Genomic DNA, 223,674 nt, shown 5'->3' on the forward strand with positions numbered 1-223,674 from the left:
ATGTCACTAAATTTCCCGCTGTTGCTGGTTATCGCCGTGTTCGTCTGCGGCCTGTTGGCGTTGCTCGATCTGTTGATCCTCGCACCGCGTCGGCGCGCCGCCATCGCTTCCTATCAGGGCAGCGTCAGCCAGCCGGATGTGCTGGTGGTGGAGAAACTGAACAAGGAACCGCTGCTGGTCGAATACGGCAAGTCGTTCTTTCCGGTGCTGTTCATTGTGCTGGTGCTGCGTTCGTTCCTGGTGGAACCGTTCCAGATTCCATCCGGCTCGATGAAACCGACCCTGGACGTCGGCGACTTCATTCTGGTGAACAAGTTTTCTTACGGGATCCGTCTGCCGGTGATCGACAGGAAAATCATCGAAGTCGGTGATCCGCAACGCGGCGATGTGATGGTGTTCCGCTACCCGAGCGACCCGAACGTCAACTACATCAAGCGCGTGGTCGGTCTGCCGGGCGACACGGTGCGTTACACCGCCGACAAGCGTCTGTTCGTCAATGGCGAGTCGATTGCCGAGCAACTGGTCGGCTCCGAGCCGGGCACTCTCGGCAGTGCGGAACTCTACAAGGAAAAACTCGGCGCCGCCGAGCACCTGATCCGCAAGGAAATGAGCCGCTACCGCGCCACGCCGGACCACACCTGGACCGTGCCGGCCGGGCACTACTTCATGATGGGCGACAACCGCGACAACTCGAACGACAGTCGCTACTGGGATGATCCGAACATTCCCAAGGATCTGCTGGGCATGGTTCCCGACCAGAACATCGTCGGCAAGGCCTTTGCGGTCTGGATGAGCTGGCCGGAACCGAAACTCAGCCACCTGCCGAATTTCTCGCGGGTCGGCCTGATCAAGTAAACAATCACGGCGCTGTTGACCACAGCGCCGAATGCATTTCTGGTGTCGGCACAATCGATCCAGGGCATGAAGCCACGATATTCAGGACGTCATTTTTGAACACAGCGTTAATTGTCCCAGGCCTGCGCCGCATCCCGGCGATGGCAGTGGAATCCAGCCACGAACTCAGCGTGGGTAAACCGTGAGCGTTTCTTTAAGCCGTCTCGAGCGCCAGCTCGGTTACACCTTCAAGGACCAGGAACTGATGGTCCTGGCCCTCACGCACCGCAGCTTTGCCGGACGCAACAACGAGCGTCTGGAGTTTCTCGGCGATGCGATCCTCAACTTCGTTGCCGGTGAAGCCCTGTTCGACCGCTTCCCGCTGGCCCGTGAAGGTCAGTTGTCGCGTTTGCGTGCGCGTCTGGTGAAAGGCGAGACTTTGGCCGTGCTGGCCCGTGGTTTCGATTTGGGCGAATACCTGCGCCTGGGCTCGGGTGAGTTGAAAAGCGGCGGTTTCCGTCGCGAATCGATTCTGGCCGATGCCCTGGAAGCACTGATCGGCGCGATCTACCTCGATGCCGGTATGGAAGTCGCCCGCGAGCGCGTCCTGGCCTGGCTGGCTGGCGAGTTCGAAGGCCTGACGCTGGTCGATACCAACAAGGATCCGAAGACCCGACTGCAGGAATTCCTGCAATCGCGCGGTTGTGAGCTGCCACGCTACGAAGTCGTGGATATCCAGGGCGAACCGCACTGCCGTACCTTCTTCGTCGAGTGCGAAGTTGTCCTTTTGAATGAAAAAAGCCGGGGTCAGGGTGTGAGCCGTCGCATTGCCGAACAGGTAGCGGCCGCCGCAGCACTGATTGCCCTGGGTGTGGAGAATGGCAATGACTGATACAAACGCAACTCGCTGTGGCTACGTTGCCATCGTCGGCCGTCCGAACGTGGGCAAGTCCACGCTGCTGAACCACATCCTCGGCCAGAAGCTCGCGATCACCTCGCGCAAGCCGCAGACCACCCGTCACAACATGCTCGGGATCAAGACCGAGGGCGACGTGCAAGCGATCTACGTCGACACCCCCGGCATGCACAAGGGCGGCGAAAAGGCCCTGAACCGCTACATGAACAAGACGGCTTCGGCGGCGTTGAAAGACGTTGACGTGGTGATCTTCGTGGTCGACCGCACCAAGTGGACCGAAGAAGACCAGATGGTCCTGGAGCGCGTGCAGTACGTGACCGGCCCGCTGATCGTCGCGCTGAACAAGACCGATCGCATCGAGGACAAGGCCGAGCTGATGCCGCACCTGTCCTGGTTGCAGGAACAGCTGCCGAATGCGCAGATCATTCCGATCTCGGCGCAACAGGGTCACAACCTCGACGCGCTGGAAAAGGTCATCGCCGACCATCTGCCGGAGAACGATCACTTCTTCCCGGAAGACCAGATCACCGACCGCAGCAGCCGCTTCCTCGCCGCCGAACTGGTACGCGAGAAGATCATGCGCCAGCTCGGCGCCGAGCTGCCGTATCAGATCACCGTGGAAATCGAAGAATTCAAGCAGCAGGGTGCGACGCTGCACATCCATGCGCTGATCCTCGTCGAGCGTGACGGCCAGAAGAAAATCATCATTGGTGACAAGGGCGAGCGCATCAAGCGCATCGGCACCGAGGCGCGCAAGGACATGGAGCTGCTGTTCCACTCCAAGATCATGCTCAACCTGTGGGTCAAGGTGAAGGGCGGCTGGTCCGACGACGAGCGTGCGCTGCGTTCGCTGGGTTACGGCGACCTGTAAAAATCGCGGTTTTCTGATACGCCAGAAAACCCCTGTGGGAGCGGGCTTGCTCGCGAATGCGCAGTGTCAGTCGGCCTATACTTTGACTGATTCACCGCATTCGCGAGCAAGCCCGCTCCCGCATTTGGTTTTGGGTTGTTTACAAAACTGCGTTTCTTCATCGAGAACTCAATGTCGAAAACCCCGCCTCTCGCCCAACCCGCCTACGTCCTGCACTCCCGCGCCTATCGCGAAACCAGCGCCTTGGTGGATTTCCTCACGCCGCAAGGTCGGCTGCGGGCGGTGTTGCGCAGCGCGCGGGGCAAGGCCGGGACACTGGCGCGGCCATTCGTGCCGCTGGAAGTGGAATTGCGCGGCAAAGGTGAGTTGAAGAATGTCGGGCGCATGGAGAGTATTGGAAACGCGACATGGATGGTCGGCGAGGCATTGTTCAGCGGTCTCTATCTCAACGAGTTGCTGATACGCCTGCTGCCAGCCGAAGACCCGCATCCTGCGGTATTCGATCATTACGCTGCCACCTTGCTGGCTTTGGCTGAAGGCCGGCCACTGGAGCCTCTGCTGCGTTCCTTCGAATGGCGTCTGCTCGACGACCTCGGTTATGGCTTCTCCCTGAACACCGACATCAACGACGAGCCCCTTGCTGCGGACGGTCTCTATCGCTTGCAGGTGGATGCCGGACTCGAGCGGGTCTACCTGCTGCAACCCGGCCTGTTCAACGGCACCGAGCTGCTGGCCATGGCTGAAGCGGACTGGTCGGCCCCGGGCGCACTGTCTGCCGCCAAGCGTCTGATGCGACAAGCGCTGGCCGTGCATTTGGGCGGTCGTCCCCTTGTCAGTCGCGAGCTGTTTCGCAAGCCCTGATCTCACCGTATGCTGTGCGCCGAATCTTTCCCTTCAGGAGCGCATCCGTGACCACCAGCAATCGCATTCTTCTTGGCGTGAACATCGACCACGTCGCCACCCTGCGTCAGGCCCGTGGCACGCGCTACCCGGATCCGGTCAAGGCTGCGCTGGACGCGGAAGAGGCGGGCGCCGACGGCATCACCGTGCACCTGCGTGAGGACCGTCGCCACATTCAGGAGCGCGATGTGCTGCTGCTCAAGGATGTGCTGCAAACCCGCATGAACTTCGAAATGGGCGTCACCGAAGAAATGATGGTGTTTGCCGAGCGTATTCGTCCGGCCCATATCTGTCTGGTGCCGGAGACGCGTCAGGAACTGACCACCGAAGGCGGTCTGGACGTGGCGGGGCAGGAGGAGCGGATCAAGGCAGCGGTGGAGCGTCTGTCGAAGATCGGCAGCGAAGTATCGCTGTTCATCGATGCTGACGAGCGGCAGATCGCTGCCTCGAAACGTGTGGGTGCGCCGGCCATCGAGCTGCACACCGGGCGTTATGCCGATGCCGAGACGCCGACCGAAGTGGCCCAGGAGCTGAAGCGCGTGGCGGATGGCGTGGCATTCGGTCTGGCCCAGGGCCTGATCGTCAATGCCGGTCACGGTCTGCACTATCACAACGTTGAAGCCGTGGCGGCGATCAAGGGCATCAACGAACTGAACATCGGTCACGCGCTGGTGGCGCATGCGTTGTTCGTCGGCTTCAAGTCGGCAGTGTCGGAGATGAAGGCGTTGATCCTGGCGGCGGCAAAGGCCTGAGCATCTACACAAAATAATGTGGGCGGGGGTGGACTACAGCGGCGGGTTTTCCTGCGTCGGTTTGGATTTGTCGATCCCCGGCACATGCAGATTGCCTTCGGCGACCTGATCGCCCTCAAGCTGCGGCTGGGTCACCCAGGTCAGGATGTCGTAGTAGCGGCGGATGTTCGCCACGAAATGCACCGGTTCGCCGCCTCGGGCGTAGCCGTAGCGGGTCTTGCTGTACCACTGCTTCTGCGACAGGCGCGGCAGCATTTTCTTCACATCCAGCCACTTGTCCGGATTCAGGCCTTCCCGGGACGCCAGTTTGCGCGCGTCATCCAGGTGACCACTGCCCACGTTGTAGGCAGCCAGTGCAAACCACGTACGATCCGGTTCCTGGATCGAGTCATCCAGTTGATCCTTCATGTAGGCCAGGTACTTGGCGCCGCCCATGATGCTCTGCTTCGGATCGAGGCGGTTGGACACGCCCATGGCCTGTGCAGTGTTCTGGGTCAGCATCATCAGGCCGCGCACGCCGGTCTTCGAAGTGACGGCCGGTTGCCACAGCGATTCCTGATAACCGATGGCCGCGAGCAGGCGCCAGTCGACTTTCTCTTTCTTGGCGTAGGTCTTGAAGTGCTGTTCGTACTTGGGCAGGCGCTGCTGCAAATGCTGGGCGAAGGTCGTGGCACCCATGTAGCCGAGGACGTCGACGTGGCCGTAGTAGCGGTCTTTCAGGCGTTGCAGGGTGCCGTTTTTCTGCACCTTGTCCAGATAACTGTTGATCTCGTTGAGCAGGCTGTTGTCTTCGCCAGAGGCCACCGCCCAGCTCTGGCTGCGTGCATCGCCAAGGTCGAAGGCGACGCGGATGTTGGTGAAGTAAACCTGGTTCATCGCCACTTCGTTGGAATCGACCAGAGTCAGGTCGATCTGGCCCTCATCGACCATGCGCAGCAGGTCGACCACTTCAACGGCGTCGGACTCTTCGTATTCAATCCCGGGATATTTCTGTTTCAGCTCGGCGAGCTGTTCGGCGTGGGTGCTGCCCTTGAGCACCATGATTTTCTTGCCGACCAGCTCACTGGCGTCGGTCGGCCGCGACTGGCCGTTGCGATAGATGATCTGCGGGGTGACTTCGAGGTAGGAATGGGAGAACCGTACCTGTTTCTTGCGCTGTTCGCTGCTGACCAGGCCAGCGGCGGCCAGCACCGGGCCGTTGGGCTTGCCGATCTGATCGAACAGGTCGTCGAGGTTGTCGGCGGTCTCGATTTTGAGTTCCACCCCCAAATCGTCGGCGAAGCGCTTCACCAGCTCGTATTCGAAGCCGGTCTCGCCGCTGCGATCCTGAAAGTAGGTGGCGGGGCTGTTACGGGTGATCACCCGCAGCACACCATCCTCCTTTACGCGCTCGAGGGTGTTGGGTTTATCAACACAGCCACTGAGCATCAGGAAGAGTCCGGTAGCGATCAGCCATTTGGCGTACCGCGGACGCAAAGCCGTTGGGGAAAACATGTGCGCAGTATACGCAAAGCGCAACGGGCGCCATATCTCGACAGTGGAGGGGTTGTCTGCTAGCGATCGAAAAAGCACCCGCAACCCCACAGGAACGGGGCCGCAGAGCGTTTTGTGACAGAAAAAATAAGCTGCCTTTGCGCAAGCTCGAAATCTGACTTCAGAGGCAGAAACACAGATTGAGGTCCGAGTGCAACCGTGCGTAGCGTTTCGGGTGATGTTGAGGTCGGTTTAGGCTAGAATGCACGGCCTCAAAGCACACCCCTTCCCGAGGCTGTCCCGAAGATGTTGATCCTGCGCGGCGCTCCTGCCCTTTCTGCCTTTCGCCACAGCAAACTCCTTGAGCAACTGAGCCAGAAGGTTCCAGCTGTCAGTGGCCTGTATGCTGAATTCGCTCACTTCGCCGAAGTCACCGGCGTCCTGACCGGCGACGAACAGCAGGTGCTTGCGCGCCTTCTGAAGTACGGTCCAAGCGTTCCGGTTCAAGAGCCGAGCGGTCGTCTGTTCCTGGTGTTGCCACGTTTCGGCACCATCTCGCCATGGTCGAGCAAGGCCAGCGACATCGCCCGCAACTGCGGCCTGAGCAAGATCCAGCGCCTGGAGCGCGGCATCGCGTTTTATGTGGCCGGTCAGTTCAGCGAAACCGAAGCGCAGCAGATCGCCGACGTACTGCATGACCGCATGACCCAGATCGTTCTGGGCAACCTCGAACAGGCTGCCGGTCTGTTCAGCCACGCCGAGCCGAAGCCGCTGACCGCCATCGACATCCTCGGCGGTGGTCGCGCCGCGCTGGAGAAGGCCAACGTCGAGCTGGGCCTGGCCCTGGCCGAAGACGAGATCGACTATCTGGTCAACGCCTTCAACGGTCTCAAGCGCAACCCGCACGACATCGAACTGATGATGTTCGCCCAGGCCAACTCCGAGCACTGCCGCCACAAGATCTTCAACGCCAGTTGGGATATTGACGGCGAGAGCCAGGAAAAAAGCCTGTTCGGCATGATCAAGAACACCTATCAGATGCACAGCGAAGGCGTGCTGTCCGCTTACAAGGACAACGCTTCGGTGATCGTCGGCAACGTCGCCGGCCGCTTCTTCCCGGATCCGGAAACCCGCCAATACGGCGCGGTGCAGGAGCCGGTGCACATCCTGATGAAGGTCGAAACCCACAACCACCCGACCGCGATCGCTCCGTTCCCGGGCGCGTCCACCGGTTCCGGTGGCGAGATCCGCGACGAAGGCGCAACCGGCCGTGGCGCCAAGCCGAAAGCCGGTCTGACCGGTTTCACCGTATCCAACCTGCAGATCCCTGGCTTCGAACAGCCGTGGGAAGTGCCGTACGGCAAGCCTGAGCGCATCGTCACCGCGCTGGACATCATGATCGAAGGCCCGCTGGGCGGCGCCGCGTTCAACAACGAGTTCGGTCGTCCGGCCCTGACCGGTTACTTCCGTACCTTCGAACAATCGATCAGCACCCCGCACGGTGATGAAGTTCGTGGTTACCACAAGCCGATCATGCTCGCTGGCGGCATGGGCAACATCCGTGAAGAACACGTCAAGAAAGGCGAGATCGTCGTCGGCTCCAAGCTGATCGTGCTCGGTGGCCCGGCAATGCTGATCGGTCTGGGCGGCGGCGCTGCTTCCTCCATGGCTACCGGCACCAGCTCGGCGGATCTGGACTTCGCTTCCGTTCAGCGTGAAAACCCTGAAATGGAGCGTCGCTGCCAGGAAGTCATCGACCGTTGCTGGCAGCTGGGCGACAAGAACCCGATCAGCTTCATCCACGACGTGGGGGCGGGCGGTCTGTCCAATGCCTTCCCGGAACTGGTCAACGACGGCGACCGCGGTGGCCGTTTCGAACTGCGCAACATTCCAAACGACGAGCCGGGCATGGCTCCGCACGAAATCTGGTCCAACGAATCCCAGGAACGTTACGTTCTGGCCGTCGGCCCGGCCGACTTCGAGCGCTTCAAGGCGATCTGCGAACGTGAGCGTTGCCCGTTCGCTGTCGTCGGCGAGGCGACCGCCGAACCGCAACTGACCGTGACCGACAGCCACTTCGGCAACAACCCGGTGGACATGCCACTGGAAGTGTTGCTGGGCAAGGCGCCGCGCATGCACCGTTCGGTCGTTCGCGAAGCCGAGCTGGGCGATGACTTCGATCCGTCGAACCTCGACATCGGCGAAAGCATCGAACGCGTTCTGCACCACCCGGCCGTGGCAAGCAAAAGCTTCCTGATCACCATCGGCGACCGCACCATCACCGGCCTCGTGGCCCGTGACCAGATGGTCGGCCCTTGGCAGGTTCCGGTGGCCGACGTGGCCGTCACCGCCACCAGCTTCGACGTCTACACCGGTGAAGCGATGGCGATGGGCGAGCGCACTCCGCTGGCGCTGCTGGACGCTCCGGCGTCGGGCCGCATGGCTATCGGCGAAACCCTGACCAACATTGCCGCTTCGCGCATCAACAAGCTCTCCGACATCAAACTTTCGGCGAACTGGATGTCCGCTGCCGGCCACCCGGGTGAAGACGCGCGCCTGTACGACACCGTGAAAGCGGTCGGCATGGAACTGTGCCCCGAGCTGGGCCTGACCATTCCGGTGGGCAAGGACTCCATGTCCATGGCCACCCGCTGGAACGACAACGGCGAAGACAAGACCGTCACCTCGCCGATGTCCCTGATCGTGACCGGTTTCGCGCCAGTGGCTGACATCCGTCAGACCCTGACCCCGGAACTGCGCATGGACAAGGGCACCACCGATCTGATCCTGATCGACCTCGGTCGCGGCCAGAACCGCATGGGCGCCTCGATTCTGGCCCAGGTTCACGGCAAGCTCGGCAAGCAGGCGCCGGACGTCGACGACGCCGAAGACCTGAAAGCGTTCTTCGCGGTGATCCAGGGCCTCAACGCCGATGGTCACCTGCTGGCGTACCACGACCGTTCCGACGGTGGTCTGCTGACCTCCGTGGTGGAAATGGCCTTCGCCGGCCACTGTGGTCTGAGCCTGAACCTGGACAGCGTTGCCGAAAGCTCCGCTGAAATCGCCGCGATCCTGTTCAACGAAGAACTGGGTGCGGTGATCCAGGTTCGTCAGGACGCCACCCCGGACATCCTCGCGCAATTCAGCGCGGCCGGTCTGGGCGACTGCGTTTCCGTGATCGGTCAGCCGATCAACAACGGCCAGATCAACATCACCTTCAACGGTGACACCGTGTTCGAAGGCCAGCGTCGTCTGCTGCAACGCCAGTGGGCCGAGACCAGCTACCAGATCCAGCGTCTGCGCGACAACGCCGACTGCGCCGAGCAAGAGTTCGATGCGCTGCTGGAGGAAGACAACCCGGGCCTGAGCGTCAAGCTGAGCTACGACGTCAACCAGGACATCGCCGCGCCTTACATCAAGAAAGGCATCCGCCCACAGGTTGCCGTGCTGCGTGAGCAGGGCGTCAACGGTCAGGTGGAGATGGCGGCCGCATTCGACCGCGCCGGTTTCAATGCGATCGACGTGCACATGAGCGACATTCTGGCCGGCCGTGTCGACCTGAACGAGTTCAAAGGTCTGGTGGCCTGCGGTGGTTTCTCCTACGGCGACGTTCTCGGCGCCGGTGAAGGCTGGGCCAAGTCCGCACTGTTCAACAGCCGTGCCCGCGATGCGTTCCAGGGTTTCTTCGAGCGTAACGACAGCTTCACCCTCGGCGTGTGCAACGGTTGCCAGATGATGTCCAACCTGCACGAGCTGATCCCGGGCAGCGAGTTCTGGCCGCACTTCGTGCGCAACCGCTCCGAGCAGTTCGAGGCGCGCGTGGCGATGGTGCAGATCCAGGAGTCGAACTCGATCTTCCTGCAGGGCATGGCCGGTTCGCGCATGCCGATCGCCATCGCTCACGGTGAAGGCCATGCCGAATTCGAAAGCGAAGAGGCACTGCTTGAAGCCGATCTGTCCGGTTGCGTGGCGATGCGATTCGTCGACAACCACGGCAAGGTCACCGAAGCCTATCCGGCCAACCCGAACGGTTCGCCGCGCGGGATCACCGGCCTCACCAGCCGCGACGGTCGCGTGACAATCATGATGCCGCACCCGGAGCGTGTTTTCCGTGCCGTGCAGAACTCGTGGCGTTCGGAAGACTGGAACGAAGACGCTCCTTGGATGCGCATGTTCCGTAATGCTCGTGTGTGGGTGAATTAAGGGCTGTGTACAAGCTCGCCTTTTTTGTTCCCGACAGCCATGTCGAGGTGGTCAAGGACGCTGTATTCGCTGCCGGTGGTGGGCGGATCGGTGACTATGACCACTGTGCGTGGCAGGTGCTTGGTACGGGCCAGTTTCGGCCTCTGGACGGCAGTCAGCCGTTCATTGGCGAGGCGGGGCGGGTTGAGCGGGTCGAGGAGTGGAAGGTTGAGCTTGTTGTTGGCGATGAGTTGATTCGTGGGGTGGTGGCGGCTTTGAAGGCTAGCCATCCTTACGAGACGCCGGCTTATGAGGTTTGGCGGCTGGAGGATTTTTGATCTTCCTTGGCTGCTGAAATGGAAAACCCGCTGAGAGTGATTTCAGCGGGTTTTTTGGTTTTTGGGGTTGGGTGAATATCCGTTTCTTCAGGTGTTGCGGCTTATGGTTCCGCCCTTACGGCGGGTCACTTTTGACAAACGCCTCAAAAGTAACCAAAAAGGCTTGCCCCTGCGTTCGGCACCTCGCTGTGGCTCGGTGTTCCTTCGTTCCGGGATTCATCCGGGGGGCATCGCCTACGGTTTGCTTCGCTGCACCTCCTCTCGATGCATGCGGCTGCGCCGCACGGTCGCTGCGCTCCCACCCCCGGATAAATCCCTCCACTCAGCCTGCCGATGGGGCTGGCACGTCAAAAGCTTTACTCGAGCTAACGCTCATCGTGTTGAGTGGTGAGAAGCGGGAAGCGAATGCGGGCTCCTTTTGATCGTTCCCACGCTCAGCGTGGGAATGCCGCCCGGGACGCAGGCCGGGTCTCTTTGTAATCGCTTCAAGTCAAAACTTGATGGCAACCATCAGACCTTGGCACTCACCTCACTCCGATTAACCAACCCCTCCAGCGCCACACTCAAACTCTGCGCCCGCTCGCCCACCAGCAAGTGCCACACGCCATCTTCCAGCGCGCTCACCCCCAGACATCCAAGCTCTTTCAACCGGCTTTCCGAGAGCGCCTTGCCATCGGCCAGTTGCAGGCGAATCCGGCTCATGGCAATGCAGTCGAGTTGCAGCACATTGTCGCTGCCGCCCAGAGCGCTCAACCATTGTTGAGCTTGCGGTGCGGTGACTGCGACGGGTTCGCTGGGTTCGACGACGGCGACAGGAGCCGTCGCTGCGGCTCGGCCCAATGCGGGCATCGCCAGTCGAATCTCATCGGCAATGCTGTCGGCCATCGGCCCCACAACAACCTGCAAACTGCCACCCTTGCCCGGACGCACAACGGCCATCGCGCCCAGCGCTTTCAAATCGGCATCCGACGCTTTGTTGCGATCGACCATTTCCAGTCGCAGACGCGTAGTGCATGCGCCCACGGTGAGCAGATTTTCCGCGCCGCCGAGTGCCTTGATGTAAGCGCTGGCGCGTTCGTTTTCGGTCAGGACCGCTTTGTCGGCGGTGGCGACGTCTTCGCGTCCCGGGGTTTTCAGGTTGAAGCGGCGGATACAGAAATCGAACACCGCGTAGTAGATGACGGCATACGCCAGGCCCACCGGCACGACGAGCCAGCCGTTGGTGGAACGTCCCCAACCCAGCACCATGTCGATGAAGCCTCCAGAGAAGGTGAAGCCCAGGTGGATGTTCAATGCGTTGGTGATTGCCATCGACAGTCCGGTCAGCAGCGCATGCACCAGATACAGCAGCGGTGCGAGGAACATGAAGGCAAATTCGATCGGTTCGGTCACCCCGGTGAGGAACGCGGTCAGGGCCATCGACAGGAAGATCCCGCCCATGACTTTGCGGCGCTCCGGAAGGGCGTTGCGGTACATCGCCAGGCAGGCGGCGGGGAGGCCGAAGATCATGACCGGGAACATGCCGGTCATGAACTGGCCGCCTTTCGGGTCGCCGGCGAAGTAGCGGGACAGGTCGCCGGTGACCAGTGCGCCGGTGGTCGGGTCGGTGAAGTTGCCGAACACGAACCACGCCATGTTGTTGAGGATGTGGTGCAGGCCGGTGACGATCAGCAGGCGGTTGAACACGCCGAACACGAACGCGCCGAAGCTGCCGCTTTCCATCAGCAGGGTGCCGAAGCTGTTGATGCCGTGCTGGATCGGCGGCCAGATGTAACCGAATAGTACGCCCAGGCCGACTGCGCTGAACCCGGTGACGATGGGCACGAAACGCCGGCCGCCGAAGAATGCCAGGTACTCCGGCAGCTTGATGTCCTTGAAGCGGTTGTACAGCGCACCAGCCATCAAGCCGCTGACGATCCCGGCGAGCATGCCCATGTTGATGCTGGCGTCGAGCACCTTGAGGGTGGAAATCATCACCAGGTAACCGATCACTCCGGCGAGGCCGGCGGTGCCGTTGTTGTCCCGGGCGAAACCGACCGCGATGCCGATGGCGAAGATCATCGCCAGGTTGGCGAAGATCACCTGGCCGGCGTCGTGAATGATCGCGATGTTCAGCAGGTCGGTGTCGCCCAGGCGCAGCAGCAGGCCGGCGATCGGCAGGATCGCGATCGGCAGCATCAGCGCGCGGCCGAGGCGTTGCAGGCCTTCGATGAAGAGTTGGTACATGGCGTTTGTCCTTGTTGTTTTTGTTAGCGCAGAGGCCAATGTTGATGACAGGCATGACGCACCGCGGCGGCGCTGCTCAGCTTGAGCAAGTCCCGGGCGAGGCGTTGGCATTCGGCTTCGTGCAGCTGGCGCACGCGATCCTTGATTTCGCCGATCTGTACCGGGCTCACCGACAGTTCGGTCACGCCCAGGCCGATCAACACCGGCGTCGCCAGCGGATCCGAGGCGAGGGCGCCGCACACGCCGACCCAGCGTTTATGCACCGCCGCGCCTTCGCAAGTCATGGCGATCAGGCGCAGCAGCGCCGGGTGCAAGGCATCGACCCGTGCGGCGAGGCCGGCGTGGTCGCGGTCCATGGCCAGGGTGTATTGCGACAGATCGTTGGTGCCGATGGACAGGAAGTCGGCGTGCTCGGCCAGTTGTTCGGCTTGTAGCGCGGCGGCCGGGACTTCGATCATCACGCCGATTTCCGGACGTTGGCTGATGCCCAGTTCCAGGCACAGCGCATCGACCCGTTGGCGGATGTGCAGCAGTTCGTCCACTTCGGTGACCATCGGCAGCAGGATCCGGCAGCGCTGCAACGGGCTGACCTGCAGCAGGGCGCGCAGTTGCTGGTCGAGGATTTCCGGGCGTGCCTGGGCCAGGCGAATGCCGCGCAGGCCGAGCACCGGGTTGGCCTCCACGGGCAGCGGCAGGTAATCGAGTTGTTTGTCGCCGCCGACGTCGATGGTGCGGATGATCACCGACTTGTCGCCCATCGCATCGATCACGGCTTGATAGGCGGCGCGTTGCTCTTCGACATCCGGCGCGGTGTTGCGATCGACGAACAGAAATTCGGTGCGCAACAGGCCGACGCCGTCAGCGCCGTTGGCAAATGCATCCGCCGCTTCGTGGCTGGAGGCGACGTTGGCGACCACTTCGATGGCCACGCCGTTGCGGGTTTCCGCCGGCAGATGGGCCTGGGCTTGCTGGGCGTTGCGTCGTTGTTGGCGGTCGATCTGCGCCTGCCGGACTTCGGCCAGACGCTCGGCATTCGGCGTCAGTTCGAGGCGGCCACCGTCGGCATCGAGCACCACCGATTGACCTTGCGCCTGATCGAGCAGCGCCGAGCCCAGTGCGACCATGCACGGCAGGCCTTTGCCCCGGGCCAGAATCGCCACGTGGGAAGTCGCGCCACCCTCGGCCATGCACAAGCCGGCGACGCCTTGTGCGCTCAGTTGCAACAGGTCCGAGGGCGTCAGTTCGTGAGCGGCGACGATGGCGCCGGCCGGCACGTCGTAATGCCAGGCTTCACCAAGCAGGGCGCGCAGCACCCGTTGTTTCAAGTCGCGCAGATCGTTGGCGCGCTCGGCCAGCAGCGGGCTGCCGGTATTTTGCAGCACTTCGCATTGCGCATCGATGGACTGGCTCCAGGCGTGGGTCGCCGCCGTGCCGGTTTCAATCGATTGCCGGGCGGCGTCGAGCAGGGCCGGGTCTTCCAGCAACGCGAGGTGCGCAGCAAAGATCGCTTCTTCGTCGGCATTGCGCTGTTTTTTCGCCTGGGCGAGGGTGCTGTCGATTTCGCTGCGAACCTGATTCAGCGCCGTGTCGAGGATCTGCAATTGTTGTTCGGGCTGATGATTGCCAGCGTCCGCCGGCAGGTTGATCGCGTTCAAGCGAAACAGCGGCCCGCCCACCAGACCCGGTGCGGCGCAAACACCGTACAACACGCCAGCCTCGACCGGACGATTGCGTGGGGCGGCAGCAATCGGTGCGGCGGCGTGATGATCCTCCGGCAGGGCGGTGGCCAGTGCAGTGAGCAAGGCCTGCAACGCAGCCTGTGCGTCCGGACCCTGGCAACTGACCTGCACTTCGTCCTGTTCGCCAATTGCCAGGCCCATCAAACCGATGAGGCTGTTGCACGGCGCCGACTTGCCGGCGAAATGCAGCTGCGACTGGCTCTTGAACCCTTGCGCGGTCTGGCGGATCAACGCCGCCGGGCGTGCATGCAGACCGCCGCGATGGGCGACCTGCACGTGACCGTGAACTTGCGGGCCGCCGAGTTCTTCTGTATTTGCCGCGGCATTGTGACGAGCGACGATGTGCAGCAGCGGCTCGCCCACCTTCACCGTTTTCAGGGTGATGGGGCGCGCCTGGAAATCCTGGCTGTTGGTCAGGATCAGCAGGCTGACCAGGCTTTTGCACTGGCGGCCGACCTTGTCCAGGTCATAGCGCAGCAGCGGCTGGCCATTGCTGACCCGCGCGCCTTCCTTGACCAGCATCGAGAAGCCTTCACCCTGCAACTCCACCGTGTCCAGGCCCAGGTGCAGCAACAACTCGGCGCCGTTGTCGGCGCGCACGGTCAGTGCATGCCCGGTGCGGGCGACGTGGATCACCACACCGGCGCAGGGCGAGTACAACGTGTCGTTCAGCGGATCGATGGCAATGCCGTCGCCCATGGCGCCGCTGGCGAACACCGCGTCCGGGACTTTGGCGAGCGTGAGCACCGGGCCGCTGAGCGGGGCGCTTAAAGTCAGCTCTTTATTGTTGTTGTGCATGGCTCGGTCTCATCAGGAAAAACGTTCGGTTCGCACTCAGTGCGTACGGGTGACTTTGCTCAGGTGGCGCGGCTGATCCGGGTCCATGCCACGGGCCACGGCCAGGTTGGCGGCCATCACGTAGAAACTCTGGATCGCCAGGATCGGGTCGAGAGCCGGGTGTTCGGCACGGCTCAGGGTCAGGTCGCGTTCGAGCACATCGTCCGGCGCCGCCAGCAATACACGGGCACCACGCTGACGCATTTCCGCCGCTAGGCTCAGCAGACCGGCCTGCTCGGCGCCGCGCGGGGCGAACACCAGCAAAGGGTAGTTTTCGTCGATCAGCGCCATGGGGCCGTGACGGACTTCGGCGCTGCTGAACGCTTCGGCCTGGATCGCCGAGGTTTCCTTGAATTTCAGCGCGGCTTCCTGGGCGATGGCAAAACCGGCGCCACGGCCGATCACCATCAACCGCTCGCAATTGCGCAGGGCGTCGATGGCCGGGCTCCAGTCCTGTTTCGCAGCATCACGCAAGCCTTCAGGCAGGGCGTTATGCGCTTCCAGCAATTCGCTGTCTTCTTTCCAGTGGGCGATGAGACGGGCGCTGGCGCTGAGGGTGGCGATGAAACTCTTGGTCGCGGCGACGCTGCTTTCGGTACCGGCCAGCAATGGCAGGCTGAATTCACACGCGGCTTCCAGCGGCGAATCGGCGGCGTTGACCATCGATACGCTGAGAGCGCCGCGTTTGCGCAGCAGGCGCAGACTGTTGACCAGGTCCGGGCTCTGGCCCGACTGGGAAAACGCGAACGCAACCTGACCGCTGACCTTCAGCGGCGCCTGTTGCATGGTCACCACCGACATCGGCAGCGACGCCACCGGAATGCCCAGTTGCTGCATGGTCAGGTAGGCGAAGTAGCTCGCCGCATGATCGGAGCTGCCACGGGCAACGGTCATCGCCACTTGTGGCGGCTGACGGCGCAGGCGCCCGGCGATCTCGATCATCGAGCCATCGAGCTGTTGCAGTTGGGCTTGCACGGCCTCGAACGAGGACAGCGCCTCCTCAAGCATTTTTGAAGTCAATGTCTTCTCCTTCGACCATGACGGCGGTCAGTGTGAGTGAGCGATCCAGCCGCACGCAGTCGGCCCAGGCGCCGGGTTGCAGGCGCCCGCGTTCGGTGATGCCGAGGTAGTCGGCGGGGAATTGCGAAAGACGTTGCGAGGCCTCGGCGATCGGCAGGCCGATCTTCACCAGATTGCGCAAAGCCTGATCCATGGTCAGGGTGCTGCCGGCCAGCGTGCCGTCCGGCAGGCGCACACCACCCAGGCATTTGGTGACGGTATGGCTGCCGAGCTTGTACTCGCCATCGGGCATGCCGGCGGCGGCGGTCGAGTCGGTGACGCAGTACAGGCACGGAATCGAGCGCAGGGCCACGCGGATCGCGCCGGGGTGCACATGCAGCAGATCCGGGATCAGCTCGGCGAATTTGGCGTGGGCCAGCGCCGCGCCGACGATGCCCGGCTCGCGGTGATGCAGCGGGCTCATGGCGTTGTACAAATGGGTGAAACTGGTGGCGCCGGCTTCGAGGGCGGCGACGCCTTCCTCGTAACTGCCGAGGGTGTGGCCGATCTGCATGCGGATGCCACGGCCGCTCAGTTCACGAATCAAGCCATCGTGGCCGGCGATTTCCGGGGCAATGGTGATCACCCGGATCGGCGCCAGTGCCAGATAGTCTTCGACTTCGGCCATCAGCGCGGTGTGGGCGAAGTTCGGCTGGGCGCCGAGTTTGCCGGGATTGATGTACGGGCCTTCGAGGTGAACCCCGAGAACTCGGGCGGCGCCTTTCGGACGCTGCTCGCAGAACTCGCCGACATCCTTGAGCACGCTGGCAATCTCGGCACTCGGCGCGGTCATGGTGGTGGCCAGCAGCGAAGTGGTGCCGAAGCGCACGTGGGTCTTGGTGATGGTCTCGAAGGCGCTGGCGCCTTCCATGATGTCTTTGCCGCCACCGCCGTGAACGTGCAGGTCGATGAAACCCGGCAGCAGGTAAGGCAGGTCGTTATCCGCCGGATCGCACGGCACGCCTTCGATGGACACGACTCTGCCGTGTTCGTGGATCAGCCGGCCGCGAACCCAGCCGTCAGCGGTGAGGATGTTGTCTTCGGACATTTCGCTTCTCTCGTTTGGCCTGGCTGCTGATCAGCGGCGAAGCTCTGCAACAAAGTCGTAGTAGTCGTTGCGGCAATAGGTGTCGGTGACTTCGATCGGCGTGTTGTCTTCCAGGTAGCCGACACGGGTCATCAGCAGCATCGCGGTGCCGGGGGCGATGCCGACCAGCGCGGCAAACTCGTCCGAGGCGTTGATGGCTTGAATGTGCTGCAAGGCGCGCACGATCGGTTTGCCGATGCTGTCGAGGTGTTCGTAGAGGGAATCGCCCACCACCTGTGGCTTGGGCATGATCGAGGCGGGCAGGGTGCTCATCTCGATGGCCATCACCGTGTCGTCGGCTTTGCGCAGGCGTTTCATGCGCGCAACCTTGTCGTTCGGCGACAGGCCGAGGCGAATCAGTTCTTCGTGGGTTGGCAGGGTGATTTCCCGCTCAAGCCATTGCGAGCTGGGCACGAAGCCCTTGAGACGGAGCATTTCGCTGAAACCCGACAGGCGCGACAGCGGTTGTTCAAGGCGTGGGGTGATGAAGGTGCCGGAACCTTGCAGGCGGCGGATCAAACCTTGATCGAGCAGAACTTCCAGTGCCTTGCGCGCGGTGACTCGGGAAATCCCCAGCATTTCGCTGAGATTGCGCTCCGACGGCATCGCCTGTTCGGCTTTCCACTGGCCGGCGTGGATCGCCGCTTCCAGATTGCGCGCCAGTTGCAGGTACAGCGGCGTCGGCTGGGAGTCGTCGGGACGTAGGGCGTGGAGGTCGTTCATGTAAGGCATTTCCGGCGCTGATATAGGATTGTTGTCGCTCGGTTGTCGGGCGAAAACTAATACCACTTGCATACCATGTCAACGCAGCGGAAAGTCCTGTAGTCCTTTGGAATCGGGTGTTTGAGGGCGGGTGGTTTCAAGTGGTATTAGAGATGGGCTCTGGAAAGCAAAAGATCGCAGTCTGCGGCAGTTCTGGCCGGTGAAAGTGGTATCACCGTTCAGACGTTGTCGCAGGCTGCGATCTTTTTCATTTATTTTTTGCGGGCGACCAGTGGTCAGGGGAAAGGGCCGCGTCGCGGCTACGAGAGAGCAGGTGACCAGGTTACAGAATCACGGGCGGATTTCGACCATCGTGCCGTCCGGCACCAGGTTCCACACTTCGCGCATGTCGACATTGCGCATGGCGACACAGCCATCAGTCCAGTCCAGTGTGTGGAACAGGTCTTCAGGCGTTTCTTCCGAATCCGGCGTGCCGTGGATCATGATCATCCCGCCAGGTTCGACGCCTTCCCGGCGGGCGCGGGCGGAGTCGGAAATGTTCGGGTAGGAAATGTGCATCGACAGATTGAATTTGTCGCTGGTCTTGCGCCAGTCGATCCAATAGAAGCCTTCAGGTGTGCGTTTGTCGCCTTCAATCAGTTTCGGACCTTTCTTTGCGCCCTTGCCCAGAGAAATGCGATAGGTCTTGATTGGCTTGCCGTCGGCGATCAACTGCAGTTGATGAGCCGATTTGAGCACCAGTACTTTTTCGATCAATGGTGTATTGGAGGGCGTCACGGTGGTCACGAAAGACGCTTGCGATACCGAAACGAACGACAGGCAGAACAGGGCAAGCAACCAGCGCATTGAAACGATTCCCCAGGAATGAAGCCGATACTTTATTTATAGATGTCATGCAGACGCTGTTGCAGCCCCGCGCTTTGTGTATCGGCCGGGCGCCGGCGAGATCAAGTGATGACTGGCTTGGCGAGCGGCGGAGTCGACTCGGAGCGAACCGGGTAGACCTCGGCACGGCGGTCAGCGAAGAAGCATTCTAAGGTACGCCCCACCGTGCGGAAAGCCAGCTCGTTCCATGGAATCTGCGCTTCGTCGAACAGTTGTACTTCGAGGCTCTCGGGGCCGGCGGCAAAATCCAGGTCTGCAAGCTCGGCGCGGAAGAACACATGCACCTGACTGATATGTGGCACATCGATCAGGGTGTAGATGCTCAGGTTGCGCACCCGGGCGCAGGCTTCCTCGGCGGTTTCCCGGATGGCGGCCTGCTCGATGGTCTCGCCGTTCTCCATGAAGCCGGCGGGCAGGGTCCAGTAGCCGAGGCGCGGTTCGATGGCGCGGCGGCAGAGCAGAACCTTGCTGCCCCAGGTCGCCACACACCCGGCCACGATATTGGGGTTCTGGTAGTGAATGGTCTGACAGCTGTCGCAGACAAATCGCAGCCGCGAATCGCCTTCGGGAATGCGCTGGGTCACCGGGTTGCCGCACTGGCTGCAAAATTTCATGCTGGGGTTCCTGAATGCTGCGCCTATCTTGGCGTGCAGCGGTGGCTGTCGGCAAGTTGTCGTTTCGCGACATGACGCCTGTCCGGGGCTTGGGCGGTCGCAATGATTGGTGCATGATGCAGGGTAAGGCACAGATCGAGAACACTTATGCTGGACGAGCTACTGCACCGGGTAAGCAATCACACGCCGCGCACGCTGGAGACCGACACGCGTTTCCCCGAGGCCGCCGTCCTGGTGCCGATTACTCGCAGTGACGAACCGGAGCTTGTCCTGACCTTGCGCGCCAGCGGGCTCTCGACCCACGGTGGCGAAGTCGCCTTTCCCGGTGGCAGACGAGACCCGGAAGACCCCGATCTGATCTTCACCGCCCTGCGTGAAGCCGAAGAGGAAATCGGCCTGCCGCCCGGCCTGGTCGAAGTGATTGGCCCGCTCAGTCCGCTGATCTCCCTGCATGGCATCAAGGTCACGCCGTATGTCGGGGTGATTCCCGATTTCGTCGAATACCTGGCCAACGATGCCGAGATCGCAGCGGTGTTCAGCGTGCCGCTGGAATTCTTCCGCAAGGATCCGCGCGAACACACCCACCGCATCGACTATCAGGGTCGCAGTTGGTACGTGCCGAGCTATCGTTACGGCGAATACAAGATCTGGGGGCTGACGGCGATCATGATCGTCGAGTTGATCAACCTGCTCTATGACGCCAGAATCAGCCTGCACCAGCCGCCCAAAAGCTTTATCAATACCTGAAGCCATCGCTCGAATGGCCAGCCATCGTGAGCCCTGAGGAAAACAAGATGAAATACCGCCTGGGCGACGCCCGCGTCGAAACCCATCCGCAGAGCTGGGTCGCCCCCAATGCCGTACTGGTGGGCAAGGTCAAGCTGGAGGAGGGCGCCAACGTCTGGTTCAACGCCGTGCTGCGCGGCGACAACGAATTGATCCTGATCGGCAAGAACAGCAACGTCCAGGACGGCACGGTGATGCACACCGACATGGGCTATCCGCTGACCATCGGCACTGGCGTGACCATCGGCCACAACGCCATGCTCCACGGCTGCACGGTCGGCGACTACAGTCTGATCGGCATCAACGCCGTCATCCTCAATGGCGCGAAGATCGGCAAAAACTGCATCATCGGTGCCAACTCGCTGATCGGCGAAGGCAAGGAAATTCCCGATGGTTCGCTGGTGATGGGCTCTCCGGGCAAGGTGGTGCGCGAACTGACCGAGCCGCAGAAGAAGATGCTCGAAGCCAGCGCCGCGCACTATGTGCATAACTCCCAGCGCTATGCGCGCGATCTGGTTGAGCAGGAAGAATGACGACCCCCGAAAGACCCGTCGCTTCGCCGTGCGTGAGCATTTGTGCGCTGGACGAGGATGACATTTGCACCGGTTGCCAGCGCACGGTCGAGGAAATTACTCGCTGGAGCCGCATGACCAACGACGAGCGGCGCGTGGTGCTCGGGCTCTGTCATGAGCGGGCGAAGGCCAGCGGGCTGGTCTGGATGATCGGCAAAACGCCAGGGCAATAACCGATTTGATTGGCGTCATCGAAGGGCTGAAGTAACCTGTGCGCCAAATTGACAGGTCACGCCCATGCTCTTCCTCATCGCCTACATCAGCAGCGTCGTGCTGATCAACTTCGCCTTCTCCACCGCGCCCCACCTGGACATCATCTGGTCGGCCTGGGGCGGGTTGGTGTTCGTGCTGCGCGACATGGTGCAGATCCGTTTCGGCCACGGCGCGATTGTGGCGATGCTGGCGGCGCTGGTGCTGTCCTATGTCACGTCCGATCCGTCGATTGCGTTGGCCAGTGCCACGGCGTTCGCGGTCTCCGAGTGCATTGACTGGCTGGTGTTCACCATCACCAAGCGCCCGCTGCGCGACCGGTTGTGGATCAGCTCGGCGCTGAGCATTCCCCTCGACACCTTCATTTTCTTCGGCATGATCGACCTGCTGACGCCGCCAGTGCTCATCACTGCCCTGGCCTCGAAGTTTGCCGGTGTCACCGCTGTCTGGCTGATCATGACCTGGCGCGAGCGCAAACAGGCTGTCGCCGGCTGAAGCCAAACCCTCAGGTTCATGTAAAATGCCGCGTTTTCTCCCCATGGAAAGCGCGTCTGGCGTTGCTTTCCTCGATGATCCGCTTCTTTGAGGACCTGAGATGACCCGTATCGGAACTCCATTGTCGCCGACCGCGACCCGCGTATTGCTGTGTGGCTGTGGTGAGTTGGGCAAGGAAGTGGTGATCGAGCTGCAACGCCTGGGCGTTGAAGTGATCGCCGTTGACCGTTACGCCAATGCGCCGGCCATGCAGGTTGCTCATCGCAGCCACGTGATCAACATGCTCGACGGCGCCGCCCTGCGTGCAGTGATCGAAGCCGAGAAACCGCATTTCATCGTGCCGGAAATCGAAGCCATCGCCACTGCTACCCTGGTCGAGCTGGAAGCCGAAGGCTTCACCGTGATCCCGACCGCTCGCGCCGCTCAACTGACCATGAACCGCGAAGGCATCCGTCGCCTGGCCGCCGAAGAGCTGGATCTGCCGACTTCGCCGTACCACTTCGCCGACACCTTCGAGGACTACAGCAAGGCCGTTCAGGACCTGGGCTTCCCGTGCGTCGTCAAACCGGTGATGAGTTCGTCTGGCAAGGGCCAGAGCCTGCTGCGCAGCGTCGATGACGTGCAGAAAGCCTGGGATTACGCGCAAGAGGGCGGTCGCGCCGGTAAAGGCCGGGTAATCATCGAGGGCTTCATCGATTTCGACTACGAAATCACTCTGCTGACCGTTCGACATATCGGCGGTACCACGTTCTGTGCTCCGGTCGGTCACCGGCAGGAGAAGGGCGACTACCAGGAATCCTGGCAGCCACAGGCCATGAGCCCGATTGCTCTGGCTGAGTCCGAGCGCGTTGCCAAAGCGGTGACCGAGGCGTTGGGCGGCCGTGGTCTGTTCGGCGTCGAACTGTTCATCAAGGGCGACCAGGTATGGTTCAGCGAAGTGTCGCCGCGTCCGCATGACACCGGTCTGGTGACCCTGATTTCCCAGGACCTGTCACAGTTCGCCCTGCACGCCCGGGCAATCCTTGGCTTGCCAGTGCCGCTGATCCGTCAGTTCGGCCCATCGGCTTCGGCGGTGATTCTGGTAGAAGGTCAGTCGACCCAGACGGCATTCGCCAACCTCGGCGCAGCACTGAGCGAAACGGATACCGCGTTGCGCCTGTTCGGCAAACCTGAGGTCAACGGCCAGCGTCGCATGGGCGTGGCCCTGGCGCGTGACGAGTCGATTGAAGCGGCTCGCGCCAAGGCGACCCGTGCTTCTCAGGCGGTCGTTGTAGAGCTGTAACCTCGCAAGCTGATCGCTCCCGCGTCGGGCGGGAGCGATCAGAGTCTTTACGACACCTGATTCAAATCGTTATTGCGCGTTTCCTTCAGGCACAGCACAGCGATCAAGCTGAGCACCGCGGCCGCAGACACATACCCGCCGACGTAACTCAAACCACCCATCGCCACCAGCTTCTGCGCGAAAAACGGCGCCGCCGAGGCCCCGACAATCCCGCCGAGGTTGTAGGCCGCCGATGCACCGGTATAACGGACGTGCGTCGGAAACAGTTCCGGCAGGAGCGCGCCCATCGGGGCGAACGTCACCCCCATCAGGAACAGCTCGATGCACAGGAACAGCGCCACGCCCCAGGTCGACCCCTGCGTCAGCAACGGCTCCATCAGAAAACCGGAAAGAATCGCCAGTACACCGCCGACGATCAATACGGGTTTGCGCCCGTAACGATCACTGGCCCAGGCCGACAATGGCGTGGCGGCCGCCATGAACAACACCGCGAAACACAGCAGTCCGAGGAATGTCTCGCGGCTGTAGCCCAGCGTCGACACGCCGTAGCTCAGGGAAAACACGGTCGAGATATAGAACAGTGCGTAGCAAACCACCATGGCGGCTGCGCCCAAGAGCGTCGGTGCCCAGTACTGGCTGAACAGCTCGACCAGCGGTACTTTCACCCGCTCCTGACGGGCGATGGCGTTGGCGAACACCGGGGTTTCGTGAAGCTTGAGGCGCACGTACAGCCCGACCATCACCAGCACCGCACTGAGCAAGAACGGAATCCGCCAGCCCCAACTGCGAAACTGTTCGTCATCAAGGGTCATGGCGAGGGTCAGGAACAGGCCGTTGGCCGCCAGAAAGCCGATCGAAGGACCGAGCTGCGGGAACATGCCGAACCATGCCCGTTTGCCTTTCGGCGCGTTTTCGGTGGCCAGCAGCGCCGCGCCGCCCCATTCACCGCCCAATCCGAGACCCTGACCGAAGCGCAGCACACACAGCAGGATCGGCGCCCACGCCCCAATGCTGTCGTAACCCGGCAGTACGCCGATCAGCGTGGTGCAGACGCCCATCAGCAACAGCGAGGCCACGAGAGTCGACTTGCGCCCGATGCGGTCGCCGAAGTGGCCGAACAGCGCGGAACCCAGTGGACGGGCGAGAAAGGCGATGCCGAAGGTGAGGAATGCCGAGAGCATCTGTGCGGTGCCGGATGTCTGCGGAAAGAACACGGGCCCGATCACCAGTGCTGCGGCAGTGGCGTAGACGTAGAAGTCATAAAACTCGATAGCCGTGCCGATGAAGCTCGCGGTGGCCACCCGGGTGGCAGAGTTGGCCGGTTGGGCCGGCGCGGTGTCGCGGTAAGCGGTACTGGTCGTCATGCGGTGATCCCTGACAGTCATGAGCTCCATTGGAGCGAATTATTATGGTCGACTACCCGGGGATGTGGGATAGGGCGCGAGCGCTGTTTCAGGTAGGAACAGTCGTCGGCGTGATGCGTAAAACGGCAATGAACCGGCCGGAGCCTGTCAGGTGCGGGGTAAGCACGTGGGCGGCGGGGCTTGGGTAAGCGCCCTGATTATAGGAAGGTGGCTAACGATTGAACAAGCGGAGAACTAGCGGGCAGGTGCGAGCGCCGGTGCCGAGCTGGTGTGCCAGATGAGCACTTTGCTCACGCGGTTCTCCTCCGTTTCCAGAATCTCCAGGCGATAACGCCCGATCTTCAGGCAGACCGCGCTTTCCGGAATGGTTTCCAGCGCTTCGGTCACCAGGCCATTGAGGGTCCTGGGGCCATCGCTGGGCAGGTGCCAGCCCAGGCATTTGTTCAGCTCGCGGATCGAGGCGGCGCCGTCGATCACCATGCGTCCATCGGCCTGCGGGTGGATGTGCGGATTGTCGAGGCTGTGCTCGCTTTCGAATTCACCGACGATCTCTTCGAGAATGTCTTCCAGCGTGACAATCCCCAGCACTTCGCCGTACTCGTCCACCACCATGCCCAGACGCCGCTGTTGCTTGTGGAAATTCAGCAGTTGCAGTTGCAGCGGAGTGCTTTCCGGTACGAAATACGGCTCGTAGCTGGCGGCCAGCAGCGCTTCCCGGGTCAGGCTGTGATCGTCCAGCAAATGACGGAATTGCCGAGTGTTGAGGATCGCCTCGACCTGGTTGATGTCACTGTGGAAGACCGGTAGGCGGGTGCGCTTGTTGTGGCGCAACTGCTCGATGATTTCTTCGATGGGGTCATCGAGATTGATGCCGTCGACGTCACTGCGGGGCACCAGGATATCGTTGACCGTGATGTTGTCCAGCGCGTGGATGCCGGAAACCGGGTGCGGTCGAGACGGATGTTCCGGGTCGTCATGGCGCTCAGGCGGGACGTCGTCTTCGCTCTGCTGCACGACCTGAGGCTTGCGCACCAGTGGGCGCATCAGCAAGCCGCTGATGCCGCTGAACAGCCATGCAAGCGGATAGATCACTTTCAGCGGTACTGCCAGCAACGTGTTGCCGAATGACAGCACGGCATCCGGATAGCGTTGTGCGAGAGTGCGCGGGAAGTAGTCGGCAAACACCAGCAATACGGCGCCGGCGCCCAGAGTGGCTGCCCAGGGGCCGTTCTCTTCACAAAGGAAAATCGCCAGCAGCGTGGCAAGTACCACGGCGAGGGCGCGACACAGGGTGTTGCACAGGATCAGGCTGTCGAGGGGAAAACCGAGCTTCGCCAGCGGTTTGTCGCTCGCACGCGAAGCAGTACGTTGTGCCAGCAGATGCTGTTGCGCAACTTCCACGGCGGTAAACAACCCCGACCAGAGAATCAGCAGGACAAATACCGCGAGCATCGGCCCTATGGGCAAACCGTCCATTTATGCCGCCCGTCAGATGTGCAGAATGTATTCACGGACCAGTTTGCTGCCGAAATACGCCAACATCAGCAGGCAGAAACCGGCGAGGGTCCAGCGGATCGCCTTGTGGCCACGCCAGCCGAGGCGATTGCGGCCCCACAACAGCACGCTGAACACGACCCAGGCCAGGCAGGCCAGCAAAGTTTTGTGCACAAGATGCTGGGCAAACAGGTTCTCGACGAACAGCCAGCCGGAAATCAGCGACAGCGACAGCAGTGTCCAGCCGGCCCACAGGAAACCGAACAACAGGCTTTCCATGGTCTGCAGCGGCGGAAAGTTCTTGATCAGCCCGGACGGGTGCTTGTTCTTGAGCTGGTGATCCTGCACCAGCAGCAGCAAGGCCTGGAACACGGCGATGGTGAACATGCCGTAGGCAAGAATCGACAGCAGGATATGCGCGAGGATGCCCGGCTCTTCGTCGATGATCTGCACGGTACCGGTCGGCGCGAACTGCGCCAGCAACACCGTGACCGCCCCCAGCGGGAACAGCAGGACCAGCAGGTTTTCCACCGGGATCCGCGAGCAGGCCAGCAGGGTCAGGGCGATGACTGCCGCGGCAATCAGGCTCGAAGCACTGAAGAAGTCCAGGCCCAGACCGATCGGCGTCAACAGATGAGTGAGCAGGCTGGCGCTGTGGGCCAGCACGGCGAGGACGCCAAGCGAGACCAGCAGGCGCTTGTTGGCCTTGGCGCCGGTGGCCAGGCGGGTGCCCTGATAGAGGGTCGCAGCGGCATAGAGAAGGGCGGCGGCGAGGGTGGTCAGCAAACTCGGTGACAAGGGGAGCATAAATCCTGTTAGGCAAGCCCGAAAGGGGCTGAGTTTGGCATAGAACAGTCGTCGCACGAAAGACCGGCAAGCTGACAGCGAGGTGTCCGCCAGACGCAGTCTTCGCTATAATCCGCGACCTGCCCACGCCGCAGGCTCGCCGAGTACATGTTGATTCCGGTCCGGGCCGCCATTATCCCGGTCTACACAGGGCCTGAAAGGATCGCGCAATGTTTGAAAACTTAACCGACCGTCTCTCGCAGACGCTGCGCCATGTCACCGGCAAGGCGAAACTGACCGAAGACAACATTAAAGACACCTTGCGCGAAGTGCGCATGGCGTTGCTTGAGGCCGATGTCGCCCTGCCGGTGGTCAAGGACTTCGTCAGCTCGGTCAAGGAACGCGCTGTCGGCACCGAGGTGTCGCGCAGCCTGACGCCGGGCCAGGCGTTCGTGAAGATCGTCCAGGCCGAACTCGAAAGCCTGATGGGCGCGGCCAACGAAGACTTGAACCTGAGTGCCGTGCCGCCCGCCGTCATCCTGATGGCCGGTCTGCAGGGCGCGGGTAAAACCACCACCGCCGGCAAACTGGCGCGCTTCCTTAAAGAGCGCAAGAAGAAGTCGGTCATGGTCGTGTCGGCGGACATCTATCGTCCTGCCGCTATCAAACAGCTGGAAACCCTGGCCAACGACATTGGCGTGACGTTTTTCCCGTCCGACCTGAGCCAGAAGCCGGTCGACATCGCCAATGCGGCTATTAAAGAAGCAAAACTGAAATTCATCGACGTGGTCATCGTCGATACCGCCGGTCGTCTGCACATCGACGAAGAGATGATGGGCGAGATCAAGGCGCTGCACGCCGCGATCAACCCGGTCGAAACCCTGTTCGTGGTCGATGCCATGACCGGTCAGGACGCCGCCAACACGGCCAAGGCCTTCGGCGATGCACTGCCGCTGACCGGCGTGATCCTGACCAAGGTCGACGGTGATGCCCGTGGCGGTGCTGCGCTGTCCGTTCGCGCGATCACCGGCAAGCCGATCAAGTTCATTGGTATGGGCGAGAAGAGCGAAGCGCTCGATCCGTTCCATCCTGAGCGGATCGCCTCGCGGATCCTCGGCATGGGCGACGTGCTCAGCCTGATCGAGCAGGCTGAAGCGACCCTCGACAAGGATAAGGCCGACAAACTGGCCAAGAAGCTGAAGAAGGGCAAGGGCTTCGACCTCGAAGATTTCCGCGATCAGCTGCAACAGATGAAGAACATGGGCGGCCTCGGCGGGCTCATGGACAAGCTGCCGAGCATCGGCGGCGTCAACCTGTCGCAGATGGGCAACGCCCAGAGCGCGGCAGAAAAGCAGTTCAAGCAGATGGAAGCCATCATCAACTCCATGACCCCGGCCGAGCGCCGCGACCCTGAGCTGATCAGCGGTTCGCGCAAGCGTCGGATTGCCATGGGTTCCGGCACCCAGGTGCAGGACATCGGTCGCTTGATCAAGCAGCACAAGCAGATGCAGAAAATGATGAAGAAGTTCTCCGCCAAGGGCGGAATGGCGAAAATGATGCGCGGCATGGGCGGAATGTTGCCCGGCGGCGGCATGCCGAAACTGTAAAAGAACTCGCCGGTCGTCGTACCGGCGCAGTCCCGCATGGAGGCGGGATTCACAGCAAACCCGCATTCGGCGGGAGCTGACAGGCCGTTTTCATTGACGGCTCTACCGCAAATCAGCACGGCATGCCATAGGCGCCGGAAAAAGTCATTTGCAAAAGTCCGGATATTCCTTAGAATATGCGGCCTTTCGGGCACCCATGCCCGCTGTGCATTTAGATTTGCAGCACCGACTACAGGAACGATGTTCACATGCTAACAATCCGTCTTGCCCTTGGCGGCTCCAAAAAGCGCCCGTTTTACCACCTGACCGTAACCGACTCCCGCAACCCGCGTGACGGTTCCCACAAAGAACAGGTTGGTTTCTTCAACCCTGTTGCCCGTGGTCAGGAAATTCGTCTGTCCGTGAACCAAGAGCGCGTAGCCTACTGGCTGAGCGTTGGTGCACAGCCATCTGAGCGTGTTGCTCAGTTGCTGAAGGAATCGGCTAAGGCTGCGGCCTGAGCAATATGAACGCGACGCCTGCTGTTGCCGATGATTTGATCGTTATTGGCAAAATTTATTCTGTTCACGGCGTTCGCGGCGAAGTGAAGGTTTATTCCTTTACTGATCCGACTGAAAACCTGTTGCAGTACAAAACCTGGACGCTAAAGCGCGAAGGCAATGTCAAACAGGTCGAGCTGGTCAGTGGACGCGGGAGCGACAAGTTCCTGGTCGCAAAGCTCAAGGGTCTTGATGATCGTGAAGAAGCTCGTCTTCTGGCCGGTTACGAGATCTGCGTGCCGCGCAGCCTGTTCGCTGAATTGACCGAAGGCGAGTACTACTGGTACCAGCTGGAAGGTCTGAAGGTCATCGATACGCTTGGGCAACTGCTCGGGAAAATCGATCATCTTCTGGAAACCGGCGCCAATGATGTAATGGTAGTCAAGCCTTGCGCTGGCAGCCTGGATGATCGCGAACGCCTGTTGCCCTATACGGAGCAATGCGTGTTGGCAGTCGACCTCGCAGCGGGCGAGATGAAGGTGGATTGGGACGCGGACTTCTAAGCGTGGCTAACTTGCGCGTAGAAGTGATCAGTTTGTTTCCCGAGATGTTTTCCGCCATCGGCGACTACGGCATCACCAGTCGAGCGGTCAAACAGGGGCTCTTGCAGCTGACCTGTTGGAATCCGCGGGATTACACGACGGATCGGCATCACACTGTGGACGATCGCCCGTTTGGCGGTGGTCCGGGCATGGTGATGAAGATCAAGCCCCTGGAAGATGCTCTGGTTCAGGCCAAGGCAGCAGCCGGGGAGGCGGCGAAGGTGATTTACCTGTCCCCCCAAGGCCGTCAACTGACTCAGTCGGCGGTACGCGAACTGGCGAAATCGGATGCATTGATCCTGATTGCCGGTCGCTATGAAGGCATTGACGAGCGATTTATTGATGCTCATGTCGATGAAGAGTGGTCGATTGGGGACTATGTCCTGTCTGGCGGCGAGCTGCCGGCGATGGTCCTGATAGATGCGGTTACACGACTGCTGCCCGGAGCTTTAGGGCATGCGGACTCCGCGGAGGAAGATTCCTTTACGGATGGTTTGCTGGATTGCCCGCACTACACCCGACCGGAGGTGTATGCGGATCAGCGTGTTCCCGACGTATTGCTAAGTGGCAATCACGCACACATCCGGCGTTGGCGTTTACAGCAGTCCCTTGGTCGGACCTATGAACGACGCGCCGATCTTCTGGAAAGCCGCTCGCTTTCTGGAGAAGAGAAGAAGCTGCTCGAGGAATACATCCGCGAGCGGGACGATAGTTAACAACGTATCGATGGTAGATCAGACGATTTACCTTAGGAGCACAGCATGACCAACAAAATCATCCTTGCACTCGAAGCAGAGCAGATGACCAAAGAAATCCCTGCCTTTGCCCCAGGCGACACCATTGTCGTTCAGGTGAAAGTGAAGGAAGGCGATCGTTCCCGTCTGCAAGCGTTCGAAGGCGTTGTAATCGCCAAGCGTAACCGCGGCGTGAACAGTGCGTTCACCGTTCGTAAAATCTCCAACGGTGTTGGCGTAGAACGTACTTTCCAGACCTACTCCCCGCAGATCGACAGCATGGCTGTCAAACGTCGCGGTGACGTACGTAAAGCCAAGCTGTACTACCTGCGCGACCTGTCGGGTAAAGCAGCTCGCATCAAGGAAAAACTGGCTTAAGTCCAGCTTCCGATGCAGAAAAAAGCAGCCTACGGGCTGCTTTTTTGTTGTCCGCCATTTATCCACTGCACGATTGCTTCAGGCCGTACCCATGACATCTCGCGAGCAAGAAATCGAACGCCGTACCGAACTCTCGGTGACCCGCGTGACCAAGGCTGTTTTCCCGCCGACGACCAACCACCACAACACCCTGTTCGGCGGCACTGCGCTGGCCTGGATGGACGAAGTGTCCTTCATCACTGCCACACGGTTTTGCCGTTTGCCGCTGGTGACGGTGTCGACCGATCGCATCGACTTCAATCACGCGATTGCTGCTGGTTCCATCGTCGAACTGGTCGGTCGAGTGATTAAAGTCGGTAATACCAGCCTCAAGGTCGAGGTGGAGGTCTTCGTTGAAAGCATGAGCTGCGATGGTCGCGAAAAGGCGATTCACGGGCAGTTCAGCTTCGTCGCGATTGATGACGACAAGCGCCCGGTGCCGGTGTTGCCAGGTTTTGCCGCCTGACGGTTTCGTGAGTGGGCGGGCTATGAAAGACTGTCCGCCTCCCTGTCTTGCCTGAGCTTTTATGTCCGCCATCGACCACCCGCTGATTGACCAGTTTCTCGACGCCCTATGGTTGGAAAAAGGTCTTTCCGACAATACTCGCGACGCCTATCGTAGTGATCTCGCATTGTTCAACGGCTGGCTGCAGGAGAAAAATCTCGAGCTGATCAACGCCGGTCGTGAGTTGATCCTCGATCACCTGGCCTGGCGTTTGGAACAAAACTACAAACCCCGTTCCACCGCGCGATTCCTCTCCGGTGTGCGTGGCTTTTATCGCTACCTGTTGCGGGAAAAACTGATTTCGGTCGATCCGACCTTGCGCGTGGATATGCCGCAACTCGGTCGGCCATTGCCCAAATCCCTTTCGGAAGCCGACGTCGAAGCGTTGCTCAAGGCTCCAGACCTGAGTGAAGCCATCGGCCAGCGTGACCGCGCCATGCTCGAAGTCCTTTATGCCTGCGGCCTGCGCGTGACCGAGCTGATCAGCCTGACCCTGGAACAGGTCAACCTGCGTCAGGGCGTGTTGCGGGTAATGGGCAAGGGCAGCAAGGAACGGCTGGTGCCGATGGGCGAGGAAGCGATTGTCTGGGTTGAGCGTTACCTGCGCGATGGTCGCGGCGAGCTGCTCGGCGGGCGCCCCAGCGATGTGTTGTTTCCCAGCCAGCGCGGCGAACAGATGACTCGCCAGACCTTCTGGCACCGCATCAAGCATCAGGCCAAGGTCGCCGGGATCGGCAAGTCGCTGTCGCCGCATACTCTGCGTCACGCGTTTGCCACACACCTGCTCAACCATGGCGCCGACTTGCGGGTGGTGCAGATGTTGCTGGGTCACAGCGACCTGTCGACCACACAGATCTACACTCACGTCGCCCGGGCGCGATTGCAGGATCTGCATGCCAAACATCACCCGCGAGGCTGAGCGCATTCTGTCTTGCGACAGGCGCATTCGGTCACGCGAGCCTTATGTGGTAGGCTTTGCCGGTTTGCACGATGGACGGTTATGACCCGGTGTTCCGGCACGGGCGTTCTGATCGTTCCATTTGTCCGCCTTCAGGAGTTCTCATGCGTCTGACCCAGATTTTCGCCGCCGCAGCCATTGCGTTGGTCAGCACCTTTGCCGTCGCCGATGATGCGGCTGACAAAGCCATCCGCCAGAGCCTGGAAAACCTCCAGCTCGACGTTCCGGTGGACACCATCACCGCCAGCCCGCTGCCGGGCCTTTACGAAGTCAAGCTCAAGGGCAGCCGTGTGCTCTACGCCAGCGCCGATGGCCAGTACATCGTTCAGGGCAACATGTTCCAGCTCAAGGACGGCAAACCGGTCAACCTGACCGAGAAAACCGAACGACTGGGCATTTCCAAACTGATCAACGGGATTCCGGTCGCCGAGACCGTCGTCTATCCGGCCGTGGGTGAAACCAAGTCGCACATCACCGTATTCACCGACACCACGTGCCCGTATTGCCACAAGTTGCACGCCGAAGTGCCGGAGCTGAACAAGCGCGGCATCGAAGTGCGTTACGTGGCGTTCCCGCGTCAGGGGCTGGGCTCGCCGGGTGACGAACAGCTGCAAGCCGTGTGGTGCTCGAAAGACAAGAAAGCCGCCATGGACAAAATGGTCGATGGCAAGGAAATCAAGGCCGCCAAGTGCGATAACCCGGTTTCCAGGCAGTTCGCCCTCGGTCAGTCGATTGGCGTGAACGGCACGCCGGCCATCGTTTTGGCTGACGGACAAGTCATTCCGGGCTACCAGCCTGCGCCACAAGTCGCCAAACTGGCGCTGGGCGCGAAGTAATTCGCATCGTCACGCGCAGGCGTGACGAGCGTGGCCCGGCGGCAACATGGCCGGGCCATCAATAGAGAGCCGCGATTGCGCGGTTGTTTTCACGGCCGGCCTCGCGTCGGCCGTTTTATGGGGAGTTCACAGTGAAACCGGTCAAAGTAGGCATCTGTGGGTTAGGGACCGTCGGTGGCGGTACCTTCAACGTACTTCAGCGCAACGCCGAGGAAATTGCTCGTCGTGCCGGGCGTGGAATCGAAGTGGCACAAATTGCCATGCGCACGCCAAAGCCTCAGTTCCAGACGACCGGTATTGCGATTACCAACGATGTCTTCGAAGTGGCCACGAACCCTGAGATCGACATCGTCATAGAGCTGATGGGCGGCTACACCGTTGCCCGCGAGCTGGTACTCAAGGCCATCGAGAATGGCAAGCATGTGGTCACCGCGAACAAGGCTCTGATTGCCGTTCACGGTAATGAAATTTTCGCCAAGGCCCGCGAGAAAGGCGTGATCGTGGCATTCGAAGCGGCGGTAGCCGGCGGCATTCCGGTGATCAAGGCGATCCGTGAAGGCCTGTCTGCCAACCGTATCAACTGGGTCGCCGGCATCATCAACGGCACCGGCAACTTCATCCTCACCGAAATGCGCGAGAAGGGTCGCACCTTCGAGGACGTGCTGGCCGAGGCGCAAGCGCTGGGCTACGCCGAAGCCGATCCGACCTTCGATGTCGAAGGCATCGACGCCGCGCACAAGCTGACAATCCTGGCGTCCATCGCATTCGGTGTCCCGCTGCAGTTCGACAAGGCCTACACCGAAGGCATCACCAAGCTGACTACCGCCGACGTGAACTATGCCGAAGCGCTGGGTTACCGCATCAAGCACCTGGGCGTGGCACGCAGCACGGCGGCCGGCATCGAGTTGCGCGTACACCCGACGCTGATCCCTGCCGATCGTCTGATCGCCAACGTCAACGGCGTGATGAACGCGGTGATGGTCAACGGTGACGCTGCCGGTTCGACCCTGTTCTACGGCGCTGGCGCCGGCATGGAGCCGACCGCTTCGTCGGTGATCGCCGATCTGGTGGACGTGGTTCGCGCCATGACCAGCGATCCGGAAAACCGCGTGCCGCACCTGGCCTTCCAGCCGGACTCGCTGTCGGCCCATCCGATTCTGCCGATCGAAGCCTGCGAAAGCGCCTACTACCTGCGCATTCAGGCCAAGGACCACCCGGGCGTACTCGCTCAGGTGGCGAGCATCCTCTCGGAGCGCGGCATCAACATCGAGTCGATCATGCAGAAGGAAGTCGAGGAACACGACGGCCTGGTGCCGATGATCCTGCTGACCCACCGCGTGCTGGAACAGCACATCAACGATGCGATCGCCGCCCTCGAAGCGCTGGCGGGTGTGGTCGGTCCGGTTGTGCGGATCCGCGTCGAGCACTTGAACTAAGCCGATCTCCTTCACCGGCCCCGCCAGCGGGGCCGGTGTCGTGAACACTGTCCATTGGAGTCAGTCATGCGTTACATCAGCACCCGCGGCCAGGCACCGGCCCTGAATTTCGAAGACGTCCTGCTGGCCGGTCTCGCCACCGACGGCGGTCTGTACGTCCCGGAAAACCTGCCACGTTTCACCCAGGAAGAAATCGCTTCCTGGGCCGGCCTGCCGTATCACGAGCTGGCTTTTCGCGTCATGCGCCCGTTCGTCACCGGCAGCATTCCTGACGCCGATTTCAAAAAGATTCTTGAAGAGACCTACGGTGTGTTTTCGCACAACGCCGTTGCGCCGCTGCGTCAGCTGAACGGCAACGAATGGGTGCTGGAGCTGTTCCACGGCCCGACCCTGGCGTTCAAGGACTTTGCCCTGCAACTGCTCGGCCGTCTGCTCGACTACGTGCTGGAAAAGCGCGGCGAGCGCGTGGTGATCGTCGGTGCCACCTCCGGTGATACCGGTTCGGCCGCCATCGAAGGCTGCAAGCACTGCGAAAACGTCGACATCTTCATCCTGCACCCGCACAACCGTGTGTCCGAAGTGCAGCGTCGGCAGATGACCACCATTGTCGGTGAGAACATCCACAACATTGCCATTGAAGGCAACTTCGACGACTGCCAGGAAATGGTCAAGGCCAGCTTCGCCGACCAGAGCTTCCTCAAGGGCACCCGTCTGGTTGCAGTGAACTCGATCAACTGGGCGCGGATCATGGCGCAGATCGTTTACTACTTCCACGCAGCCCTGCAATTGGGTGGCCCGGCGCGTTCGGTGTCGTTCTCTGTGCCGACCGGCAACTTCGGCGATATCTTCGCCGGCTACCTGGCGCGCAACATGGGCCTGCCGATCAATCAACTGATTGTCGCCACCAACCGCAACGACATCCTGCATCGCTTCATGAGCGGCAACCAGTACGTCAAGGAAACCCTGCACGCCACGCTGTCGCCATCGATGGACATCATGGTCTCGTCCAACTTCGAACGCCTGCTGTTCGACCTGCACGGTCGCAACGGTGCGGCGATTGCCGGTCTGATGGATTCGTTCAAACAGGGCGGCGGTTTCAGCGTCGAACAGGAACGCTGGACCGAAGCACGCAAGCTGTTCGATTCGCTGGCCGTCGACGATGCGCAAACCTGCGAAACCATCGCCGAAGTCTACGAGCAGACCGGTGAGGTGCTGGATCCACACACCGCCATCGGCGTGAAAGCCGCCCGCGAATGCCGCCGCAGCCTGGACATCCCGATGGTGATTCTGGGCACGGCGCATCCGGTCAAGTTCCCGGACGCAGTGGAGAAAGCCGGTGTAGGAAAAGCTCTCGAACTACCTGCACATCTTTCTGATTTGTTTGAGAGAGAAGAGCGCTGCACTGTGTTGCCGAACGAGCTCAAAGCCGTGCAGGCCTTTGTCAGCCAGCATGGCAACCGCGGCAAGCCTCTTTAAGCTCGCAAAGCTGTCACATTTTGAAGCCCGTCTCCTGACGGGCTTTCTTGTTTTTGCATGCCACACTGCGCGCGTTTCGCCCACGAAGGACGGGCGAGTCGATGACGAAGGATGTGGCAATGCGGTTTTTTTCAGGATTGAAACCAGCCCTGTGCTGGTTGTTTTTATTGGGGGGCTTCGGGTTGTCGCAATGGACCGAAGCAGCCCATCTGGCGAAGCATGCCGATGCGGTGGAGACGGTTCAGCTCATCGAGCTGGATGAGCGTGAGCGTCAGTGGATTCGGGATAACCCCCGGGTGACCGTCGCGTCGGTGCAATACCCGTTGTATCTGTTTCAGGACGAACATGGCCAGTGGAGCGGTTTGAACAACGATGTGCTCAAACACATCAGCGCCATGACCGGACTGCAGTTCGTCCATCAGGAGTCGTTTTCCACCGATCACATGCTGGAACGGCTCCAGAGTGGCGAGGCCGACATCAGTACGACGCTGGCAATGAACGAAGAACGCAAGGCGTTTCTGGATTTCAGTCACGCGTTCGGCGGTGCCGGCTGGGTGTTCGTCGGTCATTCGGGCGAACCGGCGATACAGTCGCTCGAAGCGCTTGCCAGGCGGGTGCTGGTGTTGCCAGCCCGCCATGCGCTGGAGGACAGCATTCGACGCGACTACCCTTTGATCCAGATCCGTTCGGTCAAGACCTATGCCGAGGCGCGGGCGCTGGTCGAGAGTGGCGAGGCCTACGCCACCATCGAGAACGAGATCGGCGCTCAGCTGTTTCCCTCCGGCCTGCTCAGGGTCGGGGGGCTCGTGGAGGGCAAGTGGGAGGCCGATCATCTGGCGGTACGCAAAGGGCTGCCTGAGCTGGTGAGCATCCTCAATAAGGCATTGGGCGCTTTCTCCGCGGCAGAGCTGCGTGCCATGCGCCTGAAATGGCTGGACGGCGTTTCTCCTGCGCCGGCACCTTCGATCGGCTCGCTCCTGATCAAGTGGGGGTGCTGGGCGATGGGCGGGCTCGGCTTGTTCGGACTATTGCCCTTGCTGTGGAACCGCCGGCTGGCGGCTGAAATAAAACAGCGACGCGCGGTCGAGCAGGATCTGGGTGATCAACTGGCCTTTCAACATGCATTGATCGATGCGATGCCTGACCCCGTGTTCGTTCGTGATCTGCAGGGCCGGTTGATCATGTGCAACCGTAGTTATGAAGATGCGCTGTCGGTCCGGCAGGAGCAGGTGAAGGGCCGGATGTTGTTCGAGTTCGATGCGCTTCCACAGGCCACGGCATTGATGCTGCACGACGAATTCATGGCGCAGCTGGGCACCCGTAAAACGCGCTTCAGCAAGCGGCAGCTGTTGTTCAAGGGCGGGCCTCGTCAGATCTATCAGTGGACGGTGCCGTTTTACAGCGCCGATGGAAAGTTGCGTGGCCTGCTCGGAGGCTGGACGGACATCACCCAGCGGCGGAAAGAGAGCGGGTGTCGATGTCTGCATTGAAGATGGGAAAAGTCCTATAAGCCGCGATTCCTTTTCTGATGGGAGGCTTAGGACGACTGCCCTAGAGTGACAGGCCACTGCGGCGTGAATCCGCGATTGTCGCTCCAGAGGTCGTCCCATGCGCTCGCTCAAGATCCTGATTCTAGAACCCAATCCGTTCCAGCTGATGGCGTTGCACCAGATGCTCAACGCCATCGGTATCTACGATGTGTTGACGGCGCCGTCGCTGGGTTCGGCAAAGCGCTCATTGGAGCGTCGCGGGGCCGTCGACATCACCCTGTGCAATCCACAATTGCAGAGCGGTGACGGGTTAGCGCTGATCCGGTATCTGGCCGACCGGCAGGACGCGCGGGCGATGATTCTGCTGGGCGCCGTGGCACCCAGTCTGCTGGAGGATCTGAAAACCTTGCTGGGCGAGCAGCGGATCACCTTGCTTGGCTGCCTGTACACCCCGGTCTCGGCGGTATTGATGAGGTCACTGCTGGACACTTACATGGCGCTTCCCCGGCACTCCGTCGACGCCTGAGCCCCTGGTTATTTTTCTGTCATCTTCAACCTGCATGCTCCGATAGGCCGGTGACGCTCCGGGAGAGGCCGGCGGCTGGCAGAACTTTCCTCTCGGGGCGGTGGTCATTTACTGTGAATACGCCCCAGACACTGTGTTTTCGGACTATTGAGTGGAGATCGAGATGGAAAGTATCAGTCTATTGCTCGGTGAGGCTCTGAGCCCGTATCAGGTGACGTTGACCCCTCGGGGGCGCCACGGCGAATGCCTGGTGACCTTGAAGAACGGCAGCGGCGCGATCGTGGTGGAGCGAGAATTCAATCAGGCGCAATTGAACGACAAACGCCAACTCACGGATGTGGTTGATGGCTTGCACCGTGACATCCTGATTGCCGAAGGCCGGCTGGAACCCTGTGTCATCGCCGCGTTGCGAAACGCAGCCCGCGACAAGCACCCGACCCTCTGAAACTGATTTATATTTTGTGGGAACCTTCCTGCACCCAGATCAGTCAGAACCCGTAACAGCAGGAGCAAGCATTGTGCTCCGGTGCTTGTCGCTTGCTGCTACGGGTCTTTGATACAGACCACGTTTAACCCCGAGTCGTCTCCCCACTTCTCGGGGTTTCTTTTTGCCCGGATTTCACTGCGCGGCTTGTTGCTGGAAGAAAATCCGCGCCTGTTCCAGATAGTCCTGACGCCTCTCGGGGTCAAGCCAGTCGGCGTAGAGCCGGTCAAGATGCTCGTGGGGCAGGGAGCGCAACAGTTGATTGATCTCAGTGATCGCCTGTCGACCCGCCGTAGTGTCGGTACAGCCGACATGGCCGGACAGGTACTTGTCCGTGCCGCGAATCGGAAAAAACAGCAACTCGTCCTCGGCTATCTCGGCCTGCCGCGCCTGATAACGGATTTCCGGCCAGTAACCCAGGACCACCTGTAAACGCCCCAGGCGCTGCATCGACAACAGGCTGCTGAGTGCGTCGTTACCGTAATGGGGTGTCAACGCGCCATTCGGCGCCTGACGCAGCAATGCGTCGATGTACTCGCCATAGCTGCGCTCGGCTACCACGCCGACTTTTCGCTCGCCGTTGGCCAGAAATGCCGACAGGTCGACTTCATCGTCGACCAGAAACGGCTCCAGCACTTCGCGATCTCTCTGACGCACCACCAGCCCATTGCTGACCGCGCGAAACGCGGGAATGGAGAAGGCGATCCACTGTGCCCGTTCCTTGTTCCAGACCAGCGACGGATCGCAGGCGAAGGGATGTTCATGCAGCATTTGAATGCCACGGGCGCGATTGACTCGCATCAAGGTGTGTTCGTATTGCGGCATGCCGGCAATCAGCATCGGCATCAATTGATCGATAACGCCCAAACCCTTTTTCGGGCCTTCGAAGATCGTCAGCGGCGGCAGGTCGCGCAGCAGCCAGATCAACGTCGGTTTGGCCTGCGCCCACGCCGGCAGTAGCAGCAGGAACAGCAGGCCGAACAACCGCCAGGTCCACCAATGGTGGGCGCGGTTCGAGGCCAAGGGCATCAGGCGCTTCAGCTCAGATGGCTCCGTCTTCGCGCAGCCGGGCGATCTGCTTCTCGTCGTAGCCAAGATCGTGGAGTACCTGCGCATTGTGTTCACCGAGCTGCGGTCCGACCCATTCGGACGTGCCGGGTGTTTCAGAGAGTTTCGGCACGATGCCGGGCATCTTGAAGGGTTTGCCGTCCGGCAGTTTGGCGTGCAGGAACATTTCCCGGGCCAGGTACTGCGGATCGTTGAACATGTCTTCGGCGCTGAAGATCCGGCTGGCCGGCACTTCGGCCTGGTTCAGCAGGTCCAGCACGGTTTGCAGCGGCAGCGAATTGACCCAGCGGTCGATCACGCCGTACAGCTCGTCGCGGCGGGTGTCGCGCCCGTCATTGCTAGCCAGCGCCGGGTCATTGGCCAGATCCTCACGGCCGATGATCAACATGAAACGCTTGAAGATCGCATCGCCGTTGGCGCCGATCTGCACATGTTTGCCGTCGGCGCTGGTGTGGATCGAGGAGGGCGTGATGCCCGGCATGATGTTGCCGGTGCGCTCGCGAATGAAGCCGAACACATCGAACTCCGGCACCATGCTTTCCATCATGGCGAAGATCGCTTCGTACAGTGCCACATCGACCACCTGGCCGAGGCCGCCGTTGACCTCGCGATGACGCAAAGCCATCAATGCGCCGATCACACCCCACAAAGCCGCAATCGAATCGCCGATGGAAATTCCGGTGCGCACCGGTGGCCGGTCCTCGAAACCAGTGATATAGCGCAGGCCGCCCATGGATTCGCCGACCGCGCCGAACCCAGGCTGATCCTTCATCGGTCCGGTCTGGCCGAACCCGGACAGGCGCACCATCACCAGTTTCGGATTCAGCGCATGCAGGGTTTCCCAACTCAGGCCGAGTTTTTCCAGCACGCCGGGGCGGAAGTTCTCGATCAGGATGTCGGCTTCACCCAGCAGTTTTTTCAGGATCGCCAGACCGTCGGGGTGTTTGAGGTTCAGCGTCAGGGACTTTTTGTTGCGCGCCTGGACGAACCACCACAACGAAGTGCCTTCATAGAGCTTGCGCCACTTGCGCAGCGGATCGCCGCCGTCCGGCGATTCGATCTTGATCACTTCGGCACCGAACTCGCCGCAAATGCGCGAGGCAAACGGCCCGGCAATCAAAGTACCCAATTCAATGACTTTCAGACCGCTGAGCGGTTTGTTGGCGAACGGCATGCGAGATCCTGTAGGACAAGGCTGAGCGGATACAGCGTTTTAACATAGCCGGCTGTCAGTCGCGTAAGGTTGATCGCCATCAATTCGTGGATTGCCTACAGCATCGGTTAGACTTGCCGACTTTCCTCGTATCAAGAAGCCCGTTCATGGCCCAGCCGTCCACTACCTACAAATTCGAACTGAACCTCACCGATCTCGACCGCAGCGTCTACGAGAACGTGAAGCAGACCATCGCCCGTCACCCTTCGGAAACCGAAGAGCGCATGACCGTACGCCTGTTGGCCTACGCGCTCTGGTACAACGAGCAACTGTCGTTCGGTCGTGGTCTGTCGGACGTGGACGAACCTGCGTTGTGGGAAAAGAGCCTGGACGACCGTGTCCTGCACTGGATCGAAGTCGGACAGCCTGACGCTGATCGTCTGACCTGGTGCTCCCGTCGCACCGAACGCACCAGCCTGCTGGCCTACGGCAGCCTGCGCGTCTGGGAAGGCAAGGTGATCCCGGCGATCAAAAACCTGAAGAACGTCAACATCGCCGCTGTTCCGCAGGAAGTGCTGGAAACCCTGGCCAAGGACATGCCCCGCGTCATCAAGTGGGACGTGATGATCAGCGAAGGCACGATCTTCGTCACCGACGACCGTGGCCAGCACGAAGTCCAGCTCACCTGGCTGCAAGGCGAGCGCGGTTAAGTCCGCGTTACTCCCGAAAAATCCCACGTATTCAAGAGAAGTTCCTGTCACCCCATGCGTATCGATCCTCGCCCGTTGCCTGCCACTCTGCCGTTTCTCGGTGACCTGCCACCGCTGCTGACCCGCCTGTACGCGGCGCGAGGCGTGCAGTCCGAGGCAGAGCTGGATAAGAGCCTGGCGCGGTTGATTCCGTTCCAGCAGCTCAAAGGGATCGATGCGGCGGTGGACCTGCTGGTGACGGCGCTGGAGCAGCGTCAGCGGATCCTGATTGTCGGTGACTTCGACGCCGATGGCGCGACGGCCAGCACCGTCGGCGTGCTCGGCTTGCGCCTGTTGGGCGCAGCGCACGTCGATTATCTGGTGCCTAACCGCTTCGAATACGGCTACGGTCTGACCCCGGAAATTGTCGAAGTCGCGATGACCCGCGAGCCGCAACTGTTGATCACCGTCGACAACGGTATTTCCAGCGTCGAAGGCGTTGCTGCAGCGAAACGTCACGGTTTGAAGGTCTTGATTACCGACCACCACTTGCCCGGCGATGAATTGCCGCAAGCCGATGCACTGGTCAATCCGAACCAGCCTGGTTGCGAGTTCCCGAGCAAGGCGCTGGCCGGTGTCGGGGTGATTTTCTATGTGTTGATGGCCTTGCGCGCACGCCTGCGCAGCCTCGGCTGGTACGAGAGCAAGCCTCAACCGAACATCGGCGAACTGCTGGATCTGGTGGCGCTGGGCAGCGTTGCCGACGTGGTGCCGCTGGATGCCAACAACCGGATTCTGGTGCACCAGGGCCTGGAGCGGATTCGCGCCGGACGTGCGCGGCCGGGGATCAAGGCGATCCTTGAAGTGGCCAAGCGCGAGGCTTCGCGGATTACTTCAACGGATCTCGGCTTTATCGTCGGCCCGCGGCTGAACGCGGCAGGGCGTCTGGATGACATGAGCCTCGGGATCGAGTGCCTGCTGACCCACGACGCTGCGCTGGCCCGGGAAATGGCCGCGCAACTGGACGGCATGAACCAGGATCGCAAATCCATCGAACAGGGCATGCAGCGTGAGGCGCTGGCCCAGCTCAAGGACTTGCCGGTCGAGTCGATGCCGTTTGGTCTTTGCCTGTTCGACCCGGAATGGCACCAGGGCGTGATCGGTATTCTGGCGTCGCGGATGAAGGAGCGGTATTTCCGCCCGACCATCGCCTTCGCCGATGCCGGCGACGGTTTGCTCAAGGGCTCGGGGCGTTCGGTGCAGGGCTTTCATATTCGCGATGCATTGAGCGTGGTGGCAGCGCAGCATCCGGACCTGATCAGCAAGTACGGCGGCCACGCGATGGCGGCCGGTCTGACCTTGCCGCAGGAGCATTTTCCGTTGTTTGCCGAGGCTTTCGATGCCGAAGTGCGCAGGCAGCTTCGCGAAGAAGACCTGACCGGGCGCCTGCTATCGGACGGCACGCTGGCAGTCGAGGAATTTCATCTGGAACTGGCTCGCGCCCTGCGTCATGCCGGGCCGTGGGGCCAGCATTTTCCGGAGCCACTGTTTCACGGCGTGTTCCAGTTGGTCGAGCAGCGCGTAGTGGGTGAGCGGCACCTGAAAGTGGTGCTGAAAACCGAATGTGGTTCGGTGAAGCTTGATGGCATCGCCTTCGGGATTGATCGCGATATCTGGCCGAACCCGACGATCAAATGGGTCGAACTGGCCTACAAACTCGATCTCAACGAGTTTCGCGGCAATGAAACCGTGCAACTGATGATTGCCCACATCGAACCGCGCTGATCCCTTCGCGAGCAAGCGGACTTACACACACAGAATCACTCTGAACCCTCCCTCATCCCCGGATGTCGACTAGGCTCTAAGCACTGCTTGATTGGCCTTGTGACGTCTTGTCGAATTTTTTGCCCGCGGGGGCGGGTGCTGTACCTTTTTCCTGTCACTCGTCGACTTTTCAAACAGAACCCTGGAGCCTGCCCACTGATTTGAGAGGTGCCCCATGAGTCTGCTGCTTGAACCCTTTACCCTTCGCCAACTGACCTTGCCCAACCGCATCGCCGTGTCGCCCATGTGCCAGTACTCCAGCGTCGATGGCCTGGCCAACGACTGGCATCTGGTGCACCTCGGCAGCCGTGCAGTAGGGGGCGCAGGTCTGGTCTTTACCGAAGCCACGGCGATCACGGCCGACGGGCGGATCACCGCCGAAGACCTGGGCCTGTGGAACGACGAACAGATCGCACCGCTGCAACGCATCACCCGTTTCATCAACGCACAGGGCGCAGTGGCCGGCATTCAACTGGCCCACGCCGGGCGCAAGGCCAGCACCCACCGGCCGTGGATCGGCAAACATGGCAGCGTCAAACCGGAGGACGGTGGCTGGACGCCGGTCGGGCCGTCGCCGATTGCCTTTGACCCGCAACACACGCAACCGAAACAACTGGATGAGGGGCAGATCGCTCAGGTCATTCAGGACTTCGTGGCAGCGGCCAAACGAGCGCTGACTGCCGGTTTCAGTGTGGTCGAGGTGCATGCGGCGCACGGTTATCTGCTGCATCAGTTTCTTTCGCCGCTGAGTAATCAGCGTCGTGATCAGTACGGCGGCTCGTTTGAAAACCGCATTCGTCTCGTGCTGCAAGTGACCGAGGCGGTGCGCGCCGTGTGGCCTGAGGAACTGCCGGTGTTTGTGCGTTTGTCGGCTACCGATTGGGTCGAGGACGGCTGGAATCCGGATGAAACCGTGGAGCTGGCGCGACGCCTGAAAGCCTTGGGGGCTGATTTGATCGACGTGTCTTCGGGCGGTACGGCGGTCAACGCGGAAATCCCCGTGGGGCCGGGTTATCAAACGCGTTTTGCCGAGCGGGTGCGCAAAGAATCAGGTATCGCCACCGGCACCGTGGGAATGATTACCGAGCCGGCTCAGGCCGAGCACATCCTGAGAACCTGCCAGGCCGATATCATCTTCCTCGCCCGTGAGCTGCTGCGTGATCCGTATTGGCCATTGCATGCCGACGATGACCTGGGCGGACGTAAAGCGGTGTGGCCGGCGCAGTATCAACGTGCGACCCATCGGGATCAGCCGATTCACGAGTCTGATCTGCGGGATTGATTCCGACCGGTCGCAACGCCTATAAAACCCGCCATTGAAACGGCGGGTTTTTTCTTGCCTGCTGTCCGGAAATTGCAAAGGAATGAGCCGCAATGTTGATCGAACGAGCGCTGACTGAATCGGATTTGCCGCTGCTGGCGCTGATCGACCGCAGTGAGTTGGTTGAGGAGTGCTATCGCGTGGAAAACGGTGAGCTGGTTCTGTATCCGGCACGCTTCGACATGCGCGGATGGCCCGAAGGGGAAGCTGAGGAAAATGCGCGGGTATTGGAAAAATGCTGGCGCAGCGGCGGGTGGCTACACGGACTTTTCGATGGTGAGACACTGGTGGCGGCAGTGGTTGTGGATAACCGGGTTATTCACAATCAGGGCCTTATGATGCGGCAGTTGAAGTTCCTGCACATCAGCCGCGCCTGGCGCGGGCAGGGATTGGGCGGGCGATTGTTTGCACTGGCTTGCGCGCATGGCCGAGAGGTCGGCGCCGAGGCGTTGTACGTCTCGGCGACCGAGTCGCGCAATACCGTGGAGTTCTATCAGCGCCAGGGCTGCCGGTTGGTTGATCACCCGGATCCTGAGTTGTTTGATCAAGAGCCCAAAGACATTCATCTGTATTGCCCACTGACCTGACGCAGTGCCTTCAATCCGATGTTGAATATTCTGACGCTTTCGCGAGCAAGCCCGCTCCCACCCTGGCTCCGTGTCGGTCACACACTGTGTGATCGAACCAGATCCAATGTGGGAGCGGGCTTGCTCGCGAAGAGGCCCGGGCAGGCGCCTCAAAACATCAAGGGTACTTGCGCTTGTCCGGCGCAGGCGGGAAATACTGGTACAACCAGGTCTCGCTCAGCGTGCGGTCGTTGGTGCGGATGAACAGACGCAGTTCAACCGGCTCGACGCTGTCATTGGTCGGGTACCAGTCGAACAGGATCCGGTAACCCTTGATGTCATCCAGCACCAGCACGCTGAAATCCTGCACCTTGCCGTTGGAGCAGGTGACCACCGGCTCGATCCCGGTGCCCTGCGGCAGGCGATCCAGACCGCCACCGGTGAAGTCCACAGCGAAACGACGGGCCCAGACCGGCGGATAGTGCTCACCCGGTGCCCAGCCTTCGACGAATCCACCCATGCCGGAACGGGTGGCATGCACTCGCGCCAGGGGCGTGCCGACCGGCGGCAAGGCGCTCCAATAGAGCTTGTAGCCGTAGTTCAGCGAGTCACCGGCAGCCACCGGTTTTTTCGGCGTCCAGAACGCAACGATGTTGTCGAGGGTTTCGCCGGTTGTAGGAATTTCCAGCAGATCGATGGAGCCTTCGCCCCACGCGGTTGTAGGTTCTACCCACAGGCTTGGGCGCTTGCTGTACCAGTCGACGGTGTCCTGGTAGTTGGCGAATTCGTGGTCGGTCTGCACCAGACCGAAGCCTTTCGGATCGGTGTCGGCGAAAGCGTTGAATTGCAGGGTTGCCGGGTTGTTCAGCGGACGGCAGATCCACTCGCCGTTGCCGCGCCACATGGCCAGGCGATCCGAGTCATGGATCTGCGGGTGGATGGTGTCGCACATCCGGCGCTCGTGGGTGCCGCAGCTGAACATGCTGGTCATCGGCGCGATGCCCAGTTGTTCGATGGCGGTACGGGCGTTGACGTGGGCGTCGACTTCCATCACCACGCGTTCGGCCTGGCAATCGATGTCGAAGCGATAGGCGCCGGTCGCGCTCGGCGAGTCGAGCAGGGCGTAGACCACGAAGCGGGTCGCGTTCTGGTCCGGGGTCTCGAACCAGAATTTGGTGAAGTCAGGGAATTCTTCGCGCTTCTTGGCGTAGGTGTCGATGGCCAGACCACGGGCGGAGAGGCCATATTGGCCAGTGGCATCCACCGCACGGAAATAGCTGGCGCCGAGGAAGGACACCACGTCATGGCGATCCAACTCCGGCGCCTTGAACAGTTTGAAGCCGGAAAAACCCAGGTCGCCCTTGAGCTGCTGGGTGTCGACCGAAGTGTTTTCATAGTTGAACAGTTGAGGGCGGAAGTGCACCTCGCGGGCTGTGCGAGTCTTGGGATCGACGCTGTACATGCGCACCGGTTGGCGAAAACCCATGCCGACGTGGAAGAATTGCACATCGAGCTGACCCTTGTTCTCTTTCCACAACGAATGCTCGCCGTCGTAGCGGATCGCATTGAAATTTTGCGGGGTCATGGTCGCCAGGGTCGGCGGTAGCACCTGTTTGGTGTCCTGATAGGCGTTGCCGGCCAGTTGCTTGGCCTGGCGCTTCAGCGCCTCGAAGTCGAAGGCCTGGGCTTCACCGTCGGCGGCACCGCCAGAGGCGGCCCAGGCGCGGGAGGCCAGCAGGCCCGTGGCCGAAAGACCGGTATAGGCCGCAATGGCCATGGACGCTTTGAGCAAATTCCTGCGGTGCATAAATACAACCTGTCTTGGACAATCCCGCGCCGTTCCTGGCACGTACTGGATCAGAAATTACGGTTCGGACAAGCCTTCGGCCAAACGCTACGGACTAGTAACAGATGCCCGCTAGCTTAATCGGTTCGCCGATTTTGCAAAAATCATTGATAGCACGGCGACAGCGTCTCAATGAAACAAGACGTTACGGTTACTTATCCCACAGCCTTTTCTGATTTACAGGGCATAACTGCTTTTTTCGACTAATTACTCTAAAAACAGCTTTTCAGCGCCGATTTAATTTCTATTCTATGGGTATCGCCGGTCACGACCCATCCGACCGGCAGGGCTCAAATCGCTGCTTAAAGGAGCAGGGCGATGCGGTTTTCGAAAATTTCTGACGTACTGGAAAAGGACATCGTCCATGACAAAAGGACAAGGCATCACCGAAATGTTGGGCATCTTTCCCTGCCTCACCAACGTCCGGCGAAGACGCCGGCTCAGTCCTGACGAACTGAAACTGGTGGAGCGTTACCGCGAGTTGTCGGAAAGCGACCGGATTGCGATGCGGTATCTGGTGGATGCGATGAGGAGTGTTTCGCGGTTCTAGGGAGGTGAACAGCCAGCCGTACTTGCTACGGCTGGTTTACCAATTTTCTGGTTGTTCTGCGCGCTGGTGCAGAATTCTCAAGACCTGGATCTGGCCATCCTCCAGGCGATATGGCGCAATGAACGGATAACGGGTCAGCACCAGTTCACGTATATCCGGTACGACTGAAGGCCGGCCTGAACCCGGAAATTGCTTCAATTGATCAAACGCTCCAAGAATGGAGTTCACGACACCAAACGCTGGATTGGCACCCAAGATGCCTTGGTAATACTCAAAAATTGTTTCGAGATCGTTTTCAGCTCGTTCAGTCAGTACTACGTTCGGCACGTTTTGCCCACTTAGCCTTCACGGCATCCAGATCGGTAAGATTTCCAGCATCGGCATCAGCAATCCCCTCGCTGATGGCTTGCAGATGCCAAGACTCCGCTTCCACATATCTAACCAACGCACGCTTGAGATGGTACTGGCGGTCTCGGTCAGTGGCCGCGGCCAATTGATCCAATTGTTGAGCGAGCAATTCTTCGACGCGGAAGGATAAAACGGGCGAGGCCATGGAAGATCTCCTGCGTGTGTATACGCTGTAAACGACGTAGACACCCTAGGCCGCAATAACATCGGCGTCAACCAGTCAGAGTGCGAGGTTGAGGAAAACTCTAGTGGACTTGAACGAGGCTGGAAGACGGGATGTGTTGCTAAATGCTTGGTTGATGCCCCGGCGACCTAATCGCCGCTGGGGCAAATCCACTGGCTTTCAGAGTCAGCCGCAAGAGCGAGGCGCTGGATACGGCTGCTGTACTTGCACCAATTCAGGCACATCGCGCCATTTCACCCAAGCCTGTTGTTGCCAGTGGAGCAGCGGCACGGTGACGCCCGCCCAATGCATCGAGCTCAGGCTCGGACAGTTTTCCGCTATTGCTGAGCTGGTTTCCCGCAGGATGGGAATGACTTCATTACTCAGCCATTGGCGCATGTTGCGGTTTTCCGGGATGAAATGGTGAACCAGCAGCGCATACATGCCGGATTCACTGACCATCGGCGTCTCGACAACTTTGCCGTACTTGCGCAGCCGGACGGTGCGGCGTTGGTCAGGGTCGAGTTTGAGCGTGACGCGTAGGTTCAAGGGATGGCCCATCATGCGGCCGAGATCCTGTGCGCAGAACCAGGCTTGATGATCGAGCAGGAGGGCGTGGAGGAAGCGGTTGTGGCGGGTGAAGACGGTGGGAGTGAAATATTCAGTCTTCGGATTGTGAGTAGGTGCTGGCATGAGATGACTTCCGTTTCGAGTAGGAAAGTCGCCACCAACTCTTCGAAAAGTTGGGTGGCGAACCGAGTGGCGTTCGAAGTCGGGTTACTTCCCTGTCGAAACGGAAAAGGCGGAAGGCCCGCGCCACACGGCCCGCCATAACGCAGAACTGAAGTTGCAAAGCAGCCGCAGTTCAATGGGGGGCACGCAAGCACCGTTTTGACAGATTTCCGGCTTCGACCCCGGGCCGCTGATTGGGCAGCGACGGGGTAAAGCCTATCGGTCAGGCGCTAGCGGCGCCAAGTCTACTCTGCCGACGCCACTCGTAGGAAAGGGGACTGAATACTGAGGGTTCGTTCCGTAGGAAACGAGCAACTGACGCTGAAAGAAATCAGCCCCGAAATATTGATAAGTCCGGGGCTGTTTTTCTTAGCGACTCACCTTCCAGGCATCCCCAGCCGGCGCCTTCCCATGGTCATACGGCTTGCCAATCCACATATAAACCAGCCCCAGCCCAATCACGATCGCCGTGCTCAGCACCATCGCGTAGTTGATGTACCACGCGGCATCCGGCGTGCGTGGCCAGGCCATGTTGATGATTGCGCCCACGCCATACACCAGCGCGCCGATGTTCACCGGCCAGCCCCAGGCGCCGAGGGTGAATTTGCCGCTGGGTTTCCAGCCTTTGCTGCGGGCGTACAGGGCGGCGAGAACGATCATCTGGAATGCGAGGTAGATGCCGATGGCGGCGAAGCTGACGATGGTCGCTACGGCGTCTTGCAGGAAGAAGCCGAGGGCGATGATCAGGCCGGGCAGGACGCCGGACACGAACAGCGCGGCAACTGGAACCTGGGTCGTAGGAGAAATCTTTTTCAGCAGTCGGCTGCCGATCACCATTTCATCGCGGGCGTAGGAATACAGCAGACGACTCGCCGCCGCTTGCAGGCTGATGACGCAGGAGATGAAGGAAATCATTACCACGCCCATCACCACTTTCGAACCGATCGGACCGAAGGCGTTGTTGAGGATGGTGGTGACCGGGTCCTTGTCGGTGCCGTTGATCACCGCCTGCATGTCCGGCACAGCGAGGATCAGCGCGAGGCAAGCGAACATCGCCGCGATGCCGCCGATGTAGATGGTCATGCGCATGGCCACCGGGATTTTTGCGCTCGGGTTCGGGGTTTCTTCGGCCACGTCGCCGCAGGCTTCGAAGCCGTAGTAGAGGAACATCCCGGCCAACGAGGCGGTGAGGAACGCCGGCAGGTAGGAGCCGTCGACGCTGATGTCGAAAGTGTTGAACAGCACACTGATCGGCTGGTGACGCTCGAAAGTCAGCAGGTACAAGCCGACGATTACCGCGCCCACCAGTTCGCAGAGAAAGCCGAACATGGCGATCCGCGCCAGCATTTTGGTGCCGCTGAGGTTCACCAGTGTGGCGAACAGCGTCAGCACCAGGGCGATGACGATATTGGTGTTGTTACTCGGCTCAAAACCCAACATGGCCGCGAGGTACGGGCCGGCGCCGACCGCCACGGCGGCGATGGTCACGCACAGGGCGATGGAGTAGATCCAGCCGACCATCCATGCCCATTTCTTGCCCACCAAGCGACGTGCCCAAGGATAAACGCCACCGGAAATCGGGAACTGCGACACCACTTCGCCGAAGATCAGGCACACCAGCAATTGCCCGCAGCCGACCAGCAAATAGGCCCAGAACATCGGTGGACCGCCGGCGGCCAGGCACAGGCCGAACAGGGTATAAACCCCTACGACCGGTGACAGATACGTGAAGCCCAACGCGAAGTTTTCCCACAGGCTCATGCTGCGGTTGAAGTTGGAGGTGTAGCCCAGTCGTCGCAGTTGTTCGGCATCGCTGTCGGCAACGACGGCAGAGAGATCGGGTGATGCACTCATTGTGTGTTTGCTCCGTGAAATCGGCAGATTTCGGATGGCCGAAACCGTGGCGGGGCCGTAAAGGCGCCGCCCGGATCGGTAGTTATTGTTTTGAATGCCTGGTATTGCGGATGACCGGTTTCTGCCTTGAAGCCGGGGCGATGCTTTTAGTGCTTGAACATCACATGCCGAACCGTGGTGTAGTCCTCCAGCCCATACATGGACATGTCCTTGCCGTATCCGGACAGTTTCTGACCGCCGTGGGGCATTTCGCTGACAAGCATGAAGTGCGTGTTCACCCAGGTGCAGCCGTACTGCAACCGTGCGGACAGGCGATGGGCGCGTCCTACATCCGCCGTCCACACCGAGGACGCGAGGCCGTAATCCGAATCGTTGGCCCATTCCAGCGCCTGGGCTTCATCGGTGAATTTGGTTACCGACACCACCGGGCCGAACACTTCGCGGCGGACGATTTCGTCGTCCTGCTGCGCGTCGGCCAGCACCGTTGGTTCGAAGAAGAAACCATTGCCTTCCACAGCCTTGCCGCCAGTGATCAAGCGAATGTGCGGTTGCGCCACGGCGCGTTCGACAAATCCGGCCACGCGGTCGCGATGCTGGGCGGTGATCAGTGGCCCCAGCTCGGTCGACGGATCATCCTGCAAGCCGTACTTGATGCTGCTGACCGCTGCGCCAAGTTTCTCCACGAATTTGTCGTAGATGCCTTGCTGGGCGTAGATCCGGCACGCCGCGGTGCAGTCCTGGCCAGCGTTGTAGAAACCGAAGGTGCGAATGCCTTCGACCGCCGCATCAATGTCGGCGTCGTCGAAGATGATCACCGGCGCCTTGCCGCCCAATTCCATGTGCATGCGTTTGACGCTGTCGGCGGTGCTGGAAATGATGTTCGAACCGGTGGCGATGGAGCCGGTCAGCGACACCATGCGCACTTTCGGATGGGTCACCAGCGGACTGCCCACGCTCGGCCCACGCCCGAACACCAGATTGAGTACGCCGGCCGGGAAAATATCCGACGCCAGTTCAGCCAGACGCAACGCGGTCAGCGGGGTTTGTTCCGACGGCTTGAGCACCACGGTATTGCCGGCGGCGAGGGCCGGGGCGATTTTCCAGGCGACCATCATCAGCGGGTAGTTCCACGGTGCGATGGAGGCGATCACGCCCACCGGGTCGCGGCGGATCATCGAGGTGTGGCCGGGCAGGTATTCGCCACCGGCCGAACCACTCATGCAACGGCTGGCACCGGCGAAGAAACGGAACACGTCGGCAATCGCCGGGATCTCGTCGTTCAGCGCAGCGCTGTAGGGTTTGCCGCAGTTGTCCGATTCCAGTTTGGCCAGTTCTTCGCCGTGGGCTTCGATGGCGTCGGCGATTTTGAGCAGCAACAGCGAACGGTCTTTCGGCGTGGTCTGCGACCATTCGGCGAAGGCACTGTCGGCGGCGCGCACCGCGGCATCGACCTGGGCTTCGGTGGCTTCGTTGATTTCCACCAGCACGTCACCGCGCGCCGGGTTGAGCACCGGTTGCGCCGGGCCTTCGCCGTTGACCAGTTGGCCGTTGATCAAGAGTTTGGTTTGCATGTTGTTGTCCTCACTAGCACTTTTATTTTTCTGGCCGAATCGAGAATCCTGTGGGAGCGGGCTTGCCCGCGATGAGGCCATCCCGTTCAAAATTGATGGCGGCTGACACACCGTCATCGCTGGCAAGCCAGCTCCCACAGGGAGTTGTGGTGTTTGTTAGATATTCATTTGCCGCCGCTGCCGGCCACGCTCTCGCCACCCCGGGTCAGGTAGTAGGCGCCGAGGATCGGCAGCATGGTCACCAGCATCACGAGCATCGCCACGACATTGGTCACCGGCACGTCCCGTGGGCGGCTCAACTGGTTGAGCAACCAGAGCGGCAAGGTGCGTTCATGGCCGGCGGTGAAGGTGGTGACGATGATTTCGTCGAACGACAGCGCGAACGCGAGCATGCCGCCGGCGAGCAACGCCGAACCGAGGTTCGGCAGGATGATGTAGCGGAAGGTCTGCCAGCCGTCGGCGCCGAGATCCATCGACGCCTCGATCAGGCTGTGCGAGGTGCGGCGCAAACGGGCGATGACGTTGTTGTAGACGATCACCACGCAGAAGGTCGCGTGGCCGACGATGATGGTGAACATCCCCGGCTCAATGCCCAGCGTCTTGAAGGTCGCCAGCAGTGCGATCCCGGTGATGATCCCCGGCAGTGCGATGGGCAGGATCAGCATCAGCGAAATGCCCTGTTTGCCGAAGAAGTCCCGTCGGTACAGCGCCGCCGAAGCGAGGGTGCCGAGCACCATCGCGATCAGCGTGGCGATGGCCGCGATCTGCAACGACAGCTTGATCGCTTCCAGCACGTCCGGCCGCGAAAACGCCACGCTGAACCAGTGCAGGGTGAAGCCCTTCGGTGGAAAGCTGAACGCCGCGTCTTCGGTGTTGAAGGCGTAGAGGAAGATGATCAGGATCGGGAAGTGCAGAAACACCAACCCGCCCCAGGCTGCGATGCGCAAGCCTATTGAAGCCTTTTCAGAGTGCATCGAAGGCCCCCAGACGTTTGACGATGGACAGGTAAATGGCGATCAGCACGATCGGCACCAGCGTGAACGCCGCAGCCATCGGCATGTTGCCGATCGCGCCTTGCTGCGCGTACACCATGCTGCCGACGAAGTAGCCCGGCGGGCCCACCAGTTGCGGCACGATGAAGTCGCCCAAGGTCAGCGAAAAGGTGAAGATGGAGCCCGCGGCAATCCCCGGCACCGACAGCGGCAGAATCACCTGCATGAAGGTCTGGCGCGGCTTGGCCCCGAGGTCGGCGGAGGCTTGCAGCAACGATGGCGGCAGACGCTCCAGCGAGGCCTGGATCGGCAGGATCATGAACGGCAGCCAGATGTAGACGAACACCATGAACCGCCCCAGATGCGAGGTCGACAAGGTGCTGCCGCCGACCCCGGGAATTCCTAGAATGAACTGCAGCACCGGCTCCAGCCCCAGGTGCTGAACGAACCACTGCGCCACGCCGCCCTTGGCCAGCAGCAGCGTCCAGGCGTAGGCCTTGACGATGTAACTGGCCCACATCGGCATCATCACCGCGATGTAGAAAAACGCCTTGGTCTTGCCGGTGGTGTAGCGCGCCATGTAGTAGGCAATCGGGAACGCGACGATGGCGCTGGCGATCGACACCACGATGGCCATGCTCAGGGTGCGCAGGATGATGTCGAAATTCGATGGCTGAAACAGCGCGGCGAAATTGGCCAGGGTCAGGTCCGGCGTGACCGCCATGGTGAAGTCGTCGAAGGTGTAGAAACCTTGCCACAACAGCACCAGCAGCGAGCCCAGATAGATCGCGCCGAACCACAGCAGCGGCGGCACCAGCAGCATCGACAGGTACAGGTTCGGCTTGCGATACAGCAGGTTGGAAAACCTGCGCAACGGCGCCGATTGAGGGAGGGCGAGGGCGGTCATGTCACACCCCGCTCGCAACGGTGTCGTGCAACGGAATCATCGCTTCCCGCGCCCAGCGTGCGCTGATTCGCTGACCGGTCTGGTGCTGCGCGCTGCTGTCGATCCATTGATTGTTGGCCTGGCTGATGCTCAGGGTCTGGCCGTTTTCCAGGGTCAGTTCATAGCGCGTGGCGCTGCCCTGATATTGAATGTCGTGAAGCAGGCCGCTGACTTCGATCTCGTGACTGGCCAGCGGGCCTTCGGCGAAACGCACGTGTTCCGGGCGGATCGAAAACGGCTGCGGATGACCGCTGAGCTGACGCGCCAGATCGCCGCGAATCACGTTCGAAGTGCCCACGAATTCGGCGACGAACGTCGTGGTGGGTTTCATGTACAGATTGCGCGGGGTGTCGACCTGCTCGATGCGCCCCTTGTTGAACACGGCCACGCGGTCGGACATCGACAGCGCTTCAGTTTGGTCGTGGGTGACGAAGATGAAAGTGATGCCGAGCTGGCGTTGCAGCTTCTTCAGCTCACTTTGCATCTGTTCGCGCAGCTTCAGGTCGAGGGCGCCCAACGGTTCGTCGAGCAACAGCACTCGTGGACGATTGACCAGCGCGCGGGCGAGGGCGACGCGCTGGCGCTGACCGCCGGACAACTGCACCGGTTTGCGGGCGCCGTAGCCGCCGAGGGCGACCATGTCCAAGGCTTCTTCGGCGCGTTTGTGGCGCTCGTTCTTGTTCACGCCTTTGACTTTCAAACCGTAGGCCACGTTGTCCAGCACGTTCATGTGCGGGAACAGTGCGTAATCCTGAAACACCGTGTTGACGTCGCGTTGATAGGGCGGCAAACCGGCTGCTTCGGCGCCGTGAATGCGGATCGAGCCCGCGCTCGGTTGTTCGAACCCGGCGATCAGGCGCAGGCACGTGGTCTTGCCCGAACCGGAGGGGCCGAGCATGGAAAAGAACTCGCCGTCCTGGATATCGATGGAAACCCGGTCAACGGCCTTCACCTCGCCGAACTGCCGGGAAACGTTGGTGAACTGGACTGCAAGCGTCATGGTGCGGTGCTCCAAAAAGGCGAAGGCCGTCGCAGCGGCCCTGCCTGGACTTCTGAAAAAACTGGATCGTTTGGCGGTGTATGCCTGTGTTGGCTCACCACTTTTGGGTAGGTCTGACGCGGTCCGCTTTAGGCTCCCTCTCCCTCCGGGAGAGGGCGGGGGGTGAGGGCAGCGGTTTCGGCCATTGCTCCAATTTCAAAAGCAAAGTCAAAAGCTACCCCCTCACCACAACCCTCCCGAAACGTCGGACCGCCCCCAAGGGGGAGAGGGGGAAAGGGAGCTCGACTGAGGTGAAGTCGGGATCAGCGGCCGCCCATAATCGCAATGTAGTCCTGCGTCCACCGGCTATACGGCACAAACTTCCCACCCTCAGCCTGCGGTGTTTTCCAGAAAGCGATCTTGTCGAACTGATCAAACCCGTTGGTCTTGCAGCCTTCAGCTCCGAGCAATTCACTGCCCTGGCAAGCCGCCGGAACCGCCGGCAACGAGCCGAACCAGGCCGCCACGTCACCCTGGACTTTCGGCTGCAGCGACCAGTCCATCCACTTGTACGCGCAGTTCGGGTGCTTGGCCTCGGCGTGCAGCATGGTGGTGTCGGCCCAACCGGTGGCGCCTTCTTTCGGCACGGTCGAAGCAATCGGTTGTTTCTCGTTGATCAGGCCGTTGACCTGATACGGCCAGGCGCTGGACGCGACCACGCCTTCGTTCTTGAAGTCGCTCATCTGCACGGTGGTGTCGTGCCAGTAGCGGTGAATCAGCTTCTGCTGGGCGCGCAACAGTTCCAGCACCGCCTTGTACTGATCTTCGGTGAGTTGATACGGATCCTTGATCCCCAGCTCAGGCTTGGTGGACTTCAGATAGAGCGCCGCATCGGCGATGTAGATCGGGCCGTCGTAGGCTTGCACGCGGCCCTTGTTCGGCTTGCCGTCAGGCAGGTTCTGCGCGTCGAACACCACGCTCCAGCTGGTCGGCGCAGTCTTGAACACGTTGGTGTTGTACATCAGCACGTTCGGGCCCCACTGGTAGGGGGTGCCGTAGGTTTGCTTGTTGACCACGTACCACGGCGCGTCTTTCAGGCGCGGGTCGAGGGTTTTCCAGTTCGGGATCAACGCAGTGTTGATCGGTTGCACACGCTTGCCGACGATCAACCGCAGCGACGCATCGCCCGACGCCGTCACCAGGTCGTAGCCGCCCTTGGCCATCAGGCTGACCATTTCGTCGGAGGTAGCGGCGGTTTTCACATTCACCTTGCAGCCGGTTTCTTTCTCGAAACCGGTCACCCAGTCGTAGGCTTTATCGCTTTCACCGCGTTCGATGTAACCGGGCCAGGCGACGATATCGAGCTGGCCTTCGCCGGCGCCGACGGCTTTCAGCGGCTCGGCAGCCTGCAGGCTGGCGCTGGCCAGCAGGGCCGTGGTGATTGCACTGAGCAGTGCGGTCTTGTGCACGAACATGGTGAACCCTCTTCTTTAAATTATGGTCGGGGCAGTTGTGAACGCGGTGAAGCATGCCGTGGTCGGCTTGTTATTAGCGTAGTCAGAGATGCTGGCCGTGGCGGGCCATGATGTGCCGCACCACGCTGTAGTCCTGTAGCGAATCGCTGGATAAGTCTTTGCCGTAGCCGGAGCGTTTCAGGCCGCCGTGGGGCATTTCGCTGACCAGCATGAAATGGCTGTTGATCCAGGTGCAGCCGTATTGCAGCCGTGCGGCGACCTGCATCGCCTTGTCCAGGTTCTGGGTCCAGACCGACGAGGCGAGGCCATATTCGGAGTCATTGGCCCAGTCCACCGCCTGCGCGAGTTCATCGAAGCGGGTCACGGTGACCACCGGGCCGAACACTTCGCGCTGGACGATTTCATCGCTCTGTTTGCAACCGGCCAGCAAGGTTGGCTGATAGAAGAACCCGGCGCCGGAATGCACCGCTGCACCGGTCACCCGCTCGATGTGCGGCTGACCGAGGGCGCGTTCGACGAAACTGGCCACGCGGTCGCGCTGACGGGTGCTGATCAGCGGGCCGATCTCGTTGTCGGCGTCGCGTTTGCCGGCGAAGCGCAGGCTGCTGACCGCCGCACCGAGCTCGGCGACCAATTTGTCGTGAATCCCGGCCTGGGCGTAGATCCGGCAAGCCGCCGTGCAGTCCTGCCCGGCGTTGTAATAGCCATAAGTGCGCACGCCTTCGACCACGGCTTTGAGATCGGCATCGTTGCAGACGATCACCGGGGCCTTGCCGCCGAGTTCAAGGTGCGTGCGTTTGAGGGTTTTGGCGGCGGCCTGGAGGATTTTCTGGCCAGTGACGATATCGCCGGTCAGCGACACCATGCGCACTTTCGGATGCCCGACCAAGTGACTGCCAACGCCTTCACCGCCACCGCAGACGATGTTGATCACCCCACGCGGCAGGATCTCGGCCAGCGCTGGCGCCAGCGCCAGAATCGACAGCGGCGTGTGTTCGGACGGTTTGAACACCAGCGTATTGCCGGCAGCGAGGGCCGGGGCGATCTTCCACGCGGCCATCATGATCGGGTAGTTCCACGGCGCAATCGACGCGACGACGCCAATCGGATCGCGACGCACCATGCTGGTGTAGCCCGGCACGTATTCGCCGCTGAGTTGACCGGTCTGGCAACGCACGGCGCCGGCAAAGAAACGAAACACATCGACGGTGGCGGTCAAATCGTCCTGCCGCGCCAGGTGCAGCGGCTTGCCGCAGTTCAAGGCTTCGAGGCGGGCAAGGTGATCGGCGTGTTTTTCGACAGCGTTGGCGATTTCCAGCAGGAAATTCGAGCGTTGTTGCGGGGTGGTGCGCGACCACTCGGCAAAGGCGCGGTGGGCGGCGAGGATGGCGGCTTCGACTTGCTCGGTGCTGGCTTCGGCAATCTGGGTCAGGACTTCGCCGGTGGCCGGGTTGAGGATCGGTTCGACAAAACCCTGGCCGGCGACCAGTTCGCCGTCGATCAGCAACGCGGTGTGCATGTGGGTCTGCGCGCCAGCCATTTTCCGGGATCTCTTTTCTTGTGTGGTCATCTTTGCTCCCGTGGATCCGGGAGCCGACCGTCTTATAGATGCAGCAAGACTAGTGCGCGGCTCCGGGGTCGACAAATTCTAAATACTGAAGGTGGCATTCGATTAAATAGATGGCTTGCGTCCGCCGTGGGGCTGTTCGCGGGCCACGGTCAGGAAAGGATCGACCAGCGCCGGTCGCGCCGTGCCGCGACGCCAGGCCAGACCGACGTCGAGGGTCTGGTTGAGGTCGGCAATCGGCCGCGCTTCGATGATGTCGCCTTCCAGTGACCACGGTCGGTAGGTCATGTCGGGTTGGATCGATACGCCCAGGCCGGCTGCGACCAGACTTCGCACCGCCTCGGTGGAAGCGGTTCTGAGGGTGATCTTCGGTTGCAACCCGGCGCCGCGCCACAGGCGTTGGGCGTTGCGATCCATCTCGTCGACGTTCAGTTGAATCAACGGCTCCCGGGCGACATCGGCGAGGTTGATGCTGTCGTGTTCCAGCAGCGGGTGCTGGGCCGGCAGCCACAAACGGTGCGGCGAGTGGGTCAGCACTTCGGTCTGCAAGGCGTGGCGGTCTTCGAGGTTGGAGAGGATCAGCACGCCGACATCGATCTCGCCGCTGACCAGCAAATGCTCGATGTACGGCCGTTCGTCCTCCATCACCCGGATCTCGACATTGGGGTAGGCACGCTGGAAACGGGTGAGCAAATCCGCCAGGTAATAACCGGCCACCAGACTGGTCACGCCGACGATCAACTGCCCGGCGACCTGGTCGGTGCTCTGTTGCAGGCTGCGTTTGGCGTTGTCCACGGTGGCCAGAATCAGGTGCGCCTGGCGCAGGAATTGGTGGCCCTGATGCGTCAGCGTCATGCCCTTGGCGTGGCGATTGAACAGGCTGACGCCGATTTCTTCCTCCAGTTGCTGGATGGCCAGGGTCAGGGTCGATTGGGAAATGAAAGCGGTTTGCGCGGCGGCGGAGATCGAGCCGGTCTCGGCCACAGCGATGAAATGGCGGATCTGACGCAAGGTCATCATGGAAGGTTTACCCGGTGGGCGGTTTTTATAGATTGCCTCGAGTGTATATCTATTTTCGCGAAGGGCTGCTGGGGGCCAGGCAACATCTGGAAGCACACTCGCACCCAAGTGGCGGGCACTTTCGAACTAGGCTGAGGGCCTTATTGATCCGGATAAACCCTGTTTGGAGGCGGAACATGAACACCCGTGGATTGCTCGATCAACTCCTCAAGTCCGGCCAGGAACTGCTGCAGAACAAGGCGGGCGGGGCGCAGAACAAACCGGCTGCCGGCGGTTTGGGCGGCTTGCTGGGCGGATCTTCCAGTCATGGCGCACTCGGCGGTTTGCTGTCAGGCGCCGGCGGCGGTGCCCTGGCGGCCGGCGCCATGGGCCTGTTGCTGGGCAGTAAAAAGGCCCGCAAGGTTGGCGGTAAAGTCGCCATTTACGGCGGCCTCGCCGCGCTGGGCGTGATCGCCTACAAAGCCTATGGCAACTGGAACGCCCAGAAAGGCACCGCCCCGCAAAACGAACCGCAGACCCTCGACCGCCTGCCACCGGCGCAAGTCGAACAACACAGCCAGGCCATCCTCAGAGCCCTGGTCGCCGCCGCCAAGGCCGACGGCCACATCGACGACCGTGAACGCCAACTGATCGAAGGCGAATTCACCAAACTCGACAACGATCAGGAACTCAAGCACTGGCTCCACGCCGAACTCAATAAGCCCCTCGACCCCACCGATGTCGCCCGCGCGGCAAGCACGCCGGAGATGGCCGCCGAGATGTACGTGGCGAGCGTGATGATGGTGGATGAGGAGAACTTCATGGAGAAGAGCTATCTGGATGAACTGGCGCGGCAGTTGAAGCTGGAGCCGGGGTTGAAGGTGGAGCTTGAGAAGCAGGTCCGTGTAGCTACCCAGTAAAACCGCTGTCAGCGATATCAGAACCCGCGATCCCGCACAGGATGGCGGGTTCTTTCGTTGTGGCTGAAAAATCGCCGGCGAGGGCGCGTTACGGTATCGGCAGATCGTCTGCAGCGGAAATGGCCAATCCATCGCCCCTTTTTGCCATTGCGTCACTGGCACGCCACCCTCCGATTCCTTGAAAGTCCCTGTCCAGAGCCCACCCCGTTTACTCGGAAGGCCTGAGCGCGGCAAACCGTCTTATAAATGAAACACCGCCCTCAGCTATACTCCCCCGCATTTCGACCCGCCCCGAGGACTGACTGTGAAGAACTGGACGTTGCGCCAACGCATTTTGGCGAGCTTTGCGGTGATTATCGCCATCATGCTGCTGATGGTGGTCGTCTCGTATTCGCGGCTGCTGAAGATCGAAGCCAGTGAAAACAGCGTTCGTGACGACGCGATTCCCGGCGTCTATTACAGCTCGATGATCCGCGGCGCGTGGGTCGACAGTTACCTGCAGACCCAGGAACTGCTGGGGCTCAAGGAAGGGCAGGGCGTCAGCAGCGAAGATGCGGCCGATTACAAAGCCTTCGAGTCTCGTCTTCAGGAGCAGATGGCCAATTACCGTGGCACGGTGGTCACGGACGAGGACAAGCTGGAATTCGCGGCGTTCGAGAAATATCACGACGCCTACCTGAAAACTCAGGATGCGGTACTGGATCTGCACAAGCGCAATCTCGAAGCCGACGCTGTAAAGCTGTTCCACGAACAACTGACACCGACCTGGTACTCGGGCCGGATGAAGCTCAACGACATCATTGGCGAGAACAAGAAAGTCGCCGACAAGGCCATGGCCAACATCGACGAGGCCGTGGCGGCAGCCAAGGTCAGCATGTTCGTCTCGCTGCTGGTGGCCGTGCTGGCCGCCGGTTTCTGCGGTCTGTTGCTGATGCGCGCAATCATGGCGCCAATGAACCGCATCGTGCAGATCCTCGACATCATGCGCACGGGCGATCTGAGCAGTCGCTTGAACCTTGAGCGCAAGGACGAGTTCGGCGCGGTGGAAACCGGCTTCAACGACATGATGACCGAGCTCACCTCGCTGGTGTCCCAGGCCCAGCGCTCGTCGGTGCAGGTAACCACCTCGGTGACCGAGATCGCCGCCACTTCCAAGCAGCAACAGGCGACGGCTACCGAAACCGCGGCGACCACGACTGAAATCGGCGCGACGTCCCGCGAGATCGCGGCAACCTCACGCGACCTGGTGCGCACCATGACCGAAGTTTCCACCGCCGCCGATCAGGCCTCGGTGCTGGCCGGTTCCGGGCAGCAAGGCCTGGCGCGCATGGAGGACACCATGCACTCGGTGATGGGCGCGGCGGATCTGGTGAACGCCAAACTGGCGATCCTCAACGAGAAGGCCGGCAACATCAATCAGGTGGTCGTGACTATCGTCAAGGTCGCCGACCAGACCAACCTGCTGTCCCTGAACGCCGCGATCGAAGCGGAAAAGGCCGGCGAGTATGGCCGTGGTTTCGCCGTGGTCGCCACCGAAGTGCGGCGTCTGGCGGATCAGACCGCCGTGGCCACTTACGACATCGAACAGATGGTCCGTGAGATCCAGTCGGCGGTGTCCGCCGGGGTGATGGGCATGGACAAGTTCTCCGAGGAAGTGCGCCGTGGCATGGCCGAAGTGCAGCAGGTCGGCGAGCAGCTGTCGCAGATCATCCATCAGGTACAGGCGCTGGCGCCGCGGGTGTTGATGGTCAACGAGGGCATGCAGGCCCAGGCCACCGGCGCCGAGCAGATCAACCATGCGCTGGTGCAACTGGGTGATGCCAGCAGCCAGACCGTCGAGTCGTTGCGTCAGGCCAGTTTCGCCATCGACGAACTGAGCCAGGTGGCCGTAGGCCTGCGCAGCGGCGTTTCGCGATTCAAAGTCTGATGAGCGAAATCACCGCCAAACGCAGCGCTGCCCCGGTGGCGAAGCAGGCGTTGTTCCTGCTGTTTCGCATCGGCAGCGAACGCTACGCCTTGCGCGCCACGGAAGTGGCCGAAGTGCTGCCGCGCCTGCCGTTGAAGCCGATTGCCCGGGCGCCGCACTGGGTGGCGGGTGTGTTCGCCTATCGCGGCACGGTGGTGCCGGTGATCGACCTCAGTGCTCTGACATTCGGCCATCCTGCCGAGGCGCGTACCAGCACGCGACTGGTGCTGGTGCATTACCGCGCGGATGACTCGCAGCCCTCGCAATGGCTGGGCCTGATCCTCGAACAGGCCACCGATACCCTGCGCTGCAACGCGGATGATTTTCAGCCGTACGGCCTCGACAATCGTCAGGCGCCATACCTCGGCCCGGTGCGTGAAGACGCCCAAGGGCTGGTGCAATGGGTGCGGGTCAACGACTTGCTGGACGAGTCGGTGCGCACGCTGCTGTTTCCGACGCCGCCGCTGGACCCACAGCGACTTGAGGAGCAGCCATGAGCAGCGACCAGCGCTTCTTCGACTTCCTCAAGGAACGCATCGGCCTCGATGTCGCTTCGGTCGGCCCGGCGATCATCGAGCGGGCCGTGCGCCAGCGCATCACCCTGTCGCAAACGGTGAATGCCAACGAGTACTGGCAGACCCTGCAAGTCTCGCGGGACGAACAGCAGGCGCTGATCGAAGCGGTGATCGTCCCGGAGACCTGGTTTTTCCGTTACCCGGAATCCTTCGCCACCCTGGGCAAACTGGCCCGCAAACGCCTGGCCGAGCTGAACAACATGCGGGCGCTGCGCATCCTCAGCCTGCCGTGCTCCACCGGTGAAGAACCCTATTCGATTGCCATGGCGTTGCTCGATGCGGGCCTCAAACCCCATCAGTTCAAGGTCGATGGCATGGACGTCAGCCCTTTGTCGGTGGACAAGGCGCGACGGGCGCTGTACGGCAGGAACTCGTTTCGCGGCCAGGAGCTGGATTTTCGCGAGCGGCACTTTTCCGCCGATGACGAGGGTTATCGGGTGAATGAAATTGTCCGCGAGCAGGTGCGCCTTCAAGTGGGCAACGTGCTCGATCCCTCGTTGCTGGTCAACGAACCGCCGTTCGATTTCGTGTTCTGCCGCAACCTGTTGATCTATTTCGATCAGCCGACCCAGCAACAGGTATTCGCCGTGCTCAAACGCCTGACCCATGTCGACGGCGTGTTGTTTATCGGCCCCGCCGAGGGCAGTCTGCTCGGGCGACTGGGCATGCGTTCGATCGGGATTCCACAGTCCTTTGCGTTCAGTCGCGACAGCGACCCGCAACCCGAACCGCTGCCGATGCCGGTTGCGATTCCGCCCCCGTTGCCCGTGCGCCAGCCCGTGCGCAGCACGCCGCCGCCACCGGTGCGCAGTCGTCCATTTGCTGCTGTGACGCCACTGCCCGCCACCGCCAAAAGCCCGACCCCCGACGCGGCGACCCTGCTGGCCAACATCGCCGCTTTGGCCAACGAAGGCAAAAGCGCCGAAGCCCGCGCTGCGTGCGAACAGTTTTTGCGCAGCCATGAGCCGGTGGCCCAGGTGTTCTACTGGCTTGGCTTGCTCAGTGACGTCGCCGGCAGCGCTCTCGAAGCCCAGGGTTTTTACCGCAAGGCTTTGTACCTCGAACCGCAACACGCCGAAGCCTTGATGCACCTGGCCGGGTTGCTGCAGGCCCAGGGTGACACGGCCGGTGCCCGACGATTGCAGGAGCGCGCCGCCCGCAGCGGCCGCACCGCCGACAGTGAGCGTAAACGATGATCCCGTCCGACACCTTGAACGTCACCCACGAAGACGCCCGGGCCATCGACGATTGCTGGAACCGCATCGGCATTCACGGCGACAAGTCCTGCCCGCTGCTGGAAGAACACATTCATTGCCGCAATTGCTCGGTGTATTCCGCCGCGGCCACGCGCCTGCTCGACCGTTATGCGCTGCAGCAGGATGAGCGCGACCCGGTGGCGACCCAGGTTGAAACCGAGCTGAAAACCCGTTCGTTGCTGATGTTCCGCCTCGGCGAAGAATGGCTCGGCCTGGCCACCCGCAGCCTGGTGGAGGTCGCGCCGTTGCAGGCGATTCACTCGCTGCCGCACCAGCGCTCCCGGGCCTTGCTCGGTGTCGCGAACGTGCGCGGGGCGCTGGTGGCGTGCCTGTCGCTGGTCGAACTGTTGGGCCTGGACAGCAACGCCGCGGCGCCCACTGGGGCGCGGATCATGCCGCGCATGTTGATCATTGCTGCCAATGGCGGGCCGGTGGTGGTGCCGGTGGATGAAGTCGACGGCATTCACGCCATCGACGAACGCATTCTTGACGCCGCATCCCGATCCGGTGCGCAGGCCAGTGCCAAATACACCCGAGGCGTGTTGCCCTTCAAAGGCCGCAGCCTGCGCTGGCTGGATGAAGAACAGTTGCTGTCCGCCGTGACCCGGAGCCTCACATGACCCCCGAGCAAATGCGCGACTCCTCTCTGCTCGAGCTGTTCAGCCTGGAAGCCGAAGCACAGACTCAAGTGCTGAGTGCCGGGCTGCTGGCGCTGGAGCGCAATCCGACCCAGGCCGATCAGCTCGAGTCCTGCATGCGTGCTGCGCACTCCTTGAAAGGTGCGGCGCGGATTGTCGGCATCGACAGTGGCGTCAGCGTCGCCCACGTGATGGAAGATTGTCTGGTCAGCGCCCAGGAAGGGCGGTTGTTCCTGCGCCCGGAGCATATCGACGCGCTGTTGCAGGGTACCGACCTGCTGATGCGCATCGCCACCCCGGCCAACGGCCCGCAACCGGCGGATATCGAGGCTTACGTAGCGTTGATGGGCGGTTTGCTCGATCCGACGGCACCAGCCGTGGTGCCCGCCGCTCCGAGTGCGCCATCAATGGCCGAGTTGCAACTTCAGCCACCACCGATGGTTGAGCCCGCGCCGGTTGACATCCCGGTCGAGGTTGCCGAGCCGGAACCCGCGCCGCGCAAGAGCAAACGCACCACGGAGGGCGGCGAGCGGGTGCTGCGGGTCACCGCCGAACGCCTGAACAGCCTGCTCGATCTGTCGAGCAAATCCCTGGTGGAAACCCAGCGCCTCAAGCCGCATCTGGCCACCATGCAGCGCCTCAAACGCATGCAGAACAACGGCCTGCGGGCGCTGGAAAGTCTCAATGTGCATCTCAAGGAGCATGCCCTGAGCCTTGAAGCTCAAGAAGCGCTGGAAGATGCGCGGCGCCTGCTCGCCGAATCTCAGCAACTGCTGGCAGAGAAAAACGCCGAGCTCGACGAGTTCGCCTGGCAGGCCAGCCAGCGAGCGCAAGTGCTCTATGACACCGCGCTGGCCTGCCGCATGCGGCCGTTCGCCGATGTGTTGTCCGGTCAGGTGCGGATGGTGCGCGACCTCGGTCGCAGCCTCGGTAAACAGGTACGGCTTGAGATCGAGGGCGAGAAGACTCAGGTCGACCGCGATGTGCTGGAAAAACTCGAAGCACCGCTGACGCATCTGCTGCGCAACGCAGTGGATCATGGCATCGAAACCCCGGAAGAACGCCTGCTCAAAGGCAAGCCCGAAGAAGGCCTGATCCGTCTGCGCGCCTCGCATCAGGCCGGTCTGCTGGTGCTGGAATTGAGCGATGACGGCAATGGTGTCGATCTGGAAAAGGTCCGTCGCAGCATCGTCGAGCGCCAGCTGTCGCCGGCGGAAACGGCCGCCCAGTTGAGCGAAGAAGAGCTGCTGACCTTCCTGTTCCTGCCGGGTTTCAGTCTGCGGGACAAGGTCACCGAAGTGTCCGGTCGTGGCGTCGGCCTCGATGCCGTTCAGCACATGGTTCGCCAGTTGCGCGGTGCGGTGGTGCTGGAGCAGACGGCGGGCGAGGGCAGTCGCTTCCATCTCGAAGTACCGCTGACCCTGTCTGTGGTGCGCAGCCTGGTGGTGGAAGTTGGCGAGGAGGCTTATGCGTTCCCGCTGGCGCACATCGAACGCATGTGCGATCTGGCGCCGGAGGACATCGTGCAGGTCGAAGGGCGCCAGCACTTCTGGCACGAGGGGCGGCATGTCGGGCTGGTCGCGGCCAGCCAGTTGCTGCAGCGTCCGGCCAGTCAGAACAGCGGCGATACCCTGAAGGTCGTGGTGATCCGCGAGCGCGAGGCGATCTACGGTGTGGCGGTGGAGCGTTTCATCGGCGAGCGCACGCTGGTGGTGTTGCCGCTGGACGAGCGGCTGGGCAAGGTGCAGGACATTTCCGCCGGGGCGTTGCTCGACGATGGTTCGGTGGTGTTGATCGTCGATGTCGAAGACATGCTGCGCTCGGTGGACAAGTTGCTGAACACCGGGCGTCTGGAGCGAATCGCCCGCCATGGCAATCAGGCCGCAGAGGCGGCGCGCAAACGGATTTTGGTGGTCGACGATTCGCTCACCGTGCGTGAATTGCAACGCAAACTGCTGCTCAATCGTGGCTATGACGTGGCCGTTGCGGTCGACGGCATGGACGGCTGGAACGCCTTGCGCTCAGAGGATTTCGATCTGCTGATCACTGACATCGACATGCCGCGCATGGACGGCATCGAACTGGTGACGCTGCTGCGTCGCGACAATCGCCTGCAATCGCTGCCAGTGATGGTGGTGTCTTACAAGGATCGCGAAGAAGACAGGCGCCGTGGACTGGATGCCGGGGCGGACTATTATCTGGCCAAGGCCAGCTTTCATGACGATGCACTGCTCGACGCAGTGGTTGAGCTCATCGGAGGAGCGCGGGCATGAAGATCGCAATCGTCAACGACATGCCTATGGCGGTGGAGGCCCTGCGCCGGGCGCTGGCTTTCGAGCCGGCGCATCAAGTGGTGTGGGTCGCCAGCAACGGCGCCGAAGCGGTGCGCCTGTGCGCGGAAAACACCCCGGACCTGATCCTGATGGACCTGATCATGCCGGTGATGGACGGCGTCGAGGCCACCCGGCGCATCATGGCCGAGACGCCCTGCGCGATTGTCATCGTCACGGTCGACCGCCAGCAGAACGTGCACCGGGTGTTCGAAGCCATGGGCCACGGTGCGCTGGACGTAGTCGACACCCCGGCCCTCGGCGCCGGCAACGCTCAGCAGGCGGCGGCACCGCTGCTGCGCAAGATCCTTAATATCGGCTGGCTGATCGGCGAGAAAACCGCTCGCTCGCGCCCGGCCCAGACCACGCCACGCAGTTCGGCATCGTGCCAGCGGCTGGTGGCGATCGGCTCGTCCGCAGGCGGCCCGGCGGCGCTGGAGGTCTTGCTCAAAGGCCTGCCGCGCAACTTTTCGGCAGCGATCGTACTGGTGCAGCATGTCGACCAGGTTTTCGCCGCCGGCATGGCCGAATGGCTGGCCAGTGCCAGTGGCCTCGACGTGCGCCTGGCACGGGAGGGCGAGCCACCGCAGGCCGGCGCGGTGCTGCTGGCCGGCACCAATCACCACATCAGGTTGCTCAAGAACGGCACGCTGGCCTACACCGCCGAGCCGGTCAACGAAATCTACCGCCCCTCGATCGACGTGTTTTTCGAAAGCGTCGCCAATTACTGGAACGGTGACGCAGTAGGGGTTTTGTTGACCGGAATGGGACGCGACGGGGCGCAAGGGCTTAAGCTCATGCGTCAACAGGGCTACCTGACCATCGCGCAGGATCAGCAAAGCAGTGCGGTGTACGGCATGCCCAAGGCCGCCGCGGCCATCGATGCAGCCGTAGAAATCCGTCCACTGGAAAAGATAGCGCCACGATTGCTGGAGATTTTCCCCAAATGAACACATCCATCCGCAATCCTGGCCCCCGCAGCACTCAGGTGACCGCCCATGAATGACTTACAGATCGATGACATCAAAACCGACGAGAACGCCGCCATGGTGTTGTTGGTGGACGATCAGGCGATGATCGGCGAAGCCGTGCGCCGCGGGCTGTCGAATGAAGAGAACATCGACTTCCACTTCTGCTCCGACCCGCATCTTGCCGTGGCCCACGCGGTGCGGATCAAGCCGACCGTGATCCTGCAGGATCTGGTGATGCCGGGCCTTGACGGCCTGAGTCTGGTGCGTGAATACCGCAACCATCCGGCGACCAAAGACATTCCGATCATTGTCCTGTCGACCAAGGAAGACCCGCTGATCAAGAGCGCAGCGTTCTCCGCCGGGGCCAATGATTATCTGGTGAAGCTGCCGGACAACATCGAGCTGGTGGCGCGCATCCGTTATCACTCGCGCTCCTACATGACCCTGCTGCAGCGGGACGCGGCCTATCGCGCCTTGCGGGTCAGCCAGCAGCAATTGCTCGACACCAATCTGGTGCTGCAGCGGCTGATGAACTCAGACGGGCTGACCGGGCTGTCCAACCGCCGGCATTTCGACGAATACCTGGAGCTGGAATGGCGCCGCTCGCTGCGTGACCAGAGCCAGTTGTCGTTGCTGATGATCGACGTCGATTACTTCAAGTCCTACAACGACACCTTCGGTCACGTCGAAGGCGACGAAGCCTTGCGCAAGGTCGCCACGGCGATCCGCGAGGCCAGTGCCCGGCCGTCCGACTTGCCGGCGCGTTATGGCGGCGAAGAGTTTGCGCTGGTGCTGCCCAACACCTCGCCGGGCGGGGCGCGGCTGGTGGCGGAGAAGCTGCGCCAGACCGTGGCGGCGCTGAAGATTCCGCACAATGCTCCGGTCGAAGGGTCGAGCCTGACCATCAGCATCGGCCTGGCGACGATGGTGCCGGAGGCGGGCAGCGACTGCCGGTTGCTGATCTCGGCGGCGGACCGTGGCCTGTACCTGGCCAAGAACAATGGGCGCAATCAGGTCGGCATCGAATAGGTACGCGATACCCTTGTGGGAGCGGGCTTGCTCGCGAATGCGGTGGGTCATTCAGCAATGATGTCGACTGATACTCCGCCTTCGCGAGCAAGCCAGCTCCCACGGGGATCTGTGTCAGGCCATGTCAAGTGAATCGCCTTAACAGCCGCCAGACGGGCTGCCGTGACAGCTTGATTACGTTATACTCGCCGGCTTTCAAAAGTTCGCCAACGAGTGCTGCCCGTCATGGAAATCAACCCGATCCTGAACACCATCAAGGACCTGTCCGAGCGCTCCGAAACTATTCGGGGGTATCTTTGACTACGATCAAAAGCATGAGCGTCTGATCGAAGTCAATCGCGAGCTTGAAGATCCTGCAGTCTGGAACAAACCTGAATACGCCCAGGAACTGGGCCGCGAGCGCGCTGCGCTGGCGCAGATCGTCGATACCCTCGATGAACTGAACGGTGGCCTGGCCGATTGCCGCGAGCTGCTGGACATGGCCGTTGAAGAGAACGACGAGGGCGCGGTCAACGACGTCGTCGAAGTTCTTCAAGGTCTCGAAGAGTCCCTGTCCAAGCTCGAATTCCGCCGTATGTTCAGCCACGAGATGGACCCGAACAACGCCTACCTGGACATCCAGGCCGGTTCCGGCGGCACCGAAGCCCAGGACTGGGCCAACATCCTGCTGCGCATGTACCTGCGCTGGGCCGACAAACGCGGTTTCGACGCGACCATCATGGAGCTGTCGGCCGGTGAAGTCGCCGGGATCAAGGGCGCTACCGTGCACATCAAGGGCGAATACGCCTTTGGCTGGCTGCGCACCGAGATCGGCGTGCACCGTCTGGTGCGCAAGAGCCCGTTCGACTCCGGCAACCGTCGTCACACCTCGTTCTCCGCGGTTTTCGTCTCGCCAGAGATCGATGACAAGGTGGAAATCGAAATCAACCCGGCAGACCTGCGGATCGACACCTATCGTTCCTCCGGTGCCGGTGGTCAGCACGTAAACACCACCGACTCGGCCGTACGTATCACCCACGTACCGACCAACACCGTGGTCAGCTGCCAGAACGAACGTTCCCAGCACGCCAACAAGGACACCGCCATGAAAATGCTGCGGGCCAAGTTGTACGAGCAGGAAATGCAGAAGCGCAACGCCGCGTCCCAGGCCCTGGAAGACACCAAGTCGGACATCGGCTGGGGTCACCAGATCCGTTCGTACGTGCTCGATGCCTCGCGGATCAAGGATCTGCGTACCAACATCGAACGCAGTGACTGCGACAAGGTACTCGACGGCGATATCGACGAATACCTGGAAGCCAGCCTGAAATCGGGGCTGTAAGCTTCACCCGACCTCAAGTCCCCCGTCACCGGCGGGGGCAACGAACCTGTGATGGAAAATTTAAAGACATGAGCGACCAACAACTCGATTCGCAAGCCCTGCAACAGGAAGAAAACTCCCTGATCGCCCTGCGCAAGGAAAAGCTTGCTGCCGAGCGCGCCAAGGGCAATGCCTTCCCGAACGACTTCCGCCGCGACAACTACTGCGATGCACTGCAGAAACAGTACGCGGACAAGACCAAGGAAGAGCTGGCAGAGGCTGCGATCCCGGTCAAGGTTGCAGGTCGCATCATGCTCAACCGTGGCTCGTTCATGGTGATCCAGGACATGACCGGTCGCATCCAGGTCTACGTCAACCGCAAGACCCTGTCCGAAGAAACCCTGGCCGCGGTGAAAACCTGGGACATGGGCGACATCATTGCTGCCGAAGGCACCCTGGCCCGTTCCGGCAAGGGCGACCTGTACGTCGAGATGACCAGCGTGCGCCTGCTGACCAAATCCCTGCGCCCGCTGCCGGACAAGCACCACGGCCTGACCGACACCGAACAGCGCTACCGTCAGCGCTACGTTGACCTGATCGTCAACGAAGACGTGCGCCAGACCTTCCGCGTGCGTTCGCAAGTGATCGCGCACATCCGCAGCTTCCTGATGAAGCGCGACTTCCTCGAAGTTGAAACGCCGATGCTGCAGACCATTCCTGGCGGCGCCGCGGCCAAGCCGTTCGAAACCCACCACAACGCGCTGGACATGGAAATGTTCCTGCGTATCGCGCCGGAGCTGTACCTCAAGCGTCTGGTGGTTGGCGGTTTCGAAAAAGTGTTCGAGATCAACCGCAACTTCCGCAACGAAGGCGTTTCGACTCGTCACAACCCTGAATTCACCATGTTGGAGTTCTACCAGGCTTACGCCGACTACGAAGACAACATGGACCTGACCGAAGAACTGTTCCGTGAACTGGCGCAGCTGGTTCTGGGCAGCACCGACGTGCCGTACGGCGACAAGGTGTTCCACTTCGGCGAGCCGTTCGTGCGCCTGTCGGTGTTCGACTCGATCCTCAAGTACAACCCTGAGCTGACCGCCGATGACCTGAACGACATCGACAAGGCGCGCGCCATCGCCAAGAAGGCCGGCGCCAAGGTGCTGGGCTTCGAAGGTCTGGGCAAGCTGCAGGTGATGATTTTCGAAGAGCTGGTCGAGCACAAGCTGGAACAGCCGCACTTCATCACTCAGTACCCGTTCGAAGTGTCGCCGCTGGCCCGTCGCAACGACGACAACCCGAACGTCACCGACCGCTTCGAGCTGTTCATCGGCGGCCGTGAAATCGCCAACGCCTACTCCGAGTTGAACGACGCGGAAGACCAGGCCGAGCGCTTCATGGCCCAGGTAGCCGACAAGGACGCCGGCGACGATGAAGCCATGCACTACGACGCCGACTTCGTTCGCGCGCTGGAGTACGGCATGCCGCCAACGGCCGGTGAAGGTATCGGTATCGACCGTCTGGTGATGTTGCTGACCAACTCGCCGTCGATCCGCGACGTGATCCTGTTCCCGCACATGCGGCCGCAAGCGTAAGTGTTTCAATAAAAAAGCCGCCTGAAATGGGCGGCTTTTTATTGCCTGTCTGGTACAAACGTATCAAATGGTTACTTTTGAAAAAAACAACAGAGGAAGTCCTGTCGTGATCGGTGCAATGGCTCAAGAGGGTGCAGCGGGAATCGCCACTGCGGTCGCTGAAAGTGTTCAGTACCAGGGCCGCAAGGCCAGCCGACAGGGCAGCGAGCAGCGTCGGCAGGACATTCTGGATGCGGCGATGCGCATTGTCGTGCGCGATGGCGTGCGGGCCGTGCGCCACCGGGCGGTGGCCGCCGAGGCCGGTGTGCCGCTGTCGGCCACCACGTATTACTTCAAGGACATCGATGACCTGCTCACCGATACCTTCGCCCAGTACGTCGAACGCAGCGCGGCTTACATGGCCAAGCTGTGGATCAACAACGAAGGCCTGCTGCGCGAGATGGTGGTCAGCGGTGACGGCAGTCCGGAGTCGCGTTCGCAGCTGGCCGACGATATCGCCCGATTGATGGCCGATTACGTGCACCGGCAACTGGTCAATCGTCGTGAGCATTTGATGGCCGAGCAGGCGTTCCGTCAGGAAGCGCTGCTCAACCCGCGTCTGGCGGAACTGGTGCGTTCCCATCAGCAGATTCTGTTGCAGGGCACCTGCCAGTTGTTCCAGGTATTGGGCTCGCGCGAGCCGCAGCAGGATGCCAAGGTGTTGACGGCGATTATCGGACGGATGGAATATCAGGGCCTGCTCAACGACGCCGAGCCTTTGGCCGAAGAGGACATGCTCGGCATTCTGACGCGCTATATGCACCTGGTACTCGCGTCGGTCTGAAAGCCGATGGAGGTCTCCCACAGGGGAAGGTGTTTCAGGTTCTAGGGAGTGTTGAATGAAAGCCTGGCGTGGCGCTTTGATCGCGCTGTCGTTCCTGCTGCTCAGCGGTTGTCTGGTGACCTTCAAGGAGCCGCTGCCCGCCCGTGAGCCGGCGCCCAAGGGCCTGCTCGGCCAATGGTCGAGCACCAACGCCTGGGGCGAGCCGATGAATCTTGAACTGACGCGCCTGGGCAACGATCGCTATCAGGCGGTGGCGTACTTCAAGGCCAGACCCCATGAGCGTGAAGCCTATCCGTTCACGGTGTCGCGTCACGGCAACCGCTGGTACCTGTCGGCGAAGGTGCCGGCGCAGTATGGCGGGCAATTCACCATCGCCGGTTTCGAGATCACCGACAAGCGCGAACTGGTGATCTACAACCTCGACCTCGAACAGATCAACCAGGCCATCGCCCAGAAAGCCCTCGACGGCCAGGGCTTCCAGACCGATGACGGCGACGGCGTGCAGGTCGACAGCCCGCTTGAAAAGGTCTTTGCTTACCTCGACGACCCGGCCAACTCCGACGTTTTCGTCGAAGCGGCGCGCTATCAGCATCAGGCCAAGGCCAAATAATTCAGTTCGTCACGTTTTCTACAGGAGTTTCGGGTGGACGATTACCAGCAGACGATACGCACGCTGTCCGATCGCATAGTGCTGGCGCAGACGCCGATCCGCGTGCTCGACGCGGTCAAGTGGGACGAGAACATCCGCAAGGGGTTCCTCAAGGCCAAGGGCAAGGAATTGCCGGCGGTGGATCGCGACTACTACCTCAACCGGCCGCTGTCCTTTGATTCGAGCAAGGTCAAGCTGGAATTCCAGAACATCGAACGGGACATCACCCGCCAGCTCGGTCAGTTCAACCCGGTCGGCCAGATCATGCGGCGCATGTGCAAGGAATACCGGATGGTGGTGCGCATGCTCGAAGCGCGCGGGACCGAGGATTTCGGCCTGATTTCCCAGGAACTGTACGGCGCCGCGTCCGATGCGTTTCACGCCGGCGACCCGACGCTGGCCGACCTCGGTTTGATGATGTCGGACTACCTGAACAACATCGATGGTCGTGGCGACCTGAAGGACGAACCGAAGACCCTTACCGCCAAGGACGCCGTGCATCTGTTGCAAACCCGCCTGAACAAGGTGTTCGGCGAGGCTGAGGAAACCATCCGCGTGTTTGAGTCCGACGGGATCGTCGCCGATGCGGCCGCGGGCGCCGACTACATCAAGATCCGCACCGACGCGATGTTCAACGACCGCGACGTGCGGGCGCTGGAAGTCCACGAAGGCCTGGTGCACGTCGGCACCACGCTCAACGGCTTGAACCAGCCGATCTGCACCTTCCTGTCCAAGGGCCCGCCCTCGTCGACGGTGACTCAGGAAGGCCTGGCGATCCTGATGGAAATCATCACCTTCGCCTCCTACCCGAGCCGCCTGCGCAAACTGACCAACCGCACCCGCGCCATTCACATGGTGGAGGAGGGGGCGGACTTCCTGCAGATTTTCGAGTTCTTCCGCGAGCAGGGCTTCGAAATGGCGGAAAGCTATGGCAACGCCAGCCGTGTTTTCCGCGGATCGACGCCGACCGGTCTGCCATTCACCAAAGACTTGTCCTACCTCAAGGGCTTCATCATGGTTTACAACTACATTCAGTTGGCCGTGCGTAAAGGCAAGCTCGAGCAGATCCCGCTGTTGTTCTGTGGCAAGACCACACTGGAAGACATGCGAACCCTGCGTCAACTGGTGGACGAAGGCCTGGTGGTACCGCCCAAGTACCTGCCGGACCAGTTCCGCGACATGAATGCGTTGTCGGCGTGGATGTGCTTCTCCAACTTCCTCAATCACTTGAGCCTGGACCGGATCGAGGCGGATTACTCCAACATCCTGTAGGCCCATTGATCATTCCCGCGCGGCGCGCGGGAGTCCGAACCTTGCGAGGTTTCACCGGATGAGAATCCTCGGCATCCTTTGCCTGCTCCTGACCCTCGGCGGTTGCAGCTCCTTGCTGTTTTATCCCGAACCCGGTCAGATCTTCACCCCGGAAAAGGCCAGACTCGAATACCGCACCGTCACCCTGACCACCGCCGATGGCCTCAAGCTGAACGCCTGGTGGCTGCCGGCCAAACCCGGGGTCGAGGTCAAGGGCACGGTGCTGCATCTGCACGGTAACGGCGGCAATCTGCCGATGCACTTGGGCGGCAGCTGGTGGTTGCCGAAAAACGGCTATCAGGTGCTGCTGGTGGACTATCGTGGTTACGGTCTGTCCGAGGGCGAGCCGAGTCTGCCGGCGATCTATCAGGACATCGACGCTGCATTTGCCTGGCTGGACAAGGCGCCGGAAGTCAAAGGCAAGCCACTGATTCTGCTCGGTCAAAGTCTTGGTGGTTCGATGGCAGTGCATTGGCTGGTGCAACATCCGGAAAGACAAAAACAGCTCAAGGCTTTTGTGCTCGACGGGGTTCCGGCCAGTTACCGCAGTGTTGGCCAATACGCTCTGAGTACATCGTGGATGACGTGGCCATTCCAGGTGCCGCTGTCGTGGCTGGTGCCGGACAGCGACAGCGCAATCCATTCGATGCCGCAGCTCAAAGGCGTGCCGAAACTGATCTTCCACAGTATCGACGATCCGCTGGTACCGCTTTCCAACGGCATCCGTCTGTATCAGGCTGCGCCGCCGCCCCGGGTCCTGCAATTGACTCGCGGTGGGCACGTGCAGACTTTCGGCGACCCGGTGTGGCGTCAGGTCATGCTGCGTTATCTCGACGATCCCGAGCATTTCAACGGACTGCGCCGCCTCGGCGAAGTCCCGAATTACCCGCAACCCCCGAATTCTGAAAACGAGAGTCCGCAATGAGTGAAGAACGCAACGCCATCCCGCTGATCATCACCGGTATCTGCAGCATCCTCGGCACCGTCGGCGCCCTGTGGTACTACGGCTACCTGCACTTCGCCAAACCCGAGGATGCATTGCTGCTCAACGAATTCACCATGCTCAAGACCATTCCCGGCGAAGACTACAAGGTCTCCCTGGACCCGGCGCCGCAAGTGGCGCAATGCATCGATGGTGTGCTGGTGCTGTTCGACACCGAACAGAAAGGCCTGACCGGGGTGCTCATCAACGCGCAGAAAAAGGCAGTGCGCTGCATGGGGCAGGAGACGCCGCAGAAGCTGGAAGAGTAAACCTGCGGCAAACAAAAGCCCCGCCTGATCAACTCAGGCGGGGCTTTTTCGTTACGGTGTGACGCTTAGTTCGAGCTTACTGCCGAACGCGGCACCACTGGCTGGTTGTCGTTGGAAATGGTCACTTCCACCCGACGGTTCATCGCACGGCCCGAGACGCTGCCGTTATCCGCGACCGGATATTCCTTGCCATAACCCTGCACCACGATGCGCGAAGGATCGACGCCCATTTTGATCAGTGCAACCTGTACCGATGTCGCGCGACGCTCGGACAGCGACTGGTTGTAGCTCGCCGAGCCGGTGCTGTCGGTATAGCCTTCGACGATCACTTTGCGATCCGGGTTTTCCTGGAGGAACTGCGCCAGTTTGTTGATGTTCACCAGACCGCTGGATTTCAGATCGGCCTTGTTGGTGGCGAACAGCACGTCACCGAAGGTCACCAGCGTACCGCGATCGGTCTGCTTGGCGTTTAGGCTGTCCTGCAGCTGCTTGATCTGCTGATCGCGAGCGTCCAGACGGGCCTGGGCACGTTGGGCGGCGGCGTTCTTCAGATTGGCTTCAGCGGTGCGCAGGGCGATGGTCTGCTTCGCCACTTCCACGCGCTGGTTGGTCAGATAGGCCAGCTGGTCGACCTTGTGCTGGTCTTCCTTGTCCAGATAAGCCTTGTCGGCCTTGTCCAGGTAATCACTGGCGTCCTTGGTTTCCAGCGCCGCGACTTTGCTCGCCTGCGGGTTGGCCTGCAGGCCGGCGTAGTTGGTGCGTGCCTGTTCCAGGTTCGGGTTCGGCGGCGTCGAGCAGGCAGCCAGGGCAACGCTTGCGGCCAGGAGAGCGGGGATCATCAGTTGTTTACGCATAATCGTTCGTCCTTTCTATCGATAAGAGATTCAGCCTTGCGGTCGGGATGCGCGCTTACTGCACGGTGCGCTGACTTTCCTGACGCAGTTCCTGAACACCTTTCTGGGAGTCCTTCACCGCCTGTTCGGCCTTCATCGCCTGGGCCTTGCGTTCGGCAACACGGGCGTCCCACTCGGCTTGTTCGGCGAGGGTACGGGCCTCGTCATACTTTTTGTCGTGCATGGCGATTTCGGCTTGTTTGAGCTTGTCCTGTGCCTGCTTCATTTCCACGGCGGCGAATTCGGTACCGCCGGCACTGACTGCGCTGTTGACCGCCGATTGAGTCACGGCGTACTGCTCGGTCGGTGGATTGCCGGCGCAACCGGCCAGCACGAAGCTGGTGCCGATGGCCAGGGCGGCCAGTTTCAGACCGCGCAGGTGGGAGAACGAGGTTTGGGTCTTCATGGTCTTCAACTCCATTGGTTAACTCCTTGGAAGCTTCGAAATCCATCCTGGTAGCGGAGCCGCAACCGTCATGTGCAAGTGCGTTTTGAAACGCTCGTTCCAGGCGTGGTTACCTGTTCCGACCGAAGGCATTTTTCAAAAGTTCAGAAAAGATGGCTTATCGCCAAAAAATATTCTGACCGAATGGACAAGGCTCTAAACCGGGAACTTTGGCGTTTTTCAGAGGTACGCGCGGGCAGAAATGGCAGAGAGCCGGAGGGGAAAACAGTGCATGTGGGAGCTGGCTTACCAGCGATCAGGCCGTCAAATTCAACACAGTCGTGACCCAATTGACGCCATCGCGGGCAAGCCCGCTCCCACCGTTTTTGTGATGTCCGAAAATCAGTGTTTCTGCTTGCCGGCAGCGGCCGACAAGTCCTGCAAATGCCGCCGCGACAACGCGAGAAAACGCGGGGTCGGGCCAACGTCTTCATACAGCGGATCGCCTTCTTCGTCGGTCGCGACCACAGTTGAGCCTTTCACATACGGCAGACTCGCTTCGAACTCTTCGAGGGCGGCGCCGATCAGTTCGCCGAGCAGTTCTTCGGCATGCCGTTTGGGGTACATCTCGGTAATCGCTGCCAGCCGTGCGGCAGCTTCCACATCCAGATGAATCGTGTAGCCGGTGTCGGTCAGGCGACCCTTGGCGGTTTCTTCCCAATGCTGGGCGAGTTCACGGATTTTCATAATGACCTCATGTCGCACCTGCTCGTGGCAGGTCTGGGTGAGTGTCCGCCGTCAGCCGGCGGCAAGCCGTTGTGGGGCTTACTCTTGAGACTAGCTTCAACCCTCAAGGTTTAAAGTCCCTTCGTCGTCTGCTTGTAAGAAGCGTTGCAGAGCGGCACTCTCTGTTCATCCACTCACTTGCGATCCGTCACCGATTACTGCTGGAGAGATGCTGATGACCGATATTGATGCACGCTTGCGCGAAGACGTTCACCTGCTCGGTGAGCTGTTGGGCAACACCATTCGTGACCAGTACGGCGAGGCTTTTCTCGACAAGATCGAGCAGATCCGCAAGGGCGCCAAGGCCGACCGGCGCGGGTCGATGGACGCCGAACTGAGCGCCAGCCTCAATCAATTGAGCGAAGACGAACTGCTGCCGGTGGCGCGGGCCTTCAACCAGTTTCTCAACCTGGCGAACATCGCCGAGCAGTACCAGCTCATCCATCGCCGCGAAGAGTCGCAGACCGCGCCGTTCGAGTCCCGGGTGCTGCCGGAATTGCTCGCCCGTCTGGGTCAAGAAGGGCACAGTGCCGACTCTCTTGCCCGGCAATTGTCACGGCTGGAAATCGAACTGGTGTTGACCGCGCACCCGACCGAGGTGGCCCGGCGCACGCTGATCCAGAAGTACGACGCGATTGCCGCGCAACTGGCCGCTCAGGATCACCGCGACCTGACCAGTGCCGAGCGCGAGCAGATCCACAACACCCTGCAACGCTTGATCGCCGAAGCCTGGCACACCGAAGAAATCCGCCGCACCCGACCGACTCCGGTGGACGAAGCCAAGTGGGGTTTTGCGGTGATCGAGCATTCGCTGTGGCAGGCGATTCCCAATCACATGCGCAAGGCCGATCAGGCGCTGTTTGCGGCCACCGGTTTGCGCTTGCCCCTGGAAGCTGCACCGATCCGTTTCGCCTCGTGGATGGGCGGCGACCGCGACGGCAACCCGAATGTCACCGCTGCGGTGACTCGCGAAGTATTGCTGCTCGCACGCTGGATGGCGGCGGATCTGTACCTGCGTGATGTCGATCACCTGGCCGCCGAACTGTCGATGCAGCAAGCCAGCGAAGCGCTGAAGGCCCGGGCTGGCGACAGTGCCGAGCCGTATCGGGCGGTACTCAAGCAATTACGCGAACGTCTGCGCGCCACGCGCAACTGGGCCCATGCATCTTTGACGGCGACCACCCCGGCCCCGGCCGATGTGCTGCACAACAATCGCGATCTGCTCGATCCGCTGGAGCTGTGTTTCAACTCGCTGCACGAGTGCGGCATGGGCGTGATCGCCGACGGGCCGTTGCTCGATTGCCTGCGTCGGGCCGTGACGTTCGGCCTGTTCCTGGTGCGCCTCGATGTGCGTCAGGACTCGTCGCGACACAGTGCGGCCATGACTGAAATCACCGATTACCTCGGCCTCGGCAAATACGAGGAGTGGGACGAAGAACAGCGCATCGGCTTCCTGACCCGCGAACTGCAAAACCGTCGACCGTTGCTGCCGGCGCATTTCAAACCCTCGGCCGACACCGCCGAAGTGCTCGCCACCTGCAAGGAAATTGCTGCGGCACCGGGCGCTTCGCTGGGCTCTTACGTGATCTCCATGGCCGGTGCCGCTTCCGATGTGCTGGCGGTGCAATTGCTGCTCAAGGAATCCGGCGTACTGCGGCCGATGCGCGTGGTGCCGCTGTTCGAAACCCTGGCTGACCTCGACAACGCAGGACCTGTGATCGAACGCCTGTTGCTGTTGCCGGGTTACCGCGCGCGCCTGCAAGGCCCGCAGGAAGTGATGATCGGTTATTCCGACTCGGCCAAGGACGCCGGCACCACCGCGGCGGCCTGGGCGCAATACCGTGCCCAAGAGCGGCTGGTGGAAATCTGCCGTGAGCAGCAAGTCGAACTGCTGCTGTTCCACGGTCGCGGTGGCACCGTAGGCCGTGGCGGCGGCCCGGCGCACGCGGCGATTTTGTCGCAACCGCCGGGTTCGGTGGCCGGGCGTTTCCGCACCACCGAGCAGGGGGAAATGATTCGATTCAAATTCGGCCTGCCGGACATCGCCGAACAAAACCTCAATCTGTATCTGGCGGCGGTGCTCGAAGCGACCCTGTTGCCACCGCCGCCACCGACGCCGGAGTGGCGTCATCTGATGGACGAATTGGCCGCCGACGGTGTCGCCGCTTACCGCGCCGTGGTGCGGGAGAATCCACAGTTCGTCGAGTATTTCCGTCAGTCGACGCCGGAGCAGGAGCTGGGACGTCTGCCGTTGGGCAGCCGTCCGGCCAAGCGCCGCGCCGGTGGCATCGAAAGCCTGCGGGCGATTCCGTGGATCTTCGGCTGGACCCAGACGCGCTTGATGCTGCCAGCGTGGCTCGGCTGGGAAACGGCGCTGAGCAAGGCGCTGGAGCGTGGCGAAGGTGAATTGCTGGGGCAGATGCGCGAGCAGTGGCCGTTTTTCCGCACCCGCATCGACATGCTGGAGATGGTGCTGGCCAAGGCTGACGCCGACATTGCGCTGTCCTACGACGAGCGACTGGTTGAGTCGGACTTGCTGCCTTTGGGTGTGCACTTACGCGACCTATTGTCGCAGGCGTGTTCCGTGGTCCTCGGCCTGACCGGTCAGTCGCAGCTGCTGGCACATAGCCCGGACACCCTGGAATTCATCCGTCTGCGCAACACCTACCTCGACCCGCTGCATCTATTGCAGGCCGAATTGCTGGCGCGTTCACGGCAGCAGAATGTCGAGCAGGGCAGCCCGGTGGAACAGGCGTTGCTGGTGTCTGTGGCGGGGATTGCCGCCGGTTTGCGAAATACCGGCTAAGGTTTTCTGCGTGGGGCGAGGCACCCGGGATTCGTGTCGGGCGCCGTTTATCGAGCGTGGGAAAAATGCGGTCAGGCGACAGTTAATGATGGGGTTGCGACTTGGGGAACCGCGTCGCGAGGTCGCGGCAGGCGCCGGTTTCTCCGACTTTTGGCGTCTTGTGTGGGCGCAGCCTGCTGTGTATCTTGGTCAGCCTCTGGCCGTTTGGGCGGTCACGACCCTATTTTCAGGATTTCGCCCCATGAGGCGAATCCGTTGTTTTGCAAAAGCTTTTTATAAAAAAATTGAGGAGCACATCTAATGCGCGTCATTCTGCTGGGAGCTCCCGGGGCCGGTAAAGGTACTCAGGCTAAGTTCATCACCGAGAAATTCGGCATTCCGCAAATCTCCACCGGCGACATGCTGCGTGCTGCGGTCAAGGCCGGCACCGAACTGGGCATCAAGGCCAAGAGCATCATGGATGCCGGCGGCCTGGTGTCGGATGACCTGATCATCGCGCTGGTCAAGGATCGTATCGCTCAAGCCGATTGCGCCAAGGGTTTCCTGTTCGATGGCTTCCCGCGCACCATTCCTCAGGCTGAAGCGCTGGTGACTGCCGGTGTCGAGCTGGACGCCGTGGTCGAAATCGCCGTTGAAGACGAAGAAATCGTTCAGCGTATCGCCGGTCGTCGCGTTCACGAGGCCAGCGGCCGCGTTTACCACATCGTCTACAACCCACCGAAGATTGCCGGTAAAGACGACATCACCGGCGAAGAGCTGGTACAGCGCAAGGACGACACCGAAGAAACCGTGCGTCATCGCCTGTCGGTCTACCACTCGCAGACCAAGCCGCTGGTGGAGTTCTACCAGAACCTGTCCGCCAAAAACGGTGGCAAGCCGAAGTACAGCCACATCCCTGGCGTCGGTTCGGTTGAAGCGATCACCGCCAAGGTGCTTGAAGCGCTGAGCTGAAAAACCTGATCCGCTGCATCATCCACGGCCCGCTTGCGGGCCGTAGTTGTTTATACTGGCGCACTTTTTCCCCACCTGATTTACGGACACATCGATGAGCACCTTGCTGGCCCTGGACACCGCGACTGAAGCTTGCTCCGTTGCCTTGCTGCATGACGGCAAGGTCACGAGCCATTACGAGGTGATCCCGCGCCTGCACGCGCAGAAACTGCTGCCGATGATCCAGCAACTGCTGGCCGACGCCGGCACCACGCTGCAAGCGGTGGACGCGATTGCCTTTGGTCGCGGCCCGGGCGCGTTCACCGGTGTGCGGATCGCCATCGGTGTGGTGCAGGGCCTGGCTTTTGCGCTGGATCGCCCGGTGTTGCCGGTGTCGAATCTGGCGGTGCTGGCGCAGCGTGCTTATCGCGAACACGGCGTGAGCCAGGTCGCAGCCGCCATCGATGCGCGGATGGATGAAGTGTATTGGGGCTGCTATCGCGAGACCGCCGGGGAGATGCGTCTGGTGGGCACCGAGGCGGTGTTGCCGCCGGAAGCGGCCGCACTTGCGGACGATGCTACCGGCGACTGGTTCGGTGCCGGCACCGGTTGGGGCTATGGCGAGCGCATCGCTGTGAGCCTGACCGGTTCCGACGCGGGCATGCTGCCTCATGCCGAAGACCTGCTGACCCTGGCGCGATTTGCCTGGGAGCGCGGTGAGTCGATCCCGGCAGACGACGCCCAGCCGGTTTACCTGCGCGATAAAGTGGCCACCCCGAAAGCCCGCTGAGGCCGTTCACCCTGTGGCATTCGCCACAGGGTTCTCCCGTTCCTGCCAATCGTCCGTTTCTAACCCCGCGCTTTAAACCTTTTGTCTTTTATGTGTTCTAGTTATCACTCGGCGATTTGCTAAGTCGGTCAGGTGCCGCTAAATTGCCATCATCGATACCGAGCATGACTTTATGCGTATAGACGGCGTTTCCACTCAGTCCTACCCCATCAAGCGCAAGCCTCGCAAAGGCAATCCGGCGCTGGATGAGTCCGTCGACGATATCGACGGCGAGCTGGAATTCCCCACCGAGGCGCAACTGGCCGCCCGTGCTGCCAAAAACGCAGCGCAACGCCTGAGCAATCTGCCCGCCCGCCAACAAGACATGATTTATCACCGTGCGATGAAGAAAAGCGTGGCCATGGCCCTGGCCAGCTACCTGAGCACCGCCGGTTTTGTCGATTGGGATGCAGATGTGCTGGGCCTCGATCTGTACATCTGATGGATCTGCCTTACTACCTCGGCTGCCCGTCCTGGAGTGAAAACGCCTGGCGCGAGTATCTGTATCCGGTAGACGCCAAGACCTCCGATTTCCTCGGTCTGTATTCGCAAGTGTTCAACGCCGTGGAAGGCAATACGACCTTCTACGCCAGCCCATCGCCCGCTACTGTGCAGCGTTGGGCCGAGGTCATGCCCGAACACTTTCGCTTCACCGCCAAATTCCCCGGTGACATCAGCCACGGCGGTGACTTGCGGGATCAACTGACCGCCGCCGAAACCTTCATTCAATTGCTCAACCCGCTCGGCGAACGCGTATCGCCGCTGTGGCTGCAACTGTCGAAAAGCTTCACCCCTCAACGACTCCCCGAATTGGCAGCCTTCATCGACGCGTTTGATCGACCGCTGGCGGTGGAAGTGCGCCATGAGCAGTTCTTCGCCAAGGGTGAGAGTGAACGCCTGCTCAATCGCCTGCTGCTGGATCGCGGCGTGGAGCGCATCTGCCTTGATCCGCGCGCGTTGTTCAGTTGCCTGTCCACCGAGTCTTCGGTGATCCACGCCCAATCGAAAAAACCTCGAGTACCAACGCGCCCGGCAGCGTTCACGCAGTTCCCGCAGGTGCGCTTCATCGGCCATCCCGAGCTTGAGGCCAACGATCCCTTCCTGGTGCCGTGGGTGGCGAAAATCGCCGAGTGGATCGAAGAGGGCCGTACGCCGTACATCTTCCTGCACACCGCCGATAACATTCTGGCGGCCAGGCTCGCGCAGCGTTTTCACGCACAGCTGATGCAACGTTTGCCTGGCTTGCCATCCCTGCCTGAGCTATACAGAGAACCCGCCGCGGAACAACTTGGCCTGCTCTGAGGCGGTTTTTTTCTGCCCAGGAGCCTGCCGATGGATGCCCAAGCCCGCAAAGAACAACTCCGTAAAGCTGAGACCTTCAAAGCCCTGCATGAGCGCGCCGGGATTTTCGTGATTCCCAATCCGTGGGACGCAGGTTCGGCGAAGATGCTCGCCAGTCTGGGATACCAGGCGCTGGCGACCACCAGTGCCGGTTATGCGTTTTCCCAGGGCAAGCCCGATGGTGCACTTGGCCTCGAAGAAACCTTGAACAACGTTCGGGCGATTGTCGCTGCCACGGATTTACCGGTGGCAGTGGATCTGGAAAACGGTTTTGCCGACGCTCCGGCCGAGTCCGCACAAAGTCTGTTGCGAGCAGCCGAAGCGGGCGCAGTGGGCGGTTCCATCGAGGATGCCACCGGTCGCCCGGATGCGCCGATCTACTGCTTCGACCACGCCGTGGCGCGGATCGAAGCCGCCGTCAGCGCAGTGCGCACGTTGCCGTTTCCCTTCACGCTGACGGCGCGTGCGGAAAACTACCTGCACGGCAATCCGGATATCAACGACACCATTCGCCGCTTGCAGGCGTTCGCCGAAGCAGGCGCCGATGTGCTTTATGCTCCGGGTCTGAGGACGGCTGAAGAGGTGTTGGCGGTGGTACGCGCAGTGGCGCCGAAACCGGTCAATGTGTTGATGTCCGGCGGCTTGAAACTGACCGTGCAGCAGTTGGAAGAAATGGGCGTGAAGCGCATCAGCACCGGTTCGGCGCTGGCACTGGCGGCGTTCGGCGAGTTTTTCCGGGCTGCCGAGGAAATCCAGCAGTCGGGCACGTTCGGTTTTACCTCGCGGTCGATGCCGTACGCGAAGGCCAATCAGTTTTTCAAGGGCTGAAGCAGGGCGCAATCAGGCGGCGATGCGCAGGTTCTGCTGAACGATCGGGCGCACCCAGCCGTTATCGAAGTCCAGGGCTTTCTGCTGCTCGACGATGGCTTCCGGCGGGAACGGCGGGTAAGGCTGCAGCAGATCCAGGTCGAACTCGGCAATCGGCAGGTACAGCGGCTTTTTCTGCGGGGCAGGGCCCGGTTCCGGAATCGGCTGGCCGTTGTTGATCACGACCGGACGAACCCAGCTGCTGTCGAAATCCTGCTGCTTTTGCTGAGTCTTGATTTCTTCCGGCGGGAACGGAGGGTACGGCTCGGCCAGTGTCATGTCGATTTCGGCGATCGGCAGGAACAGCGGCTCCGGCGGACGCACCTCGGTTTCCACCACATCGCATTCGCGCTGGTCGATGATGTGGGCGTGCAGCTCGCTGCCGATGGTGGGTTCTTCAGGGCTTTCAAGATCGACCGGTGGGAAGGTGCCACAGGCCGGCACCACATCACTCGATTGTTCGGCCAGTGCCTGGGCGAAGAAATCCTGCCACAGGTGGCTGATGCCGCCCAATGCTTGAGTGTTATGACGGCTGAAATCGCCTTTGGGCGAAATGTAGCCAATCGATGTGGGAAGAATGCCTGACATTTTTTTCGGTCGACGCTCAGCTCTGGCAAAATGCGCGTTGATTGGGTTATCGGCGGTTTTTGCCGATCCTTAACTTTTTTGAGCGTGTTTTCCATGATTGAGCAACCCGCGGCCTGCCGCATCCATGTCCAGGCCCTCGGCCCGGCGTTCGAAGCGCAGGCCGAGCAGTGGGCCGAGCGCCTGAATCTGCCATTGCAGGTGGCCGACGGCGAATTCGCCTTGCAGGTTGGCGAGCAGGGCTTGCAGTTGCAACAGCTGGGGCCGGATGCCCCGGGGCCGGTGCGGGTGGACTTTGTCGAGGGTGGCGCGGCCCATCGTCGGTTGTATGGCGGTGGCAGTGGTCAGATGATCGCCAAGGCTGTCGGTATCGCCCAGGGCGTGCGTCCGCGGGTGCTGGATGCCACGGCGGGGCTGGGCAAGGATGCGTTCGTGCTGGCCAGTCTCGGCTGCGAGATGAGCCTGATCGAGCGTCAGCCGCTGATCGGTGCCTTGCTGGAGGATGGTCTGGCCCGTGCGGCGGAAGACTTTGATGTGGCGCCGATCGTGGTGCGGATGAAGCTGCTCAAGGGCAACTCCATCGACGTGATGCGCAACTGGGAGGGCGAGCCACCCCAGGTGATCTACCTCGACCCGATGTTCCCGCACCGTGAGAAAACCGCGCTGGTGAAAAAGGAAATGCGCCTGTTCCGCCCGCTGGTGGGCGATGATCCGGATGCGCCGGCCTTGCTGGAAGCGGCGTTGGCGCTGGCCACGCACCGGGTGGTGGTCAAGCGCCCGCGCAAGGCGCCGTGCATCGAAGGGCCGAAGCCGAGCCATGCGCTGGATGGCAAATCCAGCCGCTACGATATCTATCCGAAGAAAGCGCTCAAGGCCTGAGGCCGAGTTACTGCCCTTCGCGAGCAAGCCCGCTCCCACATTGGAATGCATTTCAAATGTGGGAGCGGGCTTGCTCGCGAAGGGGCCAGTCCAAACTCCAAATTTCTAGGGGCGATACGCCCGCATGAACAGCCCGACCACTTCCTGCACATGACTTTCCGCCGCCTCGCCGGTCAGCGGCTCACCGCAGCCGTACAACAGGCGGAAATTACCCGCGCCCTTGATCAGGCAGAAGAAGTGCTCGGCGGCGTTGTGCGGGTTGTCGATGCTCAGCACGCCGGTTTCGTGAATCCGCCGCAGCAAACGTTCCATCCCCTGCACCATGCGCTGAGGGCCGGCCTCGAAGAAGATCAGTGACAGGTTGGGATCCTGACTGCCCAAGGCCATGATCAGGCGATGCAGGTTCACCGACTCATCGCTGTTGATCAGGTGGTGAAAGCCTCGCGCAATGTTCAGCAACACATTTTCCACCGCGATGCCGTCCGGCAATTCGAAGAACAGCGGCGGCAACTGCTCCTCGCATTTGGCCACCACGGCGGCGGAGAACAGCGTCTCCTTGTCATTGAAATGGCTGTAGACCGTCAGCTTTGACACGCCAGCTTCGGCGGCCACCGCGTCCATGCTGGTGTTGGCGTAGCCGTGACTGAGGAACAGGATTTTCGCCGCTTCGAGAATTGCCTGGCGCTTGGCCGGATCCTTCGGGCGGCCGGGGCCGTTTGGAGTGGAAAGATTGTTCGACATTCTTCGCTTTTAATACTGGACTGGTGAGTTTGCTATTAATAACATACCGGCCAGTATAATTATTCCAAGCCTCCTTAGCGAAAGGTCCTTCACCATGTTCCGCCATGCGTTGTCCTTTGCGGTGCCAGTCAGTCTGGTGTTTTTATTGTCGGCATGTGGCAAGGAAGAGGTGACGCCAGTCAGCGTGCGACCGGCCATGGTGGTACAGCCAGAGCCTTCGGCGCAGGCGATGGAAAGCTATCCGGGCGAGGTTCGCGCTCGTTACGAGCCCGATCTGGCGTTCCGCATCGGTGGCAAAGTCAGCCGACGACTGGTCGAGGAAGGCCAGCGGGTGAAGGCCGATCAGCCCTTGGCTGAACTTGATCCGCAAGACGTACGCCTGCAACTGGAAGCCACTCGCGCCCAGGTCACCGCCGCCGAAGCCAATCTGAATCTGGTGCGTGCCGAGCGTGATCGTTACAAGACCCTGATGGAACGGCAGATGGTCAGCCGCTCGGCCTATGACAACGCCGAGAATCTCTACCGCTCCGGCGAAGCCCGCCTCAAACAGATCAAAGCCGAATTCAACGTCTCGACCAATCAGGCCAGTTACGCCGTGCTGCGTGCGCCCCAGGATGGCGTGGTGGCCAAGCGTTCGGTGGAAGTCGGCCAAGTGGTCGCCGCCGGGCAGACCGTTTTCACCCTCGCCACTGACGGCGAACGGGAAGTGCTGATCAGCCTGCCGGAGCAAAGCTTCGGCCGCTTCAAGGTCGGCCAGCCGGTTTCGGTGGAGCTGTGGACGCAACAGAACCAGCGCTTTGCCGGGCAGATCCGCGAGCTGTCGCCGGCCGCCGATCCGAAATCCCGTACCTTCGCCGCGCGTATTTCATTCACTGCCGGCAAAGTCCCGGCAGAACTCGGCCAGAGCGCCCGGGTCTTCGTGCAGACCGCCGACATCATCCCGCTGTCGGTGCCGCTCTCGGCGCTGACAGCCGAAAACGGCGCGACCTACGTCTGGGTCGTCAGCGCCAACAACACCCTGAAAAAGACGCCGGTGCGCGTCGGCCCGTTCGGTGAGAAAACCGTGCCGGTGCTCGAAGGCCTCAACGCCAGCGACTGGGTGGTGGCCGCCGGCGTGCATGTGCTGCTGGAAGGGCAGCAGGTGCGTCCGGTGGATCGTTCCAACCGCGTGGTCAACCTGGCGGACAAGGAGTAAGTCCCGATGCGCTTCAACCTTTCCGAATGGGCGTTGCGTAATCGCCAGATCGTACTGTTTCTGATGCTTCTGCTGGCGATTATCGGCGCCTTGTCCTACACCAAGCTCGGCCAGAGCGAAGACCCGCCGTTCACCTTCAAGGCCATGGTCATCCAGACCCGCTGGCCCGGCGCAACGGCGCAGGAAGTCTCCCGTCAGGTTACCGAGCGCATCGAAAAGAAGCTGATGGAAACCGGCGAGTACGAGCGGATTGTTTCGTTCTCGCGCCCCGGTGAATCCCAGGTCACCTTCATTGCCCGCGACTCCATGCATTCGGTGGAGATTCCGGATCTCTGGTATCAGGTGCGCAAGAAAGTCAGCGACATTCGCCAGACCCTGCCACCGGGGATTCAGGGACCGTTTTTCAACGATGAGTTCGGCACCACCTTCGGCAATATCTATGCGCTGACCGGCGACGGTTTTGACTACGCGGTGCTCAAGGACTACGCCGACCGCATCCAGATCCAGCTGCAACGGGTCAAGGACGTGGGCAAGGTTGATCTGCTCGGTTTGCAGGACGAGAAGATCTGGGTCGAGCTGTCCAATGTCAAACTCGCCACCCTCGGCTTGCCGCTGGCGGCGGTTCAGCAGGCGCTGGAGGAACAGAACGCGGTGTCCACTGCCGGCTTCTTCGAAACCGGCAGCGAGCGTTTGCAGCTACGGGTTTCGGGGAATTTTCAGACAGTCGACGAAATCAAGAACTTCCCGATCCGGGTCGGTGATCGTACGTTCCGCATCTCCGATGTTGCTGACGTGCGGCGTGGTTTCAACGATCCTCCGGCCCCGCGCATGCGCTTCATGGGCGAAGACGCCATCGGTCTTGCGGTGGCGATGAAGGACGGCGGCGACATTCTGGTGCTGGGCAAGGCTCTGGAAATCGAATTCGCCCGGATCCAGAAGAACCTGCCGGCCGGCATGCAATTGCGCAAGGTCTCCGACCAGCCGGCGGCAGTGAAAACCGGTGTCGGCGAATTCGTCCAGGTGCTGGTCGAAGCGTTGGCCATTGTGCTGCTGGTGAGCTTCTTCTCCCTCGGCGTGCGCACCGGCATGGTGGTGGCGCTGACCATTCCGCTGGTGCTGGCGATGACGTTCGCCTGCATGTATTACCTCGGCATCGGTCTGCACAAGATTTCCCTCGGCGCGCTGGTGCTCGCACTGGGCTTGCTGGTGGATGACGCGATCATCGCCGTGGAAATGATGGCGATCAAAATGGAGCAGGGCTTCGACCGGATCAAGGCGGCCAGTTACGCCTGGACCAGCACTGCGTTCCCGATGCTCACCGGTACGCTGATCACTGCCGCAGGCTTCCTGCCGATCGCCACGGCGCAGTCCGGTACCGGCGAATACACCCGATCGATCTTCCAGGTGGTGACCATCGCCTTGCTCGCATCCTGGGTAGCGGCGGTGGTGTTCGTGCCGTATCTGGGGGAAAAGCTCCTGCCGGACCTGGCGAAAATTCACGCGGCCAAACACGGCACGGCTGACGGCCAGACCGATCCTTACGGCACGCCGTTCTACCAACGGGTACGGCGTCTGGTGGAGTGGTGCGTACGTCGGCGCAAAACCGTGATCGTGCTCACTGTGCTGCTGTTCGTGGCTTCGGTGGCGTTGTTCCGGTTCGTGCCGCAGCAGTTCTTCCCGGCTTCCGGGCGACTGGAATTGATGGTCGATCTGAAGCTTGCCGAAGGCGCTTCGCTTGCCAACACCACCGCCGAGGTCAAACGGCTGGAAGCGATGCTCAAGGATCATGCCGGCATCGACAATTACGTGGCCTACGTCGGCACCGGATCGCCACGTTTCTACCTGCCGCTGGATCAGCAACTGCCGGCGGCGAGCTTCGCCCAGTTCGTGGTGCTGGCGAAAACCATCGAGGAGCGCGAAGCGCTGCGCACGTGGCTGATCGACACCTTGAACGAACAGTTCCCGGCCCTGCGCTCGCGGGTCACGCGTCTGGAGAACGGTCCTCCGGTTGGCTATCCGGTGCAGTTCCGCGTCACCGGCGAGCACATTGAGGAGGTCCGGGCTCTGGCGCGCAAGGTCGCGGCCAAGGTGCGCGAGAACCCGCATGTGGTGAACGTGCATCTGGACTGGGAAGAGCCGAGCAAGGTCGTGTACCTGAACATCGATCAGGATCGCGCCCGGGCCCTGGGGGTGAGCACGGCGAATCTGGCGAAGTTTCTCCAGAGTTCGCTGACCGGTTCCAGCGTCAGCCAGTACCGCGAAGATAACGAGCTGATCGAAATCCTCCTGCGCGGCACCGTGCATGAGCGCACCGAACTGTCGCTGCTACCGAGTCTGGCGGTGCCGACCGATAACGGTCGCAGCGTCGCGCTGTCGCAGATTGCGACGCTGGAATATGGCTTCGAGGAAGGCATCATCTGGCACCGCAATCGTCTGCCGAACGTGACCGTGCGCGCGGACATCTATGGCAAGGAACAACCGGCGACGCTTGTGAAGCAGATCATGCCGACGCTTGATCCGATCCGGGCCGAGTTGCCGGACGGTTATCTGCTGGATGTCGGCGGTACGGTGGAGGATTCGGAGCGGGGGCAGAAGTCGGTGAACGCCGGGGTGCCGATGTTCATTGTCGTGGTGCTGACGTTGCTGATGGTGCAGCTGCGCAGTTTCTCGCGCACGGCGATGGTGTTTCTGACGGCGCCGCTGGGGTTGATCGGGGTGACGCTGTTTCTGCTGGTGTTCCGTCAGCCGTTCGGGTTTGTGGCGATGCTCGGGACCATCGCGCTGTCGGGGATGATCATGCGCAACTCGGTGATTCTGGTGGATCAGATCGAGCAGGATATTGCGGCGGGGCTCAAGCCCTGGCAGGCGATCATCGAGGCGACCGTGCGTCGGTTCCGGCCGATTGTGTTGACGGCACTGGCGGCGGTGCTGGCGATGATTCCGCTGTCACGCAGTGTGTTTTTCGGGCCGATGGCGGTGGCGATCATGGGGGGGTTGATTGTGGCGACTGCTCTGACGCTTTTGTTTTTGCCGGCGTTGTATGCGGCTTGGTTCCGGGTTCGCAAGGAGGTTTGATTTTGTTTGAGCGTGGCGGCCTTTGGGCCGGCCATGCTCTGGGTGCTTTTTGTGAATATCCGTTGCTTCGGGTGTTGCCGCTGGCGGTTTCGCCCTTACGGCGAGTCACTTTTTTCAAACGCCAAAAAAGTAACCAAAAACGCTGGGCCCCGGCGTTCGGCACCTCGCTTTGGCTCGGTGTTCCTTCGCTCCGGGATTCATCCGGGGGCATCGCCTCCGGTTTGCTTCGCTGCACCTCCTCTCGATGTGTTTGGCTTCGCCAAACGGCGCTTCGCGCCCACCCCCGGATAAATCCCTCCACTCAGCCTGCCGATGGGGCCGGCACGTCAAAAGCGCTACTTGAGCTAACGCTCATCGTGTTGAGTGGGGCGGCTGCGCCGCATGCTGTGGGGTCTCCTACAGCTTTTTCAGAATTCTCTGATATTGAGGACGTCCGGTCTTGGGTGGTGTACTCGATCCTCTGTTTTTATGAGTGATCGGGAGGTTTTTTGTGAAGAAGCCGCCGGTATTGAAAGGACGGTCCGATCCGGTGTTCGACTTGTTGGCGCGGGCGCCGCACAAGCAGCATCTGGTGGATTATCTGGCGCTGCTCAAGCCTCTCGATGATCGGGGGCGTTATTTGCCTTTCGAGGATTTGCGCTATCGCTGGGCGCCGGGGCTGGACGCTCGTTTGTGTTGGGCGCTGGTGAAGAGGGCGAGGGCTGCGCAGTACATCAATCTCCTGCCATTGGGTGAGCCGCCGCAGTGGGGCAAGTATTTGCTGACACCCTCGGCCCGGAAAACCCTTTCGGCCGTCGATCTGCAGACGACTTCCGCTTCGCTGGAGTGCATGACCGGGCAGATCGGCGAACGGTCGCATTTCAGTTATTTGCTCAATGATCTGATCGAAGACGAAGTGATCGCCAGCAGCCAGTTGGAAGGTGCGGCAACGACCACGCGAGTTGCCAAGGACATGCTCAAGTATCAACGGCAGCCGCGCACGCCGGATGAGCGCATGGTCATGGGCAATTACAGGATGATGAATTTCGCCTGGGAAAACCGTTACCAACCCTTGAGTGTCGACTTGATCGCGGCAATGCATCGGGTGGGCGTCGAGGGGATCGATGACGAGCAATACAGTCCCGGTTTTTTCAGGACGAACGATGAAGTGGTGGTACAGGATGGCGAGGGCAACACGGTGCATACACCGCCGCCCGCTGTCGGAGTGGTGATGCGTTTGCAGAGACTCGTACGCTGGATCAATCAGCCACTCGGCTCACCTCAGGAAAAGGACTACCTGCACCCGTTGATCAAGGCGATCACGCTGCATTTTTCTCTGGGCTACGAACATCCGTTTCGCGATGGCAACGGACGGGGTGCGAGGGCGTTGTTCTACTGGTTCATGTTCAAGCACGAATTTTCGGCATTTCGCTACATTGCGATCAGTCCTTTGCTGCGCAATGCGCCGGTGAAGTACGGGCGGTCGTATTTGCATAGCGAGGCCGATGAGCTGGATCTGACGTATTTCATCGAGTTTCAGTGTTCGGTGATTCAGCGTGCAGTCAGTCGCTTCACGGATGTCTACCGCAAAAGCCTGGCGTACACGGAAGACTTTGAGCGCTGGCTGATGGCGTCGGGTTTTTTCGAGCGGCTGACGCAAAGGCAGCGGGCGCTGTATCAGGTGGCCAAGAGCGGAGTGGCGAAGGAGTTTACGGCGAGCAACGTGAGTGAACACTTGGGTTGTTCTTGCAGCACCGCGATGTCAGCGCTAAACGGGCTGGTCGAGTTGCAGGTCTTCGAGAAAAGGAAAATGGGCAGCGAGTGGGTGTTCTTTTTACGCAGTCCAGCCAGTGTGTTGAAGGACGGGAGCGAGTTGTCTCGCTCCCGTGCAGCGTTGGCCTAGAGGCTGCCAAACACCTTCTTCGCCAGACTGGTCGCTGCAGCGGCCGGGTTCTTGCGGATGGTTTCTTCCTGTTTGCCGATCATCTCGAACAGACCGTTCAGCGCTTGTTCGGTCACGTAGCTTTCGATGTTGGCGCTCTTGGAGTCGACCACGCCCAACGTCGCAGCCTGGCCGGCGAACGCGTTGTACTTCTGCGCCACGCCTACCTTGTCGGTCGCCTGTTTGACGATCGGCAGAAACTTGGCGCGGATCTGTTCGCGGCTGGATTTGTCCAGGTATTGGGTGGCGGAGTCGTTACCGCCGCTGAGGATGCCTTTGGCATCGGCCACGCTCATTTTCTTCACGGCGTCGACGAGGATCGGCTGGGCCTGGGTCACGGCGGTTTCCGCGGCCTTGTTCATGGCGGTTTCCAGTTCGTCGACCTGGGCGCCCATGCCGAACGCTTTCATCTTGCCGGCGACTTTGCCGAGTTTGCCCGGCAGTTCGATTTTCACGTCCGGGTTGTTGCTGAAGCCGCCCGGGGTGCCGAGTTGTTTGACGGCCAGTTGCGCGCCTTGGGTCAGGGCATCCTTGAGGCCGCCGGTGGCGTCGCCTTGCGACAGGTCGCTGAGGGACAGGGCCAGTGCGCTGGCGGAGATCATCAGGCCCGCGCACAGGCCGGCGAAGCGTAGGGTAGGGCGGAGCATGAAAGCTTCCTTGTTCAAAAGATTTAGCGGGCGGCGTCGACGCGGACTTTCAGCGGCTGAGGATCCTTGCCATCAAGCTGCACGGCATGGTTTTCGGTGGTGATGAACATCAACTCGCCGTTGACCTCGATGCGTGCGCTGACCGAGTAGCGGTGGCCGGGTTTGACCTGGGTCGGATCGTAGCTCAAATGGAACGGCAGCGGCACTTGTCCCTTGATCGGGCCTTTCTGTTCGTCGAGCACTACCGCGGGCGCATCGGCCAGCGAAACGTCCTGAAGGCTCACACTCAAGGTCGCGCTTGGCGGCAGGGCGATGCGTTGCAGGTAGAACACTTCGCCGTCGAGGCTCGCTTTGCCGCTTGGAGTGGTGGACTGGCAAGCACTCAACACGGTGGCGGCGGCGAGAAGAGAAAGTTTTTTCATGGGGACCTCAAAAGACTTGGGCGCCAGAGGGGCGCCCAAGGAAATCTAGCGGATTTTGGATAACGAGTCAGTGAACAAACGTAACGGTTCATTCAGCCACTGCTCGATTGCCCGCAACAGGCGCGATTGGGGCGGACGTGTCGCGGGTAAAAGTTCGATAGCTTCAGGAAATACGGACAGCCGTTGGTGATACCTGTTTTCTATCCCCGTCAGTGCATACCGTTTGCCCGGCACAACATGCGCTGGATCATATTTAAGATAAAACGAAATGGCAGTTTCCTCATCGTGAGAAACGCGCGCCAGTTCGACATCGGGACTTTCTTTTTCATGCAGGCTGATAGTGATTGCCTGTTCGGGTGGAATCATTTCGGGTTCCTGCACTTCAACATACAAGTAACCGATCGGACTCAAATGCAGCGTCTGACGGTGGGGCGCCTGATGAACAATGACGAAATGTTCCTGCTCCAGCAGCAAGGGTTGTCCGTTGTGAAAGAGCTGGACGGTGACACGATATTTGACGCTGACATCAGTGAGTCGGTGGGGAAACCGGAAGTTCCACTGACCGTCGACGATGGAAGGATATCTCCAGTGTTTGACGCTTGTCGTTTGCCGTGTATTGATCAGTTGAACATCGACGACGGTTTCATTGTTTCCGTCGAGAGGGGCGTTGAAGTCGGGTGGAAGACTGAACGTTACATTGATGGTATGGGGGGATTCATTCAACTGGCTCATATCGATTTCCTTATCGATTAAAAGAGCCCATTAATTCATAAAACAACTAACCGGAAAACGATCCGGTCCGCCGGTTAGTTGTCTTCAAGTTTCAGCGGGGCGGGGTGGATGCCGTTTCCGCTGCATCTTCACTGCGATGCAACGCTACCTGGCGGATCGACAATCGAATCTCCGCCGGCAGTACCCGTTTCGCTGCACCTTCGGCCAGTTCGCCGAGCAGTTCGTGATAGCTCAATTTGCCGGCTTCGTCGCGACGCAGCACGTCGAGGTCGAGCAGGGTCTGGATGAAATGACGGAACAGGCTCTTGTCGAAGAACTCCGGCGCATTCAGGCCGTGCAGGATCGACAGGCGCTGGGCCATGACCGTGCACAGGTCTTCCAGTTCTTCGGCGCTGATGCTGTTCTGCCCGGCATTGAGCAGCAACGATACGGTCATGTAGAAGCGTTGCAGGGTCTGGGCGATGCTTTTCGACAGCAGGGTCAGCAGCACGAAATGTCGTGAGCTCGGTGCCGGGCGCAGGTAGACGTCTTTCTCGAAACGCAGCAGACCCTGTTCGACGAACGCTTCCAGCCACTGATCGATCACCGCATCCAGTTCGTCCAGGGTCCAGCGGATGAACAGCTCCGATTGCAGGTACGGATACAGTGCGCGGGTGTAGCGCAGGATCTGCTCGCGGCTCATGCGCGAAGTGCTCTGGAAGAAACTCGCCAGCAACGCCGGCAGGGCAAAGATGTGCAGCACGTTGTTGCGGTAGTAGGTCATCAGGACGGCGTTCTGCTCGTCCAGATACAGAATCTTGCCCAGCGCATCGTTCTGCTCGGACAGCAGGTCCATGTCCTTCACATGCTCGATCAGCGCCCGGCCATCGCCTTCCGGCAAGGTGGTGTGCGGCGAGTACGGAACCTTGCGCAGCAGCGCCAGATACAGATCCAGCACCCGCGCCATGGCCCGGTCATCGAGTGCCAGGCGGGTGGTCGACAGCAGCGCCAGCGCCACCAGGTTGACCGGGTTGATGGCCGCCGCTTCGTTCAGATGCTGCGCGACTTTTTCGCCCAGGCGATTGGTGGTTTCGTTAAGCCAGGCCGGTTTGAACTGGGGGCCCAGTTCCTGCTGGCGCCAGCCCGGCTGTTCGCTGTCGAGGAATTCCGCCAGTTTGATCGGCTCGCCGAAGTTCACCGCCACCTGGCCGAAGCGCTGCTTGAGCGCGCCGATGACTTTGAAGATGTCGAAGATCGATTCCTTCTTCTTGCTCGCGCCGCGCAGTTCGCCGAGGTAGGTGCGGCCTTCGAGCACGCGCTCATAACCGATGTACACCGGCACGAACACGATCGGCATCCGCGACGACCGCAGGAAGCTGCGCATGGTGATCGCGAGCATCCCGGTTTTCGGTTGCAGCATACGCCCGGTGCGGGAGCGACCACCTTCGACGAAGTACTCGACCGGGAAACCTTTGGTGAACAGCGTGTGCAGGTATTCGTTGAACACCGAGGTGTACAGCGGATTGCCCTTGAACGTGCGGCGCATGAAAAACGCCCCGCCACGGCGCAGCAGACTGCCGATCACCGGCATGTTGAGGTTGATCCCGGCGGCGATGTGCGGCGGGGTCAGGCCGTTGCGGAACAGCAAGTACGACAGCAGCAGATAGTCGATGTGGCTGCGGTGGCACGGCACGTAGATCACTTCGTGACCCTGGGCGACTTTCTGCACGCCTTCGATGTGGTTGACCTTGATCCCGTCGTAGATCTTGTTCCAGAACCAGCTCAGTACCACTTCCAGAAAACGGATCGCGGTGTAGGTGTAGTCCGAGGCAATTTCGTTGCCGTAGCGCAGGGCCTGGGCCTTGGCTTTTTCCAGGGAGATGTTTTCGCGTTCGGCTTCGTCGAGGATCGCTTGCTTGACCAGTGGCTGGTTGAGCAGGCCTTTGACCAGGTTGCGGCGGTGGGAAATGTCCGGTCCGATCACGGCAGCCTTGAGGTTGCGAAAGTGCACCCGCAGGATCCGCTGGGCCATGCGCACGGTGCGCTCGTGGCCCTTGTTGTGCTCGATCAGTTCGCGCAGGTGGATAGGCGCGGAAAACTGCACGCGGGTCTTGCGCCCGAGGACAATCACGCTCAACAGACGACGCAGACGCCCGGTGACCGCCCAGCTGTCGGCGAACAGCAGCTTCCACGGGCTGTTTTCGCTGTCAGGCGACTGGCCCCAGAACACGCTGACCGGAATGATCTGTGCGTCTTCGGCGGCGTTCTGGGTGAGCGCGCTGACCAAGCGAGTCAGGGTCGGCGGCGCACCGCGCTTGTCCTGGCGACCGAGCCAGTCCGGGTCCGGCGTCAGGTAGAAGAACGCCGCCGGCTCCAACAGATTTCCGACTGACACCGGCAGCACCGGGCGCGGCAGTCCGGCCTTGGTGCATTCGGTATCGACCACCGCCAGATCGGTCAGCGATGGGTTTTGCAGGACGTAGAACACCGGACGACTGCGGTCGAGGTTGAGGGTGAACGACGACTGGTTGATCGTCTCGGAGCGAACCCAGAGATACAACAGTCGGCGCAAGGTGCCAAACACAAGACGGCGGAACGGGGAACGGGTCATACGGCTTCTGCGTGAGTGGATAAACCGAGCGTTTGCTCGGGAGGGCGACAGTTTGCCGGATTACTCGAAAATCGGCAAAAAAGCGGCGAAGTAATCTCCTGTTGAGAGTTTTGCCGCCTGTCATATACTCGGCGATCTGTCGCCGGGGCCCTTTTATGGACGTCGGACGCAGGCTGACGTTCCTCAAAGGCTTTCCTGCGAAAAGCCTGTTCAATAATAAAAAAGGAGTATGAACAGATGGCAACACGTGAAACCGGCAACGTGAAGTGGTTCAACGACGCCAAGGGCTACGGCTTCATTCAGCGCGAAGACGGGGTGGACGTGTTCGTGCACTACCGCGCGATCCGCGGTGAAGGCCACCGTTCGCTGACTGAGGGTCAGCAGGTTGAATACGCGGTGGTGGAAGGGCAGAAGGGCTTGCAGGCTGAAGACGTTGTAGGCCTGTAACGCAAATCTTCAGAACACCAAAAATCATTGTGGGAGCGGCGGTTCGACGCTTCGACTTGCTCGCGAATGCGATGTACCAGTCGATATCAATGCTGACTGACACACCGCATTCGCGAGCAAGCCCGCTCCCACATTGGTTCTGTGTCGCCGGTTTTACGCAGTTTTCCAGGTGATCTCTTCTTCACCATCGGCGCTGATCCGAATCCAGCGATCCGCCGTCTCTTCACCTTCCTCTTCAACCCATGTCCCCGGCGCGCAGCGCACTTCAACGTTCAGCGCGGCAAAGGCGGCGCGGGCGCAGGCGATGTCGTCGTCCCATGGGGTCGCATCGCTTTCCAGGTACAGGCTGTTCCACTTGCCTACGGCTTTCGGCAGCCAGGTCACCGGGATGTTGCCGGCCTTGCACTTCCAGGTCTGGCCTTTTTGTACCCAGTCGCTGCACGGGCCAAGGGCTGCGCCCAGCCAGGTGGAAATGGCCTTGTGGTCGACGTCGGCGTCTTTCAGGTAAATCTCGATGTCCGGTTGGCGCATGGATGTCCTCACTGCGGGTCTGAAAAATCCATTCGCGGATTTAGCCGGCCCCGGGCTACTTGCCCGAGTCCAAAAGTTATTGAAGAACGAAATAATCGTAGCGCATCGACACGGTGGTCACGAACGGCTCGGCCTGCTCGATCACCGCCGCACGGCGTTCGGCACTGGCGCGCCAGCCGTGAGGTGTCATCGCCAGCAGGTTGGCGCGATCCTCGGGCTTGTCCAGCGTCAGTTTGAATTCCAGCGTTTCACTGTGCGCCAGCGCCATGCCTTCCGGCACCAGGGCCAGGTGCTTGTCGTCGGTGTATTCGCGCACTTCGTCGTACAGGCGTTCGCGCAGTTCCATCAGGTGGCCGCTGGTCGGGCCGACTTTCATCAGGCCGCCGCCGACACTGAGCAGGCGTTTGGCTTCATCCCAGTCCAGCGGACTGAAGACGCTGGCCAGAAACTGGCAGCTACCGGAGGCCAGTGGCACCCGGGCCATGCTCGCAATCAACCAGGTCAGCGCCGGATTGCGTTTGCAGGCGCGCTTGACCGCTTCCTTCGAGATGTCCAGCGCGTAGCCATCGGCGTCCGGCAAGGCCTCGGCGATCTGCGCGGTGTAGTAACCCTCGCCACAACCGATATCGACCCAGCGCGCCGGCGCATAACCCGCCGCCAGCTCCGCCAGGCGCTTGGCCACCGGGGCGTAATGCCCAGCGTTCAAAAAGTCGCGGCGGGCCTCGACCATCGCCTGATTGTCGCCAGGGTCGCGGCTGTTCTTGTGCTGCACCGGCAACAGGTTCAGGTAACCCTGGCGCGCGCGGTCGAAGCGGTGGCCGGCGGGGCAGACCACGCCGTTGTCCACTGCGTTCAGCGGTTCACTGCAGATCGGGCACGCGAGCATCAGGCAAGCAACTTGATCAGAGTCTGGTAGTAAATCTCGGTCAGCACGTCGAGATCGGCCGCCAGCACGCGCTCGTTGACCTGGTGGATGGTCGCGTTGACCGGGCCCAGTTCAACAACCTGAGTGCCCATGGTCGCGATGAAACGACCGTCGGAGGTACCGCCGCTGGTGGACGCCTTGGTCTCGCGACCGGTGATGTCCTTGATGCTCGACGACACCGCGTCGAGCAGTGCGCCCGGCTCGGTGAGGAACGGCAGACCGGACAGCGCCCAGTCGATGTGCCAGTCCAGGCCGTGCTTGTCGAGAATGTCGGCGACGCGTTTCTGCAGGCCTTCAACGGTTGATTCGGTGGAGAAACGGAAGTTGAACAACGCCACCAGATCGCCCGGAATCACGTTGGTCGCGCCGGTGCCGGAATTGACGTTGGAAATCTGGAAACTGGTCGGCGGGAAGAAGTCGTTGCCGTGATCCCAGTGCTCGGCGGCCAGTTCGGCCAGAGCCGGGGCAGCGAGGTGGATCGGGTTCTTTGCCAGGTGCGGATAGGCCACGTGTCCCTGCACGCCACGCACGGTCAGTTTGGCGCCGAGGGAGCCGCGACGACCGTTCTTCACCACGTCGCCCACCAGCGTGGTGCTCGACGGTTCGCCGACGATGCACCAGTCCAGACGCTCGTTACGGGCGGCCAGACGCTCGACCACTGCCTTGGTGCCGTGATGGGCCGGGCCTTCTTCGTCGCTGGTGATCAGGAACGCGACCTTGCCCTTGTGATCCGGGTAATCGGCGACGAAGCGCTCGGCCGCCACAGTCATCGAGGCCAGGCTGCCTTTCATGTCCGCCGCGCCGCGCCCGCAGAGCATGCCGTGCTCGTCGATCACCGCGTTGAACGGGTCGATCTGCCAGGCGGTCACCGGACCGGTCGGCACCACGTCGGTGTGACCGGCGAAGCACAGCACCGGGCCGTCGCCTTTGCCGTGAGTCGCCCAGAAGTTATCCACATCTTCGATGCGCATCGGTTCCAGCTGGAAACCGGCATCGCCCAGGCGCTGCATCATCTGCTTCTGGCAATCGGCGTCGACCGGCGTCACGGACGGACGGCGGATCAGGTCGATGGCGAGTTGGAGGGTCGGCGAAAGGTCGGCGTGGGCCGTCATGGAAAACTCCGGATGCTGTAAATGTGGGAGCGAGCCTGCTCGCGATGATGATGTCCTGTTCAACATAAGTGCTGAATGTGACGGACTCATCGCGAGCAGGCTCGCTCCCACAGGTCTAGGGGCAGGCCATTGGGGCCTCGGCCCTGCAAAATGGCGGTTATCTTAAAGCAAAACGGCGACCATTGGCCGCCGTTTAGTGCTTCGTCGAGGAATTAGACGACAGGTGCCGGTTCAGGCGTCGCCGAAGGTTTTGGCAGCGACGACAGGAACGCCATGATCAGCGCCGCTACGTATGGCAGCGACTGCACCAGCAGCATGGCCACCCAGAAGCGCATGTCGTTGCTCGGAATGCCCTGCACCAGGAAGATCCCCAGCGCCGCGCCCCACAACAGCAGCATGATGAACAGCTCTTCCCGGGCCTCGGAAATCGCCACCCAGAAGCCATGGTTGTCGGCGTTTTTCGGGGTGCGGAAGAACGGAATGCTGCTGGTGAAGAAGCCGTACAGCACCGCTTTGGCGATGGTGTGCGACAACGCCAGACCGGCCAGTGCCGCGCAGAATGCATCCTTGAGGTTCACGCCCACGGCGCGACGGTAGAGGAAGATGATCTTGCCGACCTTGAACACGAACAGCGCCAGCGGCGGGATCGCGAAGATCAGCAGCGGCGGATCGACCCGTTGCGGCACGATGATCATCGCCGCCGACCACAACAGCGCGCCGACGGTGAAGAAGATGTTCATGCCGTCCGCCACCCACGGCAGCCAGCCCGCGAGGAAGTGGTAACGCTGGCCGCGAGTCAGCTCGGTGTCCTTGCCGCGCAGCAGGCTGCGGGTGTGACGCTTGATGATCTGGATCGCACCGTAGGCCCAGCGGAAACGCTGCTTCTTGAAGTCGATGAAGGTGTCCGGCATCAGACCCTTGCCGTAACTGTCGTGGTAATACGCAGCCGACAGGCCTTTCTCGAACACGCGAAGTCCGAGTTCGGCGTCTTCACAGATGCACCAGTCGGCCCAGCCCAGTTCTTCCAGAACCGAGCGACGGGTCATGGTCATGGTGCCGTGCTGGATGATCGCGTCGCGGTCGTTGCGGGTGACCATGCCGATGTGGAAGAAACCTTTGTATTCGGCGTAGCAGAGTTTCTTGAAGGTGCTTTCGTTCTGGTCGCGGTAATCCTGCGGCGACTGCACCACGGCGATTTTCGGGTCGGCGAAGTGCGGCACCATGTGTTTGAGCCAGTTCGGGTGCACGCAGTAGTCGGAGTCGATCACCGCGATCACTTCGGCGTCCTTGGCGGTGTGCGGGATCAGGTAGTTCAGCGCGCCGCCCTTGAAACCGGCCAGGGGCGAGACGTGGAAGAACTTGAAGCGTGGACCGAGGGTTTCGCAGTAGTCGCGCACCGGTTCCCAGACCGCCGGGTCCTTGGTGTTGTTGTCGATGATCAGGACTTCGAAGTCCGGATAGTCGAGGTTGGCCAGGGCGTCGAGGGTCTGTTTGACCATCTCCGGCGGCTCGTTGTAGCAAGGCACGTGAATCGAGACCTTCGGGCGGTAGTTCGAGTCGCCGACCACCGGCAGGAATTCACGGCGACGCTTGTGAATCCACACCGCCTCGGCCAGTTCGTGAGCCTCGGTCAGCAACACGATGAATACCCCGAGCGCACCGAGCGCCAGCAGGAAGCCCACCGTCAGGCTGAACCACGTGCTGTATTGCTGGCTGTAGTCGTAACCGATCCACACCAGCACCGAACCACACAGGAACGCGATAAAGGTCAGGAAGGTACGACCGCGCTGGCGCAGGGCCGAGCCGTCGATCATCAGCAGGGTCAGCGACAACAGCGCCAGCACTACCGAGCCAATGGCCAGCACGCGCCATTGCGGGATCGCCACCACCGGGCCTTCGAAGTTGAATTTCTGCTGGCGCGCGGCGTTGAACACGCCCCAGTAGGCGCCGACCGAACCTTCGTCGCTGGCCTTCCACGGCTGGTCGAACGCTTCGATCACGAAGTAGTTGAAGCCCTGACGGTTGAGTTTGTTGACCAGCGTGCGCAGGTAGATGGCCTGATCCGCCGGCGACGCATCGGCACCACCGCGCATGCGGCCGTTGCTCGGCCAGCCCACTTCGGACAGCAGCAGCGGTTTTTTCGGGAACATCTTTTTCAGGTCGCGGGCGCGGTCGAAAACGAACTGCCCGGCCTTGTCCACTGGAATGAATTCCCAGTAAGGCAGAACGTGCGCGGCGATCAGGTCGACGTGCTTGGCCAGCTCCGGGTGCTCTTCCCAGACGTGCCACTGTTCGGAGGTGGTCACCGGTACTTTCACGGCCGCGCGCACGCGGTCGAGCAGCACGCTGAGTTCCTGGGCAGTGATTTCCTTGCGGAAGATCGCTTCGTTACCGACCACTACGCGAACCACACTGCGCGAAGTGTTGGCCAGTTCGATGGCGCGGGTGATTTCCCGCTCGTTGCGCTCCTGGTCAGGGCTGATCCAGATCCCCAGCGTCACGCGCAGGCCGAATTCTTCGGCCAGTTTCGGGATGTCCTGCAGGGAGCCGTCGACCGAGTAGATGCGGATGTTGTCCGTCAGCTTGCTCATGATCTCCAGGTCGCGGCGCATTTCATCGTCGGACGGATACTGATCCTTCTGCGGGAACTGTCCTTGCTGGAACGGTGAATAGGAGAAACCGGAGATCTGCTCCGGCCAGTTCGGCGCGGAGACGGGGCGGTTGATCAGCGCCCAGAAACCGGTGAACAGGGCGGCGATTGCCAGAACCACCACCAGGTTGAGTCCAAATTTACGCGATGACATAGCTGTGTCGGGTTCCAAGGTCTGTGGAACGAAGGGTCGGCTGGTTGACGCCTGAGGGCGCGCATCCTACACCGGCAGTTCGCCGAGTCCTACAACAGACAGGGAAATGCCGGACGTTGGGCAATCCAACCCGACTTAAGTTCTTTCGTTTCAGCATGTAAGGCAAATCTTTGTTACGTGCAGCTTTAATTAAAGCAGGCAGGTTCGCCGTTCATAGCGCAAAGGTGCTCTTGGCCGCCGACGGCCCTATAATGCGCGCCGGTTTTTGGGGTAATGGTCATGAGTACAGAAGATCCGCGGTTTGCAGGCATCGCCCGCTTGTATGGCATCGAGGGCCTCGAGCGCCTGCGTGCAGCCCATGTGGCGATTGTCGGCGTTGGCGGCGTCGGTTCCTGGGCGGCGGAAGCCATGGCCCGTTGCGGGGTCGGCGAGATTTCGCTGTTCGACCTCGACGACGTCTGCGTCAGCAACGCCAACCGCCAGTTGCACGCGCTGGACAGCACGGTCGGCAAACCCAAGGTCGAGGTGATGGCCGAGCGTCTGCGCGGGATCAACCCGGACTGCAAGGTGCATGCTGTGGCGGATTTCGTCACCCGCGACACCATGGCCGAATACATCACGCCGAACATCGACTGCGTGATCGACTGCATCGACGCCGTCAACGCAAAAGCCGCGCTGATCGCCTGGTGCAAGCGCCGCAAGATCCAGATCATCACCACCGGCGGCGCTGGCGGGCAGATCGATCCGACGCTGATTCAGGTCTGCGACCTCAACCGTACGTTCAATGATCCACTGGCCTCGAAAGTGCGCTCCACTCTGCGTCGCGATTACGGCTTCTCGCGCACTGTGACCCGTCACTACAGCGTGCCGTGCGTGTTCTCCACCGAACAATTGCGTTACCCGAAACCGGACGGCAGCATCTGCCTGCAGAAGAGTTTTGTCGGCGATGGCGTGAAGCTGGACTGCGCCGGCGGGTTTGGCGCGGTGATGATGGTGACGGCGACGTTCGGCATGGTCGCGGCGACCAAGGCCGTGGAAAAGATTGTGGCGGGCGTTCGGCGCCCGGCGGATCGGGTCAAGCCTCAGGCCTGAAGCCCAGGGCTGCGCAGCAGCCCTTTTACTGCGCCAGCTCGTTCATCCGCTGCAGCACGGCATTCAAGCCGTTGCTGCGCGACGGCGACAACTGCCGCGACAGCCCCAGTTGATTGAACCAGTCCGGCAGATCGATTTGCTGCAACTCAGCGGCAGACAAGCCGTTGACCCGCAACAGCAGCAACGCCACCAATCCGCGAATCATCCGCGCATCGCTGCTCGCCGCGAACTGCCAGAGACCGTCGCGCAATTCGCCAACCAGCCACACCTGACTTTCACAGCCGTGCACGCGGTTGGCCTCGCATTTGTCCGCATCGCTCAACGGCGGCAGGCGATCACCCAACTGCATCAACAGCCGCGCCCGCTGTTCCCAGCCCGCGGCGTTCTGAAACGTTTGCAGCGCTTCGGCGGCCTCGACCGGCAGGCTCATCGCAATAGCTCCAGCGCCTGATCCAGCGCTTCAAAGAAACGCTCCAGATCTTCGGAATCGTTGTACAGCGCCAGCGACACGCGAATCGCCCCGGCCAGTTCGAATCGCTTGAGCAGCGGCATCGCGCAGTGGTGCCCGGCACGTACAGCGATGCCCTGTTCGGTCAGCAAGTGCGCGAGATCGGCGTTGTGTACGCCTTCGACGACAAAACTGGCCAGCGCCAGTTGCGGTTTGCCCAACAGACGAATGCCGTTGCGGGCGGCGAGACCACGCAACAGGTAATCGTGCAGCGCCGCTTCGTGGGCGGCCACCGCGTCCTGATCCAGACCGGCCAGATAGTCGAGGGTCGCACCGAGGCCGATCACGCTGGCAATCGGCGGCGTGCCCGCTTCGAAACCCAGTGGAGCAGGGCGGAAACGGGATTCGTGATAATTGGCTTCCAGTACCATTTCGCCGCCGAACTGCCACGGCCGCAGTTGCTCAAGTGCGCTGTTGCGCCCGAACAGCACGCCGAGGCCATCGGGGCCGTACAGTTTGTGGCTGGAAAACACGTAAAAGTCGCAACCCAGTGCCTGCACGTCATGCCGGCCGTGGACCACGCCTTGAGCGCCATCGACGACGGTCAACGCATTTTGTGCCTTGGCCATCGCCAGCAGGGCCGGCAACGGTTGCCACGCGCCAAGCACGTTGGACAACTGGCTGACCGCCAGCAAGCGGGTGCGCGGGCCGATCAGGTGAACGGCAGCAGCGAGGTCGATCACGCCGTCATCGTCCAGCGGCAGTATCACCAGTTTCAGGTCGCGACGTTGTGCCAGTTGCTGCCACGGCAGCAGATTGGCGTGATGCTCCAGGGCGCTGATGACAATTTCATCGCCCGGATGGAAAAGAGGTTCCAGGCCATAGGCCAGCAGATTCAGCGCACTGGTGGCGCCGTGGGTGAAGATGATCTGCCCGCTGTCACCGGCATTCAGCCACTGGGCAACCTTCAGGCGACTGTCCTCGAACGCCTGCGTGGCGTGGGCGCCGGGCAGGTGCTGGGCACGGTGCACGTTGGCCGCGCCATTGGCGTAGTAATGCGCCAGCGCGTCGAGCAGAGCCTGGGGTTTTTGCGTGGTGGCGGCGTTGTCCAGATAGGTCTGGTCTTGCCGTTGCAGGGCGGCGATGGCCGGGAAGTCGGCGCGCCAGGGGGAGGGAATCATCATCTGTTCAGCCCTGTGAACTTGGGCGGATATACACCGAACCTTGTGGGAGCGGGCTTGCTCGCGAATGCGTCGTGTCAGTCGAAATCAAGGGTGACTGACACACCGTCTTCGCGAGCAAGCCCGCTCCCACAGGAGGTCACAGCGGCGCTTAGTTGTGAGCGTGCAGCGCTTCGTTCAACTCGATCGCCGATTTGTGGGTTTTGCATTCCACGGCACCGGTTTCCGAATTGCGACGGAACAGCAGGTCAGTCTGGCCGGCCAGTTCACGAGCCTTGACCACTTTGACCAGGTTGTTGTGCTCGTCCAGCAGAGCCACCTTGGTGCCGGCCGTCACGTACAGGCCCGACTCGACGGTGTTGCGGTCGCCCAACGGGATACCGATACCGGCGTTGGCGCCGATCAGGCAGCCTTCGCCTACCTTGATCACGATGTTGCCGCCACCCGACAGGGTGCCCATGGTCGAGCAACCGCCGCCCAGGTCCGAACCCTTGCCGACAAACACGCCAGCGGAGACGCGGCCTTCGATCATGCCCGGACCTTCGGTGCCGGCGTTGAAGTTGACGAAACCTTCGTGCATCACGGTGGTGCCTTCGCCCACATAGGCACCCAGACGCAGACGTGCGGCGTCAGCGATACGCACGCCGGCCGGTACCACGTAATCGGTCATTTTCGGGAACTTGTCTACCGAGAACACTTCCAGCAGCTCGCCGCGCAGACGGGCTTCGAGTTGCAGCTCGGCCAGTTCGCTCAGGTCGATCGCGCCCTGGCTGGTCCAGGCCACGTTTGGCAGCAGCGGGAAGATCCCGGCCAGGCTTACGCCGTGAGGCTTGACCAGACGATGGGACAGCAGGTGCAGTTTGAGGTACGCCTCAGGGGTCGAAGTCAGTTGCGCGTCTTCGGCCAGCAGGGTGGCGACCAGCGGCTTGTGGCTTTCGGCCAGACGGGTCAGCAACTTGCCCTGTACCGCATCGATGCCTTTCACGGCTTCAGCCAGTTGGGCGGCTTGTGCGGTGGTGAAGGTGATGGCCTGGTTGCCTTCGGTGTAGCCGAGAATCGGTGCAACGGCAGCGACCAGTTCGGCCGATGGATTGAGCAGCGGCTGAGCGTAGAACACTTCCAGCCACGCGCCTTGACGGTTCTGGGTGCCGACGCCGAAGGCGATACTGAACAGAGAGTTGGACATGTGAATACCTCTACAAAAAGTGACGGGCTGCTTACTTGAGGGCGGCCGCGTAGATATCTGGCTTGAAGCCAATCAGGGTTCGGTCACCGAGATCGAGCACCGGGCGCTTGATCATCGAGGGTTGAGCGAGCATCAGTTCGATGGCTTTCGACTGGTCGAGATCGGCTTTGCGTTCGTCGTCGAGTTTGCGAAAGGTCGTGCCCGCACGGTTCAACACCGTTTGCCAGCCATGCTCGTCGCACCATTGGGTCAGGTGCTCGCGATCAATGCCGGCGGTCTTGTAATCGTGGAAGTCGTAGCTGACAGCGTGTTCATCGAGCCAGGTGCGCGCCTTCTTCATGGTGTCGCAGGCTTTGATGCCGAAAAGGTGCAACGTTTTGCTTGAAACGGTCAAGGAATCGCCCCCTTTACAGGTGCTGAAAAAAAATGGTGTCGGATTATGCCATGACCAAACCGTTTCGCGGCGGCCGAGGTTGATTTCCCGGACGGGGGCTGCGACATAGGTGCAACGGTCACGCACAGCCTAAGCGGCTAATATGGCAGTTCAACGCTGTCGATTGTCCGGGATTTCCGCTTTATGCAAACCGCTTATACCGTCCTGATCCTGCTGATGCTGGTCAGCGTCTCGCGTCTGGTCGGACGGGTCATCCCGTTGCCGCTGCCATTGGTGCAGATCGCCGCCGGAGCCTTGCTGGCCTGGCCGACTCTTGGCCTGCATGTGGCTCTGGATCCCGAACTGTTCCTGTTTCTGTTCCTGCCGCCGCTGTTGTTCTCTGATGGCTGGCGCATGCCCAAACGCGAATTGTGGCGTCTGCGCGGGCCGGTGCTGACGCTGGCGGTCGGGTTGGTGCTGTTCACCGTGGTCGGTGCCGGCTACTTCATTCACTGGCTGCTGCCGACGATTCCATTGCCGGTGGCGTTCGCGCTGGCGGCGGTACTGTCGCCGACCGACGCCGTGGCTGTGTCGGCGATTTCGCAGAACCGCTTGCCGACACCGTTGATGCACATGCTGCAAGGCGAAGCGTTGATGAATGATGCATCGGGTCTGGTGACCTTCAAGTTCGCGCTGGCGGCGGCGGTCACCGGTGCATTCTCGCTGGCCAATGCGAGCCTGACGTTTGTGCTGGTGGCGGTTGGCGGGCTGGCGGTCGGTGTTGCACTGAGCTGGCTGGTGGGCCGCTTGCGCGCCTGGATGATCGCCCGGGGCTGGGACGATCCCGCCACTCATGTGGTGTTCATGTTGCTGCTGCCGTTTGCCGCTTACGTATTGGCCGAGCGACTCGGCGCCTCGGGCATTCTCTCGGCGGTGGCAGCGGGGATGATGCAGAGCTGGCTTGATCTGTTGCCGCGCCAGACCAGCACCCGCCTGCTCAATCGCAGCGTGTGGTCGCTGCTGGAGTTTGCCTTCAACGGATTGATCTTCCTGCTGCTCGGCCTGCAATTGCCGGACATCATCAAAGCGGTGGTCAGCCACGAAACGTCGTTGTGGCCGACGCTGCTTTACCGCTGCCTCGACGTGATGGCTATTTTCCTGGCGCTGGTGGTGCTTCGCTTCATCTGGGTCCAAAGCATCTGGCGTCTGTCGGTGCTGTTGCGGCGGTTACGCGGCAAGGGCGAGCTGACGCAGGTGCCGACCGCTCGTTCCTGCTGGCTGCTGACCGTCGGCGGGGTGCGCGGTGCAGTCACCCTGGCGGGCGTGATGTCGGTGCCGATGCTGATGGGCAGCGAGGCCTTTCCGGAACGTGATCTGCTGATCTTCATCGCCGCCGGGGTGATCCTGATGTCGCTGGTGGCAGCCTGCATCGCCTTGCCGTTGCTGCTGCGCGGAATCCAGAAAAGCCCCGACGACAAGCGCCGCCAGGAAGTCCACGATGCCTGGCGCAAGACCGCCGAAGCGGCGATTCATGCGCTGGAGATCGAAGAGGTCAACCCGCAGGACGCTGCGCAAGCGGCGTTGTCGGCGGAGCTCAAGGCGCGGATCATGTCCGAGTATCGCCATCAACTGGAGGTGTTCAACGATTCGGCCGAAGCTCAGGCGCTGGCATTCCAGATGGATCTGCTCGAACGCCGTTTGCGCCTCAAAGCGCTGCGCGCGCAACGCCTTGAGTTGTACAGCCTGAGTCGTCAGCACCAGATTGGCGATGACGTGTTGCGTGAAGTGTTGGGGGAGCTGGATTTGAGTGAGGCGAATCTGGGGCAGGTCAAATAATCGCGTCGACCTGTCCCATGCGGTTACGCCGTTTGTGCCGCAGGGAACGGATAGGCCTTCGCCATGAACGCCTTGTCCTTGTCGCTGAGCACCAGATTCAGATCAATCTTGAAGTCGCCAAGGGTCCAGTTCTGGCGCACGGCGTAATGCATGATCGACTTCGGATCGTAAGGCGTGTAGTCGAAATCGCTGGCGTCGAGCAGGTTGAAGTAGCGTTCATCGACAGATCGACGTGCGTAATCGCCCTCATCGGCGTCTTCGGCCACCCCGTGCGCGGCGTAAACCGCAGGCTTGTTCCACGGAATGTTTGACGCCGGATGAAGGTGCTCATGTTCGGCCCCCAGCGCATGTCCGAACTCGTGCATGACATTGGCGGCGAAAAATGCCGGGGTGCGCAAGTCAGGCGACAGCCGCATGGTCGGGCCTTCGTCGATCAGCAGCGCGTTGGTTCCGATCATCGACCAGTAAATGCCGGGTTCGCTGCTGATACGGATATCCCCTGACTCACCCTCTACAAAATCGAACGTCAGGTTGATATGGGGCAGCCAGTTGTTGGCCGCGGCTTTGACGGCGTCCTTGAATGCTTGATCCCCACTCAGGAAGGCGATACGCAAGCTCCGGCCTGGCGCCCAGAAGTAAGTGTGTTTCCCGACGGCTCGTTTTTTACGAGCGGATACCGAGTTTCCTGCATTGGCAGGATTTTCGGCGATGGCAACTTCATGGGCGCGGTGGGAAGACACCGGTTTTTCTGTCAGGCAAAGTGTTGTGGCGTTCATGTTATCTATCCGTACTTATATTGATTCAGTGGGCTGCTGTTTATTCCGGGCAGGTTGAGCCGGAAGGCAGGGGCGGCCATAAGTTAATGTAGAGTGCGGAATGAATGAAGTTGAAGGGTATTTCGTGATGTTGAAAGTTCGCGAGGTGTTGCACCTCGCGAACGATGTACTACAGGTGTTTTTATTGTTTCGGGTAAAGCAGTCGCATGAGCCGTTTGTCTTTTTTACTGATTCGTCGATTGATCGGTATTTCCCAGTTGCCCACAGTCAATGTATTTGCCACAGGATGATGCATGATCGATTTTCGATCGTAGGAAGTGTAGATCGCGTCCAGTGTGTCGAAAGATGCGAACAGATTCCTGTCCACCTGTTCTTCGGTCAGGGGATTCATTTCACGGGTTTTATAGAACTCGTATACTTTTGGCTTATCCCACGGAATATTGGCCCTGGGGTGCTGGTGCTCATGCATCGCGCCCAGTGCGTGGCCGAATTCGTGGATCACGATGACCTCGAAGTCTTCGTGCTGCGGCTTCACTCCAAGATTCATGGTGGGGTGGTCGGGGTGTATCAACAAGGCGTCAGTGCCCAGCATCGAGCTGTTGTTATTGTTTTTTGTTGCGATCCGGATGTCGCCTTTCAAATCATCGACAAATTCAAATTTAAGGTTGATGTACGGTAACCATTGGCTGGCAGCCGCGATAATCTTTTGTTTGTGGTCGGCATCCGGTGAATCCATGAAAGCCACTTTCAGGGTTCGCCCGTTGGCCCAGAGTTTTGAATAGTGAACGATGGAGCGTTTACGTCGAGTACCGGAACTTGTACCGGCATTGGCGGGGTTTTCATTGATGGCTGCGGTGTAGGCGGCTTGATCATCGGGCCACTGAACGAGCTGGCAATCCAATAGAGTGTCCATGTCGACTTCTTCCTTGAAGTTTAAAGTTTTGAATGCAGTTGAGCGCGCGATTGTGCGCAGTTCAAGACTAACGTCTGGCCGACAGGGAAGTGGAGTAAATAGTTGGAGGATCTGTAACCTGATGTATGAAGTGCCCGTGCCGGATTGCCCGGCACGGACGTTCAGCCATTACTTGTGACGCAGGACGAAATCGCGGATGCGTTCGGCCGCTTCCACACACTCCGCCAGCGGCGCGACCAGCGCCATGCGCACGCGGCCGGCACCGGGGTTGACCCCGTCGACATCCCGGGACAGGTACGAACCCGGCACCACAGTTACATGTTCCTCGGCAAACAGATCACGGCAGAATGCTGCGTCATCACCTTGCACGTTTGGCCACAGGTAGAAGCTGCCATCCGGACGCTGTACATCCATCACGGGGCTGAGGATCGCCAGCACGGCATCGAACTTCTCCCGATACAGGGCACGGTTGGCACGTACATGCACTTCGTCGTTCCATGCGGCAACACTGGCCAGTTGCGTCTGAACCGGCATCGCGCAGCCGTGGTAGGTGCGATACAGCAGGAAGCCCTTGAGGATGTCGGCATCGCCGGCAACAAAACCGGAGCGCAGGCCCGGCAGGTTCGAACGCTTGGACAGGCTGTGGAACACCACGCAGCGTTTGAAGTCCTTGCGACCCAGTTCGGCGCAAGCGCTGAGCAGGCCCGGCGGCGGGGTCTGTTCGTCGAAGTACAGCTCGCTGTAGCACTCGTCGGCGGCGATCACAAAGTCGTATTCGTCGGCCAGGGTGATCAGTTTTTTCAGCACGTCGACCGGAATCAGCGCGCCGGTCGGGTTGCCCGGCGAGCACAGGAACAGGATCTGGCAGCGCTTCCAGATGTCCGGCGAAACCGCGTCGAAGTCCGGGTTGAAGCCGTTCTCGTCCAGGCATGGCAGGTAGTGCGGTTTGGCACCGGCGAGGAACGCTGCGCCTTCGTAGATCTGATAGAACGGGTTCGGGCTGACCACCAACGCATCGTCGCCGCGGTTGACCACGGTCTGGGTGAAAGCGAACAGCGCTTCACGGGTGCCGTTGACCGGCAGCACGTTGCGCGCCGGGTCGATCCAGCCGCTCGGCACGTTGAAGCGACGTTCGCACCAGGCGGCAATGGCTTCGCGCAGGGCCGGAATGCCAAGGGTGGTCGGGTACACCGCCATCTGATCCAGATTGTTCGCCAGCGCCTCGGCGACAAAGCCTGGCGAGCGGTGTTTCGGCTCGCCGATGGACAGCGCGATCGGGCGCTTGTCCGGGTTCGGCGTGACGCTGCCGAGCAGGGCGCGGAGCTTTTCGAACGGGTAGGGCTGCAACTGGGTCAGAGCGTTGTTCATCGGTGCGGGATCTCGTGCAAAGCGGTTGAATCCGGGCGCTCAGTCAAATGCTGATGCGCGACAGGTTGATATCGGGTTCCTGATTGACACTGAGCTGCTCGACGATGGCATCCTGCAAACGGCTGCACAGCAGCGGGTCGGACAGCGGCTGATTGTGGGCGTCGGTGATGAAGAACACGTCTTCCACCCGCTCGCCCAGCGTGGCGATCTTGGCGTTCTGCAGCGACAGGTCGAACTCCAGGAAAATCCCGCCGATCCGTGCCAGCAGGCCCGGACGATCGGGGGCGGTGAGTTCGAGCACGGTCACCGGACGCTGGGCGTCGTTGTGGATCGTCACCTGCGGCGCAAAGGCAAAGTGCTTGAGCTGGCGCGGCACCCGGCGCTGGATGATCGTCGGGTAGTCGTCCGGGTTGCGCAGAGCTTCGGTCAGACCGTCGCGGATCTGCTTGATCCGCAGTGGATTGTCGCCGATCGAATCGCCATCGGTGTCGAGCACGATATAGGTGTCGAGGGTGAACTGGCTGCTGGAGGTGATGACCCGGGCGTCGTGAATGTTCAGGTTGAGCTGGTCCATCGCGGCCACGGTCACGGCAAAGAAATCGTGCTGGTCCGGGGCATAAATGAAGATCTGCGTACCGCCCTCGAATTCGCGCTGGGTGGTTTCCTTGATCAGCACCAGCGGCCCGCCGTCGGCCGGCTGCTGGAGAATCGCATCGCTGTGCCAGGCCACATCGCCGGCGGTATGGCGCAGGAAATAGTCATCGCCCAGTTGCGCCCACAATTGCTCGACGTCGTCCGGATCGGTGCCGCCGCGCACCAGAATATCCAGCGCTGCGCTCTGGGTCTGGCGGATCTGCTCTTCGCGATCCACCGGGTTTTCCAGGCCGCGGCGCAGGGCGCGCTTGGTCTCGGTGTAGAGCTGGCGCAGCAGGCTGGCGCGCCAGGAGTTCCACAGGGTCGGGTTGGTCGCGTTGATGTCGGCCACGGTCAGCACGTACAGGTAATCCAGACGAGTCTCATCACCGACCGCCAGGGCGAAGTCATGGATCACCTGCGGGTCCGACAAGTCCTTGCGCTGGGCGGTGGTCGACATCACCAGGTGGTTCTGCACCAGCCAGACAATCAGGCGGCTGTCCCACACCGGCAGTTGGTGGCGCTGGCAGAACGCCTCGGCATCGACCGCGCCGATCTCCGAGTGATCGCCATGCCGGCCCTTGCCGATGTCGTGATACAGGCCAGCCATATAAATGAGTTCAGGCTTCGGCAGTTTGGCCATGAGCTTGGCGGCCAACGGGAATTTCTCCGACACCTGGGTGTACTGCAACTTGCGCAGGTGCTTGATCAGATTCAGCGTATGCGCATCGACCGTATAGATGTGGAACAGGTCGTGCTGCATCTGCCCGACGATGAAACCGAATTCCGGCAGGTAGCGCCCGAGAATGCCATAGCGGTTCATCCGCCGCAGGTTGCGGTGGATGCCGATCTTGCACTTGAACAGCTCGATGAACAGGCTGGTGTTGCGGATGTCGTTGCGGAAGTTGTCGTCGATCAGGTGACGGTTTTCCCGCAACAGACGAATGGTGTCGGCGCGCACACCTTTGATCTCCGGCTGCTGGGCCATCAGCACGAAGATCTCAAGCATGGCGAACGGCGTGCGGCGGAACACATTGTCGTTGCGTGCCTCGATGTAGCCGTCGTGCAGCTGGAAGCGTGAGTTGATCGGCTGCGGCGGCGCTTCGTCTTCCGGGGCGAGGATGACTTCCTCGAAGTGCTGGATGATCAGGTCGCTGAGCTGGGCAATGCTCATCACGACGCGGAAATACTGTTGCATGAAGTTTTCGACGGCCTGTTTGGCGTCGTCGCCTTCAAACCCCAGCAGCCCGGCGATGGTGCGCTGGTGATCGAACAGCAGGCGATCTTCGGAGCGGCCGGCCAGCATGTGCAGGGCGTAGCGCACTTTCCACAGGAACTCCTGGGACGACGCCAGCAGGGCGTTTTCACTCTCGACCAGGAAGCCTTCGCCGGCCAGGGCGCGCAGGTTCAGGGTGCCGTACTGGCGACGGGCGACCCAAAGGATCGTCTGGATATCCCGCAAACCACCGGGCGAGCCTTTGACGTTGGGTTCCAGGTTGTATTCGGTATCGTTGTACTTGTGGTGACGGGCCTTCTGTTCGGCACGCTTGGCCAGGAAGAATTCCTTGCTCGGCCACATGTGGGCGGTGCTGGTGACGTCGAGCATGCGCTGACGCAAACGCTCGGGGCCGCAGATGGTGCGGCTTTCCATCAGGTTGGTGACGACCGTCAGGTCGGCACGCGCCTCTTCGGCGCATTCGTCGACCGACCGAACGCTCTGACCGACTTCCAGGCCGATGTCCCACAGCAGCGTCAGAAAACGTTCGATGGAATCGCGGAAGATTTCGTGATCGGCGCTGTCCAGCAGGATCAGCAGGTCGATGTCGGAATAGGGGTGCAGTTCACCGCGACCGTAGCCGCCGACCGCGACCAGCGCGATGTCGGCGTCTTCGCTCCAGTCGAACTGGTCCCAGGCCTTTTGCAGGATGTTGTCGACGAACCATGCCCGGTCTTCGATCAGCCGCCGGATATCGCGGCCGGCACGAAAACGTGCGTCGAGCACTTCGCGGGCCTGGCGGATCGCCTTCTTGAACGCGGCGATAGGGCTCGCTTTCAGGGCCAGTTCAGCCTGGAACTGGCCGCGGTCGAAGAGTTCGGGATCCACCTGCGGCATTGATTGGCTTTCCTTCTATAGGCTGGGAGCAGTGTCGGGATCAGGCCGATACGCGCGGGATCGTGTCGTCGCTACGCAGGGTGAAGATCTCGTAGCCGGTGTCAGTGACAAGCAAAGTATGCTCCCACTGTGCCGACAGCTTGCGGTCCTTGGTGATCGCGGTCCAGCCGTCGCCCAGCACCTTGGTGTCGGCCTTGCCCTGGTTGATCATCGGCTCGATGGTGAAGGTCATGCCGGCCTTCAGTTCCATGCCCGTGCCCGCACGGCCGTAGTGCAGGATCTGCGGCTCTTCGTGGAACACCTTGCCGATGCCGTGACCGCAGAACTCGCGCACCACGGAGAAGCCGTTCTTTTCAGCGTGCTTCTGGATGATCTCGCCGATGTCGCCGAGGCGGCAGCCGGGTTTGACGATTTCGATCGCCTTGTACATGCATTCCTGGGTGACCTGGGACAGACGCTCGGCCCAGACCGGTACGGTGCCGACGTGGAACATGCGGCTGGTGTCGCCGTGGTAGCCATCCTTGATCACCGTGACATCGATGTTCAGGGTGTCGCCGTTTTTCAGCGGCTTGTCATTCGGGATGCCGTGGCAGACCACATGGTTGATCGACGTGCAGATCGACTTCGGATAGCCCTTGTAGTTGAGCGGGGCAGGGATGGCTTTCTGCACGTCGACGATGTAGTCGTGGCAGATCCGGTTCAGCTCATCGGTGGTCACGCCCGGCTTGACGTGTTCGGCAATCATTTCCAGCACATCGGCGGCCAGTTTGCCGGCGACACGCATGCCAGCGATGTCCTCGGGAGTTTTGAGGGTGACGGTCATACAGGCTCTCTCTGCGCTCGGCGGCGCTTGCTGATACGGACAGGGCGGCGGTTTTTGCCTGGCAGCCCTGAAAAACGCGATTCTAACAGACCAAAGGCGCAAATCCGCGCCTGCGTGCATCGCTTCTCTCTATACAATAGTGCGCGCAAGGCCGATTCCAAGGGGGCGGCATCCATGTCCCTGACGGGATTAAAGATTCCGGGTTCCGTTTGCGCCCTTGCTGTGGTATAAAATGCGCCGCTTTCCGGGGATAGCTCCGGGAGCATTAACCCACACACGTGTCGACACGATGGCCTGGGTGCCTTTGATCCTCGGATCGGGGGTTGGTCATTGGGATACGTGGAGGCCCAACCCGACTTATCAAGGAACTATCATGTCCCAAGTCAACATGCGCGATATGCTGAAGGCCGGTGTGCACTTCGGTCACCAAACCCGTTACTGGAATCCGAAAATGGGCAAGTACATTTTCGGCGCGCGTAACAAGATTCACATCATCAACCTTGAAAAAACCCTGCCAATGTTCAACGAAGCTCTGACTTTCGTAGAGCGTCTGGCCCAGGGCAAAAACAAGATTCTGTTCGTCGGCACCAAGCGTTCCGCTGGCAAGATCGTTGCTGAAGAAGCAGCACGTTGCGGTTCGCCGTACGTCGATCACCGCTGGTTGGGCGGCATGCTGACCAACTTCAAGACCATCCGTGCTTCCATCAAGCGTCTGCGTGACCTTGAAGTACAAGCCGAAGACGGTACTTTCGCCAAGCTGACCAAGAAAGAAGCGCTGATGCGCTCCCGTGATCTTGAGAAGCTGGATCGCTCCCTGGGCGGCATCAAGGACATGGGCGGTCTGCCAGACGCACTGTTCGTGATCGACGTTGACCACGAGCGCATCGCGATCACCGAAGCCAACAAGCTGGGCATCCCGGTCATCGGCGTTGTCGATACCAACAGCAGCCCGGAAGGCGTTGACTACATCATCCCAGGCAACGATGACGCAATCCGCGCTATCCAGCTGTACATGGGTTCGATGGCTGACGCAGTAATCCGTGGTCGCAACAATGTTGCTGGCGGTACTGTTGAATTCGCAGCTGAAGAAACTCAGGCTGCAGCTGAGTAATTGACGCCCTGGCGTTGACTCAGTAAGCAAAAAGGGGGCTTGGCCCCCTTTTTGCCACCTCGAAAACCATCTGTCGGCAGCGCAGCTACAGCATCTGTAACGTGCAGCGGCTACAAACAGGTTCGGGAAGAATTGAACGCCCGTTCGATCGGGTGGAATGGTTGAAAACCTATCCAAGAGGAATTTGAAAATGGCAGCAATTACTGCAGCGTTGGTCAAAGAACTGCGCGAGCGTACCGGCGAAGGCATGATGGATTGCAAGAAAGCCCTGGAAAAGGCTGGCGGCGACATCGAAAAAGCCATTGATGACATGCGTGCTTCGGGCGCGATCAAGGCTGCCAAGAAAGCCGGCAACGTTGCCGCTGAAGGCGCTATCGCCATCAAGGACGACGGCAAGGCTGCCGTTCTGATCGAAGTCAACTCGCAGACCGACTTCCTGGCTCTGCAGGACGACTTCAAAAACTTCGTTGCTGCCAGCGTTGACAAAGCATTCGCTGACAAGCTGACCGACGCAGCTCCGCTGATCGCTTCTCAAGAAGCTGCTCGCGAAGCGCTGGTTGCCAAAGTAGGCGAAAACGTAAACATCCGTCGCCTGGTGCGCGTGGAAGGTGACGTAGTCGGCACCTACCTGCACGGCAACAAGATCGGTGTTGCCGTTGTCCTGAAAGGCGGCGACGTTGAGCTGGCCAAAGACATCGCGATGCACGTTGCTGCAAGCAACCCTGAATTCCTGCTGCCTTCGCAGGTTTCGAACGAAGCGATCGAGCGTGAAAAGGCAGTGTTCCTGCAGCTGAACGAAGAAAAAATCAAAGGCAAGCCGGAAAACATTGTTGAGAACATGGTCAAAGGCCGTATCAGCAAGTTCCTGGCAGAAGCGAGCCTGGTTGAGCAGGCGTTCGTCAAGAACCCTGAAATCAAGGTTGGCGAGCTGGCCAAGAAAGGCGGCGCTGAAATCGTTTCCTTCACTTACTTCAAAGTAGGCGAAGGCATCGAGAAGCCAGTCGACAACTTCGCTGAAGAAGTTGCTGCACAGCTGGCTGCCGCCAAGCAATAAGACGGTTTTTCAACTGTCGCCCGAAAGAGGCTGCCCGCTCACGCGCGCAGCCTCTTTTCAGATAGGGTTACCAATTTTTAATTGGTTTCCCCTTGGAACTGACTTACAAAGCCATGTTCCGATGGCGCTGAAGCAGCGCCACGCTAGAGTGAACGCAGCTGCAAACAGCTCGCAAAGAATTTTTTAAATACGCCGCAGGAGAGATTCGCAATGGCTCAGCAGGGCAGTGGTTATCAGGCTCGCTATAAACGCATTCTACTCAAGCTTAGCGGCGAGGCCCTGATGGGCTCGGAAGAGTTCGGGATCGATCCGAAAGTGCTGGATCGCATGGCGCTGGAAGTCGGCCAACTGGTCGGTATCGGCGTTCAGGTCGGTCTGGTGATCGGCGGCGGCAACCTGTTCCGCGGTGAAGCGCTGAGCAAGGCCGGCATGGATCGGGTTACGGGCGACCACATGGGCATGCTGGCCACTGTGATGAACGCCCTGGCCATGCGCGATGCGCTGGAACGTGCCAATATCTCGGCCATCGTGATGTCGGCCATTTCCATGGTCGGTGTGACCGATCACTATGATCGTCGCAAGGCCATGCGTCACCTGAACTCCAAGGACGTGGTGATTTTCGCGGCCGGTACCGGCAATCCGTTCTTTACCACGGATTCGGCAGCCTGCCTGCGTGCCATCGAAATCGACGCGGATGTCGTGCTTAAAGCGACCAAGGTCGATGGTGTCTATACTGCCGACCCGTTCAAAGACCCGCATGCCGAGAAGTTCGATCATCTGACTTACGATGAAGTGCTGGATCGCAAGCTGGGCGTAATGGATCTGACGGCCATCTGCCTGTGCCGCGACCACAAGATGCCGCTGCGCGTATTTAACATGAACAAGCCCGGCGCCCTGCTGAACATCGTGCACGGCGGCGCTGAAGGAACCCTGATCGAGGAAGTTCAACAATGATCAACGAAATCAAGAAAGACGCTAAAGAGCGCATGCAGAAGTCTGTCGAGTCCCTGTCTCACAACTTCGGCCGCATCCGTACCGGCCAGGCGCACCCAAGCATTCTGGAAGGCGTGATGGTTCCGTACTACGGTGCCGACACCCCGATCAAGCAAGTGGCCAACATCACCGTCAAGGACGCTCGTACCCTGCAGGTCGTGGCGTTCGAGCGCAACATGCTGGGCGCGGTCGACAAGGCGATCGGCAGTGCGGGTCTGAACCTGAACCCGACCAACCTTGGCGAGCTGCTGCTGATCAGCATGCCGGCCCTGACCGAAGAAACCCGTCGCGGCTTCACCAAGCAGGCGCGTGACGTGGCTGAAGATGCCCGTGTTGCCGTGCGCAACATCCGTCGCGATGCCAACAGCTCGCTGAAGGATCTGGTCAAGGAAAAGGAAATCAGCGAAGACGAAGAGCGTCGCGCAACTGGCGAGATCGATGATCTGACCAAGAAGTTCGTGGCCGAAATCGACGCTAAGCTTGCCGAGAAAGAAAAAGACCTGATGGCCGTATAAGGGTCGAGCTTTAAATGGAAAAGACCAAGCAGACTGCGCCGTCCGCGGTGCCGCGCCATGTCGCGATCATCATGGATGGCAACAATCGCTGGGCGAAAAAACGCTTTATGCCGGGTGTTGCCGGGCATAAAGCGGGTGTGGATGCTGTGCGGGCGGTGATCGAGGTGTGTGCCGAGGCCGGGGTCGAGGTGCTGACGCTGTTCGCCTTTTCCAGTGAGAACTGGCAGCGCCCGGCCGATGAGGTCAGTGCCTTGATGGATCTGTTCTTCAAGGCATTGCGTCGCGAGGCCAAGCGGCTCAACGACAACAACATCAGCCTGCGCATCATTGGCGACCGTTCGCGTTTCCATCCCGAGCTGCAGGCTGCCATGCGCGAAGCGGAAGCCATGACCGCGGGAAGCAATCGCTTCATTCTGCAGATCGCCGCCAACTACGGCGGTCAGTGGGATATCGCGCAGGCTGCGCAGCGTCTTGCTCGCGAGGTTCAGGCCGGACATCTGCGTCCTGAAGACATCACGCCTGATCTGCTGCAAACCTGTCTGGCGACCGGTGATCTGCCGTTGCCGGACCTGTGTATCCGCACGGGCGGCGAGCACCGCATCAGCAACTTCCTGCTGTGGCAACTGGCCTATGCCGAGTTGTACTTCTCCGACCTGTTCTGGCCGGACTTCAAACACGATGCCATGCGTAATGCGCTGGCCGATTTCGCTTCGCGTCAGCGTCGTTTCGGTAAAACGAGCGAGCAGATCGAAGCTGGAGCCCGGGTTTAATGCTTAAACAACGAATCATCACTGCGCTGATCCTGCTGCCGATCGCACTGGGCGGTTTTTTCCTGCTCGAGGGATCCGGCTTTGCGCTGTTCATCGGCCTGGTTGTCAGTCTGGGTGCCTGGGAATGGGCGCGCCTGGCCGGTTTCGCTGCGCAATCGTTTCGCGTTGGTTATGCGGCAATCGTCGCGCTGATGCTGTTCGTCATGTACATCCTGCCGGGGCTGGCGCCCTGGGTGCTCGGTGCCTCGGTAATCTGGTGGGCGGTGGCGACCTGGCTGGTGCTGACCTATCCGCGCTCCAGCGAGCGCTGGGCCAGTGCTGCCAGCAAGTTGGTGATCGGCCTGCTGATTCTCCTGCCGGCCTGGCAAGGGCTGATCTACATCAAGCAGAACCAGCTGGGTAACCTTCAGATCCTGGCCGTGATGGTGCTGGTCTGGGGCGCTGATATCGGTGCCTATTTCTCTGGTCGTGCTTTCGGCAAGCGCAAGCTGGCCCCGCAAGTCAGTCCGGGCAAAAGCTGGGAAGGCGTTTACGGCGGTCTGGCGCTGAGCCTGGTGATTACCACGCTGGTTGCGCTGTTTCGTGACTGGACGGTCGCGCAATTGTTCAAGGGCTTGATCGGTGCAGCGCTGATCGTGTTCATCTCCGTGGTGGGCGATCTGACGGAAAGCATGTTCAAGCGTCAGTCCGGCATCAAGGACAGCAGCAATCTGCTGCCGGGTCATGGCGGTGTACTGGACCGGATTGACAGCCTGACAGCGGCGATCCCGGTATTCGCGGTATTGCTGTGGATGGCGGCACCGTGAGTCGCCCACAGCAGATTACCGTTCTGGGGGCGACCGGTTCGATCGGTTTGAGCACTCTGGATGTCATTGCTCGTCATCCTGAGCGTTATCAGGTTTTTGCCCTGAGTGGTTTCACGCGCCTGAGCGAGCTGTTTGCCCTGTGCGTGCGCCATGTGCCGCAATTCGCGGTGGTGCCGGAAGTCGCAGCGGCGCGTGGCTTGCAGGACGATCTGCGTGCTGCCGGTCTGTCGACTCGCGTGCTGGTGGGCGAGGAGGGGCTGTGTCAGGTGGCGGCTGCTCCCGAGGTGGACGCGGTGATGGCGGCCATCGTCGGTGCTGCCGGTCTGCGCCCGACCCTCGCCGCGGTCGAGGCGGGCAAGAAAATTCTTTTGGCGAACAAGGAAGCGCTGGTGATGTCCGGCGCCTTGTTCATGGAAGCCGTGCGCAAGAGCGGTTCGGTCCTGCTGCCAATCGACAGTGAGCACAATGCGATTTTTCAGTGCATGCCGCAGGATTTTTCCCGTGGTTTGAGCAATGTCGGTGTGCGTCGGATTTTACTGACAGCCTCTGGCGGTCCCTTCCGGCAGACGCCGATGGCCGAACTGGCGCATGTTTCACCCGATCAGGCCTGTGCTCATCCGAACTGGTCCATGGGGCGCAAGATCTCGGTGGATTCAGCCAGCATGATGAACAAGGGGCTTGAGCTGATCGAGGCCTGCTGGCTGTTCGATGCCCGACCGTCGCAAGTCGAGGTGGTGATCCATCCGCAAAGCGTGATTCACTCCCTGGTCGACTATGTGGATGGCTCGGTGCTGGCGCAGTTGGGCAATCCCGACATGCGTACCCCCATCGCCAATGCGTTGGCCTGGCCGGAGCGTATTGATTCGGGTGTGGCTCCACTGGATCTGTTTGCCATCGCGCGACTGGATTTCGAGGCGCCCGATGAGAAGCGCTTTCCGTGCCTGCGACTGGCACGTCAGGCAGCCGAGGCGGGCAACAGTGCGCCTGCCATGCTCAATGCCGCGAATGAAGTGGCGGTAGCAGCGTTTCTCGACGGGCGGGTTCGCTACCTCGAAATCGCGAGTATCATCGAGGAAGTGTTGAATCTCGAGCCGGTGGTTGCGCTGAATGATCTTGATGCGGTGTTTACCGCGGACGCGGCGGCACGCACGCTGGCCGGTCAATGGCTGACTCGCCACGGTCGATAGACCTGAAGAAAGCACACGGCTTCAGGCGGAACGGAACAGGATTGCGGAGAAAGTAGATGAGCGCGCTCTATATGATTGCCGGCACCCTGATCGCCTTGGGTGTGCTGGTCACCTTTCACGAATTCGGCCACTTCTGGGTCGCGCGTCGCTGTGGCGTCAAGGTTCTGCGCTTTTCCGTGGGCTTCGGCATGCCGTTGCTGCGCTGGCACGACAAGCAGGGAACCGAGTTCGTCGTCGCGGCCATTCCGCTGGGCGGCTACGTCAAGATGCTGGATGAGCGTGAAGGTGAAGTGCCGGCCGATCAGCTCCATCAGTCTTTCAATCGCAAGTCCGTTCGTCAGCGCATTGCCATCGTCGCCGCCGGTCCCGTTGCCAACTTTCTGCTGGCCATGGTGTTCTTCTGGGTGCTGGCCATGCTGGGCAGCGAACAGGTGCGTCCGGTCATCGGTGCAGTCGAGTCCGGCAGTATCGCGGCGAAGGCCGGCCTGAGTGCGGGCCAGGAAATCGTGGCCATCGACGGCGAGCCGACGTCCGGCTGGGCTGCGGTCAATCTGCAATTGGTACGTCGCCTGGGGGAAAGTGGTTCGCTGCAGGTGCTGGTGCGCGAGCAGGGCTCTACTGCTGATTCGCCACGGGAGCTTGTGCTGGATCATTGGCTCAAAGGGGCTGACGAGCCGGATCCGATTCGCTCCCTGGGTATTCGCCCATGGCGCCCTGCGCTGCCGCCAGTGCTCGCTGAGCTCGATCCGAAAGGCCCGGCACAGGCTGCCGGGCTGAAAACCGGTGATCGCCTTCTGGCCCTTGATGGCAAGGCGCTGGATGACTGGCAGCAGGTCGTCGATACGGTACGTACGCGTCCTGATACCAAAATCATGCTGCGCGTCGAGCGCGACGGTGCTCAAATCGACGTCCCGGTGACACTGGCGGCGCGCGGCGAGAGCAAGTCGCCAAGCGGTTATCTGGGGGCGGGGGTGAAGGCCGTCGACTGGCCACCGGAGATGATTCGCGAGGTCAGCTACGGCCCTTTGGCCGCGATTGGCGAGGGTGCCCGTCGTACCTGGACCATGAGTGTCCTGACGCTGGATTCACTGAAGAAAATGCTGTTCGGCGAGCTCTCGGTAAAAAACTTGAGTGGACCGATAACCATTGCTAAAGTGGCGGGCGCTTCTGCCCAGTCGGGCGTTGCTGATTTCCTGAATTTCCTTGCTTATCTGAGTATTAGCCTGGGGGTTCTGAATTTGCTGCCCATTCCTGTACTGGATGGGGGGCATTTGTTGTTTTATCTGATCGAGTGGGCGCGTGGTCGTCCCTTGTCGGATCGGGTGCAAGGTTGGGGGATACAGATCGGTATCAGTTTGGTGGTCGGGGTGATGTTGCTTGCTCTGGTCAACGACCTGGGTCGTCTGTAACGCTTCGCTGAATTGCGAATCTGCCGCATTTTGCGGCAGTTTGTTTATTGCCAGTTGGAATAAGAAAGGACTTCATGAAACGTCTGCTGCTAACTGCGGTTCTCACCGTATTGATGATCGCCGAAGTTCACGCCGAGTCCTTCACTATCTCTGATATTCGCGTCAACGGCCTCCAGCGGGTCTCCGCGGGTAGCGTCTTTGGTGCCTTGCCGTTGAACGTCGGCGAGCAGGCGGATGATCGTCGCCTGGTGGAATCCACTCGTGCGTTGTTCAAAACCGGTTTCTTTCAAGATATCCAGCTGGGCCGCGAAGGCAACGTTCTGGTGATCACCGTCGTCGAACGTCCATCGGTCGCAAGCATCGAGATCGAAGGCAACAAGGCGATCTCCACCGAAGACCTGATGAAGGGCCTCAAGCAATCCGGTCTGGCCGAAGGCGAGATCTTCCAGCGCGCGACCCTCGAAGGCGTGCGTAACGAGCTGCAACGTCAGTACGTTGCGCAAGGTCGTTACTCGGCTACCGTCGATACCGAAGTGGTATCGCAGCCGCGTAACCGTGTCGGCCTGAAAGTGAAGATCAACGAAGGCACCGTTGCCGCCATTCAGCATATCAACGTGGTGGGCAACACGGTTTTCCCCGAGGAAGACCTGGTCGACCTGTTCGAGCTGAAAACCACCAACTGGCTGTCGTTCTTCAAGAACGACGACAAATACGCCCGTGAAAAGCTTTCCGGTGACCTGGAGCGTCTGCGTTCCTACTACCTGGACCGCGGCTATATCAACATGGATATCGCTTCGACCCAGGTTTCCATTACTCCAGACAAAAAGCACGTCTATATCACTGTCAACGTCAACGAAGGCGAGAAGTACACCGTTCGTGACGTCAAGCTCAGTGGTGACCTGAAAGTGCCTGAAGACCAGGTCAAGTCCCTGCTGCTGGTGCAGAAAGGTCAGGTGTTCTCGCGCAAGCTGATGACCACTACCTCGGAACTGATTACCCGTCGTCTGGGCAACGAGGGCTACACCTTCGCCAACGTCAACGGTGTTCCGCAGCCGCACGACGATGACCACACCGTGGACATCCTGTTCGCTGTAGATCCAGGCAAGCGTGCCTACGTCAACCGTATCAACTTCCGTGGCAACACCAAGTCCGAGGACGAAGTGCTGCGTCGTGAAATGCGCCAGATGGAAGGCGGCTGGGCTTCTACCTACCTGATCGACCAGTCCAAGACCCGTCTTGAACGTCTGGGCTTCTTCAAGGAAGTCAACGTCGAGACCCCGGCTGTTCCAGGTGTCGACGACCAGGTTGACGTGAACTATGCCGTTGAAGAGCAGGCTTCCGGTTCGATCACCGCCAGCGTCGGTTTTGCCCAGAGCGCCGGTCTGATCCTCGGTGGTTCTATCACCCAGAACAACTTCCTGGGTACCGGTAACCGCGTCAGCGTCGGCCTGACCCGCAGTGAATACCAGAGCCGCTACAACTTCGGCTACGTTGACCCCTACTGGACCGCCGACGGCGTGAGCCTGGGCTACAACGCGTTCTATCGCACCACCGACTACAAAGACCTCGACGTCGACGTAGCAAGCTATGCGGTAGACAGCCTGGGTGCCGGCGTGAACGTCGGTTACCCGATCAGCGAGACTTCGCGTCTGACCTTCGGCCTGTCCGCGCAACAGGACAAGATCAAGACCGGTCAGTACACCGTCGACGAGATTTTCGACTTCGTGAACCGCGAAGGCGACCAGTACCTGAACTTCAAGGCGTCGGCCGGCTGGTCCGAATCGACCCTGAACAAAGGCGTGCTGCCGACCCGTGGTCGTTCCCAGAGCCTGACCCTGGAAACCACCATTCCGGGCAGCGACCTGTCGTTCTACAAGCTCGACTACCGTGGTCAGCTGTTCCAGCCGATCACCGAGAACTACACCCTGCGTCTGCACACCGAGCTGGGCTATGGTGATGGTTACGGTTCGACCGATGGCTTGCCGTTCTATGAAAACTACTATGCTGGTGGTTTCAACTCGGTTCGCGGCTTCAAGGACAGCACCTTGGGTCCACGCAGTACGCCTAGCCGTGGTCAGAACGGTCCTGGCGGCACAGGTAACCCTGGTACGATCGCCGACCCGGATCAGGATCCACTGCCGTTCGGTGGTAACGTTCTTATCCAGGGGGGGATGGAAGTCCTGTTCCCGATGCCGTTCGTCAAGGATCAGCGTTCGCTGCGTACTTCCGTGTTCTGGGATGTGGGTAACGTCTTCGACTCCAAGTGCCAGCAGACGCTCAATACTAACGGTGTTACCAAGTCCAATACGCAATGCAACGACGTCAGCCTGAGCAACATGGCCAGTTCCGTTGGTGTCGGCGTGACCTGGGTTACCGCACTGGGTCCTTTGAGCTTCGCGCTGGCCACGCCGATCAAGAAACCGGATAACGCTGAAACTCAAGTGTTCCAATTCTCCCTCGGCCAGACGTTCTAAGCGTCTGACCCAAGATAACGACAATGGATTTTGTAGGAGTGCATCGTGCGTAAGTTGACTCAATTGGTTCTCCTGGCCTCCGTACTGGTGGCAGGCCCGGCGTTTGCCGACATGAAAATCGCTGTTCTGAACTATCAAATGGCACTGCTGGAATCCGATGCGGCGAAGAAGTACGCCGTGGATGCCGAGAAGAAGTTCGGCCCGCAACTGACCAAGCTCAAGACGCTGGAAAGCAGCGCCAAGGGTATTCAGGATCGCCTGATGGCCGGTGGCGACAAGATGCAGCAGGGCGAGCGTGAGCGTCTGGAGCTGGAATTCAAGCAAAAGGCCCGGGACTTCCAGTTCCAGTCCAAGGAGCTGAACGAAGCCAAGGCCGTTGCTGACCGCGAAATGCTCAAGCAACTGAAGCCGAAACTGGATAGCGCAGTGGAAGAAGTCATCAAGAAAGGTGGTTTTGACCTGGTGTTCGAGCGTGGCGCAGTCATCGATGTCAAACCTCAGTACGACATCACGCGCCAGGTTATCGAGCGCATGAATCAGCTGAAGTAACCCATGACCGTGACTATCAAGCTCGGCCAGTTGGCCGAGTTCCTCGGCGCCACCCTGAGTGGCGATCCCGAGCAGCAAATTACTGGGCTAGCCACCTTGCAGGAGGCTGGCCCAGCTCAGTTGAGCTTTCTGGCAAACCCTCAATACCGCAAATACCTGGCCGGCTCCCAAGCCGCAGCGCTGTTGCTCAAGGCAGCCGACGCCGAAGGCTATGCCGGGAATGCACTGGTGGTGCCGGATCCTTACCTGGCTTATGCCCGTATTTCCCACCTGTTCGATCCGAAGCCGAAATCCACTGCCGGTATCCACCCGAGTGCGGTGATCGCGCCGGACGCCGTCGTTGATCCGACTGCCTGCATCGGTCCCTTTGTGGTGATCGAGGCGGGTGCGCGGATCGGGGCCGGTGTAACCCTCGGCGCGCATTGCGTCGTCGGTGCCCGTAGCGAAATCGGCGAGGGCGGCTGGCTGGCTCCGCGGGTGACGCTGTATCACGATGTGCGTATCGGCAAGCGAGTGGTGATTCAGTCCGGTGCCGTGCTCGGCGGTGAAGGCTTCGGCTTTGCCAACGAGAAAGGCATCTGGCAGAAAATCGCCCAGATCGGTGGCGTGACCATCGGCGACGATGTGGAGATCGGCGTTAATACCGCCATCGACCGCGGTGCGCTGGCCGACACCGTGATCGGCAACGGCGTGAAGCTCGACAACCAGATTCAGATCGCCCACAACGTACAGGTCGGTGATCACACCGCCATGGCCGCGTGCGTGGGGATTTCGGGCAGCACCAAAATCGGCAAGCACTGCATGCTCGCCGGGGGTGTCGGCCTGGTAGGGCACATCGATATTTGTGACAACGTTTTCCTGACTGGAATGACCATGGTTACCCACTCGATCACCGAGCCGGGTGCCTACTCTTCCGGTACAGCCATGCAGCCGGCTGCCGAATGGCGTAAAAGCGCGGCGCGCATTCGTCAGCTCGATGACCTCGCGCGGCGTTTGAAACAGCTTGAAAAGCGCGTAGGGGAAGTGACCCCTGGCGGCAATGCTTCATCTGAAGGCTGATACCATTTCCATATCAAGTGTGCACAGCCTCTGGACTGCCTCCTTGATTTGCTAGAGGAGTGCGCGTCAGTCGCGCTCCCAATCTTTACATAGGCTTCCCCCCGAAATGATGGACATCAACGAGATTCGCGAATACCTGCCTCACCGTTACCCGTTCCTGCTGGTGGACCGGGTAGTGGAGCTGGATACGGAAGGCAAGCGCATTCGCGCCTACAAGAATGTCAGCATCAACGAACCGTTCTTCAATGGTCACTTCCCAGCCCACCCGATCATGCCGGGCGTGCTGATTATCGAAGCGATGGCTCAGGCTGCCGGGATCCTTGGTTTCAAGATGCTCGATGTGAAACCGGCCGATGGCACCCTCTACTATTTCGTCGGTTCCGACAAACTGCGTTTCCGTCAGCCAGTGCTGCCGGGTGACCAGTTGATCCTCGAAGCCAAGTTCATCAGTTGCAAACGCCAGATCTGGAAGTTCGAATGCCAGGCTTCGGTCGATGGCAAGCCGGTCTGCTCCGCTGAAATCATCTGCGCGGAACGCAAGCTATGAGTTTGATTGACCCTCGCGCAATCATCGATCCTTCGGCCGTACTGGCCGAGGGTGTCGAGGTCGGCCCGTGGTCGATCATCGGCGCAGGTGTGGAAGTCGGCGAGGGAACAGTGATCGGGCCTCACGTGATCCTCAAAGGTCCAACCCGAATCGGCAAGCACAATCGCATCTACCAGTTTTCCTCGGTAGGCGAAGACACGCCGGATCTCAAGTACAAGGGCGAAGACACCCGTCTGGTGATCGGCGACCATAACGTGATCCGAGAAGGCGTGACGATTCACCGTGGCACGGTTCAGGATCGTTCCGAAACCACGCTGGGCGACCATAACCTGATCATGGCCTATGCCCACATCGGTCACGACAGTGTCATCGGCAACCATTGCATCCTGGTCAACAACACTGCGTTGGCCGGCCATGTGCACGTTGATGACTGGGCAATTCTGTCCGGTTTCACCCTGGTGCATCAGTATTGCCACATTGGCGCCCATAGCTTTTCCGGCATGGGCACAGCGATCGGCAAGGACGTTCCGGCGTTCGTTACCGTATTCGGCAACCCGGCCGAAGCGCGCAGCATGAACTTCGAGGGCATGCGCCGTCGCGGTTTCAGCGAAGACGCCATTCACGCCCTGCGCCGGGCGTACAAAACGGTGTATCGCCAGGGCCTGACCGTCGAACAGGCGCTGGCCGAACTGGCCGAGCCGTCTGCACAGTTCCCGGAAGTCGCGATGTTCCGTGACTCCATCCAGTCGTCGACCCGCGGCATCACCCGCTGACCATGGCCAATCTGCGTATTGCGCTGGTGGCGGGGGAGGCTTCCGGTGACATTCTGGGCGCCGGTCTCATGCGCGCCCTCAAGGCACAGCATCCTGCGGTGGAGTTCATCGGAGTCGGCGGTCCGCTGATGCAGGCCGAAGGCCTGACCTCCTATTTTCCGATGGAACGTCTGTCGGTCATGGGGCTGGTGGAAGTCCTGGGGCGGTTGCGCGAGTTGCTCAAGCGCCGCAAGGACCTGATCGCCACGCTGATCGCCGAAAAACCGGATGCCTTCATCGGCATTGATGCACCGGATTTCAACCTCAATATCGAACTCAAACTGCGTCAGGCCGGGATCAAGACCGTGCACTACGTCAGCCCTTCGGTATGGGCCTGGCGGCAGAAGCGGGTGCTGAAGATCCGCGAAGGCTGCGACCTGATGCTCACGTTGTTGCCGTTCGAAGCAAAGTTTTACGAAGAGAAGGGCGTGCCGGTGCGGTTCGTCGGTCATACGCTGGCCGATACCATTCCACTGGAGGCTGATCGTGCGTCCGCGCGTGCCGAGCTGGGGCTGTCTGACGGCCCGCTGGTGGCTTTGATGCCGGGCAGCCGCGGCGGCGAAGTCAGTCGTCTGGGTGCGCTGTTCCTCGATACCGCCGAACGCCTGCGTGCCATGCGCCCGGGGCTGCGCTTTGTCATGCCGTGCGCCAACCCCGAACGTCGGGCCCAGCTTGAAGCGTTGCTGGCCGGTCGCGACCTGCCAGTGACCCTGCTCGACGGCAAGTCCCACCTGGCGTTGGCCGCGTGCAACGCGGTCCTGATCGCGTCGGGTACGGCGACCCTTGAGGCGCTGCTGTACAAGCGCCCGATGGTCGTGGCCTACCGTCTTGCGCCGCTGACGTTCTGGATTCTCAAGCGCATGGTCAAGAGCCCGTACGTCTCTCTGCCCAACCTGCTGGCCCAGCGACTGTTGGTGCCGGAATTGTTGCAGGATGATGCGACGGTCGAGGCACTGGCCCAGACCCTTTCGCCGCTGATCGACGGCGGTGAAGAACAGACTCGTGGCTTCGACGAAATCCACCGCACCCTGCGTCTGGACGCCTCCAATCAGGCGGCTGACGCCGTTCTGAACCTGATCGGGCAAAAACGATGAGCAAGACAAGCATGCAGATGGGCCTGGATTTCACCCTGGTCGCCGAAGTCGAAGAACTGGTGGCCGGCGTTGATGAAGTCGGTCGCGGCCCGTTGTGCGGTGCAGTCGTCACGGCGGCGGTCATCCTCGATCCGAACCGTCCGATTATCGGTCTCAACGACTCGAAAAAACTCACCGAAGCCAGGCGGGAAAAGCTCTACGACGAAATCTGCGAAAAGGCGCTGAGCTGGTGCATCGCCCGCGCCGAGGTCGAAGAGATCGACGAACTGAACATTCTGCACGCCACCATGCTGGCGATGCAGCGTGCGGTGGCCGGCCTGCACATCCAGCCGAAACTGGCGATGATCGACGGCAACCGTTGCCCGAAACTGCCGATGCGTTCCGAAGCGGTGGTCAAGGGCGACAGCAAGGTTCCGGCCATTGCGGCGGCGTCGATTCTGGCCAAGGTCAGCCGCGACCGTGAGATGGCGGCGTTCGAGTTGATTTATCCGGGTTATGGCATCGGTGGCCACAAAGGCTACCCGACCCCCGTTCATCTGGAAGCGCTGGTGCGCCTCGGGCCGACGCCGATTCATCGCCGTTCGTTTGCCCCGGTGCGACAGGCTTACGAGGCGCTGGAAGGTCTCACGCCGGTTTAGCGGCGAGGCTGATGTTTTATTCTGGGCCCGGTACAATCCGGGCCTTGTTGTTTCTATGTAACTGGACAGGATCACTATGCCGGCTTCATTCGTTCATCTACGCCTGCACACTGAATACTCCCTGGTCGACGGGCTGGTGCGGATCAAGCCGCTGGTCAAGGCCCTGACCGGTATGGGCATGCCGGCCGTTGCGGTTACCGACCAGAACAACATGTGTTCGCTGGTCAAGTTCTATAAAAACGCCATGGGCGCGGGAATCAAACCGATCTGCGGCGCCGACCTGTGGCTGTCGAACAAGGATCTGGACGGGCCATTGAGCCGGATCAGTCTGCTGGTCATGAATGCCCAGGGCTATCGCAACCTTACCGAGCTGATTTCCCGTGGCTTCATCGACGGTCAGCGCAACGGCATGGTCATCATCGAGCGCGAATGGGTCGCCGAGGCCAACGAAGGCCTGATCATGCTGTCCGCCGCCAAAGAAGGCGAGATCGGCATGGCCATGATCGGCGGCAACCCCGCCGAGGCCGAGGCCCTCACCCGCGAGTGGATGTCGGTGTTCCCGGATCGTTTTTATCTGGAAATCCAGCGTACCAACCGTCCGAACGACGAAGAGCAACTGCACGGTGCCGTGGCCCTGGCCGAGAAGCTCGGTGCGCCACTGGTCGCCACTAACGATGTGCGTTTCATCAAGCAGGAAGACTTCGCCGCCCACGAAACCCGCGTCTGCATCGGTGAGGGCCGGGCCCTCGACGACCCGCGGCGTTCGAAGAACTACAGTGATCAGCAGTACCTGAAAAGCGCCGAGGAAATGGCCGAGCTGTTCAGCGACTTGCCGGATGCGATCGAGAACACCGTCGAGATCGCCAAGCGCTGCAACATCGACGTGAAGCTGGGCAAGCACTTCCTGCCCGACTATCCAATTCCCGATGGCATGACCATCGACGAGTATTTCCGCAAGGTCTCTTTCGATGGTCTGGAAGAGCGCCTCAGCGTGCTGCTGCCCAAAGACACCACCGAGGACTACGAGGCCAAGCGTCAGGTCTACGTCGACCGGCTGAATTTCGAGCTGGATATCATCATCCAGATGGGGTTCCCCGGTTACTTCCTGATCGTGATGGACTTTATCCAGTGGGCCAAGAACAACGGTGTGCCGGTGGGCCCTGGCCGGGGGTCAGGTGCCGGATCGCTGGTGGCCTATGTACAGAAGATCACCGACCTCGACCCGCTGGAATACGACCTGCTGTTCGAACGTTTCCTCAACCCGGAACGGGTATCGATGCCGGACTTCGACGTCGACTTCTGCATGGACGGTCGCGACCGGGTAATCGATTACGTGGCCGAAAAATACGGCCGCAATGCGGTGAGCCAGATCATCACTTTCGGTTCCATGGCGGCGAAGGCTGTGGTGCGAGACGTGGCGCGGGCCCAAGGCAAGTCGTTCGGCCTGGCGGATCGCCTGTCGAAGATGATTCCGTTCGAAGTCGGCATGACCCTGGAAAAAGCCTACGAGCAGGAAGAAATCCTGCGCGACTTCATCAAGGTGGATGAAGAAGCGGCGGAAATCTGGGAGATGGCGCGCAAGCTCGAAGGCGTGGTGCGTAACGTCGGTAAACACGCCGGTGGTGTGGTGATCGCGCCGACCAAACTGACCGACTTCTCGCCGATTTATTGCGACGAGGCCGGCGACGGTCTGGTGACCCAGTTCGACAAGGATGATGTGGAGGCGGCCGGTCTGGTGAAGTTCGACTTCCTCGGCCTGCGGACCCTGACGATCATCGACTGGGCACTGAAAACCATCAACCGTGACCGTGCCAAGGTCAACGAGCCGCCGCTGGACATCGCGTTCATTCCGCTGGATGACAAGCCGACCTATCAGCTGCTGCAAAAGGCTGAAACCACCGCGGTATTCCAGCTCGAATCCCGCGGTATGAAAGAGCTGATCAAAAAGCTCAAGCCCGACTGCCTCGAAGACTTGATCGCGCTGGTGGCCCTGTTCCGTCCGGGCCCGCTGCAGTCCGGCATGGTGGATGACTTCATCAACCGTAAACACGGTCGTGCGGAACTGGCGTATCCGCACCCGGATTACCAGTACGAAGGCCTGCAACCGGTGCTGGCGCCGACGTACGGCATCATCCTGTATCAGGAACAGGTGATGCAGATCGCCCAGGTCATGGCCGGTTACACCCTCGGTGGTGCGGACATGCTGCGTCGGGCGATGGGTAAGAAAAAACCCGAGGAAATGGCCAAGCAGCGCGGCGGTTTCATTGAGGGCTGTGCGTCGAACAATATTGACGCGGACCTGGCGGGTAACATTTTCGACCTGGTGGAAAAATTCGCCGGTTACGGCTTCAACAAATCCCACTCCGCCGCCTACGGTCTGGTGTCGTACCAGACCGCCTGGCTGAAAGCTCACTACCCGGCGCCGTTCATGGCTGCGGTGCTTTCGGCGGATATGCACAACACCGACAAGGTCGTGACCTTGATCGAGGAAGTGCGCACGATGAAGCTGCGCCTCGATGCGCCGGACGTGAACACGTCGGAATTCAAGTTCACGGTGAACGACGAAGGCCGCATCGTGTATGGCCTGGGCGCGATCAAAGGCGTCGGCGAAGGCCCGGTGGAAGCAATCACCGAGGCTCGTCAGGCCGGCCCGTTCAAGGACTTGTTCGACTTCTGCGCCCGGGTCGACCTCAAACGTATCAACAAGCGCACGCTGGACGGTCTGATCCGCAGCGGCGCGCTGGATCGCCTCGGCCCGTACTTCCACGACGAGCAGAAGGCGTATCAGGCCAATATCGACCGTAACCGCGCGGTGTTGCTGGCGGCGATGGAAGAGGCGATCAAGTCGGCCGAGCAGACTGCCCGTACCCGTGACAGCGGCCATGCCGACCTGTTTGGCGGGTTGTTCGTCGAAGAGGACGCGGACGTTTACGCGATCCACCGCAAGGCGAAAGAGCTGACCCTCAAGGAGCGGCTCAAAGGTGAAAAAGACACCTTGGGCCTGTACCTGACCGGTCACCCGATCGATGAATACGAAGGTGAAATCCGCCGTTTTGCCCGCCAGCGCATCATCGATCTGAAACCGGCCCGGGACACCCAGACCGTGGCGGGGATGATCATTGCCTTGCGGGTGATGAAGAACAAAAAGGGCGACAAGATGGGCTTCATCACCCTCGACGACCGCTCCGGGCGGATCGAGGCGTCGCTGTTTGCCGATGCGTTCCATTCTGCGCAATCGCTGTTGCAGACCGATGCGATGGTGGTGGTCGAAGGCGAGGTCAGCAACGACGACTTCTCCGGCGGCCTGCGCCTGCGGGTCAAACGGGTGATGAGCATGGAAGATGCGCGCACCAACCTGGCCGAGAGCCTGCGCCTTAAGTTGCAGACCCAGGACCTGAAAGGCGATCAGCTACGCTGGTTGGGGGATTTGCTCAAGCGTCACCGCGGGGCGTGCCCGATTACCATGGAGTACACCAGCCCTGATGCGAAGACCTTGCTGCAGTTTGGCGAGACCTGGCGGATCGACCCGGCGGATGCCTTGATTCAAGCCCTGCGTGACCAGTTCGGGCGAGACAACGTCTTCCTCCAATACCGTTGACCGGCAGGTGAGAACACGCCGCCTGCCCACAACCTGAATTTTTAATCTCGACCTCAGCGCGCCTCTCCCTTAAGGTAGGGCGCGAATAGACAACCGGCCGGCCCAAGCTCAATTGGGACACGACCCAAGACGGACGCCTATGAACCCGAATTTCCTGGATTTCGAACAGCCGATCGCCGACCTGCAAGCCAAGATCGAAGAGTTGCGCTTGGTCGGTAATGACAATTCGCTGAATATCGGCGATGAGATCTCCCGCCTGCAGGACAAGAGCAAGACGCTCACCGAAGACATCTTCGGCAAGCTGACCAGCTGGCAGATCGCACGTCTGGCACGTCACCCGAAACGTCCCTACACCCTGGACTACATCGAGCACATCTTCACCGAGTTCGACGAGCTGCACGGTGATCGTCACTTCTCCGACGACGCGGCCATTGTAGGCGGCGTGGCACGTCTGGAAGACCAGCCAGTGATGGTGATCGGTCACCAGAAGGGTCGTGAAGTGCGTGAAAAGGTACGCCGCAACTTCGGTATGCCGCGTCCGGAAGGCTACCGCAAGGCGTGCCGCCTGATGGAAATGGCCGAGCGTTTCAAGATGCCGATCCTGACCTTCATCGACACCCCGGGCGCCTACCCTGGCATCGACGCCGAAGAACGCAACCAGAGCGAAGCGATCGCCTGGAACCTGCGCGTCATGGCCCGCCTGAAAACCCCGATCATCGCCACCGTGATTGGTGAAGGTGGTTCCGGCGGTGCACTGGCGATCGGTGTGTGCGACCAGCTGAACATGCTGCAGTACTCGACCTACGCGGTGATCTCGCCGGAAGGCTGCGCTTCGATTCTGTGGAAAACCGCAGAAAAGGCGCCGGATGCCGCTGAAGCGATGGGCATCACCGCCGAGCGCCTGAAAGGCCTGGGCATCGTCGACAAGGTGATCAGCGAGCCTCTGGGCGGCGCCCACCGTGATCCGGCCGCTGCCGCAGCATCGATCCGCGCCGAGCTGAGCTCGCAACTGGCGATGCTGAAGAAGTTCGACAACGAAGCGCTGCTCAAGCGTCGTTATGATCGTCTGATGAGCTACGGCCTCTGATCGAACGCCGTTTTGGCTGACAATGCAAAACACTGTGGGAGCGGGCTTGCCCGCGAATGCGATGTAACATTCAACGACTGTGTTGGCTGTTTCACCGCTTTCGCGAGCAAGCCCGCTCCCGCTTTTGGTTTGTGAAAAGGTAGAAAAATGGGTCAGCCCTCGATTGATTTACCTTCCAGGCTTTTGGGCAGTCTCAAGCCCTGGCTCGATGCGGCTCATTGGCGTATCGCTTTCTCCGGTGGCCTCGATTCCACCGTCCTGCTGCACCTTCTGGCAACTCTGGCCAAAACCGAATCCCTTCCGTCGCTAAGCGCCATCCATGTCCATCACGGCCTTCAGGCTGTGGCGGATGCGTGGCCGGAGCATTGTCAGTCTGTCTGTGACGGCTTGGGCGTGCCATTGACGGTTGTTCACGTCGCCGTGCCAAAGGGTGCCAGCCTGGAGCGCGCGGCGCGGGATGCGCGTTATGCGGTGTTCAGTGCAGCAACTAGGGTCAATGATGTGTTGCTGACTGGCCAGCACCGCGACGATCAGGCCGAAACGCTGCTGTTCCGTCTGCTGCGTGGTGCCGGGGTTCGGGGTCTCTCCGGCATGCCAGCCCGGCGTGCGCTGGGGCAGGGCAGTCTGGTTCGGCCCTTGCTCGACGTCACGCGTGCTGAACTTGAAGCCTATGCGCAGGAACATCAGCTGCACTGGGTAGACGACCCGTCGAATCAGGATCGACAGTTCTCGCGCAACTACCTGCGTCATCAGGTCATGCCGCTGCTGACCGGTCGCTGGCCGCAGGCAAACGCCAGCATGGCCCGCAGTGCGGCACATCTGCGCGAGGCGCAGGGCTTGCTTGATGAGTTGGCGCAGATCGATCTGAAGTCAGCGATGACATCCAGCGAGTTTGCATGGCTGGGAGTGCCATCTCTGGAGCTTGCAGCCATGGCGGGACTGTCGGCTGCGCGCCAGCGAAATGCACTCAGTCACTGGCTCGAACCGCATACGCGACTGCCGGACACCGACCATTGGTCGGGTTGGGCGGACCTGCGCGATGCCGGCAACGATGCTTCGGCGGTCTGGCGTCTGGCGGATGGCGAATTGCACCGCAGCGCCGGTCGCCTGTGGTGGCTCAGCGGCCATTGGCTGCGTACGCCGGCGGTCTGCGGCGACTGGCAGGCGCCGTCGCTGGCGCTACGCTTGCCCGATAACGGGCGTGTCATGTTCACCGGTCAGACTCCCGCAGGAGTGCTGCAGATCCGCTATCGGCAGGGCGGTGAAGTGATGCATCTGACGGATCGCGGACATCGCGATCTCAAGCGTCTGCTCAATGAGCGCGCGGTGCCGGCCTTCGTACGTGGCAGATTGCCGCTGCTGTTTCGCGGGGAAGAGTTGCTCGCCGTGGCGAACCTGCCGGGGCTCGACGGCAATGCGCTGGAAGGCTGGCGATTGGATTGGCAGCCTTCGGACGAAGATCAAGGTTTGAGATGAAGGGGGCATTCCGGTAGACTACGCTCCCTTCTTGATACAACTTCTGTGGATTCGCCTGAATTGCAGGAGTTGCCGATTACCAAGCAGTCTTTGCTGGGCGATTCCAAAAAATGTGTAGCGAGCAACGTACCGGTGTTTTCACTTCCGGTCTGTCCCAACGCGGCGGTTTTTTTGAAAGGTGCACTGTGATTAATGCAGGTGATCGGGGGCTTCGGCCTTCCTTCGCTTTCCCCGGCGGCTCGGACCGCTTTAACGCAGACTTCTAGGGTTTTTCATGACGCGCTACATATTCGTCACGGGCGGTGTTGTTTCTTCTTTGGGGAAAGGCATTGCATCGGCTTCATTGGCGGCCATCCTGGAGGCGCGGGGGCTTAAGGTCACCATGCTGAAGCTGGATCCGTACATCAACGTCGACCCGGGCACCATGAGCCCGTTCCAGCACGGTGAAGTGTTCGTCACCCACGACGGCGCCGAGACCGACCTGGACCTGGGCCACTACGAGCGGTTCATCCGCACGACCATGACCCAGAACAACAACTTCACCACCGGCCGTGTCTACGAGCACGTGCTGCGCAAAGAGCGCCGTGGTGACTACCTGGGTGCAACCATCCAGGTGATTCCGCACATCACCGACGAAATCAAGCGTCGCATCATCAAGGGTGCCGGCGATGCCGACGTGGCCCTGGTGGAAATCGGCGGTACCGTTGGCGACATCGAATCGCAACCGTTCCTCGAAGCCATCCGCCAGCTGCGTGTGGAAGTCGGTTCCAAGCGCGCGATGCTGATGCACCTGACTCTGGTGCCGTACATCGCCACCGCGGGCGAGACCAAAACCAAGCCGACCCAGCACTCCGTGAAGGAACTGCGTTCGATCGGTCTGCAGCCTGACGTGCTGATCTGCCGCTCCGACCATCCGGTGGACGTGTCGTCGCGTCGCAAGATCGCGCTGTTCACCAACGTTGAAGAGCGTGCGGTGATCTCCCTGGAAGACGTCGACACCATCTACAAGATCCCGGCCGTGCTGCACGCTCAGGGTCTGGACGATTTCGTCGTCGAGCGTTTCGGCCTGCAATGCAATGGCGCCGACCTGTCCGAGTGGGAAAAGGTCGTCGATGCCAAGCTGAACCCGGAGCACGAAGTCACCATCGCGATGGTCGGCAAGTACATGGAACTGCTGGACGCTTATAAGTCGCTGATCGAAGCGATGAGTCACGCCGGCATCACCAACCGTACCAAGGTCAACCTGCGCTACATCGATTCCGAAGACATCGAGAACCAGGGCACTGCGCTGCTGGAAGGCGTCGACGCGATCCTCGTACCGGGCGGCTTCGGTCTGCGTGGCGTGGAAGGCAAGATCACTGCCGTTCAATACGCTCGCGAAAACAAGGTTCCGTACCTGGGGATCTGCCTGGGCATGCAAGTGGCGGTCATCGAGTTCGCCCGTAACGTGCTGGGCTGGAAAGACGCAAACTCCACCGAGTTCGATCGTGCCAGCGGCCATCCGGTTGTCGGTCTGATCACCGAGTGGGAAGACGCCACCGGTGCCGTTGAAGTGCGTACCGAAGCGTCCGACCTGGGCGGCACCATGCGCCTCGGCGCTCAGGAATGCCTGCTCGAACCCGGCTCCAAGGTGCACGACTGCTACGGCAAGGATGTGATTGTCGAGCGTCACCGTCACCGTTACGAAGTGAACAACAACCTGCTGCCGCAGATCATCGAGGCCGGCCTGAAAATCTCCGGTCGCTCTTCCGATGCAGCGCTGGTTGAAGTGGTCGAAGCACCGGATCATCCATGGTTCGTCGCTTGCCAGTTCCACCCGGAATTCACCTCGACTCCGCGTGACGGTCACCCGCTGTTCAGCGGTTTCGTGAAAGCAGCGTTGGCTCAACACCAGAAGAAGGCGTAACCCGATGGCACAGAAGATCATCCGCGTCGGCGACATCGAGATTGCCAACGACAAACCCATGGTGCTGTTCGGCGGCATGAACGTGCTGGAAAGCCGTGACATGGCCATGCAGGTTTGCGAAGAGTATGTGAAGGTCACCGAAAAACTCGGTATCCCTTACGTGTTCAAGGCCAGCTTCGACAAGGCCAACCGTTCTTCTGTGACCTCCTATCGCGGTCCTGGCCTGGAAGAGGGCATGCGCATCTTCCAGGACATCAAACAAGCCTTCGGCGTGCCGATCATCACCGACGTCCACGAGCCTGACCAGGCCGCGGTCGTCGCCGAGGTCTGCGACATCATCCAGCTGCCGGCCTTCCTGTCGCGCCAGACCGATCTGGTCGTCGCGATGGCCAAGACCAATGCCGTCATCAACATCAAGAAAGCCCAGTTCCTCGCGCCTCAGGAAATGAAACACATCCTGAACAAGTGCGTGGAAGCGGGTAACGATCAGTTGATCCTCTGCGAGCGCGGTTCGAGCTTCGGCTACAACAACCTCGTGGTCGACATGCTCGGCTTCGGCATCATGAAGCAGTTCGAGTACCCGGTATTCTTCGATGTGACCCATTCGCTGCAAATGCCTGGCGGTCGTTCCGACTCCGCCGGCGGTCGCCGCGCCCAGGTCACCGACCTGGCCAAGGCTGGCATGAGCCAGTCGCTGGCGGGTCTGTTCCTCGAAGCGCACCCGGACCCGGACAACGCCAAATGCGACGGCCCTTGCGCCTTGCGTCTGGACAAACTGGAGCCATTCCTGGCCCAGCTCAAAGCCCTGGACGAACTGGTGAAGAGTTTTCCGACGGTAGAAACCGCGTAAACCTCAATTCTCCGGTAAAGTACCGCACGATTTGTCGCTCATGCCCTCGGGTATGAGCGTTGTCGTCTGCAAGCTGCCCGCTGCACACCACTTGCCGACGGTCAAAAGATTTCCTCTAGCTGCGTCGTTTTCGTCAACTTTGGAGTGTTTACAACAATGGCAAAAATCGTCGACATCAAAGGTCGTGAAGTTCTCGACTCCCGTGGCAATCCCACCGTGGAAGCGGACGTGCTTCTCGACAACGGCATCATCGGCAGCGCTTGCGCGCCGTCCGGTGCATCCACTGGCTCGCGTGAAGCGCTCGAGCTGCGTGATGGCGACAAGAGCCGTTACCTGGGCAAGGGCGTGCTCAAGGCGGTAGCCAACATCAACGGTCCGATCCGCGATCTGCTGCTGGGCACCGACCCAAGCGACCAGAAAGCCCTGGATCACGCGATGATCAAGCTCGACGGTACCGAAAACAAAGCGACCCTGGGCGCCAACGCCATCCTCGCCGTGTCCCTGGCTGCGGCCAAGGCGGCTGCACAGGATCAGGACCTGCCGCTGTACGCACACATCGCCAACCTGAACGGCACCCCGGGTGTTTACTCGATGCCGGTTCCGATGATGAACATCATCAACGGCGGCGAACACGCCGACAACAACGTCGACATCCAGGAATTCATGGTTCAGCCGGTTGGCGCCAAGTCTTTCTCGGAAGGTCTGCGCATGGGCACCGAGATTTTCCATCACCTGAAAGCCGTTCTGAAGGCCCGTGGCCTGAGCACTGCTGTGGGTGACGAAGGCGGTTTCGCGCCGAACCTGGCTTCCAACGAAGATGCACTGAAGGTGATCTCCGAAGCTGTCGCCAACGCCGGCTACAAGCTGGGCACCGACGTGACCCTGGCTCTGGACTGCGCAGCCAGCGAATTCTTCGAAGACGGCAAGTACAACCTGTCCGGCGAAGGCCAGGTGTTCACCGCTGAAGGTTTCGCCGACTACCTCAAAGGTCTGACCGAGCGTTACCCGATCATCTCGATCGAAGACGGTCTGGACGAGTCCGACTGGGCTGGCTGGAAAATCCTTACCGACAAGATCGGTGAGAAGATCCAACTGGTCGGCGACGATCTGTTCGTGACCAACACCAAGATCCTGAAAGAAGGCATCGATAAAAAGATCGCCAACTCGATCCTGATCAAGTTCAACCAGATCGGCACCCTGACCGAAACCCTGGAAGCCATCCAGATGGCCAAGGCTGCCGGTTACACCGCCGTGATCTCGCACCGTTCGGGCGAAACCGAAGATTCGACCATTGCCGACCTGGCGGTGGGTACTTCGGCTGGCCAGATCAAGACCGGTTCGCTGTGCCGTTCCGACCGCGTTTCCAAGTACAACCAACTGCTGCGTATCGAAGAGCAGTTGAATGGCAAGGCCAAGTACAACGGTCGCTCCGAGTTCCGCGGCTGATTAAGTGCCCTGCCTCACCAATACTGCTTCATTTTGGCGGCGCCTGTTGCCGTCACGCAGCGTTGCCGCTCCTCGCCATAGCGCGCTATGACTCGTCGCGGCGCCTTGCTTGACCGCAACAGTCACTCGCCAAAAGTGAAGCGTATTGGTGAAGCAAGGCACACATGTTAAAAAGACACCGGATTGTGTCGGAAAAGTCGTGACAGCGATGGATTTGCCACTAATCTGATGCCTTATATGCACAAGCCTGGATATTCCAGGCTTCGTGCTATCAGATGCTTCAAAGTTTTTGCGTGGCTGTCTTTTTTCACTGGATACCTGATATTCGATGCGCAGTCCTTACTGGTTGTTTCTCGTCTTGCTCTTGCTGCTGGCCGGTCTGCAGTACCGCCTGTGGGTGGGCAATGGCAGTCTGGCGCAAGTCGCCGAACTGAATCAGCAGATTGCTGATCAACACGCCGAGAACGAAGCCTTGCTGGAGCGCAATCGGGTGATGGACGCTGAAGTCAGCGAGTTGAAGAAAGGCATGGAGACCGTTGAAGAACGGGCTCGTCACGAACTGGGCATGGTCAAGGACGGCGAAACCCTTTACCAGTTGGCCCAATGATCGATTCCCTGCCGGCCTTCTGGGCCGTGATTCCTGCCGCGGGCGTCGGTGCCCGTATGGCCGCGGACCGTCCCAAGCAATATCTGCAACTGGGCGGGCGCACCATTCTCGAACACAGCCTCGGCTGTTTCCTCGATCACCCGAGCCTCAAGGGCCTGGTGGTCAGTCTTGCCGTCGATGATCCTTATTGGCCGAACCTGGCCAGCGCCAGCGATCCGCGAATTCAACGGGTCGACGGTGGTGCCGAACGTTCCGGCTCCGTGCTCAACGCCTTGCTGCATTTGCACGCGCAAGGTGCTGATGACGAGGACTGGGTGTTGGTGCACGATGCGGCGCGGCCGAACCTGAGCCGTGACGATCTCGACAAATTGCTCGCTGAGCTGGCGAACGATCCGGTCGGTGGTTTGCTGGCTGTGCCGGCGAAGGACACCCTCAAGCGGGTCGACAAGCACGGTCGTGTGGTGGAAACCGTGGATCGCAGCGTGATCTGGCAGGCCTACACGCCGCAGATGTTCCGCCTGGGTGCCTTGCACCGGGCACTGGCGGACAGTCTGGTGGCCGATGCGCTGATCACCGATGAAGCCTCGGCGATGGAGTGGGCCGGCATGGCGCCGCGTCTGATCGAGGGCCGTGCGGATAACCTGAAAGTCACCCGTCCGGAAGACTTGGAATGGTTGCGCCAGCGCTGGGCCAACCGTCGTTAAATCCGGTACTCCGGCCGTTCGGCCAAACCTTCCTTGAGAAAATCCACCAGTTTGCGCACCTTCGGCGACAAGTGCCGCTGCTGCGGATACAGCGCCCACACCGCCGTATTCGGCGGTTGATGCGCTTCCAGCAAAGAGATCAACGCGCCGCTGTGCAGATGTTCCAGCACGTAATAGTCCGGCAATTGACACAGTCCGACACCTTGTAGCGCCGCATCCAGCACCGCTTGCCCACTGTTGCAGCGCCAGTTTCCCTGCACCCGCTGGGAAAATTCCCGCCCGTTCTGTTCAAGTTGCCAGATGTCCGAGCTGCCGATCAGGCAATTGTGTCGACTCAGTTCCGACAAACTGTGTGGCCGACCGTACCGTTCGAGGTAGGACGGCGATGCGCAGAGGTACATGCGCCGTGGGGCCAGTCGAGTTGCTACCAGGCGGGAATCCTGAAGGCGCCCGAGGCGGATCGCCAGGTCCAGGCCTTCGTGCACCAGGTCGAGTTGGCGGTTGGTCAGTTCGATATCAATGCGCAGTTGCGGGTAATGCCCCATGAACCGGGTCACCAGCGGCACGATGAAGCGCTCGCCATAAGCCACGGCGCAGGTCATGCGCAGCATGCCTTTGGGTTCGCTGGTCAGATCGCCGACCGCGCGCAAGGCTTCTTCGCGTCCGTCCTGCAGACGTTGGCAATGTTGCAGAAAGGTCTGGCCGGCCTCGGTCAGGGTGACGCGCCGGGTGCTGCGATACAGCAGCCGCGTCTGCAAACGCTCTTCCAGCCGTACGATTTGTCGACTGATGTGCGAGGAAGAAACGCCCAGGCGTTCGGCAGCGGCGGTGAACTGGCTGCATTCGGCTACGGCGACGAACTCGTCGATGCCTTCCCAGCGGTTTTCGGACATGGGGATTATCCCTGTATGGCAATAATGTTTTGCTTTTGTCCGGATTATTCATCAAGCAGCGCTGGACTACACTCCCTGTCTGGTTTTTATTCAATGGATTCACTGGAGAGTCAGCATGATCAAGTCGCGCGCCGCCGTTGCCTTCGAGGCCAAGAAGCCGCTGGAAATCGTAGAAGTCGATGTCGCCATGCCCAAGGCCGGTGAAGTGTTGTTGCGCGTGGTGGCTTCCGGGGTTTGCCACACTGACGCCTACACCCTGTCGGGCGCTGACCCGGAAGGTATCTTCCCGTCAATCCTCGGCCATGAAGGCGGCGCAATCGTTGAAGCGATCGGCGAAGGCGTGACTTCCGTGGCCGTCGGTGACCACGTGATTCCGCTGTACACCCCGGAATGCGGCCAGTGCAAATTCTGCAAGTCGGGCAAGACCAACCTGTGTCAGGCGATTCGCGCCACTCAGGGCAAGGGCCTGATGCCGGACGGCACTTCGCGCTTTTCCTACAAGGGCCAAACGATTTTCCACTACATGGGTACTTCGACGTTCTCCGAGTACACCGTGCTGCCGGAAATCTCCGTGGCCAAGATCTCCAAGGATGCCCCGCTGGAAAAGGTCTGCCTGCTCGGTTGCGGCGTGACCACCGGTATCGGTGCGGTGATCAACACCGCCAAGGTCAAACCGGGTGACACCGTGGCGATCTTCGGTCTCGGCGGCATCGGTCTGTCGGCCGTGATTGGTGCAGTGAAGGCCAAGGCCTCGCGCATCATCGCCATCGACATCAACCCGGCCAAATTCGAAATCGCCAAACAACTGGGTGCCACCGACTGCGTGAACCCGAAGGACTTCGATCGTCCTATCCAGGAAGTGATCGTCGACATGACCGACGGCGGCGTCGACTTCTCCTTCGAATGCATCGGCAACGTGCAACTGATGCGCGCAGCTCTCGAGTGCTGCCATAAAGGTTGGGGCGAGTCGGTAATCATCGGCGTTGCCGGTGCCGGCCAGGAAATCGCGACCCGTCCGTTCCAGCTGGTGACCGGTCGCGTCTGGCGCGGTTCGGCATTCGGCGGCGTGCGTGGCCGTACCGAATTGCCAAGCTACGTCGACATGGCGCAAAGCGGCGAAATCCCGCTGGACACCTTCATCACCCACACCATGGGTCTGGAAGACATCAACAAGGCCTTCGACCTGATGCACGAAGGCAAGAGCATCCGTACCGTCATTCATTTCTGATCAATCGCGATGCCACGGCTGCAATGCGCAGCCGTGGCTGCGTAGGAGTCCTACATGAGTCTGGAAAACATCTCCTGTCAGAAGAGTTTCGGTGGCTGGCACAAGCGCTATCGCCATCGCTCCGATGTGCTGGGCTGCGACATGGTGTTCGCCGTGTATCTGCCGCCGCAGGCAGAGCAGGGCGGCAAACTGCCGGTGCTGTACTGGCTGTCGGGCCTGACCTGCACGGACGAAAACTTCATGCAGAAGGCCGGTGCCATGCGCATGGCGGCCGAGCTGGGGTTGATCATTGTGGCACCGGACACCAGCCCTCGTGGCGCCGATGTTCCGGGGGATCCGGATGGCGCGTGGGATTTCGGTCTGGGCGCCGGGTTCTATCTGAATGCCACGCAGGAGCCGTGGTCGCGGCACTATCGGATGCATGACTACGTCGTGCAGGAATTGCCTTCACTGGTTGAAGCGCATTTCCCGGCCTCGGACAAACGCAGCATCAGCGGCCATTCCATGGGCGGTCACGGCGCATTGGTTTGTGCATTGCGCAATCCGGGGCGTTACCAGTCGGTGTCGGCGTTTTCGCCGATCAACAACCCGATGGATTGCCCGTGGGGGCAAAAGGCGTTCTCCCGCTATCTGGGCGAAGACCGTTCGAAATGGCGCGAGTGGGATGCCTGTGCACTGATTGCCGAGGCGGACGAGAAACTGCCACTGCTGGTCGATCAGGGTGATCGCGACGACTTCCTCGCCACCCAGCTCAAACCGGAAGCGCTGCAGCAAGCGGCAAAACAGGCGGCCCATCCGCTGACGTTGCGCCTGCAACCGGGTTATGACCACAGCTATTTCTTCATTGCGAGCTTCATTGACGACCACTTGCAGCATCACGCGCGCGCCCTCAAGGGCTAATGCAGGTAGAATCACGCCCTGACAAAAATCGGGGCGTTTTTTTATGCGTATTGGCCACGGCTATGATGTGCACCGTTTCGCTGAAGGCGATTTCATTACTCTGGGCGGCGTGCGAATCGCACACGGCTTCGGGCTGCTCGCCCACTCCGACGGTGACGTCCTGCTGCACGCCTTGAGCGATGCCTTGCTCGGCGCGGCTGCGTTAGGTGACATTGGCAAACACTTCCCGGACACCGACCCGCAATTCAAGGGCGCCGACAGCCGTGTGCTGTTGCGTCATGTGGTCAGTCTGATCCACGCCAAAGGCTGGAAGGTCGGCAACGTCGACAACACCATCGTTGCCCAGGCCCCGAAAATGGCCCCCCATATCGAATCGATGCGCGCGCTGATTGCCGCGGATCTGCAAGTAGAACTGGATCAAGTGAACGTAAAAGCCACCACCACCGAGAAGCTTGGCTTCGTCGGTCGCGAAGAAGGCATCGCCGTGCATTCCGTTGCCTTGTTGTTGCGCGCATGAACGAACTGCAACTGCTGGGCCCGCGGGCCTATGGCGACGCCCTTGGCACCGCGGTACTGAAAGCCATCGCCGAAGATTTCCAGGTCGATGAAGTCCTCGACATTCCGTTCAGCGGTGACGGCGAGCACCTGTGGATCTGGGTGGAAAAGCGCGGTCTGAACACCGAGGAAGCGGCTCGACGCATTGCCAAGGCCGCCGGTGTGCCGCTGCGCACGGTCAGCTATGCCGGCCTGAAAGACCGTCAGGCGCTGACGCGCCAGTGGTTCAGCGTGCAATTGCCGGGCAAGGCCGACCCGGATCTGTCGGCGGCGGAAAACGACACGCTGAAGATCCTCAAAACCACCCGCCACAAACGCAAGCTGCAACGCGGCGCGCATTCGGCCAACGGTTTCACCTTGCGCCTGACCCAGTTCAATGGCGACAAGGCCGCCATCGACGAGCGCCTGCAACAGATTGCCAAACAAGGTATCCCGAACTACTTCGGCGCCCAGCGTTTCGGCCATGACGGCGGCAATGTGGTCGACGCTCGTTCATGGGCAGCGCGCAAGGCTTTGCCGGAGCAGCGCAATGTGCGTTCGCGCCTGCTGTCGACCGCCCGCAGTTTTCTGTTCAACCAGGTGCTGGCGGCGCGTGTTGCCGATGGCACCTGGCAGCGCGCCCAGGTCGGCGATCTGCTGGCGTTCACCGACAGCCGCAGCTTTTTCCCGGCGGGTGTTGCCGAATGCAGCGACCCGCGCCTGGCGATTCTCGATCTGCATCCGACCGGTCCGCAGTGGGGCGAAGGTGACTCACCGGCCGCCGGCGCTGTCCATGATCTGGAGCAGGCGATTGCCGCACGCGAGGCGGATCTGCGCGATTGGTTGATTAATGCCGGTATGAGCCACGAACGTCGTATCCTGCGGCTGCCCATTGGCGGGTTGACGTGGCATTATCCCGAGCCTGACATTCTGCAACTGGAATTCGTCCTCCCGGCCGGATGCTTCGCCACCGTATTGGTGCGCGAACTCGTTGATCTGGTGCCGGTGGGGCAGACGGACAGCCCATGCGTATTCTGATTTCAAACGACGATGGGGTAACCGCACCCGGTCTCGCCGCGCTTTATGCTGCGCTGGCGGATTACACCGAATGCGTGGTTATCGCCCCGGAGCAGGACAAGAGCGGCGCCAGCAGTTCGCTGACGCTGGATCGTCCGCTGCACCCGCAATACCTGGCCAATGGCTTCATCAGCCTCAACGGTACGCCGACCGACTGCATACATCTGGGACTCAACGGCCTGCTGGAGCGCCAGCCGGACATGGTGGTCTCGGGCATCAACCTCGGCGCCAACCTGGGCGACGACGTGCTGTATTCCGGAACGGTGGCGGCAGCCCTCGAGGGCCGTTTTCTCGAGCGACCGTCGTTTGCCTTCTCGCTGGTTTCCCGGCAGGTGGACAATCTGCCCACGGCCGCCCACTTTGCGCACAAACTGATCGAGGCCCACGCCGGGCTCGATCTGCCACCGCGTACGGTATTGAACGTGAACATTCCCAACCTGCCGATCGATCACATTCGTGGCATTCAGTTGACGCGCCTGGGGCATCGCGCCCGTGCGGCAGCGCCGATGAAAGTGGTCGATCCCCGTGGCAAGGCCGGTTACTGGATCGCCGCCGCCGGCGATGCAGAGGACGGCGGGCCGGGCACCGATTTCCACGCGGTGATGCAGGGCTACGTTTCCATCACTCCGTTGCAGCTCGATCGCACCTTCAATGATGCTTTCAGAAGTCTCGACGGCTGGCTGGAGGGGCTCAACTGATGGCCCGTGAACACGACGACCGGTTGCGCAGCGGTATCGGGATGACCTCCCAGCGCACCCGTGAACGCCTGATTCAGCGACTGTATGAAGAAGGCTTGTCCAACGCGAGCGTGCTGGAAGTGATCCGTCGCACGCCGCGTCATCTCTTCGTCGACGAAGCGCTGGCGCACCGTGCTTATGAAGACACCGCGCTGCCGATCGGCCACAACCAGACCATCTCCCAGCCTTATATGGTCGCGCGCATGAGCGAGCTGCTGCTCGAGGCGGGGCCGCTGGACAAGGTGCTGGAGATCGGCACCGGTTCCGGTTACCAGACCGCAGTGTTGTCGCAACTGGTCGAGCGGGTGTTCTCGGTGGAGCGCATCAAGGTGCTGCAGGACCGGGCCAAGGAACGCCTGGTCGAGCTCAACCTGCGCAACGTGGTGTTCCGCTGGGGTGATGGCTGGGAAGGCTGGCCGGCGCTGGCGCCGTACAACGGCATCATCGTCACCGCAGTGGCGACCGATGTGCCGCAGGCGCTGCTCGATCAACTGGCACCGGGCGGGCGGATGGTCATCCCGGTCGGCTCGGGCGAAGTTCAGCAATTGATGTTGATCGTGCGCGAAGAAAACGGCTTTTCCCGACACGTCCTCGGGGCGGTGCGTTTTGTGCCATTGCTCAACGGGCCTCTGGCCTGAGCATTTGTTTTTCGGCGCTGAATTCCTTGCGAGTGCACCTGTCTTACACCGGCACCGATTGTTTAAACAGAATTCATCGTCCATGAGCAAACGTGTGCGCCGAGCGATAACGCTTCATTAAAGGTAAAGCCGGATTCGCCCGTTATACTTGCGACGTTACAGGCCGAAATCGGCATTCCACATTTTTCAGCCACCACAAAGGGAGCGGCGGGTGAGTCTCACAGTCATTGCGCAGCGTATGGGTAACACGAGCTTTCAGCGCCTGGTGACTGGCCTTGTCTTGAGCACCTTGCTGGTCGGTTGCTCCAGCACCAAATCGAACAACGTTCGGGTCGTCGATCGCAACAACGCGGTCGCCCAGCGTCCTACAGTGACGACCGGACAGTATGTAGTCCGTCCGGGTGACACGATGTTTTCCATCGCGTTTCGCTACGGCTGGGACTATAAAGCCCTCGCTGCCCGGAACAATATTCCTACGCCGTACACGATCCACCCGGGTCAGACGATTCGCTTTGATGGGCGCCCGGGTTCAACGTCGACTGCGGTGGCCAGCAGCAGTGGTTCGGCACCGTCTTCGTCGAGCAAAACCACGATAATCCGGCGCCAGGCGAATGGCACGACGACCACCACAACCACCGGTTCCGGGGCCGCTTCGACGACGGTTGTACCGTCCGTCGCCAACAAGCCGGCACCGGCTCCATTGCCTCCACCGGGCCCAGCCCCGACCGGCTGGGGATGGCCATCTAATGGCATTCTGATTGGTAAATTCTCTTCAAACGGTAGTTTGAATAAAGGAATTGATATCGCCGGAGATTTGGGACAGCCTGTTTTAGCTGCGTCTGATGGGACTGTGGTTTACGCCGGGAGTGGCTTAAGGGGCTACGGCGAATTAGTCATCATCAAACACAGCGAAACCTACGTCAGTGCTTACGGACACAACCGTCGGCTGTTGGTACGGGAGGGGCAGCAGGTCAAAGTCGGACAGACAATTGCCGAAATGGGGTCAACGGGTACAGACCGGGTGAAACTGCATTTTGAGATTCGCCGACAAGGTAAACCTGTAGATCCGCTGCAGTTCCTGCCAAGACGTTGATTTGCAGACCAGCCTGTTCTTTCACGTAGAGGGGACAGGCTCCAGCGTTGCCAAGGATAAAGGCGCCGCTTGAGCTTGGGGTCGAACTCACCAAAGGACTATAACAATGGCTCTCAGTAAAGAAGTGCCGGAGTTTGACATCGACGATGAGGTTCTCCTGATGGAGACCGGCATCGATTCGGATTCGATGTCGAATGATGAAGGGGCTGCTCCACCTTCCGTTCGTGCCAAATCCAAACACTCCGCTTCACTTAAACAACACAAGTACATCGACTACACCCGGGCACTCGATGCCACGCAGCTGTACCTCAACGAAATCGGCTTTTCCCCATTGCTCTCCCCGGAGGAAGAAGTTCATTTTGCGCGTCTGTCGCAAAGTGGCGACCCCGCCGGGCGCAAGCGCATGATTGAAAGTAACCTGCGGCTGGTGGTCAAGATCGCCCGGCGTTACGTCAACCGGGGGCTGTCGCTGCTGGATCTGATCGAAGAGGGCAACCTCGGGCTGATCCGGGCGGTGGAAAAGTTCGATCCCGAGCGCGGCTTCCGCTTCTCGACCTACGCGACCTGGTGGATCCGTCAGACCATCGAGCGCGCGATCATGAATCAAACCCGGACCATCCGGCTGCCGATTCATGTGGTCAAGGAACTCAACGTGTACCTGCGGGCGGCACGGGAGCTGACGCAAAAACTCGATCACGAACCTTCACCCGAAGAAATCGCCAACCTGCTGGAAAAACCGGTGGGCGAAGTCAAGCGCATGCTGGGCCTGAACGAGCGGGTTTCTTCGGTCGACGTCTCGCTGGGTCCGGATTCGGATAAAACCCTGCTGGACACCCTCACGGACGACCGTCCGACCGATCCATGCGAACTGCTGCAGGATGACGATCTGTCGCAGAGCATCGATCAATGGCTCTCGGAGCTGACCGACAAGCAACGCGAGGTGGTGGTACGCCGCTTCGGTCTGCGCGGTCACGAGAGCAGCACGCTGGAAGATGTAGGCCTGGAGATCGGCCTGACCCGGGAACGGGTGAGACAGATCCAGGTGGAAGGCCTCAAGCGCCTGCGGGAAATCCTTGAGAAAAACGGCCTGTCGAGCGAGTCGCTGTTCCAGTAAGCGTTCTGCATGACCGCCAACAAAAAGCCCCGACCGTTCGGGGCTTTTTGTTGTCCGGCTCTGGCCAGCGGCCTGGAACCTGACGATCGGTCGTCATTTCCCGGGTTTGTAGTCTCGCGGTGTAAGCCCTGGCTTACTCTTTCGTAAGTGTTCGTTATTTTTACACTGCGGAAGACATCCATTGCGCTGTGGTGACGTGATCAACTTTTTGATTTATATGAATATTTTCAAATGTTAAATGCTTATGACACGAGACTTTACCGGAACGGGCCGGTTGCCCAAACCGGGGAACTCTTTAGTATCTGGGTTGTGTCGACGGATAGACACGCCCTTCACGGAAGAGGGGAATGGACATCGCAGGACGCGATTCATCAGGACGATGAAAAGGAACACAGGGAATAGGGAAAAAATGTGGGCGGGTCAAACCGCCCCTTTTTTTTGCCTGTAGAAAAGCAAAACGCAGAAAAGCAAAAAGGCCCTCATGAGGCCTTTTGCGTGAACGCGGGGGTAATCAGCGTTCGAGGTCTTTGATCTTGCCTTTGACACCATCCCACTCTTCGGCGTCTGGCAGCGATTCTTTCTTCTCGGTGATGTTCGGCCAGATTTCGGCCAATTCAACGTTCAGCTGAATGAACTCCTGCATTTCTTCCGGAACTTCGTCCTCGGAGAAAATGGCGACGGCCGGGCATTCCGGTTCGCACAGGGCGCAGTCGATGCATTCATCCGGGTGAATCACCAGGAAGTTCGGGCCTTCGTAAAAGCAGTCCACCGGACAGACTTCTACGCAGTCGGTGTACTTGCACTTGATGCAGTTGTCGGTGACGACGAAGGTCATTTCTAATTTTCTCCTCAGGCGGCGGCAGCGTTGCCCCTTCACGGTTGGGGTCGCCAGGTTCGGGAGCGATGTCTGCCAGCCAGGCTAAATAGCCAGCAGCATCCCGAACCGCGCGAGATTCTAACAGCTTGAAGCCGTTTGCGTTATATCCGGTTCTTCAGTGCTTAGATCCGGTTCTTAAGTGCATATAACATTTCGAGTGCCCGGCGCGGTGTCACGTCATCGAGATCCAGCTTGGCCAGTTCGTCCAGTACCGGGTGCGGCAGGCTGGCGAACATGTCGCTCTGTTGCGGGGCGGCCGGCTTGCCTTTGACGGCCGGCTTTGGCGCTTCATGAGGCAGCGCAGTGTCTTCCAGTCGGCTCAAGTGCTCGCGGGCTCGCGCGATCACTTCGCTGGGTACACCGGCCAGTTGCGCCACGGCCAGGCCATAGCTCTGGCTCGCCGGCCCCGGCAGGACATGGTGCAGGAACACGATACGTTCGTTGTGTTCGGTCGCGTTGAGATGCACGTTGGCAACTAGCGGCTCGGCTTCCGGCAACACGGTCAGTTCGAAATAGTGCGTGGCAAATAGAGTATAGGCGCGCAAATGCGCCAGTCGCTCGGCCGCCGCCCATGCCAGCGACAAGCCGTCGAACGTGCTGGTGCCGCGACCCACTTCGTCCATCAGCACCAGGCTGCGTTCGGTGGCGTTGTGCAGGATGTTGGCGGTTTCGCTCATTTCCACCATGAAGGTCGAGCGGCCGCCGGCCAGGTCGTCGCTGGAACCGATGCGGGTGAAAATCCGGTCCACCAGCGACAGTTCGCAGCTGGCCGCTGGCACGAAGCTGCCGATGTGCGCCAACAGCACGATCAACGCGGTCTGGCGCATATAGGTGGATTTACCGCCCATGTTCGGACCGGTGATCACCAGCATCCGGGTGTTGTCGTCCAGGCTCAGATCGTTGGCCACGAACGGCGTGGTCAGCACTTGCTCGACCACCGGGTGGCGACCCTGGTTGATGCGCATGCACGGTTCGCTGACGAAGGTCGGGCAATTCAGGTCGAGATTCAGAGCACGTTCGGCGAGATTGCTCAGCACATCCAGTTCTGCCAGCGCACCAGCGGTGTCCTGCAGCGGCGGCAACTGGCTGATCAGATCTTCCAGCAACGCCTCATAGAGCATCTTCTCGCGAGCCAGGGCGCGGCTCTTGGCCGACAGTGCCTTGTCCTCGAACTCTTTCAACTCGGGAGTAATGAAGCGCTCTGCGCCCTTCAGGGTCTGACGACGGATATAGTCCGCCGGAGCCGATTCAGCCTGCTTGCTGGGCAATTCGATGAAGTAGCCGTGAATCCGGTTGTAACCGACTTTCAGGTTGGCCAGGCCGGTACGGGCCTTTTCCCGGGCTTCCAGATCGATCAGGAATTGTCCGGCGTTTTCGCTCAGCGACTGCAGCTCGTCGAGTTCGCTGTCGTAGCCGGTTTTCAGCACGCCGCCATCACGGATCACCGCCGGTGGATTGTCGATAATGGCTTTTTCCAGCAGCGCTGCCAGTTCCGGGTAGGTGCTGGTGGTGCTTGCCAGATGTTGCAGGTGCGGCGCTTCGAGATCGGTCATCGCCACTTGCAGTTCAGGCAGGGCGCCGAGTGCGTCACGCAGACGGGCGAGGTCGCGAGGACGGGCATTGCGCAGACCGATCCGGGCGAGAATCCGCTCGATGTCACCGATCTCTTTCAACTGTGGTTGCAGTTTTTCGAAACGATAACCGTCGAGCAGGCAACGGATCGAGGTCTGGCGCGCCAGCAGCACGGTGAGATCGCGCAGTGGGCGGTTCAGCCAGCGGGTCAGCAAGCGGCTGCCCATGGCGGTCTGGCAACGGTCGACCACCGATTGCAGGGTGTTGTCGCGGCCACCGGCCAGGTTGGTGTCGAGTTCCAGGTTGCGGCGGCTGGCGCCGTCCAGCACCACGGTATCGTCCAGCCGCTCGTGACGCAGGCTGCGCAGATGGGGCAGGGCGGTGCGCTGGGTTTCCTTGGCGTAGGCCAGCAGGCAACCGGCAGCGCCGATGGCCAGGGTCAACGTTTCGCAGCCGAAGCCTTTGAGATCCTGGGTCGAGAATTGCTGGCAAAGACTTTTCAGCGCCGAGTCGCGCTCGAAGTCCCACGGCGCACGGCGACGAACGCCACGGCGTTTTTCCGCCGGCAGATCCTTTGGCCAGTCATCCGGGATCAGCAACTCGACCGGGTTGACCCGCTCAAGCTCCGCCAACAGGTTTTCCCAACCCTTGATTTCCAGCACGGTGAAGTTGCCGCTGGTGATGTCCAGTACCGCGAGGCCGAACAGGCGCTCGTCCCCCAGCACCGCCGCGATCAGGTTGTCGCGACGCTCATCCAGCAATGCCTCATCGCTGACCGTGCCCGGGGTGATGATTCGCACTACCTGACGCTCGACCGGGCCCTTGCTGGTGGCCGGGTCGCCAACCTGCTCGCAGATCACTACCGACTCGCCCAGCTTGACCAGTTTCGCCAGATAGCCTTCCGCCGCGTGATACGGAATCCCGCACATCGGAATTGCCTGCCCTGCCGACTGCCCGCGGGCGGTCAGGGTGATGTCCAGCAACTTGGCCGCCTTCTTCGCGTCTTCGTAGAAGATCTCGTAGAAGTCGCCCATGCGGTAGAACATCAGCTGGTCCGGGTGCTGATTCTTCAGGCGCCAGTACTGCTGCATCATCGGAGTGTGGGAGGACAGGTCGGAGACGGCTTTATTCATCGGATTGTCAGGTAACTCGTTGGAAGATGTGGGGCAAAAGCGGGGCGGTCGCCGGGCTTTTCCGCGATGGGCGCAAGGTTACCATGGGCGGTCTGTTGGACGCAGGCATCGCGGCCGGGTGACAGGTTTATGGCGCAAAAAGCTCGACTATGCACGATTTATGCAAATCAGCATTTGTCATCCCGAAAAACTTCAAGCACTATGCGCGTTATGCAAAAACGCAACGTATCCTCCGTCTTAAGAGCACTGCTCGATCAGCACGGGATCTCCCCCACGGAGCTCCACCGTCGCACCGGCGTGCCTCAATCCACTCTCTCGCGGATTCTCAGCGGGAAGATCGTCGATCCTTCGGATAAACATATTTCGAAGATTGCCGAGTACTTCGCCGTGAGTACCGATCAGTTGCGCGGGCGCGCGGATGTCGCGCCGGTTGCCGGCGGCGGGCGCGAGGAGTTGCATTCCGAACTCAAGGACATAAGCCTGTGGGACGATGACACGCCCGTCGATGACGACGAGGTGTCCGTGCCCTTCCTTCGCGAGGTTGAATTGGCTGCTGGATCAGGAAGATTCGTCATCGAAGAGAGCGAGCGCTCCAGCCTGCGCTTTGGCAAGCGCAGCCTGCGCCATAATGGCGTGCAGTTCGACCAGGCCAAATGCGTGACCGTACGGGGCAACAGCATGTTGCCGGTGCTGCGCGACGGCGCCACGGTCGGTGTCAACGCCGGCAAGTGCGGGATCGGCGACATCATTGATGGCGACCTTTATGCGATCAACCACAACGGTCAATTGCGGGTTAAACAGCTCTATCGCCTGCCTACCGGTATCCGTCTGCGCAGCTTCAATCGCGATGAGCATCCGGACGAGGACTACAGCTTCCAGGATATGCAGGACGAGCAGATCGTCATCCTCGGTCACGTCTTCTGGTGGGGTATGTACGCCCGGTAACCTGACTCCTTTCTGACAAAACCCGCCTCGGCGGGTTTTTTTTCGCCTGTAGAAAACCGGCCAACCCTTGAACGGCGGGGGCTTTCATGCATTCGCGCATTTCTTGTGCATAAATAAATGCATTTACGCATTGACTGTATATGCATCCATGCATATTCTTGCCACCAAGCCGCTCGACAAAGCGGCTGGCAACAACAGCTCTTTAGTTCCACAAGAACAGGCAGCGATGAACCGGCCTCAACGGTTCAGAGGGTTGGCAACTGACCCGGGTGTGCAGCGTAAAGCACCAGAAGCAGTTATCCGGCGGGCAGGGACCGCGGTCGGAAAAACAATTTGAATGGACTCGTACCGCGCCAGTAGCGCCGAAAAGTCAGCTTCCTTCACACGGACACAGGATTGAAGGAAGGCGAAGGAGCGCATTACTGAAAAGCCCGGCGGACTGCCGGGCTTTTTGGAATGCCTGCCTTGTTCGCAATAACCCCTGAGGCATTACCCATCAATCCTTTCACGGAAGAGAAATCCGAATATGTTTAAGAAATATCTTGCTCCGTTCCTGGCCAGCGCAATGTTGCTTGGTGCAGGCACGAATGTGCTGGCCGCCAACCTGTTGGTCAACGGCAGTTTTGAACAGTCGACCTGCGGTGGTGGCTGCATTCTGGACACCCCCGCCAAAACCAATGCAATCACCGGTTGGACAACCTTTCTGTCCGGTGCCGAGTACTTCAACATGCCAAACGCAATTGGCGGTTCCGTCGCAGCCGACGGCGTGATGATCGTGGATCTGGCCAATTATGTTTATGGCAATGGTGGCGGGATTCAACAGAACTTCGCCACGACCATCGGGGCGAAGTACCGACTCACCTTCAGCGCAGGCAATTCACGGTTTGCCAGCCGCTCCGGTGACGGTGTCATCCAGGTCAAAGTGGCCGGGCAAACGTCGATGTTCAATACCCCGACGGCTAAAGGTGTTGCTGTGGAGTGGAGCACCATCACTTACGAATTCACCGCCATCACAGCGCAGACAACGCTCGCGTTTTTCAACGAGCAAAACCCGAACGCCAACTTTGCCTTTATCGATAACGTCATTGTTGAACGCCTGTAGCGCCCAGAACCGGGGAGCTGCGTTGGTTGGCTTCTCACTATTCTTTTATTCATCCGCACTCCCGGGAGGCGTGACATGACAAACGAGCAACAAGCGTTGGCTGACATGCCGATCTGGCTGGTCATCCTCCTTGCCGTCGTGGGCGGGGTGTCCGGCGAAATGTGGCGCGCCGACAAGGAGGGCGCCCGTGGCTGGCCACTGCTTCGGCGGCTCGCCCTGCGCTCCGGCGCCTGCATGATCTGCGGCGTCTCGGCGATCATGCTGCTGTACGCCGCCGGCATGTCGATCTGGGCTGCTGGCGCGTTTGGCTGCCTGACAGCCATGGCCGGCGCCGACGTGGCCATCGGTCTGTACGAACGCTGGGCCGCCAAGCGCATTGGCGTCTGCGAAGTTCCCCCGCGCGATCCGCAGTAACCCTTTCACTTTCCTGTCTCGCTGCACGCTGTGCGGTGGGACTGCGCGTGGACATTCGAAAAGGAGGTCATGCATGCCCACACCGATCCGGCAGCCGTCGCAACTGTTCACGGCAATGGCGACAGCCTTGCGCAACAACGCCGACCTGAACGTGCAGGTCGGCAGTCAGGATGACTTCACGGCCCCCGGCGACAAGGCCTGGGTGCTGATCGACATCGAACGCAATGCACCAGGAGAACGCGCTGCCAACGGGCGTATCGCCCATGTGCTGACGCTGTCACTGCAAGTCATCCCGGCGCTTTCCGCCACGGCGTTCGCTGCCTGTGACCTGATCGCCGCCCTGAAAAACCTGATCACCGACAATCGTTGGGGCCTGCCCGGCGATCAATGCGATCTGCCAATGAATATCGATGGTTTGCCGTCACTGGCGATTCGAGCCGATCAGCCCAACAAGGCCTGGACACTGACCTTCAACCAGACCCTCTACCTGGGCCCGACCCTGCTGGACGACCCGCTCGGCACACCGAAATTCGCCCGCACCTGGGAAGTCAGCGACATCGACGATCCCGACCAATACACCACGCTGGAGGCCTGACCGATGTTCGACGCGTTACTGCGTATGCAACTGGGCCCGATCATCGAACGCCTGGCCGAGATGGAAGCGGAGATCGAAGACCTGCACCGACGCGCCGAGAGTTATTGCCGCATCGGCATCTGTCAGGAGGTCGATGCGGCGAGCAACACCTGCAAGGTCAGCCACGGTGGATTGCTCACCCCGGCCATCAAATTCTTCAACCCCAGCGCCGGCGCGCAGAGCGAGTCGCGGATCCCGACGGTGGGCGAACAATGCCTGCTGTTCAACTACGGCAGCGGCGAAAGCGGCGCACAAAGCGTGGCGTTGTTCGGCCTGAACAGCGACCGTTTTCCACCGACCTCGACGGTGCCGACGTTGACCCGTCGCGTCCATCAGGACGGCAGTGAAAGCGGCTACGACGACGCCACTCACACGCTGCATTGGCAAAACGGTCCGGCCGCCTTCAACGGCTCCCGAGAATCGCTTGAGCTGAGCATCGGCCCGGCGCGGCTGGCGATGACAGCGCAAGCGATCAACCTGCAACTGGGCGCCGTCGGCCTGGCCATCGACGCCTCGGGCGTGCACTTCAGCGGCCCGTTGGTGGATCACCAGGGTCGCGTCATCAGCCCCTGAATCAAGAGCTTCCCATGATCGGAATCGATAGAGACACCGGGGCCACGGTCGACGACTGGCTGCAATTCGTGCAGCGCGCGACACGAGCCCTGACCACGCCGCTGGGCACCCGGCAAAAAAGGCCCCTTTATGGTTCGTTGATCCCCACGCTGTTGGGGCAAAACCTGGGCGATGACGTTCTGCTTCTGGCCCAGAGTCACGCTGCGCAGGCTTTCTACAACGCGCAGAACGGCATCGGAGATTTCCAGCCAGGCGTGATCGTCGCCACGCGTCAGGGCGCCGGTCTGCTGCTGCGCTTCGCCGGCACCTGGAAAAACCGCCAACAGACTTTCGAGGTCGTGACATGAGCATGTTGATCCCGGGCCAGAACCAACTGGCCGAACCCTCTTTGATCAAGGTCGAGGCCTTCGAGGATCTGCTGGCCGAGTTCAAGACCTTCGTCCTGGAATACGTCGGTACCCGCTCGCCGCAGAGCGCTGCGAAACTCAAGACCAGCCTGGACAACGAAAGCGAATTGCTGACGATGGCGCTCGAAGCGTTTTGCGTTCGCCTGCAAAGCCACGAACGCAAATACAACGCTCGCATCAAGCAAATGCTGGCGTGGTGGGCCACCGGCAGCAACCTTGATGCGCGGCTCGCGGACATGGGGCTGGAGCGGCAGTTGCTCGACCCGGGCGACCCGGCAGCGTTTCCGCCAGTGCCGGCGATTTACGAGAGCGACGATGATGCCCGGTTGCGTTATTACCTGGCGCCCCATGCGCCGGCAGCGGGGTCGCGGATGCAGTATCGCCGCGAGGTGTTCACCCTCGGCGAACGGCCGGCGGTGAAAGTCGAATCCACCGATGCCGGCGTCGTCAACGTCACCTACACCTTTGCCCCGGACGGCCTCGCTGCACAGGTCAAGGATGGCAATGGCCGCCGCACGGCCCCCGGTGAAGTGCAGGTGACGGTGCTGTCCCGCGACGCCGACGGCACACCGTCCGCCGCACTGCTCGACGGCGTGCGCCAGCACTTCGCCCGGCCCGATGTCTGTCCGGAAACCGACAAGGTCACGGTCAAAGGCGCCGAGATTCAGCGCTACAAAATCCGCGTCGTGGCAAAGATCAATTCCGGCCCCGATTCGGGCCTGACCAAAGTCGCCGCCGAGCAACATCTGCAAGCCTACGCCGACAGCTGCCATCGCCTGGAAGGCCGGATCGACCCGAGCTGGATCGACTACACGCTGCACAGCGCCGGCGCCGTGCAATTGCAGATTCTTGAACCGCTGACGCCGATTGTGTGCACCGCGTTTCAAGCGCCGTACTGTACGGCGGTCGAGGTCGAGGTGCAGACACTATGACGGACCAGACACCGCGTCCGACCCTGCTGCCGGCCAACAGCTCGGCGCTGGAACGGGCACTCGACATCGGCTTCGGCGCTTTGCTTGACCGCATCGCACCGCCGTTCCCCGAACTGATGAACCCGAGCTCGACACCCCTCGCATTCCTGCCGTATCTCGCAGCGGATCGCGGCGTGGCCGAATGGAGCACCGACGCACCGGAAGCCGAGAAGCGCCTGACCGTCGAACTGGCCTGGCCAACCGCGCGTCAGGCCGGCACCCGCAAGGCACTGGAAAACGCTGCCAAGGGCTTGCAACTCAGGCCTGAAGTCCGCGCCTGGTATGAACAGACACCGCCCGGCGAACCCTACAGCTTTTCCGTGCGGGCCTTCAGCGAACAACCCTACAGCGAAGAAATCGATGCCCGTCTCGACCGACGCCTGGCCGATGCCAAGAGCGAACGGGACGTGCTGTCGGTGTCGGTCGGCCTCAGCGCCTTCGGCTCTCATGTGATCGGCGCCGCGACCTTTTGCGGTGAGCTGACCACGGTTTATCCGGTGTTCCTCGAAGGGCTCGAAACCTCGGGAGAGGCCTTCATGGCGGCTGCGCTGTACACCGTCGAAACATCCACTATTTATCCTCAGGGGGCCTGAATGGCTGACTATTACACCCTGCTCACCAACGCAGGGATTGCCTACGAAACCGCCTGCAAGGCGGCGGGCGTACCGATCAAGCTGACGCAGATTTCCGTCGGCGATGGCAGCGGCGCGGTCTACAACCCGGCCGCGACGGCTACCGCGCTGAAACGTGAAGTCTGGCGCGGACCGCTCAATGCGTTGTTCCAGGACGAGAAAAACCCGAGCTGGCTGCTCGCCGAAGTCACCATCCCGCCGGACGTCGGCGGCTGGTACGTGCGTGAAGCCGGCCTTTGGACCGACACCGGCATTCTCTACGCCATCGTCAAATACCCGGAGTCGTTCAAACCGGTGCTGGCCACTTCAGGCTCGGGCAAAGAGTTCTACATCCGCTCGATTTTCGAGACCAGCAATGCCTCACTGGTGACGCTGCTGATCGATGACACGGTGGTCAAGGCCACTCGGGCGTGGGTCATGAGCTACCTCGCCGAAGAACTCGGCAAACTCGACGGCAAACAGTCGGCTCGCGTCGCCGCCACCGCCAACGTGGTGTTGAACGGCGCGCAGCAGATCGACGGCGTGGCGGTGATCGCCGGCGACCGTGTGCTGCTGCCGAATCAGACCCTGGCCAAGGACAACGGCCTGTGGATCGTCGCCAACGGCGACTGGGTTCGGGCCAACGATGCCAACGTCAGCGCCAAGGTCACACCGGGCCTGACGGTGATGGTGGAGGAGGGCACGCTCAACGGCGATTCGCTGTGGCACCTGACCACCAACGCACCGATCACGCTCGGCACTACCGCGCTGACATTCAAGATGCTGGCCGGGCGCACCGGGATTGCTGCCGGTACCTACAAAAGTCTGAGCGTCGACGAATACGGCCGCGCGACAGCCGGCTCGAATCCCGACACGCTGGCCGGTTTCGGCATCAAGGATTCGTACACCAAGGCTGAAGTCGAGGCGCTGATTGCCAAGGCGTCGGCGTTGCCGGTGGGGTCGATTGTCGCGTTCCCGGTTGACTCGCCACCGCCGGGCTTTCTGGAGTTGGACAACAGCGTCAAGAGCAGCGCGACCTACCCTGACTTGAGCGCCTATCTGGGTGGCAAGTTCAACAGGGGGGATGAGGGTGTCGGGAATTTCCGGTTGCCTGAGGCGCGTGGGGAATTCTTGCGGGGTTGGGATCATGGGCGTGGGGTGGATGCCGGGCGTGGCATTGGCAGTTGGCAGGCTGATGACAACAAGGCACATACGCATACAGCCGTTGGTACGATTTACTCGTATGGTCATTTGGCGGCTGGTCCAGGGCGTGACTTTCAGAGTTCCAATGTCACTACTTCCTCGGCGGGCGGTTCAGAGGCGCGTCCACGCAACATCGCCGTCATGTGGTGCATCAAAGCCTGGAACGCCCCGGTCAATCAGGGAAACATCGACGTAGCAGCATTGGTCAAGGAAGTCTCCCGGCTGGGGTCGGCCGTTCCGGTGGGTGCTGTCATGGCGTTTCCAACGGGGATCGTACCGCCCGGCTTTCTTGAGCTGGATGGCAGCGTGCAGAGCATTGCGACCTATCCGGATCTGGCGGCGTACCTGAGCACAAAATTCAACAAGGGCGATGAGGGCACCGGTAATTTCCGTTTGCCGGAGTCTCGCGGAGAATTCCTGCGTGGCTGGGATCATGGTCGCGGGATCGATATAGGTCGCGGGCTCGGTAGCTGGCAGGCGGATGACAACAAGGCTCACGCCCACACCTACACCCGGATTCCCGTTTTCGGCAATACCGGTGGCGCCAACGCCGCGGGTATCGTTGCCGACAATGGAACGCAGACAGGCAGTTCCAACTTCGCCAGCTACATGAACACGTCGGGAGGCAGCGAGGCGCGACCACGCAACCTCGCCGTCATGTGGTGCATCAAGGCCTGGAACGCGCCGATCAATCAGGGAAGCATCGATGTAGCAGCACTGGCCAAGGAAGTCTCGCAGCTGAAATCGTCTGTTCCGGTGGGTGCTGTTCTGTCGTTTCCAATGGGTGTCGTGCCTGCCGGTTATCTGGAGCTGGATGGCAGCGTGCAGAGCATTGCGACCTACCCGGATCTGGCGGCGTATCTCGGAACAAAGTTCAACAAAGGGGACGAAGGCGCGGGCAATTTCCGCCTGCCAGAGTCTCGCGGTGAGTTCCTGCGAGGTTGGGATCATGGACGAGGTGTGGACGCTGGACGGGAGCTGGGAAGTTTCCAGAAGGCAACGCTTTTGGCGACTGACGCGACAACTCCTGATCTCAAGGCGCTGCAAGACACCACAGTTGCATTCACGCTGGGTCCGACCCTTACCGAAAATGCTCATTCATACGTTGGTGGCGACGTGGTCAACAAGGCCATGTATCCGGGAACCGGCATTACCGTCAGCACGGCTGACAACCCTGGGAAGTCCTTTTTAGACACACCGTTGATGTTTGAGCGTGGCAACCTTGTTGGCACTCGCCCACGAAACATCAGCGTCATGTGGTGCATCAAAGCCTGGAACGCGCCGGTCAACCAGGGAACGATCGATATAGCCGCACTCGCAGCGGCCGTTGAAACCGCCTCCAGCAATGGCCCACTTGTTGGGAGCATGCGTGGCGACAAGATGCAGATTTCGGTCGCGTCGTCGTCCGGAACGATCAAGGTGGCGGAGGTTGTTGTCGGCAATGCCAATGGCAAGACGCGCACCCTGCGAAACTTCAGCCAGTTGGTTGATCTGGCGTCGGCAGCCAAGGGCCTCGGGGCCATGGATGCAGGGGCTGCGCCAGTCAATGGCTATGTGGCCCTCTATGCCTTTTACAACCCGGTAACCGAAGCTCAGGGCGTGATGGCGTGGAACTGCACGTCGGCTGTGGCGCCTGTTATGTACGGTGGGTCGGCTCCACCAGCGGGTTACACCTACTCGGCGCTGATCGGGGTGTGGCCAACGAACGCCAGCGGCCAGTTCCCGAATGGTTATCAGGAAAACCGAATGTTCTCCGGTAATGGCAAGGAAGTGTTGTCGACACAGGGCGGCAGGTCCAGCTTTGCGCCGTTCTCGGTGGCTTCTGCTGTTCCGATGAATGCAAAGCAATGTCAAGGCTACATTGGGCTTTCCAACGCCACGGCTGGTGTCAATACCTATGCAGCCTTGGGCGGCGAAAATGGTGTGGGCAACGTACAGTTCGCTTGCAATCCCTCTGGCGCTGCAAACGGTGGCCCTCAAAGTCCTTTTCCGCTTCTGCCGCTGACGAGTCCTCAGACGCTGTATCACACCCTGTCGGCGTCTGCGGGTATCGCAACCTTTAGCATCAACATCTCGGCATATACATTTTAAGGCTGACCTATGAGCATCTATGTCCAATTTACGGACGAGCACCAGCTTGCCGTGACGGCGGTTTTTGCAGAGCCGCAAGATGAGGCGTATTGGCCGAACCAGGGCGTCGTTACGGAAGACGATGTCCGCTATCTGGCCTACATCGCTTCAAAAACCGGAAATGCCCCGGTCTCAAAAGAAGACGTCATCGCTGCCGAGCGATTCCGCCGGGAAGCCTCTGGCGTGTCGGTCGGTGAGCTTCTGATTGAGACAACTCGCGTCAGCCAGGCGCTGATCGCAAGCACGGGGCTTTCAGCCATTCTCGATCCCGAATACCGCTGCAATTTCAAAACAGCGAAGGGGTTCGTCGAGATTGGCGCTGCGCAAATCATCGAAATTGCGAAAGCCGTGCGGGCGCACGTACAGGCCTGTTTTGACCGCGAGCTGACGTTGTTACGCGCAATCGAGGCAGGTGAGTACCACGACGAAATGCTGGCCGAGGGCTGGCCGGATTCATCGTCGACCGATACCGCAGATCTCGAATAAACGCCCCGCACCCCGGGGCATTTTCTTGTCCGCCCAACACATTCAACACCCGCCAAGCCCCTCCCAACGAGGGGCTTTCCCGTTTATGGAGAAACGAAAAATGGCAACCCGCCAAACCTACACCGTGCTCGTTCCATTCCCCACCGGCGGTGGGCACTGGTCGAGCGTCGGCCAGGAACTCGATCTGCTCGATGTCGAGGCCAGTGCGCTGCACAGCGCCGGTCGACTGGAGCTGAAAACACCTACCACCAAGGCCGTGAAGGCCGCTGCCAAGAAGGCTGACTGACTATGGCTGAGGTTCTGAACTTCGAGCACAACGGCATTACCGTCAATGCCACCGAATCCCCCGAGGCCATGGGTGGCTTGGGCGACAACGTTATCGGTCTGGTCGGCACCGCGCCGAAAGCCGATCCGCTGATTCCGCGCAACGCACCGTTTCGCATCAACAGCTTCACCACCCACGCGCTGCTGGATCCGACCGGTTCGGAAGAGGGCACCCTGTACCACGCCGTTTACCAGATCCTCAAAGTGGTCAAGGTGCCGGTGTACGTAGTGATCGTCGAAGCAGGCGCGACCCCGGCCGATACCGTCAATGCGGTAATCGGCGGTGTTGAACCGGCCACCGGCCGCAAGCTCGGTCTGGCCGCACTGGGCAGCGTCCCGGAAGACCTGACCATCATCGGCGCGCCGGGCTTCACCGGCACTAAAGCGGTGGCCAGCGAGTTCGCCTCGTTCGGCAAGCGCATCAAGGCCCGTGTGGTGCTGGACGGCAAGGATGTCTCGGTCGCCGATCAGGTGCTGTACAGCCAGGAACTGGGCGGTGCGGATCTGGGTTTCGACCGTTGCCTGGTGGTGCACAACATGCCGGCCGTGTACTCGAAAGCCGCGAAGAAAAACGTCTTCCTCGCGCCATCCAGTCTGGCGATTGCCGCGCTGGCCAAGGTCAAGCAGTGGGAAAGCCCGGGCAACCAGGTGACCTACGCCGAGGACGTGTCGCGGGTCGTTGAGTACAACATCCTCGACACCTCCACCGAAGGCGATCTGCTTAACCGCTACGGCGTCAGCTACTACGCCCGCACCATCCTTGGCGGCTTCTCGCTGCTGGGCAACCGCTCGATTACCGGCAAGTTCATCAGCTACGTCGGTCTGGAAGACGCCATCAGCCGCAAGCTGGTGAAGGCCGGCCAGAAAGCCATGGCGAAGAACCTGACCAAGTCGTTCATGGATCAGGAAGTCAAACGCATCAACGACTGGCTGCAGACCCTGGTCGCCGACGAAACCATTCCCGGCGGCAGCGTGTACCTGCACCCGGAACTCAACAGCGTCGAGAAGTACAAGAACGGCACCTGGTACGTGGTCATCGACTACGGCCGCTACGCGCCGAACGAACACATGGTTTATCAACTCAACGCCCGCGATGAAATCATCGAGCAGTTCCTGGAGGACGTTCTCTAATGTTTACCAACCGCGTAAGACAGGCCATCGCGGCCACCCTGCAAGGCCTGCCGCTGTCGGCGACCGTTGAGGAATTCACTCCGCCGAAGATCGACTTCGACATGGAAAGCATGACGGGCGGGCGCTTCATCGTCGAGGAAATGGCCAAGAGCGCCAAGCCGCTGAACGCCACGCTCAAGCTGCAAGGCACCGGCGCTGAAGTGCTGCTGGCGATGGGCGTGAAACTGGGCGACGACATTCTGCTGAACGTGCGTGAAGCCGGTCAGGATCAGGACGGCAACACCTGGTTCACCTATCACACCATTGGCGGCAAGCTCAAAACCATGGGTGAAGAAGCAATCAAAATGGGTAGCAAAGCCCTGACGACTCTTGAGTTCTCCTGCCGCACCTACAACCGCCTGGAAAACGGCGTGCCGGTGATCGACATCGACGTGCGCACCCAGAAGTTCGTGCTCAACGGCGTCGACATTCTCGGTGATGCCCGTCGTGCGGTGCTGATGCCGTAAGCCCCGGCCAGAAAGTCAACACCTGACTCTGTGGGAGCGAGCCTGCTCGCGATGAGGCCGTCACATTCAAATTCAATGTTGACTGACCCGCCGCCATCGCCAGCAGGCTGGCTCCCACAAGTTGTACTCAAGAATCACCAAGGAATTCCTTTCATGTCGTGGATGCCACCCAAGCATGACCTGTTGTCGCCGATCACCGGTGACGACGGCTCGCAGATCGAATCGATCCAGCTCAAGCCGCTGTTCTACGCCGCCCAGAAAGAAGCGCTGGAACGCGCAGGCGACGATGAAGACGACCAGTTCTTCGAACTGGCGCTGCTGGCCACCGGCTTGTCGGTCAAGGAACTCGACCAGCTCAAGCGTCCGGACTACGTGACCATCGCGCAATACGTGCACGAGATGTCGACCCGTCCGGCGTCGTACTTTCTCGACCAGGTCGAAGACGCGGAAAAATCCGACGATCCCGACCAGGTGCAACTGCTGCAACCGCTCGCCGTCACCGGCCGCACCGTGACTTCGCTGAGCCTGGAAATGCCGGCGCTGCGGGCCACCAAAGTGATGAAGAAACTGAAAACGGCCAAGGAACGCGCCGAGTTCATCACCGCCCATTGCACCGGCCTGATGATCCCCGATCTGGCCCTGTTGAGCGTGCCGGACTGGACGCAATTGCAGGTGCGCATCGACGATTTTTTAAACCAGCCGGCGGCCTTCTTTCAGAACGCGACATCGAAGTAATCCTCGATATCGTGCCGCTCATTTACCCGGTAAGTGAGGCGGAAATTCTGGAGTGGGACGCCGAAAAGGCGTTGCGCCGCTACGACATAGCGATCACTCGCCTTGGCGTGAAAAGGGAGTAGAGCGGCATGGCAGAGAGTAAAAATACGCTCATGAATGCCGGTGACAGCACAAGCGCAGGATTCGGCAGTATCACCCTGAGCACTGCCGCGCTGAACGCAGGAGCCGGGCAGTTTGCCGTGGAACAGACCAGCGGCCTGCGCCAGGCACTGATGACGGCCAGCGGTAAAATCGAGCTGCTGACGACGGCAATCGATGCATTGAGCATGACACTGTCCGCCTTGCGTGCGTTGCCGCAGGCAGTGAGTGCCGGAGCCAGGAGTGAGTCGTCCGGCGGACAGAAAACACCGGAAAAATCCTCCGGGGGAGCTGAGCTTCCCGAGATGCGCAAGGCCGCGATGGCCATGGATTCGGCGGCGGCCACTCTCGCCAGTGTGGCGCAGCTTTCCCGCGATGGCGGGAAAGACATGGCGCTCACGAGCCTGAAAATGGCCAGTGCCACCCTGGTGGCTGCCGGAGGTACGACCGGGGTCGAACTGGTCAGGATTGAAACCCTGGCAGCCAAGGCGGGAATCGGCAGCGAAGCGGTGAACGAGGAGGGCAGAAAGCACGAGTTGCTGACCTTTGCCAGCGATGCGGCCATCACTGCATCGGCATTCAAGGTTTCGGGGCTGGAAGCCGGCGAAATGTTGAAGGTCTGGCGCACCTCGATGAAGCTCTCGCGCGATCAAGCCCTTGATCTTGCGGATGCGGCCAACCATCTCGGCAAAATGCCCGGAGATGTGCAGACAGCGGATATCGGTACTGTCTTGCAGCAGTCGGGCGAGGCGGCAATCAGCGCAGGCTTGCAGCCTGAACAGGCTGCGGCGTTGACGGCAGCGTTGCTTAACAGCGGCGCGAAAAAAGACGATGCTGGCAATGCGCTGAAGAACATTTCCAGTGCGCTGGGCAAGGGCGATCAAGCATCCATAGCCGAAAAAGGTGCCTGGAAGCAGTTGGGTCTGGATCCCAAGGCAGTGGCCGAAGCCATGCGTGATCCTGACAAACAGAATGCCCAAGGCGCCGTTCTATCAGTGCTTGCGGCGCTGAATGCCAGACCGGTAGAACAGCGCTCGACATTGGCCCGGACCTTGTTCGCGGACAGTGGAGAGGCCGCGTTGTCGCTGTCCCAGGACCTGGGCAAGGTGAATGAAGCCTTTTTCCTTGTGAGCGACAAAAGCCGATACGCGACATCGAAGCTGGGTGACAAAGGCTCGGTAAGACAGTCCGCACTGGCACTTGCCGATACTCAGCAGGGGCAGTGGAACATCAAGAATGCCCGTGAGGAACGTTTGTCGGTCGCCAAAGGCAATGCACTGGCGCCGTATATCGAAAAACCCGGTGAGAGCCATTCGATAGACGCGCTGAGCGATTTGGCCGAAACCTACCCGAAAACCACGGGTGCTGTTCTGACGGCGACGGCCTGGATCAAACCGGTGTTCGACGCCGTGACCGATGCGGTGGTCGGTGAACTGAAAGACCGGGGAGGCAAATGGATCGTTGATAAAGCTGCCAGTTACCTTCCCGGTCGTTCAAAGCTCGGCTTGTCTGCAGCAACCTCTGCGACGGCCGTGGCTGAAACTCAGGGCTTGGCTCTGGCCAGTCGCAGTGCCAGCGCTGGCAACGGTCTGAAAATACTCGAACAGACTGCAAGGGTTGCTGCCCCGGGGCTGGAGCCTGTGCTCGCATCGGTGCAGCCGGCCTCGCGCTGGATGCCTTGGCAGGCGAAGGCGGCGATTGGTGCTTCGGCTGTCGCCGCAGGTATTGCCAGCGGTGACAAACAGCAGATCGCGCAAGGTCTCGGTGCCGCTGGTGGCGCCTGGGCCGGTGCGGTCGCCGGCAGCTCGATCGGCGCCTCCATAGGAAGTGTGGGGCTGGCGCCGGGCATTGCACTTGGCGGTTTGATTGGTGGACTGGTCGGGGGATGGCTGGGCGCTGAGGGAGGAGGCTTTTTAGGTGAGAAGCTCATGTCCAGCGCGCCGGACAAACTCGCCCCGCCGGCCGAAGTCGCCAAAGACCTGGCTGGCGCACAGACGCAAAACCAGCAGGTTTCCTTCTCTCCGACGATCCAGGTCACCTGTCCTGCCCCCGACACTGCCCAACAGATTCATTCGATTATCGAGCAACAGATTTCCGGTCAATTCCATGGCCAATTCATGCCGCTGCTGATGGGCGCTAACCCACTCGGGACGCGTCGTGATGCAGCCCTGACTGACGGAGCCGGTACATGAAACAACAAATGGCACTGGGCAGTTTCATCTTCGGTCTGTCCCGGGATTTTGCGTACAGCGCGCTGACGCGTAAATCCGAGGGTGGCTGGACTGATCTGCAAATCCTCAACAGCAAACCCAGGTCCCATCAGACAGGACAGAAGCCTGAAACCCTGACCATCTCCGGCACCTCGATGTACGCCGTGGCGATGGAGCGGCTCGATGAACTGCGTGCACTGCAAGCGTTGAGAGTACCGCTGCCGTTGATTGACGGCATTGGTCGCAACTGGGGTTTGTGGCGGATCAACAGCATCGACGAAAACCAGAGCGAGGTCATCGATGACGGCACCGCGATGGTGATCAAGTGGGTCATCGGATTGTCGGAGTTCAACAATGCGTAAGGTACGAAGCGTGGCCGGTGATTCGGTGAATCTGTTGCTGTACCGCGAGACCGGTCGCAGCGATGACAGCGCCGAAGAAGCCCTGTGGACGCTCAACCCGACCCTGGCCGAGCACGGCCCGATCCTGCCGGCGGGTGTCTGGGTGACGCTGCCGGAACTCGACTCGAAACCCGCCGCGATCAAACCGGTTCTGGCCTGGGATTAAGGAGGCTGCATGGCACAGGGATTTACGCCGGCGATCGAAATCTACGGCGCCCACAAGGACCTGCTGAACCAGCGCCTGATCAGTTGGGAACACATCGATGCCGCCGGCATGGAGTCCGATCAACTGACGCTGGTGCTCGACCTGGAAGGCCTTGAAGGCTTGCCGACCTTGGGCGGAACCATCGGCCTGCGGGTGGGGTATCTGGAGACCGGGCTGGTCGAAAAGGGTCAGTTCAAGATCACTCGACTGACACCCACGCTGTTCCCGCTGCGCCTGACGCTGGTCGCGACCGCCGCGCCTTTCAGCGGCAAGGACGACACCGGATTCAAGGAACGGCGCACGGCCAGTCATGGCCCCACGACGCTTGGCGGGCTGTTTCGCAAACTGGTTGAGCCGCACGGTTTTTCGCCGCGTGTGGATCCCGAACTGGCGCTGATCAGGATCGCTCATGTCGACCAGTCGAACGAAACCGACATGAGCTTCATCACACGCCTGGCGAAAAAGTACGACGCGGTGGCCAAACCGTTCAACGACCTCTACGTACTGGCGAAACCGGCGCAACTGAAAAACCTGTCGGGCCAGGTGATACCGGATGTCAGGCTGTCGGTGACCCACAACAACCGGCCGGGCGATCACGCCTTCATCAGCGCCACGCTGGAAGAGACTGCCCGCACCCAGAATCAGGGTTGCAAAACCTCATTCTGGGACGGTGCTCTCGGCAAGCTGCGGGAGGTGATCACCGGGTCCGAACCCTACAAGGTCATGCGCCAGAAACTGGCCAGCGAAGAAGAAGCCAAAGCCATCGGCGAGGCCGAAGTACGCAAGATGCTGCGCGAGAAATACAAGCTGAAGGTCACCTGCCCGGGCGATCCGCTGCTGGCAGCCGAAGGCTTGTTGGTGCTCGATGACACCTGGCCGGACTTCATGCGCGGTCGCTGGTCGATTGAAAAGGTGACTGCCAGCGGCAAGCCCGAAGAAAGTTATCGCTGCCTGATTGAAGCAAACGGCCGGGATCCCGAGGCAAAAGCCAAGGACTGATCCCCCCCGGTCTCACCCGCCACACGCATCACTGTGGCCACTCACACATCCTGGAACGCTCCCCATGAAGATCTCCCCGATCCTCACGCAGCTGCGTGCGCAATGCCCAAGCCTTGCCGGCCATATCGCGACAGGTGTCGACCTGGCGCTGCTGCAAGGCGACCCGAATCTGCCGATGCCCTCGGCCCATGTTTTACCGCTGGCTGACGTAGCCAGCGCCAGCACCGCCCAGAACTCCCCCAGCCAACCGATCCGCGACCGCTTCGAAATCATCCTGGCACTCGATGCCACGGACGGCACAAAAGCGCTGGATCTGTTGCACGACCTGCGCGCCGAACTGTGGCGTGCGCTGGTGGGTTTCAAACCCGATTCCAACGACAGCGCCATCGTTTACGACGGTGGCGAAACGGTCTCGATCAACAGCAGCCGCGCGTTCTACCGGCTGCGCTTTTTTGCCGAGTTCCAGCTGGGCCGCAATCTGCCAAGTCAGCCTGCGGAGAGTTGGCACGAACGCGAACTGGACGGTTTGTCGTCCTTTACCGGGGTCACCGTGCGGGTCGATGCGATCGACCCGGCCGACCCCAATCTGAAACGCCCGGGCCCTGACGGGCGCGTGGAAATGACTTTCTCTGGAGACGTAACCCCATGAGCAACCGCATCACCGTAGTGCCGGCCGCCGGCCGTGCCGTGCCGGACCCTGAAGCCGGCGACCTGCTGCCACTGGAAGGCCGTGAAGTGCTGGACAGCGCCTGGTGGCGCCGACGTCTGGCCGACGGCGATATCACCCTCAAAACCGCTACGACCAAACAAAAGGGAGCCAAATAATGGCGATCGGATTCAGCAACATCCCTGCGGACATTCGTGTACCGCTGTTCTATGCCGAAATGGACAACTCGGCCGCCAATAGCGCGTCCTCGTCCATGCGCCGCCTGATCGTGGCGCAGGTCAACGACAACATCGCCCCGAGCGAAGTCGGCAAACTGGTGCTGGTCTCCAGCGTGGCACTGGCCAAGAGCATTGGCGGCCAGGGCTCGATGCTGGCTTCCATGTACGAGACTTTCCGCAAGGCCGACCCGATCGGTGAGATCTGGTGCCTGCCGCTGCACAACGCCACCGGCGCCATCGCCAAAGGCGTGCTGACCCTGACCGGCACCGCGACTCAGGCTGGCGTGCTCAACCTGTATGTCGGCGGCGTTCGCGTCCAGGCCACCGTGGTCAACGGTGCCACTGCTGCCCAGGCGGCCACCGCCCTGGCACAGAAAATCAACGCCACCGCCGATCTGCCGGTGAGCGCAGCCGCCGCCGAAGGCGTCGTCACTCTGAGCGCCAAATGGACTGGCGAGAGCGGCAACGACATCAGCCTGCAATTCAATCGCCTGGGCAAGAGCAACGGCGAAGAAACCCCGGCTGGCCTGACCACCGCCATCACCGCCATGACCGGCGGCGTCGGTGTGCCTGACCAGGTTGAAGCGGTTGCGGCACTGGGCGACGAGCCGTTCGAGTTCATCACACTGCCATGGTCCGACCTGGCCACCCTCAACACCTGGCAAGCGGTGATGGATGACAGCACCGGTCGCTGGTCGTGGGCCAAGCAACTGTTCGGTCACGTCTACAGCGCCAAGCGTGGCACCGTCGGTACTCTGGTGGCGGCCGGTCAGGCGCGCAACGACCAGCACATGACCATTCAGGCGCTGGAGCCGGGCGTTCCGCAACCGGTGTGGGTACAAGCTGCGGCACTGGCTGCGCGCACCGCGGTGTTCATCTCCGCTGACGCCAGCCGTCCGACCCAGAGCGGCAGCCTGCCAGGCGTCGATCCGGCCCCGGCCAGCGAACGCTTCACCCTGACCGAGCGTCAGTCCCTGCTCAACTACGGCATCGCCACCGCGTACTACGAAGGCGGCTACGTGCGTATCCAGCGTTCGATTACCACCTACCAGAAGAACGCTTACGGCCAGGCCGACAACTCGTACCTGGACAGCGAAACCATGCACCAGTCGGCGTTCATCGTGCGTCGTCTGCAAAGCGTGATCACCAGCAAATACGGTCGCCACAAACTGGCCTCCGACGGCACCCGTTTCGGCGCCGGCCAGCCGATCGTCACCCCGGCGACCATTCGTGGTGAGCTGATCGCCCAGTACGCCAAGCTCGAACTCGAAGGCCACGTGGAAAACGCCGAGCTGTTCGCCGAGCACCTGATCGTCGAGCGCGACGTGCAGGACCCGAGCCGCGTGAACGTGCTGTTCCCGCCGGATTACATCAACGGTCTGCGCGTGTTCGCACTGCTCAACCAGTTCCGTCTGCAGTACGACGACGTCGCCTGATCGGCCCGTTTGAGACTGTGATTTCAGCCCACCTTGCGTGGGCTTTTTATTTGAAGGGAGTAACACCATGGGTCAACTGATTGCAGGCACCTGCTACGTCAAGGTCGACGGTGCACAACTGACTATCAACGGCGGCTGCGAAGCCCCGCTGATGGCCGTCAAACGCGAAACCGTCGTACCGGGTTTCTACAAGGAAACCGACATCGCGCCATCGTTCAAGGTGACTGCGCTGCACACCGCCGACTTCCCGCTGAAGAAGCTGATCGAAGGCACCGACATCACCGTCACCTGCGAATTCAGCAACGGCAAAGTCTACGTGCTGGCCGGTGCGTACCTGGTCGAAGAGCCAGTCTCCAAGGGCGATGACGCCACCATCGAACTGAAATTCGAAGGCATCAAGGGGACCTGGCAATGAGCGGCGCCGTGAAGCTTCAAGTTGCGATCGAAGCTCACGGCGAGCCCCTGACCGAACTCGTCCTGCGCCGTCCGACGGTGCAGGAGGTGCGAGCGATCAAGGCGCTGCCGTACAAGATCGACAAGAGCGAAGAGGTCAGCCTCGACATGGACGTGGCGGCCAAATACATCGCCGTGTGCGCCGGCATTCCGCCGTCGTCGGTCAACCAGCTCGATCTGGCTGACCTCAACGCGCTGAGCTGGGCCGTTGCGAGTTTTTTCATGAGTGCGGCGTCGGAGCCATCACCGACCTGATTTCGGTCGCCTATGACCTGGCCTGGTTCTGGAAGGTTGACCCCGAACAGATGATGGCCAGGCCACTGGATGTGCTTCGCGAATCGCTGGAGCACGCGCAACGGATCAATGCGATGCAGCAGGTGCAGTGATGGCAGAAGAAACCAAAGCTAAAGCGTCGGTGCTGCTTACCGGCATCGACGAACTGTCACCCAAACTCGGCGCCCTGCGAGTGAAGGTCGATGACTTCAAGAAAAACCTCGAACAGACCGGCCTCGGCAAACTGGACATCAGCGGTCTGTTCAAGGGCGGCAGCGTGATTACGCCGTTCGTGGACGGCATCAAATCGGCTGCGGCGTTTCAGGGCAAGCTTGCCGAGGTCAGCGAGGCGGCGAAAACCGTCGACCTGCCGGAAACACCGAAAGCCGCCGCGCAGAACATGAATGTGTTCAGCGCATCCATGGAGAAGGTGTCCGCTGCGGTGGACGCCGCCCTGGTGCCGGCGGTGGGCGCATTGGTGGTCGGGCTGGAGCCGATGCTGACCCAGGTCGGCAGCCTGCTGGCCGACAACCCAAAACTGGTCGAAGGCCTGGCAGCGGGGGCGATTGCGTTTTCCGCCATGCAGACCGCCGTCACCGGTATGACTCAGGTGATGGACGTCATGAGCATGGTGCTCAAGACCAACCCGATCATGCTGATCGCCATGGGCATTGCCGTGGCGGCCGGTCTGATCGTGGCCAACTGGACACCCATTTCCGCGTTCTTCACCGGATTGTGGGAGGGCGTGAAAAACGCCGGGGCCAGTGCAATGGCGACGTTGCGCTCGGTGCTCGACTGGCGGCCGCTGGAGGCACTGGCGGCGTTGTGGGAGCCGGTCACCGGTTTCTTCTCGGGAATCTGGGACAAGGTCAAGGTCGTGACCGCGCCGGTGATCGACTTCTTCAAGTCGGTTTTCTCGTGGTCGCCCGCAGGCATGATCCTGGAAAACTGGGGGCCGTTGACCGGTCTTTTTTCGGCGATCTGGGAGCTGCTCAAGGCCTTGAGTGTGCCGATGATGGCGTTCCTCAGAAACCTGTTCGACTTCTCGCCCATGCAGATGATCAACAGTGCATGGGGCGGTGTTGTCAGGTTCTTCGAACCGATGTTCAGCGGCCTGCGAAAAGCCGCGCAAACGGCGAAAGAGTTCCTGGTGTCGTTGTTCGACTTCTCGCCGATGCAGATGATCACCAGTGCGTGGGGCGGTGTTGTTGCGTACTTCCAGCCGGTGTGGACGACGCTGCAATCGGCCGTGCAAAGCACCCGGGATACGTTGCGGGCACTGTTCGATTTTTTCCCGATGGAAATGATCACCAGCGCCTGGGGTGGTGTCGTTGGATTCTTCGAACCGATCTGGACGGCACTGCAAACGTCAGTGCAACAGGTCAAAGGTTTTTTCACCGGTCTGTTCGAGTGGTCGCCGCTGGAGCAGATTGCGCAGTACTGGCAGCCGATCGGTGAGGTTTTCTCGGCGCTGTGGGGTGTTGTGCTGGCGCTGTCCGCGCCGGTCGTGGACTTTTTGCACGGCCTGTTCGAATGGAAACCCCTGGATCAGATCATCGAGAGCTGGGGGCCGATTGTCGGGTGGTTCGGCGAGTTGTGGCAAAAGCTGCAAACCGTCATCGCGCCGATCAAGGAGTTGTTCGACGGCGGCTTCGCCGGGCTGATCGCCAAGGTCACCGGCAAGGTCGAAACCCTGACCCAGGCGCAGCGCCAGACCAATGCCGAAGGCAAGGGTGAACTGGCGCCGGCATTCTTCGGTGCCAGCTCGAAACCCGAGGGCGGCAGTGCGTTGCAGGGCGGTTCGTTGCCGCAATCCTCCAGCGCCCTGATCCAGCAAAGCGCCGCCAACAACCGCACGCAACTCGAAGGCGGCCTGACGGTGCGCTTCGAAAACGCGCCGGCGGGGCTGCGTACCGATCAACCGCAAACCAATCAACCGGGGCTGGCGCTCAGTTCGCGCATCGGCTATCGCTCGCTATCGGCAGGAGGTTCCAATGAACTGGCGTGACCGTTTGTTGCCGGCATCCTTTCGTGGTGTCGGCTTCTGGATCGACCAGGCGAAAACCCCGGTCGGTCGCAAGGGGCAGTTGCACGAATACCCGCAACGGGACCTGCCGTTCTTCGAGGATCTCGGCCAGCAGGCCAAGACCCACGATCTGACGGCGTTCATCATCGGTGCCGATTGCCTGGAGCAGCGCGACAAGCTGCTCCAGGCCCTAGAGCAGGGCAGCGGCGAACTGGTGCATCCGTGGCTGGGACGCTTGCAGGTCAAGGTCGGCGAGTGCGACATGACCCATACCCGCCAGGACGGCGGGATGGTGACGTTCAGTCTGAAGTTCTACCCGGACCGACCGCTGCCGTTTCCGACGGCGACGGTCAGCACGCAAAAAGTCCTGTTGATCAAGGCCGACGGTTTGCTCGGTTCGGCGGTGGCGCGCTTCGAACAGGCTATGACCCTGATCAAGGCGGCGCGGATCGGCATCGCCAATCTGCGCAACAGCCTTACCGGCGTGTACGACGTGATCAAGGAGCAGCTCAAGCCGCTGATCGCGCAGTACAAGCAGATCACCGAACTGGTCAGGGCCGTCAAGGAGCTGCCCAAGGAAGTGGCAGCGGAGTTCAAGGGCTTGCTTGGCGATATCAAGGAGCTGAAGGCATTCGCGAAGGAGGGCTACCGTGGCGTGATTGCCGACGTGTCCCAACAGATCGAAGCCATCCGCAAGGCCGACGCCCCGAAAATCACCACCGGCAAGGACACCACCGCTGCAGCGCAGGCCCTGGCCAATCTGGTGCAGGACACCCTGATCGTCAAAGCGGCGCAATGGGTAGCCTCGATGCCGGTGGCGTCGACACCGGTGAAACTGTCGTCGACGCCTTCGCTGGACCAACAGTCGAAACAGCCGGTCAGCCGTCAGGAAGTGCCGGTCACCGACGATCTGCAAGCGCTGCAAAAAGAGCTGATCGAAGCGCTGCAAAAGGCCCAGGACAAGGCCGATCCCGCGCACTATCAGGCCATCGCCGATGTGAAGGAAGCGCTGATCGCGCACCTCAAGGCTGTGGCTTCGTCCGGTGTGCGGCTGGTCAGCAAAACCTTCCAGGAAACCTTCCCGGCGCTGGTTGTGGCCTACAAGCAGTTTGGCGACGCCACTCGGGTGACCGAGGTCATTCAGCGCAATGGTCTGTCTCATCCGAGCTTCTCACCCAACGAAGTCAAGGTTTCCAGGGAGTGAGTCATGAACGAGACTGACAACCGCGTGACGCTGACCGTCAACAGCATGGAATACGGCGGCTGGAAAAGCGTGGAGATCACCGCGGATCTGGAGCGCCAGTTCCGCACCTTCAAACTCGACATCACCTGGCAATGGCCGGGGCAGACCGTGGATCAGCGGATCAAGGCCGGTGACCCCTGTGAAGTGAGGATCGGCCAGGATCTGGTACTCACCGGTTATGTGTTCAAGGCGCCGATCAGTTATGACGGGCGGCAGATCAGCCTGAGCATCGAAGGCAGTTCCAAAACTCAGGACCTGGTGGATTGTGCGGCCCGAAACATCCCCGGCCAATGGCAGGATCAGTCGCTGTTGAACATCGTCCAGGCCCTGGCCGGGGAATACTCGCAGTTTGTGGTCAACGAAATTCCCGAGACTGCACGTCTGAGCAAACACACGATCGTCCCGGGTGAAACAGTGTTTCAGTCGATCGACCGTCTGCTCTCGCTGTACCGGGTGTTTTCCACCGATGATGCCGAAGGCCGGCTGGTGCTCGCCAAACCCGGCAGCGCTGGCCGCGCCAGCGATGCGCTGGAGCTGGGCAAGAACATTCTTTCGGCCAATGCACCGATGGACTTCAGCCAGGTGTTTTCCGAGTACCGGGTGATCGGTCAGCAAAAGGGCAACGACAAGAAGAGCGGGGCGGCGGTCAGCGAAGTTGAATCGACGGCGATGGACCTGAGCTTCAAGCGCCGGCGCACCACGATCATCAACGAAGGCTCGCAACTGACGTTCGAACTGGCCCAGCAACGGGCACAGTGGGAGAGCGCCACGCGTATGGGCCGGGCGCTGACCACCACGTATCAGGTGCAGGGCTGGCGTCAGTCCAATGGCGATCTGTGGCGTCACAACACGTTGGTGCGGGTCAAGGACCCGGTGCTTGGTTTCGATGAAGACATGCTGATTTCCAAGGTGACGTATTCGCTGTCGGCGCAGGGCTCGGTGACCACGCTGCAAGTGGCGCCGCCGCATACCTTCGACGCCAATCCGGCCCCACCGAAAAAGACCTGAGCCCAAGTTCTGCAAACACCACCGGACACTGTGGGAGCGGGCTTGCCCGCGAAAGCTGTGGTGGCTGCAACACATCTTTGCCTGAACGACCGCCATCGCGGGCAAGCCCGCTCCCACAGGGTTTGCCAGTGTCTGGCCGAGGTCTAGAGGAAACCCTATGAGCCTACTGACACGCCTGCTGGCGCGCGGCACTGTCGTGCTCGCCAGTTCGGCCTCCAAGCTGCAATCGCTGCAAATGCGCCTCACCGCCGGTGAAGTGAACGACGACATGGAGCACTTCGAACCCTACGGCTTCACCAGCCACCCGCTGGCCGGTGCCGAAGGCGTCGTCACGTTTCTCGGCGGCGACCGTTCCCACGCCATCGCCCTGGTGGTCGCCGACCGCCGTTACCGCCTGCAATCGCTGGCGGCCGGCGAAGTGGCGATCTACACCGACGAAGGCGACAAGATCCACTTCAGGCGCGGGCGGATCATCGACATCGAAACCTCAACTTTGAACATCCGCGCCAGCACCGCCGTGAACTTCGAGACGCCGGTGATCAACCAGACCGGCAAGATCGTTTCCAAAGGCGATCAAATGGCCGGCGGCATCAGCCAGATCAAGCACGTGCACGTTGGCGTGCAGGCGGGCAGTGGCCAGACCGGCGCGCCGGCGGGAGGTCAGTGATGCTGTTCAGTCAGAACCTCCACGCCGCGCTGACCCGTGCGGTGCTGATCAGCCTGTTCACCTGGCGCCGCGCCGCCGACGACGATGCCCTAGACGACGAGGAGCGTTTCGGCTGGTGGGGCGACACCTTTCCGACCGTGGCCGACGATCGCATCGGCTCGCGGCTGTGGCTGTTGCGCCGGGTCAAGCTGACCCGCCAGACCCAGATGGACGCCGAGTTCTATGCCCGCGAAGCCTTGCAATGGCTGATCGACGACGGCCACTGCAGCGCCATCGACATCATCAGCGAACGCCTCGACGCCCAGCGCCTGAACCTGCGCACGGTCCTGACCCTGGCCGACGGCGAACGCCTGGACATCAACCCCGATAACAGTTGGCAGGTGATTTATGCCGTTTGAAACCCCTTCGCTGCCGGTGCTGATCAAGCGCACTCAAAGCGACCTGGCCGGCGATTCGCTGCGCCAGTCCGATGCGCAAGTCCTGGCCCGCACCGTCGGTGGTGCCGCTTACGGTCTGTATGGCTACCTTGACTGGATTGCCGAGCAGATCCTGCCCGACACCGCCGACGAATCGACCCTGGAACGCATCGCCGCGCTGCGCTTGAACCAGCCGCGCAAACCGGCGCAAGTCGCTACCGGCAGCGTCAGTTTTACCGCGACCGCGGGCGCTGTGCTGGACGTTGATACGCTGCTGCAATCGAGCGATGGCCGTACCTACAGAGTCACCACTGCCCGCACTACCGTCAATGGCAGCAACACCACCACCATCGCGGCGCTGGATGCCGGCAGTCTCGGTAATGCCGATGCCGGACTGGCGCTGGCTCCGGTGCAGCCGGTCACCGGTGTGGTCGGCAACAGCTTTGTCGTGCTGGCGCCGGGCCTCAGCGGCGGCGTGGCGCGGGAAAGTCTGGAGTCGCTGCGTTCGCGGGTGATCCGGTCCTATCGCGTCATTCCTCACGGCGGTTCGGCCAGCGACTATGAAACCTGGGCACTGGAAGTGCCGGGCGTGACACGGGCCTGGTGCCGGGGCGGCCAGCTCGGGCCGGGCACGGTGACGGTGTTCATCATGCGTGATGAAGATCCGCAACCGGTGCCCAACGATGAGCAGTTGGCGGAAGTTCAGGATTACATCGAACCGCTGCGTCCGGTGACGGCGCAAGTGAATGTGCAGCGACCGATTCAAGTGCCGGTGGTGTACAGCTTCAAGAGTGTCAACCCGGACACCACCGCCGTGCGCGCTGCCATCGAATCGCAACTGCGTGACCTGCACAACCGTGAAGCCGACCTGGGTGTGCCGTTGCTGATCAGCCATATCCGCGAAGCCATCAGCAGCGCCGGTGGTGAGTACGATCACACCTTGACCGCGCCGGCCGCTGACGTGCCTGCCGGTAAAAGCGAACTGCTCACCTTCGGAGGTTGCGTATGGGGGGCATAAGATCCGCTGCGCAATATCAGGCGCAGCTTCGCGCATTGCTGCCCAGTGGCCCGGCATGGGATCCGGAGCGGGTGCCGGAGCTTGAGCAAGTGCTGCAAGGCGTCGCCGTCGAACTGGCACGCCTCGATGCCCGTGCCGCCGACCTGCTCAACGAGATGGACCCGGCTGGCGTCAGCGAACTGGTGCCGGACTGGGAGCAGGTGATGAACCTGCCCGACCCGTGCCTCGGCGCCACGCCGCTGTTCGACGACCGTCGCCTCGCTGTGCGCCGCCGCTTGCTGGCGGTCGGCAGCCAGGCCGTCGGCTACTACCTGGAAATCGCCAAAAGCCAGGGTTATCCCAATGCCACCATCACCGAACTCGAAGCCCCGCGCATGGGCCGTTCGCGCTTCGGTGCGGCGCACTGGGGCACTTGGGAGGCGCAGTTCATGTGGACGCTCAACACCGGCGGCCGCCTGCTGCTCGGCCGGCGTTTCGGCGCGAGCTATTGGGGCGAGCGCTTTGGCGTGAATCCGGGCTCGGCGCTGGAATGCCTGATCCATCGGGCGGCGCCGGCGCACACCAGGGTGCACATCAATTATGACTAGGGAATAACGCAATGGATTATCCGAAGAGTGTGCCCAGCGCCGGTCTGGTGAATGGGAAGTTTATCGATGAAAACCCGCTGACCGGGACACCGGGATCGCTGATCCCCGCTGACTGGGGCAACGGCGTTACTCAAGAAATCATCAATGTGATCAAGGCCGGGGATCTGACCCCGGACGAGAAGAAATACGATCAGTTGTTGCAGGCGATTCAGACGGTGACGGCCAAGGGCTGGAATCTGGATTCGGCGTTGCCGATCGGGTCTTTGCCTGCGGCAACCGTGGCCACAGCGGACGGGCGTCTGGCGGTGACGCCAGCCGCGGTGTCGACCAGTGGCGGCCGAGTATCGATCCCGGCAGGCGTATTGGTCAGCCTCGGACAGGAAGTCGTGGCAGGGCAGTTGGGGCGTTCGCGTACGTTCACCACTCAGGCCTGGAGCAGTGCCGACCTGCTGCCGAGTTCGGGTTACTTTCTGCGCGCTCAGGTAATTGGCGGTGCGCTGACCTTTTACATGCAGCGCGGCACGGTCTATGACGCGACACCGGAAGGTTTGAAGGGCACGGTAAATGGCGCAGCGGGTGGTGGCTTCCAGTCGACGCCCCTGGATATCTGTCTGGCCTGGGTTGTCACCGCCGGCCCCGGTTCGGTGCCGACTATCAGGCTGATCTACAACCGAAGCCGGTTGTCGTGGACGCAGACGGTCAATGGCAATGGAGTGGTGTATCTGCCGCTGGATCCACATGCGCGAGCGGCGCGTCTGGTGGTGGGCAATCCCACGCCGCACCCGACCGGCATCACCAGTGTGAACTTCGCGCCGGGCGGATGGCTGGGTGGCAACTATTGCTTCCTCAACCCGACCGTGGGCACCTCCAGCAACTGGGATGGCTGGGCAACGGCCGGCGGCGCCGCGCTTATTTTCTCCAGCAACGTGGTCAGCGATACGACGGTTTCGACATTGACCGCCAGCTTCGACCATAACGAATTGCGCTCACTGTGGCAGGCGTATCAGGCCGAACATACCTGGGGCGCGGGCAATGCCGCCAGTGACGAATTGCTGTTCAGCATGGGGCTCAAGAGCGTCGGTCCGGCCGATTACGCCAGCGGCATCGCGGTCAACTTTGCCGCCGCCGTCAATGTAAATTTTTCCTGGGAGTTGATCCGATGATCATCATTCAAGAACTGCATCAGTTCGAGGACGGTTTGCGCCTTGCACAGCCTTCCGCGGCTCATGATTGGGACGGCGAGCAGTGGGTCGTCAATGCCGAGAAGGTAGCGCTGCTGGATCAGCAGGAAATCGAACGCCTTTGCGCCAATGTCGATGCCGCCGCCGACAGCGCGCGCACCGCACTGGCAGGTGATCCACTCAAAGCCCTGGAATACGCCCAGGCCGCCATCGACGCTCAGGCCTTCCAGGACGCCGGCTACCCGAAAAAGGAAGTGCCGCTGTCCGTCGCTGCCTGGGTCGCCAAGGGCCGTTCGGCGAAGCAGTCCGCCGAGCAGATTCTCGACAAGGCCGCCCAGCTCAGCGACAGCCTGCTGACCCTGCGCACCTTGCGCCTGAAGGCCAAGACCCAGATCCGCGCGTACGCGGGCAAGAGCCAGATGGATCAGGCTCGCACTGCCGCCGATGAAGCGCTGCAGGCCATTCATCAACTGACGGCCAACCCGGCTCCGTAATCGCCATTCGCTTCACCCAAGCCCACTTCGTTGTGGGCTTTTTATTTTCAGGAACAGAAACGCTAGCGCCGTTGCGAAAGTCTTCGTGCCGCCACGTTTCATTTGTCATGACAGAGGAACGAATATCCCATGGATTATCCAAAAAGCGTCCCCAGCGTCGGCCTGGTCGATGGCCGCTTCGTCGATGAAAACCCGGTGGCGGGAACGCCCGGTTCGTTGATTCCGGCGGTGTGGGGCAACAGCGTTACACAAGAGATTCTCAACGTGATTACCGGCGCCGGGCTGGCAGCCGCCGAGACCGATACAGCTCAGTTGTACAAGGCGATTCAGTCGATAGTCGGCAAGGCAAGTCCGATGCGTTCGGTGATCACACGGCTGGCAGCTTCCAAAACGCTGACCGAACAAGAGCTTGGCCTTGTGCTGATCGACAGCAGCCCGGCGGCCACTACGGTGACCTTGCCGGCGGCCAGTCTCGGTTTGGGCGTGCGTGACGTTATCGTTCGACGTGTCGACAACAGTGGCAATCGACTGGTTGTTCAGGCTTCCGGTACGGATCGTATTCGCTTTCATACACACCTTTCGTCCATTGGTTACCCTTTTCTGGTGCTGATGGGTAACGGCGACTGGTGGCATCTGCGCAGTGACGCAGCGGGTAGCTGGTGGCCTGTCGGACGCTTCGACAACACACCATTGGGCCGACCGGTTTTCGAGACCACCACTGTGCTGGGGCCAGGCGGTTACGGGGCGCTTAACGGAGCGTTTCTCGATCGGGCGCAATGGCCCTGGCTCTGGGATTTCGCTCAGGCGTCGGGCGTGCTGACCAACGAAGCGGGGCGTTGGGGCAGGGAAGGGGCGTGGACCAGCGGCGATGGTGCGACGAACTTTCGTATCCCGGAAGCGCGCGGCGAATTTCTCCGCGTACTCGATGAAGCGAGAGGCGTGGATGTCGGTCGTGTCGCGGGCAGCCTTCAAAACCATGCGCTGCAGACTCATAACCATTATCTGCCCACCAGCACAGGCTCGTCCGGGCGTCCCGCTCCCTCCATTCCGGACAACCTCTGGAGTGTTTCGACGGACGTCAACTTTTACCCCACCAATGGAACGGTTGCTACGACCTATCCGAACCCTGCATTCGACTCCGATACCTACATCGGGTCGATCGGCAATTTCTCATCTGAAACCCGTCCGCGAAATATCGCGTATCCCGGCCGTATCAAACTGATCTGAGGCATACATGTTCAATTATTTGATAGATGACAGCGGTGCGCTGACCGGGCCTGTCGAGTTTCCTCTGGTGCCAGGTATTGGCGTACAGCTGCCCGGCAACGCCGTGACGCTGAGTATCGAACTCTCTGCGGCGCCGAATGGATATGCCTGGGCCTACGACAACGGTTCTCTGCAACAAAAGCTCGACTTTCGCGGTGATGTTTATCACACCGATACGGGCATTCGGGAAACCTGGACTGCATTGGGTGATCTGCCGGAGGGCTTCACCACGCAACCATGGCCGGGCGGATTTCATTCGTGGGTCGACAACGCCTGGCAGCTCGATGAAGCCGCTCGATTGGTGGATCTCAAACGGATCGCTCTGACTCGGCGCGACACGCTGCTGCGCGACGCCGTCCTGCGCATCGCCCCCCTGCAATACGCCGAAGACATCGGCGATGCCAGCCACGAAGAGCAACTGCAATTGCTCGAATGGAAGCTCTACAGCGTGGAGCTGAACCGCATCGAAAAACAGGCCAATTTTCCCGGCGAAGTCACTTGGCCGACGGTGCCCGGCGCAAGCGTAACCAACTGATTGCAGCACAGGGAACAGCATCTACGCGATCGACCAACTCTTCGCGCCTGCGTTTGTCGCGGCGATGGTTCCGGTGCCCGAGGGCGTCAACGTTGAAATCGGTGAGCCAATGATCCTGCCGCGAGCCCGTTCAGACCTTCGCTGAACGGCCGGCGGAGCCTGCAGGGTTCACGGCAGTTTCTGCCTGACGCAACCGGATGCCGATGTATTCACATTCAGGAGACAGGTAATGGATTATCCAAAAAACATTCCCAGCGCAGGTTTGGTGAATGGCAGGTTTGTTGACGAAAACCCTCTGACCGGAACACCAGGTTCGTTGATTCCGGCGAGCTGGGGAAATGGCGTGACGCAAGAGATTCTTGAAGTCATCAAGAGCGCAGGGACGGCCGCCGATGAAAGTGATAACACTCAGCTCAGGGCGGCAATCGATACGCTGATCTCGAAGAAGCAAAGCGACAGTCTGGCCAGTCAGGAAGACGCTGAGGCGGGGATCAGCAACAACCGGTTGATGACGCCGTTACGAGTGTTTCAATCCATAGCGAAAAAGATGCAACAGGCGACAGAGTCGCTGATGGGGATTGCAAAAGTTGCTTCTCAGGCAGAGGTCAACGCCGGTGTCAGTGACACCTCTGTCGTGACCCCTAAAAAACTCAGGCTCGGGTTCATGGTGAGGCTGGGCGCATCGGGTTACGTCGTTTTCCCCTCGTGGATGGGTGGAGTGATTATCCAGTGGATCACCGGGGGGGCCAGCCAGGCGGGGAATAACGGTTACGGCGATCTGAACCTATGGCCGCTGGTCTTTCCCAACGCACTGTTCCTTGCAGTCGCTACCCATGAAGGCACGGCAGCCGGAACGCAGCTGATCTGGAACAACAACGCGACCGTGAGTCGGCAGGCAGGCATCAATGTTCGTTGTCCTGAATGGCCGTCAGGCTCCATTGCCGCGCGTGTCATCGGAATAGGATATTGAGTATGTATTACTTTTCTCCGGCCACTTCCGGCTTTTATCACTCCGATCTACACGGCACCAACATCCCCGCGGACGCGTTTGAATTAAGCGAAGGCGAGTATTGCGCGCTGGTCTCGAACGCTCCAAAAGGAACCGTGCTTGGCCTGGCTGCCAACGGACGCCCGGAACGGGTGCTACTGGCTGAACAAACTCTTGATGCCACAGAACGGGCTTGGCGAGACAAGGTATTGGATCGCACTCAGTGGCTGGTTCTTCGCGATGCCGAAGAGCTGGAAATCGGCGAGGGCACCACACTGCGCGCCGAAGAATTCAAACAACTGCTCGCCTACCGACAGGACCTGCGCGACTGGCCCAATGATCCGGAGTTTCCGGATGCGCGTTCGCGTCCGCTAGAGCCGGATTGGCTGGAAGGTGTGCTGCGAGCAAACAACTGAGCGGATTGCCCGATGCGGCAACACCGGACTATCAAGGAAAATCATTATGGACTACCCAAAAAGTGTCCCGGGGTCAGGTTTGGTCGACGGCAGATTCGTCGACGAAGACGCGATCGCCGGCACCCCTGGATCGTTGATACCTGCGAGCTGGGGCAACAGCGTTACTCAGGAAATTCTCGGCGCGATTACCGCCGCAGGCCTTAAGCCTGACGAGCAGCAGACCGATCAATTGGCGCAGGCAATTCGTCAATTGGCAAAGCCCGATCCGCTGCAACAATTTCCGGTGCAGGTGTATCGCCGGAACGTTCTGATCAATGGCGGGTTTGATATCTGGCAACGCGGTCCAATCAACCTCGGGCCAAACATTGGCGGCTATGTGGCTGATCGTTTTCGTTGCGACTGGAATGGCAGTGCAGGAGTCGCCATATCTCAGCAGGGTTTTGCACCCGGTCAAACGGAAGTCGCCGACGAGCCGCGGTTTTTCCTGCGGTGGCAACAAACCCAGGCGGGAGCCGGAGCCACCGTACACAGAATCTCCCAAGCTATTGAGTCGGTACGAACCCTGGCAGGTAAAAACGCCACCGTTACATTCTGGGCCCGGTCCGATGCGGCCCGGCCATTAAGAGTGTCGGTTACTCAGAACTTCGGTTCTGCAGGCTCCGAATCTGTTGAAAGAACCATCGATGTTTTCCAGTTGGGCACATCGTGGAAGAAGTACAGCGCAACGTTTCAAGTCTCGGGCATTGCCGGGAAAATGCTGGGCGCCAGCAACTTTCTGAGGCTTGCGTTTGACCTGCCTTTGAATGTGCTGCAGACCGTGGATCTGGCGCAGATCCAAATGGAGGAAGGACCGGTATCCACACCTTTCGAGTATCGTCCAGTGGCTGAAGAGTTGATGCTTTGCCAGCGTTACTTCGAGAAGTCCTTTGCCACTTCGTTGCCGGTACGGGCGAACAATGGCTCTAGCACCTGCATTTCAACGTTCACGCAAGCGGCGCCTGCCAATAGCGGTCAGTTCGCGATGACGACAGGCATGTTGGTGCAAAAGAGGGTGTTACCTACCGTCGTCATGTATTGCCCTGGCAATACCAGCAATCAGGTGTGGAATCAGGCCGTGGGGCCATGTACCGGCAGTATTGTGCAGGGATTGACGGAGCGTGCCATTTCGTTTGCCACCGTTACCCCGGTCGGCAGCTTGCCCGGTCAGACCTTGCAGATCGAATGGACTGCCGACGCCGAATTTTAGGAGAAACCATGAGTTATCAATTGACCGCCAACGGCGTTCTTCGTCTGAGCGACCTGGCATATGTTCCACAGGATCCTGCCAATAGGGATTGGCTGGAATATCAAGCGTGGCTGTTGTCCGGTGGCCAGGTGTTGCCCTCGAATGAAGCATTTGAGGAATCTGCACCGAACAGCACCCTGACAACTCTGGCAAAAAAATGGCTGGGGGCCGTTGGTCGCCAACCGTGATTCAATCGGCGTATCCAGGGAGGATCGAGCATTATGCAAATTACTGAAGACAACCTACTCACCATCATGCCCAACGCCCGCCGCCAAGCGGGCGTTTTTGTTTCTGCACTCAACGATGCCATGGCTCGCCATCGTATCGACACGCCCAAGCGCGTGGCGGCGTTTCTCGCGCAAATCGGACACGAGTCGGGGCAGTTGCAGTACGTGCGCGAGCTGGGTAACAACCAATACCTGAGCAAGTACGACACCGGTACGCTGGCCTTGCGTCTGGGTAACACGCCCGAGGCCGATGGCGACGGGCAGAAGTATCGTGGGCGCGGGCTGATCCAGATCACCGGCCGCACCAACTATCGCCAGTGCAGTCTCGGGCTGTTCGGTGACGAGCGCTTGCTGGCGCTGCCGGAACTGCTGGAACAACCGCAATGGGCGGCCGAATCCGCGGCGTGGTTCTGGGCGCAGAACGGCCTGAACGCGCTGGCCGACCGTGATGAGTTCAACAGCATCACCCGGCGTATCAACGGCGGGTTGAACGGATTGCAGGATCGCCTGGAACTCTGGGGGCGGGCGAGGGCGGTGTTATGCCTGCCTTCGGTCTGAGCGTCTGGCGGCTAGTGGGCATGGTGCTGCTGGCCGCAGGTTCGGCGGCGCTGGCCTGGCAGTTTCAGGACTGGCGCTACGGCCGCCAACTGGCCGAGCAGGCCCGACAGCATGCCGAAACCCTCAATCAACTGACTCAGGCTGCCGCCTCGGCGCAGCAGGCCGAGCAGGACAAGCGCCTGGCCCTGGAGCAACGGCTCGCGGCCAGTGAACAAACCCACTACCGAGCACTGAACGATGCCCAACGTGATCAGGATCGCCTGCGCGATCGTCTTGCCACTGCTGATCTGCGCCTGTCAGTCCTCATCGACGCAGGCGACGCTGCCCAAGGCTGCGGTGTGCCAGCCGCCTCCGGCGCCAGCAGCGTGGATCATGCAGCCGTACGCGCCCGACTTGACCCGGCGCATGCTCGACGAATTGTCGCCATCACCGGCGAAGGCGACCGCGGACTGATTGCCTTGCAGGCCTGTCAGGCCTATATCAGAGCGCTGGCGCCTGCACATTTTGAATAAGCTTGTGTATTGAAAGCGCAACCGGCTCGTGTACGGTGGTACCCATTCCATCCGATCCGGAGCGCGCCGTGAAAGAAATCACTCAACTGGCGGCCGAACTTGGCCGACGTCTGCAGTTGCTCAATGCCCACGTCACTACGGCCGAGTCCTGCACCGGTGGCGGGATTGCCGAAGCCATCACCCGCATTCCGGGGAGTTCGGCGTGGTTCGAGGCCGGCTACGTGACGTACTCCAACCGACAGAAAACCCAGCAACTGAATGTCCCCGCCGAACTGTTCGGCACGGTGGGTGCCGTGAGTCGCGAAGTGGTCGAAGCCATGGTGCGCGGTGCGCAGAAACACAGCCGAGCGCGTTTTGCCGTAGCGGTCAGCGGTATCGCCGGGCCGGACGGCGGTTCACCGAACAAGCCGGTGGGCACGGTGTGGCTGGCCTGGGGTGTGGGTGATGCGGTTTCCAGCGAGGTTCAGCACTTCCCCGGCAACCGCGATGAAGTCCGCCGACAAACGGTGAAGGCCGCGCTAGAGGGGCTCCTGCGACTAGCGGCACGAGAAATCGAAAATCAGGGGTAGGCGATCCGCGAACGCTGTGGAATAATACTGGCTACTTATACAGGTGTTGGCCGTCAGGCCTTATTGATTACGTGAGGACTTTAATGGACGACAACAAGAAGAAAGCCTTGGCTGCGGCCCTGGGTCAGATCGAACGTCAATTCGGCAAGGGTGCCGTAATGCGTATGGGCGATCAGGATCGTCAGGCGATCCCGGCCATTTCCACCGGCTCTCTGGGTCTGGACATCGCGCTCGGCATCGGCGGCCTGCCAAAAGGTCGTATTGTTGAAATCTACGGTCCTGAATCTTCCGGTAAAACCACACTGACGCTGTCCGTGATCGCCCAGGCTCAAAAAGCCGGCGCGACCTGCGCCTTCGTCGACGCTGAACACGCCCTCGACCCTGAGTATGCCGGCAAGCTGGGCGTCAATGTCGACGACCTGCTGGTTTCCCAGCCGGATACCGGCGAGCAGGCCCTGGAAATCACCGACATGCTGGTGCGCTCCAACGCCGTTGACGTGATCATCGTCGACTCCGTGGCCGCCCTGGTGCCGAAGGCTGAAATCGAAGGCGAAATGGGTGACATGCACGTGGGCCTGCAAGCCCGTCTGATGTCCCAGGCGCTGCGTAAAATCACCGGTAACATCAAGAACGCCAACTGCCTGGTAATCTTCATCAACCAGATCCGCATGAAGATCGGCGTGATGTTCGGCAGCCCGGAAACCACCACCGGTGGTAACGCGTTGAAGTTCTACGCCTCGGTTCGTCTCGACATCCGCCGTACTGGCGCGGTGAAGGAAGGCGACGAAGTGGTTGGTAGCGAAACCCGCGTCAAGGTCGTGAAGAACAAGGTTGCTTCGCCGTTCCGTCAAGCCGAGTTCCAGATTCTCTACGGCAAGGGTATCTACCTGAACGGCGAGATGATCGACTTGGGCGTGCTGCACGGTTTCGTCGAGAAGTCCGGCGCCTGGTATGCCTATGAAGGCACCAAGATCGGTCAGGGCAAGGCCAACTCGGCCAAGTTCCTGGCAGACAACCCGGAAGTCGCGGCCAAGCTCGAGAAGCAACTGCGTGACAAGCTGCTGTCGCCAGCCGTGATCGCTGATTCCAAGGCTTCTGCGGTCAAAGAGACCGAAGATGACCTGGCTGACGCTGACATCTGATTGCACCGATGACAACCGCCGTCCTCGATACCCTCGTCGCGGTGCGGCGAACTGCAATGGACCTGCTCGCACGCCGCGAGCACGGTCGAGTCGAGCTGACGCGTAAGCTGCGTCAGCGTGGCGCTCCACCCGAGATGATCGAAACAGCCCTCGACCGATTGACGGAAGAAGGCCTGCTTTCCGAAGCCCGTTATCTGGAAAGCTTTGTTTCTTACCGCGCCCGTTCAGGCTATGGCCCGTTGCGGATTCGAGAAGAACTCAGCCAGCGCGGCCTGCAGCGTGCCGATATCGAACTTGCCTTGCGCGAGAGCGGTATCAGTTGGCAGGAACAGCTAACAGACACGTGGCAAAGGAAGTTCTCCGGACAACTTCCCGTCGACGCCAAGGAGCGAGCCAGGCAAGGCCGGTTTCTGGCATACAGGGGGTTCTCAATGGAGATGATCAACCGCTTGTTCAGCGGCAGAGGGATGGACGATTAAAACGATTCAATAAAAACGGCCCGCTATTTCGATAGCGGGCCGTTTTTTTTTGCCTTCAGATTACCTTCGACGGTTCGCGGTTGTGCTGCGTCGTTTGAGGCCTGGACTGAGCCCAGTTTTCCGGCAGGTTGATGAAATCCACCAGCTCACGCAGGCGCCCGTGATCCCGGGCGTTGAAGGCGAAGGCCAGCCGGACCAGATGACTGTATTGCGCCTCGTCGTGTTCCTCGCCACTGTAGGCGTGTTGATGGAACCGGTCACTCAGGCACAGATCGGCAAAGGCTTCCTGCATATGATCAAGGGCCTGATCGCTCAGTTTGTGGTTCATGCGAATGACAAACTGGCGCTTGAGCCAGCGGCTGGAATGGAAGTTGCCGTAGAACTGATTGATCTGTTCCACCGCCTCATCAACGCTGTAGACCAGCCGCATCAGTTTCAGATCGGTTGGCAGGATGTAGCGGTTTTCCTCCAGTTGCTGACGGATGAAATCCAGTGCTCCTTGCCAGAACGTGCCCCCCGGCACATCCAGCAATACCACCGGCACCAGTGGGCTCTTGCCGGTCTGGATCAGGGTCAGGACTTCCAGTGCTTCGTCCAGCGTACCGAAGCCACCGGGGCACAGCACCAACGCGTCGGCTTCTTTGACGAAGAACAGTTTGCGCGTGAAGAAAAAGTGAAACGGCAGCAGATTGCCGGTGCCATTCACGGTGGGATTGGCATGCTGTTCGAAGGGCAGGGTGATGTTGAATCCCAGGCTGTTGTCGCGGCCCGCTCCTTCATGGGCAGCCGCCATGATTCCACCACCGGCACCGGTAATGACCATCATGTCCGATCTCGTCAGGGCTGCGCCCAGTTCACGGGCCATGGCGTACAGCGGATGCTCGACGGGGGTGCGCGCCGAGCCGAATACGGTGACCTTGCGCCGGCCCCTGAACTGCTCGAGCGTGCGGAACGCCTGCTCCAGCTCCCGCAGGGCTTGCAGGGTGATCTTGGCGTTCCAGCGATTGTGGTCTTCCTGGGCCATGCGCAGCACGGTCAGGATCATGTCGCGGTAGATGGGAATATTCGGACTGTTGGGTGAAACCAGGTTGAGTTGTTCTTCGACCTTGCCGGTGAGGTCGTGGCCGCTTTCCTGAAAATGACGGCTGAGCAGGTCATTCGGTTGGTAAGGCATGCAACTTCTCCTTCTGCACAGAGCCTTCGGCCCTGACGTGCGGCGTCAGTGCCGCGCTGCAAGAAAAAACAAACGCCCGGCAGCTCCTTTCCTGCCGTGAAGTGATCAACGTGAATACTTTGAATCTAGACCCTCGAAGCATTTTTCGCTGCATCCAGCATTGCGCCACAAAGTCTTGCCTGGCAACTGCTTATTGTCGTTTTGCAAAGTGCTTTCACCGCTCGTCCGATGTCGCACCGAGGGCAAAATGCTCTGATTTACTAAGTTAAAGGCGCCGTACGACAACTTTGCGTCAGCGAGCGTACGCAAGGTGCATGCGATTCAAGGATTTGCGGGTGGCAAGGAGGCAGGACACATGACCAGAGTCATTCTGGAGATCGATACACAACTGTATCGAATGTTGAAGGCATCGGCCGAGACCAATCATGTGAGTCTCGAAGAGGAGTGCTGCCGACGTCTTTCGGGAGGGGAGCGCCGCTCGCGCTATCTGCAGGCTTTACTGGCCGAACTGCGCGCCGAGGATGAACAGCGGCGCGCCAATTCGCGGTGATTACTTTTTCTTCGCCGGAGCCGCTTTCGGGCAGTCCGATTCCTGATAACTGGCCGAACCGATGGCCCTGTTGGTCTTGACTTCGCTGAAGTCATAACGCATGACGGCCCCTTTGGCCATCAACTTGCGGTACGACGGGTTGTTGCAGACCGAAGCACCCAGCTGGAAATACACGGCCTTGGGATCGGCACGCATCTTGTCGGCATGACTTGCCTGGACGCTCAGGTGGTTGATCAGCGTGGTGCCTTCGACGGTGTAACCCTGATCGAGGATGTCTTCGTTGATCGCCCGTGGCGTGCCGACGCTGCTTTGTGCAGCGACGTTTTGCAGCTCTTTGTTCAGGTTCTGCTCTTTCAGGGACGCAGCCTGTACGCTGAAGGACAACGCCAGCGCGATGGCCGCGGTAGGAACGATAAGGCGCAGCATGAAACTCTCCTGATTCAGTGACTGGTGGTTCGACCAGCCCCGGGGCTGTGCGTTCAGTGGCGGCGAATTATAGGGGAGCCGGTCGGGAGGGTACAGGCTTGTGCTCGTTGCTCTGATAAACTGCCGGCCTTTATTGCCTTGCCGAGAGTTGTTCGTGTCGAGTTTTCCTGTCAGTCGGCGTCGCCCGCAATGAACCATGCCCCCAACGCCGTGGCCCGCCTGCGCGATCAGCGCGAGGACGAGGGAATCAAGCCGATCCAGGCCCGTGGTTTTCGCTCCGAGCGTTGCCGCGACTGCCGGGTAATCATCAGCCATTGCCTGTGCGCCTGGCGCCCGACCGTTGAAACCCGCTCCGGTGTCTGCCTGATCATGACCGGCAAGGAAGTGTTCAAGCCAAGCAACACAGGCTGGTTGATCGCCGACATCGTGCGGGACAATCACGCCTTCATCTGGTCGCGGACCGAACCGGACGAGCAACTGCTGGCACTGTTGAACGACCCGCAATGGCAGCCGTATCTGGTGTTTCCCGGCGAGTACGTCGAGCCTTCGCGGGTGACCAATACCGTGGATCTCGATAGCAGCAAGCGTCCGCTGTTCATTTTGCTGGACGCGACCTGGACCGAGGCGCGCAAGATCTTCCGCAAGAGCCCGTACTTCGATCGCCTGCCGATCCTCAGTCTGCTGCCCGACAAGCTGTCGCGTTATCGCCTGCGCCGTTCGACCCGCAGCGAGCACCTGTGCACCGCCGAAGTCGCGGCGCTGTGCCTGGAACTGGCGGGTGACACAGATGCCGCCTCGGCGCTGGACGCCTATTTCGATGTGTTCAGCCAGCATTACCTGGGCGCCAAGCAGCAGCTTGAGGTGAATGTATCGACACCGGCCCATGCCGAGTTGCTGCCTTTTATAGCAAACCCGCAGCCGGTGCCGGCCTGATCCTGGCCCATACTGCTAAAGCAGTGGCCGTGTTGCTTGACCACCCCGGCTTCGCTGGGCATGCTTGGCGCCGATTGGGGTACGGCCAAGGTTTGAAACGCCGTTTTTGTCCGTGATTGGCGTTGAACGTGCCCCTGTGGATGCCGCCGCACAAGCGTCGGCATCTTGAGTTGCCTTGGCGAGTCCCGAATGCATCGGGTCTGCCATCAAAAACAGGATCATTTGAAAAATGGCCACATACGACATCCTGATTGCCGACGATCACCCTCTTTTTCGTAGCGCACTGCATCAAGCGGTGACGATGGGCCTTGGTCCGGATGTACGAATGGTGGAAGTGGCGAGCATCGCCGAGCTGGAGGCGCGCCTGACCGAGAAGGCCGACTGGGATCTGGTGCTGCTGGACCTGAACATGCCGGGCGCTTTCGGGTTTTCCGGGCTGGTGATGTTGCGCGGACAGTACCCGCAGATTCCGGTGGTGATGGTCTCGGCGCAGGAAGAAGCTTCGGTGATGGTCAAGTCGCGGGAGTTCGGTGCCAGCGGTTTCATTCCCAAGTCGAGCGACCTGAGCGTGATTCAGGAAGCGGTACGCAAAGTGCTGGATGGCGATGTGTTCTGGCCGCCCCAGGCGTTCGAGGCCGTCAGTGTTTCCGACGAGGCCAAGGCTGCCAGCGATGGCCTGGCGAGCCTTACGCCCCAGCAGTTCCGGGTGCTGACCATGGTCTGCGAAGGCTTGCTCAACAAGCAGATTGCTTATGAGTTGAGCGTGTCGGAAGCGACCATCAAGGCCCACGTCACGGCGATCTTTCGCAAGCTGAACGTGCGGACCCGCACCCAGGCGGCTTTACTCTTGCAACAACTTGAGTCAATTCCGAGCCAGTAATACCAGGCCTCTTCACGCTTTTTTGACTTTCGTTGAACTAGCTTCCCCACTTCTTTTTGGTCGGTTGTGTATTTTATGTCACCTTTCAAGGGCCAGACGGGCCTGAAACGCATCCTCAACGCTTCCGGTTACTCGCTGGACGGCCTGCGCGCAGCCTTCACCGGCGAAGCGGCGTTCCGTCAGCTGGTGCTGCTTAACGTAGTACTGATTCCGCTGACGTTCTTCCTGAATGTCAGCCGTGTCGAGCAGGCGTTGCTGATCGCCGTGTGCCTGCTGGCGCTGATCGTCGAGCTGCTGAATTCCGCAGTGGAGGCGGCTATCGACCGCATTTCCCTGGAACTGCACCCGCTGTCCAAGAATGCCAAGGACATGGGCAGCGCCGCGCAATTCGTGGCACTGAGCATGATTGCCCTGGTGTGGGCGGTGATTCTGCTTTAAGCGATTGTCGGCAGGACGATCTCGTCGCTGCGCTGGACCCCGGCGGTGAAGGCGCGGCACAGATCGAGAAACTCGCGCATGGCGGAGGTCTGGTACTTCTGTTTGTGCCAGATGAAGTAGAACTGCCGCGCCAGATCCAGATCCGGCGTCTCCACCGGTACCAGACTGCCGCGCCGAAAGGCATCACGCAGCGCCAGGCGCGAAATACAGCCAATCCCCAAACCTGATTCCACGGCGCGTTTGATCGCTTCGGTGTGTTCCAGCTCCAGACGAATGTTCAGCGCACTGCGATGGTGACGCATGGCCTGATCGAAAGTCAGGCGGGTGCCGGAGCCTTGTTCGCGCAGAATCCACGCTTCGTGGGTCAACTCCTCCATCGTCGCGCTACCGCGTTTGGCCAGTGGATGCTGCGGGGCGCAGAACACCACCAGTTCATCCTCGACCCAGCTCTGCACTTCGATGTCCGGATGGCTGCAATCGCCTTCGATTAGACCCAGATCAATTTCGTAATGCGCCACCTGTTGCACGATATTGGCAGTGTTCTGCACATGCAGCTTTACCTGGCTTTCCGGGTGACGCTGCATGAAGCCGCCGATCAACAGGGTGGCCAGGTAATTGCCAATGGTCAGGGTCGCGCCCACCGACAGAGAGCCAAAACCGGATTTGCCGTTGAGCAGGTCCTCGATTTCCTTGGCCTGATCGAGCAGGGCCACCGCTTGCGGCAGCAATTGCTTGCCCAGGGCGTTGAGGCTCAGGCGTTTGCCGGCGCGATCGAACAGCTGGCAGCTGGACTGGCGCTCCAGTTCGGTGATGGAAGTGCTGGCGGCCGATTGCGACAGGTTGAGCAGACCCGCAGCACGGGACACGCTCTCCTGCTGGGCGACAGCGACGAAGACTTGCAGTTGACGAAGAGTAAATCGCATATCGATATAACCGATAACCCTTATCTTAATAATCCAGTTAACAGATATTGTCGGCGCTATTAGAATGCGATGCAATTGCGCACCGTCGGCATCCTTCAACGCGAGCCGGGCAAGCGCAGATCAATCTCCAGGAGTCCCACGTACATGAGCAACATGAACCACGAGCGTGTCCTCAGTGTTCATCACTGGAACGACACTCTGTTCAGCTTCAAGTGCACCCGCGATCCGGGCCTGCGCTTCGAGAACGGTCAGTTCGTGATGATCGGCCTGCAACAGCCTAACGGCCGCCCGCTTATGCGCGCTTACTCGATCGCCAGCCCGAACTGGGAAGAGCATCTCGAGTTCTTCAGCATCAAGGTGCCTGATGGTCCGCTGACCTCCCAGCTGCAGCACCTGAAGGAAGGCGACGAGATCATCATCTCGAAAAAACCTACCGGCACCCTGGTGCTCGACGACCTGAACCCGGGCAAGCACCTGTACCTGCTGAGCACCGGCACCGGTCTGGCGCCGTTCATGAGCGTGATCCAGGACCCGGAAACCTACGAGCGCTTCGAGAAAGTGATCCTGGTTCACGGTGTTCGTTACGTCAACGAAGTCGCCTACCGTGAATTCATCACCGAGCACCTGCCGCAGAACGAGTTCTTCGGCGAAGCGCTGCGTGACAAGCTGATCTACTACCCGACCGTGACCCGCGAGCCGTTCGAGAACCAGGGCCGTCTGACCGACCTGATGCGCAGCGGCAAGCTGTTCAGCGACATCGGCCTGCCACCGATCAACCCGCAGGACGACCGCGCGATGATCTGCGGCAGCCCGAGCATGCTCGACGAGACCAGCGAAGTGCTCGACAGCTTCGGCCTGAAGATCTCGGCGCGTATGCGCGAGCCGGGTGACTACCTGATCGAGCGTGCATTCGTCGAGAAATAATCCCGACGATGCCGATAGAAAAGCCCGCGTTGCCTGAGAAGGCAGCGCGGGCTTTTTCGTTTCCGCGATTCAGTCAGCGGCGGGAATCACTTCCAGAACGCGGATCTGTTCGGGCGTCGGGTAGTGCCAACGAACGTCCAGATCCCAGAACTGCGCGCCGTATTCGCGTTCGGGCGCGGGCGTCTGATACGCCGGACGCGGATCCTGGGCCAGGCATTGCTCGATCAACTCGACCAGCGGCTCGGTCAGGCGCTGAGCGTGCGTGTGCGCCTGTTGCAGCGCCGCGTCCGTCCACTGCACGTCGATCAGGTGCGGCGCGGCACTGGCGATGCTGTTGGAGGCGTCAGCAATGATGTCGGCGTACGGCACGTAGGGTTTGATGTCGAGAATCGGCGTACCGTCCAGCAGGTCGATGCCGGAGATGAACAGGCGATTGGCTTCGACCTTGTCCAGTTTCACCACCGACTGACCAATGCCGTTCGGCCGGTGCGTGGCGCGGGTGGCGAACACGCCCATGGACTTGTTGCCACCCAGACGGGGAGGGCGGACCTTCAGTCGCGGCTTTTCCTCCAGCGCCTGATGGAACAGGAACAGCAGCCAGACGTGACTGACCTGCTCCAGCCCCTGCACCGCGTCGCCCTGGTCGAACGGCGCCACCAGTTCCAGCACGCCACGGGCGGCAGGGGCCAGTTGCGGCTGACGCGGGATGGCGAACTTCTCCTTGAAGCAGGAACGGACGAAGCCGATGGGGGAGACGCTGTAAGTCATGGTCTTGGGTCAAGGCAGGAAACAGGGCGAGCATGATAACCCGGCAGGCCTTGTTGCCGACCTAAAGACTGAACCCGCCATCCAGCGGAATGACATTTCCGGTCATGTAGGCCCCGGCAGTGCTCGCCAGGCTGATCGCCAGCGCCGCCATTTCCTCTTCACGGCCCCAGCGTTTCATCGGGATCAGCGCGGTGTCTTCGGCCAACGCCCGCTGGTCGCTGACGATGTGCCGGGTCATCTTGCTCGGGAAACGCCCCGGCGCGATGACGTTGACGTTGATGTGCTGGCTCACCAGTTCACGGGCGAGGATTCGTGACAATTGATGAAGCGCCGCTTTGCTCGGCCCATAGGCGTAGGCCTGTTCGCCGAAGGAAGAGATGCCGGCCACCGAACCGATGTTGATGATCCGTGCCGGATTCGCCGCCGAGCCCGCCTTGCGCAGCAACGGCAGAAACTGCTGGATGCAACTGAACACCGACGTCACGTTGAGCTGCATGACCTTTTCCCAGCCCTTGACCGGGTAGCTCTCCAGCGGCGCGCCCCAGGTGGTACCGGCGTTGTTCACCAGAATGTCCAGATGAGTGATCTGCTCGCCCAGTCGCGCGGCCAGCTCTTTTACGCCATCTTCCGTCGCCAGATTCGCCGCCATGCCCAGACAAGTGCCCAGAGCACTGAGTTCTTCAGCGGTTTGATGGCAGGCTTCAGCGTCACGGGAGCAGACGTACACACGGGCGCCGGCCTCGACAAACGCCTTGGCGATCATTTTGCCGATACCACGGGTGCCGCCGGTCACCAGGGCGGTGCGGCCTTGCAGGGAGAAATACGGGTGCATGGCGAATCCTGAGGGCTAGGGTTCAGTACACCCTAGTCGCCGGCCGCGAAAAGCGGAGCCACTATTTTTTGAGGGAATGGAGAGGCATGCATGAAAACGGCGACCGAAGTCGCCGTTTTTTCAAGGATCAGCCGCGAATGCGCAGGGTCAGGCCCTTGAGGAAATTGCGCAGCAACTGGTCGCCGCACGGGCGGTAGTTGGTGTGGCCGACCTTGCGGAACAACGCGCTCAGCTCAGGCTTGGACACCGGGAACTCGGCAGCCTTGAGGATCGCGTGCATGTCGTCTTCCTTCAGTTCGAAGGCCACGCGCAGTTTTTTCAGAATGATGTTGTTGGTCACAGGCACTTCGATCGGCTGCGGTGGACGGCTCTCGTCCTTGCCGCGCTTGAAGATCACCAGACCGTCGAGGAAGTGCGCGAGGACTTCGTCCGGGCAGCGCACGAAACCTTCTTCGTCTTCTTCCTTCTTGTCGAGCCAGGTCACCACGTCGGCAAGAGTTACGTCCATGCCACCCAGTTTGATGATTTCGACGACTTTCTTGTCGCTGATGTCGAGCATGTAGCGCACGCTGCGCAATACGTCGTTATGAACCATGTTTGCAATCCTGATCGTTCGCTGTGGGCACCGCGCAGGCGCGATGCCGGAATGTATGGCGGCAACGGGGGCCTTAGAACTTCTCTTTACCGGACAGGTAGCGCCATTGGCCGGCTGGCACCTTGCCGATCGATACGCCGCCGATGCGGATGCGGCGGATGCCGACGACCTTCAGCCCGACCGCTTCGCAGAACTGGGCGATGATCCCCGGCTGCGGGTTCTTCATGGCGAAGCGCAGGCGGTTTTCGTTCTGCCAGCTGGCCTTGACCGGTGGCAGCTCCTTGCCCTTGTGGGTGAGGCCATGCTGCAGGCGATTGAGGCCGTGGGCGACCATGTCGCCTTCGACTTCGACCACGTATTCCTGCTCGATCTTCGCCGCGTCGGCGGTGAGCTTGCGCAGCACCTTCCAGTCCTGGGTGAACACCAGCAGGCCGCTGGCCTTGGGTTGCAGGTCGGCGCTGGCGGTCAGGCGCAGGAAGTGCCCGCGCAGCGGTCGCTTGCCGTAGCGGTGTTCTTCGCTGAGGGTGTCGGCGCTCAGCGACTGCATCGCCGTATCGACATCCATGCCGGCCGGCACGTTGAGCAGAATGGTCACCGGCTCCGGCGCGGTGGCCTTGGCGTCCTTGTCGAGTTCGACCTTTTGGTCGCCGACCTTGAACTGCGGCTCGTCGATGACTTCGCCGTCCACGGTGACCCAGCCGCCCTCGATGAACAGTTCGGCCTCCCGGCGGGAGCAACCGACCAGTTCGATGAGGCGTTTGGAGAGGCGAATCGGGTCAGTCATGACAGGGGCCGTAACAAAAAAGGGGTGGGCATTGTACCTGCCTGGCGCCGGTTAATCGCGATTGCATTTGTACCGTGTGGCTTTTAGCCGCGTACGGCGCGCTGCTCCGGTTGTTTCAGACGCATGTGCAGCAACGGATACGGCTGGCCCATGCCATCGACTTCCGACCGTCCGATCACCTCGAAGCCCTGCTTGAAGTAAAAACCCAGGGCCTGCGGGTTCTGCTCGTTGACGTCCAGTTCATCGGCGTTCAGGTGTTCCATGGCGTATCTCAGCAGCTTTTTGCCCAGGCCCTGGCCGCGATGCTCGGGGTCGATGAACAGCATTTCGATCTTGCCCGCCGCCACGCCGGCAAACCCGGTGATGCGCTGGTGGTTGTCCTTGGTACAGATCAGCATCACTGCGTCGAGGTAGCGGGTCAGCACCAGATTGCGCAACAGCTCGATATAGCTGTCCGGCAGAAAATCATGGGTCGCGCGAACCGAGGCCTCCCAGACCCGGGTCAGTTCCTGATAATCGCTGAGTTTCGGTGTGTGAATGACCGAATGGTGACGCATGCCCGTTAGCCTCTTTGTCATTAATGAGGGAGTCCTTCCCCTCACAAACGATAGCCGTAAAAAAGCCCCGCATCTCGTAAAAGAGAGCGGGGCTTTTCGTATTTTTCGCGTTTAGATCTGTTCGGCCCAGAGGTCGTATTCGTCGGCGTCGGTCACTTTGCACCAGACCTTGTCGCCCGGCTTGAGGTTGCTGCCGTTGTCGATGAACACGTTGCCGTCGATTTCCGGAGCATCGAAGAAGCAGCGACCGACCGCGCCTTGCTCGTCGACTTCGTCCACCAGCACTTCGATCTCGCGGCCGATGCGCATCTGCAGACGGGCCGAGCTGATGGCCTGCTGGTGCGCCATGAAGCGTTCCCAGCGATCCTGCTTGACGTCGTCCGGGACGATGTCGAGGTTCAGGTCATTGGCCGGTGCGCCTTCGACCGGCGAGTACTGGAAGCAGCCGACGCGGTCGAGCTGGGCTTCGGTCAGCCAGTCCAGCAGGTACTGGAAGTCTTCTTCGGTTTCGCCGGGGAAGCCGACGATGAAGGTCGAACGGATGATCAGGTCCGGGCAGATCTCGCGCCAGTTCTTGATCCGCGCCAGGGTCTTGTCTTCGAACGCCGGGCGTTTCATCGACTTGAGGACTTTCGGGCTGGCGTGCTGGAACGGGATGTCCAGGTACGGCAGGATCTTGCCGGCAGCCATCAGCGGGATCAGCTCGTCGACGTGCGGGTACGGGTAAACGTAGTGCAGACGGACCCAGACGCCGAGGGTGCTCAGTGCTTCGCACAGTTCAGTCATGCGGGTTTTCACCGGCGCGCCGTTCCAGAAACCGGTGCGGTACTTGACGTCAACGCCGTAGGCGCTGGTGTCCTGGGAAATCACCAGCAGTTCCTTCACGCCGGATTTGACCAGACGTTGAGCTTCGTCGAGCACGTCGCCGACCGGACGGCTGACCAGTTTGCCGCGCATCGACGGGATGATGCAGAAGCTGCAGCTGTGGTTGCAGCCTTCGGAGATCTTCAGGTACGCGTAGTGACGCGGGGTCAGCTTGATGCCTTGCGGCGGCACCAGGTCGATCAGCGGGTTGTGATCCTGTTTCGGCGGTACGACTTCGTGGACGGCGTTGACCACTTGCTCGTACTGCTGCGGACCGGTGACGGCCAGCACGCTCGGGTGCACGTCACGGATGTTGCCTTCTTCCACGCCCATGCAGCCGGTCACGATGACCTTGCCGTTTTCCTTGATCGCTTCGCCGATGACTTCCAGGGATTCGGCCTTGGCCGAGTCAATGAACCCGCAGGTGTTGACCACGACCACGTCGGCGTCCTGATAGGTGGACACCACGTCATAGCCTTCCATGCGCAGCTGGGTCAGGATGCGCTCGGAGTCGACCAGTGCTTTCGGGCAACCCAGAGATACGAAGCCAACCTTTGGATTGGCCGGCGCAGGAGTGGTGGACATGTCTAACCTCGGTGTTTTGTGACGTCGCTTGCCTGGTTCGGAAGCCGACGGACGGGCGCTTGAAACGCGCCTCTGATCAAAAAGTGCGCAATTCTAGCGATGAGCAACGCACTTGACCAGCTTTATGCAGGGAAATACGACGAGTGCTGCGCTATGCTTCGCGCCGTGAAGCTTTACCGATTTTTTACAGTCAACAAAACGTCTGTAACAACAGGTAAAACAGCGCATGCTGCACCACAAAGCATAGTGCTTCATTCAAAGAAGCCGGTTCGAGAATCAGGAGTGTTGGATGGGTCAGGCAAGTAGTCAGGCGGCGGGCGCCGAGCATTCGGCTGCAAAACCGCTGAGCATGCTGGTCGCGGCAGTCGGGGTAGTTTACGGCGACATCGGCACGAGCCCGTTGTACACCCTCAAAGAAGTGTTTTCCGGCGGTTACGGCGTACCAGTCAATCACGATGGAGTGCTGGGCATTCTGTCGTTGATCTTCTGGTCGCTGATCTGGGTCGTATCGATCAAGTACATGATGTTCGTCCTGCGCGCCGACAACCAGGGCGAAGGCGGGATCATGGCACTGACCGCGCTGGCACGGCGGGCGGCGGGCAAGCGCAGGACGTTGCGTTCGCTGCTGGTGGTTTGCGGCCTGATCGGCGCGGCGCTGTTCTACGGCGACAGCATGATTACCCCGGCAATTTCCGTGCTCTCGGCCATTGAAGGTCTGGGACTGGCGTTCGATGGCATCGACCACTGGGTCGTGCCGCTGTCACTGGTGGTGCTGGTGGGCCTGTTCCTGATCCAGCGTCACGGTACGGCGCGGATCGGCATTCTCTTCGGGCCGATCATGGTCACCTGGTTCCTGGTGCTCGGAGCCCTTGGCGTCTATGGCATCAGCCATTCCCCGGAAGTGCTGAAGGCACTGAACCCGATCTGGGCCGTGCGTTTCTTCATGGTGCATGCCGGCATGGGCGTGGCGATCCTCGGCGCCGTGGTGCTGGCGCTGACCGGTGCCGAAGCGCTGTATGCCGACATGGGCCACTTCGGGCGCAAGCCGATTGCCCGGGCGTGGTTCCTGTTGGTGCTGCCGGCGCTGGTGCTCAATTACTTCGGTCAGGGCGCCTTGCTGCTGGAGAACCCGGACGCCGCGCGCAACCCGTTCTACCTGCTGGCCCCGAGCTGGGCGTTGATTCCGCTGGTCGGTCTGTCGACCCTGGCCACGGTGATCGCCTCCCAGGCGGTGATCTCTGGCGCGTTCTCGCTGACCCGTCAGGCGATCCAGCTCGGTTACATCCCGCGCATGTACATCCAGCACACCTCCAGCGATGAGCAGGGCCAGATCTACATCGGCGCGGTGAACTGGTCGCTGATGGTGGGCGTGGTGTTGCTGGTGATCGGTTTCGAGTCCTCGGGCGCACTGGCCTCGGCCTATGGCGTAGCCGTGACCGGGACCATGCTGATGACCACGATTCTGGTGTCGGCCGTCATGTTGCTGCTGTGGAAGTGGCCACCGGTGCTGGCGGTGCCGGTGCTGATCGGCTTCCTGCTGGTGGACGGCCTGTACTTCGCCGCCAACGTGCCGAAAATCGTCCAGGGCGGTGCGTTCCCGGTGATCGCCGGTATCGCCTTGTTCATCCTCATGACCACCTGGAAGCGCGGCAAGCAATTGCTGGTCGAGCGTCTGGACGAAGGCGCACTGCCGCTGCCGATCTTCATCAGCAGTATCCGCGTGCAGCCGCCACACCGGGTTCAGGGCACTGCCGTGTTCCTCACCGCACGCTCCGACGCGGTGCCGCACGCACTGTTGCACAACCTGCTGCACAACCAGGTATTACACGAGCAGGTTGTGCTGTTGACCGTGGTCTACGAAGACATTCCGCGCGTTCCACCATCCCGACGCTTCGAAGTCGAAGCCCACGGCGAAGGCTTCTTCCGGGTGATCCTGCACTTCGGCTTCACCGACGAGCCGGACGTGCCGCAGGCGCTGAAACTCTGCCATCTGGACGACCTGGACTTCAGCCCGATGCGCACCACCTACTTCCTCAGCCGCGAAACGGTCATCGCCTCGAAACTCGAAGGCATGGCCCGTTGGCGTGAAGCGCTGTTTGCGTTCATGTTGAAGAATGCCAACGGCAATCTGCGGTTCTTCAATCTGCCGCTGAACCGGGTGATTGAGTTGGGGACGCAGGTGGAGATGTAAACCGGCGTCATCAAAAAGCCCCCGTCAGCCTTGCGGCTGGCGGGGGCTTTTCGCTGGTGCGCTTCAGATCACTCTGCCGGCTGATCCTTGACCTGACGCTTCTCGATCAGATCCACCAGACGCTTGGCCAACGCCGGGTAATTCTCGTCGAAGTGGTGGCCGCCGGGCAGTTTCACCGCTTCGCCCACTGCCGTTTTGTCAGTGCAGCCGCTCTCATCGGTTTCTTCGGCGCCGTAGATGCACACAACCTTGGCCGGTGGCAGCTTGGCCATTTCCGGGCCGGTGGCGGCTTCTTTGCCGGCGTTGCCGAGCCAGCCTTCGACTTCGATTTCGAAGCTGCCGGTGCGGGCGAAGGCCAGCAGGATGATTGCGTCGACGCGTTGCTGCTCGGTTTCCGGCAGGCGGTTGTAGATGGCCGGCAGGACGTCGGCACCGAACGAGTAGCCGGTCAGGATGAAGCGCTTGGTACCCCACTTCTGGCGGTAGTGCTGCATCAGTTCGGTCAGGTCCAGCGCGCTCTGTTCCGGGCTCTTGTGCTGCCAGTAGTAGCGCAGGGTGTCGATGCCGACCACCGGGTAGCCGATCTTGGCCATTTCACCGGCCACATCGCGGTCGAGATCTCGCCAGCCGCCGTCACCGGACAGGAACAGCGTCACGGTGTCCTTGGCCTGGCCAGCCGGGACTTCCACGACCGGGATCTGCAGGCCGCCGGCCGCCTTGTCACCACCGACAAGAATCTTGCGCAGTTCGTTGTTCAGCACTTGCGGCAGGTTGATGTCGTAGTCGCTGATGCTGGTTTCGGCGTTCGGTTGGTCGCGCACGAAACCGGCGCTGGTGTCGTCCGGGTTGTCGTTCCAGGCCACCAGCCAGTGGCCGTGGGCGGCGGATTTTGGCAGCAGGTGGGTGCAGCCACCTTTTTCCAGCGCCAGGTCGACCGACACGGCCTGGGCCTTGTCGTCCTTCTGTTCAGACAGCCAGCGCCAGGCCAGCACTGCGCCAGGGCCGATGCCGCTGACCAGGGTCGCCGGGCCGTTCAGTTCGCGCAGACCGCTTTGCAGTGCGCGGCTCTGCAGCAGGCAATCCTTGGGCAGAATCACCTGAACGATCTGCGCCGAGGCGCTGCGGCTCAGGGTGGTCAGTTGATTGTCGGTGAGTTTCTTGTCGTCCTCGACCGCCACAAGCACCTGCGCCTTGGGCTTGGTGCCGGGGATGAGCCGGGTCATGACAGTGCCGTCAGCCGGCGTGAGCTTTTCAAGGGTCGGTTCCGGTGCCGGGCGTTTGAGGTACCAGTAACCGCCGCCGGCAATCACGGCCAGCACGATCAGTGCGGCCAGGATGTACTTCAGGGAGCGTTGAATCATCAGCGTTTCACCAATCCAGTCAAGCCGCCCGCGATCAGGGCAGCAGTATCGGCCAGTGCCACCAGCGGATCGAGTCCGGCGGGCACCGCCATATAACGGGGTTCCCAGTCAGGCTGGAACTTGTCTTTGAAGCGGCGCAAGCCTTGGAAGTTGTACAGCTGCTCACCACGGCGGAAAACCATCGAGCCCAGACGCTGGGTCAGCGGTGCACCACGACGGGGTTGCAACCCCGACAGCGGCACCATGCCCAGGCTGAAACGCGCGTATCCGTGACTCTTATAATGTTGAATCAGGCCGACCATCAGAAACTCCATGGTCAGCTTGGGGGCGTCCGGGTGCGAGCGCATCAGGTCGAGACTGGCCAGGTCATGGCTATAAGTCTCGAGCAGGTTGGCGAACGCCACCGGACGGCCTTCGAAGCGAATCACCGCGATGCGGAAATGCTTCAGGTAATCGTCGCTGAAACGGCCGAGGGAAAAGCCTTTCTCGCGCACGTTCTTGCCGGTCAGCCAGGCATCGGAAATCACCTTGAGCTCATCCATTGGTGCCTGGCCCGGCTCGTGGATTTCCAGCGACAGGCCGTCGCGGGTGCCGCGGTTCCAGGTGTAGCGCAGGTCCTTCATCTCCTTGCCCTTGGCATCCAGGTCAAAGCGATGCAGGTCGACCCGGGCTTCCTCGCCCAGTTTGATCGCGGTCAGACCAATGTCCATGTAGTACGGCAGGTTCTCGGCACGCACTTGATAGAACACGGGACGGGCGTGGTGGATGTCGCACAGGTCGCGGAACTGCCAGATCATTTCCGCCCGTTGCTGACCAGGGCCGATCGGGTCGTACAGCGCCACCAGGCTGCGGCCGCGACGGGCGTACATCAGAAAGGCTTCGTCGTTGGGGTGGAACAGCAGCGCCTTGTCACCGGTCAGGGCCAGGCCGCCGTCCGGTTGCGAGGAAGCCATCAGGATCTTCGTGGCGCGCTCCAGTTCGTCCGCTGTCGGCAGATGAATCACCGGGCGGGCGGTACGCAGCAACCAGGTCAGGGCGATCACCAGCAACAGCACCGCCGCACCCAGCAGCGAGCGCAGACCGCGCGGGGCGTCGGCGTCGAGGGTGAACTGCCACCACAACTGATGGCTGTACGGCACGTCCTGGTAAGCGAACAGCAGCAGCCAGGTCGAGGCGCCGAGCACACACAGACTGGCCACCAGATACAGCGGCGAGAACGGAACTTCGGTCAGGCGGCTCGGGCGATAGAACGAGCGGCGGAACACCCCCAGCAGTGCGGCGGTGAGGGTCATCAGCGTGGCTTCTTCCCAGTCGAAACCCTTGAGCAGCGAGAGCAGGGCGCCAACCAGCAGCAGAATGGTGGTCAGCATCCACGCAGCCGACAGTCGGCGACGCAGGCCCTGTGCGAGCATCAGGCACAGCACGCCGATCAGGCTGGCGCCGAAGTGCGAGGCGTCGACGAGGCGATGGGGAATCAGGTAGGCGATGTGTTCCAGGCGCGTGTCGATTTCAGGTGTCGCGCCGGAAAACAGCAGCACCACGCCGGACAGGAACACCAGCACCGCGAGGATCGGTGCCGCCAGACCGGAAGCGGCGCGCATGGTCTGGGTTTGAAACAGGCGCTGACCTTCATTGATCAGCAGCAGCACGCAAGCCACCAGCAATGGCAGCACTACATAGATCATGCGATAGAGCAGCAGGGCGGCGGCCAGTGGCGCCGCGCCGAGCTTGTCGGCGAACGCGGCCAGAAGAATCGCCTCGAAAACCCCGACCCCGCCCGGCACGTGGCTGAGCACGCCGGCAGCAAGGGCCAGCAGATACACCAACAGGAACGCGCCGAATGGCGGTGCTTCCGGCAGCAGCATGTACAACACGGTAGCGGCAGCGGCCACGTCGAGGGCGGTGATGACCAGTTGCAGGAACGTCAGGCGTCGGCCCGGCAAGCGCAGGGTGCGGCGGCCGACCTTGACCAGCAGGTTGTCGCGATAAGGCTGCTCCGGCAGGCGCCGACGATAGATACCGACGGCCAGGATAGCGCCGAGCAGCAGCACGGCAGAGGCAATCGTGGCCAGCAGGCCCTCGGACAGGCCCAGGGCTTGGGAGGCTGCCGGCAGGTCACTCAGGGTAGCCAGCGCCGCCAGTGGCGGCAGCGCACAACCCAGCGACAGGCTGGCGAACAAGGTCATGTGCGCAACTTCCGAAGCGCCCAGGCCAAGCCGAGCATATAAACGGTAGCGCACCGAGCCGCCGGACAGCATCGACAGACCGATGGCATTGCCGATCGCGAATGCGGTGAAGCCGCCGAGCGCCAGCGTGCGCGGCGGGATGGTCACGCCGGCGTAGCGACTGGCCGACCATTCGTAGCCCAGCAGAATGATGAAACCCACGACCGTTGCACCGAAAGCACCCAGCAGGGCCGGCTTGGGCACATCGAGTATCGAGTCGTGCAAGGCATAGAGATCGAGTTCGCTGAGCAGATGGCGGCAGGCGATCAGTGCGATGGCGAACAGCAGCAACGTGACCGCCAGACCGATCGGTTGCCGGTATTTGCTGATTCGATCCAGCAGGCGCATGCGCTCGGGCTTGATCGATGGATTCTCGGTGAGGGTGTCTTGTGGATCAGACGAGTTGGCGCGCATCAATCACCTCTTGGATTGTGCGCGACAGGATGGGGGTATCCAGCCAAGTTACCAATCCCTGTAGAAAAAAATAATCACAAAATACTACGCCTCTCGTCGGGTATCGGCGAGGGCAGGTCTCGGATTGGAGACCTCTTGCCTGCGACTCAAGCATAGTCGCAACTCGCGGGTCTGACGATCCTGAACGGTTCACTGCACGATGACAGATCATTGTTGCGAAAGGACTTTTTCCACAGGTACAAAAAAGGCCACTCTTTCGAGCAGCCTTTTTTGATGTTTGGTTGCGGGAGCCGGATTTGAACCGACGACCTTCGGGTTATGAGCCCGACGAGCTACCAGACTGCTCCATCCCGCGTCTGTGTGGCGGCATTCTACAGGCGAACGGCGGGGTGTCAACCGATAATCCCGGGAAGGGTCAAATAAGTGTGAAATCGCGTCAATCCGCCGCAGAAGAGGGGGTAAGTTTCGGAATTGCAACGAATTCCTGTTTGGCCCGGATGATTGCCAAATGAAAAACAGACGCGCACAAAAAAGGCCACTCTTTCGAGTAGCCTTTTTTGATGTTTGGTTGCGGGAGCCGGATTTGAACCGACGACCTTCGGGTTATGAGCCCGACGAGCTACCAGACTGCTCCATCCCGCGTCTGTGTGGCGGCATTCTACAGAGAATTGCCGGGGTGTCAACCTTGTATCCGGGTGAAATCTGTTCTGGTTCAATTGCTTAGCTCTTTTTGGAGGGTGCTCGCGGGGCCGCAGGTCAGGCAGGACGTGGGTCTCAGCTCTATCGGGTGGTGAATTTCGATTGAGAAAATAAATTCAAAGGAAGTTTCCTACTGATGGAAAAGAACCTTCATACCACTGGTGCTATATACAGGTGTCAGTGAGATACTGCCCGTCCGGCTTGCCATGTTTCCTTTTCTGCCATGACTCAGCGAAAAATCATCCACATCGACTGTGACTGTTTCTACGCCGCCATCGAGATGCGGGATGACCCGCGTCTGGCCGGCAAACCGCTGGCGGTGGGTGGTTCGGCAGACCGGCGCGGGGTGATTGCTACCTGCAACTATGAGGCGCGGGCTTACGGGGTGCGTTCGGCGATGTCTTCCGGGCATGCGTTGAAGTTGTGTCCGGACCTGACCATCGTCAAGCCGCGGATGGACGCCTACCGCGAGGCATCGAAGGAAATTCACACGATCTTTCGCGACTACACCGACCTGATCGAACCGCTATCACTGGACGAGGCCTACCTCGATGTCTCCGACAGTGCGCATTTTGGTGGCAGTGCCACTCGGATCGCCCAGGACATCAGGCGCCGCGTCTCCAATCAATTGCACATCACCGTCTCCGCCGGCGTCGCGCCAAACAAGTTTCTGGCCAAGATCGCCAGCGACTGGAAAAAGCCCAACGGCTTGTTTGTCATCACCCCGGATCAGGTCGAAGACTTCGTCAGCGGCCTGCCGGTGAGCAAGTTGCATGGCGTTGGCAAGGTCACTGCGGACAAATTGGGCAAGCTTGGAATCAACGACTGCTCGCAACTGCGCGAGTGGGACAAATTGGCGTTGGTGCGCGAATTCGGCAGTTTTGGCGAGCGACTCTGGAGTCTGGCCCGTGGGATAGATGAGCGGCAGGTGCATAACGACAGTCGTCGTCAGTCGATCAGTGTCGAAAACACTTACGACGTCGATCTGCCCGACCTGCGCAGTTGCCTGGACAAGCTTCCTGAATTGCTCGAGACCCTGAAAACCCGCATGGCTCGGATCGACAGCAGCTATCGGCCGGGCAAGCCGTTCGTCAAAGTGAAATTCCATGATTTCACCCAGACCACGCTGGAGCAGGCCGGGGCAGGGCGGGATCTGGGCAGTTATCAATTGATGCTGACGCAGGCGTTCAATCGCGGTGGCAAACCGGTGCGACTGCTCGGGGTCGGGGTGCGGCTTGAGGATTTGCGCGGCGGGTTCGAGCAGATGGAGTTGTTCGAGCGGTAGCGCGCATAAAAAAGCCCGAAACAGGTTCGGGCTCTTCTATAAGTGTTGTCAGTTCGGACCAGGGTCCGCCACCAGTCGCCCGGCATCCTTGGTCAGAGACTTGAGAAACTCGGCCTGCAACTCGGGATCGTTGCGCGTCAGCTCGATCAGGCTTTGCTCCAGCTCACTGGCTTCTTCTTCAAGACCCAGTTCCGACAGGCGCTTGACCCGGTGCACCCACTGGCTCACTTCGTCGTCTTCCAGATCGTCGTAAATCAGGCCATGCGCTTCCAGCAGCTTGCCGCGCAGGTGACTGCTGATGGTCAGGGACGAGTCGGAATGCACGTCATCCTTGGCGTCTTCGACGCTGATCTGCAGTTTGCCCACGTGATTCAGATCGTTTTCGGCGAACGGACTGTCCAGCAGGTTCAGACGCAGCACGCCGTTACGATCGGTGGTCATGTCGAAGGTCTGCTTGCCGGCCTTGACCTGCACCGGGCGCTCGCTCCACGGCAGGCTCGAATACTCCATGCGCTTGTCGCGCTGAACTTCATCGATACCGGCCAGGTTCTGTTGCGCACGACCGTGGGACTGCACGTTCATGAACGGATTGAGCCCGGCGAATCCGTAGCTCAGCCAGTCCTTGGTCACGCTGTCCGGCAGGTTGCCGAGAGCGAACACATTGACCACGTTGGCGCCGACGCCGGCCACCACCGCCACGGCACCCAGCGGAATCTCGTAGATTTCGCGCCAGGGCTGGTAAGGCGTGTAGCGGTCATAACGACGGGTCACTTCGTATTCGGTGACCTCGAAGGTTTTCTGCTCGTTGATCTTCACGCGGCGCTGCGGCAGCTCAAGCACCTTAGGCTCACCGACATCGATCTGCAGGCTGTGATCGAGCAACTTTCGCTCGACCCGCTCTTCGTGCTCGCTGCGCTGTGACATGTGATTGGCGCAGCCGCTGACCAGCAGGGTGCCGCACAGGGCGGCACCACCGAGGCCTAAGGTGTTTCGCTTGAACATGAGGACTCTATCTGGTTTCAGCGGCGGATACGGGCCTGCAGGAAGGACAGTACGTCGGCAACCGGCAGCGCTTGCGCCTGGCCTTCGGTACGGCTCTTGTATTCCAGGTTGCCTTCGGCGAGGCCGCGGTCGCTGACCACGATCCGGTGTGGAATGCCGATCAGCTCCATGTCCGCGAACTTGATGCCCGGGCTGGTTTTCTTGTCGCGGTCGTCCAGCAGCACTTCGAAGCCGGCCGCGGTCAGTTCCGCGTACAGCTTGTCGGTGGCTTCGCGCACCTGCTCGGTTTCATAGCGCAGCGGCACCAGGGCGATCTGGAACGGTGCCAGGGCGTCGCTCCAGATGATGCCGTTCTCGTCGTTGTTCTGCTCGATGGCGGCAGCCACCACGCGGGACACGCCAATGCCGTAGCAACCCATTTCCAGGGTGACCGGCTTGCCGTTCTCGCCCAGCACTTCGCACTTCATCGCCTTGCTGTACTTGTTGCCCAGCTGGAAGATGTGCCCGACTTCGATGCCACGCTTGATTTCCAGGGTGCCCTTGCCGTCCGGGCTTGGGTCGCCGGCCACGACGTTGCGCAGGTCGGCTACGGTCGGAACCGGCAGATCACGCTCCCAGTTCACGCCGAAGTAGTGCTTGTCATCGATGTTGGCACCGATGGCGAAGTCGCTCATCAGCTCGACCGAACGGTCGATGATGATCGGCAGCGGCAGGTTCAGCGGGCCGAGCGATCCGGCGCCGGCGCCAATGGCGTCACGCAGTTCGGCATCGGAGGCCATGACCAGCGGGCTGGCAACGCCTGGCTGCTTGGCGGCCTTGATTTCGTTCAGCTCGTGATCGCCACGTATGATCAGGGCGATCAGCTTGCCTTCTTCTTCGGCATGCACGATCAGGGTCTTGATGGTCTTTTCAATCGGCAGATTGAATTTCTCCACCAGGGCCGCGATGGTCTTGGTGTCTGGCGTATCGACCAGACGCAGCTCTTCGCTTGGCGCGGCGCGCGAGGTTTCACGCGGTACGGCTTCGGCCTTCTCGATGTTCGCCGCATAGTCGGAGCCGTTGCTGAAGACGATATCGTCTTCGCCGGACTCGGCCAGCACGTGGAACTCGTGGGAGCCGGCGCCACCGATCGAACCGTTGTCGGCTTCCACCGGACGGAACTTCAGGCCCAGGCGGGTGAAGATGTTGCAGTACGCTTCGTGCATGCGGTCATAGGTGATCTGCAGCGACGCCTGATCCGCATGGAACGAGTACGAGTCTTTCATGATGAATTCGCGACCGCGCATCAGGCCGAAGCGTGGACGGATTTCGTCACGGAATTTGGTCTGGATCTGGTACAGGTTGATCGGCAGCTGCTTGTAGCTGCTCAACTCGTTGCGCATCAGATCGGTGATCACTTCTTCGTGGGTCGGGCCCGCGCAGAAATCGCGACCGTGGCGGTCTTTGATGCGCAGCAGCTCAGGGCCGTATTCTTCCCAGCGCCCCGATTCCTGCCACAGCTCGGCGGGTTGGGTGCTCGGCATCAACACTTCCAGAGAGCCGGCGGCGTTCATCTCTTCGCGAACGATGGCTTCCACCTTGCGCATCACTCGCAAGCCCATCGGCAGCCAGGTATACAGGCCCGAGGCGAGTTTGCGGATCATGCCGGCGCGCAGCATCAGCTGATGGCTGATGACGACCGCGTCGGAAGGCGTTTCTTTCTGTGTGGCGAGCAAAAATTGACTGGTGCGCATGGTTGGCCGTTGTCGGTTGCTATGACTGGAAATGACGGAGCAGTGTACCGGCGAGAGCTGCCTACGTACAGAAGCGCAGGGCCGGCGCAATACCCTGCGCCGGGTGCGAGATGTCTTACGACTCTTCGGCGACGGGCGTCGGCACGGGGTCCGGTGTCGGCGTCGGGCCTTCGCGGCGACTCTCCTGGAACCAGTGCAGGGCGATCAGCACCAGGGTCGGCACACCGAGCAGTGCGGTGATCATGAAGAAGTTGTGGTAGCCGAACTTCTCCACCATCACCCCGGAGTAGCCGCCGATGAGGCGAGGCAGCAACAGCATGATCGAGCTGAGCAGCGCGTACTGGGTCGCGGAGAATTTCAGATTGGTCAGGCTGGACAGGTAAGCGACAAACGCCGACGTGGCCATGCCCGAACTGAAGTTGTCGAGGGAGATAGTCACGATCAACATCTTCAGGTTCGGGCCCATGTCCGCCAGCATCACGAACAACAGGTTGGTGCCCGCAGACGCCGCACCGCCGATGAGCAGTATCGGCAGGATGCCGAAGCGAACGATCAGCAGACCGCCCATCCCGGCACCCACCAGGGTCATGATCAGGCCGAAGATCTTGCTGACGCTGGCGATCTGGTCCTTGGTGAACCCCTGGTCGATGTAGAACACGTTGGCCATTACGCCCATCACCGTGTCCGACATGCGATAGGTGGCGATCAGACCGAGCAGCAGCAGGGCCTGCCAGCGGTAACGCAGGATGAAGTCATTGACTGGCGTCAGCACTGGCGCCAGGCCACGGCGACCCATGGCCGAGAGGCACAGACCGGTCAGCAGGGTGTAGAGGATGGCACGCAGGAACGCCCGGTCTTCCAGCAGCAGGTCCAGCGGGCTCATGCTGCCGAACAGCACACTGGCGAAATCGGTGTTGTAGAGCTGGGTAAACATGGCCGGTACGGATACCAGCAGGACGATCAGTACGAACACCGACATCAGTTGATGCATGAAGGTGTAGCGCCCGGCCTGCAGCTGGGTACGCAGCGGTACCGGCGGTTCGCGCATCAGCAGGGTGGTGATCAGGGCGGGGACCATCAAGGCGCCGAACAGCACATAGGTGCCGGTCCAGGCGGAATGCTGATAGTTGAACCCGGTGGAGCCGAAACCTTCAGCGAAGAACAGGGCACCGGCCGTCGCGAGCAGGGCGGCGACCCGATAACCGGACATATAACTGGCGGCCAGCGCGGCCTGGCGGTTGTCTTCGGCGATCTCCAGGCGGTAGGCGTCGACTGCGATGTCCTGGGTGGCGGAGGCGAAGGCGACGATCACGGCGATGGCGATCAGCCAGGACAAATGTTTCTGGGGGTCGCAGAAACCCATGCCGATCAGGCCGAGGATTACCAGCGATTGCGCAAGCACCAGCCACGAACGGCGTCGACCCAGCTTGCCCAGCAATGGCAGGCGCCATTGATCGAGCAGGGGCGACCAGACCCATTTGAAGGCATAGGCCAGACCGATCAGGCTGGCATAGCCGATCGTCTCGCGGGCTACACCGGCTTCACGCAGCCAGACCGAAAGTGTCGAGAACACCAGCATGTACGGCAGGCCGGCGGCGAAACCCAGCAACAACAGCACGAGCGTCGAAGGACTGGCATAGGCGGCGAGCGCGGCGCGCCAGGTTTTACGGGGCATGGGCTGAAGTCTGCCTCAAGATTGCGAAAACAAAGCGCGCACTCTAACCGCTGTGCTCTACCGGGCGCCAGCCATGACGCTGAATATCCACACGATTGTTCAGGATCGTAATGCCCTCCATACGCAATCGTGCCCGCTGTTCATCGCCTGAAGGGCTGCCCGCCGGCAGACTGAGCCGACCGCCGGCACCGAGCACGCGGTGCCAGGGCAGCTTCGTGTCGCCGGGCAACTGGCTCAGGGTACGGCCGACCCAGCGGGCGGCGCGCCCCAACCCGGCCAGTTCGGCCAACTGACCATAGCTGACGACCTTGCCTTCGGGCACTTGGGCAAGGGTCGAATAGAGTGCCGTGCGTCGGATTTGCGGGTCGTTTTCGCAGGCAGGTATCGGGTCTGTCACGGGCGCCGTTCCTGAACAAGATCGATTCATGGGGTTCAAGGGTAATCCGTGATCGGGCAATTGAGAAATGAACTCAACAGAAATAGCCGGGTCACTCCTTGTCAGAGGATTATTCCTACGGATAATGCCGACCCTTTTTCGCAAACCCGAGTTTCCGATTCGCTTATGTTGTCCAGAACCCTGTTGTGCCTTGCTGTCTTCAGTGCGTCCACGCCCTTGCTTGCCGATACCGTCTGGTTGAAGAACGGTGACAAGCTGAGCGGCAAAATCACCCTGTTCGATGGCGGCAAGTTGCTGGTCCAGACCCAGTACGCCGGCGCGGTCACCATCGACTGGAAGCAAGTCAAGACCCTGGAAAGCGATCAAGAGCTGCTGGTCAAGCAGGATGCCTACAGCGGTGAGAAGGCCAAATCGCTGACTGCCGCCGAAGACGGCAAGGTCACTCTGGCCAACGGCGAAGCGCCGAAAACCGTCGAGCTGGCGAGCATCCAGCAGATTCTCAAGCCCAAACCCGTGGTCGAGGATCTGGTATGGAAGGGCAATGTCGACCTGGCCCTGGATTATCAGCGTGCCGAAAAAGACACCGATGATTACGACGTCGGCTTCAAGACCACCGCGCGCCATGGCCGTTGGCGTCATACCGCTGAGGGCGAGTACAACCGTGAAGTTCAGGATGAGGTGGTGACCACCAACAACTGGCGCGCCGAATATGCCCTGGACCGCTTCCTGACCGACAAGTGGTTCTGGCAGGGGCGGTTGAACTACAAGCGTGACTACGTCGAAGAGTTGTCACGCCAGCGTGTGGTCGGTACGGGTCCTGGCTATCAGTTCTGGGATGATGAGCTGGGCGCATTTTCCCTCGGCTCGCTGCTCAACCGCACCGATTATGAGTACAGCGACGGCGGCAAGGACAACTTCTATTCCGTTGCCATGAAGTGGGACTATAACCGCTACCTGATCGGCAAGAAGGTACAGTTCTTCACCACCGGCGAACTGGGCAAGCCATTGTCGGACGTCGCCAACTATGCCCTGGATTCGGAAGTGGGCCTGCGCTACAAGGTGACGGACTGGGCCTCGCTCAATCTCAAGGCCGAGCGTGACATCATCAGTGGTACCAAGGACGCGGATCTGAACAAGACCCGCTACACCGCAGGATTTGGCGTGGCCTGGTAACGCCCGGCCGAAAAAATCGCAGCCTTCGACAGGCTGCGATTTTTTTTGCCTGTACAAAACAGGCGCCCACAAAAAAGCCCCGCTTTTAAGGGCGGGGCTTTTTACCAAAGAAGCTACAAGTTAGATAACTTGTACTTCTTCAGCTTGCATGCCTTTCTGACCGCGGGTAGCGATGAAAGAAACCTGTTGGCCTTCTTTCAGGCTTTTGAAGCCGTCGGACTGGATAGCTTTGAAGTGAACGAACAGGTCGTCACCGGATTGTGGAGTGATGAAGCCGAAGCCTTTTTCATCGTTGAACCACTTAACGGTACCGGTTTGGCGATTAGACATGGTGTAACTCCTTGAACAAAGATAACTGCGACTCAGGAAGAACCCTGGCCGAGACTGAGTGCAAAGAGCAGGAAAAATTCTTGTAGATGGTTGGATCGAAATTCAACATATCGTGTAGAGATTCTCAGTGACACAAGCAGCACAGTGGCGCCACCTTAACCCTTTTTCCGGAACGTGCCAATGCTTCTTGCGAAGGTTTCTCCGTTTTAAGGATCGGCGGTGTGACGGTTCGTCGCGAAGCCGTGTAATTCCTGCATGTTCGGCGAGATTTGCACCACGGACTTTGAACCGGGCGGCGCGCCCGGTAAGATGCCGGACAGTTTTTTTCCACCTCGCTATTCAGGACACCCCGCCATGAGCATCAAATCGGACAAGTGGATTCGCCGCATGGCGCAGGAACACGGCATGATCGAGCCGTTCGTCGAGCGCCAGGTACGCGGCAGCGACGACAGCCGTGTGATCTCCTACGGCGTGTCGAGTTACGGCTACGATGTGCGCTGCACCAACCATTTCAAGGTGTTCACCAACATCAATTCGGCCATTGTCGATCCGAAAAACTTCGACGCCGGCAGCTTCGTCGACGTCCACAGCGACGTCTGCATCATCCCGCCGAACTCCTTCGCCCTGGCCACGACCGTTGAATACTTCCGTATTCCACGCAATGTCCTGACCATCTGCCTGGGCAAAAGCACCTATGCCCGTTGCGGCATCATCGTCAACGTCACCCCGCTCGAGCCCGAGTGGGAAGGCCAGGTGACCCTGGAGTTCTCCAACACCACCAATCTGCCGGCGAAGATCTACGCCAACGAAGGCGTGGCGCAGATGCTGTTCCTCGAATCCGACGAGGAATGCGAAGTCTCCTACAAGGACCGCGCCGGCAAGTACCAGGGCCAGCGTGGCGTGACCCTGCCACGCACCTGATCCGTCCATCCGGCAGTTACCGGGAATTCTTCGGCGGGTAGACACTCTATGGGGTGTACTGCCCGTTTCGCGAACAGCGGGACTGGCCTTCGCCGAGGAGTGCTCCATGAAGATCGATCCGCAAATCACTGCCGAACTGGCAAGGCTCGAGCCCAATCAGGTTGGCGTATTGGCCTGGTCGTTGCTGGCACACCCGCCCGTCACCCTGGCTGGCGGAATTCCTCACCAGCCCGATCCCGATACCCCTAACGAAGAACCGACCGAGCCCGGCGAGCCGACGTTGCCGGACAAACCGCCACCTGCGCCTGTCGCGTGATTGAATGCATGGCCCGTCGGCTGAATCCTGAACAGGACGTCAGCCGACGGGCCATATTTCGTTGTCGCCAATGACAAAGATCCGACAACGCTCGTCCTTCTCCACCGGATAGCCGCCGGTGAAGGCACCGAACGCCGGCAGCAGGCTGATGCGTTCTCCCAGACTGAAACACGCCAGCCGCAGACGCTCACGCCCCTTGCCGTTCAATCGATAAACCGGATGCACATGTCCTGCGAGTACGTGGCGTTCAGGGTGCGGATCGGGTTCGTGCTGCAATGCGAAGGGCCCAAGCAGTAACGGCTCCGGCACCACCCGAATGTTCAGCGTCTGCGGTGGATCACCGGCGCGCTTGTCGTGATTACCGCGAATCAACGTGATCGGCAGATCGGCATGACGCGCCCGCCACTGCGCCAATGCCTGCAAAGTGTCGGGGGCATGGGAGCCGGGCCCGTGCAGAAAGTCCCCAAGAAAGATCAGTTGTCGACACGGCAGTTTCGCCAGCAACTGCTCGATCACCGCGATGTTGCTCGCCGTGGTGCCCTGCGGCACCGGTTGCCCCAGGCGACGGTAGGCGGCAGCCTTGCCGAAATGCACATCGGCAATCAACAGCGCCTGTTGCGCCGGCCAATACAATGCCTTTTCCGGCAACAGCCAGAGTTCTTCACCCGCCAGACGCACAGGGTAGGGCGCGTTCATCAGGATTGGCCCTTGTCGGCGGTTTTCTCCAGATCGCCGACCATGCGCCGGATACGGTCGGCGAGTTTTTCCGAACTCATGCTTTCGCGCATGCGTTCCACCAGCAATGGAAAGCCGAGTGGAGTCGGGCGTTTGATCAGGTGTATGTCCAGTTTCATCCGGTTGATTCGCTCCAGTGCCTGTTCCAGTCGATGAATATCCAGTTCTTCGCGCAGGACTTCTTCCCCGGCCTGGGCCAGTAGAAGGTTGTCGGCGTCGTATTGTTTGAACACTTCGAAGAACAACCCGCTGGAGGCCTGTACCTGACGGGTACTTTTCGGCGCGCCGGGGTAGCCAGCGAATACGAGTCCGGCGATCCGTGCGATTTCCCTGAACCTGCGCAGCGCCAGCTCCCCCGCGTTGAGACTGGCCAACACATTCCTCAATAAATCCTCGGGGCTGAGCAGGGCGCCATCCAGTTGCACAGACCAGTCAACCGGTGTGGCACTGAGCAATTCCAGTCCGTAATCATTGACCGCAATCGAGAAAGTCACAGGCAGGCGCTGGCTGACTCGCCACGCGAGCAGGCTGGCCAGCCCCAGATGCACCTGACGTCCGGCAAACGTGTAGAGGAAAAGGTGCCAGCCTTCGCGGGATTTCAGCACCTCGGCCAGCAGATTGTTGACGGTCGGCAGGCCCGACCAGCGCATCTGCGTTTCCAGCAGCGGCTGCAAGGCCTGCATTTCCGGGCCTGCAAACTCGCCTTGCGCCGCCGCGCTGAATCGGCTGACCACCGCGTCAGCGAGTTCGCTGGACAGCGGCATGCGCCCGCCATTCCAGCGCGGCACGGCGGCTTTTTTGGCGGTGCTGCGTTTGACGTAGGCGGTCATGTTTTCCACCCGCACCAGTTCCAGCAAGCGTCCGGCGAACAGGAAACCGTCGCCGGGTTTGAGGCGGGCGATGAAGCCTTCTTCAACGCTGCCCAGTTGCTTGCCACCACCGCCCTTGCTCCAGAATTTCAGGTGAATGCTGGCATCGCTGACGATGGTGCCGATGCTCATCCGATGGCGACGCGCCAACCGGGCATCGGGGACGCGCCAGATTCCGTGCTCGTCCGGCTCGACCCGACGGTAATCCGGATACGCCGTCAGCGACATCCCGCCGTGGCGTACGAATGCCAGCGCCCAGGCCCAGTCCGCGAGCGACAGGTCACGATAGGCCCAGGCGCTGCGGACTTCTTCGTACAGTTCATCGGGAATAAAACCACCGCCCAGGGCCATGCTCACCAGGTGCTGCACCAGTACATCCAGCGGTTTGTGCGGTGACAGACGCGGCTCGATTCTGCGCTGCGCCACGGCATCGCGTGCGGCAGCGGCTTCGATCAGTTCCAGACTGTGGGTCGGCACCAGGGTGACCCGCGACGTTCGACCGGGCGCATGGCCCGAACGGCCGGCCCGCTGCATCAGGCGCGCCACGCCTTTGGCCGAACTGATTTGCAGAACCCGCTCTACCGGCAGAAAGTCCACCCCCAGATCGAGACTCGAAGTGCAGACCACGGCTTTGAGCTGGCCATTCTTCAGCGCCTGCTCGACCCAGTCCCGGGTATCGCGCGACAGCGAACTGTGATGCAGGGCGATCAACCCGGCCCAGTCCGGCCGCGCTTCCAGCAAGGCCTGATACCAGATTTCCGATTGTGCCCGAGTATTGGTGAACACCAGGCTGCTGGCGCAAACCTCAAGTTCGGCGACCACCTGCGGCAACATCTTCAGACCGATATGCCCGGCCCAGGGAAAGCGCTCGATCTGCGGTGGGAGCAGGGTATCGACACGCAGGGTTTTTTCGCTTTGACCCTGAACACTCACGCCACCGCCCTGCGGGATCAGTACCTGTTCGGCATGGGATTGATTGCCGAGCGTCGCGGAAACACCCCAGACAATCAGCTCAGGATGCCAACGCCGTAACCGGGCGAGGGCCAATTGCAATTGTACGCCGCGCTTGTTCCCGAGCAGTTCATGCCATTCATCGACCACGACCATGCGCAAGGTCGACAGCGCCGTTTGCGCGTCGGCGCGGGCGAGCATCAGGGTCAGGCTTTCCGGGGTGGTGATCAGCGTGGTCGGCAGGCGCCGGTTCTGCCGGGCGCGTTCGCTGCTGCCAGTGTCGCCGGTACGCAGGCCGACGCTCCAGGGAATGAGCAAATCGTCCAGCGGCGTTTGCAGGGCGCGCGCGGTGTCGGCGGCCAGTGCGCGCATCGGCGTGATCCACAAGACAGTCAGCGGTTCGGCGGGTGGTTTGCGTTTACGGGTGGTTTCAGCAACAGGCCCGGAGCGGGCAAAGCGATTGAGCGCGGCAAACCACACCGCGTAGGTTTTACCGGCGCCGGTGCTGGCGTGCAGCAGGCCGGACTCGCCACGTTTTACCGCGGCCCACACCTGCTTCTGAAAGGCGAACGGCTTCCAGTCGCGGGCGCTGAACCAGTGTTTGGCGAAGTCGGTGGAAGTGCCCATGCCGGCGACGAGTGCTCTGAAGGTGTTCCTTCAGTGACCGCGCCGGCCGGGCAATAGTTTTACTTGAGATTGCCGCTGAGGAATTGCTTCAGGCGTTCGCTTTTCGGATTGCCCAGCACTTCTTCGGGCGCGCCTTCTTCTTCCACCAGCCCTTGGTGCAGAAAAAGCACCTGGCTCGACACCTTGCGCGCAAAGCTCATTTCATGGGTGACCATGATCATGGTCCGGCCTTCCTCGGCCAGGCCCTGAATCACCTTGAGCACTTCACCGACCAGTTCCGGGTCGAGCGCCGAAGTCGGTTCGTCGAACAGCATGACTTCCGGCTCCATCGCCAGCGCCCGAGCAATCGCCACCCGTTGTTGTTGGCCGCCGGAGAGGAACGCCGGGTATTGATCGGCCACCCGCGCCGGCAGACCGACCTTTTCCAGATAACGCCGGGCGCGGTCGTCGGCTTCCTGTTTGCTGCAGCCCAGCACCCGGCGCGGGGCCATGGTGATGTTTTCCAGCACGGTCATGTGGCTCCACAGATTGAAATGCTGGAACACCATCGCCAGGCGCGTGCGCAGGCGTTGCAGTTCATTGGGGTCGGCGACGTGCATGCCGTGGCGGTCGGTAACCATGCGGATCGCCTGGCCGTCGAGGCTCATTGCGCCGTCGTTGGGCTGTTCGAGAAAGTTGATGCAGCGCAAAAAGGTGCTTTTGCCCGAGCCGCTGGCGCCGATCAGACTGATCACGTCACCGGTCTTGGCCTTGAGCGAGACGCCTTTGAGCACCTGATGGTCGCCATAGCTTTTGTGCAGGCCTTCAACGGTCAATTTGTACATGGGACAGGCATCCTCAAGGCGAAAGTAAGTAGCCGCTGCGATAGGCTTCGGCGCCCGCGACGTGGGCGATCACCATACCGGCCGTGGCCATGCGCCGCAGCGAGCGGGCATAGAGCAGACCGGAAGCGGTGCAGTGGACTGGCGTGACCCGGTCGCTGATCGGGTCGATGATTTCGGCAATTTTCTGCCCGGCTTCCAGAAGCTGGCCGGGCGTGGCGGTGTAGACCAGCAGGCCGCCGACGGGAGTGGCCACCGGTTCCACGCCGGCCAGCGGTGTGGCGGGGTGTGGCAGCGCCGGCAAGGCTTTGGGCTCGCCGGCAATGGCACCGAAATGGATCAGGTAATCGATCAGCGCCTGGCAATCGCGACTGGCCAGCGGATGGGTGACATCCCCCTGGCCACGCAACTCGACGGTGACCGAGAAACTGCCCAGTGGAATTTCGAAGTGTTCGCCGAAGCGCTCCTTCAATTGCCACCACAACAGGGTGAAGCATTCGTCGAACGACTGACCGCCGGAGTCGGTGGCCAGCAGGCTCGCCTGGGATTCGATGTAGCGCGCCAGCGGCTCGACCTGCGGCCAGGCCTCGGGCGTGGTGTAGAGGTGGACCACGGATTCGAAATCGCAGTGCAGGTCCAGCACCATGTCCGCATCGCAGGCCAGCCGTTGCAGGGTCAGGCGCTGGGATTGCAGCTGAGTCGTGGCGGTGTGGCGGGCGAGGGCATTGCGCAGGCTGGTGCGGATCAGTTCCAGGTTGCGCTGCGGGTCGTCGCACAGCAGCGCTTCGATCTCGTTGCCGATTTCTTCGCTGAGGTCGACGAACCAGCGATTGAAGTTCTGCCCGCTCTCCAGTTCGTAGCGGCCCAGTGGCACGTCCATCAGCACTTGTTCGAGGCCGACCGGGTTGGCCACCGGCACCAGCACGATTTCGCTGATCAGCCGCCCGGCGGCTTCCAGCTCCGCCAGACGCTGCTTGAGGTGCCAGGCCACGAGCATGCCGGGCAGTTCGTCGGCGTGCAGCGAGGACTGGATGTAAATCTTGCCTTGGGCCTTGTCCGGGCCGAAATGAAAGCTGTGAATCTGTCGTGCAGTCCCCGGCAGCGGGGCCAGCAGATCGTGTATCTGGTGGCGCATCTCAAAAGGGTCCTAGTGGGTCGGGCCAAGGAAGGCCAGCCATCGGCGTTCGGCGAGGCGGAACAGGCCGACCAGCGCAAAGGTGATGGTCAGGTAGATCAGCGCGGCGATGCCGAACGACTGAAAGGTCAGGAAGGTCGCCGAGTTGGCGTCCCGTGCGACTTTCAGGATGTCGGGGATGGTCGCGGTGAAGGCCACGGTGGTCGAGTGCAGCATCAGGATCACTTCGTTGCTGTAGTACGGCAACGACCGGCGCAGCGCCGACGGCATGATCACGTAGGCATACAGTTTCCAGCCGGTCAGGCCGTAGGCCTTGGCCGCTTCGACTTCGCCGTGGTTCATGCTGCGGATCGCCCCGGCGAAAATCTCCGTGGTGTAGGCGCAGGTGTTGAGGGCGAAAGCCAGGATCGTGCAGTTCATCGCATCGCGAAAGAAACTGTCGAGCAGCGGTTGGGCGCGCACCGCGGCCAGGCTGTAGATCCCGGTGTAGCAGATCAGCAGCTGGATATAGAGAGGCGTGCCGCGGAACAGGTAGGTGTAGAACTGCACCGGCCAGCGGATGTAGAAGTGCGGCGAGACCCGGGCGATCGACAACGGAATCGACACGATGAAGCCGAAGAAGATCGAGGCGCTGAGCAGCCACATCGTCATGGCCAGCCCGGTGATGTTCTGGCCGTCGGTATAAAGGAAGGCTTTCCAGTATTCCTGCAGGAGTTCGATCATCGTACGGCCTCCCGGGCACCGGCAGCGTAGCGGCGTTCGAGCCAGCGCAGGATGAAGTTCGAGGCACTGGTGATCAGCAGATAAATCAGCGCGGCGAGGACCAGGAAGTAAAACAGTTGATAGGTGCTCTTGCCGGCGTCCTGCGCTGCCTTGACCAGATCGGCCAGGCCGATGATCGAAACCAGTGCGGTGGCCTTGAGCATCACCATCCAGTTGTTGCCGATGCCCGGCAGGGCGAAGCGCATCATTTGCGGGAACACCACGAAACGAAAGCGCTGGCCGCGCTTGAGGCCATAGGCGGTGGCGGCTTCGACCTGCCCGCGCGGCACCGCGAGAATCGCGCCGCGAAAGGTTTCAGTGAAGTACGCGCCATAAATGAAGCCCAGAGTCAGGACCCCGGCGGTGAACGGGTCGATCTCGATGTATTCCCATTCCAGGTAGTCAGTGAGCGTCGTCAGCCAGGTTTGCAGGCTGTAGAAGATCAGCAGCATCAGGACCAGGTCCGGTACCCCGCGAATCAGCGTGGTGTAGAGCTGGGCGGGCAGGCGCAGCAGTTTGACTTTTGACAGCTTGGCACTGGCGCCGAGCAGGCCGAGCAGCACGGCCACCAGCAGCGACAACGCCGACAATTTGATGGTCATCCAGGTGCCTTCCAACAGCAAAGGACCAAAGCCCTTGAGGCTGAAGGCGGATAGCCCCAGATTTTGTAAGAGGTTTTCGAACATAAATCAGCAACCTGACTGAATGAAAAAGGCGCCCATCGAGGATGGGCGCCGGGGCATTATTTGCCGCTGTACAGATTCAGATCGCCAAAGTGTTTCTTTTGAATCTCGGCGTATTTGCCGTCATCGTGTAACGCTTTGATACCTTTATCCAAAAGTGCTTTCAGCTCGGTGTTACCTTTCTTAATACCGACAGCGGTCTTGGCTGGCAGCAAGTGGTTGTCGACCGGCTTGCTGACTTCATAGTCGGCGCCCTGCGGCGACTTCAGAAAGCCCAGTTCGGCCTGCAACATGTCCTGAATGCCCGCATCGAGACGGCCGGAAGTCAGGTCGGAATACACCTGGTCCTGATTCTGGTAGGCCTGGGTTTTCACGCCGGCCTTGT

215 protein-coding genes, 2 tRNA genes and 1 pseudogene (1 of these 218 only partly in view) are annotated in these 223,674 nt (G+C 60.7%); 142 read left to right on the top strand and 76 right to left on the bottom strand.

Annotated features, from left to right (window positions below):
* From lepB to pdxJ, 5 genes are all read left to right on the top strand, one after another.
* Positions 1–855 (top strand): signal peptidase I, encoded by an 855-nt coding sequence (gene lepB, locus ACSPX5_RS00005; RefSeq protein WP_169428981.1) that lies wholly within the window; start codon positions 1–3, stop codon positions 853–855.
* Positions 856–1,036: 181 nt separating this feature from the next.
* Entirely contained in the window at positions 1,037–1,726 is a 690-nt protein-coding gene (gene rnc, locus ACSPX5_RS00010; RefSeq protein WP_169428982.1) for a ribonuclease III, read from the top strand.
* Positions 1,719–2,621 (top strand): GTPase Era, encoded by a 903-nt coding sequence (era, locus tag ACSPX5_RS00015; RefSeq protein ID WP_439820736.1) that lies wholly within the window; start codon positions 1,719–1,721, stop codon positions 2,619–2,621. The genes rnc and era overlap by 8 nt, the downstream gene beginning before the upstream one ends.
* Positions 2,622–2,792: 171 nt before the next feature.
* A complete protein-coding gene (gene recO / locus ACSPX5_RS00020) occupies positions 2,793–3,482 on the top strand; it encodes a DNA repair protein RecO (RefSeq protein WP_439820737.1) in 690 nt (229 codons plus the stop codon).
* 47 nt (positions 3,483–3,529) lie between these two features.
* Positions 3,530–4,273 carry a pyridoxine 5'-phosphate synthase gene (pdxJ, locus tag ACSPX5_RS00025; protein ID WP_207868262.1) on the top strand — a complete coding sequence of 248 codons (744 nt, stop codon included), beginning with the start codon at positions 3,530–3,532 and terminating at the stop codon, positions 4,271–4,273.
* A 33-nt stretch (positions 4,274–4,306) separates the two neighbouring features.
* Here pdxJ and mltF read toward each other — a convergent pair whose 3' ends face one another.
* Positions 4,307–5,767 (bottom strand): membrane-bound lytic murein transglycosylase MltF, encoded by a 1,461-nt coding sequence (gene mltF, locus ACSPX5_RS00030; protein WP_439820738.1) that lies wholly within the window; start codon positions 5,765–5,767, stop codon positions 4,307–4,309.
* Positions 5,768–6,052: 285 nt separating this feature from the next.
* On the opposite strand from mltF, the gene purL reads away from it, so the two are divergent.
* Together purL and ACSPX5_RS00040 are read left to right on the top strand one after the other, a co-directional pair.
* Positions 6,053–9,949: a phosphoribosylformylglycinamidine synthase gene (gene purL, locus ACSPX5_RS00035; protein ID WP_207868260.1), complete on the top strand. Its 3,897-nt coding sequence runs from the start codon at positions 6,053–6,055 to the stop codon at positions 9,947–9,949.
* Between the two features lie 5 nt (positions 9,950–9,954).
* Complete coding sequence (locus ACSPX5_RS00040; RefSeq protein WP_439820739.1) at positions 9,955–10,266, top strand: NGG1p interacting factor NIF3; 312 nt, start codon at positions 9,955–9,957, stop codon at positions 10,264–10,266.
* A 510-nt stretch (positions 10,267–10,776) separates the two neighbouring features.
* Here ACSPX5_RS00040 and nagE read toward each other — a convergent pair.
* From nagE to ACSPX5_RS00075, 7 genes are all read right to left on the bottom strand, one after another.
* The gene (gene nagE, locus ACSPX5_RS00045) at positions 10,777–12,492 is read right to left on the bottom strand and encodes an N-acetylglucosamine-specific PTS transporter subunit IIBC (RefSeq protein WP_439820740.1); all 1,716 of its coding nucleotides are present in this window, start codon (positions 12,490–12,492) and stop codon (positions 10,777–10,779) included.
* A 23-nt stretch (positions 12,493–12,515) separates the two neighbouring features.
* Positions 12,516–15,029, bottom strand: coding sequence for a phosphoenolpyruvate--protein phosphotransferase (gene ptsP / locus ACSPX5_RS00050; RefSeq protein WP_169428989.1), 2,514 nt, complete (start codon positions 15,027–15,029; stop codon positions 12,516–12,518).
* Between the two features lie 36 nt (positions 15,030–15,065).
* Positions 15,066–16,076: an SIS domain-containing protein gene (locus ACSPX5_RS00055; protein ID WP_169432597.1), complete on the bottom strand. Its 1,011-nt coding sequence runs from the start codon at positions 16,074–16,076 to the stop codon at positions 15,066–15,068.
* Positions 16,069–17,175, bottom strand: a complete 1,107-nt coding sequence (nagA, locus tag ACSPX5_RS00060; protein WP_439820741.1) for an N-acetylglucosamine-6-phosphate deacetylase — start codon at positions 17,173–17,175, stop codon at positions 16,069–16,071. Before nagA ends, ACSPX5_RS00055 begins: the two co-directional genes overlap by 8 nt.
* Positions 17,176–17,205: 30 nt before the next feature.
* A complete protein-coding gene (locus ACSPX5_RS00065; RefSeq protein ID WP_007954613.1) occupies positions 17,206–17,937 on the bottom strand; it encodes a GntR family transcriptional regulator in 732 nt (243 codons plus the stop codon).
* 330 nt (positions 17,938–18,267) lie between these two features.
* Entirely contained in the window at positions 18,268–18,783 is a 516-nt protein-coding gene (locus tag ACSPX5_RS00070) for a L,D-transpeptidase family protein (protein ID WP_169428992.1), read from the bottom strand.
* A gap of 101 nt (positions 18,784–18,884) precedes the next feature.
* Positions 18,885–19,436 carry an NUDIX hydrolase gene (locus ACSPX5_RS00075; RefSeq protein WP_169428993.1) on the bottom strand — a complete coding sequence of 184 codons (552 nt, stop codon included), beginning with the start codon at positions 19,434–19,436 and terminating at the stop codon, positions 18,885–18,887.
* A 147-nt stretch (positions 19,437–19,583) separates the two neighbouring features.
* Between ACSPX5_RS00075 and ACSPX5_RS00080 the strand changes: the two genes are divergently transcribed.
* The 5 genes from ACSPX5_RS00080 (at position 19,584) to purT (ending at position 22,781) form a co-directional block, all read left to right on the top strand.
* Entirely contained in the window at positions 19,584–20,183 is a 600-nt protein-coding gene (locus tag ACSPX5_RS00080) for a CoA pyrophosphatase (protein ID WP_207866817.1), read from the top strand.
* Between the two features lie 47 nt (positions 20,184–20,230).
* Complete coding sequence (locus ACSPX5_RS00085; RefSeq protein ID WP_007954617.1) at positions 20,231–20,755, top strand: gamma carbonic anhydrase family protein; 525 nt, start codon at positions 20,231–20,233, stop codon at positions 20,753–20,755.
* Complete coding sequence (locus tag ACSPX5_RS00090; RefSeq protein ID WP_007954618.1) at positions 20,752–20,967, top strand: DUF1289 domain-containing protein; 216 nt, start codon at positions 20,752–20,754, stop codon at positions 20,965–20,967. Before ACSPX5_RS00085 ends, ACSPX5_RS00090 begins: the two co-directional genes overlap by 4 nt.
* A gap of 64 nt (positions 20,968–21,031) precedes the next feature.
* Positions 21,032–21,499, top strand: a complete 468-nt coding sequence (locus ACSPX5_RS00095; protein WP_169428996.1) for a preQ0 transporter — start codon at positions 21,032–21,034, stop codon at positions 21,497–21,499.
* A gap of 100 nt (positions 21,500–21,599) precedes the next feature.
* Positions 21,600–22,781, top strand: coding sequence for a formate-dependent phosphoribosylglycinamide formyltransferase (gene purT / locus ACSPX5_RS00100; RefSeq protein ID WP_439820742.1), 1,182 nt, complete (start codon positions 21,600–21,602; stop codon positions 22,779–22,781).
* A 47-nt stretch (positions 22,782–22,828) separates the two neighbouring features.
* Here the strand turns inward: purT and ACSPX5_RS00105 are convergent, their stop codons facing one another.
* The 3 genes from ACSPX5_RS00105 to ACSPX5_RS00115 form a co-directional block, all read right to left on the bottom strand.
* Complete coding sequence (locus ACSPX5_RS00105) at positions 22,829–24,145, bottom strand: MFS transporter (RefSeq protein WP_207866815.1); 1,317 nt, start codon at positions 24,143–24,145, stop codon at positions 22,829–22,831.
* Between the two features lie 234 nt (positions 24,146–24,379).
* Positions 24,380–25,621 carry a transporter associated domain-containing protein gene (locus ACSPX5_RS00110; protein ID WP_439820743.1) on the bottom strand — a complete coding sequence of 414 codons (1,242 nt, stop codon included), beginning with the start codon at positions 25,619–25,621 and terminating at the stop codon, positions 24,380–24,382.
* A gap of 12 nt (positions 25,622–25,633) precedes the next feature.
* Complete coding sequence (locus ACSPX5_RS00115) at positions 25,634–26,446, bottom strand: cytochrome C assembly family protein (RefSeq protein WP_169428999.1); 813 nt, start codon at positions 26,444–26,446, stop codon at positions 25,634–25,636.
* A 209-nt stretch (positions 26,447–26,655) separates the two neighbouring features.
* Here ACSPX5_RS00115 and ffh point away from each other — a divergent pair, with 209 nt between their 5' ends.
* The 13 genes from ffh (at position 26,656) to ACSPX5_RS00180 (ending at position 37,936) form a co-directional block, all read left to right on the top strand.
* Complete coding sequence (gene ffh / locus ACSPX5_RS00120; protein ID WP_169429000.1) at positions 26,656–28,032, top strand: signal recognition particle protein; 1,377 nt, start codon at positions 26,656–26,658, stop codon at positions 28,030–28,032.
* A 248-nt stretch (positions 28,033–28,280) separates the two neighbouring features.
* Positions 28,281–28,532, top strand: coding sequence for a 30S ribosomal protein S16 (rpsP, locus tag ACSPX5_RS00125; protein WP_003185073.1), 252 nt, complete (start codon positions 28,281–28,283; stop codon positions 28,530–28,532).
* Positions 28,533–28,537: 5 nt separating this feature from the next.
* Entirely contained in the window at positions 28,538–29,074 is a 537-nt protein-coding gene (gene rimM / locus ACSPX5_RS00130; protein ID WP_085711646.1) for a ribosome maturation factor RimM, read from the top strand.
* A 2-nt stretch (positions 29,075–29,076) separates the two neighbouring features.
* Entirely contained in the window at positions 29,077–29,829 is a 753-nt protein-coding gene (trmD, locus tag ACSPX5_RS00135; protein ID WP_085711645.1) for a tRNA (guanosine(37)-N1)-methyltransferase TrmD, read from the top strand.
* A 45-nt stretch (positions 29,830–29,874) separates the two neighbouring features.
* Entirely contained in the window at positions 29,875–30,225 is a 351-nt protein-coding gene (rplS, locus tag ACSPX5_RS00140; RefSeq protein ID WP_009047143.1) for a 50S ribosomal protein L19, read from the top strand.
* A gap of 91 nt (positions 30,226–30,316) precedes the next feature.
* Positions 30,317–30,730 carry an acyl-CoA thioesterase gene (locus tag ACSPX5_RS00145; RefSeq protein ID WP_169429001.1) on the top strand — a complete coding sequence of 138 codons (414 nt, stop codon included), beginning with the start codon at positions 30,317–30,319 and terminating at the stop codon, positions 30,728–30,730.
* Positions 30,731–30,791: 61 nt separating this feature from the next.
* Positions 30,792–31,688 carry a site-specific tyrosine recombinase XerD gene (gene xerD / locus ACSPX5_RS00150; protein ID WP_169429002.1) on the top strand — a complete coding sequence of 299 codons (897 nt, stop codon included), beginning with the start codon at positions 30,792–30,794 and terminating at the stop codon, positions 31,686–31,688.
* 143 nt (positions 31,689–31,831) lie between these two features.
* Positions 31,832–32,563 (top strand): bifunctional protein-disulfide isomerase/oxidoreductase DsbC, encoded by a 732-nt coding sequence (gene dsbC, locus ACSPX5_RS00155; protein ID WP_169429003.1) that lies wholly within the window; start codon positions 31,832–31,834, stop codon positions 32,561–32,563.
* Between the two features lie 131 nt (positions 32,564–32,694).
* Positions 32,695–33,999, top strand: coding sequence for a homoserine dehydrogenase (locus tag ACSPX5_RS00160; protein WP_011332618.1), 1,305 nt, complete (start codon positions 32,695–32,697; stop codon positions 33,997–33,999).
* A gap of 66 nt (positions 34,000–34,065) precedes the next feature.
* A complete protein-coding gene (gene thrC, locus ACSPX5_RS00165; protein ID WP_169429004.1) occupies positions 34,066–35,475 on the top strand; it encodes a threonine synthase in 1,410 nt (469 codons plus the stop codon).
* A gap of 119 nt (positions 35,476–35,594) precedes the next feature.
* Positions 35,595–36,965 (top strand): transporter substrate-binding domain-containing protein, encoded by a 1,371-nt coding sequence (locus tag ACSPX5_RS00170; RefSeq protein WP_439822058.1) that lies wholly within the window; start codon positions 35,595–35,597, stop codon positions 36,963–36,965.
* Between the two features lie 118 nt (positions 36,966–37,083).
* On the top strand, positions 37,084–37,491 hold the full coding sequence (locus tag ACSPX5_RS00175) for a response regulator (protein WP_439820744.1): 408 nt from the start codon (positions 37,084–37,086) through the stop codon (positions 37,489–37,491).
* A gap of 163 nt (positions 37,492–37,654) precedes the next feature.
* Positions 37,655–37,936, top strand: coding sequence for a DUF3509 domain-containing protein (locus tag ACSPX5_RS00180; protein ID WP_169429006.1), 282 nt, complete (start codon positions 37,655–37,657; stop codon positions 37,934–37,936).
* Positions 37,937–38,110: 174 nt separating this feature from the next.
* On the opposite strand, the gene ACSPX5_RS00185 is transcribed toward ACSPX5_RS00180, so the two are convergent.
* Positions 38,111–39,004, bottom strand: a complete 894-nt coding sequence (locus ACSPX5_RS00185) for a TIGR02285 family protein (protein ID WP_439820745.1) — start codon at positions 39,002–39,004, stop codon at positions 38,111–38,113.
* 13 nt (positions 39,005–39,017) lie between these two features.
* The gene (locus tag ACSPX5_RS00190) at positions 39,018–40,217 is read right to left on the bottom strand and encodes a CaiB/BaiF CoA transferase family protein (RefSeq protein ID WP_085688875.1); all 1,200 of its coding nucleotides are present in this window, start codon (positions 40,215–40,217) and stop codon (positions 39,018–39,020) included.
* Positions 40,218–40,363: 146 nt separating this feature from the next.
* Here ACSPX5_RS00190 and ACSPX5_RS00195 point away from each other — a divergent pair, with 146 nt between their 5' ends.
* The 4 genes from ACSPX5_RS00195 to ACSPX5_RS00210 all read left to right on the top strand — a co-directional run bounded on the left by ACSPX5_RS00195 (position 40,364) and on the right by ACSPX5_RS00210 (position 44,617).
* The gene (locus tag ACSPX5_RS00195) at positions 40,364–40,906 is read left to right on the top strand and encodes a YaeQ family protein (protein ID WP_011332624.1); all 543 of its coding nucleotides are present in this window, start codon (positions 40,364–40,366) and stop codon (positions 40,904–40,906) included.
* A gap of 54 nt (positions 40,907–40,960) precedes the next feature.
* Complete coding sequence (gene recJ, locus ACSPX5_RS00200; protein ID WP_207866811.1) at positions 40,961–42,670, top strand: single-stranded-DNA-specific exonuclease RecJ; 1,710 nt, start codon at positions 40,961–40,963, stop codon at positions 42,668–42,670.
* Between the two features lie 214 nt (positions 42,671–42,884).
* Positions 42,885–43,991, top strand: coding sequence for an NADH:flavin oxidoreductase/NADH oxidase (locus tag ACSPX5_RS00205; protein ID WP_169429010.1), 1,107 nt, complete (start codon positions 42,885–42,887; stop codon positions 43,989–43,991).
* Between the two features lie 92 nt (positions 43,992–44,083).
* Complete coding sequence (locus ACSPX5_RS00210) at positions 44,084–44,617, top strand: GNAT family N-acetyltransferase (RefSeq protein WP_439820746.1); 534 nt, start codon at positions 44,084–44,086, stop codon at positions 44,615–44,617.
* 157 nt (positions 44,618–44,774) lie between these two features.
* Here the strand turns inward: ACSPX5_RS00210 and ACSPX5_RS00215 are convergent, their stop codons facing one another.
* Complete coding sequence (locus ACSPX5_RS00215; RefSeq protein WP_439820747.1) at positions 44,775–46,403, bottom strand: glucan biosynthesis protein D; 1,629 nt, start codon at positions 46,401–46,403, stop codon at positions 44,775–44,777.
* Between the two features lie 403 nt (positions 46,404–46,806).
* On the opposite strand from ACSPX5_RS00215, the gene ACSPX5_RS00220 reads away from it, so the two are divergent.
* On the top strand, positions 46,807–46,992 hold the full coding sequence (locus ACSPX5_RS00220; RefSeq protein WP_007954656.1) for a hypothetical protein: 186 nt from the start codon (positions 46,807–46,809) through the stop codon (positions 46,990–46,992).
* 36 nt (positions 46,993–47,028) lie between these two features.
* Here the strand turns inward: ACSPX5_RS00220 and ACSPX5_RS00225 are convergent, their stop codons facing one another.
* From ACSPX5_RS00225 to ACSPX5_RS00275, 11 genes are all read right to left on the bottom strand, one after another.
* A complete protein-coding gene (locus ACSPX5_RS00225) occupies positions 47,029–47,319 on the bottom strand; it encodes a type II toxin-antitoxin system RelE/ParE family toxin (RefSeq protein ID WP_074691233.1) in 291 nt (96 codons plus the stop codon).
* Positions 47,297–47,545 (bottom strand): CopG family ribbon-helix-helix protein, encoded by a 249-nt coding sequence (locus ACSPX5_RS00230; protein ID WP_039769579.1) that lies wholly within the window; start codon positions 47,543–47,545, stop codon positions 47,297–47,299. Before ACSPX5_RS00230 ends, ACSPX5_RS00225 begins: the two co-directional genes overlap by 23 nt.
* Positions 47,546–47,749: 204 nt before the next feature.
* On the bottom strand, positions 47,750–48,256 hold the full coding sequence (locus ACSPX5_RS00235; RefSeq protein ID WP_439820748.1) for a BRO-N domain-containing protein: 507 nt from the start codon (positions 48,254–48,256) through the stop codon (positions 47,750–47,752).
* Positions 48,257–48,664: 408 nt separating this feature from the next.
* Positions 48,665–50,149 (bottom strand): APC family permease, encoded by a 1,485-nt coding sequence (locus ACSPX5_RS00240; protein ID WP_323159959.1) that lies wholly within the window; start codon positions 50,147–50,149, stop codon positions 48,665–48,667.
* Positions 50,150–50,295: 146 nt separating this feature from the next.
* On the bottom strand, positions 50,296–51,720 hold the full coding sequence (locus ACSPX5_RS00245) for a gamma-aminobutyraldehyde dehydrogenase (RefSeq protein ID WP_439820749.1): 1,425 nt from the start codon (positions 51,718–51,720) through the stop codon (positions 50,296–50,298).
* Between the two features lie 164 nt (positions 51,721–51,884).
* The gene (locus ACSPX5_RS00250) at positions 51,885–52,694 is read right to left on the bottom strand and encodes an ABC transporter permease (RefSeq protein ID WP_007954663.1); all 810 of its coding nucleotides are present in this window, start codon (positions 52,692–52,694) and stop codon (positions 51,885–51,887) included.
* Complete coding sequence (locus ACSPX5_RS00255) at positions 52,684–53,619, bottom strand: ABC transporter permease (protein WP_085647771.1); 936 nt, start codon at positions 53,617–53,619, stop codon at positions 52,684–52,686. The genes ACSPX5_RS00250 and ACSPX5_RS00255 overlap by 11 nt, the downstream gene beginning before the upstream one ends.
* Position 53,620: 1 nt before the next feature.
* Complete coding sequence (locus ACSPX5_RS00260; protein WP_085747034.1) at positions 53,621–54,658, bottom strand: ABC transporter ATP-binding protein; 1,038 nt, start codon at positions 54,656–54,658, stop codon at positions 53,621–53,623.
* A gap of 302 nt (positions 54,659–54,960) precedes the next feature.
* Positions 54,961–56,112 (bottom strand): putative ABC transporter substrate-binding protein YdcS, encoded by a 1,152-nt coding sequence (gene ydcS / locus ACSPX5_RS00265; RefSeq protein ID WP_169429018.1) that lies wholly within the window; start codon positions 56,110–56,112, stop codon positions 54,961–54,963.
* An 82-nt stretch (positions 56,113–56,194) separates the two neighbouring features.
* The gene (locus ACSPX5_RS00270; protein WP_207866804.1) at positions 56,195–57,682 is read right to left on the bottom strand and encodes a gamma-aminobutyraldehyde dehydrogenase; all 1,488 of its coding nucleotides are present in this window, start codon (positions 57,680–57,682) and stop codon (positions 56,195–56,197) included.
* Between the two features lie 102 nt (positions 57,683–57,784).
* On the bottom strand, positions 57,785–58,699 hold the full coding sequence (locus ACSPX5_RS00275; RefSeq protein WP_007954670.1) for a LysR family transcriptional regulator: 915 nt from the start codon (positions 58,697–58,699) through the stop codon (positions 57,785–57,787).
* Positions 58,700–58,875: 176 nt separating this feature from the next.
* Between ACSPX5_RS00275 and ACSPX5_RS00280 the strand changes: the two genes are divergently transcribed.
* The 8 genes from ACSPX5_RS00280 to ACSPX5_RS00315 all read left to right on the top strand — a co-directional run bounded on the left by ACSPX5_RS00280 (position 58,876) and on the right by ACSPX5_RS00315 (position 68,363).
* Positions 58,876–59,598 (top strand): tellurite resistance TerB family protein, encoded by a 723-nt coding sequence (locus tag ACSPX5_RS00280; RefSeq protein ID WP_169429020.1) that lies wholly within the window; start codon positions 58,876–58,878, stop codon positions 59,596–59,598.
* 304 nt (positions 59,599–59,902) lie between these two features.
* Positions 59,903–61,525, top strand: coding sequence for a methyl-accepting chemotaxis protein (locus tag ACSPX5_RS00285; RefSeq protein ID WP_169429021.1), 1,623 nt, complete (start codon positions 59,903–59,905; stop codon positions 61,523–61,525).
* Positions 61,525–62,061: a chemotaxis protein CheW gene (locus tag ACSPX5_RS00290; protein WP_169429022.1), complete on the top strand. Its 537-nt coding sequence runs from the start codon at positions 61,525–61,527 to the stop codon at positions 62,059–62,061. The genes ACSPX5_RS00285 and ACSPX5_RS00290 overlap by 1 nt, the downstream gene beginning before the upstream one ends.
* A complete protein-coding gene (locus ACSPX5_RS00295) occupies positions 62,058–63,335 on the top strand; it encodes a CheR family methyltransferase (RefSeq protein WP_439820750.1) in 1,278 nt (425 codons plus the stop codon). The genes ACSPX5_RS00290 and ACSPX5_RS00295 overlap by 4 nt, the downstream gene beginning before the upstream one ends.
* On the top strand, positions 63,332–64,015 hold the full coding sequence (locus ACSPX5_RS00300) for a chemotaxis protein CheW (protein ID WP_169429024.1): 684 nt from the start codon (positions 63,332–63,334) through the stop codon (positions 64,013–64,015). Before ACSPX5_RS00295 ends, ACSPX5_RS00300 begins: the two co-directional genes overlap by 4 nt.
* On the top strand, positions 64,012–66,306 hold the full coding sequence (locus tag ACSPX5_RS00305) for a hybrid sensor histidine kinase/response regulator (protein WP_439820751.1): 2,295 nt from the start codon (positions 64,012–64,014) through the stop codon (positions 66,304–66,306). The genes ACSPX5_RS00300 and ACSPX5_RS00305 overlap by 4 nt, the downstream gene beginning before the upstream one ends.
* Positions 66,303–67,313 (top strand): chemotaxis response regulator protein-glutamate methylesterase, encoded by a 1,011-nt coding sequence (locus ACSPX5_RS00310; RefSeq protein WP_169429026.1) that lies wholly within the window; start codon positions 66,303–66,305, stop codon positions 67,311–67,313. The genes ACSPX5_RS00305 and ACSPX5_RS00310 overlap by 4 nt, the downstream gene beginning before the upstream one ends.
* A 48-nt stretch (positions 67,314–67,361) precedes the next feature.
* Positions 67,362–68,363: a response regulator gene (locus ACSPX5_RS00315; protein ID WP_207866799.1), complete on the top strand. Its 1,002-nt coding sequence runs from the start codon at positions 67,362–67,364 to the stop codon at positions 68,361–68,363.
* A 13-nt stretch (positions 68,364–68,376) separates the two neighbouring features.
* On the opposite strand, the pseudogene ACSPX5_RS00320 reads toward ACSPX5_RS00315, so the two are convergent.
* Positions 68,377–68,481 (bottom strand): annotated as a pseudogene (locus tag ACSPX5_RS00320) (metal ABC transporter ATP-binding protein); the annotation flags it as partial.
* A 107-nt stretch (positions 68,482–68,588) separates the two neighbouring features.
* Between ACSPX5_RS00320 and prfB the strand changes: the two are divergent.
* From prfB to ACSPX5_RS00355, 7 genes are all read left to right on the top strand, one after another.
* Positions 68,589–69,684 (top strand): peptide chain release factor 2 gene (gene prfB, locus ACSPX5_RS00325; protein ID WP_102621447.1). Its coding sequence is split into 2 segments (ribosomal slippage): positions 68,589–68,660 and positions 68,662–69,684, totalling 1,095 coding nucleotides; the frame shifts between segments, so codons are not numbered across the junction.
* A gap of 68 nt (positions 69,685–69,752) precedes the next feature.
* Positions 69,753–71,255 (top strand): lysine--tRNA ligase, encoded by a 1,503-nt coding sequence (gene lysS / locus ACSPX5_RS00330; protein ID WP_169429028.1) that lies wholly within the window; start codon positions 69,753–69,755, stop codon positions 71,253–71,255.
* Between the two features lie 118 nt (positions 71,256–71,373).
* Positions 71,374–72,078, top strand: coding sequence for a TetR/AcrR family transcriptional regulator (locus ACSPX5_RS00335; protein WP_011332647.1), 705 nt, complete (start codon positions 71,374–71,376; stop codon positions 72,076–72,078).
* 55 nt (positions 72,079–72,133) lie between these two features.
* Complete coding sequence (locus tag ACSPX5_RS00340) at positions 72,134–72,688, top strand: hypothetical protein (protein ID WP_439820752.1); 555 nt, start codon at positions 72,134–72,136, stop codon at positions 72,686–72,688.
* 33 nt (positions 72,689–72,721) lie between these two features.
* Positions 72,722–73,999 (top strand): flavohemoglobin expression-modulating QEGLA motif protein, encoded by a 1,278-nt coding sequence (locus ACSPX5_RS00345; RefSeq protein WP_169429030.1) that lies wholly within the window; start codon positions 72,722–72,724, stop codon positions 73,997–73,999.
* Positions 74,000–74,057: 58 nt separating this feature from the next.
* On the top strand, positions 74,058–74,963 hold the full coding sequence (locus ACSPX5_RS00350; RefSeq protein ID WP_169429031.1) for an alpha/beta hydrolase: 906 nt from the start codon (positions 74,058–74,060) through the stop codon (positions 74,961–74,963).
* Positions 74,960–75,289 carry a hypothetical protein gene (locus ACSPX5_RS00355; RefSeq protein WP_119427141.1) on the top strand — a complete coding sequence of 110 codons (330 nt, stop codon included), beginning with the start codon at positions 74,960–74,962 and terminating at the stop codon, positions 75,287–75,289. The genes ACSPX5_RS00350 and ACSPX5_RS00355 overlap by 4 nt, the downstream gene beginning before the upstream one ends.
* Positions 75,290–75,354: 65 nt before the next feature.
* Here ACSPX5_RS00355 and ACSPX5_RS00360 read toward each other — a convergent pair whose 3' ends face one another.
* The 3 genes from ACSPX5_RS00360 to ACSPX5_RS00370 form a co-directional block, all read right to left on the bottom strand.
* Positions 75,355–76,143 carry an OmpA family protein gene (locus tag ACSPX5_RS00360; RefSeq protein WP_169429032.1) on the bottom strand — a complete coding sequence of 263 codons (789 nt, stop codon included), beginning with the start codon at positions 76,141–76,143 and terminating at the stop codon, positions 75,355–75,357.
* A 55-nt stretch (positions 76,144–76,198) separates the two neighbouring features.
* Positions 76,199–76,603: a DUF4398 domain-containing protein gene (locus tag ACSPX5_RS00365; protein WP_085697302.1), complete on the bottom strand. Its 405-nt coding sequence runs from the start codon at positions 76,601–76,603 to the stop codon at positions 76,199–76,201.
* A gap of 366 nt (positions 76,604–76,969) precedes the next feature.
* Complete coding sequence (locus ACSPX5_RS00370; RefSeq protein ID WP_323159950.1) at positions 76,970–77,314, bottom strand: pilin assembly protein; 345 nt, start codon at positions 77,312–77,314, stop codon at positions 76,970–76,972.
* A gap of 214 nt (positions 77,315–77,528) precedes the next feature.
* Between ACSPX5_RS00370 and ppc the strand changes: the two genes are divergently transcribed.
* The 6 genes from ppc to ACSPX5_RS00400 all read left to right on the top strand — a co-directional run bounded on the left by ppc (position 77,529) and on the right by ACSPX5_RS00400 (position 84,087).
* A complete protein-coding gene (gene ppc / locus ACSPX5_RS00375) occupies positions 77,529–80,159 on the top strand; it encodes a phosphoenolpyruvate carboxylase (protein WP_439820753.1) in 2,631 nt (876 codons plus the stop codon).
* A 300-nt stretch (positions 80,160–80,459) separates the two neighbouring features.
* Complete coding sequence (gene adk, locus ACSPX5_RS00380; protein WP_007954716.1) at positions 80,460–81,110, top strand: adenylate kinase; 651 nt, start codon at positions 80,460–80,462, stop codon at positions 81,108–81,110.
* 94 nt (positions 81,111–81,204) lie between these two features.
* On the top strand, positions 81,205–81,879 hold the full coding sequence (gene tsaB, locus ACSPX5_RS00385; protein WP_323159948.1) for a tRNA (adenosine(37)-N6)-threonylcarbamoyltransferase complex dimerization subunit type 1 TsaB: 675 nt from the start codon (positions 81,205–81,207) through the stop codon (positions 81,877–81,879).
* Between the two features lie 172 nt (positions 81,880–82,051).
* A complete protein-coding gene (locus ACSPX5_RS00390) occupies positions 82,052–82,360 on the top strand; it encodes a hypothetical protein (protein WP_249485220.1) in 309 nt (102 codons plus the stop codon).
* Positions 82,360–83,220 (top strand): DUF72 domain-containing protein, encoded by an 861-nt coding sequence (locus ACSPX5_RS00395; protein ID WP_207866795.1) that lies wholly within the window; start codon positions 82,360–82,362, stop codon positions 83,218–83,220. Before ACSPX5_RS00390 ends, ACSPX5_RS00395 begins: the two co-directional genes overlap by 1 nt.
* Positions 83,221–83,250: 30 nt before the next feature.
* Positions 83,251–84,087 (top strand): isocitrate lyase/PEP mutase family protein, encoded by an 837-nt coding sequence (locus ACSPX5_RS00400; protein ID WP_207866794.1) that lies wholly within the window; start codon positions 83,251–83,253, stop codon positions 84,085–84,087.
* A 12-nt stretch (positions 84,088–84,099) separates the two neighbouring features.
* On the opposite strand, the gene ACSPX5_RS00405 is transcribed toward ACSPX5_RS00400, so the two are convergent.
* Positions 84,100–84,714, bottom strand: coding sequence for an energy transducer TonB (locus tag ACSPX5_RS00405; protein ID WP_207866793.1), 615 nt, complete (start codon positions 84,712–84,714; stop codon positions 84,100–84,102).
* Between the two features lie 93 nt (positions 84,715–84,807).
* Here ACSPX5_RS00405 and ACSPX5_RS00410 point away from each other — a divergent pair, with 93 nt between their 5' ends.
* Positions 84,808–85,590 (top strand): class I SAM-dependent methyltransferase, encoded by a 783-nt coding sequence (locus ACSPX5_RS00410; RefSeq protein WP_439820754.1) that lies wholly within the window; start codon positions 84,808–84,810, stop codon positions 85,588–85,590.
* Positions 85,591–85,695: 105 nt separating this feature from the next.
* Here ACSPX5_RS00410 and ACSPX5_RS00415 read toward each other — a convergent pair whose 3' ends face one another.
* On the bottom strand, positions 85,696–86,331 hold the full coding sequence (locus ACSPX5_RS00415) for a TetR/AcrR family transcriptional regulator (RefSeq protein ID WP_169429040.1): 636 nt from the start codon (positions 86,329–86,331) through the stop codon (positions 85,696–85,698).
* Positions 86,332–86,425: 94 nt separating this feature from the next.
* On the opposite strand from ACSPX5_RS00415, the gene ACSPX5_RS00420 reads away from it, so the two are divergent.
* The 3 genes from ACSPX5_RS00420 to ACSPX5_RS00430 all read left to right on the top strand — a co-directional run bounded on the left by ACSPX5_RS00420 (position 86,426) and on the right by ACSPX5_RS00430 (position 92,483).
* Entirely contained in the window at positions 86,426–87,526 is a 1,101-nt protein-coding gene (locus tag ACSPX5_RS00420; RefSeq protein WP_323159944.1) for an efflux RND transporter periplasmic adaptor subunit, read from the top strand.
* A gap of 6 nt (positions 87,527–87,532) precedes the next feature.
* Positions 87,533–90,601 carry an efflux RND transporter permease subunit gene (locus tag ACSPX5_RS00425; protein WP_323159943.1) on the top strand — a complete coding sequence of 1,023 codons (3,069 nt, stop codon included), beginning with the start codon at positions 87,533–87,535 and terminating at the stop codon, positions 90,599–90,601.
* A gap of 490 nt (positions 90,602–91,091) precedes the next feature.
* Positions 91,092–92,483, top strand: a complete 1,392-nt coding sequence (locus ACSPX5_RS00430) for a Fic family protein (RefSeq protein WP_439820755.1) — start codon at positions 91,092–91,094, stop codon at positions 92,481–92,483.
* Here ACSPX5_RS00430 and ACSPX5_RS00435 read toward each other — a convergent pair.
* The 4 genes from ACSPX5_RS00435 to plsB all read right to left on the bottom strand — a co-directional run bounded on the left by ACSPX5_RS00435 (position 92,480) and on the right by plsB (position 96,913).
* The gene (locus tag ACSPX5_RS00435; RefSeq protein WP_439820756.1) at positions 92,480–93,169 is read right to left on the bottom strand and encodes a DUF4197 domain-containing protein; all 690 of its coding nucleotides are present in this window, start codon (positions 93,167–93,169) and stop codon (positions 92,480–92,482) included. The genes ACSPX5_RS00430 and ACSPX5_RS00435 overlap by 4 nt on opposite strands.
* 23 nt (positions 93,170–93,192) lie before the next feature.
* Positions 93,193–93,591 carry a YbaY family lipoprotein gene (locus ACSPX5_RS00440; RefSeq protein WP_207866789.1) on the bottom strand — a complete coding sequence of 133 codons (399 nt, stop codon included), beginning with the start codon at positions 93,589–93,591 and terminating at the stop codon, positions 93,193–93,195.
* Between the two features lie 45 nt (positions 93,592–93,636).
* On the bottom strand, positions 93,637–94,323 hold the full coding sequence (locus ACSPX5_RS00445) for a hypothetical protein (RefSeq protein ID WP_439820757.1): 687 nt from the start codon (positions 94,321–94,323) through the stop codon (positions 93,637–93,639).
* 91 nt (positions 94,324–94,414) lie between these two features.
* Positions 94,415–96,913 (bottom strand): glycerol-3-phosphate 1-O-acyltransferase PlsB, encoded by a 2,499-nt coding sequence (gene plsB, locus ACSPX5_RS00450; RefSeq protein WP_169429047.1) that lies wholly within the window; start codon positions 96,911–96,913, stop codon positions 94,415–94,417.
* A gap of 237 nt (positions 96,914–97,150) precedes the next feature.
* On the opposite strand from plsB, the gene ACSPX5_RS00455 reads away from it, so the two are divergent.
* Positions 97,151–97,360, top strand: a complete 210-nt coding sequence (locus ACSPX5_RS00455) for a cold shock domain-containing protein (protein WP_007954750.1) — start codon at positions 97,151–97,153, stop codon at positions 97,358–97,360.
* Positions 97,361–97,513: 153 nt separating this feature from the next.
* Here ACSPX5_RS00455 and ACSPX5_RS00460 read toward each other — a convergent pair whose 3' ends face one another.
* The 4 genes from ACSPX5_RS00460 to ACSPX5_RS00475 all read right to left on the bottom strand — a co-directional run bounded on the left by ACSPX5_RS00460 (position 97,514) and on the right by ACSPX5_RS00475 (position 102,732).
* Entirely contained in the window at positions 97,514–97,891 is a 378-nt protein-coding gene (locus ACSPX5_RS00460; RefSeq protein WP_323159940.1) for a hypothetical protein, read from the bottom strand.
* A gap of 76 nt (positions 97,892–97,967) precedes the next feature.
* A complete protein-coding gene (locus ACSPX5_RS00465; protein WP_439820758.1) occupies positions 97,968–98,777 on the bottom strand; it encodes a putative RNA methyltransferase in 810 nt (269 codons plus the stop codon).
* Positions 98,777–99,928, bottom strand: a complete 1,152-nt coding sequence (dapE, locus tag ACSPX5_RS00470) for a succinyl-diaminopimelate desuccinylase (protein ID WP_169429050.1) — start codon at positions 99,926–99,928, stop codon at positions 98,777–98,779. The genes ACSPX5_RS00465 and dapE overlap by 1 nt, the downstream gene beginning before the upstream one ends.
* A gap of 212 nt (positions 99,929–100,140) precedes the next feature.
* Positions 100,141–102,732, bottom strand: coding sequence for a glycosyltransferase (locus ACSPX5_RS00475; protein ID WP_169429051.1), 2,592 nt, complete (start codon positions 102,730–102,732; stop codon positions 100,141–100,143).
* Positions 102,733–103,005: 273 nt separating this feature from the next.
* Between ACSPX5_RS00475 and tcdA the strand changes: the two genes are divergently transcribed.
* Positions 103,006–103,824, top strand: a complete 819-nt coding sequence (gene tcdA, locus ACSPX5_RS00480) for a tRNA cyclic N6-threonylcarbamoyladenosine(37) synthase TcdA (RefSeq protein ID WP_207866786.1) — start codon at positions 103,006–103,008, stop codon at positions 103,822–103,824.
* 25 nt (positions 103,825–103,849) lie between these two features.
* Here tcdA and ACSPX5_RS00485 read toward each other — a convergent pair whose 3' ends face one another.
* From ACSPX5_RS00485 to ACSPX5_RS00500, 4 genes are all read right to left on the bottom strand, one after another.
* Positions 103,850–104,254 (bottom strand): SufE family protein, encoded by a 405-nt coding sequence (locus ACSPX5_RS00485; protein WP_439820759.1) that lies wholly within the window; start codon positions 104,252–104,254, stop codon positions 103,850–103,852.
* On the bottom strand, positions 104,251–105,456 hold the full coding sequence (locus ACSPX5_RS00490) for an aminotransferase class V-fold PLP-dependent enzyme (protein ID WP_439820760.1): 1,206 nt from the start codon (positions 105,454–105,456) through the stop codon (positions 104,251–104,253). Before ACSPX5_RS00490 ends, ACSPX5_RS00485 begins: the two co-directional genes overlap by 4 nt.
* 148 nt (positions 105,457–105,604) lie before the next feature.
* A complete protein-coding gene (dapD, locus tag ACSPX5_RS00495; RefSeq protein WP_169429055.1) occupies positions 105,605–106,639 on the bottom strand; it encodes a 2,3,4,5-tetrahydropyridine-2,6-dicarboxylate N-succinyltransferase in 1,035 nt (344 codons plus the stop codon).
* 31 nt (positions 106,640–106,670) lie between these two features.
* Complete coding sequence (locus ACSPX5_RS00500; RefSeq protein ID WP_003222107.1) at positions 106,671–107,033, bottom strand: ArsC family reductase; 363 nt, start codon at positions 107,031–107,033, stop codon at positions 106,671–106,673.
* Between the two features lie 183 nt (positions 107,034–107,216).
* Between ACSPX5_RS00500 and ACSPX5_RS00505 the strand changes: the two genes are divergently transcribed.
* Entirely contained in the window at positions 107,217–108,848 is a 1,632-nt protein-coding gene (locus ACSPX5_RS00505) for a Na+/H+ antiporter (RefSeq protein WP_439820761.1), read from the top strand.
* A 23-nt stretch (positions 108,849–108,871) separates the two neighbouring features.
* Here the strand turns inward: ACSPX5_RS00505 and ACSPX5_RS00510 are convergent, their stop codons facing one another.
* From ACSPX5_RS00510 to map, 5 genes are all read right to left on the bottom strand, one after another.
* The gene (locus ACSPX5_RS00510) at positions 108,872–109,624 is read right to left on the bottom strand and encodes a hypothetical protein (protein ID WP_439820762.1); all 753 of its coding nucleotides are present in this window, start codon (positions 109,622–109,624) and stop codon (positions 108,872–108,874) included.
* Between the two features lie 181 nt (positions 109,625–109,805).
* The gene (locus ACSPX5_RS00515; protein ID WP_169429058.1) at positions 109,806–110,537 is read right to left on the bottom strand and encodes a M12 family metallopeptidase; all 732 of its coding nucleotides are present in this window, start codon (positions 110,535–110,537) and stop codon (positions 109,806–109,808) included.
* A 168-nt stretch (positions 110,538–110,705) separates the two neighbouring features.
* A complete protein-coding gene (gene dapC, locus ACSPX5_RS00520; protein WP_439820763.1) occupies positions 110,706–111,905 on the bottom strand; it encodes a succinyldiaminopimelate transaminase in 1,200 nt (399 codons plus the stop codon).
* Between the two features lie 43 nt (positions 111,906–111,948).
* The gene (locus ACSPX5_RS00525) at positions 111,949–114,651 is read right to left on the bottom strand and encodes a [protein-PII] uridylyltransferase (protein WP_169429059.1); all 2,703 of its coding nucleotides are present in this window, start codon (positions 114,649–114,651) and stop codon (positions 111,949–111,951) included.
* A 40-nt stretch (positions 114,652–114,691) separates the two neighbouring features.
* Positions 114,692–115,474 carry a type I methionyl aminopeptidase gene (map, locus tag ACSPX5_RS00530; protein ID WP_207866780.1) on the bottom strand — a complete coding sequence of 261 codons (783 nt, stop codon included), beginning with the start codon at positions 115,472–115,474 and terminating at the stop codon, positions 114,692–114,694.
* 373 nt (positions 115,475–115,847) lie between these two features.
* Between map and rpsB the strand changes: the two genes are divergently transcribed.
* From rpsB to ispD, 23 genes are all read left to right on the top strand, one after another.
* Positions 115,848–116,585 carry a 30S ribosomal protein S2 gene (gene rpsB / locus ACSPX5_RS00535; RefSeq protein ID WP_003222119.1) on the top strand — a complete coding sequence of 246 codons (738 nt, stop codon included), beginning with the start codon at positions 115,848–115,850 and terminating at the stop codon, positions 116,583–116,585.
* A gap of 190 nt (positions 116,586–116,775) precedes the next feature.
* Positions 116,776–117,639: a translation elongation factor Ts gene (tsf, locus tag ACSPX5_RS00540; RefSeq protein ID WP_169429061.1), complete on the top strand. Its 864-nt coding sequence runs from the start codon at positions 116,776–116,778 to the stop codon at positions 117,637–117,639.
* Positions 117,640–117,849: 210 nt separating this feature from the next.
* Entirely contained in the window at positions 117,850–118,593 is a 744-nt protein-coding gene (pyrH, locus tag ACSPX5_RS00545; protein ID WP_011332683.1) for a UMP kinase, read from the top strand.
* A complete protein-coding gene (gene frr, locus ACSPX5_RS00550) occupies positions 118,590–119,147 on the top strand; it encodes a ribosome recycling factor (protein ID WP_008019552.1) in 558 nt (185 codons plus the stop codon). Before pyrH ends, frr begins: the two co-directional genes overlap by 4 nt.
* A 14-nt stretch (positions 119,148–119,161) precedes the next feature.
* Positions 119,162–119,917 (top strand): polyprenyl diphosphate synthase, encoded by a 756-nt coding sequence (gene uppS, locus ACSPX5_RS00555; RefSeq protein WP_169429062.1) that lies wholly within the window; start codon positions 119,162–119,164, stop codon positions 119,915–119,917.
* Positions 119,917–120,723 carry a phosphatidate cytidylyltransferase gene (locus ACSPX5_RS00560; protein ID WP_169429063.1) on the top strand — a complete coding sequence of 269 codons (807 nt, stop codon included), beginning with the start codon at positions 119,917–119,919 and terminating at the stop codon, positions 120,721–120,723. Before uppS ends, ACSPX5_RS00560 begins: the two co-directional genes overlap by 1 nt.
* Positions 120,720–121,910 carry a 1-deoxy-D-xylulose-5-phosphate reductoisomerase gene (gene ispC / locus ACSPX5_RS00565; protein WP_169429064.1) on the top strand — a complete coding sequence of 397 codons (1,191 nt, stop codon included), beginning with the start codon at positions 120,720–120,722 and terminating at the stop codon, positions 121,908–121,910. Before ACSPX5_RS00560 ends, ispC begins: the two co-directional genes overlap by 4 nt.
* A gap of 56 nt (positions 121,911–121,966) precedes the next feature.
* Positions 121,967–123,319, top strand: coding sequence for a sigma E protease regulator RseP (gene rseP, locus ACSPX5_RS00570; protein WP_439820764.1), 1,353 nt, complete (start codon positions 121,967–121,969; stop codon positions 123,317–123,319).
* 74 nt (positions 123,320–123,393) lie between these two features.
* A complete protein-coding gene (gene bamA / locus ACSPX5_RS00575; RefSeq protein ID WP_323159933.1) occupies positions 123,394–125,793 on the top strand; it encodes an outer membrane protein assembly factor BamA in 2,400 nt (799 codons plus the stop codon).
* Positions 125,794–125,838: 45 nt separating this feature from the next.
* Positions 125,839–126,342 carry an OmpH family outer membrane protein gene (locus ACSPX5_RS00580; protein WP_003222140.1) on the top strand — a complete coding sequence of 168 codons (504 nt, stop codon included), beginning with the start codon at positions 125,839–125,841 and terminating at the stop codon, positions 126,340–126,342.
* Between the two features lie 3 nt (positions 126,343–126,345).
* Positions 126,346–127,401, top strand: coding sequence for a UDP-3-O-(3-hydroxymyristoyl)glucosamine N-acyltransferase (gene lpxD, locus ACSPX5_RS00585; RefSeq protein WP_169429067.1), 1,056 nt, complete (start codon positions 126,346–126,348; stop codon positions 127,399–127,401).
* Positions 127,402–127,507: 106 nt separating this feature from the next.
* Complete coding sequence (gene fabZ / locus ACSPX5_RS00590; protein ID WP_003222142.1) at positions 127,508–127,948, top strand: 3-hydroxyacyl-ACP dehydratase FabZ; 441 nt, start codon at positions 127,508–127,510, stop codon at positions 127,946–127,948.
* On the top strand, positions 127,945–128,721 hold the full coding sequence (gene lpxA, locus ACSPX5_RS00595) for an acyl-ACP--UDP-N-acetylglucosamine O-acyltransferase (RefSeq protein WP_169429068.1): 777 nt from the start codon (positions 127,945–127,947) through the stop codon (positions 128,719–128,721). The genes fabZ and lpxA overlap by 4 nt, the downstream gene beginning before the upstream one ends.
* 2 nt (positions 128,722–128,723) lie before the next feature.
* The gene (gene lpxB, locus ACSPX5_RS00600; protein WP_439820765.1) at positions 128,724–129,854 is read left to right on the top strand and encodes a lipid-A-disaccharide synthase; all 1,131 of its coding nucleotides are present in this window, start codon (positions 128,724–128,726) and stop codon (positions 129,852–129,854) included.
* 11 nt (positions 129,855–129,865) lie between these two features.
* Positions 129,866–130,492, top strand: a complete 627-nt coding sequence (rnhB, locus tag ACSPX5_RS00605; protein WP_249314427.1) for a ribonuclease HII — start codon at positions 129,866–129,868, stop codon at positions 130,490–130,492.
* A gap of 76 nt (positions 130,493–130,568) precedes the next feature.
* Positions 130,569–134,090 (top strand): DNA polymerase III subunit alpha, encoded by a 3,522-nt coding sequence (gene dnaE / locus ACSPX5_RS00610; RefSeq protein ID WP_439820766.1) that lies wholly within the window; start codon positions 130,569–130,571, stop codon positions 134,088–134,090.
* A 139-nt stretch (positions 134,091–134,229) separates the two neighbouring features.
* Positions 134,230–135,177, top strand: a complete 948-nt coding sequence (locus ACSPX5_RS00615) for an acetyl-CoA carboxylase carboxyltransferase subunit alpha (protein WP_011332694.1) — start codon at positions 134,230–134,232, stop codon at positions 135,175–135,177.
* A gap of 147 nt (positions 135,178–135,324) precedes the next feature.
* A complete protein-coding gene (gene tilS / locus ACSPX5_RS00620; protein ID WP_439820767.1) occupies positions 135,325–136,653 on the top strand; it encodes a tRNA lysidine(34) synthetase TilS in 1,329 nt (442 codons plus the stop codon).
* Positions 136,654–136,927: 274 nt separating this feature from the next.
* On the top strand, positions 136,928–138,559 hold the full coding sequence (locus ACSPX5_RS00625; RefSeq protein ID WP_085697338.1) for a CTP synthase: 1,632 nt from the start codon (positions 136,928–136,930) through the stop codon (positions 138,557–138,559).
* 4 nt (positions 138,560–138,563) lie between these two features.
* A complete protein-coding gene (kdsA, locus tag ACSPX5_RS00630) occupies positions 138,564–139,409 on the top strand; it encodes a 3-deoxy-8-phosphooctulonate synthase (protein WP_007954807.1) in 846 nt (281 codons plus the stop codon).
* 156 nt (positions 139,410–139,565) lie between these two features.
* Entirely contained in the window at positions 139,566–140,855 is a 1,290-nt protein-coding gene (gene eno, locus ACSPX5_RS00635; RefSeq protein ID WP_323159930.1) for a phosphopyruvate hydratase, read from the top strand.
* A 328-nt stretch (positions 140,856–141,183) separates the two neighbouring features.
* Positions 141,184–141,462, top strand: coding sequence for a cell division protein FtsB (gene ftsB, locus ACSPX5_RS00640; RefSeq protein WP_003222158.1), 279 nt, complete (start codon positions 141,184–141,186; stop codon positions 141,460–141,462).
* Complete coding sequence (gene ispD, locus ACSPX5_RS00645) at positions 141,459–142,166, top strand: 2-C-methyl-D-erythritol 4-phosphate cytidylyltransferase (RefSeq protein WP_169429073.1); 708 nt, start codon at positions 141,459–141,461, stop codon at positions 142,164–142,166. The genes ftsB and ispD overlap by 4 nt, the downstream gene beginning before the upstream one ends.
* On the opposite strand, the gene ACSPX5_RS00650 is transcribed toward ispD, so the two are convergent.
* Positions 142,163–143,059 (bottom strand): LysR substrate-binding domain-containing protein, encoded by an 897-nt coding sequence (locus ACSPX5_RS00650; RefSeq protein ID WP_085712852.1) that lies wholly within the window; start codon positions 143,057–143,059, stop codon positions 142,163–142,165. The two genes, ispD and ACSPX5_RS00650, sit on opposite strands and share 4 nt — an antisense overlap.
* A 115-nt stretch (positions 143,060–143,174) precedes the next feature.
* Between ACSPX5_RS00650 and ACSPX5_RS00655 the strand changes: the two genes are divergently transcribed.
* The 8 genes from ACSPX5_RS00655 to rpoS all read left to right on the top strand — a co-directional run bounded on the left by ACSPX5_RS00655 (position 143,175) and on the right by rpoS (position 150,380).
* Positions 143,175–144,287, top strand: a complete 1,113-nt coding sequence (locus ACSPX5_RS00655) for an S-(hydroxymethyl)glutathione dehydrogenase/class III alcohol dehydrogenase (protein WP_007954819.1) — start codon at positions 143,175–143,177, stop codon at positions 144,285–144,287.
* 54 nt (positions 144,288–144,341) lie between these two features.
* Positions 144,342–145,187: an S-formylglutathione hydrolase gene (gene fghA, locus ACSPX5_RS00660; RefSeq protein WP_323159928.1), complete on the top strand. Its 846-nt coding sequence runs from the start codon at positions 144,342–144,344 to the stop codon at positions 145,185–145,187.
* A gap of 43 nt (positions 145,188–145,230) precedes the next feature.
* Entirely contained in the window at positions 145,231–145,704 is a 474-nt protein-coding gene (ispF, locus tag ACSPX5_RS00665; RefSeq protein ID WP_007954821.1) for a 2-C-methyl-D-erythritol 2,4-cyclodiphosphate synthase, read from the top strand.
* Entirely contained in the window at positions 145,701–146,759 is a 1,059-nt protein-coding gene (gene truD / locus ACSPX5_RS00670) for a tRNA pseudouridine(13) synthase TruD (protein WP_134825650.1), read from the top strand. Before ispF ends, truD begins: the two co-directional genes overlap by 4 nt.
* Positions 146,747–147,496 carry a 5'/3'-nucleotidase SurE gene (gene surE, locus ACSPX5_RS00675; RefSeq protein ID WP_169429078.1) on the top strand — a complete coding sequence of 250 codons (750 nt, stop codon included), beginning with the start codon at positions 146,747–146,749 and terminating at the stop codon, positions 147,494–147,496. The genes truD and surE overlap by 13 nt, the downstream gene beginning before the upstream one ends.
* A 41-nt stretch (positions 147,497–147,537) precedes the next feature.
* Positions 147,538–148,173 carry a protein-L-isoaspartate(D-aspartate) O-methyltransferase gene (locus ACSPX5_RS00680; RefSeq protein WP_176704451.1) on the top strand — a complete coding sequence of 212 codons (636 nt, stop codon included), beginning with the start codon at positions 147,538–147,540 and terminating at the stop codon, positions 148,171–148,173.
* 211 nt (positions 148,174–148,384) lie between these two features.
* A complete protein-coding gene (locus ACSPX5_RS00685; RefSeq protein ID WP_169429079.1) occupies positions 148,385–149,266 on the top strand; it encodes a peptidoglycan DD-metalloendopeptidase family protein in 882 nt (293 codons plus the stop codon).
* A 106-nt stretch (positions 149,267–149,372) separates the two neighbouring features.
* Entirely contained in the window at positions 149,373–150,380 is a 1,008-nt protein-coding gene (rpoS, locus tag ACSPX5_RS00690) for an RNA polymerase sigma factor RpoS (protein ID WP_007954831.1), read from the top strand.
* 511 nt (positions 150,381–150,891) lie between these two features.
* Here rpoS and fdxA read toward each other — a convergent pair.
* Together fdxA and mutS are read right to left on the bottom strand one after the other, a co-directional pair.
* Positions 150,892–151,215, bottom strand: coding sequence for a ferredoxin FdxA (gene fdxA, locus ACSPX5_RS00695; protein ID WP_007908827.1), 324 nt, complete (start codon positions 151,213–151,215; stop codon positions 150,892–150,894).
* 164 nt (positions 151,216–151,379) lie between these two features.
* A complete protein-coding gene (gene mutS / locus ACSPX5_RS00700; protein ID WP_169429080.1) occupies positions 151,380–153,962 on the bottom strand; it encodes a DNA mismatch repair protein MutS in 2,583 nt (860 codons plus the stop codon).
* A gap of 210 nt (positions 153,963–154,172) precedes the next feature.
* On the opposite strand from mutS, the gene ACSPX5_RS00705 reads away from it, so the two are divergent.
* From ACSPX5_RS00705 to recX, 43 genes are all read left to right on the top strand, one after another.
* Positions 154,173–154,907 carry a LexA family transcriptional regulator gene (locus ACSPX5_RS00705; protein ID WP_169429081.1) on the top strand — a complete coding sequence of 245 codons (735 nt, stop codon included), beginning with the start codon at positions 154,173–154,175 and terminating at the stop codon, positions 154,905–154,907.
* A 526-nt stretch (positions 154,908–155,433) separates the two neighbouring features.
* Positions 155,434–156,009, top strand: coding sequence for a DUF642 domain-containing protein (locus ACSPX5_RS00710; RefSeq protein WP_439820768.1), 576 nt, complete (start codon positions 155,434–155,436; stop codon positions 156,007–156,009).
* Between the two features lie 75 nt (positions 156,010–156,084).
* Positions 156,085–156,423 (top strand): phage holin family protein, encoded by a 339-nt coding sequence (locus ACSPX5_RS00715; protein WP_085647806.1) that lies wholly within the window; start codon positions 156,085–156,087, stop codon positions 156,421–156,423.
* Positions 156,424–156,496: 73 nt separating this feature from the next.
* Entirely contained in the window at positions 156,497–157,018 is a 522-nt protein-coding gene (locus tag ACSPX5_RS00720; RefSeq protein ID WP_169429084.1) for a hypothetical protein, read from the top strand.
* A gap of 3 nt (positions 157,019–157,021) precedes the next feature.
* Positions 157,022–157,630 carry a phage baseplate assembly protein V gene (locus ACSPX5_RS00725; protein WP_439820769.1) on the top strand — a complete coding sequence of 203 codons (609 nt, stop codon included), beginning with the start codon at positions 157,022–157,024 and terminating at the stop codon, positions 157,628–157,630.
* A gap of 14 nt (positions 157,631–157,644) precedes the next feature.
* A complete protein-coding gene (locus ACSPX5_RS00730) occupies positions 157,645–157,977 on the top strand; it encodes a phage baseplate protein (RefSeq protein ID WP_169429086.1) in 333 nt (110 codons plus the stop codon).
* Positions 157,974–158,969, top strand: a complete 996-nt coding sequence (locus ACSPX5_RS00735) for a baseplate J/gp47 family protein (protein WP_439820770.1) — start codon at positions 157,974–157,976, stop codon at positions 158,967–158,969. The genes ACSPX5_RS00730 and ACSPX5_RS00735 overlap by 4 nt, the downstream gene beginning before the upstream one ends.
* A complete protein-coding gene (locus ACSPX5_RS00740) occupies positions 158,966–159,601 on the top strand; it encodes a phage tail protein I (protein ID WP_207866769.1) in 636 nt (211 codons plus the stop codon). The genes ACSPX5_RS00735 and ACSPX5_RS00740 overlap by 4 nt, the downstream gene beginning before the upstream one ends.
* On the top strand, positions 159,602–162,913 hold the full coding sequence (locus ACSPX5_RS00745) for a tail fiber protein (RefSeq protein WP_439820771.1): 3,312 nt from the start codon (positions 159,602–159,604) through the stop codon (positions 162,911–162,913). It abuts the gene before it with no gap.
* Between the two features lie 9 nt (positions 162,914–162,922).
* Positions 162,923–163,438, top strand: coding sequence for a DUF4376 domain-containing protein (locus ACSPX5_RS00750; RefSeq protein ID WP_169429089.1), 516 nt, complete (start codon positions 162,923–162,925; stop codon positions 163,436–163,438).
* Between the two features lie 100 nt (positions 163,439–163,538).
* Positions 163,539–163,724, top strand: a complete 186-nt coding sequence (locus ACSPX5_RS00755; protein WP_039771239.1) for a hypothetical protein — start codon at positions 163,539–163,541, stop codon at positions 163,722–163,724.
* A 2-nt stretch (positions 163,725–163,726) separates the two neighbouring features.
* Positions 163,727–164,893: a hypothetical protein gene (locus tag ACSPX5_RS00760; RefSeq protein ID WP_064379034.1), complete on the top strand. Its 1,167-nt coding sequence runs from the start codon at positions 163,727–163,729 to the stop codon at positions 164,891–164,893.
* Complete coding sequence (locus ACSPX5_RS00765) at positions 164,893–165,399, top strand: phage major tail tube protein (protein ID WP_169429090.1); 507 nt, start codon at positions 164,893–164,895, stop codon at positions 165,397–165,399. Before ACSPX5_RS00760 ends, ACSPX5_RS00765 begins: the two co-directional genes overlap by 1 nt.
* A gap of 153 nt (positions 165,400–165,552) precedes the next feature.
* Positions 165,553–166,134 (top strand): phage tail assembly protein, encoded by a 582-nt coding sequence (locus tag ACSPX5_RS00770; RefSeq protein ID WP_439820772.1) that lies wholly within the window; start codon positions 165,553–165,555, stop codon positions 166,132–166,134.
* A 128-nt stretch (positions 166,135–166,262) separates the two neighbouring features.
* Positions 166,263–168,464, top strand: coding sequence for a phage tail tape measure protein (locus ACSPX5_RS00775; RefSeq protein ID WP_439820773.1), 2,202 nt, complete (start codon positions 166,263–166,265; stop codon positions 168,462–168,464).
* On the top strand, positions 168,461–168,844 hold the full coding sequence (locus tag ACSPX5_RS00780; RefSeq protein WP_439820774.1) for a phage tail protein: 384 nt from the start codon (positions 168,461–168,463) through the stop codon (positions 168,842–168,844). The genes ACSPX5_RS00775 and ACSPX5_RS00780 overlap by 4 nt, the downstream gene beginning before the upstream one ends.
* Positions 168,837–169,049, top strand: coding sequence for a tail protein X (locus tag ACSPX5_RS00785; RefSeq protein ID WP_007954888.1), 213 nt, complete (start codon positions 168,837–168,839; stop codon positions 169,047–169,049). Before ACSPX5_RS00780 ends, ACSPX5_RS00785 begins: the two co-directional genes overlap by 8 nt.
* Before the next feature lie 9 nt (positions 169,050–169,058).
* On the top strand, positions 169,059–170,087 hold the full coding sequence (locus ACSPX5_RS00790) for a phage late control D family protein (RefSeq protein WP_439820775.1): 1,029 nt from the start codon (positions 169,059–169,061) through the stop codon (positions 170,085–170,087).
* Positions 170,088–170,151: 64 nt separating this feature from the next.
* The gene (locus ACSPX5_RS00795) at positions 170,152–170,736 is read left to right on the top strand and encodes a phage tail terminator protein (protein WP_439820776.1); all 585 of its coding nucleotides are present in this window, start codon (positions 170,152–170,154) and stop codon (positions 170,734–170,736) included.
* Positions 170,733–170,912, top strand: coding sequence for a DUF2635 domain-containing protein (locus tag ACSPX5_RS00800; RefSeq protein ID WP_169429095.1), 180 nt, complete (start codon positions 170,733–170,735; stop codon positions 170,910–170,912). The genes ACSPX5_RS00795 and ACSPX5_RS00800 overlap by 4 nt, the downstream gene beginning before the upstream one ends.
* Positions 170,912–172,408, top strand: coding sequence for a phage tail sheath subtilisin-like domain-containing protein (locus ACSPX5_RS00805; RefSeq protein WP_207866694.1), 1,497 nt, complete (start codon positions 170,912–170,914; stop codon positions 172,406–172,408). The genes ACSPX5_RS00800 and ACSPX5_RS00805 overlap by 1 nt, the downstream gene beginning before the upstream one ends.
* A gap of 67 nt (positions 172,409–172,475) precedes the next feature.
* The gene (locus tag ACSPX5_RS00810; protein WP_007908779.1) at positions 172,476–172,823 is read left to right on the top strand and encodes a phage tail tube protein; all 348 of its coding nucleotides are present in this window, start codon (positions 172,476–172,478) and stop codon (positions 172,821–172,823) included.
* Positions 172,820–173,116, top strand: coding sequence for a phage tail assembly protein (locus ACSPX5_RS00815; protein WP_003222226.1), 297 nt, complete (start codon positions 172,820–172,822; stop codon positions 173,114–173,116). The genes ACSPX5_RS00810 and ACSPX5_RS00815 overlap by 4 nt, the downstream gene beginning before the upstream one ends.
* Before the next feature lie 130 nt (positions 173,117–173,246).
* Positions 173,247–175,142, top strand: a complete 1,896-nt coding sequence (locus ACSPX5_RS00820) for a phage tail protein (RefSeq protein ID WP_439820777.1) — start codon at positions 173,247–173,249, stop codon at positions 175,140–175,142.
* Positions 175,129–176,364, top strand: a complete 1,236-nt coding sequence (locus tag ACSPX5_RS00825; protein ID WP_409318672.1) for a DNA circularization protein — start codon at positions 175,129–175,131, stop codon at positions 176,362–176,364. The genes ACSPX5_RS00820 and ACSPX5_RS00825 overlap by 14 nt, the downstream gene beginning before the upstream one ends.
* 3 nt (positions 176,365–176,367) lie before the next feature.
* Positions 176,368–177,411: a phage baseplate assembly protein gene (locus tag ACSPX5_RS00830; protein WP_439820778.1), complete on the top strand. Its 1,044-nt coding sequence runs from the start codon at positions 176,368–176,370 to the stop codon at positions 177,409–177,411.
* A gap of 157 nt (positions 177,412–177,568) precedes the next feature.
* Positions 177,569–178,078 carry a phage baseplate assembly protein V gene (locus ACSPX5_RS00835; protein ID WP_207866692.1) on the top strand — a complete coding sequence of 170 codons (510 nt, stop codon included), beginning with the start codon at positions 177,569–177,571 and terminating at the stop codon, positions 178,076–178,078.
* Entirely contained in the window at positions 178,078–178,476 is a 399-nt protein-coding gene (locus ACSPX5_RS00840; protein WP_007954906.1) for a phage GP46 family protein, read from the top strand. The genes ACSPX5_RS00835 and ACSPX5_RS00840 overlap by 1 nt, the downstream gene beginning before the upstream one ends.
* Complete coding sequence (locus ACSPX5_RS00845; RefSeq protein ID WP_207866690.1) at positions 178,466–179,512, top strand: baseplate J/gp47 family protein; 1,047 nt, start codon at positions 178,466–178,468, stop codon at positions 179,510–179,512. The genes ACSPX5_RS00840 and ACSPX5_RS00845 overlap by 11 nt, the downstream gene beginning before the upstream one ends.
* On the top strand, positions 179,500–180,099 hold the full coding sequence (locus ACSPX5_RS00850) for a YmfQ family protein (RefSeq protein ID WP_169429103.1): 600 nt from the start codon (positions 179,500–179,502) through the stop codon (positions 180,097–180,099). The genes ACSPX5_RS00845 and ACSPX5_RS00850 overlap by 13 nt, the downstream gene beginning before the upstream one ends.
* A gap of 11 nt (positions 180,100–180,110) precedes the next feature.
* Complete coding sequence (locus ACSPX5_RS00855; RefSeq protein WP_439820779.1) at positions 180,111–181,262, top strand: phage tail protein; 1,152 nt, start codon at positions 180,111–180,113, stop codon at positions 181,260–181,262.
* Complete coding sequence (locus tag ACSPX5_RS00860) at positions 181,259–181,774, top strand: phage tail protein (RefSeq protein ID WP_439820780.1); 516 nt, start codon at positions 181,259–181,261, stop codon at positions 181,772–181,774. The genes ACSPX5_RS00855 and ACSPX5_RS00860 overlap by 4 nt, the downstream gene beginning before the upstream one ends.
* A 129-nt stretch (positions 181,775–181,903) precedes the next feature.
* Positions 181,904–183,001: a phage tail protein gene (locus tag ACSPX5_RS00865; RefSeq protein ID WP_439820781.1), complete on the top strand. Its 1,098-nt coding sequence runs from the start codon at positions 181,904–181,906 to the stop codon at positions 182,999–183,001.
* A gap of 7 nt (positions 183,002–183,008) precedes the next feature.
* On the top strand, positions 183,009–183,575 hold the full coding sequence (locus ACSPX5_RS00870) for a tail fiber assembly protein (protein ID WP_439820782.1): 567 nt from the start codon (positions 183,009–183,011) through the stop codon (positions 183,573–183,575).
* 229 nt (positions 183,576–183,804) lie between these two features.
* Positions 183,805–184,545 (top strand): gp53-like domain-containing protein, encoded by a 741-nt coding sequence (locus ACSPX5_RS00875; RefSeq protein ID WP_169429108.1) that lies wholly within the window; start codon positions 183,805–183,807, stop codon positions 184,543–184,545.
* 2 nt (positions 184,546–184,547) lie between these two features.
* Entirely contained in the window at positions 184,548–184,979 is a 432-nt protein-coding gene (locus ACSPX5_RS00880) for a phage tail assembly chaperone (RefSeq protein WP_439820783.1), read from the top strand.
* 46 nt (positions 184,980–185,025) lie between these two features.
* The gene (locus tag ACSPX5_RS00885; protein ID WP_439820784.1) at positions 185,026–186,225 is read left to right on the top strand and encodes a carbohydrate-binding protein CenC; all 1,200 of its coding nucleotides are present in this window, start codon (positions 185,026–185,028) and stop codon (positions 186,223–186,225) included.
* Positions 186,226–186,233: 8 nt separating this feature from the next.
* Positions 186,234–186,452, top strand: coding sequence for a hypothetical protein (locus ACSPX5_RS00890; RefSeq protein WP_439820785.1), 219 nt, complete (start codon positions 186,234–186,236; stop codon positions 186,450–186,452).
* A 33-nt stretch (positions 186,453–186,485) separates the two neighbouring features.
* Positions 186,486–187,049, top strand: a complete 564-nt coding sequence (locus ACSPX5_RS00895) for a glycoside hydrolase family 19 protein (RefSeq protein ID WP_169429112.1) — start codon at positions 186,486–186,488, stop codon at positions 187,047–187,049.
* Entirely contained in the window at positions 187,031–187,561 is a 531-nt protein-coding gene (locus ACSPX5_RS00900) for a lysis system i-spanin subunit Rz (protein WP_439820786.1), read from the top strand. The genes ACSPX5_RS00895 and ACSPX5_RS00900 overlap by 19 nt, the downstream gene beginning before the upstream one ends.
* A gap of 68 nt (positions 187,562–187,629) precedes the next feature.
* Positions 187,630–188,130, top strand: a complete 501-nt coding sequence (locus ACSPX5_RS00905; RefSeq protein WP_085729865.1) for a CinA family protein — start codon at positions 187,630–187,632, stop codon at positions 188,128–188,130.
* Positions 188,131–188,213: 83 nt separating this feature from the next.
* Positions 188,214–189,272 carry a recombinase RecA gene (gene recA, locus ACSPX5_RS00910; protein WP_003222269.1) on the top strand — a complete coding sequence of 353 codons (1,059 nt, stop codon included), beginning with the start codon at positions 188,214–188,216 and terminating at the stop codon, positions 189,270–189,272.
* Positions 189,273–189,280: 8 nt separating this feature from the next.
* Positions 189,281–189,751: a recombination regulator RecX gene (gene recX / locus ACSPX5_RS00915; protein WP_096819568.1), complete on the top strand. Its 471-nt coding sequence runs from the start codon at positions 189,281–189,283 to the stop codon at positions 189,749–189,751.
* A 55-nt stretch (positions 189,752–189,806) separates the two neighbouring features.
* Here recX and ACSPX5_RS00920 read toward each other — a convergent pair whose 3' ends face one another.
* Positions 189,807–190,925, bottom strand: coding sequence for a TIGR00730 family Rossman fold protein (locus tag ACSPX5_RS00920; protein ID WP_169429114.1), 1,119 nt, complete (start codon positions 190,923–190,925; stop codon positions 189,807–189,809).
* A 355-nt stretch (positions 190,926–191,280) separates the two neighbouring features.
* On the opposite strand from ACSPX5_RS00920, the gene ACSPX5_RS00925 reads away from it, so the two are divergent.
* On the top strand, positions 191,281–191,475 hold the full coding sequence (locus tag ACSPX5_RS00925; RefSeq protein WP_085712901.1) for a hypothetical protein: 195 nt from the start codon (positions 191,281–191,283) through the stop codon (positions 191,473–191,475).
* On the opposite strand, the gene ACSPX5_RS00930 is transcribed toward ACSPX5_RS00925, so the two are convergent.
* Positions 191,476–191,901, bottom strand: coding sequence for a PA3611 family quorum-sensing-regulated virulence factor (locus tag ACSPX5_RS00930; RefSeq protein WP_169429115.1), 426 nt, complete (start codon positions 191,899–191,901; stop codon positions 191,476–191,478).
* 189 nt (positions 191,902–192,090) lie between these two features.
* On the opposite strand from ACSPX5_RS00930, the gene ACSPX5_RS00935 reads away from it, so the two are divergent.
* The 3 genes from ACSPX5_RS00935 to ACSPX5_RS00945 all read left to right on the top strand — a co-directional run bounded on the left by ACSPX5_RS00935 (position 192,091) and on the right by ACSPX5_RS00945 (position 194,152).
* Entirely contained in the window at positions 192,091–192,834 is a 744-nt protein-coding gene (locus tag ACSPX5_RS00935) for a tRNA-uridine aminocarboxypropyltransferase (RefSeq protein ID WP_085712903.1), read from the top strand.
* 229 nt (positions 192,835–193,063) lie between these two features.
* On the top strand, positions 193,064–193,714 hold the full coding sequence (gene erdR / locus ACSPX5_RS00940; RefSeq protein WP_085647827.1) for a response regulator transcription factor ErdR: 651 nt from the start codon (positions 193,064–193,066) through the stop codon (positions 193,712–193,714).
* Between the two features lie 75 nt (positions 193,715–193,789).
* Entirely contained in the window at positions 193,790–194,152 is a 363-nt protein-coding gene (locus ACSPX5_RS00945) for a diacylglycerol kinase (RefSeq protein WP_003222276.1), read from the top strand.
* Here the strand turns inward: ACSPX5_RS00945 and ACSPX5_RS00950 are convergent.
* Positions 194,149–195,075, bottom strand: a complete 927-nt coding sequence (locus tag ACSPX5_RS00950) for a LysR family transcriptional regulator (RefSeq protein ID WP_085729869.1) — start codon at positions 195,073–195,075, stop codon at positions 194,149–194,151. The two genes, ACSPX5_RS00945 and ACSPX5_RS00950, sit on opposite strands and share 4 nt — an antisense overlap.
* A 144-nt stretch (positions 195,076–195,219) precedes the next feature.
* Between ACSPX5_RS00950 and fpr the strand changes: the two genes are divergently transcribed.
* A complete protein-coding gene (fpr, locus tag ACSPX5_RS00955) occupies positions 195,220–195,999 on the top strand; it encodes a ferredoxin-NADP reductase (protein WP_003222277.1) in 780 nt (259 codons plus the stop codon).
* 69 nt (positions 196,000–196,068) lie between these two features.
* On the opposite strand, the gene tsaA is transcribed toward fpr, so the two are convergent.
* From tsaA to rimO, 6 genes are all read right to left on the bottom strand, one after another.
* Complete coding sequence (gene tsaA / locus ACSPX5_RS00960; protein ID WP_439820787.1) at positions 196,069–196,767, bottom strand: tRNA (N6-threonylcarbamoyladenosine(37)-N6)-methyltransferase TrmO; 699 nt, start codon at positions 196,765–196,767, stop codon at positions 196,069–196,071.
* 61 nt (positions 196,768–196,828) lie between these two features.
* Positions 196,829–197,599, bottom strand: a complete 771-nt coding sequence (locus ACSPX5_RS00965; protein ID WP_439820788.1) for an SDR family oxidoreductase — start codon at positions 197,597–197,599, stop codon at positions 196,829–196,831.
* A 127-nt stretch (positions 197,600–197,726) separates the two neighbouring features.
* Positions 197,727–198,194, bottom strand: a complete 468-nt coding sequence (locus ACSPX5_RS00970; protein ID WP_169429118.1) for a DUF1456 family protein — start codon at positions 198,192–198,194, stop codon at positions 197,727–197,729.
* Positions 198,195–198,267: 73 nt separating this feature from the next.
* Positions 198,268–198,978, bottom strand: coding sequence for an rRNA pseudouridine synthase (locus ACSPX5_RS00975; protein ID WP_207866681.1), 711 nt, complete (start codon positions 198,976–198,978; stop codon positions 198,268–198,270).
* An 83-nt stretch (positions 198,979–199,061) separates the two neighbouring features.
* Positions 199,062–199,535, bottom strand: a complete 474-nt coding sequence (locus ACSPX5_RS00980; protein ID WP_169429120.1) for a GNAT family N-acetyltransferase — start codon at positions 199,533–199,535, stop codon at positions 199,062–199,064.
* A 111-nt stretch (positions 199,536–199,646) separates the two neighbouring features.
* Positions 199,647–200,984: a 30S ribosomal protein S12 methylthiotransferase RimO gene (gene rimO, locus ACSPX5_RS00985; RefSeq protein WP_007954955.1), complete on the bottom strand. Its 1,338-nt coding sequence runs from the start codon at positions 200,982–200,984 to the stop codon at positions 199,647–199,649.
* 349 nt (positions 200,985–201,333) lie between these two features.
* Between rimO and ACSPX5_RS00990 the strand changes: the two genes are divergently transcribed.
* Positions 201,334–203,175, top strand: coding sequence for a potassium transporter Kup (locus ACSPX5_RS00990; protein ID WP_423815171.1), 1,842 nt, complete (start codon positions 201,334–201,336; stop codon positions 203,173–203,175).
* Between the two features lie 68 nt (positions 203,176–203,243).
* On the opposite strand, the gene ACSPX5_RS00995 is transcribed toward ACSPX5_RS00990, so the two are convergent.
* The 4 genes from ACSPX5_RS00995 to ACSPX5_RS01010 form a co-directional block, all read right to left on the bottom strand.
* Entirely contained in the window at positions 203,244–204,536 is a 1,293-nt protein-coding gene (locus ACSPX5_RS00995) for a virulence factor family protein (RefSeq protein WP_323159906.1), read from the bottom strand.
* On the bottom strand, positions 204,536–207,175 hold the full coding sequence (gene mprF / locus ACSPX5_RS01000) for a bifunctional lysylphosphatidylglycerol flippase/synthetase MprF (RefSeq protein WP_169429124.1): 2,640 nt from the start codon (positions 207,173–207,175) through the stop codon (positions 204,536–204,538). The genes ACSPX5_RS00995 and mprF overlap by 1 nt, the downstream gene beginning before the upstream one ends.
* Positions 207,176–207,453: 278 nt before the next feature.
* Positions 207,454–207,530: transfer RNA gene (locus ACSPX5_RS01005), tRNA-Met, on the bottom strand.
* A 210-nt stretch (positions 207,531–207,740) separates the two neighbouring features.
* A tRNA-Met gene (locus ACSPX5_RS01010) sits at positions 207,741–207,817 on the bottom strand.
* A 280-nt stretch (positions 207,818–208,097) separates the two neighbouring features.
* Between ACSPX5_RS01010 and dinB the strand changes: the two genes are divergently transcribed.
* A complete protein-coding gene (dinB, locus tag ACSPX5_RS01015; RefSeq protein ID WP_114881690.1) occupies positions 208,098–209,159 on the top strand; it encodes a DNA polymerase IV in 1,062 nt (353 codons plus the stop codon).
* A gap of 48 nt (positions 209,160–209,207) precedes the next feature.
* Here dinB and ACSPX5_RS01020 read toward each other — a convergent pair whose 3' ends face one another.
* The 4 genes from ACSPX5_RS01020 to ACSPX5_RS01035 form a co-directional block, all read right to left on the bottom strand.
* A complete protein-coding gene (locus ACSPX5_RS01020) occupies positions 209,208–210,161 on the bottom strand; it encodes a hypothetical protein (RefSeq protein ID WP_169429125.1) in 954 nt (317 codons plus the stop codon).
* Between the two features lie 17 nt (positions 210,162–210,178).
* Positions 210,179–211,894, bottom strand: a complete 1,716-nt coding sequence (locus ACSPX5_RS01025) for a proline--tRNA ligase (protein ID WP_207866678.1) — start codon at positions 211,892–211,894, stop codon at positions 210,179–210,181.
* Positions 211,895–212,009: 115 nt separating this feature from the next.
* Positions 212,010–213,569 carry an AmpG family muropeptide MFS transporter gene (locus tag ACSPX5_RS01030; protein WP_169429127.1) on the bottom strand — a complete coding sequence of 520 codons (1,560 nt, stop codon included), beginning with the start codon at positions 213,567–213,569 and terminating at the stop codon, positions 212,010–212,012.
* Positions 213,570–213,612: 43 nt separating this feature from the next.
* Positions 213,613–213,996 (bottom strand): MGMT family protein, encoded by a 384-nt coding sequence (locus ACSPX5_RS01035; RefSeq protein WP_439820789.1) that lies wholly within the window; start codon positions 213,994–213,996, stop codon positions 213,613–213,615.
* A 135-nt stretch (positions 213,997–214,131) separates the two neighbouring features.
* Here ACSPX5_RS01035 and ACSPX5_RS01040 point away from each other — a divergent pair, with 135 nt between their 5' ends.
* A complete protein-coding gene (locus tag ACSPX5_RS01040; protein WP_169429129.1) occupies positions 214,132–215,139 on the top strand; it encodes a DUF481 domain-containing protein in 1,008 nt (335 codons plus the stop codon).
* Positions 215,140–215,259: 120 nt separating this feature from the next.
* On the opposite strand, the gene ACSPX5_RS01045 is transcribed toward ACSPX5_RS01040, so the two are convergent.
* A complete protein-coding gene (locus tag ACSPX5_RS01045) occupies positions 215,260–215,469 on the bottom strand; it encodes a cold-shock protein (protein ID WP_002554837.1) in 210 nt (69 codons plus the stop codon).
* A 354-nt stretch (positions 215,470–215,823) separates the two neighbouring features.
* Here ACSPX5_RS01045 and dcd point away from each other — a divergent pair, with 354 nt between their 5' ends.
* Both dcd and ACSPX5_RS01055 read left to right on the top strand, forming a co-directional pair.
* On the top strand, positions 215,824–216,390 hold the full coding sequence (gene dcd, locus ACSPX5_RS01050) for a dCTP deaminase (protein ID WP_007954988.1): 567 nt from the start codon (positions 215,824–215,826) through the stop codon (positions 216,388–216,390).
* A gap of 106 nt (positions 216,391–216,496) precedes the next feature.
* Positions 216,497–216,706 (top strand): hypothetical protein, encoded by a 210-nt coding sequence (locus ACSPX5_RS01055; RefSeq protein WP_065259270.1) that lies wholly within the window; start codon positions 216,497–216,499, stop codon positions 216,704–216,706.
* A gap of 39 nt (positions 216,707–216,745) precedes the next feature.
* On the opposite strand, the gene pdeM is transcribed toward ACSPX5_RS01055, so the two are convergent.
* The 7 genes in view from pdeM to ACSPX5_RS01090 are tightly spaced (at most 59 nt apart) and all read right to left on the bottom strand, a layout consistent with a single transcriptional unit that may run on beyond the window.
* Positions 216,746–217,402, bottom strand: a complete 657-nt coding sequence (gene pdeM, locus ACSPX5_RS01060; protein WP_169429130.1) for a ligase-associated DNA damage response endonuclease PdeM — start codon at positions 217,400–217,402, stop codon at positions 216,746–216,748.
* Positions 217,402–219,888 carry a ligase-associated DNA damage response DEXH box helicase gene (locus ACSPX5_RS01065; protein WP_439820790.1) on the bottom strand — a complete coding sequence of 829 codons (2,487 nt, stop codon included), beginning with the start codon at positions 219,886–219,888 and terminating at the stop codon, positions 217,402–217,404. Before ACSPX5_RS01065 ends, pdeM begins: the two co-directional genes overlap by 1 nt.
* Positions 219,889–219,947: 59 nt before the next feature.
* The gene (locus ACSPX5_RS01070) at positions 219,948–220,712 is read right to left on the bottom strand and encodes an ABC transporter ATP-binding protein (protein WP_085697407.1); all 765 of its coding nucleotides are present in this window, start codon (positions 220,710–220,712) and stop codon (positions 219,948–219,950) included.
* A gap of 13 nt (positions 220,713–220,725) precedes the next feature.
* Positions 220,726–221,844, bottom strand: a complete 1,119-nt coding sequence (locus tag ACSPX5_RS01075; RefSeq protein ID WP_439820791.1) for a succinylglutamate desuccinylase/aspartoacylase family protein — start codon at positions 221,842–221,844, stop codon at positions 220,726–220,728.
* 12 nt (positions 221,845–221,856) lie between these two features.
* The gene (locus tag ACSPX5_RS01080) at positions 221,857–222,567 is read right to left on the bottom strand and encodes an ABC transporter permease (RefSeq protein ID WP_011332767.1); all 711 of its coding nucleotides are present in this window, start codon (positions 222,565–222,567) and stop codon (positions 221,857–221,859) included.
* Positions 222,564–223,292, bottom strand: coding sequence for an ABC transporter permease (locus tag ACSPX5_RS01085; RefSeq protein ID WP_169429133.1), 729 nt, complete (start codon positions 223,290–223,292; stop codon positions 222,564–222,566). Before ACSPX5_RS01085 ends, ACSPX5_RS01080 begins: the two co-directional genes overlap by 4 nt.
* Positions 223,293–223,348: 56 nt before the next feature.
* Positions 223,349–223,674, bottom strand: partial view of a transporter substrate-binding domain-containing protein gene (locus tag ACSPX5_RS01090; protein WP_011332769.1) — the end only. 457 nt of this gene lie beyond the right edge of the window; 326 of the gene's 783 nt are visible here — the last part of the coding sequence; its start codon lies beyond the right edge, outside the window; its stop codon occupies positions 223,349–223,351.

This window comes from Pseudomonas sp. HLG18 (genome assembly GCF_051903985.1).
Lineage (GTDB): Bacteria > Pseudomonadota > Gammaproteobacteria > Pseudomonadales > Pseudomonadaceae > Aquipseudomonas > Aquipseudomonas fluorescens_BT.

What these genes read in the sequence shown, in the direction of transcription:
- ACSPX5_RS00065 (WP_007954613.1), bottom strand. Translation starts at nt 17,937, where the DNA reads ATGAACGACCTCCACGCCCTACGTCCCGACGACTCCCAGCCGACGCCG.
- ACSPX5_RS00115 (WP_169428999.1), bottom strand. Translation starts at nt 26,446, where the DNA reads ATGCTCCCCTTGTCACCGAGTTTGCTGACCACCCTCGCCGCCGCCCTT.
- ACSPX5_RS00885 (WP_439820784.1), top strand. Translation starts at nt 185,026, where the DNA reads ATGGACTACCCAAAAAGTGTCCCGGGGTCAGGTTTGGTCGACGGCAGA.
- ACSPX5_RS00370 (WP_323159950.1), bottom strand. Translation starts at nt 77,314, where the DNA reads ATGAAAATCCGTGAACTCGCCCAGCATTGGGAAGAAACCGCCAAGGGT.
- ACSPX5_RS00485 (WP_439820759.1), bottom strand. Translation starts at nt 104,254, where the DNA reads ATGAGCCTGCCGGTCGAGGCCGCCGAAGCGCTGCAAACGTTTCAGAAC.
- ACSPX5_RS00760 (WP_064379034.1), top strand. Translation starts at nt 163,727, where the DNA reads ATGGCTGAGGTTCTGAACTTCGAGCACAACGGCATTACCGTCAATGCC.
- ACSPX5_RS00445 (WP_439820757.1), bottom strand. Translation starts at nt 94,323, where the DNA reads ATGAGCCAGTTGAATGAATCCCCCCATACCATCAATGTAACGTTCAGT.
- surE (WP_169429078.1), top strand. Translation starts at nt 146,747, where the DNA reads ATGCGTATTCTGATTTCAAACGACGATGGGGTAACCGCACCCGGTCTC.
- ACSPX5_RS00745 (WP_439820771.1), top strand. Translation starts at nt 159,602, where the DNA reads ATGGCTGACTATTACACCCTGCTCACCAACGCAGGGATTGCCTACGAA.
- ACSPX5_RS00335 (WP_011332647.1), top strand. Translation starts at nt 71,374, where the DNA reads ATGGCTCAAGAGGGTGCAGCGGGAATCGCCACTGCGGTCGCTGAAAGT.
- ACSPX5_RS00145 (WP_169429001.1), top strand. Translation starts at nt 30,317, where the DNA reads ATGACATCTCGCGAGCAAGAAATCGAACGCCGTACCGAACTCTCGGTG.
- ACSPX5_RS00990 (WP_423815171.1), top strand. Translation starts at nt 201,334, where the DNA reads ATGCTGGTCGCGGCAGTCGGGGTAGTTTACGGCGACATCGGCACGAGC.
- ACSPX5_RS00270 (WP_207866804.1), bottom strand. Translation starts at nt 57,682, where the DNA reads ATGACCACACAAGAAAAGAGATCCCGGAAAATGGCTGGCGCGCAGACC.
- ACSPX5_RS01075 (WP_439820791.1), bottom strand. Translation starts at nt 221,844, where the DNA reads ATGCGCCACCAGATACACGATCTGCTGGCCCCGCTGCCGGGGACTGCA.
- ACSPX5_RS00240 (WP_323159959.1), bottom strand. Translation starts at nt 50,149, where the DNA reads ATGAGTGCATCACCCGATCTCTCTGCCGTCGTTGCCGACAGCGATGCC.
- fabZ (WP_003222142.1), top strand. Translation starts at nt 127,508, where the DNA reads ATGATGGACATCAACGAGATTCGCGAATACCTGCCTCACCGTTACCCG.
- dcd (WP_007954988.1), top strand. Translation starts at nt 215,824, where the DNA reads ATGAGCATCAAATCGGACAAGTGGATTCGCCGCATGGCGCAGGAACAC.
- ACSPX5_RS00195 (WP_011332624.1), top strand. Translation starts at nt 40,364, where the DNA reads ATGGCCCAGCCGTCCACTACCTACAAATTCGAACTGAACCTCACCGAT.
- ACSPX5_RS00950 (WP_085729869.1), bottom strand. Translation starts at nt 195,075, where the DNA reads ATGCGATTTACTCTTCGTCAACTGCAAGTCTTCGTCGCTGTCGCCCAG.
- ACSPX5_RS00185 (WP_439820745.1), bottom strand. Translation starts at nt 39,004, where the DNA reads ATGCCCTTGGCCTCGAACCGCGCCCACCATTGGTGGACCTGGCGGTTG.
- mltF (WP_439820738.1), bottom strand. Translation starts at nt 5,767, where the DNA reads ATGTTTTCCCCAACGGCTTTGCGTCCGCGGTACGCCAAATGGCTGATC.
- ACSPX5_RS00820 (WP_439820777.1), top strand. Translation starts at nt 173,247, where the DNA reads ATGGCAGAAGAAACCAAAGCTAAAGCGTCGGTGCTGCTTACCGGCATC.
- ACSPX5_RS00280 (WP_169429020.1), top strand. Translation starts at nt 58,876, where the DNA reads ATGAACACCCGTGGATTGCTCGATCAACTCCTCAAGTCCGGCCAGGAA.
- ACSPX5_RS00755 (WP_039771239.1), top strand. Translation starts at nt 163,539, where the DNA reads ATGGCAACCCGCCAAACCTACACCGTGCTCGTTCCATTCCCCACCGGC.
- dinB (WP_114881690.1), top strand. Translation starts at nt 208,098, where the DNA reads ATGACTCAGCGAAAAATCATCCACATCGACTGTGACTGTTTCTACGCC.
- ACSPX5_RS00830 (WP_439820778.1), top strand. Translation starts at nt 176,368, where the DNA reads ATGAACGAGACTGACAACCGCGTGACGCTGACCGTCAACAGCATGGAA.
- xerD (WP_169429002.1), top strand. Translation starts at nt 30,792, where the DNA reads ATGTCCGCCATCGACCACCCGCTGATTGACCAGTTTCTCGACGCCCTA.
- ACSPX5_RS00305 (WP_439820751.1), top strand. Translation starts at nt 64,012, where the DNA reads ATGACCCCCGAGCAAATGCGCGACTCCTCTCTGCTCGAGCTGTTCAGC.
- ACSPX5_RS00105 (WP_207866815.1), bottom strand. Translation starts at nt 24,145, where the DNA reads ATGACGACCAGTACCGCTTACCGCGACACCGCGCCGGCCCAACCGGCC.
- ACSPX5_RS00865 (WP_439820781.1), top strand. Translation starts at nt 181,904, where the DNA reads ATGGATTATCCAAAAAGCGTCCCCAGCGTCGGCCTGGTCGATGGCCGC.
- ACSPX5_RS00460 (WP_323159940.1), bottom strand. Translation starts at nt 97,891, where the DNA reads ATGCGCCAACCGGACATCGAGATTTACCTGAAAGACGCCGACGTCGAC.
- lpxD (WP_169429067.1), top strand. Translation starts at nt 126,346, where the DNA reads ATGACCGTGACTATCAAGCTCGGCCAGTTGGCCGAGTTCCTCGGCGCC.
- tsf (WP_169429061.1), top strand. Translation starts at nt 116,776, where the DNA reads ATGGCAGCAATTACTGCAGCGTTGGTCAAAGAACTGCGCGAGCGTACC.
- ispF (WP_007954821.1), top strand. Translation starts at nt 145,231, where the DNA reads ATGCGTATTGGCCACGGCTATGATGTGCACCGTTTCGCTGAAGGCGAT.
- ACSPX5_RS00490 (WP_439820760.1), bottom strand. Translation starts at nt 105,456, where the DNA reads ATGATGATTCCCTCCCCCTGGCGCGCCGACTTCCCGGCCATCGCCGCC.
- ACSPX5_RS00055 (WP_169432597.1), bottom strand. Translation starts at nt 16,076, where the DNA reads ATGCTTGAGGAGGCGCTGTCCTCGTTCGAGGCCGTGCAAGCCCAACTG.
- nagE (WP_439820740.1), bottom strand. Translation starts at nt 12,492, where the DNA reads ATGTACCAACTCTTCATCGAAGGCCTGCAACGCCTCGGCCGCGCGCTG.
- ACSPX5_RS00440 (WP_207866789.1), bottom strand. Translation starts at nt 93,591, where the DNA reads ATGAAAAAACTTTCTCTTCTCGCCGCCGCCACCGTGTTGAGTGCTTGC.
- ACSPX5_RS00515 (WP_169429058.1), bottom strand. Translation starts at nt 110,537, where the DNA reads ATGGACACTCTATTGGATTGCCAGCTCGTTCAGTGGCCCGATGATCAA.
- ACSPX5_RS00625 (WP_085697338.1), top strand. Translation starts at nt 136,928, where the DNA reads ATGACGCGCTACATATTCGTCACGGGCGGTGTTGTTTCTTCTTTGGGG.
- ACSPX5_RS00920 (WP_169429114.1), bottom strand. Translation starts at nt 190,925, where the DNA reads ATGCCTTACCAACCGAATGACCTGCTCAGCCGTCATTTTCAGGAAAGC.
- rpoS (WP_007954831.1), top strand. Translation starts at nt 149,373, where the DNA reads ATGGCTCTCAGTAAAGAAGTGCCGGAGTTTGACATCGACGATGAGGTT.
- ACSPX5_RS00650 (WP_085712852.1), bottom strand. Translation starts at nt 143,059, where the DNA reads ATGTCCGAAAACCGCTGGGAAGGCATCGACGAGTTCGTCGCCGTAGCC.
- dapE (WP_169429050.1), bottom strand. Translation starts at nt 99,928, where the DNA reads ATGACGGCCCACGCCGACCTTTCGCCGACCCTCCAACTCGCCATCGAC.
- purL (WP_207868260.1), top strand. Translation starts at nt 6,053, where the DNA reads ATGTTGATCCTGCGCGGCGCTCCTGCCCTTTCTGCCTTTCGCCACAGC.
- ACSPX5_RS00840 (WP_007954906.1), top strand. Translation starts at nt 178,078, where the DNA reads ATGCTGTTCAGTCAGAACCTCCACGCCGCGCTGACCCGTGCGGTGCTG.
- ACSPX5_RS00230 (WP_039769579.1), bottom strand. Translation starts at nt 47,545, where the DNA reads ATGGCCTCGCCCGTTTTATCCTTCCGCGTCGAAGAATTGCTCGCTCAA.
- era (WP_439820736.1), top strand. Translation starts at nt 1,719, where the DNA reads ATGACTGATACAAACGCAACTCGCTGTGGCTACGTTGCCATCGTCGGC.
- recX (WP_096819568.1), top strand. Translation starts at nt 189,281, where the DNA reads ATGACAACCGCCGTCCTCGATACCCTCGTCGCGGTGCGGCGAACTGCA.
- ACSPX5_RS00880 (WP_439820783.1), top strand. Translation starts at nt 184,548, where the DNA reads ATGTATTACTTTTCTCCGGCCACTTCCGGCTTTTATCACTCCGATCTA.
- rimO (WP_007954955.1), bottom strand. Translation starts at nt 200,984, where the DNA reads ATGTCCACCACTCCTGCGCCGGCCAATCCAAAGGTTGGCTTCGTATCT.
- ACSPX5_RS00765 (WP_169429090.1), top strand. Translation starts at nt 164,893, where the DNA reads ATGTTTACCAACCGCGTAAGACAGGCCATCGCGGCCACCCTGCAAGGC.
- fghA (WP_323159928.1), top strand. Translation starts at nt 144,342, where the DNA reads ATGAGTCTGGAAAACATCTCCTGTCAGAAGAGTTTCGGTGGCTGGCAC.
- ACSPX5_RS00350 (WP_169429031.1), top strand. Translation starts at nt 74,058, where the DNA reads ATGAGAATCCTCGGCATCCTTTGCCTGCTCCTGACCCTCGGCGGTTGC.
- ACSPX5_RS00870 (WP_439820782.1), top strand. Translation starts at nt 183,009, where the DNA reads ATGTTCAATTATTTGATAGATGACAGCGGTGCGCTGACCGGGCCTGTC.
- ACSPX5_RS00710 (WP_439820768.1), top strand. Translation starts at nt 155,434, where the DNA reads ATGTTTAAGAAATATCTTGCTCCGTTCCTGGCCAGCGCAATGTTGCTT.
- ACSPX5_RS00855 (WP_439820779.1), top strand. Translation starts at nt 180,111, where the DNA reads ATGGATTATCCGAAGAGTGTGCCCAGCGCCGGTCTGGTGAATGGGAAG.
- ACSPX5_RS00890 (WP_439820785.1), top strand. Translation starts at nt 186,234, where the DNA reads ATGAGTTATCAATTGACCGCCAACGGCGTTCTTCGTCTGAGCGACCTG.
- eno (WP_323159930.1), top strand. Translation starts at nt 139,566, where the DNA reads ATGGCAAAAATCGTCGACATCAAAGGTCGTGAAGTTCTCGACTCCCGT.
- ACSPX5_RS00735 (WP_439820770.1), top strand. Translation starts at nt 157,974, where the DNA reads ATGAGCATGTTGATCCCGGGCCAGAACCAACTGGCCGAACCCTCTTTG.
- ACSPX5_RS00175 (WP_439820744.1), top strand. Translation starts at nt 37,084, where the DNA reads ATGCGCTCGCTCAAGATCCTGATTCTAGAACCCAATCCGTTCCAGCTG.
- ACSPX5_RS00205 (WP_169429010.1), top strand. Translation starts at nt 42,885, where the DNA reads ATGAGTCTGCTGCTTGAACCCTTTACCCTTCGCCAACTGACCTTGCCC.
- rimM (WP_085711646.1), top strand. Translation starts at nt 28,538, where the DNA reads ATGAACGCGACGCCTGCTGTTGCCGATGATTTGATCGTTATTGGCAAA.
- ACSPX5_RS00090 (WP_007954618.1), top strand. Translation starts at nt 20,752, where the DNA reads ATGACGACCCCCGAAAGACCCGTCGCTTCGCCGTGCGTGAGCATTTGT.
- ACSPX5_RS01020 (WP_169429125.1), bottom strand. Translation starts at nt 210,161, where the DNA reads ATGTTCAAGCGAAACACCTTAGGCCTCGGTGGTGCCGCCCTGTGCGGC.
- ACSPX5_RS00980 (WP_169429120.1), bottom strand. Translation starts at nt 199,535, where the DNA reads ATGCGTCACCATTCGGTCATTCACACACCGAAACTCAGCGATTATCAG.
- ACSPX5_RS00965 (WP_439820788.1), bottom strand. Translation starts at nt 197,599, where the DNA reads ATGCACCCGTATTTCTCCCTGCAAGGCCGCACCGCCCTGGTGACCGGC.
- nagA (WP_439820741.1), bottom strand. Translation starts at nt 17,175, where the DNA reads ATGTCCGAAGACAACATCCTCACCGCTGACGGCTGGGTTCGCGGCCGG.
- dnaE (WP_439820766.1), top strand. Translation starts at nt 130,569, where the DNA reads ATGCCGGCTTCATTCGTTCATCTACGCCTGCACACTGAATACTCCCTG.
- lpxB (WP_439820765.1), top strand. Translation starts at nt 128,724, where the DNA reads ATGGCCAATCTGCGTATTGCGCTGGTGGCGGGGGAGGCTTCCGGTGAC.
- tsaA (WP_439820787.1), bottom strand. Translation starts at nt 196,767, where the DNA reads ATGACTTACAGCGTCTCCCCCATCGGCTTCGTCCGTTCCTGCTTCAAG.
- ACSPX5_RS00410 (WP_439820754.1), top strand. Translation starts at nt 84,808, where the DNA reads ATGATTGAGCAACCCGCGGCCTGCCGCATCCATGTCCAGGCCCTCGGC.
- ACSPX5_RS01055 (WP_065259270.1), top strand. Translation starts at nt 216,497, where the DNA reads ATGAAGATCGATCCGCAAATCACTGCCGAACTGGCAAGGCTCGAGCCC.
- lepB (WP_169428981.1), top strand. Translation starts at nt 1, where the DNA reads ATGTCACTAAATTTCCCGCTGTTGCTGGTTATCGCCGTGTTCGTCTGC.
- ACSPX5_RS00995 (WP_323159906.1), bottom strand. Translation starts at nt 204,536, where the DNA reads ATGATTCAACGCTCCCTGAAGTACATCCTGGCCGCACTGATCGTGCTG.
- ACSPX5_RS00075 (WP_169428993.1), bottom strand. Translation starts at nt 19,436, where the DNA reads ATGAAATTTTGCAGCCAGTGCGGCAACCCGGTGACCCAGCGCATTCCC.
- ACSPX5_RS00355 (WP_119427141.1), top strand. Translation starts at nt 74,960, where the DNA reads ATGAGTGAAGAACGCAACGCCATCCCGCTGATCATCACCGGTATCTGC.
- ACSPX5_RS00805 (WP_207866694.1), top strand. Translation starts at nt 170,912, where the DNA reads ATGGCGATCGGATTCAGCAACATCCCTGCGGACATTCGTGTACCGCTG.
- ACSPX5_RS00810 (WP_007908779.1), top strand. Translation starts at nt 172,476, where the DNA reads ATGGGTCAACTGATTGCAGGCACCTGCTACGTCAAGGTCGACGGTGCA.
- ACSPX5_RS00190 (WP_085688875.1), bottom strand. Translation starts at nt 40,217, where the DNA reads ATGCCGTTCGCCAACAAACCGCTCAGCGGTCTGAAAGTCATTGAATTG.
- ACSPX5_RS00255 (WP_085647771.1), bottom strand. Translation starts at nt 53,619, where the DNA reads ATGACCGCCCTCGCCCTCCCTCAATCGGCGCCGTTGCGCAGGTTTTCC.
- ACSPX5_RS00775 (WP_439820773.1), top strand. Translation starts at nt 166,263, where the DNA reads ATGGCAGAGAGTAAAAATACGCTCATGAATGCCGGTGACAGCACAAGC.
- recA (WP_003222269.1), top strand. Translation starts at nt 188,214, where the DNA reads ATGGACGACAACAAGAAGAAAGCCTTGGCTGCGGCCCTGGGTCAGATC.
- adk (WP_007954716.1), top strand. Translation starts at nt 80,460, where the DNA reads ATGCGCGTCATTCTGCTGGGAGCTCCCGGGGCCGGTAAAGGTACTCAG.
- plsB (WP_169429047.1), bottom strand. Translation starts at nt 96,913, where the DNA reads ATGACCCGTTCCCCGTTCCGCCGTCTTGTGTTTGGCACCTTGCGCCGA.
- ACSPX5_RS00095 (WP_169428996.1), top strand. Translation starts at nt 21,032, where the DNA reads ATGCTCTTCCTCATCGCCTACATCAGCAGCGTCGTGCTGATCAACTTC.
- ACSPX5_RS00680 (WP_176704451.1), top strand. Translation starts at nt 147,538, where the DNA reads ATGACCTCCCAGCGCACCCGTGAACGCCTGATTCAGCGACTGTATGAA.
- ACSPX5_RS00835 (WP_207866692.1), top strand. Translation starts at nt 177,569, where the DNA reads ATGAGCCTACTGACACGCCTGCTGGCGCGCGGCACTGTCGTGCTCGCC.
- rpsP (WP_003185073.1), top strand. Translation starts at nt 28,281, where the DNA reads ATGCTAACAATCCGTCTTGCCCTTGGCGGCTCCAAAAAGCGCCCGTTT.
- ACSPX5_RS00110 (WP_439820743.1), bottom strand. Translation starts at nt 25,621, where the DNA reads ATGGACGGTTTGCCCATAGGGCCGATGCTCGCGGTATTTGTCCTGCTG.
- ftsB (WP_003222158.1), top strand. Translation starts at nt 141,184, where the DNA reads ATGCGCAGTCCTTACTGGTTGTTTCTCGTCTTGCTCTTGCTGCTGGCC.
- rpsB (WP_003222119.1), top strand. Translation starts at nt 115,848, where the DNA reads ATGTCCCAAGTCAACATGCGCGATATGCTGAAGGCCGGTGTGCACTTC.
- ACSPX5_RS00170 (WP_439822058.1), top strand. Translation starts at nt 35,595, where the DNA reads ATGCGGTTTTTTTCAGGATTGAAACCAGCCCTGTGCTGGTTGTTTTTA.
- ACSPX5_RS00900 (WP_439820786.1), top strand. Translation starts at nt 187,031, where the DNA reads ATGCCTGCCTTCGGTCTGAGCGTCTGGCGGCTAGTGGGCATGGTGCTG.
- kdsA (WP_007954807.1), top strand. Translation starts at nt 138,564, where the DNA reads ATGGCACAGAAGATCATCCGCGTCGGCGACATCGAGATTGCCAACGAC.
- tilS (WP_439820767.1), top strand. Translation starts at nt 135,325, where the DNA reads ATGGGTCAGCCCTCGATTGATTTACCTTCCAGGCTTTTGGGCAGTCTC.
- ACSPX5_RS01035 (WP_439820789.1), bottom strand. Translation starts at nt 213,996, where the DNA reads ATGAATCGATCTTGTTCAGGAACGGCGCCCGTGACAGACCCGATACCT.
- ACSPX5_RS00560 (WP_169429063.1), top strand. Translation starts at nt 119,917, where the DNA reads ATGCTTAAACAACGAATCATCACTGCGCTGATCCTGCTGCCGATCGCA.
- ACSPX5_RS00425 (WP_323159943.1), top strand. Translation starts at nt 87,533, where the DNA reads ATGCGCTTCAACCTTTCCGAATGGGCGTTGCGTAATCGCCAGATCGTA.
- ACSPX5_RS00070 (WP_169428992.1), bottom strand. Translation starts at nt 18,783, where the DNA reads ATGCGCTGGTTGCTTGCCCTGTTCTGCCTGTCGTTCGTTTCGGTATCG.
- ACSPX5_RS01040 (WP_169429129.1), top strand. Translation starts at nt 214,132, where the DNA reads ATGTTGTCCAGAACCCTGTTGTGCCTTGCTGTCTTCAGTGCGTCCACG.
- ACSPX5_RS00935 (WP_085712903.1), top strand. Translation starts at nt 192,091, where the DNA reads ATGAACCATGCCCCCAACGCCGTGGCCCGCCTGCGCGATCAGCGCGAG.
- rnhB (WP_249314427.1), top strand. Translation starts at nt 129,866, where the DNA reads ATGCAGATGGGCCTGGATTTCACCCTGGTCGCCGAAGTCGAAGAACTG.
- ispD (WP_169429073.1), top strand. Translation starts at nt 141,459, where the DNA reads ATGATCGATTCCCTGCCGGCCTTCTGGGCCGTGATTCCTGCCGCGGGC.
- purT (WP_439820742.1), top strand. Translation starts at nt 21,600, where the DNA reads ATGACCCGTATCGGAACTCCATTGTCGCCGACCGCGACCCGCGTATTG.
- ACSPX5_RS00795 (WP_439820776.1), top strand. Translation starts at nt 170,152, where the DNA reads ATGAAGATCTCCCCGATCCTCACGCAGCTGCGTGCGCAATGCCCAAGC.
- ACSPX5_RS00525 (WP_169429059.1), bottom strand. Translation starts at nt 114,651, where the DNA reads ATGCCGCAGGTGGATCCCGAACTCTTCGACCGCGGCCAGTTCCAGGCT.
- ffh (WP_169429000.1), top strand. Translation starts at nt 26,656, where the DNA reads ATGTTTGAAAACTTAACCGACCGTCTCTCGCAGACGCTGCGCCATGTC.
- ACSPX5_RS01065 (WP_439820790.1), bottom strand. Translation starts at nt 219,888, where the DNA reads ATGGGCACTTCCACCGACTTCGCCAAACACTGGTTCAGCGCCCGCGAC.
- ACSPX5_RS00740 (WP_207866769.1), top strand. Translation starts at nt 158,966, where the DNA reads ATGACGGACCAGACACCGCGTCCGACCCTGCTGCCGGCCAACAGCTCG.
- ACSPX5_RS00455 (WP_007954750.1), top strand. Translation starts at nt 97,151, where the DNA reads ATGGCAACACGTGAAACCGGCAACGTGAAGTGGTTCAACGACGCCAAG.
- ACSPX5_RS00975 (WP_207866681.1), bottom strand. Translation starts at nt 198,978, where the DNA reads ATGACTGACCCGATTCGCCTCTCCAAACGCCTCATCGAACTGGTCGGT.
- tsaB (WP_323159948.1), top strand. Translation starts at nt 81,205, where the DNA reads ATGAGCACCTTGCTGGCCCTGGACACCGCGACTGAAGCTTGCTCCGTT.
- ACSPX5_RS00465 (WP_439820758.1), bottom strand. Translation starts at nt 98,777, where the DNA reads ATGCTCGCGTGCCCGATCTGCAGTGAACCGCTGAACGCAGTGGACAAC.
- recO (WP_439820737.1), top strand. Translation starts at nt 2,793, where the DNA reads ATGTCGAAAACCCCGCCTCTCGCCCAACCCGCCTACGTCCTGCACTCC.
- ACSPX5_RS00655 (WP_007954819.1), top strand. Translation starts at nt 143,175, where the DNA reads ATGATCAAGTCGCGCGCCGCCGTTGCCTTCGAGGCCAAGAAGCCGCTG.
- ACSPX5_RS00970 (WP_169429118.1), bottom strand. Translation starts at nt 198,194, where the DNA reads ATGGTTCATAACGACGTATTGCGCAGCGTGCGCTACATGCTCGACATC.
- erdR (WP_085647827.1), top strand. Translation starts at nt 193,064, where the DNA reads ATGGCCACATACGACATCCTGATTGCCGACGATCACCCTCTTTTTCGT.
- mprF (WP_169429124.1), bottom strand. Translation starts at nt 207,175, where the DNA reads ATGCGCGCCAACTCGTCTGATCCACAAGACACCCTCACCGAGAATCCA.
- bamA (WP_323159933.1), top strand. Translation starts at nt 123,394, where the DNA reads ATGAAACGTCTGCTGCTAACTGCGGTTCTCACCGTATTGATGATCGCC.
- ACSPX5_RS00725 (WP_439820769.1), top strand. Translation starts at nt 157,022, where the DNA reads ATGTTCGACGCGTTACTGCGTATGCAACTGGGCCCGATCATCGAACGC.
- ACSPX5_RS00310 (WP_169429026.1), top strand. Translation starts at nt 66,303, where the DNA reads ATGAAGATCGCAATCGTCAACGACATGCCTATGGCGGTGGAGGCCCTG.
- ACSPX5_RS00290 (WP_169429022.1), top strand. Translation starts at nt 61,525, where the DNA reads ATGAGCGAAATCACCGCCAAACGCAGCGCTGCCCCGGTGGCGAAGCAG.
- frr (WP_008019552.1), top strand. Translation starts at nt 118,590, where the DNA reads ATGATCAACGAAATCAAGAAAGACGCTAAAGAGCGCATGCAGAAGTCT.
- ACSPX5_RS00720 (WP_169429084.1), top strand. Translation starts at nt 156,497, where the DNA reads ATGCCCACACCGATCCGGCAGCCGTCGCAACTGTTCACGGCAATGGCG.
- ACSPX5_RS00930 (WP_169429115.1), bottom strand. Translation starts at nt 191,901, where the DNA reads ATGCTGCGCCTTATCGTTCCTACCGCGGCCATCGCGCTGGCGTTGTCC.
- ACSPX5_RS00395 (WP_207866795.1), top strand. Translation starts at nt 82,360, where the DNA reads ATGGATCTGCCTTACTACCTCGGCTGCCCGTCCTGGAGTGAAAACGCC.
- lpxA (WP_169429068.1), top strand. Translation starts at nt 127,945, where the DNA reads ATGAGTTTGATTGACCCTCGCGCAATCATCGATCCTTCGGCCGTACTG.
- ACSPX5_RS00895 (WP_169429112.1), top strand. Translation starts at nt 186,486, where the DNA reads ATGCAAATTACTGAAGACAACCTACTCACCATCATGCCCAACGCCCGC.
- map (WP_207866780.1), bottom strand. Translation starts at nt 115,474, where the DNA reads ATGACCGTCACCCTCAAAACTCCCGAGGACATCGCTGGCATGCGTGTC.
- ACSPX5_RS00715 (WP_085647806.1), top strand. Translation starts at nt 156,085, where the DNA reads ATGACAAACGAGCAACAAGCGTTGGCTGACATGCCGATCTGGCTGGTC.
- ACSPX5_RS00360 (WP_169429032.1), bottom strand. Translation starts at nt 76,143, where the DNA reads ATGCGTAAACAACTGATGATCCCCGCTCTCCTGGCCGCAAGCGTTGCC.
- ACSPX5_RS00210 (WP_439820746.1), top strand. Translation starts at nt 44,084, where the DNA reads ATGTTGATCGAACGAGCGCTGACTGAATCGGATTTGCCGCTGCTGGCG.
- truD (WP_134825650.1), top strand. Translation starts at nt 145,701, where the DNA reads ATGAACGAACTGCAACTGCTGGGCCCGCGGGCCTATGGCGACGCCCTT.
- dapD (WP_169429055.1), bottom strand. Translation starts at nt 106,639, where the DNA reads ATGTCCAACTCTCTGTTCAGTATCGCCTTCGGCGTCGGCACCCAGAAC.
- ACSPX5_RS00235 (WP_439820748.1), bottom strand. Translation starts at nt 48,256, where the DNA reads ATGCCAGCACCTACTCACAATCCGAAGACTGAATATTTCACTCCCACC.
- ACSPX5_RS01085 (WP_169429133.1), bottom strand. Translation starts at nt 223,292, where the DNA reads ATGTTCGAAAACCTCTTACAAAATCTGGGGCTATCCGCCTTCAGCCTC.
- ACSPX5_RS00785 (WP_007954888.1), top strand. Translation starts at nt 168,837, where the DNA reads ATGCGTAAGGTACGAAGCGTGGCCGGTGATTCGGTGAATCTGTTGCTG.
- ACSPX5_RS00475 (WP_169429051.1), bottom strand. Translation starts at nt 102,732, where the DNA reads ATGTCATCGCGTAAATTTGGACTCAACCTGGTGGTGGTTCTGGCAATC.
- lysS (WP_169429028.1), top strand. Translation starts at nt 69,753, where the DNA reads ATGAGCGACCAACAACTCGATTCGCAAGCCCTGCAACAGGAAGAAAAC.
- ACSPX5_RS01080 (WP_011332767.1), bottom strand. Translation starts at nt 222,567, where the DNA reads ATGATCGAACTCCTGCAGGAATACTGGAAAGCCTTCCTTTATACCGAC.
- ACSPX5_RS00815 (WP_003222226.1), top strand. Translation starts at nt 172,820, where the DNA reads ATGAGCGGCGCCGTGAAGCTTCAAGTTGCGATCGAAGCTCACGGCGAG.
- ACSPX5_RS00215 (WP_439820747.1), bottom strand. Translation starts at nt 46,403, where the DNA reads ATGCACCGCAGGAATTTGCTCAAAGCGTCCATGGCCATTGCGGCCTAT.
- rplS (WP_009047143.1), top strand. Translation starts at nt 29,875, where the DNA reads ATGACCAACAAAATCATCCTTGCACTCGAAGCAGAGCAGATGACCAAA.
- ACSPX5_RS00250 (WP_007954663.1), bottom strand. Translation starts at nt 52,694, where the DNA reads ATGCACTCTGAAAAGGCTTCAATAGGCTTGCGCATCGCAGCCTGGGGC.
- ACSPX5_RS00770 (WP_439820772.1), top strand. Translation starts at nt 165,553, where the DNA reads ATGTCGTGGATGCCACCCAAGCATGACCTGTTGTCGCCGATCACCGGT.
- ACSPX5_RS00315 (WP_207866799.1), top strand. Translation starts at nt 67,362, where the DNA reads ATGAATGACTTACAGATCGATGACATCAAAACCGACGAGAACGCCGCC.
- ACSPX5_RS00405 (WP_207866793.1), bottom strand. Translation starts at nt 84,714, where the DNA reads ATGTCAGGCATTCTTCCCACATCGATTGGCTACATTTCGCCCAAAGGC.
- ACSPX5_RS00505 (WP_439820761.1), top strand. Translation starts at nt 107,217, where the DNA reads ATGCAAACCGCTTATACCGTCCTGATCCTGCTGATGCTGGTCAGCGTC.
- ACSPX5_RS00945 (WP_003222276.1), top strand. Translation starts at nt 193,790, where the DNA reads ATGTCACCTTTCAAGGGCCAGACGGGCCTGAAACGCATCCTCAACGCT.
- ACSPX5_RS00790 (WP_439820775.1), top strand. Translation starts at nt 169,059, where the DNA reads ATGGCACAGGGATTTACGCCGGCGATCGAAATCTACGGCGCCCACAAG.
- ACSPX5_RS00925 (WP_085712901.1), top strand. Translation starts at nt 191,281, where the DNA reads ATGACCAGAGTCATTCTGGAGATCGATACACAACTGTATCGAATGTTG.
- ACSPX5_RS00780 (WP_439820774.1), top strand. Translation starts at nt 168,461, where the DNA reads ATGAAACAACAAATGGCACTGGGCAGTTTCATCTTCGGTCTGTCCCGG.
- ACSPX5_RS00245 (WP_439820749.1), bottom strand. Translation starts at nt 51,720, where the DNA reads ATGCAAACCAAACTCTTGATCAACGGCCAACTGGTCAACGGCGAAGGC.
- ACSPX5_RS00800 (WP_169429095.1), top strand. Translation starts at nt 170,733, where the DNA reads ATGAGCAACCGCATCACCGTAGTGCCGGCCGCCGGCCGTGCCGTGCCG.
- ACSPX5_RS00275 (WP_007954670.1), bottom strand. Translation starts at nt 58,699, where the DNA reads ATGATGACCTTGCGTCAGATCCGCCATTTCATCGCTGTGGCCGAGACC.
- ppc (WP_439820753.1), top strand. Translation starts at nt 77,529, where the DNA reads ATGACCGATATTGATGCACGCTTGCGCGAAGACGTTCACCTGCTCGGT.
- ACSPX5_RS00420 (WP_323159944.1), top strand. Translation starts at nt 86,426, where the DNA reads ATGTTCCGCCATGCGTTGTCCTTTGCGGTGCCAGTCAGTCTGGTGTTT.
- mutS (WP_169429080.1), bottom strand. Translation starts at nt 153,962, where the DNA reads ATGAATAAAGCCGTCTCCGACCTGTCCTCCCACACTCCGATGATGCAG.
- ACSPX5_RS00340 (WP_439820752.1), top strand. Translation starts at nt 72,134, where the DNA reads ATGAAAGCCTGGCGTGGCGCTTTGATCGCGCTGTCGTTCCTGCTGCTC.
- ydcS (WP_169429018.1), bottom strand. Translation starts at nt 56,112, where the DNA reads ATGTTCGTGCACAAGACCGCACTGCTCAGTGCAATCACCACGGCCCTG.
- ptsP (WP_169428989.1), bottom strand. Translation starts at nt 15,029, where the DNA reads ATGCACAACAACAATAAAGAGCTGACTTTAAGCGCCCCGCTCAGCGGC.
- rseP (WP_439820764.1), top strand. Translation starts at nt 121,967, where the DNA reads ATGAGCGCGCTCTATATGATTGCCGGCACCCTGATCGCCTTGGGTGTG.
- ACSPX5_RS01070 (WP_085697407.1), bottom strand. Translation starts at nt 220,712, where the DNA reads ATGTACAAATTGACCGTTGAAGGCCTGCACAAAAGCTATGGCGACCAT.
- ACSPX5_RS00860 (WP_439820780.1), top strand. Translation starts at nt 181,259, where the DNA reads ATGATCATCATTCAAGAACTGCATCAGTTCGAGGACGGTTTGCGCCTT.
- thrC (WP_169429004.1), top strand. Translation starts at nt 34,066, where the DNA reads ATGCGTTACATCAGCACCCGCGGCCAGGCACCGGCCCTGAATTTCGAA.
- ACSPX5_RS01045 (WP_002554837.1), bottom strand. Translation starts at nt 215,469, where the DNA reads ATGTCTAATCGCCAAACCGGTACCGTTAAGTGGTTCAACGATGAAAAA.
- ACSPX5_RS00875 (WP_169429108.1), top strand. Translation starts at nt 183,805, where the DNA reads ATGGATTATCCAAAAAACATTCCCAGCGCAGGTTTGGTGAATGGCAGG.
- ACSPX5_RS00825 (WP_409318672.1), top strand. Translation starts at nt 175,129, where the DNA reads ATGAACTGGCGTGACCGTTTGTTGCCGGCATCCTTTCGTGGTGTCGGC.
- ACSPX5_RS00180 (WP_169429006.1), top strand. Translation starts at nt 37,655, where the DNA reads ATGGAAAGTATCAGTCTATTGCTCGGTGAGGCTCTGAGCCCGTATCAG.
- ACSPX5_RS00750 (WP_169429089.1), top strand. Translation starts at nt 162,923, where the DNA reads ATGAGCATCTATGTCCAATTTACGGACGAGCACCAGCTTGCCGTGACG.
- ACSPX5_RS00415 (WP_169429040.1), bottom strand. Translation starts at nt 86,331, where the DNA reads ATGTCGAACAATCTTTCCACTCCAAACGGCCCCGGCCGCCCGAAGGAT.
- ACSPX5_RS00080 (WP_207866817.1), top strand. Translation starts at nt 19,584, where the DNA reads ATGCTGGACGAGCTACTGCACCGGGTAAGCAATCACACGCCGCGCACG.
- pyrH (WP_011332683.1), top strand. Translation starts at nt 117,850, where the DNA reads ATGGCTCAGCAGGGCAGTGGTTATCAGGCTCGCTATAAACGCATTCTA.
- ACSPX5_RS00295 (WP_439820750.1), top strand. Translation starts at nt 62,058, where the DNA reads ATGAGCAGCGACCAGCGCTTCTTCGACTTCCTCAAGGAACGCATCGGC.
- ACSPX5_RS00510 (WP_439820762.1), bottom strand. Translation starts at nt 109,624, where the DNA reads ATGAACGCCACAACACTTTGCCTGACAGAAAAACCGGTGTCTTCCCAC.
- ACSPX5_RS00850 (WP_169429103.1), top strand. Translation starts at nt 179,500, where the DNA reads ATGGGGGGCATAAGATCCGCTGCGCAATATCAGGCGCAGCTTCGCGCA.
- ACSPX5_RS00400 (WP_207866794.1), top strand. Translation starts at nt 83,251, where the DNA reads ATGGATGCCCAAGCCCGCAAAGAACAACTCCGTAAAGCTGAGACCTTC.
- dsbC (WP_169429003.1), top strand. Translation starts at nt 31,832, where the DNA reads ATGCGTCTGACCCAGATTTTCGCCGCCGCAGCCATTGCGTTGGTCAGC.
- fdxA (WP_007908827.1), bottom strand. Translation starts at nt 151,215, where the DNA reads ATGACCTTCGTCGTCACCGACAACTGCATCAAGTGCAAGTACACCGAC.
- recJ (WP_207866811.1), top strand. Translation starts at nt 40,961, where the DNA reads ATGCGTATCGATCCTCGCCCGTTGCCTGCCACTCTGCCGTTTCTCGGT.
- dapC (WP_439820763.1), bottom strand. Translation starts at nt 111,905, where the DNA reads ATGAACAACGCTCTGACCCAGTTGCAGCCCTACCCGTTCGAAAAGCTC.
- fpr (WP_003222277.1), top strand. Translation starts at nt 195,220, where the DNA reads ATGAGCAACATGAACCACGAGCGTGTCCTCAGTGTTCATCACTGGAAC.
- ACSPX5_RS00300 (WP_169429024.1), top strand. Translation starts at nt 63,332, where the DNA reads ATGATCCCGTCCGACACCTTGAACGTCACCCACGAAGACGCCCGGGCC.
- ACSPX5_RS00085 (WP_007954617.1), top strand. Translation starts at nt 20,231, where the DNA reads ATGAAATACCGCCTGGGCGACGCCCGCGTCGAAACCCATCCGCAGAGC.
- ACSPX5_RS00260 (WP_085747034.1), bottom strand. Translation starts at nt 54,658, where the DNA reads ATGACGCTTGCAGTCCAGTTCACCAACGTTTCCCGGCAGTTCGGCGAG.
- uppS (WP_169429062.1), top strand. Translation starts at nt 119,162, where the DNA reads ATGGAAAAGACCAAGCAGACTGCGCCGTCCGCGGTGCCGCGCCATGTC.
- ACSPX5_RS00730 (WP_169429086.1), top strand. Translation starts at nt 157,645, where the DNA reads ATGATCGGAATCGATAGAGACACCGGGGCCACGGTCGACGACTGGCTG.
- ACSPX5_RS00435 (WP_439820756.1), bottom strand. Translation starts at nt 93,169, where the DNA reads ATGCTCCGCCCTACCCTACGCTTCGCCGGCCTGTGCGCGGGCCTGATG.
- ACSPX5_RS00845 (WP_207866690.1), top strand. Translation starts at nt 178,466, where the DNA reads ATGCCGTTTGAAACCCCTTCGCTGCCGGTGCTGATCAAGCGCACTCAA.
- ACSPX5_RS00365 (WP_085697302.1), bottom strand. Translation starts at nt 76,603, where the DNA reads ATGGAGTTGAAGACCATGAAGACCCAAACCTCGTTCTCCCACCTGCGC.
- ACSPX5_RS00705 (WP_169429081.1), top strand. Translation starts at nt 154,173, where the DNA reads ATGCAAAAACGCAACGTATCCTCCGTCTTAAGAGCACTGCTCGATCAG.
- ACSPX5_RS01025 (WP_207866678.1), bottom strand. Translation starts at nt 211,894, where the DNA reads ATGCGCACCAGTCAATTTTTGCTCGCCACACAGAAAGAAACGCCTTCC.
- tcdA (WP_207866786.1), top strand. Translation starts at nt 103,006, where the DNA reads ATGGTCATGAGTACAGAAGATCCGCGGTTTGCAGGCATCGCCCGCTTG.
- ACSPX5_RS00390 (WP_249485220.1), top strand. Translation starts at nt 82,052, where the DNA reads ATGCGTATAGACGGCGTTTCCACTCAGTCCTACCCCATCAAGCGCAAG.
- ACSPX5_RS01030 (WP_169429127.1), bottom strand. Translation starts at nt 213,569, where the DNA reads ATGCCCCGTAAAACCTGGCGCGCCGCGCTCGCCGCCTATGCCAGTCCT.
- pdeM (WP_169429130.1), bottom strand. Translation starts at nt 217,402, where the DNA reads ATGAACGCGCCCTACCCTGTGCGTCTGGCGGGTGAAGAACTCTGGCTG.
- ACSPX5_RS00615 (WP_011332694.1), top strand. Translation starts at nt 134,230, where the DNA reads ATGAACCCGAATTTCCTGGATTTCGAACAGCCGATCGCCGACCTGCAA.
- ACSPX5_RS00220 (WP_007954656.1), top strand. Translation starts at nt 46,807, where the DNA reads ATGACAAAAGGACAAGGCATCACCGAAATGTTGGGCATCTTTCCCTGC.